At 67.5% G+C, this 225,733-nt stretch carries 216 protein-coding genes, 1 tRNA gene and 9 pseudogenes (2 of these 226 only partly in view); 145 read left to right on the top strand and 81 right to left on the bottom strand.

Going from position 1 to position 225,733, the window contains the following annotated elements:
- The 21 genes from nuoG to der form a co-directional block, all read left to right on the top strand.
- Positions 1-1,690: the 3' portion of an NADH-quinone oxidoreductase subunit NuoG gene (gene nuoG / locus ABIE41_RS17920; RefSeq protein WP_192641643.1), read on the top strand. Its footprint begins 374 nt before the window's first position; 1,690 of the gene's 2,064 nt are visible here — the last part of the coding sequence; the start codon falls outside the window, past its left edge; the stop codon is at positions 1,688-1,690.
- A 6-nt stretch (positions 1,691-1,696) separates the two neighbouring features.
- Positions 1,697-2,716, top strand: a complete 1,020-nt coding sequence (gene nuoH / locus ABIE41_RS17915; RefSeq protein WP_192641642.1) for an NADH-quinone oxidoreductase subunit NuoH — start codon at positions 1,697-1,699, stop codon at positions 2,714-2,716.
- Positions 2,716-2,925 (top strand): hypothetical protein, encoded by a 210-nt coding sequence (locus ABIE41_RS17910; protein ID WP_192641641.1) that lies wholly within the window; start codon positions 2,716-2,718, stop codon positions 2,923-2,925. The genes nuoH and ABIE41_RS17910 overlap by 1 nt, the downstream gene beginning before the upstream one ends.
- Before the next feature lie 2 nt (positions 2,926-2,927).
- A complete protein-coding gene (locus ABIE41_RS17905; protein WP_192641640.1) occupies positions 2,928-3,158 on the top strand; it encodes a hypothetical protein in 231 nt (76 codons plus the stop codon).
- A gap of 18 nt (positions 3,159-3,176) precedes the next feature.
- On the top strand, positions 3,177-3,665 hold the full coding sequence (gene nuoI, locus ABIE41_RS17900; RefSeq protein WP_069054985.1) for an NADH-quinone oxidoreductase subunit NuoI: 489 nt from the start codon (positions 3,177-3,179) through the stop codon (positions 3,663-3,665).
- Positions 3,666-3,796: 131 nt separating this feature from the next.
- Positions 3,797-4,420, top strand: a complete 624-nt coding sequence (locus ABIE41_RS17895; RefSeq protein ID WP_192641639.1) for an NADH-quinone oxidoreductase subunit J — start codon at positions 3,797-3,799, stop codon at positions 4,418-4,420.
- Positions 4,417-4,725, top strand: a complete 309-nt coding sequence (gene nuoK, locus ABIE41_RS17890) for an NADH-quinone oxidoreductase subunit NuoK (RefSeq protein WP_192642851.1) — start codon at positions 4,417-4,419, stop codon at positions 4,723-4,725. The genes ABIE41_RS17895 and nuoK overlap by 4 nt, the downstream gene beginning before the upstream one ends.
- A gap of 26 nt (positions 4,726-4,751) precedes the next feature.
- Positions 4,752-6,791: an NADH-quinone oxidoreductase subunit L gene (gene nuoL / locus ABIE41_RS17885; RefSeq protein WP_192641638.1), complete on the top strand. Its 2,040-nt coding sequence runs from the start codon at positions 4,752-4,754 to the stop codon at positions 6,789-6,791.
- A gap of 4 nt (positions 6,792-6,795) precedes the next feature.
- Positions 6,796-8,307, top strand: coding sequence for an NADH-quinone oxidoreductase subunit M (locus ABIE41_RS17880; RefSeq protein WP_192642850.1), 1,512 nt, complete (start codon positions 6,796-6,798; stop codon positions 8,305-8,307).
- Positions 8,308-8,318: 11 nt separating this feature from the next.
- Complete coding sequence (gene nuoN, locus ABIE41_RS17875) at positions 8,319-9,746, top strand: NADH-quinone oxidoreductase subunit NuoN (protein ID WP_192641637.1); 1,428 nt, start codon at positions 8,319-8,321, stop codon at positions 9,744-9,746.
- A 93-nt stretch (positions 9,747-9,839) separates the two neighbouring features.
- Positions 9,840-10,616: a biotin--[acetyl-CoA-carboxylase] ligase gene (locus ABIE41_RS17870; RefSeq protein ID WP_192641636.1), complete on the top strand. Its 777-nt coding sequence runs from the start codon at positions 9,840-9,842 to the stop codon at positions 10,614-10,616.
- A gap of 121 nt (positions 10,617-10,737) precedes the next feature.
- Positions 10,738-12,408: a ribonuclease J gene (locus ABIE41_RS17865; RefSeq protein WP_192641635.1), complete on the top strand. Its 1,671-nt coding sequence runs from the start codon at positions 10,738-10,740 to the stop codon at positions 12,406-12,408.
- Between the two features lie 28 nt (positions 12,409-12,436).
- Positions 12,437-12,841, top strand: coding sequence for a methylmalonyl-CoA epimerase (gene mce / locus ABIE41_RS17860; protein WP_192641634.1), 405 nt, complete (start codon positions 12,437-12,439; stop codon positions 12,839-12,841).
- 4 nt (positions 12,842-12,845) lie between these two features.
- The gene (locus tag ABIE41_RS17855; protein WP_192641633.1) at positions 12,846-13,256 is read left to right on the top strand and encodes a RidA family protein; all 411 of its coding nucleotides are present in this window, start codon (positions 12,846-12,848) and stop codon (positions 13,254-13,256) included.
- On the top strand, positions 13,253-13,483 hold the full coding sequence (locus ABIE41_RS17850; protein WP_192641632.1) for a DUF1467 family protein: 231 nt from the start codon (positions 13,253-13,255) through the stop codon (positions 13,481-13,483). The genes ABIE41_RS17855 and ABIE41_RS17850 overlap by 4 nt, the downstream gene beginning before the upstream one ends.
- A 401-nt stretch (positions 13,484-13,884) precedes the next feature.
- Complete coding sequence (locus ABIE41_RS17845) at positions 13,885-14,439, top strand: peptidylprolyl isomerase (RefSeq protein WP_192641631.1); 555 nt, start codon at positions 13,885-13,887, stop codon at positions 14,437-14,439.
- A 4-nt stretch (positions 14,440-14,443) separates the two neighbouring features.
- Positions 14,444-15,112: a hypothetical protein gene (locus tag ABIE41_RS17840; RefSeq protein ID WP_192641630.1), complete on the top strand. Its 669-nt coding sequence runs from the start codon at positions 14,444-14,446 to the stop codon at positions 15,110-15,112.
- A complete protein-coding gene (locus tag ABIE41_RS17835; protein ID WP_192641629.1) occupies positions 15,112-15,582 on the top strand; it encodes a peptidylprolyl isomerase in 471 nt (156 codons plus the stop codon). The genes ABIE41_RS17840 and ABIE41_RS17835 overlap by 1 nt, the downstream gene beginning before the upstream one ends.
- A gap of 7 nt (positions 15,583-15,589) precedes the next feature.
- Entirely contained in the window at positions 15,590-16,687 is a 1,098-nt protein-coding gene (gene queA / locus ABIE41_RS17830; RefSeq protein WP_192641628.1) for a tRNA preQ1(34) S-adenosylmethionine ribosyltransferase-isomerase QueA, read from the top strand.
- Between the two features lie 178 nt (positions 16,688-16,865).
- Positions 16,866-17,528 (top strand): tetratricopeptide repeat protein, encoded by a 663-nt coding sequence (locus ABIE41_RS17825; RefSeq protein ID WP_192641627.1) that lies wholly within the window; start codon positions 16,866-16,868, stop codon positions 17,526-17,528.
- 145 nt (positions 17,529-17,673) lie between these two features.
- Positions 17,674-19,095 (top strand): ribosome biogenesis GTPase Der, encoded by a 1,422-nt coding sequence (gene der, locus ABIE41_RS17820; protein WP_192641626.1) that lies wholly within the window; start codon positions 17,674-17,676, stop codon positions 19,093-19,095.
- Between the two features lie 131 nt (positions 19,096-19,226).
- Here the strand turns inward: der and ABIE41_RS17815 are convergent, their stop codons facing one another.
- From ABIE41_RS17815 to rpsF, 10 genes are all read right to left on the bottom strand, one after another.
- Complete coding sequence (locus ABIE41_RS17815; RefSeq protein WP_192641625.1) at positions 19,227-19,967, bottom strand: SDR family NAD(P)-dependent oxidoreductase; 741 nt, start codon at positions 19,965-19,967, stop codon at positions 19,227-19,229.
- Between the two features lie 163 nt (positions 19,968-20,130).
- Complete coding sequence (gene purF, locus ABIE41_RS17810; RefSeq protein WP_192641624.1) at positions 20,131-21,618, bottom strand: amidophosphoribosyltransferase; 1,488 nt, start codon at positions 21,616-21,618, stop codon at positions 20,131-20,133.
- A gap of 43 nt (positions 21,619-21,661) precedes the next feature.
- Positions 21,662-22,345: a CvpA family protein gene (locus ABIE41_RS17805; RefSeq protein WP_192641623.1), complete on the bottom strand. Its 684-nt coding sequence runs from the start codon at positions 22,343-22,345 to the stop codon at positions 21,662-21,664.
- A gap of 106 nt (positions 22,346-22,451) precedes the next feature.
- Positions 22,452-23,849: a DNA repair protein RadA gene (gene radA / locus ABIE41_RS17800; RefSeq protein WP_192641622.1), complete on the bottom strand. Its 1,398-nt coding sequence runs from the start codon at positions 23,847-23,849 to the stop codon at positions 22,452-22,454.
- A 26-nt stretch (positions 23,850-23,875) separates the two neighbouring features.
- Positions 23,876-25,006, bottom strand: a complete 1,131-nt coding sequence (gene alr / locus ABIE41_RS17795) for an alanine racemase (RefSeq protein WP_192641621.1) — start codon at positions 25,004-25,006, stop codon at positions 23,876-23,878.
- Positions 25,003-26,490 (bottom strand): replicative DNA helicase, encoded by a 1,488-nt coding sequence (locus tag ABIE41_RS17790; RefSeq protein WP_192641620.1) that lies wholly within the window; start codon positions 26,488-26,490, stop codon positions 25,003-25,005. The genes alr and ABIE41_RS17790 overlap by 4 nt, the downstream gene beginning before the upstream one ends.
- Before the next feature lie 168 nt (positions 26,491-26,658).
- Positions 26,659-27,222 (bottom strand): 50S ribosomal protein L9, encoded by a 564-nt coding sequence (rplI, locus tag ABIE41_RS17785; RefSeq protein WP_192641619.1) that lies wholly within the window; start codon positions 27,220-27,222, stop codon positions 26,659-26,661.
- 37 nt (positions 27,223-27,259) lie between these two features.
- The gene (locus tag ABIE41_RS17780; protein WP_192641618.1) at positions 27,260-28,219 is read right to left on the bottom strand and encodes a DUF2232 domain-containing protein; all 960 of its coding nucleotides are present in this window, start codon (positions 28,217-28,219) and stop codon (positions 27,260-27,262) included.
- 182 nt (positions 28,220-28,401) lie between these two features.
- The gene (gene rpsR / locus ABIE41_RS17775; protein ID WP_038367644.1) at positions 28,402-28,647 is read right to left on the bottom strand and encodes a 30S ribosomal protein S18; all 246 of its coding nucleotides are present in this window, start codon (positions 28,645-28,647) and stop codon (positions 28,402-28,404) included.
- A 3-nt stretch (positions 28,648-28,650) separates the two neighbouring features.
- Positions 28,651-29,109, bottom strand: coding sequence for a 30S ribosomal protein S6 (gene rpsF / locus ABIE41_RS17770; protein WP_067990871.1), 459 nt, complete (start codon positions 29,107-29,109; stop codon positions 28,651-28,653).
- A 347-nt stretch (positions 29,110-29,456) separates the two neighbouring features.
- Here rpsF and fabD point away from each other — a divergent pair, with 347 nt between their 5' ends.
- The 7 genes from fabD to gmk all read left to right on the top strand — a co-directional run bounded on the left by fabD (position 29,457) and on the right by gmk (position 36,213).
- Positions 29,457-30,392: an ACP S-malonyltransferase gene (fabD, locus tag ABIE41_RS17765; protein WP_192641617.1), complete on the top strand. Its 936-nt coding sequence runs from the start codon at positions 29,457-29,459 to the stop codon at positions 30,390-30,392.
- Positions 30,393-30,433: 41 nt separating this feature from the next.
- Positions 30,434-31,171 carry a 3-oxoacyl-[acyl-carrier-protein] reductase gene (gene fabG / locus ABIE41_RS17760; RefSeq protein ID WP_066724874.1) on the top strand — a complete coding sequence of 246 codons (738 nt, stop codon included), beginning with the start codon at positions 30,434-30,436 and terminating at the stop codon, positions 31,169-31,171.
- Positions 31,172-31,427: 256 nt separating this feature from the next.
- Positions 31,428-31,661 (top strand): acyl carrier protein, encoded by a 234-nt coding sequence (locus tag ABIE41_RS17755; RefSeq protein WP_056713189.1) that lies wholly within the window; start codon positions 31,428-31,430, stop codon positions 31,659-31,661.
- Positions 31,662-31,714: 53 nt separating this feature from the next.
- Positions 31,715-32,986 carry a beta-ketoacyl-ACP synthase II gene (gene fabF, locus ABIE41_RS17750; RefSeq protein ID WP_192641616.1) on the top strand — a complete coding sequence of 424 codons (1,272 nt, stop codon included), beginning with the start codon at positions 31,715-31,717 and terminating at the stop codon, positions 32,984-32,986.
- A 194-nt stretch (positions 32,987-33,180) separates the two neighbouring features.
- Entirely contained in the window at positions 33,181-34,557 is a 1,377-nt protein-coding gene (mltG, locus tag ABIE41_RS17745; RefSeq protein ID WP_192641615.1) for an endolytic transglycosylase MltG, read from the top strand.
- A gap of 123 nt (positions 34,558-34,680) precedes the next feature.
- Positions 34,681-35,562, top strand: a complete 882-nt coding sequence (locus ABIE41_RS17740) for a YicC/YloC family endoribonuclease (protein ID WP_354192681.1) — start codon at positions 34,681-34,683, stop codon at positions 35,560-35,562.
- Positions 35,563-35,568: 6 nt separating this feature from the next.
- Entirely contained in the window at positions 35,569-36,213 is a 645-nt protein-coding gene (gene gmk, locus ABIE41_RS17735) for a guanylate kinase (protein ID WP_192641614.1), read from the top strand.
- Between the two features lie 25 nt (positions 36,214-36,238).
- Here gmk and rsmA read toward each other — a convergent pair whose 3' ends face one another.
- The 4 genes from rsmA to lptF all read right to left on the bottom strand — a co-directional run bounded on the left by rsmA (position 36,239) and on the right by lptF (position 42,139).
- Positions 36,239-37,087, bottom strand: a complete 849-nt coding sequence (gene rsmA / locus ABIE41_RS17730; protein WP_192641613.1) for a 16S rRNA (adenine(1518)-N(6)/adenine(1519)-N(6))-dimethyltransferase RsmA — start codon at positions 37,085-37,087, stop codon at positions 36,239-36,241.
- Between the two features lie 183 nt (positions 37,088-37,270).
- Positions 37,271-39,805, bottom strand: coding sequence for an LPS-assembly protein LptD (locus ABIE41_RS17725; RefSeq protein WP_192641612.1), 2,535 nt, complete (start codon positions 39,803-39,805; stop codon positions 37,271-37,273).
- Positions 39,806-39,863: 58 nt separating this feature from the next.
- Complete coding sequence (gene lptG, locus ABIE41_RS17720) at positions 39,864-40,952, bottom strand: LPS export ABC transporter permease LptG (protein WP_192641611.1); 1,089 nt, start codon at positions 40,950-40,952, stop codon at positions 39,864-39,866.
- Positions 40,952-42,139 carry an LPS export ABC transporter permease LptF gene (lptF, locus tag ABIE41_RS17715; RefSeq protein ID WP_192642848.1) on the bottom strand — a complete coding sequence of 396 codons (1,188 nt, stop codon included), beginning with the start codon at positions 42,137-42,139 and terminating at the stop codon, positions 40,952-40,954. The genes lptG and lptF overlap by 1 nt, the downstream gene beginning before the upstream one ends.
- Positions 42,140-42,303: 164 nt before the next feature.
- On the opposite strand from lptF, the gene ABIE41_RS17710 reads away from it, so the two are divergent.
- From ABIE41_RS17710 to ABIE41_RS17695, 4 genes are all read left to right on the top strand, one after another.
- Positions 42,304-43,797, top strand: a complete 1,494-nt coding sequence (locus ABIE41_RS17710; protein WP_192641610.1) for a leucyl aminopeptidase — start codon at positions 42,304-42,306, stop codon at positions 43,795-43,797.
- Positions 43,798-43,847: 50 nt separating this feature from the next.
- Positions 43,848-44,300, top strand: a complete 453-nt coding sequence (locus tag ABIE41_RS17705; protein ID WP_192641609.1) for a DNA polymerase III subunit chi — start codon at positions 43,848-43,850, stop codon at positions 44,298-44,300.
- Positions 44,297-44,719 (top strand): hypothetical protein, encoded by a 423-nt coding sequence (locus tag ABIE41_RS17700; RefSeq protein WP_354192674.1) that lies wholly within the window; start codon positions 44,297-44,299, stop codon positions 44,717-44,719. The genes ABIE41_RS17705 and ABIE41_RS17700 overlap by 4 nt, the downstream gene beginning before the upstream one ends.
- Before the next feature lie 76 nt (positions 44,720-44,795).
- Positions 44,796-44,975, top strand: coding sequence for a hypothetical protein (locus ABIE41_RS17695; protein ID WP_066724901.1), 180 nt, complete (start codon positions 44,796-44,798; stop codon positions 44,973-44,975).
- A 95-nt stretch (positions 44,976-45,070) separates the two neighbouring features.
- On the opposite strand, the gene ABIE41_RS24280 is transcribed toward ABIE41_RS17695, so the two are convergent.
- A complete protein-coding gene (locus ABIE41_RS24280) occupies positions 45,071-45,331 on the bottom strand; it encodes a DUF6968 family protein (protein ID WP_465247093.1) in 261 nt (86 codons plus the stop codon).
- A gap of 496 nt (positions 45,332-45,827) precedes the next feature.
- Positions 45,828-46,259 carry a winged helix-turn-helix transcriptional regulator gene (locus tag ABIE41_RS17690; RefSeq protein WP_192641607.1) on the bottom strand — a complete coding sequence of 144 codons (432 nt, stop codon included), beginning with the start codon at positions 46,257-46,259 and terminating at the stop codon, positions 45,828-45,830.
- 89 nt (positions 46,260-46,348) lie between these two features.
- Here ABIE41_RS17690 and ABIE41_RS17685 point away from each other — a divergent pair, with 89 nt between their 5' ends.
- Together ABIE41_RS17685 and ABIE41_RS17680 are read left to right on the top strand one after the other, a co-directional pair.
- The gene (locus tag ABIE41_RS17685; RefSeq protein WP_192642846.1) at positions 46,349-47,164 is read left to right on the top strand and encodes an oxidoreductase; all 816 of its coding nucleotides are present in this window, start codon (positions 46,349-46,351) and stop codon (positions 47,162-47,164) included.
- 80 nt (positions 47,165-47,244) lie between these two features.
- Positions 47,245-48,246, top strand: coding sequence for an NADP-dependent oxidoreductase (locus tag ABIE41_RS17680; protein ID WP_192641606.1), 1,002 nt, complete (start codon positions 47,245-47,247; stop codon positions 48,244-48,246).
- A gap of 54 nt (positions 48,247-48,300) precedes the next feature.
- Here ABIE41_RS17680 and ABIE41_RS17675 read toward each other — a convergent pair whose 3' ends face one another.
- The gene (locus tag ABIE41_RS17675) at positions 48,301-50,175 is read right to left on the bottom strand and encodes an ABC-F family ATP-binding cassette domain-containing protein (protein WP_192641605.1); all 1,875 of its coding nucleotides are present in this window, start codon (positions 50,173-50,175) and stop codon (positions 48,301-48,303) included.
- Positions 50,176-50,327: 152 nt separating this feature from the next.
- On the opposite strand from ABIE41_RS17675, the gene ABIE41_RS17670 reads away from it, so the two are divergent.
- From ABIE41_RS17670 to ABIE41_RS17620, 11 genes and pseudogenes are all read left to right on the top strand, one after another.
- Positions 50,328-50,450, top strand: coding sequence for a hypothetical protein (locus ABIE41_RS17670; protein ID WP_354192670.1), 123 nt, complete (start codon positions 50,328-50,330; stop codon positions 50,448-50,450).
- 116 nt (positions 50,451-50,566) lie between these two features.
- Entirely contained in the window at positions 50,567-52,651 is a 2,085-nt protein-coding gene (locus tag ABIE41_RS17665; protein ID WP_192641604.1) for a methyl-accepting chemotaxis protein, read from the top strand.
- 62 nt (positions 52,652-52,713) lie between these two features.
- Positions 52,714-53,227 (top strand): annotated as a pseudogene (coaD, locus tag ABIE41_RS17660) (pantetheine-phosphate adenylyltransferase).
- A 121-nt stretch (positions 53,228-53,348) separates the two neighbouring features.
- On the top strand, positions 53,349-54,680 hold the full coding sequence (gene proS / locus ABIE41_RS17655; protein ID WP_192641603.1) for a proline--tRNA ligase: 1,332 nt from the start codon (positions 53,349-53,351) through the stop codon (positions 54,678-54,680).
- Positions 54,677-55,975, top strand: a complete 1,299-nt coding sequence (locus ABIE41_RS17650; RefSeq protein WP_192641602.1) for a lipoprotein-releasing ABC transporter permease subunit — start codon at positions 54,677-54,679, stop codon at positions 55,973-55,975. The genes proS and ABIE41_RS17650 overlap by 4 nt, the downstream gene beginning before the upstream one ends.
- Positions 55,976-55,981: 6 nt before the next feature.
- Positions 55,982-56,680, top strand: a complete 699-nt coding sequence (locus ABIE41_RS17645) for an ABC transporter ATP-binding protein (RefSeq protein ID WP_192641601.1) — start codon at positions 55,982-55,984, stop codon at positions 56,678-56,680.
- Between the two features lie 62 nt (positions 56,681-56,742).
- Complete coding sequence (locus tag ABIE41_RS17640) at positions 56,743-57,195, top strand: hypothetical protein (RefSeq protein WP_192641600.1); 453 nt, start codon at positions 56,743-56,745, stop codon at positions 57,193-57,195.
- A 417-nt stretch (positions 57,196-57,612) separates the two neighbouring features.
- Positions 57,613-61,092, top strand: a complete 3,480-nt coding sequence (gene dnaE, locus ABIE41_RS17635) for a DNA polymerase III subunit alpha (RefSeq protein ID WP_354192666.1) — start codon at positions 57,613-57,615, stop codon at positions 61,090-61,092.
- 9 nt (positions 61,093-61,101) lie between these two features.
- Positions 61,102-61,794, top strand: a complete 693-nt coding sequence (locus ABIE41_RS17630; RefSeq protein ID WP_192641598.1) for a helix-turn-helix transcriptional regulator — start codon at positions 61,102-61,104, stop codon at positions 61,792-61,794.
- Between the two features lie 67 nt (positions 61,795-61,861).
- Entirely contained in the window at positions 61,862-62,233 is a 372-nt protein-coding gene (locus tag ABIE41_RS17625; protein WP_192641597.1) for a VOC family protein, read from the top strand.
- A gap of 132 nt (positions 62,234-62,365) precedes the next feature.
- Positions 62,366-63,088, top strand: a complete 723-nt coding sequence (locus tag ABIE41_RS17620) for an FkbM family methyltransferase (RefSeq protein WP_192641596.1) — start codon at positions 62,366-62,368, stop codon at positions 63,086-63,088.
- A 34-nt stretch (positions 63,089-63,122) separates the two neighbouring features.
- Here the strand turns inward: ABIE41_RS17620 and ABIE41_RS17615 are convergent, their stop codons facing one another.
- Positions 63,123-64,289, bottom strand: a complete 1,167-nt coding sequence (locus ABIE41_RS17615) for a GGDEF domain-containing protein (RefSeq protein WP_192641595.1) — start codon at positions 64,287-64,289, stop codon at positions 63,123-63,125.
- A gap of 259 nt (positions 64,290-64,548) precedes the next feature.
- On the opposite strand from ABIE41_RS17615, the gene ABIE41_RS17610 reads away from it, so the two are divergent.
- The 17 genes and pseudogenes from ABIE41_RS17610 (at position 64,549) to ABIE41_RS17530 (ending at position 79,731) form a co-directional block, all read left to right on the top strand.
- Positions 64,549-65,559, top strand: a complete 1,011-nt coding sequence (locus ABIE41_RS17610; protein WP_192641594.1) for a 30S ribosomal protein S2 — start codon at positions 64,549-64,551, stop codon at positions 65,557-65,559.
- Positions 65,560-65,745: 186 nt separating this feature from the next.
- A complete protein-coding gene (gene tsf, locus ABIE41_RS17605; protein WP_192641593.1) occupies positions 65,746-66,669 on the top strand; it encodes a translation elongation factor Ts in 924 nt (307 codons plus the stop codon).
- Positions 66,670-66,835: 166 nt separating this feature from the next.
- Entirely contained in the window at positions 66,836-67,543 is a 708-nt protein-coding gene (pyrH, locus tag ABIE41_RS17600; RefSeq protein ID WP_192641592.1) for a UMP kinase, read from the top strand.
- A gap of 159 nt (positions 67,544-67,702) precedes the next feature.
- Positions 67,703-68,266, top strand: coding sequence for a ribosome recycling factor (gene frr / locus ABIE41_RS17595; RefSeq protein WP_192641591.1), 564 nt, complete (start codon positions 67,703-67,705; stop codon positions 68,264-68,266).
- 59 nt (positions 68,267-68,325) lie between these two features.
- The gene (locus tag ABIE41_RS17590; protein WP_192641590.1) at positions 68,326-69,084 is read left to right on the top strand and encodes an isoprenyl transferase; all 759 of its coding nucleotides are present in this window, start codon (positions 68,326-68,328) and stop codon (positions 69,082-69,084) included.
- The gene (locus tag ABIE41_RS17585; RefSeq protein WP_192641589.1) at positions 69,081-69,908 is read left to right on the top strand and encodes a phosphatidate cytidylyltransferase; all 828 of its coding nucleotides are present in this window, start codon (positions 69,081-69,083) and stop codon (positions 69,906-69,908) included. The genes ABIE41_RS17590 and ABIE41_RS17585 overlap by 4 nt, the downstream gene beginning before the upstream one ends.
- A 13-nt stretch (positions 69,909-69,921) precedes the next feature.
- Positions 69,922-71,100: a 1-deoxy-D-xylulose-5-phosphate reductoisomerase gene (gene dxr, locus ABIE41_RS17580; protein WP_192641588.1), complete on the top strand. Its 1,179-nt coding sequence runs from the start codon at positions 69,922-69,924 to the stop codon at positions 71,098-71,100.
- Between the two features lie 22 nt (positions 71,101-71,122).
- Positions 71,123-72,274: an RIP metalloprotease RseP gene (gene rseP / locus ABIE41_RS17575; protein WP_192641587.1), complete on the top strand. Its 1,152-nt coding sequence runs from the start codon at positions 71,123-71,125 to the stop codon at positions 72,272-72,274.
- A 369-nt stretch (positions 72,275-72,643) separates the two neighbouring features.
- A complete protein-coding gene (gene bamA / locus ABIE41_RS17570; RefSeq protein ID WP_192641586.1) occupies positions 72,644-75,166 on the top strand; it encodes an outer membrane protein assembly factor BamA in 2,523 nt (840 codons plus the stop codon).
- 40 nt (positions 75,167-75,206) lie between these two features.
- The gene (lpxD, locus tag ABIE41_RS17565) at positions 75,207-76,262 is read left to right on the top strand and encodes a UDP-3-O-(3-hydroxymyristoyl)glucosamine N-acyltransferase (RefSeq protein WP_192641585.1); all 1,056 of its coding nucleotides are present in this window, start codon (positions 75,207-75,209) and stop codon (positions 76,260-76,262) included.
- 99 nt (positions 76,263-76,361) lie between these two features.
- The gene (gene fabZ, locus ABIE41_RS17560) at positions 76,362-76,820 is read left to right on the top strand and encodes a 3-hydroxyacyl-ACP dehydratase FabZ (protein ID WP_192641584.1); all 459 of its coding nucleotides are present in this window, start codon (positions 76,362-76,364) and stop codon (positions 76,818-76,820) included.
- A gap of 46 nt (positions 76,821-76,866) precedes the next feature.
- The gene (gene lpxA, locus ABIE41_RS17555) at positions 76,867-77,676 is read left to right on the top strand and encodes an acyl-ACP--UDP-N-acetylglucosamine O-acyltransferase (RefSeq protein WP_192641583.1); all 810 of its coding nucleotides are present in this window, start codon (positions 76,867-76,869) and stop codon (positions 77,674-77,676) included.
- Positions 77,673-77,858: a hypothetical protein gene (locus ABIE41_RS17550; RefSeq protein ID WP_354192655.1), complete on the top strand. Its 186-nt coding sequence runs from the start codon at positions 77,673-77,675 to the stop codon at positions 77,856-77,858. The genes lpxA and ABIE41_RS17550 overlap by 4 nt, the downstream gene beginning before the upstream one ends.
- A pseudogene (locus ABIE41_RS17545) lies at positions 77,854-78,090 on the top strand (DUF1009 domain-containing protein); the annotation flags it as partial. The gene ABIE41_RS17550 and the pseudogene ABIE41_RS17545, both read left to right, overlap by 5 nt.
- 12 nt (positions 78,091-78,102) lie before the next feature.
- Entirely contained in the window at positions 78,103-78,537 is a 435-nt protein-coding gene (gene lpxI, locus ABIE41_RS17540) for an LpxI family protein (RefSeq protein ID WP_354192653.1), read from the top strand.
- A pseudogene (locus ABIE41_RS17535) lies at positions 78,534-79,199 on the top strand (lipid-A-disaccharide synthase); the annotation flags it as partial. The gene lpxI and the pseudogene ABIE41_RS17535, both read left to right, overlap by 4 nt.
- A 169-nt stretch (positions 79,200-79,368) precedes the next feature.
- Positions 79,369-79,731 carry a glycosyltransferase family protein gene (locus ABIE41_RS17530; RefSeq protein ID WP_354192651.1) on the top strand — a complete coding sequence of 121 codons (363 nt, stop codon included), beginning with the start codon at positions 79,369-79,371 and terminating at the stop codon, positions 79,729-79,731.
- Positions 79,732-79,734: 3 nt separating this feature from the next.
- Here the strand turns inward: ABIE41_RS17530 and ABIE41_RS17525 are convergent, their stop codons facing one another.
- The 3 genes from ABIE41_RS17525 to gltX form a co-directional block, all read right to left on the bottom strand.
- Complete coding sequence (locus ABIE41_RS17525; RefSeq protein WP_192641580.1) at positions 79,735-80,724, bottom strand: tripartite tricarboxylate transporter substrate binding protein; 990 nt, start codon at positions 80,722-80,724, stop codon at positions 79,735-79,737.
- Positions 80,725-80,870: 146 nt separating this feature from the next.
- A complete protein-coding gene (gene gltA / locus ABIE41_RS17520; protein ID WP_192641579.1) occupies positions 80,871-82,160 on the bottom strand; it encodes a citrate synthase in 1,290 nt (429 codons plus the stop codon).
- A 276-nt stretch (positions 82,161-82,436) separates the two neighbouring features.
- On the bottom strand, positions 82,437-83,855 hold the full coding sequence (gltX, locus tag ABIE41_RS17515; RefSeq protein ID WP_192641578.1) for a glutamate--tRNA ligase: 1,419 nt from the start codon (positions 83,853-83,855) through the stop codon (positions 82,437-82,439).
- Positions 83,856-84,049: 194 nt separating this feature from the next.
- On the opposite strand from gltX, the gene ABIE41_RS17510 reads away from it, so the two are divergent.
- Together ABIE41_RS17510 and ABIE41_RS17505 are read left to right on the top strand one after the other, a co-directional pair.
- Positions 84,050-84,988, top strand: coding sequence for a DUF4131 domain-containing protein (locus tag ABIE41_RS17510; RefSeq protein WP_192641577.1), 939 nt, complete (start codon positions 84,050-84,052; stop codon positions 84,986-84,988).
- A gap of 184 nt (positions 84,989-85,172) precedes the next feature.
- A complete protein-coding gene (locus ABIE41_RS17505) occupies positions 85,173-85,304 on the top strand; it encodes a hypothetical protein (RefSeq protein ID WP_354192648.1) in 132 nt (43 codons plus the stop codon).
- 49 nt (positions 85,305-85,353) lie between these two features.
- Here ABIE41_RS17505 and ABIE41_RS17500 read toward each other — a convergent pair whose 3' ends face one another.
- From ABIE41_RS17500 to ABIE41_RS17490, 3 genes are read right to left on the bottom strand one after another with little or no spacing between them, the layout of a single operon-like run.
- Positions 85,354-85,557, bottom strand: a complete 204-nt coding sequence (locus ABIE41_RS17500) for a hypothetical protein (RefSeq protein WP_192641576.1) — start codon at positions 85,555-85,557, stop codon at positions 85,354-85,356.
- Between the two features lie 4 nt (positions 85,558-85,561).
- Positions 85,562-86,551: a DUF4435 domain-containing protein gene (locus tag ABIE41_RS17495; RefSeq protein WP_192641575.1), complete on the bottom strand. Its 990-nt coding sequence runs from the start codon at positions 86,549-86,551 to the stop codon at positions 85,562-85,564.
- Positions 86,551-87,654, bottom strand: coding sequence for an AAA family ATPase (locus ABIE41_RS17490; RefSeq protein WP_192641574.1), 1,104 nt, complete (start codon positions 87,652-87,654; stop codon positions 86,551-86,553). The genes ABIE41_RS17495 and ABIE41_RS17490 overlap by 1 nt, the downstream gene beginning before the upstream one ends.
- Positions 87,655-88,180: 526 nt before the next feature.
- Between ABIE41_RS17490 and ABIE41_RS17485 the strand changes: the two genes are divergently transcribed.
- Both ABIE41_RS17485 and ABIE41_RS17480 read left to right on the top strand, forming a co-directional pair.
- The gene (locus tag ABIE41_RS17485; protein WP_192641573.1) at positions 88,181-88,816 is read left to right on the top strand and encodes a recombinase family protein; all 636 of its coding nucleotides are present in this window, start codon (positions 88,181-88,183) and stop codon (positions 88,814-88,816) included.
- Positions 88,817-88,820: 4 nt separating this feature from the next.
- Complete coding sequence (locus ABIE41_RS17480; protein ID WP_192641572.1) at positions 88,821-88,967, top strand: hypothetical protein; 147 nt, start codon at positions 88,821-88,823, stop codon at positions 88,965-88,967.
- Between the two features lie 297 nt (positions 88,968-89,264).
- On the opposite strand, the gene ABIE41_RS17475 is transcribed toward ABIE41_RS17480, so the two are convergent.
- Both ABIE41_RS17475 and ABIE41_RS17470 read right to left on the bottom strand, forming a co-directional pair.
- Complete coding sequence (locus ABIE41_RS17475; RefSeq protein ID WP_192641571.1) at positions 89,265-89,783, bottom strand: rolling circle replication-associated protein; 519 nt, start codon at positions 89,781-89,783, stop codon at positions 89,265-89,267.
- 62 nt (positions 89,784-89,845) lie between these two features.
- A complete protein-coding gene (locus ABIE41_RS17470) occupies positions 89,846-90,193 on the bottom strand; it encodes a hypothetical protein (RefSeq protein WP_192641570.1) in 348 nt (115 codons plus the stop codon).
- 144 nt (positions 90,194-90,337) lie between these two features.
- Here ABIE41_RS17470 and ABIE41_RS17465 point away from each other — a divergent pair, with 144 nt between their 5' ends.
- From ABIE41_RS17465 to ABIE41_RS17455, 3 genes are read left to right on the top strand one after another with little or no spacing between them, the layout of a single operon-like run.
- Entirely contained in the window at positions 90,338-90,574 is a 237-nt protein-coding gene (locus ABIE41_RS17465; RefSeq protein ID WP_192641569.1) for a hypothetical protein, read from the top strand.
- Entirely contained in the window at positions 90,571-90,897 is a 327-nt protein-coding gene (locus ABIE41_RS17460) for a hypothetical protein (protein WP_192641568.1), read from the top strand. The genes ABIE41_RS17465 and ABIE41_RS17460 overlap by 4 nt, the downstream gene beginning before the upstream one ends.
- Positions 90,898-90,901: 4 nt before the next feature.
- Positions 90,902-91,315 carry a hypothetical protein gene (locus tag ABIE41_RS17455; RefSeq protein WP_192641567.1) on the top strand — a complete coding sequence of 138 codons (414 nt, stop codon included), beginning with the start codon at positions 90,902-90,904 and terminating at the stop codon, positions 91,313-91,315.
- Between the two features lie 156 nt (positions 91,316-91,471).
- Here ABIE41_RS17455 and ABIE41_RS17450 read toward each other — a convergent pair whose 3' ends face one another.
- Positions 91,472-93,082, bottom strand: a complete 1,611-nt coding sequence (locus ABIE41_RS17450; RefSeq protein ID WP_192641566.1) for a recombinase family protein — start codon at positions 93,080-93,082, stop codon at positions 91,472-91,474.
- A gap of 91 nt (positions 93,083-93,173) precedes the next feature.
- Here ABIE41_RS17450 and ABIE41_RS17445 point away from each other — a divergent pair, with 91 nt between their 5' ends.
- Positions 93,174-94,505: a ComEC/Rec2 family competence protein gene (locus ABIE41_RS17445; RefSeq protein WP_192641565.1), complete on the top strand. Its 1,332-nt coding sequence runs from the start codon at positions 93,174-93,176 to the stop codon at positions 94,503-94,505.
- 12 nt (positions 94,506-94,517) lie between these two features.
- On the opposite strand, the gene lexA is transcribed toward ABIE41_RS17445, so the two are convergent.
- The 8 genes from lexA to ABIE41_RS17405 all read right to left on the bottom strand — a co-directional run bounded on the left by lexA (position 94,518) and on the right by ABIE41_RS17405 (position 101,579).
- Positions 94,518-95,258: a transcriptional repressor LexA gene (gene lexA, locus ABIE41_RS17440; protein WP_192641564.1), complete on the bottom strand. Its 741-nt coding sequence runs from the start codon at positions 95,256-95,258 to the stop codon at positions 94,518-94,520.
- Between the two features lie 110 nt (positions 95,259-95,368).
- The gene (locus tag ABIE41_RS17435; protein ID WP_192641563.1) at positions 95,369-96,580 is read right to left on the bottom strand and encodes a molybdopterin molybdotransferase MoeA; all 1,212 of its coding nucleotides are present in this window, start codon (positions 96,578-96,580) and stop codon (positions 95,369-95,371) included.
- Entirely contained in the window at positions 96,580-97,077 is a 498-nt protein-coding gene (gene moaC, locus ABIE41_RS17430; protein WP_192641562.1) for a cyclic pyranopterin monophosphate synthase MoaC, read from the bottom strand. The genes ABIE41_RS17435 and moaC overlap by 1 nt, the downstream gene beginning before the upstream one ends.
- The gene (trpC, locus tag ABIE41_RS17425; RefSeq protein ID WP_192641561.1) at positions 97,074-97,886 is read right to left on the bottom strand and encodes an indole-3-glycerol phosphate synthase TrpC; all 813 of its coding nucleotides are present in this window, start codon (positions 97,884-97,886) and stop codon (positions 97,074-97,076) included. The genes moaC and trpC overlap by 4 nt, the downstream gene beginning before the upstream one ends.
- Positions 97,887-97,893: 7 nt before the next feature.
- Positions 97,894-98,907: an anthranilate phosphoribosyltransferase gene (gene trpD / locus ABIE41_RS17420; protein WP_192641560.1), complete on the bottom strand. Its 1,014-nt coding sequence runs from the start codon at positions 98,905-98,907 to the stop codon at positions 97,894-97,896.
- A gap of 54 nt (positions 98,908-98,961) precedes the next feature.
- Positions 98,962-99,591, bottom strand: coding sequence for an anthranilate synthase component II (locus ABIE41_RS17415; RefSeq protein WP_354192637.1), 630 nt, complete (start codon positions 99,589-99,591; stop codon positions 98,962-98,964).
- 56 nt (positions 99,592-99,647) lie between these two features.
- Complete coding sequence (locus ABIE41_RS17410) at positions 99,648-101,159, bottom strand: helicase HerA domain-containing protein (RefSeq protein WP_192641559.1); 1,512 nt, start codon at positions 101,157-101,159, stop codon at positions 99,648-99,650.
- Between the two features lie 135 nt (positions 101,160-101,294).
- Positions 101,295-101,579 (bottom strand): YARHG domain-containing protein, encoded by a 285-nt coding sequence (locus ABIE41_RS17405; RefSeq protein WP_192641558.1) that lies wholly within the window; start codon positions 101,577-101,579, stop codon positions 101,295-101,297.
- Between the two features lie 186 nt (positions 101,580-101,765).
- Between ABIE41_RS17405 and ABIE41_RS17400 the strand changes: the two genes are divergently transcribed.
- From ABIE41_RS17400 to ABIE41_RS17385, 4 genes and pseudogenes are all read left to right on the top strand, one after another.
- Positions 101,766-102,425 carry an aspartate/glutamate racemase family protein gene (locus ABIE41_RS17400; RefSeq protein ID WP_192641557.1) on the top strand — a complete coding sequence of 220 codons (660 nt, stop codon included), beginning with the start codon at positions 101,766-101,768 and terminating at the stop codon, positions 102,423-102,425.
- Positions 102,426-102,584: 159 nt separating this feature from the next.
- A pseudogene (locus tag ABIE41_RS17395) lies at positions 102,585-104,334 on the top strand (ABC transporter ATP-binding protein).
- A gap of 61 nt (positions 104,335-104,395) precedes the next feature.
- Entirely contained in the window at positions 104,396-104,596 is a 201-nt protein-coding gene (locus ABIE41_RS17390; protein WP_192641555.1) for a hypothetical protein, read from the top strand.
- A complete protein-coding gene (locus ABIE41_RS17385) occupies positions 104,596-105,012 on the top strand; it encodes a hypothetical protein (RefSeq protein ID WP_192641554.1) in 417 nt (138 codons plus the stop codon). The genes ABIE41_RS17390 and ABIE41_RS17385 overlap by 1 nt, the downstream gene beginning before the upstream one ends.
- A 12-nt stretch (positions 105,013-105,024) precedes the next feature.
- Here the strand turns inward: ABIE41_RS17385 and ABIE41_RS17380 are convergent, their stop codons facing one another.
- A complete protein-coding gene (locus ABIE41_RS17380; protein WP_192642843.1) occupies positions 105,025-106,296 on the bottom strand; it encodes an amidohydrolase family protein in 1,272 nt (423 codons plus the stop codon).
- Positions 106,297-106,409: 113 nt separating this feature from the next.
- Complete coding sequence (locus ABIE41_RS17375; protein WP_192641553.1) at positions 106,410-107,147, bottom strand: GntR family transcriptional regulator; 738 nt, start codon at positions 107,145-107,147, stop codon at positions 106,410-106,412.
- 336 nt (positions 107,148-107,483) lie between these two features.
- On the opposite strand from ABIE41_RS17375, the pseudogene ABIE41_RS17370 reads away from it, so the two are divergent.
- From ABIE41_RS17370 to ABIE41_RS17310, 13 genes and pseudogenes are all read left to right on the top strand, one after another.
- Positions 107,484-108,525 (top strand): annotated as a pseudogene (locus ABIE41_RS17370) (ABC transporter substrate-binding protein).
- 98 nt (positions 108,526-108,623) lie between these two features.
- A complete protein-coding gene (locus ABIE41_RS17365) occupies positions 108,624-108,878 on the top strand; it encodes a type II toxin-antitoxin system ParD family antitoxin (RefSeq protein ID WP_354192633.1) in 255 nt (84 codons plus the stop codon).
- A complete protein-coding gene (locus ABIE41_RS17360) occupies positions 108,879-109,172 on the top strand; it encodes a type II toxin-antitoxin system RelE/ParE family toxin (protein ID WP_192641551.1) in 294 nt (97 codons plus the stop codon).
- A gap of 104 nt (positions 109,173-109,276) precedes the next feature.
- The gene (locus tag ABIE41_RS17355; protein WP_192641550.1) at positions 109,277-110,152 is read left to right on the top strand and encodes an ImuA family protein; all 876 of its coding nucleotides are present in this window, start codon (positions 109,277-109,279) and stop codon (positions 110,150-110,152) included.
- Positions 110,058-111,602, top strand: coding sequence for a Y-family DNA polymerase (locus tag ABIE41_RS17350; RefSeq protein WP_192641549.1), 1,545 nt, complete (start codon positions 110,058-110,060; stop codon positions 111,600-111,602). The genes ABIE41_RS17355 and ABIE41_RS17350 overlap by 95 nt, the downstream gene beginning before the upstream one ends.
- Complete coding sequence (locus ABIE41_RS17345; protein ID WP_192641548.1) at positions 111,599-115,165, top strand: error-prone DNA polymerase; 3,567 nt, start codon at positions 111,599-111,601, stop codon at positions 115,163-115,165. Before ABIE41_RS17350 ends, ABIE41_RS17345 begins: the two co-directional genes overlap by 4 nt.
- A 200-nt stretch (positions 115,166-115,365) precedes the next feature.
- Positions 115,366-117,018, top strand: coding sequence for an ABC transporter substrate-binding protein (locus ABIE41_RS17340; protein ID WP_354192629.1), 1,653 nt, complete (start codon positions 115,366-115,368; stop codon positions 117,016-117,018).
- A gap of 198 nt (positions 117,019-117,216) precedes the next feature.
- Positions 117,217-118,815, top strand: coding sequence for an ABC transporter substrate-binding protein (locus tag ABIE41_RS17335; RefSeq protein ID WP_192641547.1), 1,599 nt, complete (start codon positions 117,217-117,219; stop codon positions 118,813-118,815).
- A gap of 133 nt (positions 118,816-118,948) precedes the next feature.
- The gene (locus tag ABIE41_RS17330) at positions 118,949-119,902 is read left to right on the top strand and encodes an ABC transporter permease (RefSeq protein ID WP_192641546.1); all 954 of its coding nucleotides are present in this window, start codon (positions 118,949-118,951) and stop codon (positions 119,900-119,902) included.
- A 1-nt stretch (position 119,903) separates the two neighbouring features.
- The gene (locus ABIE41_RS17325; RefSeq protein WP_192641545.1) at positions 119,904-120,797 is read left to right on the top strand and encodes an ABC transporter permease; all 894 of its coding nucleotides are present in this window, start codon (positions 119,904-119,906) and stop codon (positions 120,795-120,797) included.
- 2 nt (positions 120,798-120,799) lie between these two features.
- Complete coding sequence (locus ABIE41_RS17320; protein ID WP_192641544.1) at positions 120,800-121,852, top strand: ABC transporter ATP-binding protein; 1,053 nt, start codon at positions 120,800-120,802, stop codon at positions 121,850-121,852.
- Entirely contained in the window at positions 121,849-122,832 is a 984-nt protein-coding gene (locus ABIE41_RS17315) for an ABC transporter ATP-binding protein (RefSeq protein WP_192641543.1), read from the top strand. The genes ABIE41_RS17320 and ABIE41_RS17315 overlap by 4 nt, the downstream gene beginning before the upstream one ends.
- A 106-nt stretch (positions 122,833-122,938) precedes the next feature.
- Entirely contained in the window at positions 122,939-123,724 is a 786-nt protein-coding gene (locus ABIE41_RS17310) for an SDR family oxidoreductase (RefSeq protein WP_192641542.1), read from the top strand.
- 70 nt (positions 123,725-123,794) lie between these two features.
- On the opposite strand, the gene ABIE41_RS17305 is transcribed toward ABIE41_RS17310, so the two are convergent.
- From ABIE41_RS17305 to ABIE41_RS17275, 7 genes are all read right to left on the bottom strand, one after another.
- The gene (locus ABIE41_RS17305) at positions 123,795-124,430 is read right to left on the bottom strand and encodes an EF-hand domain-containing protein (RefSeq protein WP_192641541.1); all 636 of its coding nucleotides are present in this window, start codon (positions 124,428-124,430) and stop codon (positions 123,795-123,797) included.
- A 167-nt stretch (positions 124,431-124,597) separates the two neighbouring features.
- Positions 124,598-125,002 (bottom strand): RidA family protein, encoded by a 405-nt coding sequence (locus ABIE41_RS17300; RefSeq protein ID WP_069055071.1) that lies wholly within the window; start codon positions 125,000-125,002, stop codon positions 124,598-124,600.
- A gap of 48 nt (positions 125,003-125,050) precedes the next feature.
- On the bottom strand, positions 125,051-126,682 hold the full coding sequence (locus tag ABIE41_RS17295; protein WP_192641540.1) for a benzoate-CoA ligase family protein: 1,632 nt from the start codon (positions 126,680-126,682) through the stop codon (positions 125,051-125,053).
- Positions 126,683-126,701: 19 nt separating this feature from the next.
- Positions 126,702-127,904 carry an acyl-CoA dehydrogenase family protein gene (locus ABIE41_RS17290; RefSeq protein WP_192641539.1) on the bottom strand — a complete coding sequence of 401 codons (1,203 nt, stop codon included), beginning with the start codon at positions 127,902-127,904 and terminating at the stop codon, positions 126,702-126,704.
- Position 127,905: 1 nt separating this feature from the next.
- Positions 127,906-128,742: an enoyl-CoA hydratase family protein gene (locus tag ABIE41_RS17285; protein ID WP_192641538.1), complete on the bottom strand. Its 837-nt coding sequence runs from the start codon at positions 128,740-128,742 to the stop codon at positions 127,906-127,908.
- Positions 128,739-129,296 carry a MarR family winged helix-turn-helix transcriptional regulator gene (locus ABIE41_RS17280; protein ID WP_354192622.1) on the bottom strand — a complete coding sequence of 186 codons (558 nt, stop codon included), beginning with the start codon at positions 129,294-129,296 and terminating at the stop codon, positions 128,739-128,741. Before ABIE41_RS17280 ends, ABIE41_RS17285 begins: the two co-directional genes overlap by 4 nt.
- A gap of 3 nt (positions 129,297-129,299) precedes the next feature.
- Positions 129,300-130,055 (bottom strand): SDR family NAD(P)-dependent oxidoreductase, encoded by a 756-nt coding sequence (locus ABIE41_RS17275; protein ID WP_192641537.1) that lies wholly within the window; start codon positions 130,053-130,055, stop codon positions 129,300-129,302.
- A gap of 232 nt (positions 130,056-130,287) precedes the next feature.
- Between ABIE41_RS17275 and ABIE41_RS17270 the strand changes: the two genes are divergently transcribed.
- From ABIE41_RS17270 to ABIE41_RS17245, 6 genes and pseudogenes are all read left to right on the top strand, one after another.
- Positions 130,288-132,612: a bifunctional salicylyl-CoA 5-hydroxylase/oxidoreductase gene (locus ABIE41_RS17270; RefSeq protein WP_192641536.1), complete on the top strand. Its 2,325-nt coding sequence runs from the start codon at positions 130,288-130,290 to the stop codon at positions 132,610-132,612.
- Between the two features lie 100 nt (positions 132,613-132,712).
- Positions 132,713-133,051 carry a hypothetical protein gene (locus ABIE41_RS17265; RefSeq protein WP_192641535.1) on the top strand — a complete coding sequence of 113 codons (339 nt, stop codon included), beginning with the start codon at positions 132,713-132,715 and terminating at the stop codon, positions 133,049-133,051.
- 138 nt (positions 133,052-133,189) lie between these two features.
- Positions 133,190-134,138: pseudogene (locus ABIE41_RS17260) on the top strand (ring-cleaving dioxygenase).
- A gap of 202 nt (positions 134,139-134,340) precedes the next feature.
- A complete protein-coding gene (locus ABIE41_RS17255; protein ID WP_354192619.1) occupies positions 134,341-135,516 on the top strand; it encodes a DUF2778 domain-containing protein in 1,176 nt (391 codons plus the stop codon).
- An 89-nt stretch (positions 135,517-135,605) separates the two neighbouring features.
- Positions 135,606-136,013 carry a DUF6152 family protein gene (locus tag ABIE41_RS17250; protein WP_192641533.1) on the top strand — a complete coding sequence of 136 codons (408 nt, stop codon included), beginning with the start codon at positions 135,606-135,608 and terminating at the stop codon, positions 136,011-136,013.
- Positions 136,014-136,019: 6 nt separating this feature from the next.
- The gene (locus tag ABIE41_RS17245; protein ID WP_192641532.1) at positions 136,020-136,487 is read left to right on the top strand and encodes a DUF6644 family protein; all 468 of its coding nucleotides are present in this window, start codon (positions 136,020-136,022) and stop codon (positions 136,485-136,487) included.
- Between the two features lie 23 nt (positions 136,488-136,510).
- Here the strand turns inward: ABIE41_RS17245 and topA are convergent, their stop codons facing one another.
- On the bottom strand, positions 136,511-139,186 hold the full coding sequence (topA, locus tag ABIE41_RS17240; protein ID WP_192641531.1) for a type I DNA topoisomerase: 2,676 nt from the start codon (positions 139,184-139,186) through the stop codon (positions 136,511-136,513).
- Between the two features lie 246 nt (positions 139,187-139,432).
- Complete coding sequence (locus tag ABIE41_RS17235; RefSeq protein ID WP_192641530.1) at positions 139,433-140,560, bottom strand: serine hydrolase domain-containing protein; 1,128 nt, start codon at positions 140,558-140,560, stop codon at positions 139,433-139,435.
- A 157-nt stretch (positions 140,561-140,717) separates the two neighbouring features.
- On the opposite strand from ABIE41_RS17235, the gene ABIE41_RS17230 reads away from it, so the two are divergent.
- Genes ABIE41_RS17230 through dprA form a run of 4 tightly spaced genes read left to right on the top strand, consistent with a single transcriptional unit; the run spans position 140,718 to position 144,862 of the window.
- Positions 140,718-141,662 carry an aspartate carbamoyltransferase catalytic subunit gene (locus ABIE41_RS17230; protein WP_192641529.1) on the top strand — a complete coding sequence of 315 codons (945 nt, stop codon included), beginning with the start codon at positions 140,718-140,720 and terminating at the stop codon, positions 141,660-141,662.
- A gap of 16 nt (positions 141,663-141,678) precedes the next feature.
- Positions 141,679-142,980, top strand: coding sequence for a dihydroorotase (gene pyrC, locus ABIE41_RS17225; protein ID WP_192641528.1), 1,302 nt, complete (start codon positions 141,679-141,681; stop codon positions 142,978-142,980).
- Between the two features lie 33 nt (positions 142,981-143,013).
- A complete protein-coding gene (gene plsY / locus ABIE41_RS17220; protein WP_354192615.1) occupies positions 143,014-143,637 on the top strand; it encodes a glycerol-3-phosphate 1-O-acyltransferase PlsY in 624 nt (207 codons plus the stop codon).
- A 16-nt stretch (positions 143,638-143,653) separates the two neighbouring features.
- The gene (gene dprA / locus ABIE41_RS17215; protein WP_192642837.1) at positions 143,654-144,862 is read left to right on the top strand and encodes a DNA-processing protein DprA; all 1,209 of its coding nucleotides are present in this window, start codon (positions 143,654-143,656) and stop codon (positions 144,860-144,862) included.
- A gap of 60 nt (positions 144,863-144,922) precedes the next feature.
- Here the strand turns inward: dprA and ABIE41_RS17210 are convergent, their stop codons facing one another.
- Together ABIE41_RS17210 and ABIE41_RS17205 are read right to left on the bottom strand one after the other, a co-directional pair.
- Positions 144,923-145,219 carry a hypothetical protein gene (locus ABIE41_RS17210; RefSeq protein WP_192641527.1) on the bottom strand — a complete coding sequence of 99 codons (297 nt, stop codon included), beginning with the start codon at positions 145,217-145,219 and terminating at the stop codon, positions 144,923-144,925.
- Between the two features lie 118 nt (positions 145,220-145,337).
- Positions 145,338-146,252 carry an AEC family transporter gene (locus tag ABIE41_RS17205; RefSeq protein WP_192641526.1) on the bottom strand — a complete coding sequence of 305 codons (915 nt, stop codon included), beginning with the start codon at positions 146,250-146,252 and terminating at the stop codon, positions 145,338-145,340.
- 287 nt (positions 146,253-146,539) lie between these two features.
- On the opposite strand from ABIE41_RS17205, the gene ABIE41_RS17200 reads away from it, so the two are divergent.
- Entirely contained in the window at positions 146,540-146,920 is a 381-nt protein-coding gene (locus ABIE41_RS17200; RefSeq protein ID WP_192641525.1) for a hypothetical protein, read from the top strand.
- Positions 146,921-146,994: 74 nt separating this feature from the next.
- On the opposite strand, the gene ruvX is transcribed toward ABIE41_RS17200, so the two are convergent.
- The 3 genes from ruvX to ABIE41_RS17185 form a co-directional block, all read right to left on the bottom strand.
- A complete protein-coding gene (gene ruvX, locus ABIE41_RS17195) occupies positions 146,995-147,501 on the bottom strand; it encodes a Holliday junction resolvase RuvX (RefSeq protein WP_192641524.1) in 507 nt (168 codons plus the stop codon).
- Positions 147,502-147,575: 74 nt separating this feature from the next.
- Entirely contained in the window at positions 147,576-148,553 is a 978-nt protein-coding gene (locus ABIE41_RS17190; protein ID WP_192641523.1) for a tripartite tricarboxylate transporter substrate-binding protein, read from the bottom strand.
- A 74-nt stretch (positions 148,554-148,627) separates the two neighbouring features.
- On the bottom strand, positions 148,628-149,392 hold the full coding sequence (locus ABIE41_RS17185) for a GntR family transcriptional regulator (RefSeq protein WP_192641522.1): 765 nt from the start codon (positions 149,390-149,392) through the stop codon (positions 148,628-148,630).
- Between the two features lie 83 nt (positions 149,393-149,475).
- On the opposite strand from ABIE41_RS17185, the gene ABIE41_RS17180 reads away from it, so the two are divergent.
- The 5 genes from ABIE41_RS17180 to ABIE41_RS17160 all read left to right on the top strand — a co-directional run bounded on the left by ABIE41_RS17180 (position 149,476) and on the right by ABIE41_RS17160 (position 154,195).
- The gene (locus ABIE41_RS17180; RefSeq protein ID WP_069055092.1) at positions 149,476-149,763 is read left to right on the top strand and encodes a UxaA family hydrolase; all 288 of its coding nucleotides are present in this window, start codon (positions 149,476-149,478) and stop codon (positions 149,761-149,763) included.
- Positions 149,764-149,839: 76 nt separating this feature from the next.
- Positions 149,840-151,120: a UxaA family hydrolase gene (locus ABIE41_RS17175; RefSeq protein WP_192641521.1), complete on the top strand. Its 1,281-nt coding sequence runs from the start codon at positions 149,840-149,842 to the stop codon at positions 151,118-151,120.
- A gap of 80 nt (positions 151,121-151,200) precedes the next feature.
- Entirely contained in the window at positions 151,201-152,265 is a 1,065-nt protein-coding gene (locus tag ABIE41_RS17170; protein WP_210320824.1) for a YeiH family protein, read from the top strand.
- Positions 152,266-152,288: 23 nt separating this feature from the next.
- Complete coding sequence (locus ABIE41_RS17165) at positions 152,289-153,218, top strand: hydroxyacid dehydrogenase (RefSeq protein WP_192641520.1); 930 nt, start codon at positions 152,289-152,291, stop codon at positions 153,216-153,218.
- Positions 153,215-154,195, top strand: coding sequence for an Ldh family oxidoreductase (locus tag ABIE41_RS17160; protein WP_192641519.1), 981 nt, complete (start codon positions 153,215-153,217; stop codon positions 154,193-154,195). The genes ABIE41_RS17165 and ABIE41_RS17160 overlap by 4 nt, the downstream gene beginning before the upstream one ends.
- Positions 154,196-154,311: 116 nt before the next feature.
- Here ABIE41_RS17160 and ade read toward each other — a convergent pair whose 3' ends face one another.
- Positions 154,312-156,012: an adenine deaminase gene (gene ade, locus ABIE41_RS17155; protein WP_192641518.1), complete on the bottom strand. Its 1,701-nt coding sequence runs from the start codon at positions 156,010-156,012 to the stop codon at positions 154,312-154,314.
- A gap of 243 nt (positions 156,013-156,255) precedes the next feature.
- Between ade and ABIE41_RS17150 the strand changes: the two genes are divergently transcribed.
- The 6 genes from ABIE41_RS17150 (at position 156,256) to ABIE41_RS17125 (ending at position 161,202) form a co-directional block, all read left to right on the top strand.
- Positions 156,256-156,540, top strand: coding sequence for a GIY-YIG nuclease family protein (locus ABIE41_RS17150; RefSeq protein ID WP_192641517.1), 285 nt, complete (start codon positions 156,256-156,258; stop codon positions 156,538-156,540).
- Positions 156,541-156,561: 21 nt separating this feature from the next.
- The gene (locus ABIE41_RS17145) at positions 156,562-157,260 is read left to right on the top strand and encodes a metal-dependent hydrolase (protein ID WP_192641516.1); all 699 of its coding nucleotides are present in this window, start codon (positions 156,562-156,564) and stop codon (positions 157,258-157,260) included.
- 178 nt (positions 157,261-157,438) lie between these two features.
- The gene (gatC, locus tag ABIE41_RS17140) at positions 157,439-157,726 is read left to right on the top strand and encodes an Asp-tRNA(Asn)/Glu-tRNA(Gln) amidotransferase subunit GatC (RefSeq protein WP_192641515.1); all 288 of its coding nucleotides are present in this window, start codon (positions 157,439-157,441) and stop codon (positions 157,724-157,726) included.
- 127 nt (positions 157,727-157,853) lie between these two features.
- A complete protein-coding gene (gatA, locus tag ABIE41_RS17135; RefSeq protein WP_192641514.1) occupies positions 157,854-159,335 on the top strand; it encodes an Asp-tRNA(Asn)/Glu-tRNA(Gln) amidotransferase subunit GatA in 1,482 nt (493 codons plus the stop codon).
- A gap of 153 nt (positions 159,336-159,488) precedes the next feature.
- On the top strand, positions 159,489-159,977 hold the full coding sequence (locus ABIE41_RS17130; RefSeq protein WP_354192606.1) for a hypothetical protein: 489 nt from the start codon (positions 159,489-159,491) through the stop codon (positions 159,975-159,977).
- Positions 159,970-161,202 carry an HlyD family secretion protein gene (locus ABIE41_RS17125; RefSeq protein ID WP_192641512.1) on the top strand — a complete coding sequence of 411 codons (1,233 nt, stop codon included), beginning with the start codon at positions 159,970-159,972 and terminating at the stop codon, positions 161,200-161,202. Before ABIE41_RS17130 ends, ABIE41_RS17125 begins: the two co-directional genes overlap by 8 nt.
- 88 nt (positions 161,203-161,290) lie before the next feature.
- Here ABIE41_RS17125 and ABIE41_RS17120 read toward each other — a convergent pair.
- Both ABIE41_RS17120 and ABIE41_RS17115 read right to left on the bottom strand, forming a co-directional pair.
- Positions 161,291-164,483, bottom strand: a pseudogene (locus tag ABIE41_RS17120) (efflux RND transporter permease subunit).
- Positions 164,484-164,551: 68 nt separating this feature from the next.
- Complete coding sequence (locus ABIE41_RS17115; protein ID WP_354192604.1) at positions 164,552-165,724, bottom strand: efflux RND transporter periplasmic adaptor subunit; 1,173 nt, start codon at positions 165,722-165,724, stop codon at positions 164,552-164,554.
- 228 nt (positions 165,725-165,952) lie between these two features.
- On the opposite strand from ABIE41_RS17115, the gene gatB reads away from it, so the two are divergent.
- From gatB to ABIE41_RS17090, 5 genes are all read left to right on the top strand, one after another.
- Positions 165,953-167,434, top strand: coding sequence for an Asp-tRNA(Asn)/Glu-tRNA(Gln) amidotransferase subunit GatB (gatB, locus tag ABIE41_RS17110; protein WP_192641510.1), 1,482 nt, complete (start codon positions 165,953-165,955; stop codon positions 167,432-167,434).
- A 155-nt stretch (positions 167,435-167,589) separates the two neighbouring features.
- Entirely contained in the window at positions 167,590-168,096 is a 507-nt protein-coding gene (locus ABIE41_RS17105; RefSeq protein WP_192641509.1) for a GNAT family N-acetyltransferase, read from the top strand.
- Between the two features lie 109 nt (positions 168,097-168,205).
- Positions 168,206-169,360 (top strand): zinc-binding dehydrogenase, encoded by a 1,155-nt coding sequence (locus ABIE41_RS17100; RefSeq protein ID WP_192641508.1) that lies wholly within the window; start codon positions 168,206-168,208, stop codon positions 169,358-169,360.
- A gap of 37 nt (positions 169,361-169,397) precedes the next feature.
- Positions 169,398-169,889 (top strand): GNAT family N-acetyltransferase, encoded by a 492-nt coding sequence (locus ABIE41_RS17095; RefSeq protein ID WP_192641507.1) that lies wholly within the window; start codon positions 169,398-169,400, stop codon positions 169,887-169,889.
- Positions 169,890-170,019: 130 nt separating this feature from the next.
- Positions 170,020-170,727, top strand: a complete 708-nt coding sequence (locus ABIE41_RS17090; RefSeq protein ID WP_192641506.1) for a glutathione S-transferase N-terminal domain-containing protein — start codon at positions 170,020-170,022, stop codon at positions 170,725-170,727.
- A 396-nt stretch (positions 170,728-171,123) separates the two neighbouring features.
- On the opposite strand, the gene ABIE41_RS17085 is transcribed toward ABIE41_RS17090, so the two are convergent.
- Complete coding sequence (locus tag ABIE41_RS17085; protein ID WP_192641505.1) at positions 171,124-171,522, bottom strand: DUF2147 domain-containing protein; 399 nt, start codon at positions 171,520-171,522, stop codon at positions 171,124-171,126.
- A gap of 355 nt (positions 171,523-171,877) precedes the next feature.
- Between ABIE41_RS17085 and ABIE41_RS17080 the strand changes: the two genes are divergently transcribed.
- Together ABIE41_RS17080 and ndk are read left to right on the top strand one after the other, a co-directional pair.
- Positions 171,878-172,147, top strand: a complete 270-nt coding sequence (locus ABIE41_RS17080; protein ID WP_069055110.1) for an SEL1-like repeat protein — start codon at positions 171,878-171,880, stop codon at positions 172,145-172,147.
- Positions 172,148-172,259: 112 nt separating this feature from the next.
- Complete coding sequence (gene ndk / locus ABIE41_RS17075) at positions 172,260-172,682, top strand: nucleoside-diphosphate kinase (RefSeq protein WP_192641504.1); 423 nt, start codon at positions 172,260-172,262, stop codon at positions 172,680-172,682.
- A 100-nt stretch (positions 172,683-172,782) separates the two neighbouring features.
- Here ndk and ABIE41_RS17070 read toward each other — a convergent pair whose 3' ends face one another.
- Complete coding sequence (locus tag ABIE41_RS17070; protein ID WP_192641503.1) at positions 172,783-173,607, bottom strand: MipA/OmpV family protein; 825 nt, start codon at positions 173,605-173,607, stop codon at positions 172,783-172,785.
- Between the two features lie 184 nt (positions 173,608-173,791).
- On the opposite strand from ABIE41_RS17070, the gene ABIE41_RS17065 reads away from it, so the two are divergent.
- Together ABIE41_RS17065 and ABIE41_RS17060 are read left to right on the top strand one after the other, a co-directional pair.
- On the top strand, positions 173,792-175,912 hold the full coding sequence (locus ABIE41_RS17065; RefSeq protein ID WP_192641502.1) for a molybdopterin-containing oxidoreductase family protein: 2,121 nt from the start codon (positions 173,792-173,794) through the stop codon (positions 175,910-175,912).
- Between the two features lie 86 nt (positions 175,913-175,998).
- Positions 175,999-176,361 carry a hypothetical protein gene (locus tag ABIE41_RS17060; protein WP_192641501.1) on the top strand — a complete coding sequence of 121 codons (363 nt, stop codon included), beginning with the start codon at positions 175,999-176,001 and terminating at the stop codon, positions 176,359-176,361.
- Here ABIE41_RS17060 and ABIE41_RS17055 read toward each other — a convergent pair.
- Positions 176,345-177,067: a glutathione S-transferase family protein gene (locus tag ABIE41_RS17055; protein ID WP_192641500.1), complete on the bottom strand. Its 723-nt coding sequence runs from the start codon at positions 177,065-177,067 to the stop codon at positions 176,345-176,347. The genes ABIE41_RS17060 and ABIE41_RS17055 overlap by 17 nt on opposite strands.
- A 116-nt stretch (positions 177,068-177,183) precedes the next feature.
- Here ABIE41_RS17055 and ABIE41_RS17050 point away from each other — a divergent pair, with 116 nt between their 5' ends.
- Entirely contained in the window at positions 177,184-177,972 is a 789-nt protein-coding gene (locus ABIE41_RS17050; protein ID WP_192641499.1) for a helix-turn-helix transcriptional regulator, read from the top strand.
- On the opposite strand, the pseudogene purN reads toward ABIE41_RS17050, so the two are convergent.
- The 4 genes and pseudogenes from purN to ABIE41_RS17030 form a co-directional block, all read right to left on the bottom strand.
- Positions 177,900-178,524, bottom strand: a pseudogene (gene purN, locus ABIE41_RS17045) (phosphoribosylglycinamide formyltransferase). The gene ABIE41_RS17050 and the pseudogene purN sit on opposite strands and share 73 nt — an antisense overlap.
- Positions 178,521-179,594, bottom strand: a complete 1,074-nt coding sequence (gene purM / locus ABIE41_RS17040) for a phosphoribosylformylglycinamidine cyclo-ligase (RefSeq protein ID WP_192641497.1) — start codon at positions 179,592-179,594, stop codon at positions 178,521-178,523. The pseudogene purN and the gene purM overlap by 4 nt, the downstream one beginning before the upstream one ends.
- A gap of 115 nt (positions 179,595-179,709) precedes the next feature.
- A complete protein-coding gene (locus tag ABIE41_RS17035; RefSeq protein ID WP_192641496.1) occupies positions 179,710-181,017 on the bottom strand; it encodes a peptidoglycan DD-metalloendopeptidase family protein in 1,308 nt (435 codons plus the stop codon).
- 82 nt (positions 181,018-181,099) lie between these two features.
- On the bottom strand, positions 181,100-181,564 hold the full coding sequence (locus ABIE41_RS17030; RefSeq protein WP_192641495.1) for a peroxiredoxin: 465 nt from the start codon (positions 181,562-181,564) through the stop codon (positions 181,100-181,102).
- A gap of 207 nt (positions 181,565-181,771) precedes the next feature.
- On the opposite strand from ABIE41_RS17030, the gene ABIE41_RS17025 reads away from it, so the two are divergent.
- Positions 181,772-185,245, top strand: coding sequence for a hypothetical protein (locus ABIE41_RS17025; RefSeq protein WP_192641494.1), 3,474 nt, complete (start codon positions 181,772-181,774; stop codon positions 185,243-185,245).
- 6 nt (positions 185,246-185,251) lie between these two features.
- On the opposite strand, the gene ABIE41_RS17020 is transcribed toward ABIE41_RS17025, so the two are convergent.
- The 4 genes from ABIE41_RS17020 to ABIE41_RS17005 all read right to left on the bottom strand — a co-directional run bounded on the left by ABIE41_RS17020 (position 185,252) and on the right by ABIE41_RS17005 (position 188,111).
- Positions 185,252-185,695 carry a DUF2272 domain-containing protein gene (locus ABIE41_RS17020; protein ID WP_354193489.1) on the bottom strand — a complete coding sequence of 148 codons (444 nt, stop codon included), beginning with the start codon at positions 185,693-185,695 and terminating at the stop codon, positions 185,252-185,254.
- 36 nt (positions 185,696-185,731) lie between these two features.
- The gene (locus ABIE41_RS17015; protein ID WP_354192593.1) at positions 185,732-185,929 is read right to left on the bottom strand and encodes a hypothetical protein; all 198 of its coding nucleotides are present in this window, start codon (positions 185,927-185,929) and stop codon (positions 185,732-185,734) included.
- 101 nt (positions 185,930-186,030) lie between these two features.
- Positions 186,031-187,281 carry a tyrosine--tRNA ligase gene (gene tyrS, locus ABIE41_RS17010; RefSeq protein WP_192642833.1) on the bottom strand — a complete coding sequence of 417 codons (1,251 nt, stop codon included), beginning with the start codon at positions 187,279-187,281 and terminating at the stop codon, positions 186,031-186,033.
- Positions 187,282-187,439: 158 nt separating this feature from the next.
- Entirely contained in the window at positions 187,440-188,111 is a 672-nt protein-coding gene (locus ABIE41_RS17005; RefSeq protein WP_192641492.1) for an alpha/beta hydrolase, read from the bottom strand.
- 292 nt (positions 188,112-188,403) lie between these two features.
- Here ABIE41_RS17005 and ABIE41_RS17000 point away from each other — a divergent pair, with 292 nt between their 5' ends.
- The 8 genes and pseudogenes from ABIE41_RS17000 to ABIE41_RS16965 all read left to right on the top strand — a co-directional run bounded on the left by ABIE41_RS17000 (position 188,404) and on the right by ABIE41_RS16965 (position 195,598).
- Entirely contained in the window at positions 188,404-189,609 is a 1,206-nt protein-coding gene (locus ABIE41_RS17000) for a cysteine desulfurase family protein (protein ID WP_192641491.1), read from the top strand.
- 60 nt (positions 189,610-189,669) lie between these two features.
- Positions 189,670-191,140 (top strand): annotated as a pseudogene (gene sufB, locus ABIE41_RS16995) (Fe-S cluster assembly protein SufB).
- Between the two features lie 129 nt (positions 191,141-191,269).
- Positions 191,270-192,022, top strand: a complete 753-nt coding sequence (gene sufC / locus ABIE41_RS16990) for a Fe-S cluster assembly ATPase SufC (protein ID WP_192641489.1) — start codon at positions 191,270-191,272, stop codon at positions 192,020-192,022.
- A complete protein-coding gene (locus tag ABIE41_RS16985) occupies positions 192,022-193,371 on the top strand; it encodes a SufB/SufD family protein (RefSeq protein ID WP_192641488.1) in 1,350 nt (449 codons plus the stop codon). The genes sufC and ABIE41_RS16985 overlap by 1 nt, the downstream gene beginning before the upstream one ends.
- Positions 193,371-193,580, top strand: coding sequence for a tautomerase family protein (locus ABIE41_RS16980; RefSeq protein ID WP_192641487.1), 210 nt, complete (start codon positions 193,371-193,373; stop codon positions 193,578-193,580). The genes ABIE41_RS16985 and ABIE41_RS16980 overlap by 1 nt, the downstream gene beginning before the upstream one ends.
- A 4-nt stretch (positions 193,581-193,584) precedes the next feature.
- Positions 193,585-194,823 carry an aminotransferase class V-fold PLP-dependent enzyme gene (locus tag ABIE41_RS16975; protein ID WP_192641486.1) on the top strand — a complete coding sequence of 413 codons (1,239 nt, stop codon included), beginning with the start codon at positions 193,585-193,587 and terminating at the stop codon, positions 194,821-194,823.
- Between the two features lie 59 nt (positions 194,824-194,882).
- The gene (locus ABIE41_RS16970; protein ID WP_354193487.1) at positions 194,883-195,221 is read left to right on the top strand and encodes an SUF system Fe-S cluster assembly protein; all 339 of its coding nucleotides are present in this window, start codon (positions 194,883-194,885) and stop codon (positions 195,219-195,221) included.
- A gap of 38 nt (positions 195,222-195,259) precedes the next feature.
- Complete coding sequence (locus tag ABIE41_RS16965) at positions 195,260-195,598, top strand: hypothetical protein (RefSeq protein ID WP_192641484.1); 339 nt, start codon at positions 195,260-195,262, stop codon at positions 195,596-195,598.
- A gap of 24 nt (positions 195,599-195,622) precedes the next feature.
- On the opposite strand, the gene ABIE41_RS16960 is transcribed toward ABIE41_RS16965, so the two are convergent.
- Positions 195,623-195,967 carry a hypothetical protein gene (locus ABIE41_RS16960; protein ID WP_192641483.1) on the bottom strand — a complete coding sequence of 115 codons (345 nt, stop codon included), beginning with the start codon at positions 195,965-195,967 and terminating at the stop codon, positions 195,623-195,625.
- 170 nt (positions 195,968-196,137) lie between these two features.
- On the opposite strand from ABIE41_RS16960, the gene ABIE41_RS16955 reads away from it, so the two are divergent.
- Positions 196,138-197,025 (top strand): PhzF family phenazine biosynthesis protein, encoded by an 888-nt coding sequence (locus tag ABIE41_RS16955; protein ID WP_192641482.1) that lies wholly within the window; start codon positions 196,138-196,140, stop codon positions 197,023-197,025.
- Between the two features lie 151 nt (positions 197,026-197,176).
- Here ABIE41_RS16955 and ABIE41_RS16950 read toward each other — a convergent pair whose 3' ends face one another.
- Together ABIE41_RS16950 and ABIE41_RS16945 are read right to left on the bottom strand one after the other, a co-directional pair.
- A complete protein-coding gene (locus ABIE41_RS16950; protein ID WP_192641481.1) occupies positions 197,177-197,572 on the bottom strand; it encodes an MmcQ/YjbR family DNA-binding protein in 396 nt (131 codons plus the stop codon).
- 17 nt (positions 197,573-197,589) lie between these two features.
- The gene (locus ABIE41_RS16945; RefSeq protein ID WP_192641480.1) at positions 197,590-198,666 is read right to left on the bottom strand and encodes a malate/lactate/ureidoglycolate dehydrogenase; all 1,077 of its coding nucleotides are present in this window, start codon (positions 198,664-198,666) and stop codon (positions 197,590-197,592) included.
- A gap of 189 nt (positions 198,667-198,855) precedes the next feature.
- Between ABIE41_RS16945 and ABIE41_RS16940 the strand changes: the two genes are divergently transcribed.
- Positions 198,856-199,242 carry a HesB/IscA family protein gene (locus ABIE41_RS16940; protein ID WP_192641479.1) on the top strand — a complete coding sequence of 129 codons (387 nt, stop codon included), beginning with the start codon at positions 198,856-198,858 and terminating at the stop codon, positions 199,240-199,242.
- Between the two features lie 18 nt (positions 199,243-199,260).
- Here the strand turns inward: ABIE41_RS16940 and ABIE41_RS16935 are convergent, their stop codons facing one another.
- Both ABIE41_RS16935 and ABIE41_RS16930 read right to left on the bottom strand, forming a co-directional pair.
- Positions 199,261-200,319, bottom strand: coding sequence for a GGDEF domain-containing protein (locus ABIE41_RS16935; protein WP_192641478.1), 1,059 nt, complete (start codon positions 200,317-200,319; stop codon positions 199,261-199,263).
- A 183-nt stretch (positions 200,320-200,502) separates the two neighbouring features.
- Complete coding sequence (locus ABIE41_RS16930) at positions 200,503-202,089, bottom strand: DEAD/DEAH box helicase (protein WP_192641477.1); 1,587 nt, start codon at positions 202,087-202,089, stop codon at positions 200,503-200,505.
- Positions 202,090-202,250: 161 nt separating this feature from the next.
- Between ABIE41_RS16930 and ABIE41_RS16925 the strand changes: the two genes are divergently transcribed.
- On the top strand, positions 202,251-202,946 hold the full coding sequence (locus ABIE41_RS16925; protein ID WP_192641476.1) for an alpha/beta fold hydrolase: 696 nt from the start codon (positions 202,251-202,253) through the stop codon (positions 202,944-202,946).
- Positions 202,947-202,949: 3 nt separating this feature from the next.
- Here the strand turns inward: ABIE41_RS16925 and ABIE41_RS16920 are convergent, their stop codons facing one another.
- The 3 genes from ABIE41_RS16920 to parE form a co-directional block, all read right to left on the bottom strand.
- Positions 202,950-203,207: a hypothetical protein gene (locus ABIE41_RS16920; protein WP_192641475.1), complete on the bottom strand. Its 258-nt coding sequence runs from the start codon at positions 203,205-203,207 to the stop codon at positions 202,950-202,952.
- 114 nt (positions 203,208-203,321) lie between these two features.
- On the bottom strand, positions 203,322-204,242 hold the full coding sequence (locus ABIE41_RS16915; RefSeq protein ID WP_192641474.1) for a LysR family transcriptional regulator: 921 nt from the start codon (positions 204,240-204,242) through the stop codon (positions 203,322-203,324).
- A gap of 207 nt (positions 204,243-204,449) precedes the next feature.
- Positions 204,450-206,558 (bottom strand): DNA topoisomerase IV subunit B, encoded by a 2,109-nt coding sequence (gene parE, locus ABIE41_RS16910; protein ID WP_465247092.1) that lies wholly within the window; start codon positions 206,556-206,558, stop codon positions 204,450-204,452.
- A gap of 284 nt (positions 206,559-206,842) precedes the next feature.
- On the opposite strand from parE, the gene ABIE41_RS16905 reads away from it, so the two are divergent.
- Positions 206,843-206,989 carry a hypothetical protein gene (locus tag ABIE41_RS16905; RefSeq protein WP_192641473.1) on the top strand — a complete coding sequence of 49 codons (147 nt, stop codon included), beginning with the start codon at positions 206,843-206,845 and terminating at the stop codon, positions 206,987-206,989.
- Here the strand turns inward: ABIE41_RS16905 and ABIE41_RS16900 are convergent, their stop codons facing one another.
- The 3 genes from ABIE41_RS16900 to ABIE41_RS16890 all read right to left on the bottom strand — a co-directional run bounded on the left by ABIE41_RS16900 (position 206,990) and on the right by ABIE41_RS16890 (position 210,148).
- Complete coding sequence (locus tag ABIE41_RS16900; protein ID WP_192641472.1) at positions 206,990-208,087, bottom strand: glycosyltransferase family 4 protein; 1,098 nt, start codon at positions 208,085-208,087, stop codon at positions 206,990-206,992.
- A 219-nt stretch (positions 208,088-208,306) separates the two neighbouring features.
- Positions 208,307-209,716, bottom strand: coding sequence for a type I glutamate--ammonia ligase (gene glnA, locus ABIE41_RS16895; protein WP_192641471.1), 1,410 nt, complete (start codon positions 209,714-209,716; stop codon positions 208,307-208,309).
- Positions 209,717-209,809: 93 nt separating this feature from the next.
- A complete protein-coding gene (locus tag ABIE41_RS16890) occupies positions 209,810-210,148 on the bottom strand; it encodes a P-II family nitrogen regulator (protein WP_066724541.1) in 339 nt (112 codons plus the stop codon).
- 303 nt (positions 210,149-210,451) lie between these two features.
- Here ABIE41_RS16890 and ABIE41_RS16885 point away from each other — a divergent pair, with 303 nt between their 5' ends.
- Positions 210,452-211,957 (top strand): NAD(P)H-hydrate dehydratase, encoded by a 1,506-nt coding sequence (locus ABIE41_RS16885; protein ID WP_192641470.1) that lies wholly within the window; start codon positions 210,452-210,454, stop codon positions 211,955-211,957.
- A gap of 59 nt (positions 211,958-212,016) precedes the next feature.
- Here ABIE41_RS16885 and ABIE41_RS16880 read toward each other — a convergent pair whose 3' ends face one another.
- The gene (locus tag ABIE41_RS16880; RefSeq protein ID WP_192641469.1) at positions 212,017-212,598 is read right to left on the bottom strand and encodes a PRC-barrel domain-containing protein; all 582 of its coding nucleotides are present in this window, start codon (positions 212,596-212,598) and stop codon (positions 212,017-212,019) included.
- 214 nt (positions 212,599-212,812) lie between these two features.
- Here ABIE41_RS16880 and ABIE41_RS16875 point away from each other — a divergent pair, with 214 nt between their 5' ends.
- The gene (locus ABIE41_RS16875; protein ID WP_192641468.1) at positions 212,813-213,028 is read left to right on the top strand and encodes a hypothetical protein; all 216 of its coding nucleotides are present in this window, start codon (positions 212,813-212,815) and stop codon (positions 213,026-213,028) included.
- Between the two features lie 13 nt (positions 213,029-213,041).
- Here the strand turns inward: ABIE41_RS16875 and ABIE41_RS16870 are convergent, their stop codons facing one another.
- A complete protein-coding gene (locus ABIE41_RS16870) occupies positions 213,042-213,266 on the bottom strand; it encodes a hypothetical protein (protein ID WP_192641467.1) in 225 nt (74 codons plus the stop codon).
- A gap of 161 nt (positions 213,267-213,427) precedes the next feature.
- On the opposite strand from ABIE41_RS16870, the gene ABIE41_RS16865 reads away from it, so the two are divergent.
- On the top strand, positions 213,428-213,721 hold the full coding sequence (locus ABIE41_RS16865) for a hypothetical protein (protein WP_192641466.1): 294 nt from the start codon (positions 213,428-213,430) through the stop codon (positions 213,719-213,721).
- Between the two features lie 62 nt (positions 213,722-213,783).
- On the opposite strand, the gene ABIE41_RS16860 is transcribed toward ABIE41_RS16865, so the two are convergent.
- Positions 213,784-213,858 (bottom strand) — tRNA-Lys (locus ABIE41_RS16860).
- A gap of 140 nt (positions 213,859-213,998) precedes the next feature.
- Here ABIE41_RS16860 and ABIE41_RS16855 point away from each other — a divergent pair.
- The 10 genes from ABIE41_RS16855 to ABIE41_RS16810 all read left to right on the top strand — a co-directional run bounded on the left by ABIE41_RS16855 (position 213,999) and on the right by ABIE41_RS16810 (position 224,214).
- Positions 213,999-215,087: a hypothetical protein gene (locus ABIE41_RS16855; protein WP_192641465.1), complete on the top strand. Its 1,089-nt coding sequence runs from the start codon at positions 213,999-214,001 to the stop codon at positions 215,085-215,087.
- Between the two features lie 524 nt (positions 215,088-215,611).
- Positions 215,612-216,712, top strand: a complete 1,101-nt coding sequence (pdhA, locus tag ABIE41_RS16850; protein WP_192641463.1) for a pyruvate dehydrogenase (acetyl-transferring) E1 component subunit alpha — start codon at positions 215,612-215,614, stop codon at positions 216,710-216,712.
- A gap of 57 nt (positions 216,713-216,769) precedes the next feature.
- Positions 216,770-218,203, top strand: coding sequence for a pyruvate dehydrogenase complex E1 component subunit beta (locus tag ABIE41_RS16845; protein ID WP_192641462.1), 1,434 nt, complete (start codon positions 216,770-216,772; stop codon positions 218,201-218,203).
- 15 nt (positions 218,204-218,218) lie between these two features.
- The gene (locus tag ABIE41_RS16840) at positions 218,219-219,562 is read left to right on the top strand and encodes a pyruvate dehydrogenase complex dihydrolipoamide acetyltransferase (RefSeq protein ID WP_192641461.1); all 1,344 of its coding nucleotides are present in this window, start codon (positions 218,219-218,221) and stop codon (positions 219,560-219,562) included.
- A 15-nt stretch (positions 219,563-219,577) separates the two neighbouring features.
- Entirely contained in the window at positions 219,578-221,017 is a 1,440-nt protein-coding gene (lpdA, locus tag ABIE41_RS16835) for a dihydrolipoyl dehydrogenase (protein ID WP_192641460.1), read from the top strand.
- A 46-nt stretch (positions 221,018-221,063) separates the two neighbouring features.
- Complete coding sequence (locus ABIE41_RS16830; protein WP_192641459.1) at positions 221,064-221,834, top strand: alpha/beta hydrolase family protein; 771 nt, start codon at positions 221,064-221,066, stop codon at positions 221,832-221,834.
- Positions 221,835-221,875: 41 nt separating this feature from the next.
- Positions 221,876-222,214, top strand: a complete 339-nt coding sequence (locus ABIE41_RS16825) for a GlsB/YeaQ/YmgE family stress response membrane protein (protein WP_354192579.1) — start codon at positions 221,876-221,878, stop codon at positions 222,212-222,214.
- 79 nt (positions 222,215-222,293) lie between these two features.
- Complete coding sequence (locus tag ABIE41_RS16820) at positions 222,294-222,572, top strand: GlsB/YeaQ/YmgE family stress response membrane protein (RefSeq protein WP_192641458.1); 279 nt, start codon at positions 222,294-222,296, stop codon at positions 222,570-222,572.
- Positions 222,573-222,693: 121 nt separating this feature from the next.
- A complete protein-coding gene (gene lipA, locus ABIE41_RS16815; RefSeq protein WP_192641457.1) occupies positions 222,694-223,719 on the top strand; it encodes a lipoyl synthase in 1,026 nt (341 codons plus the stop codon).
- Positions 223,720-223,734: 15 nt separating this feature from the next.
- Entirely contained in the window at positions 223,735-224,214 is a 480-nt protein-coding gene (locus tag ABIE41_RS16810) for a type II toxin-antitoxin system RatA family toxin (RefSeq protein ID WP_192641456.1), read from the top strand.
- A gap of 18 nt (positions 224,215-224,232) precedes the next feature.
- On the opposite strand, the gene ABIE41_RS16805 is transcribed toward ABIE41_RS16810, so the two are convergent.
- The gene (locus ABIE41_RS16805) at positions 224,233-224,724 is read right to left on the bottom strand and encodes a CinA family protein (RefSeq protein WP_192641455.1); all 492 of its coding nucleotides are present in this window, start codon (positions 224,722-224,724) and stop codon (positions 224,233-224,235) included.
- A 4-nt stretch (positions 224,725-224,728) separates the two neighbouring features.
- A protein-coding gene (locus ABIE41_RS16800) for a bifunctional 2-C-methyl-D-erythritol 4-phosphate cytidylyltransferase/2-C-methyl-D-erythritol 2,4-cyclodiphosphate synthase (protein ID WP_354192575.1) crosses the window boundary here: on the bottom strand, positions 224,729-225,733 show its 3' portion. Its footprint extends 207 nt past the window's final position; the window shows 1,005 of its 1,212 coding nt (coding positions 208-1,212); the start codon falls outside the window, past its right edge; it ends in the stop codon at positions 224,729-224,731.

The raw sequence follows: 225,733 nt of genomic DNA, 5'->3' as shown, positions 1-225,733 counted from the left end.
TGGCGTCGACACCTCGCGCTATGCCGAGAACAAGCGCGCGGTCGAGGACAAGTATATCGGCCCGCTGGTGAAGACCTCGATGACGCGCTGCATCCAGTGCACGCGCTGCGTCCGCTTCACCACGGAAGTCGCGGGCGGCTCCGATCTCGGCGCCATCGGCCGCGGCGAGGACATGGAGATCACCACCTATCTCGAGCAGGCGATGACCTCGGAGCTCCAGGGCAATGTCGTCGATCTCTGCCCGGTCGGCGCGTTGACCTCGAAGCCCTACCAGAACAAGGCCCGGCCCTGGGAGCTGTCCAAGACGCAGTCCATCGACGTGATGGACGCCGTCGGCTCGGCCATCCGCGTCGATTCCCGCGGCAAGGAGGTCATGCGCATCCTGCCCCGCCTCAACGAGGCGGTGAACGAGGAGTGGATCTCCGACAAGACCCGCCACATCGTCGACGGCCTGCGCACGCAGCGTCTCGACCGGCCCTATATCCGCCAGAACGGTGCGCTGCGCCCGGCCTCCTGGAACGAGGCCTTCGCGCTGATTGCCGGCAAGGTGAAGGCGGCCAAGCCGGAGAAGATCGGCGCCATCGCCGGCGATCTCGCGGCGGTCGAGGAGATGTTCGCGCTCCAGAGCCTGATCGCCTCGCTCGGATCGGCCAATCTCGATTGCCGGCAGGACGGCACCAAGCTGCATCCGAAATTCGGCCGCGCCAGCTACATCCTCAACGCCGGCATCGCCGGGATCGAGGAGGCGGATGCGCTGATGATCATCGGCGCCAATCCCCGCAAGGAAGCGCCGATCCTGAACGCGCGCATCCGCAAGCGCTGGCTGCGCGGCGATTTCACCCTCGGCCTGGTCGGTGAGAAGGTCGACCTGACCTATGACTACGCTCATCTGGGCGCAGGACCGGACACGCTCGCCGGTTTCGTCGATCATGCCCCGGCCAACCGGCAAAAGCCGATGCTGCTGATCGGGCAGGGCGCTTTGGCCCGTCCCGATGGCGAGGCGATCCTGGCTATGGCCGCCAAGGCCGCCCATGCGCTCGGCGCCGTCGGCGAAGGCTGGAACGGTTTCGGCGTGCTGCACACCGCCGCCGCCCGCGTCGGCGGGCTCGATCTCGGCTTCGTGCCGGGTGAGGGCGGCCTCGATGTCGCCGGCATGGTCGCGCCCGGCGCGCTCGACGTGCTGTTCCTGCTCGGCGCCGACGAGATCGAGGTGCCTGCCGGCGCCTTTGTCGTCTATCAGGGCACCCATGGCGACCGCGGCGCCCATCGCGCCGACGTCATCCTGCCGGGTGCCGCCTATACCGAGAAGTCGGCGACCTATGTGAACACCGAAGGCCGCGTGCAGATGACCGAGCGCGCCACCTTCGCGCCGGGTGACGCCCGCGAGGACTGGGCCGTGCTGCGCGCCCTCTCGGCCGCGCTCGGCAAGACGCTGCCCTTCGACTCGCTGGCCGGCCTGCGCAAGGCGCTCTATGCGGCCCATCCGCATTTCGCCGCGCTCGATAGGCTCGATCCGGCGGACGCCTCCGGGCTCGGCACGCTCGCCGACCTCGGCGGCAAGGCCGAGAAGGCCGGCTTCGTCTCGACGGTCGCCGATTTCTACCAAACCAACCCGATCGCGCGCGCTTCCGCCGTGATGGCCGAATGTTCGGCGCTGGCCTCCGGCCGGCTGCAGCAGGCGGCGGAGTAACCGGCCATGAACTGGGACCTCGTTCTCGATCTCGCGATCATGCTGGGCAAGAGCTTCCTGCTCATCGCCTGCCTGCTCGTCTTCATCGCCTATATCCTGCTGGCCGACCGCAAGATCTGGGCGGCGGTGCAGTTGCGGCGCGGCCCCAACGTGGTCGGTCCCTTCGGCCTGTTCCAGAGCTTCGCGGACCTGCTGAAATTCGCCTTCAAGGAGCCGATCATTCCGTCGGGCTCCAACAAGGGCGTCTTCCTGCTGGCGCCACTGGTCACCTGCCTGCTGGCGCTCTCGGCCTGGGCGGTCATCCCGGTTTCCGAAGGCTGGGCGATCGCCAACATCAATGTCGGCATCCTCTATGTTCTGGCGATCTCGTCCCTGGGCATCTACGGCATCATCATGGCCGGCTGGGCCTCCAACTCGAAGTACCCCTTCATGGGCGCGTTGCGCTCGGCCGCGCAGATGGTGTCCTACGAGGTCTCGATCGGCTTCGTGATCATCACCGTCCTGCTCTGCGTGGGATCGCTGAACCTCTCGGCCATCGTCGAGGCGCAGAACACCAAGGTCGGCCTGTTCGGCTGGTACTGGCTGCCGCTCTTCCCGATGTTCGTGATCTTCTTCATCTCGGCGCTGGCCGAGACGAACCGGCCGCCCTTCGACCTGCCCGAAGCGGAATCGGAGCTCGTCGCCGGCTACATGGTCGAATACTCCTCGACCCCGTATTTGCTGTTCATGCTCGGCGAATACGTGGCGATCATGACCATGTGCGCCATGATGGTGATCCTGTTCCTCGGGGGCTGGCTGCCGCCGTTCCCGGTCGCGCCCTTCACCTGGGTGCCGGGCGTCGTCTGGTTCATGCTCAAGGTCTGCGGCGTCTTCTTCATGTTCGCGATGGTGAAGGCCTTCGTGCCGCGCTACCGCTACGACCAGCTGATGCGGCTGGGCTGGAAGGTCTTCCTGCCGCTGTCGCTGGTCTCCGTGGTGGTGGTCGCCTTCGTGCTGCAGCTGACGGGCTGGGGCCCGGTACGCTGATGGTCACGTCCGTCCTCGGTGGCTTTGCGGGGATGGTTGCGGGTGGCGGGTTGTTCTACGCGGGGTGCTACCTCGCCTGGCGCAACCAATGGTTCGGTGCGGTCGACGCGATGTTCGACTTCGCCTGGAACGGGTGGATCTTCGCGGTCTTTCTCGGGGGCCTCCTCGGAAGCCGCGCCGTGCAGTGGCTGGGGCTGGTGCAGGGGTGAGCGTGGCGGGCGCGATCGGGGCCGTCCTCGGCCTCGCATTGGGGCTGCTGGAATACAGGATCGTGTCGGGCGTCGTCATCGCGGCGCTACGCCGGACCGATCATTCGACGACGCAGGCGGAGCGCGACGACTATGAGCGCCGCATCCGCTGGCTGAAGGTGGCGCTGGCCGTTCTGATGGGCGGCGTCACGCCGGTGCTGGGATATGTGATCGGCCGGACGCTGTTCGGCTGACTGGGAAGGACGAAGGCTATGTCGCTCGCACAAGCCGCAAAGGGCCTGCTGCTGAAGGAGTTCGTCGGCGCGTTCGCGCTGTCGATGCGCTATTTCTTCAAGCCGAAGGCGACCATCAACTACCCCTTCGAGAAAAATCCGCAGAGCCCGCGCTTCCGCGGCGAGCATGCACTGCGCCGTTATCCCAATGGCGAGGAACGCTGCATCGCCTGCAAGCTCTGCGAGGCGATCTGCCCCGCGCAGGCGATCACCATCGAGGCCGGCCCGCGCCGCAATGACGGCACGCGCCGCACCACGCGCTACGACATCGACATGACGAAGTGCATCTATTGCGGCTTCTGCCAGGAGGCCTGCCCGGTCGATGCGATCGTCGAGGGGCCGAATTTCGAGTTCGCCACCGAGACCCGTGAGGAGCTGTTCTACGACAAGGACAGGCTGCTCGAGAACGGCGCCCGCTGGGAGCGCGAGATCGCGCGCAACATCGCGATGGACGCTCCCTATCGCTGAGGGTCCGGCAGGCTCCCGGCGCGGTTGTCGCAGCCGGTGGGCCTGACTATAGACGCTCCAAACGACGCCCGGCGAGAGTCGGGCGGCACGGAACACGAGAGCCGCCTGCAGAGGCGGAAAGGCTGACCGAGATGAATGCCGCAGCGGCCTTCTTCTATCTCTTCGCGGGTGTCACCGTCGCCTCGGCGTTCATGGTGGTCGCCTCGCGCAACCCCGTGCACTCGGTGCTCTATCTGATCCTTGCCTTCGTCAACGCGGCCGGGCTGTTCCTGCTGCTGGGGGCCGAGTTCCTGGCGATGCTGCTGATCGTCGTCTATGTCGGCGCGGTCGCGGTGCTCTTCCTCTTCGTCGTGATGATGCTCGACGTCGATTTCGCCGAATTCCGCCAGGGCTTCCTGAATTACCTGCCGATCGGCGCGCTGCTCGGCATCGTCTTCGCGGTCGAACTGCTGCTGGTCGTCGGCGCCTGGGTCATCGACCCGCAGATCGTGCGCGCGCCTGTCGCCGCCATCCCCGCCGGCATCACCAACACCGAGGCGCTCGGCCGGGTGCTCTACACGAAGTACGTTTATTACTTCCAGGCCGCCGGCCTCGTGCTGCTCGTCGCGATGATCGGCGCCATCGTGCTGACCCTGCGCGAGCGTACCGGCATCAAGCGCCAGGATATCGTGCAGCAGAACGCCCGCACCAAGGCGACCGCCATGGACGTCAAGAAGGTGCAGCCGGGCGCGGCCCTGCCGGAGGAGACCGTCTGATGATCGGCCTTGGCCACTATCTCGCCGTCGGCGCGATCCTGTTCACGCTGGGCGTGCTCGGCATCTTCCTGAACCGGAAGAACGTCATCGTCATCCTGATGTCGGTCGAGCTGATCCTGCTCGCGGTCAACCTGAACTTCGTCGCCTTTTCCAGCTTCCTGAACGACATCGTCGGGCAGGTCTTCGCGCTGCTGGTTCTGACCGTGGCGGCGGCGGAGGCCGCCATCGGCCTCGCTATCCTCGTCGTCTACTTCCGCAACCGCGGCACGATCGCGGTGGAAGACATCAACATGATGAAAGGCTGAGGCGCGCACGCGCCCGGAACCGCCCCATGTATCACGCGATCGTCTTCCTCCCCCTGATCGGCTTCCTGATCGCCGGCCTCTTCGGCCGTCTGATCGGCGCGCGCGGATCGGAGATCGTCACCACCTCGCTGCTGGTCGTCTCGGCCGTCCTGTCCTGGATCGCCTTCTTCAATGTCGGCTTCGGCTCGGGCACGACCCGCGTGCAGGTCGCCACCTGGATGTCCTCGGGTGGCTTGCAGGTCGACTGGGCGTTCCGCGTCGACACGCTGACCGTGGTGATGCTGGTCGTTGTCAACACCGTCTCCTCGCTCGTGCACCTGTACTCGATCGGGTACATGCACGAGGATCCGCACCGGCCGCGCTTCTTCGCCTATCTGTCGCTCTTCACCTTCGCCATGCTGATGCTGGTGACGGCCGACAACCTGCTGCAGATGTTCTTCGGCTGGGAGGGCGTCGGTCTCGCCTCCTATCTGCTGATCGGCTTCTGGTACCAGAAGCCCTCCGCCTGCGCCGCGGCCATGAAGGCCTTCATCGTCAACCGCGTCGGCGATTTCGGCTTCCTGCTCGGCATCTTCCTGGTCTTCGTCCTGACCGGCTCGGTCGCCTTCGACACCATCTTCCCGCAGATCGCCGGCCTGACCGAGAAGACCTTCCGCTTCCTCGGCTATGACTGGAACGCGCTGACGCTGACCGCGCTGCTGCTGTTCATGGGCGCCATGGGCAAGTCGGCCCAGTTCCTGCTGCACACCTGGCTGCCCGACGCGATGGAGGGCCCGACCCCGGTCTCGGCCCTCATCCACGCCGCGACCATGGTCACCGCCGGCGTCTTCATGGTTGCGCGTCTGTCGCCGATTTTCGAATACGCCCCGGTGGCGCTCACCGTCGTCATCGTCATCGGCGCGACGACCGCGTTCTTCGCCGCCACCGTCGGCCTCGTCCAGAACGACATCAAGCGCGTCATCGCCTACTCGACCTGCTCGCAGCTCGGCTACATGTTCGTCGCGCTCGGCGTCGGCGCCTATTCGGCCGGTGTCTTCCATCTCTTCACCCACGCCTTCTTCAAGGCGCTGCTGTTTCTCGGCGCCGGCTCGGTCATCCATGCGATGCATCACGAGCAGGACATGCGGAACATGGGTGGCCTCAGGAAGCACATCCCGCTGACGGCGGCGGCCATGACCATCGGCACGCTGGCGCTCACCGGCTTCCCGCTCTTCGCCGGCTACTTCTCCAAGGACGCGATCATCGAGAGCGCCTATGCCGCGGTCGCGCATAAGGGCTTCGCCGCTTCTTACGCCTTCGTGCTGCTGGTGGTGGCTGCCTGCTTCACCTCGTTCTACTCCTGGCGGCTCTACTTCATGACCTTCGAGGGCAAGCCGCGCTGGGGCGCGGGCGCTCACGCGTCGCATGGTCACGACGACCACGCTCACGCCGCTCATGGCCATGACGACCATGCCCATGCTGCCCATGCGCATGACGACCATCACGGCCATGGCCACGACCACAAGCCGCATGAGAGCCCGTTGGTGATGCTGATCCCGCTCGCCGTGCTGTCGCTCGGCGCGGTCGCCGCCGGCTTCGCCTTCAAGGAGGCGTTCATCGGCCACAACTACGAGCATTTCTGGAAGGCTTCGCTCTTCACGGGCAAGGACAACCACATCCTGCACGAGATGCACGAGGTTCCCGGCTGGGTGATCGCCTCGCCCTTCATCGCGATGGTGCTGGGCTTCCTGGTCTCGCTCTACATGTACGTCCTGCGCCCGGACGTGCCGGGCAAGCTCGCCGCCGCCAACCCGGTCCTCTACCGCTTCCTGCTCAACAAGTGGTATTTCGACGAGATCTACGACTTCCTGTTCGTGAAGCCGTCGATGTGGATCGGCAAGTTCCTCTGGAAGAAGGGGGACGGTTTCGTCATCGACGGCATGGGCCCGGACGGCATTTCCGCCCGCGTCGTCGACGTGACCAACCGGGTCGTGCGGCTGCAGACCGGCTATCTCTACCACTATGCCTTCGCCATGCTGATGGGCGTCGCGGGCCTGGTGACCTGGTATCTCGTGGCGCGCGGGTGAGATGATGTTCGGCTTCGGTATCCTCACCGGTCTTCTCGTCCTGCCGCTCGTCGGCGCGGCCTTCATCCTGGCGCAGCGCGGCGACGAGGCTTCGGTCGAGTCCAATGCGCGCTACGCGGCGCTCGCCGCCACGGTTGCGACCTTCGTTCTGGCCTGCGTCGCCTGGGCGAAGTTCGACCCCGCCAATCCCGGCTTCCAGATGGTCGAGACCCATGCCTGGGTCTCCGAGGCCATCCAGTTCAAGCTCGGCGTCGACGGCTTCTCCTTCCCCTTCGTGGTGCTGACGGCCTTCCTGATGCCGTTCTGCATCCTGGCGTCCTGGCATGCGATCACGAAGCGCGTGCGCGAATACATGGTCGCGTTCCTGATCCTCGAGACGCTCATGATCGGCGTCTTCGTGGCGCTCGACCTCGTGCTGTTCTACCTCTTCTTCGAGGGCGGCCTGATCCCGATGTTCCTGATCATTGGCATCTGGGGCGGCAAGCGGCGCGTCTATGCCTCATACAAGTTCTTCCTCTACACCCTGCTGGGCTCGGTGCTGCTGCTGCTCGCGCTGATGGCGATGTACTGGCACGCCGGCACCACCGACATCCCGACGCTGCTGGCGCACAAGTTCCCCGCGAACATGCAGACCTGGCTGTGGCTGGCCTTCTTCGCCTCCTTCGCGGTGAAGATGCCGATGTGGCCGGTCCACACCTGGCTGCCCGACGCCCACGTCGAGGCGCCGACCGCAGGCTCGGTCGTGCTCGCCGCGATCATGCTGAAGATGGGCGGCTACGGCTTCATCCGCTTCTCGATCCCGATGTTCCCGGAGGCCTCGGCCTATTTCGCCTCCTTCGTCTTCGCGCTGTCCGTCATCGCCATCGTCTACACCTCGCTGGTGGCGCTGATGCAGGAGGACATCAAGAAGCTCGTCGCCTACTCCTCGGTGGCGCATATGGGCTTCGTCACGATGGGCCTGTTCACCCTGACGCCGCAGGGCATCCAGGGCGCGATGTTCCAGATGGTCAGCCACGGGCTGGTCTCGGGCGCGCTCTTCCTTTGTGTCGGTGTGATCTATGACCGGATGCACACCCGCGAGATTGCGGCCTATGGCGGGCTGGTGAACCGGATGCCGGTCTACGCCGTCATCTTCATGGTCTTCACCATGGCCAATGTCGGCCTGCCGGGCACGGCCGGCTTCGTCGGCGAATTCCTGACGCTGATGGGCGCCTTCCGCGCCAACCCCTGGGTTGCCTTCATCGCCTGCTCGGGCGTCATCCTCTCGGCCGCCTATGCGCTCTGGCTCTATCGCCGCGTCGTCTTCGGCGAACTGGTCAAGCCCGAGCTCAAGGACATCGCCGATCTCGACCGCCGCGAGATAGCGATCCTGGTCCCGCTCGTTCTGCTGACGGTCTGGTACGGCATCCGCCCGGGCACGATCCTGGATGCCTTCGCCGCCCCGACCGAAGCCCTCATCAAGAATTATCAGGCCGCTCTCACCGCCGCGAAAACGGCGATGCTGGCCGTTCAGTAAGGTCTTTCAGGATGGCTCTGCCCGCTCTCGGCCCGGCACTCCCGGAAATCGTCCTCGCCATCGGCGCCATCGCGATGGTGCTGGTCGGCGCGATCCGCGGCGAGAAGGCGACGCGCCTGCTCGAGGGCGTGGCGCTGGCGCTGTTTGCGCTGACGCTCGTTCTGGTCCTGTCCGGCACGGGCCGCGCTCTGACCTTCAATGACGGCTTCATCGCCGACGGCTTCGCGCGCTTCTTCAAGGTGCTGACGCTGCTGGGCGCGGCGGCCGCCATCCTGCTCTCGGCCGACAGCCTGCGCCGTGATGGCTCGATGCGGTTCGAGTTCCCGATCCTGATCGTGCTCGCCACGATCGGCATGATGATGATGATCTCGGCGAATGATCTCATCGGCCTTTATGTCGGCCTCGAATTGCAGTCGCTGGCGCTCTATGTCGTCGCCGCCTTCGACCGCGACAATGCCCGGTCGACGGAAGCGGGCCTGAAATACTTCGTCCTCGGCGCGCTCTCGTCGGGCATGCTACTCTACGGCGCTTCGCTGGTTTACGGCTTCACCGGCACCGTGACCTATCCCGGCATCGCGGCGGCCGTGCAGCACGGCCATCCCGGTCTCGGGCTGATCTTCGGCATCGTCTTCATCGCGGCGGGCGTCGCCTTCAAGATCTCGGCTGTGCCCTTCCACATGTGGACGCCGGACGTCTATGAGGGCGCCCCGACCCCGGTCGCAGCCTTCTTCGCCTCCGCGCCCAAGATGGCCGCGATGGCGATGGTCGTTCGCATCTTCGTCGGTGCGTTCCCCGGCGCGCTGCATGAGTGGCAGCAGATCGTGATCTTCATCGCCATCGCCTCGATGGCGCTCGGCGCCTTCGCCGCGATCGGCCAGACCAACATCAAGCGCCTGCTCGCCTATTCCTCGATCGCCAACATGGGCTACGCGCTGGTCGGCCTTGCCGCCGGCACCGCCAGCGGCGTTCAGGGCGTGCTGGTCTATATGGCGATCTACCTCGCCACGACGCTCGGCGCCTTCGCCTGCGTGCTGCTGATGCGCCGCGACGGCAAGCCGGTCGAGGAGATCGGAGAGCTCGCCGGCCTGTCGCGAACCAATCCCTGGATGGCCTTCGCGCTGTCGATGATGATGTTCTCGCTCGCCGGCATCCCGCCGCTGGCCGGCTTCTGGGCGAAGTTCTACGTCTTCCTCGCCGCGATCGACGCCAAGCTCTACGTCCTGGCCGTGGTCGGCGTCGTCACCAGCGTCGTCGGCGCGTATTACTATCTGCGCCTCGTCAAGGTGATCTATTTCGACGACGCCAAGCCAGCCTTCGAGAAGGGCGATATCGGCGTGCGCGCCGTTCTGCTGGTCTCCGCGATCTTCGTGCTCGCGCTCTCGCTGCTGCCGGCCCCGCTGCTGAACTCGGCCGGTGCGGCGGCGAAGTCGCTGTTTTGAGGCACGACGTCATGCTCGGGCTTGACCCGCGCATCTCCTGCCGGCGACTTCCGGGCATTCGCTTAGCTGCGTCCGAGAAGACCCGGTGCGACCATGCTCCCTGAAGCCGCCCGCGCCGCCGGCTACCGGCTGATCATCCGCGACGAGGTCGGCTCGACCATGGAGGAGGCGCGGCGCGCGCTCCATCAGGGCGACCCCGGCCTTCTCTGGATCGTCGCGCGCAGCCAGAATGCCGGGCGCGGACGCCATGGCCGGCAGTGGACCTCCCCGCCGGGCAATCTTTACGCGAGCCTTCTCCTGGTGAACCCCTGCGAGCCGGCGCTGGCGCCGCAACTCGGCTTCGTCGCGGGACTGGCGCTGCATGATGCCGCCGCACGCGTTACGGGGCTCGCGGCGCCGCGACTCGCGCTCAAATGGCCGAACGATCTGCTCGTCGACGGGGCCAAATGTTCGGGCCTGCTGCTCGAGGGCGAGAGCGGGGCAGGGCGCTTCGCCGTCATCGCGGGCCTCGGCATCAACATCGCCTCCTGTGCGCAAGGGACGCCCTATCCGGCGAGCTTCCTGCGCGCCCATGCCCCGGACGTTACCATCGAGGCGACGCTGGCGGCGCTGGCCGAGGCCTTCGCCGAGCGCTTCGCCATCTGGCGCCAGGCCGGCGGCTTCGGCCCTATCCGGCAGGCCTGGCTGGTGCGGGCCGCGTTCCTCGGCGAGACCATCACCATCCGTCCGCCCGCGGGCGCCGTCACCGGTATCTTCGCCGGCCTCGACCCCGGCGGCCGGCTGCTGCTCGAGACGTCGGCTGCGACACAGGCCTTCGATGCCGGCGATCTGTTCTTCGGCGCCGCCGCGCCCGAGGAGACAACGCGCTGACGACGTGGGCGTGCCCCAGGACGGCAGGCGACATGCCGCCGCTATGGAGCCCTGCGGCGCCGCGTGTTAGGGCTCCCGCATCCTTCCGGCGCCGCCGGCTGTCGACCAGTCAGGATTCTTCGTGACCCGCTCCAAAGACCAGCTCGTCTTCGTTCCCCTCGGTGGCCTCGGCGAGATCGGCATGAACGCCGCGCTCTACGGCTATGGGCCGGAGGGCAGGCGGAAATGGATCCTGGTCGATTGCGGCCTGTCCTTTGCGGGGCCCGAGGTGCCCGGCGTCGACATCGTCCTGCCGGACCTGCGCTACATCGTCGAGGAACGAGCCAATCTCCTCGGCATCATCATCACCCACGCTCATGAAGACCATATCGGCGCGCTCGCCGCGCTATGGCCCTCGCTGCGCGCGCCGGTCTACTGCACGAAGTTCGCCGCAGGCCTGCTCGCCACGCGACGCCTCTCGGAGCCGGGTGCGCCGAAGGTGCCGATGCACACCGTCGCGCAGGGCGGCCGCATCACGCTTGGCCCCTTCGACATCGAGTTCGTGCCGGTCGCGCATTCGATCCCCGAATCGAACGCGCTGGCGATCCGCACCCCCGTTGGCCTCGTCGTCCACACCGGGGACTGGAAGATCGACGTGACGCCGCAGGTCGGCCTGCCGACCGACGAGAAGCGCCTGCGCGAGCTCGGCGAAGAGGGCGTGCTGGCGCTGGTCTGCGACTCGACCAACGTCATGCGCGACGGCACTTCGCCAAGCGAGGCGGATGTCGCCGCCAAGCTCAAGGAACTCGTCCACTCCGCGCCGGGCCGCGTCGCCGTCACCACCTTCGCCTCGAACGTGGCGCGGCTGCGGGCGGTCGCCGAGGCGGCGATGGCCGACCAGCGCGAGGTCGTCGTCGTCGGACGCGCCATGGACCGCGTCATCGATGTGGCCCGCGAATGCGGCTATCTCGACGGCATTCCCGCGTTCCGCTCGGCCGATAACTATGGCTACCTGCCACGCGACAAGGTGGTCGCGCTGTTGACCGGCAGCCAGGGCGAGCCGCGCGCCGCGCTCTCCCGCATCGCCTCCGACGACCATCCCGAGATCGCGCTCTCGCCCGGCGACCGGGTGATCTTCTCCTCCCGCACCATTCCCGGAAACGAGAAGGCGGTCGGTGCCATCCAGAACGCGCTCGCCCGCGACAACATCGAGATCATCACGGACCGCACCCATCTGGTCCATGTTTCCGGCCATCCGCGCCGCGAGGAGATGGCGCGGCTCTATGGTTGGCTGAAGCCGAAGATCGTGATCCCCGCCCATGGCGAGGACCTCCACCTCTCGGAGCACGCGACCTTCGCGCGCGGGCTCGGCGTCAAGATCGTGGTGCGTGCCGGCAATGGCGACGTCGTCGCGATCACCCAGGACGGCGCCAGCAAGGTCGACGAAGTCACCCATGGCCGGCTTTACCAGGACGGCAACCTGCTGGTGAACGCGCTGGAGAAGACCATTCCCGAGCGCCGGCGCCTGTCCTTCGTCGGGATGATCTCGGTCGCCGTCGCGATTGACGAAAAGGGTGGCCTCGCAGGCGATCCGGAGATCGCAGTGCTTGGCCTGCCGCCCTATACGCGCGACGGAACCGGCTTCGACGAATATGTCGCCGATGCGGTGTCGGAGCTGATCGACGGCATCCCCAAGGCGCGCCGCCGCGACCCCGAGGCCCTGCGCAACGCGCTGGAACGTGGCCTGCGCAGCGCCGTCAACGAGGAATGGGGCAAGAAGCCGCTGGTGCATGCGCTGGTGATCGAGGTTTAGGATCGGCGGTAGCCAGCAGGGGAGCAACATGATCGGACGCCTCAACCACGTCGCCATCGCCGTGAAGGATCTCGCTGCCGCGACCGCGCTCTATCGCGACACGCTCGGCGCGCGCGTCTCGCAGCCGCTGCCGCAGCCGGAACATGGCGTCACCGTCGTCTTCGTCGAGCTGCCGAACACCAAGGTCGAGCTGCTCGAGCCGATGGGCGCCGACTCGCCGATCGCGAAGTTCCTCGAGCGCAACGCCGACGGTGGCATCCACCACATCTGCTACGAGGTCGACGACATCCTCGCCGCGCGCGACCGGCTGAAGGCGGCGGGCGCGCGGGTGCTGGGCACCGGCGAGCCGCGCATCGGCGCCCATGGCAAGCCTGTCCTGTTCCTGCATCCCAAGGACTTCACCGGCACGCTGGTCGAGCTCGAGCAGGCCTGAGGCGATGGAAGCATCCGATATGGCGTTCTTCGGCCAGCCGGAGCCGGGCTCGCCACGCCCGTTCAGTGCGGCGACGCGCGCCGGCGGGCTCATCTTCGTCTCCGGCCATTCGGCGCCGCATGATCCCGCCCGTGGCATCCACCGTGGCGAGACGCCGGCCGACGAGGTCCGCAACGCGCTGGCCCATATCGCCGGCATCCTCGCCGAGGCCGGCAGCTCCCTCGCACGCGTCGTGCAGATGACCATGCTGATCACCGATCCGGCGGACTATGCCGCCTGCAACGCCGAATATGTGAAGCACTTTCCCGGCGGACTGCCGGCGCGCCACACCGCCCGCTTCGGCGTCCCGACGCAGGCGCGTGTCGCCTTCGCCTGCATCGCGCTGGCGGATCAAGAAACACAGGACCGGCCATGACCTTCGCCAGCGCCTTCGCCGTCTATTTCGTGATCTGGTGGACCGTGCTGTTCGCCGTGCTGCCTTTCGGCGTGCGCAGCCAGGTCGAGAGCGGCGAGGTGGTCCAGGGCACAGAGCCCGGCGCGCCGGCACTGCCCGGCCTGATGCGAAAGGCCATCATCACCACGCTGATCGCGGCGGTGGTCTTCGTCTTCGTTTGGTATGGCTGGGCCGCGCTCGACATCTGAGCCCCGGCACGGTTTGCCGCTACCGCCTCTCGCCCGACAGCAGACAAAGAAAAAGGCAAGGCCGGTGCCTTGCCTTCTCTAGTCTGTTTTTACCGCAGTAACGGCGCACATCTGTTTGCGTGCGACTCGTATACTTGGCGGGCGTTTGTCCTCCCGAGACCTGGTCCGCGGCGCTTCGATCAACAAAGCGTGTCCAGCAAGGGTTTGATAACCCATCGCCATACGCTTGTCATCACTTTAGGCAGGTGCAGCCTCAACTTTTTGCAAAATTATTCTGCGCTGCACTTGTGCGGTGCAACATCGTGCTGGGGCCGGCCCAGGTGCCTTGTTCCGGCCAAAGGATGCCGTTACGACGCCCGCGATGACAGACGCGCCGAAGCCCGGCGGCCCAGGAGACGATCATGCTGCGCAACTCGCTCGCCACCCTCGCCCTTCTCGCCTCCCTCGGCCTCGCTTCCGCCCCGGTCCGGGCCCAGGCGCCGGACCCGGCCAACACGCTGATCCTCGAGACCAAGGACGGCCCGGTGACGATCCGCCTGCGGCCCGATCTCGCGCCCAAGCATGTCGAGCAGATCAAGACGCTGGCCAAGCGCGGCTTCTATGACGGCGTCGTCTTCCACCGCGTCATCGAGGGCTTCATGGCCCAGACGGGTGACCCGACGGGTACCGGCACCGGCGGCTCCGACCTGCCCAACATCAAGGCCGAGTTCACCCCGACCCCCTACAAGATCGGCTCGGTCGGCATGGCCCGTTCGCAGTCGCCCGACTCGGCCAATTCGCAGTTCTTCATCTGCTATGAGGGCTGCGCCTCGCTGACCGGCCAGTACACGCTCTTCGGCGAGGTCGTGTCGGGCATGGAGGCCGTCCGCAAGATCAAGAAGGGCGCCGCCGGCAGCGGCATGGTCAGCGGTCCCGACAAGATCATCCGCATGCGGCTGCAGTCGGACGCCAAGTAAGGCGATGCCGGGCCCGGCGCCGCGCGCCGTCGGCTGCGGGCTCGCCCTCGCTCTGCTCGCCCTTGCGGCGGGCGGAGCCGTTGCCCAGGGCACGACCGATCTCGGCCTGCCGCCAGCGTCGGGATCCCAGAACCCCGTCCTGCCGCCGCCCTCGGGCTCCCAGAACCCGGTGCTGCCGCCTCCCTCGGGGCAGCGCTATGCGCCCGGCATCGGCGGCCGCTTCGGCGGCGATGCCGACCTGCCCGGCGCCGCGGCTCGTCCCGTCGTGCCTCTGCCGCCGCCGCAACGCGGCGGTGAACTCGGCGTCATCGGAACGGTCGAGGCGTCCCAGCAGCCGGGCGCTGGCGCCGATCTGGAGCGTCTGGCGGAGATCGCACCCGCACTGCGCCGCTGCTGGACTCCGCCAAACCTCGATGGTCCCGCGAACGGGGTGATGGCGACGGTGCGCTTCAGCCTGCGCCGCGACGGCTCGCTCTTCGGGGAGCCGCGCGTGACCTGGCAGACGCAGCAGACGCAAGCCGATCTTCGCCGCCGCTTCACTGACTCCGTTGTCGCAGCCGTTCGCAGCTGCACACCTATGAGGTTGTCGCCGCAGCTCGGAGCCGCTATCGCGGGGCGACCCTTGTCCATCCGCTTCCACGGCCGCGCGCCGTCTACAGAAAGGCCGATCTGATGTCGCTCGATCCCGAGAACACCCTCGTCATGGAAACCACCAAGGGCAAGGTGGTGATCAAGCTGCGCCCCGACCTCGCGCCCAAGCATGTCGAGCGCATCAAGCTCCTCGCGCGCGAGGGCTTCTATGACGGCATCGTCTTCCACCGCGTCATCGACGGCTTCATGGCCCAAGTCGGCTGCCCGCACGGCACCGGCACCGGCGGCTCGAAGCACCCCGACCTGGCGCAGGAGTTCAACGCCGAGCCGCATGTCCGCGGCATCTGCTCGATGGCCCGCTCCCAGAACCCGAACTCGGCCAACAGCCAGTTCTTCATCGTGTTCGAGGACGCCCGCTTCCTCGACAAGCAGTACACGGTCTGGGGCCAAGTCGTGGAAGGCATGGAGAATGTCGACAACATCAAGCGCGGCGAGCCCGTGCGCGATCCCGACTCCATCGTCTCGATGAGGGTGATGGCCGACGCGGCCTGACACCGCCGTGGATGTCGGGCTCTTCGACTTCGACCTGCCCGAAGACCGGATCGCGCTGAGGCCCGCCAGCCCGCGCGATGCGGCGCGGCTGCTCGTCGTCAGGCCCGATGCCCCGCAGCCCTTCGAGGATCGCGGCATCCGCGATCTCGTCGATCTGCTGCAACCGGGTGACGCGCTCGTCCTCAACGACACGCGCGTCATTCCGTCCCGGCTCTATGGCCGGCGCCGGCGGGGGGAAGCCTCCGCCCGCATCGAGATCATGCTGCACAAGCGCGAGGCGGCCGATCGCTGGCGCGCCTTTGCGCGGCCGGCCAAGAAGCTCGCGCTCGGCGAGACCGTCACCTTCGGCGACGAGGCCGAGAACAGCGCCTGCGAACTCGGCCGCCTCCAGGCCGAGATCGTCGCCAAGGCCGAGGGCGGGGAGGTCGAGCTTCGCTTCGCGCTCGCCGGCCCGCATCTCGACGAGGCCATCGCCCGCCTCGGCGAACTGCCGCTGCCGCCCTATATCGCCGGCAAGCGCGCGACCGATGCCGCCGATGCGCAGGACTACCAGACCATGCACGCTAGCAAGGATGGCGCCGTCGCTGCGCCGACGGCCGGTCTGCATTTCACGCCCGAACTCGTGGCTGCGCTTGAGGCGAGGGGTGTTACCCGCCACCTCGTCACCCTGCATGTCGGGGCCGGCACATTCCTTCCGGTGAAGGCCGAGGATACGCAGGACCATCGCATGCACGCCGAATGGGGGACGATCGCGCCAGAGACGGCGGCTTCCCTCAACGCCGTGCGGGCGAGGGGTGGGCGCATCATTGCGGTCGGCACCACCTCGCTACGCCTGCTCGAAAGCGCCACGGGGGAAGACGGCGTCATTCAGCCGTTTTCGGGAGACACCGCGATCTTCATCACGCCGGGCTATCGTTTCCGCGCGGTCGATTTGCTGTTGACCAATTTCCACCTGCCGCGCTCGACGCTGTTCATGCTCGTCTCCGCCTTCTGCGGCCTGGACGTGATGAAGCGAGCCTATGCCCATGCCATCGCGGAGAACTACCGCTTCTACTCCTATGGCGACGGCAGCCTGCTGCACCGAGCTTCTGAGCCCTCATCCTGAGGAGCGCCGCAGGCGCGTCTCGAAGGATGCTCCAGCGATCTCGAGAGCCTCCTCGACCATCCTTCGAGACGCCGCTGACGCGGCTCCTCAGGGTGAGGGCCAGGAAAATCCTGTTCCGGCTCGCCATTGCCGGGCGGAAATGCTACCGGGCAGCACCACACAGGATATCTGACGGACCATGGCCGATATTTTCCGCGAGATCGACGAGGAAGTGCGCCGCGACAAGGCGGCGGAGCTCTGGAAGAAGTATGGCTGGCTGCTCACCGGGCTGGCCGTGCTCGCGGTCGCAGCCGTGGCCGGCTGGCAGTTCTGGCTCTACCGCGAGCAGCAGGCCTCGCAGGTTGTCGGCGCCCGGCTCGAAGCGGCTCTGAAGGCCTCGCGCGACGGCAATGGTTCGGAAGCCGAGACCATCCTCGGCGAACTCGCGGCGAGCGCGCCGGCGGGCTACCGCCAGATTGCCCGCTTCCGCCTCGCGGCCGAGACGGCCAAGCGTGACGCCGCCGCCGGTGCTACCGCCTTCGACCAGATCGCGGCCGACGGTTCGCTCGGCCAACTCTACCGCGATCTCGCCCGCCTGCGGGCCGGCATGCTGCGCGTTGATCTGGTGCCTTATCCGGAACTTCGGACGGCGCTGGAGCCGCTGGCGACGCCACAGGGCGCCTGGCGCCATTCGGCCCGCGAGTTCCTCGGCATCGCCGCGCTCAAGGCCAATCTCTTCGAAGATGCCGGCCGCTGGTTCGATGCTATCGTGACCGACCCGCAATCGCCTGCCGTGCTGCGCCAGCGCACGGAACTCTATCTCGCCCTGGTGCGCGGCGGGCCGGTTCAGACGAAGAACTGACGATTAGATCACTAGACGCTGTCATCCCGGGCGACCGTAGGGAGACCCGGGATCCGTTCCGGAACCTCTCCGGCAAAAGCTCTGGAATGGATCCCGGATCTCCGCTTTGCTGCGTCCGGGATGACTCTGGAATGTGTAAAACTACATGACCGCCACCGTTGCCATCATCGGCCGTCCCAATGTCGGCAAGTCGACGCTGTTCAACCGGCTCGTCGGCAAGAAGCTTGCTCTGGTCGACGATCGGCCCGGCGTCACGCGCGACCGGCGCGAGGGCGATGCCGCGCTCGGCCATCTGCGCTTCACCATCATCGACACTGCGGGGCTCGAGGAGGCCGATCCCGGTTCGCTCGCCGGTCGCATGCGCGCGCAGACCGAGGTGGCGATCGCCCAGGCGGACGTCATCCTGTTCATGATCGACGCCAGGCTCGGCCTGACGCCGATGGACCAGCCCTTCGCCGATCTCGTCCGCAAGTCCGGCAAGCCCGTCATCCTGCTGGCCAACAAGGCGGAAGGGCGGAAGGGCCTCGACGGCATCTTCGAATCCTACGCGCTCGGCCTCGGCGATCCCGTGCCGTTCTCGGCGGAGCATGGCGAGGGCACCTCCGATCTGCTCGAGGCGCTGGCGCCATACGTCGATGTCGAGCCCGAAGAGGAAGAGCCCTTCGACGAGAGCTACGGCGACAAGAAATGGGTCGAGGCTCCGGCCGCCTTCGTCGATGAGGAGGCGGAATACAACGACCCCAACAAGCCGCTTCGCGTGACGATCATCGGCCGGCCCAACGCTGGCAAGTCGACGCTGGTGAACCGGATGATCGGCGAGGAGCGCCTGCTCGTCGGCCCCGAGGCAGGTATCACCCGCGACACGATCTCGGTCGATTACGAATGGCGCGGCCGGCCTGTGAAGCTGTTCGACACGGCCGGCATGCGCAAGCGCGCCCGCATCGAGGAAAAGCTCGAGAAGATGTCGGTGCAGGACTCGCTGCGCGCGATCCGTTTCGCCGAGGTCGTCGTCGTGCTGCTCGACGCCACCATTCCCTTCGAGAAGCAGGATCTGACGCTCGTCGACCTGACCGAGCGCGAAGGCCGCTGCGTCGTCATCGGCCTCAACAAATGGGATCTCGTCGCCGACAAGAACGGCCTCCTGGCCGAGCTCAAGGAGAAGGCGAGCCATCTCCTGGCGCAGGTGCGCGGCGTGCCGATCATCCCGCTCTCGGGCCTCGCAGGAGAAGGCATCGACCGGCTGATGCAGGCCGTCTTCACCGCCTATGAGGTCTGGAACCGCCGCATCTCGACGGCGAAGATCAACCGCTGGCTCGAAGGCGTGCTTTCCGCCCATCCGCCGCCAGCCGTGGCCGGCCGCCGCATCAAGATCCGCTACATGACGCAGGCCAAGGCGCGCCCGCCGACCTTCGCGCTGTTCGGCAACCAGCTCGACCATCTGCCGGTGTCCTACACCCGCTATCTGGTCAACAACCTGCGCGAGGCGTTCGACCTGCCGGGTACGCCGATCCGCCTGCACACCCGAGGCGGCGAAAACCCCTACGACAAGAACAAACGCGCGGGGTGACAACCCAGCGCGTCATTCTCGGGCGGAGCCCTCGGGTCCGATCTTCGATCGGCCCAAGGATAAACTCCGCGCAGACTCGAGAATCTCCGGCAAGAGATGCTCGGGCCGAGCCCGAGCATGACGCGTGAACCTCAGCCCGGCATCTGCGGGCTGAGCACCTTGCCCTGCGGGAAGTCGAAGATCTTGCCGCTCTGCGCCCAGTCCGGCGAGGCGATGGCGACCAGATGCGGCGCCAGCTCCTCCGGCGTCTTCAGCGTCAGTGGGTCCTCACCCGGCATCGCCTCGGCGCGCATGCGCGTGCGCAGCGGCCCCGGATTGACCAGCATGACCTTGATCGGCGTCGTCGCCGTCTCGGCCGCATAGGTCCGCCCCATCGCCTCGACGGCCGCCTTGGAGATGGAATAGGGGCCCCAATAGGCAAGGCATTTGTGGGCCGCGCCCGAGGACATCAGGATTACGCGCCCTGCATCGGACGCCTGGAGCGCGGGCTCGACCGATTTCAGCAGCCGCCAATTGGCCGTGACATTGGTGTCGAACACCTTGGCCCATTCCTTCGGGGAGGCATGGGTCAGCGGCGAGAGCGGGCCGAGGATGCCGGCATTGGCCATGAGGATGTCGAGCTTGCCCCAGCGCTGGAGCAGGGCCGGGCCGAGCTTCTCGACCGCAGGCGCATCGCCGAGATCGAGCGGGACCAGCGTGGCGCTGCCGCCCTCGGCCCGGATCTCGTCGTCCAATTCCTCCAGCGCGCCGCTGGTGCGCGCCAGCGCGACGACATGGGCTCCGGCTCTGGCGAAGGCGAGCGCAGCGGCCCGGCCGATCCCGCGCGAGGCGCCGGTGACGAGCGCGACGCGCCCTGAGAGAGGTTGGGTCATTCCTGGTCCCCCATGCCCACATCCGCAGCCCTCATCCTGAGGAGCGCCGAAGGCGCGTCTCGAAGGATGCTCAAATGGGCTCCGGAGAAATCTGGATCATCTTTCGAGACGCCGCGTTCCGCGGCTCCTCAGGATGAGGGCTGCGGAGAGGCCGGCCTCTCGATCAGCCGGCCTCGGCCAGCAGAGAGATCTGCTGCTTGGCGCTCTCGCCGATCACGTCGGTCAGCGAGGTCGGATAATCGCCGGTGAAGCAGTGATCGGTGAACTGCGGCCGGACCGGGTCGCGCCGCTCATGGCCCATGGCGCGGTAGAGCCCGTCGACCGAGATGAAGGCCAGCGAATCGGCGCCGACGAACTCGCGCATCTCCTCGAGGGAATGCGTCGCTGCCAGCAGCTTCTCGCGGTCGGGCGTGTCGATGCCGTAATAGTCGGGATGGGTGATCGGCGGCGAGGAGATGCGGAAATGCACCTCGCGCGCCCCGGCTTCGCGCATCATCTTCACGATCTTGAACGAGGTCGTGCCGCGCACGATCGAGTCGTCGACGAGCACGATGCTCTTGCCCTCGACGACCGAGCGGTTGGCCGAATGCTTCAGCTTCACGCCGAGCTCGCGCACCTTCTGCGTCGGCTCGATGAAGGTCCGGCCGACATAGTGGTTGCGGATGATGCCGAGCTCGAACGGGATGCCGCTCGCCTGCGCGAAGCCCAGCGCCGCCGGTACGCCGGAATCCGGCACGGGCACGATGACGTCGGCATTCGCCGGGGCCTCGAACGCGAGCTGCGCGCCCATCGCCTTGCGGCGCTCGTAGATGCTGCGGCCCTTCACGATCGAGTCGGGGCGGGCGAAATAGATGTACTCGAAGATGCAGGGGCGTTCCTGCACGGCCGGGAAGGGCTTGTGGCTCTCGATGCCGCTCTCCGAGATGACGACGACTTCGCCATTCTCGATCTCGCGGATGAAGCGCGCGCCGATGATGTCGAGCGCACAGGTCTCCGAGGTCAGGATCGGGGCGCCGTCGAGCTCGCCCAGCACCAGCGGGCGGATGCCGAGCGGGTCGCGCGCGCCGATCAGCTTCTTGTTGGTAATGCCGACGAAGGCATAGGCGCCCTCGATCTGGCGGATCGCCTCGACGAAGCGCTCGATGAAGCGCGGCTTGCGGCTGCGCGCCACGAGATGCAGCAGCACCTCGGTGTCGGAGGTCGACTGGTAGATCGCGCCGTCGCGCACGAGGTTGCGTCGCAGCGTCAGCCCGTTGGTCAGGTTGCCGTTATGGGCGACCGCGAAGCCGCCGCCATGCAGCTCCGCGAAGAGCGGCTGGACGTTGCGCAGGATGGTCTCGCCGGTCGTCGAATAGCGGACATGGCCGACGGCCTGCTGGCCCTTGAGCTTGTCGATCACCGCCGCTTCCGAGAACGCGTCGCCGACGAGGCCGAGACGGCGCTCGGAATGGAAGCGTCCGCCGTCGAAGGTGACGATGCCCGCCGCCTCCTGGCCGCGATGCTGGAGCGCGTGCAGGCCGAGCGCGGTCAGCGCCGCCGCATCGGCATGGCCGAAGATGCCGAAGACGCCGCATTCCTCGCGCAGCCGGTCGGCATAGGGGTCGAAGGCGGCCTCGCTCGCGGAGGCCTTCGTCGAGGATTCTGCGACCATCACTGGGCTCCTGGCGGCTGGACGAGGGGCTTCTACGCGCGAATTACGGACGAGTTGGGGCGGGCGAGGCGCCCCGCGTGCCGTCTATGGCGCGCTGCAGGGCCTGGCGGTCGGTCGCGTTCGGCACCTCGGTGCGCCGCTGCGGCTCCGTGCCGGGGGTAGCCGGCTGGCGCGGCTCCTCGGCCGGCGCCTCCGTCGGCTCCGGTCCCGATTTCGGCTTGAGCAGCGTCTTCAGGAAATCGGCGTTGACGTCCTGCGGCAGCATCGTGATCAGCGAGCGGCCCGTCTCCTCGAGCATGGGCTTGGCCTTGGCATCGCGTGCCCAGGGCGGCATCTTCTCGGCGCCGACGAGCGCCGCGAAGAACAGATAGCCGATCACGGCCAGCAGCAGCCCGCGGCCTGCGCCGAAGACGAAGCCCAGCGTGCGGTCGAGCGCGCCGATGCGCGAATCGAGCACGAAATCCGAAATTCGCGCCGTCACCAGCGAGACGACGATCAGCGTCACCAGGAACAGCGAGGCGATCGCCGCGATCAGCGCGATCGTGTCGTTGGGAATGTACTGCTTCATGATCGGCAGCAGCTGCGGATGGAAGATCCACGCAACGGCAGCCGCCGCGGCCCAGGACGCGATGGCGAGCACCTCGCGCGTCAGGCCGCGCACCGCCGCCAGCAAAGCCGAGATCAGAACCACGCCGATGACGACGAGATCGAGAATGGTCACAGGCATGGATGAGCCGCTTCGTTATGGTCTCGGAATGGCCTGCAACAGATGGGCTGGCCGCATCGCGTTTGCTATACGCGCTCGCGCCGTCTGCGTCACTATTGCGACGTGTTCATTTCACATCCCGGCGAGGTGCGCGCGCGGCGATATCGGCAACGAGTTCCGTGACATGGCCGAAGCGCCGCAGCGAGAGACCACCGCCATCGCCCGCATCGGCGCCGCCCGACGGCATCAGCGCCGCCTCGAAACCGAGCTTGGACGCCTCGCGCAACCGCGCTGCGGCGACCGAAACCGGCCGGATCGCCCCTGACAGGGCGATCTCGCCGAAATAGACCGATTCGGACGGCAGGATCGCGCCGGTCAGCGAGGAGACGAGCGCCGCCGCGACCGCGAGATCGGCGGCCGGCTCGTTGACCCGCAGGCCACCCGCGACGTTGAGATAGACGTCATGCTGCCCCAGCCGCAGCCCGCCATGCGTCTCGAGCACGGCCAGCACCATCGACAGGCGGCTGTTCTCCCAGCCGACCACGGCGCGCCGCGGCGTGCCGAGCGAAGTCGGCGCCACCAAAGCCTGAATCTCGACGAGCACCGGTCGTGTGCCCTCGATGCCCGCGAAGACCGCAGCGCCAGGCGCCGCCTGGTCGCGTCCGGCCAGAAAGAGCGCGGACGGGTTCGAGACCTCCGACAGACCCTTGCCGGTCATCTCGAAGACGCCGATCTCGTCGGTGGCGCCGAAGCGGTTCTTCTGGCCGCGCAGGATGCGGAAGGCATGGGCGCCTTCGCCCTCGAAGGAGAGCACGGCGTCGACCATGTGCTCGACCACGCGCGGCCCGGCGATCTGCCCGTCCTTGGTGACGTGCCCGACCAGGATCATGCAGGTGCCGCTGGTCTTGGCGTAGCGGATCAGCGCCTGCGCCGAACCGCGCACCTGCGTGACCGTGCCCGGCGCGCTCTCGACCTCGCCGGACCACATCGTCTGGATCGAATCGATTACCACCAGCGCCGGACGCGATCCCTGGCTGAGCGTCGCGACGATATCCTCGACATTGGTCTCGGCGGCGAGCTCGACCGGCGCTTCCGACAATCCCATCCGCTCGGCGCGTAGTCGGACCTGTCCGGTCGATTCCTCGCCCGAGACATAGACGACGCGACGGCCCGCTGAGGCGAGGGCGGCGCAGGCCTGCATCAGCAGCGTCGACTTGCCGATGCCGGGGTCGCCGCCGATCAGCAGCACGGAGCCCGGCACGAAGCCGCCACCCGTAACCCGGTCGAGTTCGCCGATGCCGGAGACGATGCGTGGCGCGTCCTGCGTTTCGCCCTTGAGCCCTTCCAGCGCGAAGACGCGGCCCCGCGCCCGGCCGCCCGACGCCCCGCGTGCACCGGGGACGGGCGCGGCCTGCGCCTCCTCCGACAGCGACGACCAGGTGCCGCAGGCATCGCACTTGCCCTGCCAGCGGTGGTAGACCGCGCCGCAGGCCTGGCAGGTATAGGTGGGGCCGCGCTTGGCCATCAGGCTTTTCCGCCTGTCATCATCGACTAGATCCCGACATGGCGCCGCGTATGGCGCCGGCCAAGGCTGGTCAGGATCTCGTAGCCGATGGTCTTCGCGCCCGCGCCGACCGTTTCCAGATCGAGCGCGCCGCCGATCAGCGTGACCCATTCGCCGCGGCGCGAAGCGTTGTCCGGGGCGTCGGTGACGTCGAGGATGATCAGGTCCATCGAGACGGAGCCGACAAAGGGGCAGGGGACGCCGCCGACCAGCGCCGTGCCGCCCGGGACCGTATCGGTACCGCTGGCGTTGCGCGGATAGCCGTCGGCATAGCCGAGGCAGATCGTGGCGAGACGGCTGCGGCGTTTCGCCGTCCAGCGGCCATTGTAGCCGACCTGCGTTTCGGCCTCGACGACGCGGAGCTGGATGATCCGCGACTGCAGCGACACGACGGGCTGCATCGGGTTGGCCCGATCCGGCGTCGGGTTGCCGCCATAGAGCGCATAGCCCGGCCGCGTCAGCCGATAGGCCGGGCAGCCCTTCAGGAAATGCCCCGACGAGTTCATCAGCGACGCCGGCAGTTCGGGGAATGCGGCTGTGATCTCGGCGAAGGCCGCGATCTGCCGCGCATTGGCTGGGTCGGCTTCGTCTTCGGACGCCGCAAAATGGCTCATCAGCAGCCCGATCCCCGCAGCGCGGACCGTGTCCGCCCCCTCCCGGGCGAGCGCCAGGGCCTCGCCTGGCGCAAAGCCCAGCCGGTTCATCGCGGTGTCGACATGCAGCGCTGCCGGCCGGACCGCGGGATTCGCCTGCCGGAACGCGGCCCATTCCTGCAGCTCCTCGGCCGAACCTAGGACCGGCGACAGGGCGTGTTGGGCATAGGCGCCGCCCTGGCCGGGCAGGAGGCCGTTGAGGACGTAGATCGTCGCCTCGGAGGCGACGGCGCGCGCGCGGATCGCCTCCGAGAGATGGGCGACGAAGAAGCTGCGGCAGCCCGCGCGCGACAGCGCGGTGACGGCGGGCTCGATGCCGATGCCATAGGCGTCCGCCTTGACCACGGCGCCGGCCTCCGTGCCGGCGCGCGCGCCGAGCATGCGCCAATTGGCGACGAGCGCCCCGAGATCGAGGGTCAGCAGGGTGCCGCGGATTTCGGCGTCGGGCGTATCGAATGCGCTCATTCGCGGTCGGGCAGCCTCAGTTCGTCGGCGCGGTCGGAGAAGCGCGTCACCTCGGCGTCGAACTGCAGCGCGATCGCCCCGGTCGGGCCGTGGCGCTGCTTGCCGATGATGAGCTCGGCGACGCCATGGGCGGCCTCCATCTCGATCTGCCACTTATTGTGTTCTTCGGTGCCGGGGCGCGGCTCCTTGCCCTTGAGGTAGTACTCGTCGCGATAGACGAACATCACCACGTCGGCGTCCTGCTCGATCGAGCCGGATTCGCGCAGGTCCGAGAGCTGCGGGCGCTTGTCGTCGCGGCTTTCGACCTGGCGCGAGAGCTGCGAGAGCGCCACGATCGGCACCGCCAGCTCCTTGGCGAGCGCTTTCAGGCTGGTGGTGATCTCCGTCAGCTCCTGCACGCGGTTCTGGCCGTTCTTGTTCGAGCCCGAGAGCAGCTGGAGATAGTCGATGAACAGGGCGTCGAGGCCCTTCTGGCGTTTGAGCCTGCGGGCGCGGGCGACGAGCTGGGCGATCGAGATGCCGCCGGTCTGGTCGATATAGAGCGGCAGTTTTTCGATCTGCGCGGCGACATCGGTCAGCCTCGCGAACTCGGCCTCGGTGATGCGGCCCTGCCTGATCTTGTAAGACGAGATGCCCGACTGCTCGGCCACGATACGCGTCGCGAGCTGGTCGGCCGACATTTCGAGCGAGAAGAAGGCGACGATAGCGCCATCGACCGTCTTGATCGTACCGTCGGTTTGGCGTTCGCCGCGCCAAGCCTTTGCCATGTTGAAAGCGATATTGGTCGCGAGCGAGGTCTTGCCCATGGCGGGGCGGCCGGCGAGCACGATCAGGTCGGAAGACTGCAGGCCCCCCATGCGCTGGTCGAGGTCGCGCAGGCCCGTCGAAATACCCGAGAGGCCGCCGGCCCGCTGATAGGCGTTCGCAGCCATGTCGATGGCGGTGTAGAGCGCGGCGTCGAACTTCTGGAAGCCGCCCTCATAGCGGCCTTTCTCGGCGAGCTCGTAGAGCTTGCGCTCGGCCTCCTCGATCTGCTCGCGCGGCGGCATGTCGACCGGGGCGTCATAGGCGACGTTGACCAGATCCTCGCCGACGCCGATCAGCTGCCGTCGGATCGCCAGCTCATAGATCGTGCGGCCATAATCGCCGGCATTGATGACGGTCGTCGCCTCCGCGGCGAGGCGCGCCAGATATTGCGAGGCCGTGATGCCGCCGAGATCAAGCTCGCCGACGAAGGTCTTGAGCGTGATCGGCGTCGCGATCTTGCCGGCCCGGATCAGGCTCGCCGTCAGCTCGAAGACGCGCTGGTGGATCGGCTCGAAGAAATGGTCCGGCAGCAGGAAATCCGAGACGCGGTAGAACGCGTCGTTGTTGACCAGGATCGCCCCGAGCAGCGCCTGCTCCGCCTCGATATTGTGCGGCTGGACGCGGTATTCGGCCTCGCGGGTTTCGAGGCGGGTAACGAGGGCGGTTGCTGTGGCCATGAGGGCGCGAATGTCTCGGGTCTGCGGCTGTCCGACTCTGCGCTTACTCTACCACTCTGACGGATCATGCCAGCAGCGATTGGACGATCCACGCCTTTGCACAGGCATGTACGAAAAAGGGCGCCGCGTTGCCGCGGCGCCCTTGACTCGATCAAGCGAGCGCTGAGCTCAGCGGTCGTCCTCGCCGGCTTCCGCCAGCGCCGCACCGACCTCGAGGCCGAGGTCGTCGAGGTCGAACTCCTCGCGAGCCGTGACGTTCTCGCCGCGGACCTGGCGCTCGGCTTCCTCGGCCGAACGGGCGACGTTCACGGTGACCGTGACCGAAACCTCCGGATGCAGCACGACCGGGACGGTGTGCAGGCCGAGCGTCTTGATCGGCGCGTTCAGCGTGATCTGGCTGCGCGAGACATGGAAGCCCTCGGACGTCAGCGCATCGGCGATGTCGCGGGTCGAAACCGAGCCGTAGAGCACGCCCGACTCGCCCGACTGGCGCAGCATGACGACGCTCAGACCGTTCAGGGTCTCGGCGACCGACTCGGCCTCGGACTTCAGCTCGAGGTTGCGGGTCTCGAGCTCGATCTTCTGGCTCTCGAAGCGCTTCTTGTTGTCCTCGGTGGCGCGCAGGGCCTTGCCGCGGGCGAGCAGGTAGTTGCGGCCGAAGCCATCGCGGACGCGCACGACGTCGCCCATCTGGCCGAGCTTGGCGACGCGTTCGAGCAGGATCACTTCCATGGTTCTATCTCCTTTGAGAGCGGTTCGAGAATGAAGGTCAGGCCTGGGGTGGCGGGGGAGGCATCGCGGCCCGCTTGCGCAGTCCGAGAAGGGTGTCGAGCATGCCGGCGAGCGCCAGAAGCGGCGTCAGCACGGCCTGCATCACGATCAGCGCGACATAGACGCTGATCAGCATGGGCGTCCGCCAGGCCTGACCGCGCGAGAGGTCGTGCAGCAGGCACAGCCCGGTGAACATGAAGGCGGCGAGCAGCGCGCCGACCAGCGAGGCGCCGGCGAGGCCGACGAAGCCATCGAGCAGGGCCGTCACCAGCCCCGCTGCCAGCAGCGGCAGCGCCGTGCGCGGCAGCGTTGTGGCGGGAATGAAGGGCCAGGGGCGCGGCAGGCGGCCGGAGAACTGAACCGCCTTGCCCGCCAGCCAGAGATTGGCGGTGATGGTGGTCACGACCGAGGCGGCGATGCCGAGCGGCACGGCGCGCACCAGCAGCGGCGTGATGTTGGCGGAGAGCTCGGCGACCGTCGTGCCCTGCGGCAGGGTGAGCATCCGGCTACGCACCATCTCGGCCAGCAGATTGTCGACGATGCGGCCGATCACGGCGCGATAGGTCTCGAAATCCGTGGTCATCACCAGCGCGCTGGCGACGCTGGCCAGCGTCGCCGTGCCGGCGATCCAGATCATCAGATGGCCGAGCGGATACCATTCGACCGCGCCGCTCTCGTCGGAGCGCGCCAGCAGCGCGAGATAGGCAATCCACCAAGCCGGCAGCGCGATGATGCAGGCGAAGGCGAAGCCGGCCGGCAGGCTCAGCCCCAGCGAGACGGCGAGCGCGCCAGCGGCGCAGGCGAACAGCCCGGCGCGATGGTTCCAGCCCAGGGCGGCGATGAAGATCGGAAGGGGCGCGGCCGAATACAGCAGGACGGCCAGCGGCGATCCGGTGATCACCACTGAAAAGAGCAGGGCCGCTACGAGGCCCGCGCCGATGCCGACGGCCGGAATCATTCTCTGTCCTGCTGTCCCGCTGCTCCCGGGCCGCTGGGGCCGGGCAGGGTGAGAGGCATCTGCCTCAACGAACCCGGTGGGGTTTCACCACAGGGCGACTGGTTTCCTGGTCAAAACCGGCGGCGATCGCTCGCCGCCGGCAGGTCTTGGAGCCGCGTCCCGGAGCGGGACGCCGGATCGTCTCAGCGGATCACGTAGGGCAGCAGGCCGAGGAAGCGGGCGCGCTTGATCGCCTGGGCGAGTTCGCGCTGCTTCTTGGCCGAGACGGCCGTGATGCGCGACGGCACGATCTTGCCGCGCTCGGAGATGTAGCGCGAGAGCAGGCGCACATCCTTGTAGTCGATCTTCGGAGCGCCTTCGCCCGAGAAGGGGCAGGACTTGCGGCGACGGAAGAAGGGGCGGCGGGCGCCGGCGGATGCAGTCGACATGGCTCAGGCCTCCGCGCCGGTCGTTTCAGGAGCAGCTTCGTCGTCGCGACGCGGACGGTCACGACGCGGGCCGCGGTCGAAGCGGTCGCCGCCGCCGGGACGGTCGAAGCGGTCGCCACGATCACCACGGTCGTCGCGGTCGCGCTTCTGAAGCATGGCCGACTGGCCTTCCTCGAGCTCTTCGACGCGCACCGTCAGGAAGCGCAGAACGTCTTCGTTGATGCGCATCTGGCGCTCCATCTCGGCGACCGCCGCGGCGGGAGCGTCGATGTTGAGCAGCGAGTAATGCGCCTTGCGGTTCTTCTTGATGCGATAGCCCAGCGACTTCACGCCCCAGTACTCGACCTTGGGGACCGAGCCGCCATTCGCCTCGATGATGCCCTTGAACGTCTCGACAAGGGCCTCGACCTGCTGCGCGCTGACGTCTTGTCGCGCGAGCAGGACATGCTCGTACAATGCCATGGTTGGCCTTCCTCTGTTCACCCTGCTTCGTCCGGCGCGGAGCCCTCCGAGCCCTGGATAAGGCCCGACAGGATTTCATCGAAGGCGGAGACACGGGATGACGGCGCCCGAAGGAACCTGCAGCGCGGCGGCCGTTGATGCGACCAAAGCGTTGCCATCCGTTCAGCCTCCGGCCGAACCAGCAGGAGGCGGTCGTTACAGGTTGAGGGCCCTTCGATGCAACAGAAATCGGCTTTTCGCCGCCAGTTGAGCGGCCGATGACACGGCTTCGGCCTTGACTTGCGCTCCAAGGCAGTGTGACAGCGCCGTGAACTGGCTCAAAACGTTTTAAATTCGAGGCCTTCCGCATGACGACTGCGTTCATCTTCCCCGGCCAGGGCTCCCAGGCCGTCGGCATGGGCAAGACCCTGGCCGATGCTTTCCCCGTCGCCCGCGCCGTGTTCGACGAGGTCGATGCCGCTCTCTCCCAGAAGCTCTCGACGCTGATGTGGGAGGGGCCCTCGGAAGAGCTCACCCTGACGGCCAACGCGCAGCCGGCGCTGATGGCGGTCAGCCTCGCGGTGGTCCGGGTTCTGGAGGCCGAGGCCGGTCTCGATCTCAAGCGCGATGCCGCCTTCGTCGCGGGGCATTCCCTCGGCGAATATTCGGCGCTCGCCGCCGCCGGCACCTTCAGCATCGCCGATGCCGCGCGCCTGCTGCGAATCCGCGGCGACGCGATGCAGAAGGCCGTGCCAGCCGGGCAGGGGGCGATGGCCGCGCTGCTGGGGGCCGATCTCGACCTGGCGCGTGCCATCGCGGTCGATGCGGCCCAGGGCGAGGTCTGCGAGGCCGCCAACGACAATGGCGGCGGGCAGGTGGTGCTTTCGGGCGCGAAGGCTGCAATCGATCGTGCCATCCTGCTCGCCGGTGAACGCGGTGTCCGCCGCGCCATGCTCCTGCCGGTTTCGGCGCCCTTCCATTGCTCCCTGATGCAGCCGGCGGCAGAGGCGATGCGCGCGGCGCTGGCGGAGGTCGCGATGCAGGCTCCGGTCGTGCCCGTCATGGCCAATGTCGGCGCCGCCCCGCTGTCCGACGTGGCCTCGATCCGCGACTCGCTGGTGGCGCAGGTCACCGGCACGGTGCGCTGGCGCGAATGCGTCGAGGCGATGTCGGCAGCGGGCGTCGACCGCTTGGTCGAGCTCGGCAGCGGCAAGGTGCTGGCCGGGTTGGTGAAGCGCATTGCGCCCACCGCCACGCCGCTCTCGGTGGGAACCGCCGACGACGTGGCTGCATACAAGCCCTGAATGGGCAACAGAGAACGGCAGAACGCCGAAAGGGAGAAACGATGCTGGATCTGACGGGCAAGAAGGCGCTGGTCACGGGCGCCACCGGGGGGCTGGGCGGCGCCATCGCGCGCGTTCTCCACGCGCAAGGCGCCAGCGTCGCGCTTTCGGGTACGCGGGCCGAGGCGCTGGAAGCGCTCGCCGCCGAACTCGGTGAGCGCGCGGTCGTCGCGCCCTGCAATCTCGCCGACAAGGATTCGGTCGAAGCGCTCGTGCCCGCGGCCGAGGAGAAGCTCGGTGGGCTCGATATCCTCGTCAACAATGCCGGCGTGACCAAGGACAACCTCTTCCTGCGCCTCAAGGACGAGGACTGGGACAGCGTCATCGCGATCAATCTGACGGCGGCCTTCCGCCTCTCGCGCGCGGCGGTGAAGTCGATGATGCGCCGGCGCTATGGCCGCATCATTTCGATCGGCTCCGTCGTCGGCACCACGGGCAATCCGGGCCAGGGCAACTACGCCGCCTCCAAGGCGGGGTTGATCGGCATGTCCAAGGCGCTCGCCGCCGAGGTCGCCAGCCGCAACATCACCGTCAACGTCGTCGCCCCGGGCTTCATCGAGTCACCGATGACCCAGGCTTTGAACGACAAGCAGCGCGAGGGCATCCTCTCCGACGTGCCGATGGGGCGCCTGGGAACGGGTGCCGACGTGGCGGCGGCGGTGGCCTATCTCGCCAGCGCCGAAGCCGGCTACGTGACAGGGCAGACCCTTCACGTGAACGGTGGAATGACAATGATCTGAAAGACTTGTCGCGCATCCTGGAAGATTTCCATACGCGTTCCGGTGCACTCGCCAGCCAAGATCGGCTGTGTTAACTAGCGCCGTCGGGCCGCTGCGCACGATCCGGGGGACTTGACGGGAACCCGGTTGTTGCGTTTGTGCAGGCTTCGAGTTCCGGCCCGGCCGCACCGATTTCCGGTGCGTCGGGATTCAGGAGTGACGGTCCCTCTCTGCGGCGCGATCGGTGCTGCGTGTTCAATCTTTAAGGATAAGTCCCATGAGCGATGTCGCCGAGCGCGTGAAGAAGATCGTGGTCGAGCATCTCGGCGTCGAGCCTGAGAAGGTCGTGGACGGCGCGAACTTCATCGAAGACCTCGGGGCCGACAGCCTCGACACGGTCGAGCTCGTGATGGCCTTCGAGGAAGAGTTCGGCGTCGAGATCCCCGACGATGCGGCCGAGACGATCGTCACCGTCGGCGACGCCGTGAAGTTCCTGTCGAAGTCGGCCTGATCGACCCCAAGTCGATCGCTGCAGAAAGAGCCATGGTTTCACGTAGTCTTCCGATGCGACGCGTGGTCGTGACCGGTCTTGGCATGGTGACGCCGCTTGGCTGCGGCGTCGAGGCGAGCTGGTCTCGCCTTCTCACCGGCGCCAGTGGCGCCGGCCCCATCACCAGCTTCGACTGCAGCGATCTGCCGGCGCGGATCGCCTGCAACATCATTCGCGGCGACGGCTCGAACGGCACCTTCAATCCCGACGAGTGGATGGAGCCGAAGGAGCAGCGCAAGGTCGACGACTTCATCGTATTCGCCATGGCCGCCGCCAAGCAGGCGCTCGCCGACGCGAACTGGAAACCCGAGAGCTACGAAGACCAGATCGCGACCGGTGTCGCGATCGGCTCCGGCATCGGCGGCCTCGGAGGCATCTACGAGGCGTCGATCCTGCTTAAGGAGCGCGGCCCGCGCCGGCTTTCGCCCTTCTTCATTCCGGGCCGGCTGAGCAACCTCGCCGCCGGCTATGTCTCGATCGAACACGGGCTCAAGGGCCCCAACCACGCAGTCGTGACGGCCTGCTCCACGGGCGCCCATTCGATCGGCGACGCCTCGCGCATGATCGCGCTAGGAGACGCCAAGGTCATGGTCGCGGGCGGCGCCGAATCGGCGATCAACCGGCTCGGCATCGCCGGCTTCTGCGCCTGCCGCGCGCTCTCCACCGGCTTCAACGACACGCCTGAAAAAGCTTCGCGGCCCTATGACCGCGACCGCGACGGCTTCGTCATGGGCGAAGGCGCCGGCATCGTCGTGCTCGAAGAGCTGGAGCATGCGCTCGAGCGCGGCGCCCGCATCTACGCCGAGGTTGTCGGCTACGGCATGTCGGGTGACGCCTATCACATCACCTCTCCGGCCGAGGACGGCGACGGCGCCTATCGCTGCATGCGCGCCGCGCTCGACCGCGCCGGCATCGCAGCATCCGATCTCGATTACATCAACGCCCATGGCACCTCGACGCCGCTGGGTGACGAGATCGAGCTGCGCGCGGCCGAGCGCCTGCTCGCCAACGCGCCGAAGAAGCCGGCCATGTCCTCGACGAAGTCGTCGACGGGCCACCTCCTTGGGGCCGCCGGGTCGGTGGAGGCGATCTTCTCCATCCTCGCCATCCGCGACCAGATCGTCCCGCCGACGATCAATCTCGACAACCCCTCGGTGGAGACCGATCTCGACCTGGTGCCGCATGTCGCCCAGTCGCGGGAGATCGAGGTGGTGCTGTCGAACTCCTTCGGCTTCGGCGGCACGAACGCCTCGCTGGTGATGCGGCGCTACGCCGGGGACGCCTGATCGGGGCGGAAGCGCGCTTTCGCCATAATCTGCGCTAGAGTGCGCGCTCCCGGTGGAAGCGCGAATTCGCTTTCGCAGGCGCCGTGAATCCGGTTCAATCGCGACCGACCGATTGGCCGTTGCCCTCGGTTCGCCGCGACTCCGGCCAGCCGGGCGCGGGCCATGATGAAGTCCCAAGTGCGAGTTCTGAGACCGTGAACGATTCGCCCCGCGTCGCCCCGAAGAGCCCCAGCGAGGCGTTGAAGCCGGTCGCTCCTCCGGCCCCGCCGCCAAAAGCGCGTCGCCGGCGGCGCAGCAGCCCCTTCGTTGCGATGCTAAGTGGGCTCTTCACGGCTCTGCTCGTGCTGGGCGGGCTCGTCGGGGCGGGTATTGCCGTGGTCTCCAGCCAAAGCCGTTCGCCCGGTCCCTTCGCCAGTGACCGGGTCCTCATCATCCCGAAGGACAGCGGTCTGGCCGAGATCGCGGATTTGCTGCAGCGCGAGGGCATGATCGAGCACCCCTGGGTGTTCCGCGTCTCGGCGCTGATCAGCGGCAACTGGACCAAGCTCAAGGCGGGTGAGTACCTGTTCAAGGCCCGCGCCAGCCAGGCCGACATTCTCGATATCATCGCCGACGGCAAGGTCGTCGAGCATTCGATCACCGTTCCCGAGGGGCTGACGAGCGAACAGATCGTCGCCCGCCTGCGCGAGAACGACCTGCTCAGCGGCGACATCATCCAGGTGCCGCGCGAGGGCTCGATCCTGCCCGATACCTACCGGATTCCGCGCGGCTTCAGCCGGCAGGCCATCATCGACCGCATGGCGCGCGATCAGGCCGCGCTGCTGAACCGGATCTGGGATCGCAAGCCCGCCGATTTGCCGATCAAGACCAAGCAGGAACTGGTGACCCTGGCCTCGATTGTCGAGAAGGAAACCGGCCGCGCCGACGAGCGCCCGCGCGTCGCCGGCGTCTTCATCAACCGGCTGAACCGCCGGATGAAGCTGCAGTCCGACCCGACGATCGTCTACGGCATCGTCGGAGGGCAGGGCACGCTCGGCCGTTCGATCCTGCGCAGTGAGATCACCCAGCCCACCCCCTACAACACTTATGTCATCGACGGTCTGCCGCCCGGGCCGATCGCCAATCCGGGCCGCGCCGCCATGGAGGCGGTGGTCAATCACTCCCGCACCAAGGACCTCTACTTCGTCGCCGACGGCAGCGGTGGGCACGCCTTCGCCGAGACGCTCGAGCAGCACAACCGTAATGTCGGACGCTGGCGCCAGATCGAGGCGGTCAGGCGCGAGCCGGGCAAGCCGCCGGCCGAGGCCTCCGTCGACAAGGTCGAGCCGCCGCCGGCGCCCGACACGCGCTCCGAGGCGCCCGCCACGCAGCCCAGCGAGGGCGAGGCGATCGAGACCTGGCCCGTCCCGGGCAACCGTCGCGCGGCGGCAGGCCAGCTGCCACAGGGTGCCGCGCTGGCCGGTGGGCGGGTGCGGGCTTTCGATGCCTCGGAGGGCACCTCGCGCGACCCCCTCCTGAACAAGACCTTCGACCTGAATTCGCCCAAGCAGATCCCCGCGCTGCGCCCCTGATGGCGCACGTTCGCGGCGGCTGATCCGTCCCCAGTTTCCTGGAAGCGGCGCGACGGGGCGCTTGCCCCCCGCCCGACCCGCCACTACGGTCCGGCCGCGTCAAAGGGGCGGAGGCGAACCAGCGTGGCGATCGAGAGCATGACGGGCTTCGCCCGGGTGGCGGGGACGGTGGGCATCCACGCCTGGGCCTGGGAAATCCGCAGCGTCAACGGACGCGGCCTCGACATTCGCGTCCGCGTTCCGCCCGGTCTCGAGATGCTGGCCGAGGCGGCGCGCAAGCGTCTGACCGGCGCCTTTGCGCGCGGCACGCTGCACGTCAATCTGCAGGTCACCAGCGATGCCGGCCCGCCGCGCCCGCGCATCAACGAGGCGGCCCTGGCGGCGCTGCTCCAGTCGGTCGAGCGTCTGCCAGCGTCGTCCACCGTGACGCCGCCTTCCTATGACGGGCTGCTCGGCATCCGTGGCGTCGTCGAATTCGCTGAGGAGGGCGGGGATACGCTCACCGCGGTCGAAAAGCCTGTGGTGGCGGGGCTAGAAGAGGTTGTGGCCGGTCTCAAGGAGGCCCGGGCGAGCGAGGGGCGGGCGCTGGAGGCGGTCCTGCGCGGCCATCTCGACAGCATTGCGCGGCTGACGACGGATGCCGAAACCCATCCGGCGCGCGGCGTCGACGCCATCCGCGAGCGCATCGCCGCCCAAGTGGTGCTGCTGCTGGAGGCGAGCCAAGCGCTCGATCCGCAGCGCCTGCACCAGGAGGCGGCCCTGCTCGCCGTGAAGGCTGATATCCGCGAGGAGATCGACCGCCTACATGCCCATGTCGCGGCGCTGCGTCTGCTGCTCGACCAGGGCGGCCCGATCGGCCGCAAGCTCGATTTCCTGTCGCAGGAGTTCGGCCGCGAGGCCTCGACGCTCTGCGCCAAGGCGGGCGATGCCGGCCTCTCGCGCATCGGCCTCGAACTGCGCACGGTCGTCGACCAGATGCGTGAGCAGGTGCAGAATGTGGAGTGAGTGCTGATGGCCGACGTCGCGCGCCCGGCCCGTCGCGGGCTGATGCTGATCCTGTCCTCGCCATCGGGCGCGGGCAAGTCGACCCTCACGCGTAACCTCAAGACCGAGAACAACCTCGATCTCTCGGTTTCTGTGACGACTCGGGCCAAGCGCCCGTCCGAGATCGACGGCGTCCATTACCGCTTCATTGACCGGCCGAGCTTCGACCAGATGAAGCAGCACAACGACCTGCTCGAATGGGCCGAGGTGCACGGCAACGGCTATGGCACGCCGCGCAAGGAGGTGGAGACATCGTTGGCGGCCGGCCGCGACGTGCTCTTCGACATCGACTGGCAGGGCACGCAGCAGATCGTGGCGAAGGCGCGGGCCGATGTCGTCACCATCTTCATCCTGCCGCCCTCCATGGCCGAGCTGCGCTCACGCCTGGTACGGCGCGCCGAGGATGCGCCGGACGTCATCGCCAAGCGTCTCGGCAATGCCCGCGACGAGATCGCGCGCTGGAACAAGTACGACTACGTGATCATCAACGACGATCTTCAGGCGGCCTATGAATCGGTCAAGGCGATCCTGACCGCCGAGCGTCTGAAGCGCGAGCGCGCCACCGGCCTCTCAGAGTTCGTCAACGGCCTGCTCTCCGAGAAGCTGCCCTGAGCCGAAGCTGCCCTGAGCTCCGGCGTCAGAGCCGCGTCGCCAGGGTCTGCGCCAGCCGCACGAAGCCGCTGACCGGAACCTCTTCCGCGCGGGCCGTCGGCACGAGCCCGGCTTCTTCGATCCAGTCTCCGGGCTCCGGCCGCACGGCCTTCAGGCTCTGGCGGAGCATCTTGCGGCGCTGCCCGAAGGCGGCGAGCGTGATGCGCTCGAGCAGGCGGCGGTCGCAGGGCTCCGGCTCCGCGCGCGGCAGCAGCTGGACGATGGCCGAAGTGATCTTGGGTGGCGGCACGAAGGCGCTGCGCGGCACGTCGAACAGGATCTTCGTCTCGCAGCGCCAGTTGCAGAGCACGGCGAGGCGGCCATAGTCGGCGCGCTGCTCGGGCGTCGCCACGATCCGCTCGGCGACCTCGCGCTGGAACATCAGCGTCAGCGACGTCCACCAGGGCGGCCATGCCTCTCCGCTGAGCCAGCCGACGAGCAGCGGCGTCCCGATATTGTAGGGCAGGTTGGCGACGATCCGAGCCGGCGCGCCGCCGAGCCGCTCCGACAGATCGACGGCGAGCGCATCGCCATCCACCACGTCGAGCTTTCCGGGGTAATGCGCGCCGATTTCCTCCAGCGCCGGCAGGCAGCGCCGATCGCGCTCGATGGCGATGACGCGGCCGGCCCCGGCGGCCAGCAGCGCCCGCGTCAGCCCGCCTGGCCCAGGCCCGATCTCGACGACGGTTTCGCCCTCGAGCGGGCCGGCGGAGCGCGCGATCCGCGAGGTCAGGTTGAGATCATAGAGGAAGTTCTGGCCGAGCGACTTCTGCGCCATCAGCCCATGGCGTTCCACCACCTCGCGCAATGGCGGCAGGGTGTCGATCTGGCTCATGTCGCCGGCCGCAGTCGGACCTCGATGCGACTTAGCGTCACAGCAGCGTGATTCACCGTCCGAGGCAGCCGCGCCCCCACGTCGATGCGCCATGACTGACGCAGCGCGAGCGCAGCAGCTGGCTCATGCGTTGCGGCGCGCATCGAACGTTCCTTCCGGCGTAGTGCGGCTGTCGCGCACCGCTCAGCGGCTCGAGGTCACGCCGTCGCCGACAGTGGAGCCGTCGAGATTCTGCGAATAACTGAGTTCGCCCAGCGTCCGCAGCTCGAGGCGGAACATCACCGTGCGCGTGTCCTTCGTCGCGCCGCTCTGCCGGTCCGCATAGCTCTGCGAATAGCTGACGTCGAACACGGTGCACTCGTCGGTGTAGTTGATGCCGAACGAGGTGGAGGCGGTCTGGAGAAGACGCGAATCGACGTAGCGCGGCTGCGCAATCGCCGAAGGCGAGGCCATCCAGGAGGTGTACTGGGCGATGCGCACCTCGCGGTCGTATTTATACTTGTCGAGGTCGAACAGCACGCCGGCGCGCAGGCGCCAGTTCGGCGTCACCAGCAGCGATCCGTTGAGCGACAGGCCCTCGCGGCGGCGGAAGATGCCAAGATCGGGCTGCGGCTCGTAGCGGCCATAGCCGACCGAGGTCGTCACTACGCTGGTCGCATAAGTGGCGGCTGCGTCGATCCGCTGCGTCTCGTACGTCGTCTGGTTGAGGCGCGTCGCGCCGGTAAAGAACAGGCCGCGCATCGGCGAGAACTGAGCCCTCGCGACGATGTCGGAGGTGTTGGTCTCCAGCCCGGAATTCAGCCCCGTATTGACGAGGTCGCCGGTGGCGAAGGAGTTGCGCCCCGCCAGATGATAGGACTGGCCGAGCAGCAGGTTGGCGAACGCATCCTTGCCGAAGCGCCCGGTGTAGAGCGCGCCGACATTGGCGCTGGTGCCGCCCTCGACACGGTCATAGCCGGAGAACTTGCCGCTCCACTCGAACAGGTTGTTCGCGTCGAAGACGAGGCTTTGCGAATCCTCGTTGGCAACGCGCAGGCTGCTGGTCTCGTTCGGCCGCGCAACGATCTGCGCCACCGGCTCGACGATATGCGTGCCCCACGAGGTCTTGGCCACGAAGGGATAGCGGTACATCAGGCCGATCGCCGGCATGGCGCGGCCGAAGACCTCGTCCGACGTGTCGACGATGGTGCGGACATTCGCGTTCGCATAGCTCGTCGTGTTCGGATTGACCGAGAAGATGTCGGCCCGAACCGAGGCATAGGGTGTCCATACTTGGCCGATCGAATCGATGATATTGCGGCGCCAGGACAATTCGGCTGTCGCGCGGGCCACATTGCCCGCCAACCCGCGCACGAGGCAGGTGTTCTTCTGGTAGACGGCACAACCGTCGTAGAGCGAGTAGCCGAGACCGGTCGTCGTCGTGCCGTTGATCAGATAATTCGCCTGTCGCGGCAACTGCGAGAAGGCCGCCGCCTCGCGCGTCAGATAGGTGACGTTCGCGTTGAGCGTGATCTCGCCGCCTAGGAAGCTCGGCTTGTGGACGCGCTTGTTATAATCGATCACCGGCAGCACGACTGGCTGCTGCTTCTGCCAGTCGGTCGAGGTCAACGGCTGGAAATAGTAGCCGCGCATGTCGAACCAGCCGGTCGCCGTCTGGCCGTTCAGATAAGCGGTCGAGATCGATTCCTGCAGATAGGTCGTCGCGCTGACGGCTTCGTTCAGGATGCGGTAGTTCTTGTAGAACCAGCGATCGCTCGACATCGCCGCGTTCCAGCCGAAGGTCCAGCGCGGGTTGATGAAGAACTTGCCGTTTGTCTCGACCGAGCCGCGGAAGGTGCTGTCGCCGGCGCCCAGCGGAGCGGCGAGGAAGGCCTCCTTCTCCTGCTGGAAGATACCCGATGCGCGGATCGTGTAGGAGCCGTTCATGACACGGTGGCGCCACTCCACCTGGCCCAGCAGACCCTGCCGGCTGAGATAGGTTGGCGTGACAGTGAGGTCGTAGTTGGGGGCGAGGTTGAGGAAATAGGGCAGGCCGACTCCGTAGCCCAGCGGCCCCGTGTTGAGGAACTTCGGTGACAGGAAGCCGGACTTCCGCTTCACCGTCGAATCCGGGCCCGACATATAGGGGATATAGGCGAGCGGAACGCCGGCGAATTCGAGCCGCGCCTCCTCGTAATAGATAGTTTGCTCGGCCTTCTTGTGGATGATCCGCGCCGAGCGGACCTGCCAAAGCGGCGGCCGTTCGGGGTTCTCCTTGCAGGGCTCGCAGGCCGTGTAGATGCCCTTCTCGAAGATGAAGGTCTCACCATCGGTGCGCTCGGCACGGGGCGCGGTGAACCGCGTCCGGTCGGGGTTCACCACCCGCAGCGAATCGATGAAGCCGTCACGGAAATCATCCGTGAGGTTGAAGCGTTCGCCGGTGATGACGGTGCCGTTCGCCTCGGTGATGCGGGCGTTGCCGACAGCGACGACGCGCTTGGCGGCCTGGTCATAGGTCACCTTGTCGGCCTCGATCGTGCGGCCCTGATAGAGAATCTGGACGTCGCCGACAGCCGAGACGGTCTTCTTGTCGTTGTCGTAGACGAGTTCGCGCGCGTCGACGACCATGCGGTCCTGCGGCTTGGCGGCCGCCGGTGCTTGGGCAAAGGCCGTCCCCGCCATGGCGAAGACTGAGGCAAGGCTCGAAACCAGGGCGGTCGCCGCGGCAAATCGAGCCATGCGTTTCACGCCGGGAACCATACGCTCAATCCTAAATTAACCATAGGCACAGTACGATTCACCCGTCTTCCTGATGGAGGAGGGCCAGAGCGCCCAGCATCGCTCCGATCGCTGCAGGCAGCCAAGCGGCGACCACAGGATTGACGATACCGGACGAGCCGAGCTCCTCCGACAGCTGCGTCGCAACATACAGCACGAAGCCAGCTGCGACGCCAGCTATCACCAGTTTGGTGACACCACCAAACCTGAAAAATCTTAAGGAAACGGATGCTGCCACCAGCACCATCGCGATGAGCAGGAGCGGCCGCGCGAGCAGCGACTGATAGCGCAGTTCATAGCGGGTCGTGTCGAGCCCCGCACGTTGGGTGCGCTCGATCACGCTGGGCATCGCCCAGAACCCGACGGCCTCGGGCGGCGTAAAGCTCTGCCTCATCTGCTCGGGCTCCAGCGTTGTGGCGACCAGATAGGTCTTGTAGCTCTGTGGCTCTTCCATGGCGGAAACGACGCGCGCATCGGTCAACTCCCAGTAGCCCGGATGCAGCACGGCCTGACGCGCATCGACGCGATCGCTGAAGCCCCCGCCCGGCGAGAAGCTGAAGATCGCGACCTGGGCCAGGCCGCTGCCGTCCGGCAGCGAGCCGGCAGCGCGGATGATGGCCTGCCCGTCGACGCTGCGCTGCCGCAGCCAGATTTCCGGTGCATTGCTCGTCTGCGCGCCGCGGACGAAGAGGCGCGTCTCCAGCGCTGTCGCCTTGCGCTTCAATTCGGCGGCGACGGGATTGTAGACCAGGATCGAGACCAGCCCGACGAGCCCGGCGACCACGGCCGCCGGCTGCAGGAACTGCCAGGCGGAGACGCCGACGGAACGGGCGACTACCAGCTCCAGCTTCCGGCTCAGTGTGAGCAGTGCGAACATGCCGCCGAACAGCACGGCAAAGGGAAAGATCTGTTCGGCCACGCTCGGCACGCGGAACAGCGCGAGCTGGACGATGAGCGGGGTCGTCGCGGCCGGAGAATCGCCGGCACGGCGCATCAGCTCGACGAAATCGAGGGTGCCGATCAGGAAGAAGAACGTCCCGAACACGCCCATAATGGAGCGCGTGAACTGCTTCGTGAGATAGCGGCCGAAGGTCGTGACGAGCAGCATCAGGCGCGCCTGAACCGGGCTGTCAGCCCCGCCAGCGGCAGCATCAGCGGCGCCGTGGCGCGCGCCAGCAGCGGCCTCACCGTCTGGCCGTGGAGAATGACCGCCGACGCCAGGGCAATCGCTGCGATCGGCAGGATGTAGAGCATGGCCGCGGCGAGGGGAGACCGCACGCTGGCGGTCCAGGCCATATAGGCGCCGATGCGCGTCGCCGCGACGATCAGGATCGCGGACTGGATCGCGAAGGCCCGGCCCTGACGGGTTGTCCGCGCCTCGCCGATGCAGGCGAAGGCGATCAGCATGAAGGCCAGCGGGTAGAGCGGCGCCGAGAGGCGGTTGTGCAGTTCGGCCCGGAAACGGCCGGACTGGATCTTGTAGTAGGGCTCGTTCGGATCCTGGTTCAGCAACTGCCACGTCGTGCGCTCGCGCGGCTTGTAGATCGCCTTGTCGCCGTCGCCCTCGCCGGCGCCGCCGGTCGGGTCGCCCGACAGGGCGGACAGGTTGAGCGCATAGCGCTCGAACGAGATGATCGAGCTCGTATCGGTGTTCTTCGTCTCGCGCTGGATCGTGCCCTTCTCCAACATCAGGAAGCTATTGCCGTCGACGTCCACAGTGCGTCCGCGCTCTGCGATGTAGATCGAGGGCTGGTTCGGGTCGCGCCGGTCCTGCATGAAGATGCCGACCAGAGCGTCGCCCGAGCGCTCGCGGTAATGGAAGGTCACGCCCGAATCGAGTGCGACGAACTGGCCTTCCTTGACGACATTGGCGACGAAGTCGGCGCGGATCAGCGTGATCAGGTCGCGCAGCATGCGGAAGCCCGCGGGCATTACCGAGAGCGTCATCCAGCCCACCAGCAGCGAGGTCGCGATGGTCAGCACGATGAAGGGGCGGGTGAGGCGGTGCGGCGCGACGCCGGCCGCGTTCATCACGATGAGCTCGGAATCGCTGTTCAGGCGGTTCAGCGTGTAGAGCGTCGCCATGAACAGGGCGACGGGGGCGATGCCGGCGATCAGGGCCGGCAGCGACAGGAGCGTGACGGTGAAGAAGATCAGGACCGTCTGGCCCTTGCCGGTGATCAGATCCACCTCGCGCAGGGCCTGGGTGACCCAGATCACGCTGGTCAGACCGATCAGCAGCACGATGGCCGCGATCGTCGCCATCTTCAGGATGTAGCGGTCGAGACGCTGCAGCAGCACGCTTGTCTTTCCGGTGGGGCGGCGCAGGACGAAACCCACGCCGGTGTTCGCGCCGAACAACCCTATGGTATAGGCGCAATCAAGGCGCAAACAGGAATCGTTTGCGGCAGCCGCGTTTCGCCCGTCCCACGCCCCATCGCAAGATCGTGAGTCCTGTCATGTCGCAGCGCCTGAAGCTCGAGAGCAAAGCCCTCACCGAAATCGCCGGGCAGGATGTCGTCATCCTGCTATCGGACACGCTCGCTGTGCCTTCGGCGGCGGAGGCTTTCGTCGGAGCCGACGCGCGGGCGCTGCTGGCTCGCGCGGCCTCAGCCGAACGGTTCGGGGGCAAGGCTTATACGGCGCTGACCCTGCTTGCGCCCCAGGGCTCCGGGTTCGAGCGCCTGATCGCCGTGGGGCTCGGGCCCGAGGCCGATCGCGGCACACTCGATTTCGTGAAGCTGGGCGGCGCCATCGCTGGCCGGATCGGGCATGGCCGCATCACGGATGTGGTGCTCGCCCTGCCTGAGGGCGAGATCGACCCCCGGCAGGCGGCCGACATCGCGCTCGGCCTGCGCCTGCGATCCTATACCTTCGACCGCTACAAGACCAAGACGCGCAAGCCCGAGGAGGCCGAGCCGCGCATCGTCACGCTGCGTCTGCCTGATCCCGCAGCGGCGAAGAAGGCGATGAAGGTGGCCGAGGCGCTGGCGGGCGGTGTCGAAATCGCGCGCGACCTCGTCAACGAGCCGCCCAACGTACTCTATCCCGAGGAATTCGCCGACCGCGCCGCCAAGCTCGCCAAGCTCGGCGTCGAGATCGAGATCCTCGATGAAAAGCAGCTCAAGAAGATCGGCATGCGCGCGCTGCTCGGCGTCGGCCAGGGCTCGCGGCGCGAGAGCCGCGTCGCGATCATGCGCTGGAACGGCGCCAAGTCCGGCGTCCAGCCCGTCGCCTTCGTCGGCAAGGGCGTCACCTTCGACACCGGCGGCATTTCGCTGAAGCCCGGCGCCGGCATGGAGGACATGAAGGGCGACATGGCGGGCGCGGCCTGCGTCGTCGGTCTGATGCACGCGCTGGCCGCCCGCAAGGCCAAGGTCAACGCCATCGGCATCATCGGTCTCGTCGAGAACATGCCCGACGGCAACGCCCAGCGCCCCGGCGACATCGTCACCTCGCTCTCGGGCCAGACCATCGAGATCATCAACACCGACGCCGAAGGCCGCCTCGTCCTGGCCGACGTGCTCTGGTACACGCAGGAGCGCTTCAAGCCGCGCTTCATGATCAATCTGGCGACGCTGACCGGCGCGATCCTCGTCGCGCTGGCGCAGGAGCATGCCGGCCTCTTCACCAACAGCGACGAGTTGGCGGACCGGCTCTCGGCCGCCGGCACGGCGACGGGCGAGACGGTCTGGCGCATGCCGCTCGGCAAGGCCTACGACAAGATGATCGATTCCAAATTTGCCGACATGAAGAACGCCGCTGGCCGCCATGGCGGTTCGATCACCGCCGCGCAGTTCCTGCAGCGCCACGTCAACGACACGCCCTGGGCGCATCTCGACATCGCCGGCACCGGCATGGGCGCCAAGGACAGCGAGATCAACCGCTCCTGGGGTCCGGGCTGGGGCGTGCGCCTGCTCGACCGGCTGGTGGCTGAGCATTACGAGGCCTGAATCGATTTGGCAGCGTCGCCGCTCAACCCGCTGGTCCGCAAAGGCTCTTGATGGCCGAGATCCTGTTCTTCCATCTCCAGTCGCGACCGCTCGAGCAGGTGCTGCCGACGGTGCTGGAGCGCGCTCTGGCGCGGGGGCAGAAGGTCGTCGTCCAGCTCTCCAGCCAGGAGCGGCTGGGTGTCGTCGACGATCATCTCTGGACTTATGCCGACGACAGCTTCTTGCCCCATGTCACGGCGATGGAAACCGATGCCGCCACAAATCCGGTCGTGCTGACGACGCTCGACCACAATCCCAACGCAGCCCAGGTGCGCATCTGCGCCGAGGGTGTCCGCATTCCCGACGCAATGGGCGACTACGAGCGCGTCGTTCTGGTATTCGACGGTGACGACCCCGACGCGCTGATCGCGGCGCGCGAGGATTGGAAGAAGGCCAGGTCTTCGGGCCATGCCGCCAGCTACTGGCAGCAGGACGAGACCGGCCGCTGGGAGAAGAAAGCGTGAGACTGTCTGTACTGCTGCTCTGTGCCGCCACGCTGGGCGGCTGCTCCGTCGATATGGGCGGCTTCGCCTTCACCTCGGAGACACGCGAGAGCCGGTCCGGGCCGGTGACGACCGCCACGACCAGCAGCATCGCGGCCCGCGCCTCGACGCAGGAGGCCATGCTGACGTCCGAGGGCGAATGCAGCGGTAGCGTCTCGCTCGACCCTTCGACGCGGCCGCTGCCGCCGGCGATCGCCGAAGGCATTACCGAATGTGAACTGGTCAAGATCAAGGGCACGAGGCCGACCGACGTGCTGATCGGCGACAGCGGCAAGGGACAGCGCGAGGTTCAGGTGCTCTATTCCGAGCCCGGCGGCCGCGAGATCTACATGTTCACCGACAACCGCCTGAGCCGGATCGTCAAGCCCGGGCAGGGCTGAGCCGGCAGGTCGGCACCAGGTAAGCCGCCTGAGCCCGCATCCCATACGCCTTCATCCGGCACAGCAGGAGCCCATCGTGGCCGAGCGTTTCGAACGTCACCGCCAGCCCTGGACGGGCGAGGAACTCGACAAGCTGAAGACGCTCGCCAAAAAGGGCATGGCGCTGAAGGCGATCTCGAAAGCGCTGACCCGCAGCGAGGAATCGATCAAAGATCGCGCCAAGCTCGACGGGATCGGGATCGCGAAGCTGCGCTAGGGCGAGCGCGCGGGCGCTCGAGCTTCAGGACGAGCGCCGAATGCGACGCGTAAGGGAACAAGCCGCCGGTGGCAGCCGCAACGCCGCGGGTCCGATCAACTCCGCAAACCAGCATTCGCTGCGTCGCCTCCGATCAGGAGGTGGCTGATGGTCGCTGGCACGGGAAAGCCATAGCCATCGCCGGGGACCAGCCACCTCAGTCGGCCTGATCGGCGGTAGTCGCTCGTGTAGATGTCGGTGCCGATCGCCTGCAAAGCCAGCAGCAGAGCCTGCGTTGCGTCGAGTCCGTAACCTGACCCCGTATAAGGTCCGTCCGGCCAGTCTATCCGATAAAGGCAGGACCCAATCGCGATCACCTTGTACGGGGAGATCTATGGAGATCTCGATCTCGATCTCGCGTTGGGCGGCAGCGTAACGAATTATCCTCTCCAGGATTTTCATTTGGCCACTCAATAGTTAAACGGCGGAATCTGCTGGCGAGCCAGACAAGACGCGTAGCGTTGGTAAGCCTGATCATAGCACGATCGGAGCCCCACCATTCGGCACAACGTATCCGCCGACGGTTAGAGGCCAAGCTTGCGCCCCGCATGGCCTGAATCCCCAGACGTCACACGAAATCGGCTTGCACGACGCGGGGATAAGTCGGCGACTGACTATGCGCTCTCCACCTCCGCGCTGAGCTCCAGCCACTCCTCCTCCGCCGCCTCCAGCGTCTTCGCCAACACGGCGCGCCGCTGGCCGCGGAATCCGCCTCATCATCGACGACCGGCTGAGCCGGATTGTCAATGCGATCGGGTGTAAACCGGCCCCAATCGTCAGCCGGAGCGGTGGCCTGTGCGCGCCGCGTTCGGTTCAGCCGGGCGGGACGATCCGGATCTGCCGCGTTCCGATGGGGGCACCTGTCGCACTGTCGATCACGACCGGATCGATCTCAGACCCTTTCTCGGCGTCGAAAAAGCGGGTCACTCCCTTGGTGCTGCGGTGCTTGCGGCCCCATGCGCCGATCGCAAATAGGACCGGCAGCAGGTCTAGGCCTGCCCTCGTCAGCACGTAATCATCGCGTGGCGGACGCTCCGAATAACGGCGTTTTTCCAGCAGGCCATCCTCCGTCAAGGCGGCCAGCCGGCGTGTCAGGATCGTGGGCGCGATGCCCAGGCTTTTTCGGAACTCGTCAAAGCGGGTGAGCCCCGCATGGGCATCCCTCATGATCAGCAGGCTCCAGGCGTCGCCCACCAGGGAGAGGCTGCGGGCGATCAAGCATGGCTGGTCGTCAAGATTCTGCATGTTGATATCTTTTTGATAGTTACTTAATATCGATTCGATAGTAACAGCGTGACCGTGGATTTTCCATGGCCGAATGCGAGCAGAAACCAATGAAAACGACACAGCGCGGCGTTACCCTGGTTACGGGCGCTTCCTCCGGCATCGGGCTGGCCACGGCGCGAGCGCTCCGACGGGAAGGCTTCAGGGTGTTCGGGACCAGTCGGAAGCGGACAGGCGACAATTCAGACGGCATCACCATGCTGGTCTGCGACGTCACCGACGATGCCTCCGTCCAGCAGGCCGTCCACGAGGTTCAAAGCCGCGAAGGACGGATCGATCTTCTGGTCAACAACGCCGGCATCGGCTTACTCGGCGGGGCCGAGGAGTCGTCGCAGGAGCAGGTGAAAGCGCTCTTTGACGTGAATGTCTTTGGCGTCATGCGGATGACGAATGCCGTGCTGCCCATGATGAGGCGTCAGCAAATCGGGCGGATCATCAACCTAAGCTCGGTGCTTGGGCTGATACCCGCTCCCTACAATGCGCTCTATGCAGCAACGAAACACGCCGTCGAGGGCTACTCGGAATCTCTCGACCATGAAGTCCGGACGCAGGGCATCCGTGTCGTTCTCATCGAGCCCGGTGTCACCCGCACTGCCTTCGAGGAGAACATCACCCGGCCGGATCATCCGCTTCCGCTCTACGACCGCATTCGCGCCGACGCGGAGAAATTCATGCGCGAGATCGTCGACAAGGGCGATGCGCCGGAGGTGGTCGCCGAGGCGGTTGTCAGAGCCGCCAACACCCCAGCGCCCAGGAGGCGCTACACCGCAGGAAAAGCGGCGGCGCAGGTTCGTTTTGTCCGCCGCTTCCTGCCCGAGTCGTTCGTCGACAAGAGCCTGCGAAAATTCAACCGGCTCCCTGCCTGAGCCCTCATCGAGCCAATACAGCCCGCTCCCACCGCGGACGTCGTCCGCGGCCATCTCAACCTCTGACCCAAGAAGACGTCATGAAGGCCTTTATCGTCGATCGCTATCGGAAAAAGGGCGCGCTCCGGTTCGGCGAGGTGCCGCAGCCGACCTTGCGGGACAATGATATCCTGGTCGAAGTCCACGCCACCGGGCTCAATCTCCTCGATTCCAAAATCCGGGACGGCGAGTTCAAGCTCATCCTGCCGTACCGCCCGCCCTTCGTGCTGGGACATGACGTGGCGGGCAGGGTGGTCCGCGTCGGATCGAACGTCCGGCGCTTCAAGCCGGGTGACGAGATCTATGCCCGGCCGCGCGACGGCCAGGTCGGGACATTCGCGGAGTTCATCGCGGTCAACGAAGGCGACGTCGCATTGAAGCCGAGAAACCTCACCATGGAGGAAGCTGCGTCCCTTCCCTTGGTCGGGCTGACGGCCTGGCAGGTTCTGGTCGAGCGAGCCGGTCTGCGGGCAGGGCAGAAGGTGCTCATTCACGCCGGTTCTGGCGGCGTCGGGACCTTCGCCATCCAGCTTGCCAAGCATCTGGGCGCGACGGTTGCGACGACCACGAGCACGGCGAATGTCGCACTGGTCGAGGGGCTCGGAGCCGATGTCGTCATCGACTACAAGACGCAGGATTTCGAGAAACGTCTGTCGGGCTACGACGTCGTCCTCAGCAGCCTGGGCGGTGACACGCTTCAAAAATCCCTGAATGTGCTGAAGCCCGGCGGCAAGCTGATCTCAATCTCCGGCCCGCCCGACCCGCATTTTGCCAGGGAGCAGGGGCTGAACTGGCTGCTGCGGCAGGTCATGCGCGCTCTGAGCTTGGGCGTCCGGAGAAAGGCGCGGTCCGCACGGATCGACTACTCGTTTGTCTTCATGCGCGCCGACGGCGAACAATTGCGCCAGATCACGTCGCTGGTCGAAGCCGGGATCATTCGCCCCGTCATCGATCGCGTTTTTCAGTTCGAAGAGACCAACGATGCCCTGGCCTATGTCGAAACCGGACGAGCCAGGGGCAAGGTCGTCGTCAAGCTGAGGTGAGGGCGGTATCGCTAGGGCACCGGAACGGAAAATCCGACATCTCGTGGCGCGTGCTCACGCGCTCTCCAGCTCCGCGCTCAGCTCCAGCCACTCTTCCTCTGCCGCTTCGAGCGCCGCCGCGAGGTCCGCCCGCTGGCGCGACAGGGTCAGCGCCTTCTCGGGATCGCGGGCGAAGGCTGCACCATTGCCGAGCACGCCGTCGACCTTCTCGATCAGCCCGGTGAGCTTGGCGATCTTGGCCTCCGCCAGGTTCAGCTTCTGGCGCAGCGGTCCCTGCGCCATCCGCTTCGACGCCGCCTCCTTGCGCTCCTCGGTCTTCGGCTTGGTGCCTGACGCCTCGGCCGCCTTCTCGCGCCGCGCCGCCTTGGCGCCACCGAGCACGAGGCTGCGGTAATCCTCCATGTCGCCGTCGAAGTTCTTCACCGTGCCGTCGCCGACGATCCAGAGCCGGTCGGCGCAGGATTCGATCAGGAATCGGTCATGGCTGACCAGGATCACGGCGCCGGGATAGTCGTTGATCGCGTTGACCAGCGCGGTGCGGCTGTCGATGTCGAGATGATTGGTCGGCTCGTCGAGGATGAGCAGATGCGGCCCCGCGAAGGCCGCCAGTCCCAGCATCAGCCGCGCCTTCTCGCCACCCGAGAGATTCTTCACCGGCGTGTCGGCCTTGGAGGCGGGGAAGCCGATCTGCGCCGCCTTGGAGCGGACCTTCGCCTCCGGCGCGTCCGGCATCAGGTCGCGCAGATGCCCGACCGGCGTGTCCTCCATGCGCAATTCGTCGAGCTGGTGCTGGGCGAAATAGGCCGTCTCCAGCTTGGACGACTTGCGCATCGTGCCCGAAAGCGGCGCAAGCCGCCCGCCGATCAGCTTGCAGAAGGTCGACTTGCCGTTGCCGTTCGAGCCGAGCAGGGCGATCCTGTCGTCCGGCAACAGCGTCAGGTTCAGCTTGGAAAGCACCTTGCGCTCGCCATAGCCGGCGCTGGCGTCGTCGAGCACGATCATCGGCGGCGCCAGCGGCCGCTCGGGGCCGGGCAGGCTGAAGGGCTGGACATCGCGGTCGACGATGGTCGCGATCGTCTCCATCTTCTCCAGCCGCTTGACGCGGGACTGCGCCTGGCGCGCCTTGGTCGCCTTGGCCTTGAAGCGGTCGACGAAGGACTGCAGGTGCTTACGCTCCGCGTCCTGCTTCTCCTTCGCCTTGGCGAGCTGCATCTGCTTTTCGGCGCGCTGCTTGGCGAAGGACGAGTACCCGCCGCGGTAGATCGTCAGCTTGCCCTGGTCGAGATGCAGGATGTGGTCGACGCAGGTGTCGAGCAACTCGCGGTCATGGCTGACGACCAGCACGGTGTGCGGATAGCGCTCGAGATAGTCGTAGAGCCAGAGCGTGCCCTCGAGATCGAGATAGTTGGTCGGCTCGTCGAGCAGCAGCAGGTCGGGCTCCGAGAACAGCACGGCGGCGAGCGCCACCCGCATCCGCCAGCCGCCGGAGAAGTCGGAGCAGGGGCGCTGCTGCGCCGCCTCGTCGAAGCCGAGCCCGTAGAGCACGGTGGCTGCCCGCGCCGGGGCCGAGTGCGCGTCGATATCGGCCAGGCGCGTGCCGATCTCGGCGATGCGGTGGGGGTCGGTCGCGGTCTCGGATTCGGCCAGCAGGGCGGCCCGCTCCGTGTCGGCGGCGAGAACGACCTCGATCAGCGATTCCGGCCCGCCCGGCGCCTCCTGCGCGACGCCGCCGATGCGCCGTCCCTTGGGCAGGCTGATGCTGCCGCCCTCGGGCGAGAGATCGCCCGTGATCATCCGGAACAGGGTGGTCTTGCCGGTGCCATTGCGCCCGACGAGGCCGACCCGCGAGCCGTCCGGCAGCGAGGCGCTGGCATGGTCGAGCAGCAGTCGCTCGCCGAGACGATAGGTGATGTCGTTGATCGTGAGCATGACCGGCTTGTGGCGCGAAGGTCAGGCGAAGGCAATCACGAAAACGTGGCGGCTGCGGTGGCCACGGTTCCGCCATCTTCCCGCCACGGGGAGGCCGGGTGGTGGGGTCACTGAAGGTAAGACCAAGTCTCTCGATTCGAGGGTGAAGTTTCATGCATTTCGACCTGAGTGCTTCCGGCCGTCGCCGTCGCTCCGTTGCTGCGTCGATGCTGGTGATGATCTCTGCCGCCGCCGGCAGCGCGATGGCGCTTCTCGCCATCGTTCCCCATTCGTGAGCAGCGCTTTTCAGCCATCCTTAACCTGAATCGGTTGTTATCGTCCGGCATCCATTCCGTTGCGGAATCCGAGGTCGGGCAACTTGGCGAGTCTCAGAGTCAGACTACCTGCAGCCATGCTGCTGCTGGCATGCCTGGCCGTGCTTGCGGTCGGGCTTTCGGGCTATAGGGCCGTCTCGATCTGGGCCGACGAGGCGATCAGCGAGCGTCTCAGTGTTTTGGCCGAGGGGCGCGCCAAGGCGCTGGAGCGGCGCTGGAACCGTCTGCTTTCCGAATTGTCGGTGCAGGCGCACAGCGCCCATCAGGTTTCCTATCTCGATGAGATTCGCGGCTGGATGGAGCTTCCGGAGCACCGGGCGGCGATCACCGACTATTTCCAGCAGGGCGGGGCTCTGGATGCCGACGAGCGGATACGCCGCGCCGGCCTCGGCCAGAGCCATGGCTATCTCCGGCGCCATCTCGAATTCCACGGCGCCTATGTGGCCGCGCTGCAGCAGTTCGAATACGCCGATATCTTCCTCGTCGCCCCCAATGGCCGCGTCGTCTACAGCGTCACCAAGGCAGCCGAGTTCGGCCGCCTGCTGAGCGAGGAGGATCTCGCCCGGTCGGGGCTCGCCCGCGCCGTCGCTGCCGCGGCGCAGGCTGGGGACCGTGCCGTTTCGATCGACTTCGCGCCCTATGACATCGCCGGTGGGTCGCCGCGGGCCTTCGTCGCCCAGCGCTTCCTGAATCCGGCCTCGGGCCAGGCCGTCGGCACCGTGGTTCTGTCGGTGGGGCCCAGCTTCATCGAGGCGGCGCTGACGACGGTCGCTGGTACCTCGCTCGACATCGAGACCTATGTCGTCGGGGCGGACGGTTTCCTTCGGTCCAACCCGATGGCGCGGCTCTCGGGCCGCAGCCCCCGCGAAACGCTCGACCGGGCCCGGCTGACAGGCAATGGCCTGCTCAAAATGACCAGCCGCGACGGAGAGCCGCTGGTGGTGATCGGCCGGGAGGTGAAGGTCGGGGACGGATCCTGGCTGCTCTGGCTCACTAAGCCCCATCGCAAGGCCTTCGCCGTGATGGACAAGCTTGACCGGGCGATCCTGGTCAGCGGTCTGATGGTCATCGGTCCTTTGCTGCTGCTTGCCCTGCTGATGGGGCTGTCGGTCACCCGACCCATCGCGGGCCTGGCCGAGGCGCTGGCGGGAATCGCCGCCGGGCGAACGGATCTCGCCATTCCCGGCTCGCGCCGGCGCGACGAGATCGGCGCCATCGCGGCCTCGGTGGCGAAGATTCGGGAAAACCTGCTGCGCGACGAGCGCGAGCGGCTACGTGAGCGCGAAGAGCGGGAGCACGAAGCCTCCGCCCAGCGCTCGACGCTGCTCGCCGACCTCGCCAGCGACCTCGAGCGATCGGTCCTCGGTGTCACCGCCGCCGTCTCCGCGGCGGCCGAACAGCTCAGCGTGACGGCTCAGGAACTGTCGGGCGGGGCAAACCGGACCCAGGACAACGCGGTCACGGTCCATGGCGCCGCCTCGCGCGCCGTCGCCAGCATCCGCTCGATCGAGGGCGCCGCTCAGGAACTGCGCCAGGCGATCGACCGGCTCGACTCCGACGTTCAGTCCTCTGACCGCTCGGCCCGGACCGCCAAGGACCATGCCGACGCCATGGGCAGTGTCGTCGAGGGGCTCGCAGTGGGCGCAGCCCGTGTCTCCGACGTTATCGGCCTGATCTCCGACATTGCTGACCAGACCAATCTGCTCGCCCTCAATGCGACGATCGAGGCCGCCCGCGCCGGCGAGGCGGGCCGGGGCTTCGCGGTCGTCGCCTCCGAGGTGAAGGGGCTGTCCGGGCAGACGGCCCGCGCGATCGATGACATCTCCCGCCAGATCGCCACCATGAACGACGCTACCACGGCGACCGTCGAAGCCATCGGCGGCATCCGGGACATGATCGGCCGGCTGAGCGAAGTGGTGAGGCGCACGGCGGAGACGATGCGCCACCAGCACGGCGTGACTCATGCCATCGTCGAGGATGTCGGCCTCGCGACCAGCGAGTTCTCCCGCATCGGCGAGGCCACGAGCCTGGTCTCGGCAGCCTCGCAGCAGACCTCCGAGGCCGCCGCGGCGGTGTCTCGCGCTTCCGTCGAACTGACCGACCTCGCCCACCAGCTGAAGTCGCGCGTCGCGGGCTTCATCGTCCAGGTCAGGGCCGCCTGAGGCGCTCCCCCGGACGGCAGGGGGCGCTTGTCGCCGCGCGAGGCAGCGACTAACCCTTGAGCATGACCAGCTACGCACCCCGCACCGCCTTCTACACCGGCTCCTTCGACCCGGTGACCAACGGCCATGCCGATGTCATTGCAGGCGCCGCCCGGCTCTGCGACCGGGCTCGTCCTTGCCATCGGCGTGCATCCGGGCAAGACGCCGCTGCTGTCGGCCGAGCAGCGCGCCGCGCTGCTGCTGGAGATCGCGACGCCTCTGCTCGCAGCCTCCGGCGCGACCCTCGACGTCGTCACCTTCGACGACCTCGCGGTCGAGGCAGCACGCCGTGCCGGGGCCACGATCATCGTCCGTGGCCTGCGTGACGGCACCGATCTCGACTACGAGATGCAGATGGCGGGCATGAACGCGGTCATGGCGCCTGAGATCCAGACGGTCTTTCTGCCGGCCTCCGGGTCCGTGCGCCACATCACGGCCACGCTGGTGCGCCAGATCGCAGCGATGGGCGGCGATGTCTCGCCCTTCGTTCCGCCGGCGGTGCTGCCGGTGCTGGCGGAGCGCTTCGCGCGAGGCTGAGGGGCGATGCGGCCAGCCCGGCCGGGCGATTTTGGTTTGCATTTTGTGCAAAGCGATGGTGTCTGGACGAAGTGACTCGGCGGGCCTGCGCGCCCGCCATCCCCCCGATCGAGTGTCCCCGATGCGTCTCTCCCGCTACTTCCTGCCGATCCTGCGCGACACGCCCAAGGAGGCCGAGATCGTCTCGCACCGGCTGATGCTGCGCGCCGGCATGATCCGCCAGCAATCGGCCGGCATCTATTCCTGGTTGCCGCTCGGGCTGCGGGTCCTGAACAAGATCAGCGCCGTGGTGCGCGAGGAGCAGAACCGCTCGGGTGCCGTCGAGATCCTGATGCCGACCATCCAGTCGGCCGATCTCTGGCGCGAGAGCGGGCGCTACGACGCCTATGGCAAGGAGATGCTGCGCATCAAGGACCGGCACGAGCGCGACATGCTCTACGGCCCGACCAATGAGGAGATGGTGACCGAGATCGTGCGGGCTTACGTCAAGTCCTACAAGGACTTGCCGCTGAATCTCTATCACATCCAGTGGAAGTTCCGCGACGAGGTCCGCCCCCGCTTCGGCGTGATGCGCGGCCGCGAGTTCCTGATGAAGGACGCCTATTCCTTCGATCTCGACAAGGAGGCGGCCCGCCACGCCTATAACCGCATGTTCACCGCCTATCTGCGCACGTTTGCGCGGCTCGGCCTGAAGGCGATTCCGATGCGCGCCGACACCGGCCCGATCGGCGGCGATCTCAGTCACGAGTTCATCGTGCTCGCCTCCACCGGCGAGAGCGAGGTCTTCTGCCACAAGGACTATCTCGACTTCGCGACGCCGGCCGCCGACACCGATTTCGACAGCGTCGAAGGGCTCAAGGGCATCGTCGACAAGTGGACGAGCCTTTATGCGGCGACCGAGGAGATGCACGACAAGGCGGCCTTCGACGCGCTGCCGGCGGACAAGCAGGTCTCGGCGCGCGGCATCGAAGTCGGCCACATCTTCTATTTCGGCACGAAGTACTCCGAGCCGATGGGCGCGAGCGTCACCGGGCCCGACGGCCAGCAGGTGCTGCTGCATGGCGGCTCCTACGGCATCGGCCCGAGCCGCCTCGTCGCCGCGCTGATCGAGGCCGGGCATGACGAGGCGGGTATCGTCTGGCCCGAGGAGATCGCCCCCTTCGACGTGGCGGTCCTCAACCTCAAGGCGGGCGACGCCGAGACGGATGGCGCTAGCGAGCGCCTCTACCAGCACCTCCTCTCCAAGGGCTACGACGCGCTCTACGACGACACCGATGCGCGCCCCGGCGGGAAATTCGCCACGGCCGATCTGATCGGCGTGCCCTGGCAGATCATCGTCGGTCCGAAGGGGCTGGCCGAGGGCAAGGTCGAGATCAAGCGCCGCGCCGGCGGCGAGCGCGAGCTGGTCTCGCTCGAGGCCGCGCTCGACCGGTTCAAGGGCAAGGCGGCGTGAGCGTCGCCACGGACAGCGATCGTCACGACGAGGCACCGAGCGGGACGCGGCCCTTCGCCGGCTTCGAATGGCTGCTGGCGGGGCGCTATCTGCGCACGCGGCGGCGCGAGGGTTTCGTCTCCGTCATCGCCGGCTTCTCGTTCCTGGGCATCCTGCTCGGCGTCGCCACGCTGATCATCGTGATGTCGGTGATGAACGGCTTCCGCAAGGAGCTGCTGGAGAAGATCGTCGGCGTGAACGGCCACATCTTCGCGACGCCGATCGACCGCCCGCTCGACGATTACGACATCGTCTCGCAGCGCCTGCGCTCCATTCCCGGAATCCGTCTGGCGATTCCGCTGGTCGAGGGGCAGGCGCTGGCCTCGTCCCAGACCGGCAATGGCGGCGTGCTGGTCCGCGGCATCCGCGAGGCCGACATCAAGGCTATCCCCTTCATCGGCGGCAATGTCCGGCGCGGTACGCTGGACGGATTCGACACGGCAGGCGGCGTCGCCATCGGCAAGCGCCTGGCGGATTCGCTCGGGCTCCAGCCCGGCGATTCCATCAACATCATCTCGCCCAAGGGCGCCTCGACCCCGTTCGGAACGGCGCCGCGGATCAAGGCCTATCCGATCCAGGCGGTGTTCGAGATCGGCATGACCGAGTTCGACGCGTCCTTCGTCTTCATGCCGCTGGGCGAGGCGCAAGCCTATTTCAACCGCGACGGCGACGTGAACGTCATCGAGATCTTCGTCGACAACCCCGACCGGACGCAGGTGGTCCGCGATGCGATCGAGGCCGATGCGCCGCGTCCGCTCGTGCTGTCCGACTGGCGCCAGCGCAACCGCAGCTTCTTCAACGCGCTCGAGGTCGAGCGGAACGTGATGTTCATCATCCTGACGCTGATCGTGCTCGTCGCGGCGCTGAACATCGTCTCGGGCCTGATCATGCTGGTGAAGGACAAGACGGCAGACATCGCCATCATGCGCACCATGGGGGCCACCCGCGGCACCGTGATGCGCGTCTTCCTGATCACGGGGGCGGCGATCGGCGTCTTCGGCACGCTGGCGGGGCTCGCCCTCGGCGTCGTCTTCGCCAAGAACATCAAGGCGATCATGGCGGCGCTCAACTGGATCACGGGGGCCAATCTCTGGGACCCGACGGTGCGCTTCCTGAGCGACATTCCCTCCGTCATCGACTGGGGCGAGGTCACCAGCGTCGTCGTCATGGCGCTCGTGCTGTCGCTTCTGGCAACACTCTATCCGGCCTGGAAAGCGGCGCGGCTCGACCCCGTCCAGGCGCTGAGGATGGGCTGAAGACGCATGTCCGACACCACGCCCCGTGAAACCCCGGCGCTCTTCCTCTCCCAGGTCGAGCGATACTACCCCCAGGCCGACGCGCCGCTGGATATCCTGCGCAAGGCGGATTTCGCGCTCTGGCCTGGCGAGCTGGTCGCGCTTGTCGCGCCCAGCGGCACCGGCAAGTCGACTTTGCTGCACGTCGCCGGCCTGCTTGAGCGGCCCGATGGCGGCGAGGTCTTCATCGGCGGGCTGCCGACCACGAAGCTCGACGACAAGGGCCGCACGCGCCTGCGGCGGACCGAGATCGGCTTCGTCTATCAGGCGCATCACCTCCTGCCGGAATTCTCGGCGTTGGAGAACGTCGTCCTGCCGCAGCGGATCAGGGGCCTCGACAAGGCTCTGGCCGAGGAGCGGGCCGCCGAACTCCTGACCTTCATGGGGCTCGGCGAGCGGCTCGACCATCTGCCCGGCGAACTCTCAGGCGGCGAGCAGCAGCGGGTCGCGATCGGCCGCGCGGTCGCCAATACGCCGCGCCTGCTGCTGGCCGACGAACCCACCGGCAATCTCGACCCGCACACCTCGCTCCACGTCTTCCAGACGCTGGTCGCGCTGGCGCGTGCCTCGGGCCTCGCAGCGCTGATCGCGACGCATAATCTCGATCTCGCCCGCCGGATGGACCGGCAGGTGACGATCCGCGACGGGCATGTCGTGCCGCTCTGAGCGGACGGGTTCAGGCGATAGGCCGCGACGTCGCGAGAGGGCCAGGCAGGAGCAGGACGGAAATGGAACCGACGCGTCGCCATCTGCTCAGCCTGATCGGTACGGCCGCCTCAGTGCCGGTCGCCTTGCTGGGCCTGCCGGCGAGGCCGGAGGCGGCGCCCCTGCTGCCGCCTTTGCCGCCCTTGTCCGAGGTGGCGATCGCCAACATGCACAGGGCTATCGCCCGCTATGTCGCCTATGCTGACGATGCGAGCCTGCCGATCCATGTGCGGGCGGTTTTCCAGCATATGGTCGGGCTGAGGGAATGCGCGCTGGCCTTCCCGCATCCCGATGCCGTCGGCCGCTTGCAAAGGCTGGCGGAGCGCTATCCGATCCTCAGCCCCAATATCGACGGCGTCATCGCGGCGCGGTTCGAGGCGCGCAACGACTGGGATTGGAGCTACACGAAGGTCCGCCCGGATACGGCCCTCCGGGGAGGGCCCTGGCCCTGGCCTTCACCAGTGGGCGCGGCTTAGCGGCACGCCTGCCCGGGGGCACAAGCGGTGCCGTTGCAACGGCGCGTCGGGCCGGCGCTCACCGACAGGCCATTGCCGTCATTAGTAGCTGATTAACCGTTTTGGTTGTGCGGGCCCTGCAATTCACCTATCGACATTGACGAGAACAAAACAGGAACTAATCTGGACATAGCAGAAACGCAGGAGATTGCTATGACCGTAGCGCGCAGGTTGGCCGCTGGCATCGCGGAGATCGCATCGCTGGGGCTGTTCCTTGGAATGGTATGGGTCTGGGCCGCGCTGCTCTCCGCGCCCAACATCTGAATGTCCACAGAGGCGACGATCCGCGGCATGGACGCCGGAGGCTCGGCCGCTCCATAACCACCGCTGTTGGCAGCGCGCGAGTCGCCGCCGATCGGGCATGGCAGCGCAGGGCGGATGATGGCACGCGAACCGGACGACAGCCGCATTCTCTCCGAGGTCGGCTACGTCCATCTCCACGTCCATTCGAGCTATTCGCTGCTGGAAGGCGCCCTGATGGTCGGCACGCTCGCCAAGATGGCGGCGGCGGACGGCCAGCCGGCGCTGGCGCTGACCGACACCAACAACCTCTTCGGTGCGCTCGAATTCGCCGAGAAGATGACCGGCGTCGGCGTGCAGCCGATCGCGGGCGTCCAGCTCTCCCTCGATTGCGGCGACGAGACCGAAGCCGGCCGGGGCAGGGCGCTCCCGCAGGTCCCACCGCACATCGTCCTGCTGGCGATGAACGAGGCCGGCTACGGCAATCTGATGAAGCTCGTCACGCAGGCCGCGCTGGCCAGCGGCGGCAGCGGCCAGCCTGTCTCCAATCTCGATGCGCTCGCGGCCCATCACGACGGCCTGCTCGCGCTGACCGGCGGGCGGGGCGGGCCGCTCGACGTCGCGCTGCGCAACAACCAGCTGCCCCAGGCCCGTACGCGGCTGGCGACGCTGTCGGCCATCTTCGGCGACCGGCTCTATGTCGAAATCCAGCGTCACGGCAGCGACGGCGATGCGGCAGTCGAGGCCCATCTGCTGAAACTCGCCTATGAGGCGGATCTGCCGATCGTCGCCACCAACGAGCCCTTCTTCGCCAAGCCCGCCGATTACGACGCCCATGATGCGCTGCTGGCTGTGGCGGCGGGGCGCCTGGTTTCGGATGGCGAGCGCCGCCGCGTCACGCCCGAGCATTACTTCACCAGCCGCGCCGAGATGAAGCGGCGCTTCGCCGATCTGCCCGAGGCGCTATCGGCCACGGTCGAGATCGCGATGCGCTGCACCTGGCGCGTCGGCCTGCGCAAGCCGATCCTGCCGCGCTTCGGCGAGGAGGGCCGCGACGAGGCCGAGGAGTTGCAGCTCCAGGCCAAGGCCGGCCTCGCGGCCCGCATCGCCAAGCACGGGCCGGCCGAGGGCTACAGCGTCGAGGATTACGAGAAGCGGCTCGATTTCGAGCTGTCGATCATCACCCGGATGAAGTTCCCCGGCTACTTCCTGATCGTCTCGGACTTCATCAAATGGGCCAAGGACCACGACATCCCGGTCGGTCCGGGCCGTGGTTCGGGCGCAGGCTCGCTCGTCGCCTATGCGCTGACCATCACCGACGTCGATCCTTTGCGCTTCGGCCTGCTGTTCGAGCGTTTCCTCAACCCCGACCGCGTCTCGATGCCGGACTTCGACATCGACTTCTGCCAGAACCGCCGCGAAGAGGTCATCGACTACGTCAAGCATCGCTATGGCGAGGAGCGCGTCGCGCAGATCATCACCTTCGGCACGCTGCTCGCCCGCGGCGTGCTGCGCGACGTCGGTCGCGTGCTGGAGATGCCCTATGGCCAGGTCGATCGTCTGACCAAGCTCGTCCCGCAGAACCCGGCCAAGCCGATCTCGCTGAAGGACGCCATCGAAGGCGAGCCGAAGCTCCAGCAGGCGGCCGAGGAGGAGCCGATCGTCGCCCGCCTGCTCGAGATCGGCCAGAAGCTCGAGGGGCTGCACCGCCACGCCTCGACCCACGCCGCCGGCGTCGTCATTGGCGACCGCCCGCTCGAGCAGCTCGTGGCGCTCTCGGTCGATCCGCGCACCGGCATGCGCGTCACCCAGTTCAACATGAAATGGGTCGAGCAGGCCGGTCTGGTGAAGTTCGACTTCCTCGGCCTGAAGACGCTGACGACGCTGACCACAGCGGTGAAGCTCATCGCCCAGCGCAACATCACCATCGACCTCGCGAGCCTGCCCTTCAACGATCCGCCGACCTACGCGATGCTGGCCCGCGGCGAGACGGTCGGCGTGTTCCAGGTGGAATCTGCCGGCATGCGCAAGGCGTTGGTCGAGATGAAGGCCGACCGCATCGAGGATCTGATCGCGCTGGTCGCGCTCTACCGGCCGGGTCCGATGGACAACATCCCGACCTATTGCCGCCGCAAGCTGGGTCTGGAGGAGCCGAGCTATCTCCATCCGGGCATGGAGCCCTATCTCTCCGAGACGCATGGCATCATCGTCTATCAGGAGCAGGTGATGCAGGTCGCCCAGGCGCTCTCGGGCTACTCGCTCGGCGAAGCCGACCTGCTGCGCCGCGCCATGGGCAAGAAGATCAAGGCGGAGATGGACGCTCAGCGCGACCGCTTCGTGAAGGGTGCGATCGCCAACGGCATCAAGCCGGAGACGGCCTCCGAGATTTTCGATCTGCTGGCGAAGTTCGCCGACTACGGCTTCAACAAGAGCCATGCGGCGGCCTATGCCGTCGTCGCCTTCCAGACCGCCTATCTCAAGGCCAATTACCCGGTCGAGTTCCTGGCGGCGTCGATGACGCTCGACATGGGCAACACCGACAAGCTCTCGGAATTCCGCCGCGATGCCGAGCGGCTTGGCATCAAGGTGCTGCCGCCGGCGATCAACCGCTCCGGTGTCGAGTTCGACGTGCATGAGGGCGCGATCCACTACGCGCTCGGCGCCATCAAGGGCGTCGGTCGCGTCGCGGTGGAATCGGTCGTGGTCGCGCGGGCGGCCGGTGGACCCTTCCGCGACCTCGCCGACTTCGCCCGCCGCATCGACACCAAGCTCGTCAACCGCCGCACCATCGAGGCCCTGATCGCGGCCGGCGCGCTCGACGCGCTCGAGCCCGAGCGGGCCCGCGCCATGGCGGCCATCGATGGCATGCTGGCGCTGTCGAACCGCACCCGCGAGGCCGCGCTCGGCGGCCAGTCCGAACTCTTCGGCGGCGGCTCGGTCCAGGAGGCCTTCCGCATCCCGCCGGTCGAGCCCTGGGCTCCGGCCGAGCGTCTGAAGCGCGAGCACGACGCGGTCGGCTTCTTCCTGTCGGGCCATCCGCTCGACGATTACGAGCATGTGCTGAAGCGGCTGCGGGTGCAGCGTTTCGCCGATTTCGCCCAGACCGTGCGCGCCAACGGCACGGGCGTCGCCAAGGTCGCTGTTTCGGTGATCGACCGCTCCGAACGGCGCACCAAATCCGGTTCCAAGATGGGCATCGTCAACCTCTCTGACCCGAGCGGCCAGTTCGAGGCGATCCTGTTCTCGGAGGCGCTGCAGCGCTATCGCGACCTGCTGGAGCCGGGCAGGGCGCTGGTGCTGCGCCTGTCTGCCGTGCTCGACGGTGAGGATGTCCGCCCGCGCATCGAGGATGTCGAGGTGCTCGACGATCTCGCTGCGCGCCAGAAGCAGGACCTGCTGGTCTATCTGCGCGACGACAAGGCACTGGCCTCGATCGCCGAACGCGTCCGCCCGCGCAGCGACGGCATCAAGGCCGACGGCAAGATCGCCCTGGTGATGATCCTCAACGACGGCGCCCAGGAGGTCGAGATCGAGCTGCCCGGCCGCTATCCGGTGAACCAGCAGATCGCCAACGCTGTCAGGGCGGCACCCGGCGTGGTCAGCGTTGAACTGAGGTAGCAAGCCCCCGTGTCGCGCTCCCAGCGCCTGCTCGACCTGGTTCAGGTGCTGCGCCGGCACCGCAGGCCGGTCAGTGGGCGCCGGCTCGCCGAGGAGACCGGCGTCAGCATTCGCACGCTCTACCGGGACATCGCGACGCTGCAGGGGCAGGGAGCCCCGATCGAGGGTGAGCCCGGCCTGGGCTATGTGCTCAAGCCGGGCTTCATGCTGCCGCCCCTGATGTTCACGGAAGACGAGATCGAGGCGCTCGTCCTGGGTTCGCGCTGGGTCGCCGAACGCAGCGATGACCGCCTGGGTGCAGCCGCAGCCGATGCCATCGCCAAAATCGTGGCGGTGCTTCCCGCCGATCTCCGCGAGAAGGCCGATGCATCGGCGCTGTTGGTCGGGCCGGGCCGATCGATCGTCGAGGCGCAGATCGATCTTGGGCTCGTGCGCCAGGCCATCCGCTCCGAACGCAAGCTCACCATCGCCTATCGCGATGCTGGCGGCATGCTGTCGGAGCGCGTGATCTGGCCCTTTGCGCTGGGCTTTTTTGATCAGGTGCGTGTCGTGGTCGCCTGGTGCGAGCTGCGGCAGGGCTTCCGTCATTTTCGCGCCGACCGGATCGCAGGCCTGACGACAATGGACCTCCGCTATCCGCGTCGCAGGACGGCTCTTCTGAAGGCGTGGCGCGAGAGCGAGGGGATTGCGCCTCCGGCTTAAGTCCCACTGCCGGAAATTGGCAGCATCTGCATCTAGCGTCGGGTGCATCCAACAACAGGAGAGCCCGATGCTGAACGCTGATTTCATACTGCTCTATGTCGACAGCCCTTCAGCCAGCGCCCGCTTTTACGCAGATCTGATCGGCAGCGCGCCGCTGGAGGAATCGCCGACCTTCGCCATGGCCGCGCTTCCGTCGGGCATCATGCTTGGATTGTGGTCGCGTCATACGGTCGAACCCGCCGCAACGGCCGGGGCAGGCGGCGCCGAGATCGCGATGACGGTTGCGGACGCCGCCGCGGTTGATGCCCTTCACCTCGACTGGCAGGCGCGCGGTCTGGCGATCCTGCAGGCGCCGACCGATCTCGATTTCGGGCGGACCTTCGTGGCCCTCGACCCCGACGGGCACCGGCTGCGGGTTTTCGCTCCCGGGCAGGGTTGACGGGACAGGGCGACGAAGAGCGCCGAAACGCGCGCGCCGGGCTTGTGCGGACCAGCCGGCAATGCATTCTGGCGGTCCGACGTCACGATGGCCAGAACGGCCGCATGCAGGCGTCGATGCCGGGGGGCAATCGTGAAGCACTACGTCGCGCAGATTCCGATGAGCCTCTTCGTGCCCGAGGCAATGCACTGGGCCATCAAGGACGTGCTCGAGGGCGAATATGAGACCGGCTATGACGGCGTCGGCCTCGACATTCTCGACATCGGCGCCAATGTCGGATCCTTCGCCCTTTGGGCAACGGCGCGCTGGCCGGGCAGCCAGGTAACCTCCTACGAGCCGCATCCCGGGACCTTCGAACTGCTCCAGCGCAACACGCACCGGCGCCGCGACATCGTCGCGGTCAACGCCGCCATCTTTCCCGGCGGCGCCACGACGGCGAGCTTCGTCAGCCGCTTCGCGGGCGACGGCGAATCCGGGCTTGCCTCCTATGCGGGCGACACCTTCGTCGACGGCGCCATGGTCGAGCGCTACGAGGTGGCGGTGGTCGATCCCGCCGGGCTGCCCTCGGCCGATATCGTCAAGATCGACATCGAGGGCGGGGAGGGGGATGTTCTCGACGGCCTCGACCTGTCGAAGACCTCGCTCGTCCTGCTCGAATACCAGAACCGCAAGAACCGCCTCCAGCTCGAAGCCCGGCTGCGCGCCGATTTCGAGCTGATCGACATGGTCGAGCACATCTGGGATCCGCTGCTCGAACAGCGCTGCTACCGCCCCGATCTGGCGGGCGACGTCTATGGGCGGATGTTCGCGGCCCGCAGGGGCATGACTCGGCTGACGCGCGCCGCCAGCCGCTGAGGCGGACGGTCGACCGCGGCGCCGCCGCGACGCCTCAGCCCACCTGTTCGTCCTGCCGCGACTGCACGCGGTCGCGGCCCAGACGCTTCGAGCGGTAGAGCGCGCCATCGGCATCCTGCAGCAGCTGGTCGAGCGGCTGGGAGGTGGCATCGCCCTCGGTGACGCCGATGCTCAGCGTCGGCGCGCTCGGCAGGTCCGGCCGCGCGGCGAGCGCGCCGGCGAAGGCCTGCCGCAGCCGCTCGGCCACGCGCACGCCCTCCTGCAGGCCAAGCCCCGGAAGCATCACCACGAACTCGTCGCCGCCATGGCGCGCGATCACGTCGCCGTCGCGCAGCTGGCTGCGGGCAACATCGGCGAAGAGCCGCAGGATCTCGTCGCCTGCCGCATGGCCATGCGTATCGTTCAGCCTCTTGAAGTGGTCGATGTCGATCAGCAGCAGCGCAGCCCGTCGCGGCAGGTCGCCGTCGCGGGCGAGGGCGGCCACTGCGCGTTCGAGCCCGCTGCGATTCTTGGCGCCCGTCAGCGGGTCGTGCTGGGCCAGCGCTGCGAGCTGGCTGGCACTGCGCTCCGCCGCCAGCAGCAACAGGGCATTGCCGCGGGCGAGGACGAGCGCTGCGGCGCCCACAGCGGTCCAGTGCATCGGCACCGGCTGAGCCGGAAACAGTTCCTCGCCGAAATGCCCGTTCCATGCCAGGACGGCGCGGATGACGAAGAGGATGCTCGTGGGCAGGAACAGCGCGACCAGAATCCAGGCCGAGCGCAGCCCGCCCCGCGTCGCAAGCCGAAAGCCCTCCCGCGTCACCGCGGCGTCGCAGCAGGCCCAGAGCAGCGCGACCAGCGCCGCGCGCCGCGGAAAGCCGCCCGGCTCGATCCACCACATCAGCAGGCTCATCGGGGCAATGACCGCGACCAGATAGTGAGACGGCTTCGTCCGCAATCCGGCAAAGCTGCGGACGCTGACGAGGACGAGGAGATAGCCCGCCCAGGCGAGCGTGTTGGCGAGGCCCATCGAGATCGCGTCCGGCAGCGATCCGCGCAGGACGGCGAGAACGATGCCGGTGCCGATCAGCAGGCTGCTCAGCCCCCACCAGAGCGGCCAGCGGCCGAAACGCCCGGTCGCGAAGGCGCTCAGCTGCAGCAGGCCGAGGATGATCGAGGTGGCGGCGGCCACCGCGTAGATGGTTCGCAGGTCGAGAGGCACAGGCAGGGTCCGGTCAGGCTCCGACTTCTCTAGCGTAAGGACGGCGAACGGTCTTCCATCTTTCGCGTTCGCGCGGCTCTTGCGGGGCGCGATCGCTTTTGCGGGTGCGGGCGCCTTGCATTCGGGGCGCTTCCCCTGTATGGCGCAGCCCATCCCACATGGGGAGCACCGCTTCACTCCCGAAGCGTTCCGGTGACCTTGCAGCTCATGCTCGGTTCATTCGCACCCCAGAGGCTCAACCGGAAGGACGATACAGACCATGGCTCTGCCCGATTTCTCTATGCGCCAGCTCCTCGAAGCCGGTGCGCATTTCGGCCACCAGTCTCACCGCTGGAACCCGAAGATGTCGCCCTACATCTTCGGCACGCGCAACAACATCCACATTCTCGACCTGTCGCAGTCGGTGCCGATGCTCTCGCGCGCCCTGCAGGCGGTGTCGGACACCGTCGCCCGCGGCGGCCGTGTGCTCTTCGTCGGCACCAAGCGCCAGGCGCAGGACGCCATCGCCGATGCGGCCAAGCGTTCGGCCCAGTACTACGTCAACTCCCGCTGGCTCGGCGGCATGCTGACCAACTGGAAGACCATCTCGGCCTCGATCCAGCGCTTGCGCAAGGTCGATGAGCTGCTCAGCGGCGGCGGTACCGGCCTCACCAAGAAGGAGCGCCTGATGCTCGCCCGCGAGCGCGACAAGCTCGAGAAGGCGCTCGGCGGCATCAAGGACATGGGCGGCACGCCCGACATGATCTTCGTGATCGATACCAACAAGGAAGCGCTCGCGATCAAGGAGGCCCAGCGCCTCGGCATCCCGGTCGCCGCCATCATCGACTCGAACTCGGATCCGGACGGCATCACCTTCCCGGTCCCGGCCAATGACGACGCCGGCCGCGCCATCCAGCTCTATTGCGACCTCGTCGCGCGCTCGGCGATCGACGGCATCTCCCGCGCCTCGGGCGATCAGGGCGTGGATATCGGTGCCTCCGAGGCTCCCGTGATCATCGAGGAAGCGCTGGCCGAGCCGGCCGCCGCCGATGCGGGCGTTCCCTTCGAGCTCCTGACCGCGCCGCGCGGCGCGCCGGACGACCTGACCAAGCTCTCGGGCGCCGGTCCGGACGCCGTGCAGAAGCTCAACGACGGTGGCGTCTTCCACTTCTGGCAGCTCGCCGCCGCTTCGCCGGCCGATGTCAGCAAGCTCGACCACGACCTGAAGCTCGGTGGCAAGATCGACCGCGAGGGCTGGGTCGCCCAGGCGCGCGAGCTCGCCGACGCCTGAGACCGGATGGCCGGAGGCGGCGCGTCATCGGCGCGTCGCAATCCGGCTGCTGAAGAGACCAAGACGAATGCCGACCAGCGCCGACGACCGGAAACGGGGCGTCGGCGTTGCCCCATAACGGGCTGGCCGGGCTGACTCAGCGGCTGCCGCCGTCCGGTGCCGCACGACAGACAAGGAAGAACGACAATGGCCGCGATCACCGCCGCACTGGTGAAGGAACTCCGCGACAAGACCGGCGCGGGAATGATGGACTGCAAGACCGCGCTCTCGGCTGTCGATGGCGACATCGAGGCAGCGATCGACTGGCTGCGCACCAAGGGCCTCGCCAAGGCCGCCAAGAAGGCCGACCGCGTCGCCGCCGAAGGTCTGGTCGCGGTGGCGGTGTCGGGTCACAACGGCGTCGTCATCGAGCTCAACTCCGAGACCGACTTCGTGGCCCGCAACCTCGAATTCCAGGGCCTCGCCCATGGCATCGCCAATGTCGCGCTGGAGCGGGGCGGTGAGGCCGAGGCGGTGCTGGCCCATCACTATCCGGGTGGCGGCACGGTCAAGGATGCCATCGCCAACGCGATCGCCACCATCGGCGAGAACATGAACCTGCGCCGCGTCGCGCAGCTCAAGGTCTCGGCCGGCGTGATCGGAACCTATGTCCACGGCGCGGTCGCCGACGGCCTCGGCAAGATCGGTGTCATGGTCGCACTCGAGTCGACCGGCAAGGCCGACGAGCTCGCCGCTCTGGGCCGCCAGCTCGCCATGCATGTCGCGGCGACCAACCCCGTCGCGCTCGACCTGGCCTCGGTCGCTCCGGAAGTGCTCGAGCGCGAGAAGGCGATCCTCGCCGAGAAGAACGCCGGCAAGCCGGCTCATGTGCTCGAGAAGATCACCGAGAGCGGGCTCAAGAGCTACGCCAAGGAATACTGCCTGCTCGAGCAGGCCTACATCCATGATGGGTCGAAGTCGGTCGGCCAGGTTCTCAAGGAGATCGAGGGCAAGGTCGGCGCGCCGGTGAAGCTGACGGGCTTCGCCCGCTACGCGCTGGGCGAGGGCATCGAGAAGGAAGAGCAGGACTTCGCCGCCGAGGTGGCCGCCGCCGGTGGCACCACGGGCTGACCGTCTCCGCTCTGACGACGCATGAAAAGGCCGCGCATCGCGCGGCCTTTTCTGTAGGAAGGGGTGCGGCGCGCGAATCGCGGGCCACTCCGCGCATCGGCGCGGACCGGCACCTCGCCCCCGGCGCGATGGAACAGCCGGCAACGACAAGAACGGAGACGATCCGATGCGGCCACAGCGCGTTCTCGTAAAGCTCTCCGGAGAAGCATTGGCCGGGCAGGCCGGTTCGGGCCTCGACGGAGCCACGCTCACGGCGCTCGCCGCCGACATCGCCCATGCCTCGCGCGAGGGCGTCGAGATCGCCATCGTCGTCGGCGGCGGCAACTTCTTCCGTGGCGTCCAGGGCCTCACCAAGGGCCTCGACCGCACCAGCGCGGACTCGATCGGCATGCTCGGCACGGTGATGAATGCGCTCGCCCTCGAACACGCGATCGAGAGCGCCGGCGCCCCGGCGCGGGCCATGTCGGCGGTGCCGATGCCCTCGCTCTGCGAGAGCTATGCCCGCAAGCGCGCGCTCGACCACCTCACCAACGGCAAGGTCGTGGTGCTGGGCGGCGGCACCGGTAACCCCTATTTCACGACCGATACCGGCGCCGCTTTGCGCGCGGCCGAGCTCGGCTGCAGCCATCTCCTCAAGGCGACGCAGGTCGACGGCGTCTATTCGGCCGATCCGAAGAAGGACCCGGCGGCGACCCGCTACGACACGCTGACCCATGCCGAGGCGATCAGCCGTGACCTCAAGGTCATGGACACGGCCGCCTTTGCCCTGGCGCGCGATGCCGGCCTCACCATCGTCGTGTTCTCGATCGCGGAGTCGGGCATGCTCGCCGCGGTGCTGCGCGGCGAGGGCCGCGCGACCTATGTCACGCCGTAACCGCTTCGTGTCACGATGTTCTTGACCCTGGACGGCCTCGCCGCCATGGTCGCGCCGGGTTTCAGAAATGCCCGGCAACGCATAATCGATCTCGCATCGCCGCCGGCGGCAGGGCCGCCCTTCTCCCCGGCGATGCACCAGTTCAAGGTCTAGATGACGATGGCCCAGACGACATTCGATCTCGCCGACGTGAAGCGCCGCATGCAGGGCGCGCTCCAGTCCTTCAAGGGCGATCTCGCCTCGCTCCGTTCGGGCCGCGCCTCGGCCAACATGCTCGATCCGATCCAGGTCGAGGCCTATGGCGCGCGCCAGCCGCTGTCCCAGCTCGCCACCGTCAGCGTTCCGGAAGCCCGCCTGCTCAGCGTGCAGGTCTGGGACCGCAGCATGGTCGGCCCCGTCGAGAAGGCGATCCGCGAATCCGATCTCGGCCTCAACCCGCAGACGGAAGGGCAGGTCCTGCGCATCCGCATCCCCGAGCTGAACGAGCAGCGCCGCAAGGAGATGGTCAAGGTCGCGCATAAATATGCCGAGGAATCCAAGATCGCGGTTCGCCATGTCCGTCGCGACGCCATCGACATCATCAAGAAGGTCGAGAAGGAGGGCGCCTTCACCAAGGACGACGTGACGCGCCAGTCCGACCAGGTGCAGAAGGCGACCGATCAGCACATCGCGGAGATCGACCAGGCGCTGGCGACCAAGGAGAAGGAAATCCTCAGCGTCTGACGCTGTCGGCGCTCAGGCGCCATTCCACCCGGCGCAAGGCCGAACGAGGCTTATCCAGAATGTCAGCAGGCCAGCGCCCGGGTCGCTCCGCCCCTCCCGCCCATGTCGCCATCATCATGGACGGCAATGGCCGCTGGGCGCAGATGCGCGGGCTGCTGCGGCAGGAGGGCCACCGGCGCGGGCTCGAGGCGCTGCGTGCCGCGGTGCGCAACGCCGGCGATCTCGGCGTCCGCATCCTGACGCTCTACAGTTTCTCCACCGAGAACTGGCGCCGCCCCGCCACCGAAGTCTCCTTCCTGCTCGGCCTGCTGCGCCGTTTCGTCGAGAAGGACCTCGGCGAACTCCACGCCGCCGGCGTGCGCGTCAGGATCATCGGCGGTCGCGACGACCTCAAGCCCGATCTGCGCCGGCTCGTCGAGCACGCCGAGGCAGTCACCCGCGACAACAGCCGCATGACGCTGGTCGTCGCCTTCAATTATGGCGCGCGCGACGAGCTGGTGCGCGCGGCGCGCCGGCTGGCGGCGGAGGCAGCGGCGGGGCGCCTCGACCCGGCGACCATCGACGAAGCCAGCCTCTCGGCGCGGCTCGACACGGCTGGTCTGCCTGACCCCGAACTGGTGATCCGCACCTCCGGCGAGACGCGCATCTCGAACTTCCTGCTCTGGCAGGCGGCCTATGCCGAATTCGTCTTCACTCCGGTCCTCTGGCCCGATTTCGACCGGGCCGCCTTCGAGGAGGCCCTGGCGGAATATGGCCGTCGCGAGCGCCGCTTCGGTGGGCTGGGTGAGCCGGTCGACCGCTCGGTGGGCGCGGCATGACAGGCCCCGCCGCCGGTCAGCCTCGATCCGGCCAGGGCGAATTGCGGCTCAGGATCATCTCCGCGCTGGTGCTGGCGGCCGTGGTGCTGCTGGTTACCGCCTGGGGCGGCTGGCCCTTCCGGATCGTCTGGACCCTCGTTGCCGGTCTCGTTGCTTATGAGTGGCTTTCGATCGCCGCCACCCGCGACCATGCGATCGCTGCCGCAGTCGGCGTCGTGTTCGCCGGCCTGCTGCTCGGCTTCGCGCCCGTGAGCCAGCCGGCGCTGGCGGGCGTCGCATCGCTCGCTGCTCTCGCCGGCGCCGTCCTGACACCGCGGATGCGCGGGCGGCTGCCGCTGGAGCTCTGCGGCGTCGCTTATGCGCTGGCCTTCGCCCTGGTCGCTCCCGCCTTGCGGGCTCAGCCGGAGATCGGCCTCTCGCTTCTGATCTGGAGCTTCGCCGTCGTCTGGTTGACCGACATCGCCGCTTATTTCACCGGCCGGCGCCTCGGCGGGCCGAAGCTCATGCCGAGCGTCAGCCCGGGCAAGACCTGGTCCGGCGCCATCGGCGGCGCGATCGCGGGGACACTCTGCGGCTATGCCGTCTGGGCGCTGACGCCCGCAGCCCAGCAGATCGTCGGGCCCGCAGCGGTCATCGCCGGATCGCTGGCGGCCTCGATCTTCAGCCAAATGGGCGACCTCTTCGAATCCGCCCTGAAGCGCCGCTTCGGCGCCAAGGATTCGAGCCGGCTCATTCCCGGCCATGGCGGTTTCCTCGACCGCCTCGACGGTTACTGGGCCGTGCTGGTCTTCGCCGGCCTCGTCCTCTTCCTCGCCCATCTCTGACGCGGATCAGCGCATGCTTCGCACCGTCACGCTTCTCGGAGCGACCGGGTCCATCGGGCGGTCGACCCGCGCCGTCGTCGCAGAAAATCCGGAGCGGCTGCGGATCGGGGCTGTCGTCGCCGGGCGCGATGTCGAGGCCCTGGCCCGCGTCGCAGTCGAGACGGGAGCCTCTTTCGCCGCCCTGGCCGATGCGGAGGCGGGCCCGGCCCTGGCCGAGGCGCTGGCCGGGACCGGCATCGCTTCGGCCGCGGGTCTTTCGGCGGTGCTGGAGGCGGTCGCGCGCGACAGCGACATCGTCGTCAGCGCAATCTCCGGTGCGGCGGGGCTGCAAGCCACCTTTGCGGCGTTGACGCCTGGCCGTGTCGTCGCACTGGCCAACAAGGAGAGCCTGGTCTGTGCGGGGGCGGCCGTGATGGCGCGGGCCGCTGCGGTCGGTGCGCGCATCCTCCCGCTCGATTCGGAGCACAACGCCCTCCATCAGGTGCTGGGGGCCGAGCCGATCTCCGCGATCCGCAGCATGACGCTGACGGCTTCCGGCGGCCCGTTCCGGACCTGGAGCGCCGAGCGGATCGCGGCGGCCCGGCCGGAGGAGGCTCTGGCCCACCCCAACTATGCGATGGGCGCCAAGATCTCGATCGACTCGGCCAGCATGATGAACAAGGGGCTCGAACTGATCGAGGCCTGCTTCCTCTTTGGCCTGAGACCCGACCAGCTCGAGGTGCTGGTCCACCCGCAGCAACTCGTCCACGGCCTCGTCACCTTCCGCGACGGTTCGGTCAGCGCCGGCATGGCTTTGCCGGATATGCGCGTCGCCGCCGCCCATTGCCTGGGGATCGACGGCCGGCTCGATGCACCGCCCGCGCGTTTTCTCGATCTCGCGATCTCGGCGCCACTGACCTTCGAGCGGCCCGATCTCGTCCGCTTCCCTGCGCTGGGACATGCCATGGCCGCGCTCGCCGCCGGGGGCGCGATGCCGGCCGTGCTGAACGCAGCCAACGAGGTCGCCGTCGCCGCCTATCTGGAGGGCCGCATCGCCTTTCCTGGCATCGCCGCTCTGGTCGAGGCGGTCTGCGCCACCTCGGAGGCCGCGCGGCCGGCGCCGGCTGATGTGGCGGAGGCGCTCGCCATTGACCATGAGGCGAGAAACCGCGCGCGGGCGCTCTTGTCGCGACCGCCCTTCGCTGTCACCTAGGGGCGGGCAGCAGGAGCTTGAGATGGAATTCGTCACGACCCTCTGGAACGGCAGCGGCTCCCTGCTGAGCTATATCGTCCCATTCCTGTTCGTTCTGACGCTCGTCGTCTTCGTCCACGAACTCGGCCATTTCCTCGTCGCCCGCTGGTGCGGGGTCGACGTCAAGGTCTTCTCGATCGGCTTCGGGCGGGAGCTGTTCGGCTTCAACGATCGGCGCGGCACGCGCTGGCGCTTCGCGCTGATCCCGCTCGGCGGCTATGTGAAGTTCTCCGGCGATGCCGATGCGGCCTCCGCGGGCACTGATTCCGCCGAGTTGCGCACGATGACGCCGGAAGAGCGTGCGCGCTCCTTCCCCGCCCAGTCGATCGGCGAGCGGGCGGCGATCGTCGCCGCCGGCCCTGTTGCCAATTTTCTCCTCGCGATCCTGATCTTCGGCGCCACCGTCTATGCCTTCGGCAAGCCGGTCCTGGCCCCGCGCGTCGACCAGGTCGTCGCCGGCAGCGCCGCCGAGCGCGCCGGGCTGCGCTCGGGCGATCTCGTGGTCTCGATCGACGGGCGCTCGGTCACCAGCTTCGCCGAGATGCAGCGCCTGATCTCGGCCCGACCCAACGAGACGCTGTCCATCGTGATCGACCGCGCCGGCGGCCTCGTCACGCTGCCCGTCACACCGGCGCTGGTCGAACAGAACACGCCGCTCGGCAAGCAGCGCCTCGGCGTCGTCGGCATCCAAGCCTCGCGCCAGCAGAGCGACTGGAAGACCCAGCATTATGGCCTGCTCGAATCGGCGCAGGTCGGTGTGAGCGAGACCTGGTACGTGGTCGAGCGCACCTATGATTATCTCGCGAAGCTCGTGAGCGGGCGGGAATCGGTCGACCAGCTCTCCGGTCCGATTCGGATCGCGCAGGTCTCGGGTGTCGTGGCCCACAACTCCGGCCTGATGGGGCTGATCAACCTCGCCGCCATCCTTTCGGTCTCGATCGGGCTGATGAACCTCTTCCCCGTGCCGATGCTCGATGGTGGCCATCTCGTTTTCTACGCGATCGAGGCCGTGCGCGGCCGGCCCTTGAGTGACCGCGCCCAGGAAATCGGCTTTCGTCTGGGCCTCGGCCTCGTGCTGATGCTGATGCTCTTTGTGACCTGGAACGACCTGCTGCACGTGCGCTCGCTGCTCTAGCGGGCGCTGGCGGCGGGGACGAGCCGGTGGAAGGCGTGCCCGGCGGGGTGTCTCTTTCTCGGCGCTTAACGATTTGAGCGGCTTTCGAGCCGTCGCGCGGCGCAGGTGCGGAATCTCGGCGCTGTCCCCAGCTCATACGGGGCGCCGGCCAAACCCGGTTTCGAGGGCGGTTTGCGGCGAAATCGCGGCGATGCGCGTGACCTCCAAGCAACGAGCGCTTCGAAAATATTTTGTTAACGACAATGCCGGTTTGCACCCTGCGGGAAACTTTGTAGAAGCGAATGGACTGCAATGTCTCCATGCGCCCCCCTGTCGGGTGGGTGCCCCCGGATACGGGGTGGTGACCTGAGAAATGGAATAGGCGACCCGATGACGTCGACCCAAAAGAGCCGGTCCATCAGAACGCGGCTCTCTCGATCAGTCGGACTTTCGGCCTTCATGGTGGCCGTGAGCGGTGGCGTGGTGTTCGCGCAGGCCGTGATTGTCCAGGGCAACAGGCGCGTCGACGCGGAGACGATCCGCTCCTATGCGTCGGGGCAGAGCGCGCCGGAGTCGATCCGCGAGAGCCTTCTGGCCACGGGCCTGTTCAGCAACGTCCAGGTGAGCCGCCGCGGCTCCCAGACCGTCATCTCCGTGCGGGAGAGCGACTCGATCAACCGCGTCGCCTTCGAGGGCAATCGCCGTCTGAAGAGCGAAGTCCTGCTGCAGCAGGTCCAGTCGAAGGCCGGCGGCCCGATGAGCCAGCAGCTCATCGACGCCGACGTCGCCCGCCTGAAGGAAGTCTATCGTCGCGCCGGCTACGGCCTGTCCTCGGTGAGCGGGCGCATCGCGCCGCTGCCGAACGGCCGTTCGGACGTCGTCTTCACGATCAACGAGAGCGGCAAGACCGGCGTCAAGTCGATCAATTTCGACGGCAACCAGATCTATTCGGACGGCCGCCTGCGCGGCCTGATGACCACGACCGAGTCGAACTTCCTGAGCTGGATCAAGACCTCGGACGTCTATGATCCCGAGCGGATCGCCTCGGACCTCGAGCTGGTGCGTCGCTTCTATCTGAAGAACGGCTATGCCGACTTCCAGATCGTCAGCAACACCGCGCGCTTCGACGAGACGTCCGGCGGCTGGGTCATCGACATCGCCGTCTCCGAAGGTCCGCAGTACAAGGTCGGCAACGTCGCCGTCGATTCGAGCCTGCGTGAGCTCGATTCCGCTGCGCTGCAGAGCTATGTCGTCACTTCGGTCGGCGACACCTACAACGCCGAGGCCGTCGAGCGGACGCTCGTAAACCTGACCACCGAGGTTTCCCGTCGCGGTCATCCCTTCGCGCAGGTTCGTCCCCGCGGCGACCGCGATTCGGCCGGCCGCCTGATCGGCATCACCTATGTCGTCGACGAGGGCCCGCGGGTTTATGTCGAGCGCATCAATGTGCGCGGCAACACCCGTACGCGTGACTATGTCGTCCGCCGCGAGCTCGATCTCGGCGAGGGCGACGCCTACAACAAGGTGATGGTCGACCGCGCCGAGCGTCGCCTGAACAATCTCGGCTTCTTCAACAAGGTGCGCATCACCAACGAGCCGGGCTCCGCGCCCGATCGTGTGGTCGTGAACATCGAAGTGGAGGACAAGGCCACCGGTTCGTTCTCGATCTCGGGCGGCTATTCGACCTCGGACGGCATCATCGGCGAAGTCGCTCTGTCGGAGTCCAACTTCCTCGGCCGCGGCCAGTTCGTCCGCATCGCGGGCACACTCGGCCAGCGCACCCAGGGCGTCGACTTCTCCTTCACCGAGCCCTATTTCCTCGGCCGTCGTATCGCTGCCGGCTTCGACCTGTTCTCGAAGTTCAGCGACAACTACAACACCGGCCGCTTCGAGAGCCGCGTCACCGGCGGTACCGTCCGCCTGACCTTCCCGATCACGGAAGAGTTCTCGATCACGCCGCGCTACTCGATCTACCAGACCGAGATCGAGATCCCGAACACCACGACCCGGCCGTACAACGATTGTACGCTTCCGATCGCGGGCGTCACGCCCGGCACGGCTCGAGCGATCGCAGTCAGCCAGACGATCAACTGCCTGACCAACGGCGAAGCGACGGTTGCGGTCAAGGAAGCTCAGGGCACCACGTTGACCTCGCTGGTCGGTCTTGGCTTTAACTACAACTCGCTCGACAGCAACCAGACCCCGCGAAATGGCTTCATTGCGGAGGTCAAGCCCGAGTTCGCCGGTGTGGGCGGCGACTCGAAGTTCCTGCGCGTCTCGGCCGATGCGCGTTACTACAAGGAAATCTTCGACGACGTGGTCGGCTTTGCCCGTGTCCAGGGTGGTCACGTCCAGGCGACGAGCGGCAATCTCCGCATGATCGATCACTACTTCCTCGGACCGACCCTGGTGCGCGGCTTCGCGCCCTCCGGCATAGGTCCGCGCGACGTGCTGAACGATCCGACCGCGAACGCGCTCGGCGGAACCAGCTATTTCGGTGGTTCGCTCGAAGTGCAGTTCCCGATTTGGGGTCTGCCGCGCGATCTCGGCCTGCGCGGCGCGGTCTTCGCCGACGCCGGTACGCTGTTCAACTATGATGGCGGCAACGCGGTTGCGTCTGCGGCCTGCCCGGCAGGGTCTTCGGCGCGGCAGTTCAACGTTGCTCTGTCTCAGGGCCAGTCGGCCCAGACGAACATCGCCTGCGTGCGTGACAAGAACGTCATCCGCTCCTCGGTCGGCGTCAGCTTGCTCTGGCAGTCGCCGCTCGGCCCGATCCGCTTCGACTACGCCTACGCGCTGTCGAAGGATGACGGCCAGTTCGGCACGGCGATCATCAACGGCCAGGCCGTCACCGCGAAGTACGGCGGCGACCGCACTCAGGCCTTCCGCTTCTCGGGCGGCACCCGCTTCTGACGAAGCGGGGTGCCTCCGCACCCCGCTCCGGACACACCCGATGTCAGAACCCCAATTCTTCCCGGCCGCGACCTCGCTCGACTTCGGCGAGGTCGCTTCCATTTCGGGGCTCACGCTTCCCGAAGGCGTCGACGCGTCACGCCGCGTGACGGGCGCCGCGGCGCTCGAGCACGCCGGCCCGTCCGACGTCGCCTATATGGACAACCCGAAATACACCGACGCGCTGGCGGCCACCTCGGCCGGGCTCTGCCTGGTCTCGCCGCGCTTTGCGGAGCGGGTTCCCGCCGGAACCACGGCGCTGGTCTCGCCGGCGCCCTATCACGCCTTTGCGCGCGTGCTCGCGCGCTTCTTTCCCGCCGCGCTGAAGCCCAGTTCGGTCTTCGGCTCCCAGGGCGTCGCGCCTGGCGCCTTCGTTCATGCCACGGCGGTTCTCGAAGCAGGCGTCACCGTCGATCCCGGCGCCGTCGTTGGCCCTGGCGCCGAGATCGGGGCGGACACCGTCGTCGCTTCGCATGCCGTCATCGGCCCGCATGTCCGCATCGGCCGCAACTGCTCGATCGGCGCCGGAGCCACGTTGCAGGCGACGCTGGTCGGCAACCGCGTCATCATCCATCCCGGCGTCCGCATCGGCCAGGACGGTTTCGGCTTCGCCATGAGCCCCAAGGGCCACATGAAGGTGCCACAGATCGGCCGCGTCATCATCCAGGACGACGTCGAGATCGGTGCCAACACCTGCATCGACCGGGGCGCCAGCCGCGACACGGTGATCGGCGAGGGCACCAAGATCGATAATCTCGTCCAGATCGGCCACAACGTCGTCGTCGGTCGCCATTGCGTCATCGTCTCTCAGGTTGGCATCGCCGGATCGTCGACGCTGGAGGATTTCGTGGTGCTCGGCGGCCAGGTCGGGCTTGCGGGGCATCTGACGATCGGGATGGGCGCCCAGATCGCGGCCCAAAGCGGCGTCGCGGGCGATGTTCCCCGTGGTGCGAAGTATGGCGGCTATCCGGCCCAGCCGGCGCTGAACTGGGCGCGTGAGAGCGCGCTGCTCAAATCCCTGCTCGCCAATCGCAGCAAGGGCAGATCCCAGGGCTGAGGCGGCGTTTCGGCGCGGCCCGGCTGTTGGCCTCGCCGCGTCTGGCGGCTAGAAGCAACCGGTGAGGCGGAGCGGGCTCCGCGCGGGAGACACGAGACGATGACCGAGGCGACGACGACGCTGGGTGTGGCCGACATCCAGAGGATCATGGCCTGCATTCCGCATCGATACCCGTTCCTGCTGGTCGACCGCGTCGTGGAGATCAATGGCGACGAGTCCGGTGTCGGCATTAAGAACGTGACGATCAACGAGCCGCAGTTCACCGGGCATTTCCCTGATCGGCCGGTATTCCCCGGCGTACTGATGATCGAGGCGATGGCGCAGACCGCCGGCGTCCTCGTGGTCAATGCCCGCGGCAGCGACGATGCGGCCGTCCGCAGCGTTCTCTTTACGACCATCGACAACGCCAAGTTCCGCAAGCCCGTCGGGCCCGGGGACACGCTGCGCTTCCACCTCACCAAGGTCGCCCGCAAGCGCAACATCTACTTCTACCGCGGCGAGGCGCGCGTCGAAGGCACGCTGGTTGCCGAGGCCGATCTCTCGGCGATGGTCGTCTGATGAAGGTCCGCGAGAGCAGGACGGCCGCGGCCGTGAGTGTCAGGTCATGAGCGCAACGATTCATCCCATGTCGGTCGTCGACCCCGCCGCGAAGATCGCGGCCGGCGTTACTGTCGGCCCGTTCTGCACGGTTGGCGCCGACGTCGTTCTCGAGGAGGGCGTCGAGCTAATCAGCCATGTCGCGATTTCCGGCCGCACGACCGTGGGAGCGCGGACCAAGATCTATCCCTTTGCCTCGATCGGCCATCCGCCGCAGGATGTGAAGTACAAGGGTGAGCCCTCGACGCTAACCATCGGCATCGACTGCCTGATTCGCGAAGGCGTGACGATGAACCCCGGCACCGAGGGGGGCGGCATGAAGACGACGGTCGGCGACCGTTGCTTCTTCCTAGCCAATTCGCATGTCGCCCACGACACGTCGATCGGCGACAACGTCATCTTCTCCAACAACGTCATGTGCGCCGGCCATGTGAAGGTCGGCAACTTCGTCATCGTCGGCGGTGGGACCGGCCTGCACCAGTTCATCCGCGTCGGCGATCACGCCTTCATCGGCGGTGGCGCGGGCGTGATGCACGACGTCATCCCCTTCGGCCTCGTGCGCGACAACCCGGCCCATCTCGCCGGGCTCAACCTCGTCGGGTTGCGCCGCCGTGGCTTCACCCGGGAGCAGATCCACGAGCTGCGCCGTGCCTACCGTCTGCTCTTCGCCGACGAGGGCACGCTTTCTGAGCGCGTCGAGGATGTCGCCAGCGAGTTCGCGGCGCATCCGCTGATCCACGAGATCCTCGACTTCATCCGCAACGGCGGCGAGCGCGCCATCTGCGTGCCGCACGACGTCAACGCGCCCGATCGGTGAGCGCCGGTCCGGCCGTCACGCCGGCGACGCGCGGCCCGCTCGCGATCATCGCCGGCGCCGGGGATTTCCCGCCGCGTCTCGCTGCGCTGGCGGCGCAGCAGGGTCGTTCCGTCTTCGTGGCCGCCTTGGACGGCGCCGCCGAGTCCCGCTGCTTTCGGCGCAGCCGAACTCCAGGTCTATAGGCTGGGCCAGCTCGGCCGCCTCCTCGAAGAGCTGCGCCGTCGGCAGGTCAGCGACCTCGTCCTGATCGGGAGCCTGCCCCGGCCGAGCTTCTCGTCGCTGCGGCCCGAGGCCTCGACGCTGAAATACCTGCCGCATTTCGCCCGTGCCTTCCGTGGCGGCGACGACCATCTGCTGCGCGGCGTCGTCGGCTTCTTCGAAGGCCAAGGCTTCGCCGTGCACGGGCCGGCCGAGATTGCCCCGGCTATGACGGCACCCGCGGGCGCGCTCGGCCGCCGAACGACATCCCCGGAGCAGAAGGCGCTGATCGCGCGCGGCTTCGAATTGCTGGCCGCGCTCTCGCCCTTCGATGTCGGGCAGGCGGCGATCCTCGCCGACCATCGCGTCATCGCCATCGAAGGCGCGGAGGGCACCGACGCCATGATCCGCCGGGTCGCCGAGATGGTGGCCTCTGGGCGCCTGCGCATCGCCAAGGGCGACGGCGTCCTGGTGAAGGCACCCAAGGACGGGCAGGATCTGCGCGTGGATATGCCGGCGATCGGCCCTCAGACGCTGCGCAACGTCACGCAGGCCGGCCTGTCAGGCATCGGCCTGCGCGCCGGTCGCGTCCTCGTCGGCGATGCGGAGGGGCTCGGACGGCTGGCCGACCAGGCGGGGCTCTTCGTCGAGGGCGTGCCATGACGAGCCCGTTCCGGCTCGCCATCGTCGCCGGCGAGGCCTCGGGCGATGCGCTGGCGCTGCGTTTCCTCGAGACCCTGCGCCAGAGGCTGGCGCCGCGCGAGGTCATCGTCACGGGTGTCGGCGGCGAAGCGCTGATCGCCGCCGGGCTGACTCCGCTGTTTCCGCAGGCCGACATCGCCGTGATGGGCTTTGGCCCCGTCGTTGCGCGCCTGCCATTGCTGCTGCGCCGGATGGAAGATGCCGCGCGCGGCATCGCGCGTTTTGCGCCGGATCTCCTGCTGACCATCGACGCGCCCGATTTCGGCCTGCGCGTGGCCAAGAAGGTTCGTGCCCGCGCGCCCGACATCGCGATCGCCCATTGGGTCTGCCCCAGCGTCTGGGCCTGGCGTTCGGGCCGGGCGCGGCGCATGCGGCCCCATATCGACCGGATCCTCGCGCTGCTTCCCTTCGAGCCGGCGGCGCTGGAGCGGCTTCACGGTCCTCCGACGATCTATGTCGGCCACCCCTTGATCGAGCGGCTGTCCGATCTGCGGCCGGATGCTGCCGAGGCCGCGCGGCGGGCTGATCTCGCGTCTCCCGTCGTGCTGGTTCTGCCCGGTAGCCGGCGCTCGGAAATCCGCCACCTCATGCCGGTTTTCGGGCAGGCGATCGCCCGCATCGCGGAGAAGTGGCCCGGCGCTCGCTTCGTTCTGCCTGCCGTGCCGCATCTCAAGGACGAGATCGCGCAGGCGGTGGCGGGCTGGGCCCGACAGCCGGAGATCGTGCTGGGCGAGGTCGAGAAAACTCGCCGCGTTCCGCAATGCGCGCGCGGCGCTGGCGGCGTCGGGAACCGTGACGCTCGAACTGGCGCTTGCGCAGGTCCCGACGGTGGCCGCCTATCGCGGGGCAGGCTGGGAGGCAGCCATCGCGCGGCGATTGATCAAGCTGCCGAGCGTGATTCTGCCCAATCTGATCCTCGGCCGCAGTGTTGTGCCGGAGTTCATTCAGGACGACGCGACGGCGCAGACCCTGGCCGATCAGCTTGAGGCAGCGCTCGCCGAGGGGCCCGGGCGGGAGCGGCAACTCGCGGGCTTCGCCGAGGTCGAGACGATCATGCGCTCGGCCGGCGCGAGCCCTGCCGCCAACGCGGTCGAGGCCGCGCTGGCGCTGGTCATGAGCCGGGCCGGCGGGCCGGGCGGCCCGCGCGGCGCCTGAGGCTCACTCGAGCGCGGCGCCCGAGGCCTTGGCGATCGGGAACCACTTCGCCACCTCGATCTTGACGTGCTCGCCCAGAGCCTCCGGCGTCGAGCCGACGATCTCGGCGCTGACGTCGTTGAGCCGCTGCTTGACGTTGGCGTCCTTGAGCGCGTCGTTGGCGGCCTTGTTGAGCTTCGCGACGATGTCGGCCGGCAGCTTCGCCGGTCCGAACAGCGCGTTCCAGGTGTAGGTCTCGTAGCCCGCGAGCCCACCCTCGGCGATCGTCGGCAGATCCGGGAAGGACGCGACGCGGTCCTTGGTCGTCACGCCGATCGCGCGCAGCTGGCCGCTGCGGATGAACTGTGCGGAGGAGGGCAGGTTGTCGAACATGATCGGCACCGCGCCCGCGACGACGTCGTTCAAGGCCGGACCGGCGCCGCGATAGGGCACGTGGTTCATCTGGACGCCGCCGATCGACTTGAACAGCTCGCCCGAGAGATGCAGCGGCGTGCCGACGCCGGACGACGCATACGAGTACTTGCCGGGCTCGGCCTTCAGCACCGCGATGACCTCCTGGACCGTCTTGGCCGGGAAGCTCGGATGCACGACCATGACGTTCGGCACCACCGCCAGCAGCGAGATCGGGGTGAAATCCTTCACCGGGTCGAAGGTGACGGTCTTCAGGATCGCCGGGTTCAGCGCATGGGTCGAGATCGTGCCCATCAGGATCGAGTAGCCGTCCGGTGTCGCGCGGGCGACCGCGGTGGAGCCGACATTGCCGCCGGCACCGGCCCGGTTCTCGATCACGACCGACTGGCCGAGCAGCTCGCCCATCTTCTGGCCGACAAGACGCGCGACGATGTCGGTCGAGCCGCCGGCGGCGAAGGGAACGATCAGGTTGATCGGGCGGGTGGGGAAGGCAGCCTGGGCCTGCGCCTGGCCGCCGGCCAGGGTCAGGGCCGAAGCACCGGCGATGAAGCCGCGCCGGGAGAGATCATGCGAGTGGGACAAAAGCTGTTCCTCCGGAAGGTTGTTTCGAGTGTAGCGGGTCGGCGCGGTGCGTCATCGCCGGTCGCGATATCAATCATCTGAAACAATAAAGGGCGCGACGGCAAGCCGTCGCGCCCTTTCGGGGATCGTTGTCGACGAGCTACGGCTCAGCGCCGGCCGATCGGCGTGTATTCGCGCAGCGGCGAGCCCGTATAGAGCTGGCGCGGGCGACCGATACGCTGGGACGGATCCTCGATCATCTCCTTCCACTGCGCGATCCAGCCGACGGTGCGCGCCAGCGCAAACAGCGCCGTGAACATCGAGGTCGGGAAGCCCATCGCCTTGAGGGTGATGCCCGAATAGAAGTCGATGTTCGGATAGAGCTTCTTCTCGATGAAGTAGCTGTCCGAGAGCGCGATCCGCTCGAGCTCGATGGCGACGTCGAGCAGCGGATCGTCCTTGATGCCGAGCTCGTTGAGCACCTCATGCGTGGTCTTCTGCATGATCTTGGCGCGCGGGTCGTAGTTCTTGTAGACCCGGTGGCCGAAGCCCATCAGGCGGAAGGGATCGTTCTTGTCCTTCGCCTTGGCGATGAATTTCGGGATGTTCTCGACCGAGCCGATTTCCTCGAGCATCTTCAGCGCCGCTTCGTTGGCGCCGCCATGGGCGGGGCCCCAGAGGCAGGCCGTGCCGGCCGCGATGCAGGCGAAGGGGTTGGCGCCCGAGGAGCCCGCGAGACGGACGGTCGAGGTCGAGGCGTTCTGCTCGTGGTCGGCATGCAGGATGAAGATCCGGTCGAGCGCGCGCGCCATCACCGGATTGACCTTGTACTCCTCGGCCGGGACCGCAAAGCACATGCGCAGGAAGTTCGAGGCATAGTCGAGCGAGTTCAGCGGATACACGAAGGGCTGGCCGACCGTGTACTTGTAGGCCATCGCCGCGAGCGTCGGCATCTTCGCGATCATCCGCATCGAGGCGACCATGCGCTGATGCGGGTCCGAGATGTCGGTCGAGTCGTGGTAGAAGGCCGACATCGCGCCGATCGAGCCGACCATGACCGCCATCGGATGCGCGTCGCGGCGGAAGCCCTGGAAGAAGCGGGCCATCTGCTCGTGCACCATGGTGTGGCGCGTCACGCGATAGTCGAAATCGGCCTTCTGCGCGGCGGTCGGCAGTTCGCCTTCCAGCAGCAGGTAGCAGGTCTCGAGGAAGTCGCCATGCTCGGCGAGCTGCTCGATCGGGTAACCCCGATAGAGCAGCACGCCCTCGTCGCCGTCGATATAGGTGATCTGCGACTCGCAAGCGGCCGTCGAGGTGAAGCCGGGGTCGTAGGTGAACATGCCCGTCTGGGCGTAGAGCTTGCCGATGTCGATGACGGACGGGCCGATCGAACCCGTCTTGATCGCCATATCGACGGTCTTGCCGTCGACCTGAAGCTGGCTGGTGGTTCCGCTCATCGATACCGATCCTTTCAGGCTCGCTGCTTTTCAGGCGTCGTCGCGCTCGGTCCGTTCACGGTTGTCCATGAGGCCTGTCCTTCGTCAGATCGAACCGACATGACGCTGTCGTGTCGGCGCGGGCGCAGGCAGGTGGGCAGGGCGGTTCATCCGACTGATTTTCAAGCAATATTTATGCCCGCTCCGGCACGCGCCGCAGTGGCCATGTCCGGCGTCACTAGACCATTTGCAGACCCGGTTCAACCGAGCCGAAAGACGGTCGGGACCGCGTTTTGCTCAGCTCTGGTCAGCGAGACGCGCAAGGGTTTCCTCGCGGCCCAGCACCGCCATCACGTCGAACAGTCCGGGCGACATGGCGCGACCCGTCAGCGCGGCGCGCAGCGGCTGCGCCGCCTGCCCGAGCTTGAGCCCATTCGCCTCCGCATAGCCGCGCACGGCGGCCTCCAGCGCCTCGACCGACCAGTCGTTGATCGCCGCCAGCGTCTGCGCGAGGCCCGGCAGGCGCTGCCGGCCGGCCTCGTCGAGCAGCGCCGCCGCCTTGGCGTCGAGCTGCAGCGGGCGCGCCGCATACAGGTAATAGGCGCTGTCGAGCAGCTCGACGAGCGTCTTGGCGCGCTCCTTCAGCCCCGGCATCGCGGCCAGGAAGCGCTGCTCTAGTTCCGGCGAGAGCGTGGGGCCCAACCCGCGCGGCGGCCCGATCTCGGGCAGGATCACCTTCAGAGCGTCGAGCAGGTCGCGGTCGGAGGACTGGCGCATATAGAGCCCGTTCAGGCTCTCGAGCTTGGCGAAGTCGAAGCGCGCCGCCGAGCGGCCGATCGAGCCGAGGTCGAACAGCTCGATCATCTCCTGCGTCGAGAAGATCTCCTGGTCGCCATGGCTCCAGCCCAGCCGCAGCAGATAGTTGCGCAGCGCGACCGGCAGATAGCCCATCTCCCGATAGGCATCGACGCCGAGGGCCCCGTGGCGCTTCGACAGCTTGGCGCCATCCGGCCCGTGGATCAGCGGGATATGCGACATGCTCGGGACCTTCCAGCCCAGCGACTGGTAGATCTGCGTCTGGCGCGCGGCATTGGTCAGGTGGTCGTCGCCGCGGATGACATGGGTCACCCCCATGTCATGGTCGTCCACGACCACGGCGAGCATATAGGTCGGGTTGCCGTCCGAGCGCAGCAGCACGAGGTCGTCGAGGTTCTCGTTCTGCCAGACGACGCGGCCCTGAACCTCGTCCTCCACCACCGTCTCGCCCGTCTGCGGCGCGCGCAGGCGGATCACCGGCTTGACGCCCTCTGGCGCGGTGGCGGGATCGCGGTCGCGCCAGCGCCCGTCATAGCGCATCGGCTTGCCGGCAGCCTTGGCCTGCTCGCGCATCTCGTCCAGTTCGGCCGGCGTCGCATAGCAGCGATAGGCATGGCCGCTGGCGAGCATCTGGTGCGCCACCTCGCGATGCCGCTCGGCGCGGGCGAACTGATAGACGGTCTCGCCATCCCAATCGAGGCCCAGCCATTTCAGCCCGTCGAGGATCGCCGTGATCGCTGAGTCCGTCGAACGCTCGCGGTCGGTGTCCTCGATACGCAGCAGCATCTTGCCGCCAGTGCGGCGGGCATAGAGCCAGTTGAACAACGCCGTACGCCCGCCGCCGATATGCAGGAAGCCGGTGGGCGAGGGCGCAAAGCGCGTGACGACGGCATCGCTCATGGACAACAAAGGCTCCGGCAGGCCCCTCGCGACAGGGACCCGATGAGGGGCGGGAGGACGAAGCGGCGCCCGCTGTCGCAGCACGCGCCGAAGCCAGAAATGACATCCGGCGCGGCCCCTGTAACATGGGGGGACCGCCGCCGTTAAGGGCCAGATGCAAGCCCTGTCGCGCCGGCGCAGGATGGGGGCAGGCCATGACGCCGGCGCCGTCAGGGCAGGGGGAGCGGGTGCCGCGGCGCGGGGCGCTTGCGGCTGTCCTGCCATGGCGCCGTCCGACCGGTCGTTTCGGCGGTGTCCGCCTCGGCCTGGCGATCGCCGACCTGCGCAACGCCGTGTCGGCCACCTTGTCGCGCGAGGCCGAGCGGCGCCGGCTCTTCCTCTGGCTGCCGGTGGCGATGGGCATCGGCATCCTGCTCTATTTCGCAGCCGATGCCGAACCGGCGCTCTGGGCGCCGCTGACGGGCGTCACGCTCGCCGCCGCGGCCGCGATGCTGCTGCGCAGCCGCCCGCGCCTGGCCTGGCTCTGTCTCGGGCTGGCGGCTGCCTTCGCCGGTTTTGCCGCGGCGGCCTGGCGCACCGCGACGATCGCTGCGCCCCTGCTGGAGCGGCCGCGCGTCGGCCAGGTCTCAGGCTTCGTGGAATCGGTCGAGGCGCGCGATGCCGGCGCCCGGCTCGTCATCCGCGTGACCGGCATCGCCGGGCTCGAACGGCCGCTCTGGCCGAAGCGTGTGCGCGTCAACATCCGGTCCGGGACCGTGGCGCCCGGGGACCATGTCGCGGCCGTGGCGCGCCTGCTGCCGCCGCCAGGCCCGGCCCGGCCAGGCGGCTATGATTTCGGGCGCGACGCCTTTTTCCGCGGCATCGGCGCCGTGGGCAGCATCGCGGGCAAGATTGCGCTCAGCCCGCCGCCGCATCCGCCCGACTGGGACCTGCGGTTGGCGGCGGCGATCGACGGCGCCCGCAACGCCCTGACCCAGCGGATCGCCTCGGTCGCCGGCGGGCAGGCGGGGGCGATGGCGGCCGCCCTCGTCACCGGCAAGCGCGGGCTGATCACCGAAACCACCAATGCGGATCTGCGCGCCGCGGGCATCTACCACATCGTCATGTGCGATAGCATATGCCGGCAACCGTAAAATCCTATCTAACATTATGATAAGATGGCGGTTTCACCGGTATCTACCCTCGCGAGATTTTTGGGGCAAGCGGGAAACAAGGCCTCATTATAGGCACCGAAAAAGATATCGACTTTGGGATTTCAGATTCGCTATCGATGTTCAGCGTCATATTGCGATGCTTCATTCCTCAAAGAGATATTTTATGCGTTTGATCGAAGTCCCCAAGTCCGATATCGGAAAGATCGGCAAGCTGTTCGTTGTTGAGCGTGAACTTGAAAACTCATATCTCGTCTATATCGACGAGGAAGACGAGCCTGTTCAAATTGAAGACTGATGGAAGACGCCCGCAAGGGCGTCTTTTTCCATTTCGACCTCTCTTCCTCTCACGCATGATCTGCGATCCTTGCACTAGCTGAACTTTGCAGTCCGGTCGGACCTTCAAGCCGGCTCTGAAAGGCTGCGTTCGCGATCTTGATGTTGACTGCCGCCGCCGCGAACTCGCGATACTCGTGTCTGGCCGAATTCTCCCAGTGCGTGTTGAGCGAATAGCCGGTCTTGCCTGCGAGGTCGAACAGCGGCCAGACCAACGGTTTAAATCCCATTGATGGCGGCGGATGGGTCCATAGCGTGACCAGAGCCTGCAAGTGCAGCGCCCCTCGCATCCAAGAAGTGAATTAGCGACTTTGGTTTAGGAATGCGGCCGCTCAGCGCCTCAAAAATCATGTTGACTGCGAGTGATTGCGGAATTTTTATCTTCTTGGATTGATCCACGATAGCTTTGGAGGCGACCTTTAATTGGATGTGCAACTCGGATGCAAAAAAACACAAGTAAAATTTTCCACGAATCCAAAATTTACAATCATCAGATAGGACATTTTTTCTAAATGATCGGTATGTTCCTCGTTGAACTATCAGCTTATCGCAACCCGATTGTTTCATAAAATAATCGAGAAAGTGATCATCCTTGATTATGATGCCTGCCTTGTCTCGGCTAAACATCTTTGACACATCGACATTGTTAAAATTGACCTTTCCGCCTTGACTTCGCGCGCAGATAGACCAGAGCATAACGGGCTTCATGGCTCTTACAAACCGCTCGCTGCTTCGATCAAAGGCCTCTTTGATCGAAGCAAACTCTGGGCGCGTTTTCGAGATACCGGCGATGTCAGAGATGACGATCTCGGCGGCTTCGGCGGAGATGAAGTCGGATTCGATCGAGTAGAAGTCAGAGATATATGTATGCTCGTCAATTTCTAATTGCCTTCCGAGGTAATCGTCGTGATCCCTGTCTACAAAAAACAGGCAACGCGCCGAGCCGTCTGAGATTTCAAGCACATCCTTGCGGATCGACTCCACCTTGCGCTTGCCACCACAATCAAAACAGTGAACGGTCGACTTAAGGCGATCTCTGATTGGCGGCATGAAATAAAGCCGATCATCCTCACCTTCGAAGAAGGCAAAAATTGAATCGCTTTCTGAGAAGAATTGTATCCTGAAATCATGAACTAACGAGGTTTCTGATTTAGCGGCGGCACTTAGAAGCTCCTTGAAATCATCTTCCAAATCTATCTCGGGCATCATTAAAAGCGCTCCGTGAGCTTACGGAGGTCAACAGTGGTAGATTTTAAGTCGTTTTCATAAACGAATGGGCTATGAGTAACGGCCAATAGAAATTCGCACGACGAGCTTTTTATAATGTCGAGCAAGAATCGCTTCTGCCATGGGACAGATAGAGACAATTCTGGCTCATCGATAATGACAACTCGCTTTCCAGATTCTTCGAGATACAAATGTGAAAACAGCGATATAATTTGTTTTTCACCAGAGGACAGAACGCTCAAATCCAATTCAATCCCACGATCATCGAGAATCGTAATGGCTGATGTAACTTCATTATAGTTGAAAGTTTTTGCTGGGTTCAGGTAGGCGTTACATACAGCTATAAATCTAGCAACCCGGCTCTCACGCGTGACGATCTCTCCAGTAACAGCTACCAGTCGGGAAAAATAATGAGCTAGGTATCTATCCTCGGTTTTAGTTTGAGTTTTAGTTTGCGCCTGAATGGACTTTATCCGTGCTCGCAGTAGTGTCTTGTCCTCGACAGGCAAGGTCGCTTCACTGACGCGATCTAAAATCGCATTAATATCGTCATCATCGAGATTGGCTATTTCTTTCGCGTTATATTTGTCTGCTTTTCCGCGAATTACATCTCTTAAATAACTTCCGGAAAGATCGTTATATTGAGCAAGAGAGTAATCTCTCAATTCTTGCGTGACTTTCTTGATATCACGCTTGACATCTTCCATCCCAAAATTCACGAGTTCGACATAAAAATTTCCAGAGCGCCCGACCTCGATTAGGGCATCGGAACCGCTATATCGTTTAAATCGCTCTTCAAGGCCGGGGAATACCTCGCGCATATCGCGTTCGATGCGTCGATAGGTAGGTAGATAGAGCACGCGTGCGGGCAAAATCTCCGCGAGCCGCTTTTCGAGCTTTGCGCTTGGGGCCGCAACGAGATCATCTTCGGAGGTGATTTTGCGGAGCAAAAAGCGCTGAAATGGCGCAACTTCCTCAATCGGCATATCCATGGCGGCAGCATATTTTCGCCGTTCGGAAGATGGAATTGCTGATGCTTTGACGAAACTATCAAATAGGTTGCTAGAGATAAGTCTGCGCACCATCGATCCGGTCCGGCCCGTTGTGCTTTCCATCAATTGATTGAGTGCGTCAAATCCAGATACTTCTTCTCTCGTAAATGAAAATTCTTCGTCTCCGACAGATATGTAAATTCGAGAGAATTTATATTCAGACAGTCTCTTCCACTGCCGCGACATTGTATAATAAAATATGTTTGCAACGGAGCTTTTTACCTAACCCATTCGGGCCGACAAGAACAAGAGAGCCCTGATCGAGAGGCAAACTTACTCGGCGGTCGCCAAACAAGCCTTCTATCACAAATTTATGTAGCTGCATTTGGCGCTCTCGGTGAATATTAATATCTTGTTCTGAATGACTGCTAACAAGCTTTCGCGACCGCAATCAGCGCTGCCGAAGCTATTTTGAACAGGAGCGACAGGCAAGGAGGGTGGTTCAGATAACTATGCGGTTCGCGAAGTGGCGTTTTACTGGTTCGATAAATTGGATTGACAAGTCAAATCGAACCGCTAATTATGGAACTAGTCAAATCGAACTAAATGAGCGACCGCGATGTTCGTCCGCGCATATTTGAGGGCCTCGACCCAATCTCAGGATGCGCAGCGGGCGCGAAGTGATCTTTTGCGTTTCGCTGAGGAGCGCGGGCAGCAGATCGCGGCCTTCTATGTGGAGAACGAGAGCGGTGCAAAGTTGGATCGCCCCGAGCTTATGCGCTTGCTGGAAGACGCCGGGGCGAGCGGCAATTCGATCATTCTGCTGGAGCAGATCGACCGCCTAACTCGCCTTCGGGCATCAGATTGGGAAAAGCTGAAGGAGCTTATCCGCGAGAAGGGCGTCCGCATCGTCGCGCTCGACCTGCCGACCTCGTGGCTGATGTTCGAGGCCAAGCCGGACGAATTCACCGCGCGGCTGTTCGAAGCGGTCAATGCCATGCTGCTTGACACTCTCGCGGCTGTTTCCCGAAAGGACTATGAGGATCGTCGCCGCCGCGTGGCTCAAGGTTTGGCATTAGCCGTCCAGCGCGGTTATGTGCCGAAAGGTCGCCCCGCTGACACAAAGCGCAATGCCGACATCGCGGCGCTGCTGGCGGCCGGTCATAGCTGGACCATGGTCCAGAGGACGACTGGCGCGTCACGATCGACTCTGGCACGCATCAGGAAGGACATGGCGGCGAAGGCAGCGGAGTAAGCAGGTGATCTCGATTCGTTTTTCGGCATCTGCTGGCGCGATCGACTGGCTCGATCAGCGCGGCATCTCGTTTCGCCGGCTGGATGGCGATCGCTGTGTCGCCGATATGAGTGAGAGCGATGCTGCGTGCTTCGCCCTCGGGTTTTTGTGATCGGGTGGCGTCCGTGACGCCTTCGTTTCTGGAGTAAGAATTTTAAGGAGAGTGAGGGGAGGCCTGCTTCGCAGACCTCGTTCGTTGACTTCGCGCTCTCTGGCGCTCCCGCTCTCGTCAACTCACAGGTTCTTCGAGTATTGAGTTTTGAATTTTGACATGATTCGACACCAAGGTGAAGCAATCTTTAAATCGCATCTCCTGATGGAAGAGCTTAAACAATACACTTCGGTGAATGACCATACGGCCGATTTTACGACTCTAGCGCTGTTCGCCTACTTGCGGTGTATCTATATTTTAAGGCGCGGTTGCTGCCGCGACCAATACTCTTATCTCTCGGGTCGGCGTTGACCGCTTCTTTGCTTCTCCAATCGGCCCCGCTTCGGCGGGGTCGATCTTTTTTAGTTTCCCAGCCGGCGCGGGCGCTTCGTGGAGCATTTGCGCGCGATCTCCGCCACTCTTGCGGCTACCAAGTTGGCAGTAGTGGAACATGGCGCGACGGGCGTCCTCGGTCGCGAGTTCAGCGTAGTAAAATTGATCATAGGTCCACTTGTTATTTTTCGCCGCCGTTTCGAGCCGCTGTTTAAATTCATCGAGCGGCATTTGTTCGGGACACATCATAATGATGTGTAGATGATACCGCTTGTCATCGCCGTAATGTAGGTAGCAGGCGAACGGAAAGGCCCCTCTGCGCGCGATCGATTTACGGATACGGTTCATCATCTTGCGGGCCGCATTTTCTGCTTTGTCCGCTGTCAGCCATTCCTTTCCGCGATCGAAATGAACGCACTGTTTGAGGGTCACGGTCACGCTCATGTTGAGACGCGGGTCGTTGAGCCAATTTGTTTCGGCCAGCGCCAGAATTCTCGGGAGGGCGGTCAAAGCGAATTGGCCCAAGAGATCGCACGCGAGGCCGGGCCGGAACCCGGCTCGCCGGGATCGCTCGATGAAAAATCTTCGATCGCGAAGTAGGTGGCAGGGCGAAAGATTTCGGGCGAGCCGCCATCGCTGGGCACCCAGATGGCAACGCGCACCCACGCCTCCCAGTCCTCTTCGCCGCGAACGAGAACCAGAAGGTCTTCGACATCATCAGTCAGATAGCGCCGCTTGGAGTGCGCCCGCGACGGAAAGAACCCCTGTCCGTGGCTGTTGAAGCTGCGCAGAGCAATCAGGTTATCGATTTCGGAAGAGAGAATGTGTAGAATAATTGGATCAAGGTAATTCATTCGAGCCTTCATAAATAAACTTTGACATACTATTTATTATACTGACAGGATACCATCACAGCAGTGACTCCGCATTATTTTAAACGCACATACGACACTTTAAAATCTGGAGGTTTCGTTCGGACGCAAAAGGAATTCACCGCAATGCTGGGGGTCGGCGATCAGTGGCTGACCGGCCTCGCCAGAAAAGATCGCTATCATCGGGGTGTTCGCCCAAAGCACGCGCTGCGGCTGAAGGCCCGACTCGACTGGTTCGAGCGGACAGCGCCGCGACCGCTGAAGCCGATTTTCGCAGAGCTTCAGGACCGTCTTCGCCTTGCCGAGGCTTACATGACCGGCGATTTCAGTGCGATGTATGAGACTTCGCGGGCCGATCGATGAGCGCGTTGTCCAGATTGCCGCCTGATGTTCGGCGAGCCGTTGCCGGCTGGCGCTGGGGGCGCGAAGAGGAGCAGCGCAAGCACATCCGCGGCGCGCATCTCCACACCCGCGCGCAGATGATCGGTGAAATCCAACGCTTGCTCGACACAGCCGACCGGATAGCTCTCGATGTCCAGCACTGCCGATACGATCGCGACGCTCACCCCATCCGGCGCACGATCAACGCGATGCAGGAAGGCGACAAGCTGACGATGTTGCGCGCCGCTGCTTGCGATATCCGCAGGCTCTTGGACGATCTGGGGCTGATGCAGGCCGGGCGGTGATGTCGTGACGAGCGCGATATATGCGTGGCTGGTCGCCGATCTGAAGATCAAACAGGACGACGAACGCCGCCTACTCATTCGTCAGAAGGAAGCGCGCGATCTGTTACGCCGAGAAATCACCGCCGTGGCCAAACTCCTCGTGGACATCAGGTCTGGCCGCTTGGACGAAAGCGCTGCCCGCATGCGTCGCGAGGATGTTGTTGTCCGGCTGACGGCGCTGGAGCAGCGGTTGGCTCGGCTGAAAGAAACGATGCTCGGAGAGGCTGGAAAGCCACGAAAGCCCACGGAGCCGGTCGGCCCCCGGAAGCCGCTGACGCCAGCGCAAGCCACCAAGGTTGCGCAGCGTGACGAGAAGCGTCGCGACCGTGTTGATGACCTCGTAGCGGCCAAGCGCGAGCAGGTTGTGAAGAGGGATTAGCAGATCGCCGATGTGAGGCGAAGCTCGGCAGATAGGAGGGCCGTGGGCGGCCTTGCAGGCTCTTGTATCGGATGGACCTGCGCTCGTCATAAGACGCCGCTGGGGGCCTCCTAAACGAGCGTCGACCATTAAAGCCGACGCTCGGATTTCGGCGCGTTAGGCCGCCAACTTGTAGGCGATCAGCCGCGCGTGGCCGGCTTTCGGTTCGCCCTCCACCGCAACATTTGGCGGAGCGAAGACGAACCTCTGTCCATCCCTGAGCGTCACATTGCAGATATTGTCGTTCGTGAAGCTCATCGTCTCGATCAGGGCTTTGAACGCGTGGTTGAGGGCAGCGCGAGCCCGGAAACGATCCTCGTTGGCGAGAGTTGCCGTCGTCGCCCGAAAATCGACGAAGGCCCGCATCGCATCAGCGAGGCTGTCCCCCAAGGGGGCGACCTGCTCGCTTTCAAGTTTCTGACGCTCTGACTGCAACTCGGCGAGCTTTGCAGTGCGCATTCCGATCAGCCGGATTTTGGTTCCCGTCGTGTCACCGTCGAGTTCCGCTTCAATATCGTCGATCCCTTTCCGAACAGCCTCCTCCTGAAGCTTCAGGTTCGCAATCCGCTCTTCGAGATCGTCCGGAGCATTCTCCTGCGTCAGCCTGATGCCCTGAAAGAGCGTGATCGCGATGTCCTCAAGCTCCCGGTAGCGGAAGCGCGTCGGGTTGCACTTCCCCTTAGTCTCGATATCCGTCGAGCAACGGAACGCAACGAAAGAGCGCACGCCGCGATCCTTGTAGCGCATGGGCTGGCCGCAATTTTCGCAGCAGGGAAGGCCGCTGAAGAGGTTGTTGAAAACCGTCCCGCGCCTGCCGCCCTTGTTTTTCGGCGTCACGGAACTCTCACTAGCTTGTTGGCGAGCGCGAACCCAAACAGCTTCGGTGATGATCGGATCATAGTAATTCTTGATGACCTCGCCGGCAGGCTTACGGCGGCGAGGATCGCCCTCATCGACAAGGGTCGTCATGGGCGTCAGGTGGCCGATCACGGCCGGATTGTCCGTGACCTTCTGCACGGTGCCGCCATGCCACATCTTGGCCTTACCGAAGGGCTTCACGCCCTTAGCGTTCAGATGAGCAGCGATCGAGCCGCGCCCCATTCCGCCCTTGCCGACGAACATGTCGAAGATGTCTTTAACGACTGCCGCGCGCTCCGGATTGATCTTGAAGACGATCTCCTTATCGACGCGGGTGGCGTCGATCCACGCGGGAACACGGCAAGTCATCTTCCGGCTGCCAGCCGCCTGCCGCTTGAAGTTCCAGTTCGCCTCACCACGGAAGGACTTTTTGGCGCTCTCGTCGTTGGCCATCTGCATCATGCCGACGAGCATGTAAATTTTGCCCGGATTGGCCTGAAGCTCGGCGGCGCTGTAAATCTCGCTGTTGCTAGTGGTGTGAATGGACACGCCAGCCGCGATGATGTTCGAGAACTGCGTGAAGGCCGTGAAGGTATTCTCGCGGGACAAACGGTCAACGGCTTCGATGATCAAATGCTCGCCCTTCTTGATCCGGCCGGCTTGGATCAATTCGAGCAGACGGCGCAGTTCACCACCCTTGCGGTTCTTGCCAGAATAAGCACTCAGGCCGTCGTCGCGAAATTCAGTGTCGAGATCGAATCCCATTTTTGCGCAGTATGCTTGCGTGTTTGCGATTTGGCGTGCAATGCCCACGCCCTGCCGTTGATGCTTACTTGAAATTCGAGTGTATGAGTATGCTTTATTGGTCAATGGATTGGCTCCGGTTTATGGCCTTTGCCTACCGTATCGGAATCGCTGCCGGCAATATCTATCTAACATCGTCTCGATCTCGGGCTTGCACATGGTGTTGGCCGCCGGGACCATCTTCTGGCTGGTGCGGGCGCTGCTCGCCCTCTCGCAGACGCTGGCGCTGCGTCTGCCTGTCAAGAAGATCGCCGCGCTCGCGGCCATGGCGGGCTCGGTCGCCTATTGTGTGTTCTCGGGTGCCGAGGTTGCGACGGTGCGCTCGCTGATCATGACGCTGGTGATGCTGGGCGCGATCCTCGTCGATCGCCCGGCGCTGAGCATGCGCAATCTCGCGCTCGCCGCGATGATCGTTCTGCTGCGCGAGCCCGAGGCGCTGCTGGGGCCGAGCTTCCAGATGTCCTTTGGCGCGGTCGCGGCGCTGATCGCCTTTGCCGAGCGCTGGGAGGAGCGCGGCCGGTTGCAGCCGCCACCCGCACTGCCCTGGCCGCTGCGCCCGCTCTGGATCGCCGCCAGCGGCATCATCGTGACGACCCTGCTGGCCACGGCGGCGACGGCGCCCTTCGGCGCCTATCATTTCCAGACCTTCAACCCCTTCGGCCTGCTGGGCAACGCGCTGGCGCTGCCCTTCGTCTCGCTCTTCGTCATGCCGGCCGCCGTTTTTGGCGTGCTCGCCTATCCCTTCGGGCTGGACGCGCCGGCCTGGTGGCTGATGGGCATGGCCTCGGAGGTGGTGCTGAAGCTGGCGCACTGGGTCGCGACCATCGACCACTCGACCCTCGTGCTGGCGGCCTTCGGCCCGGCCGCGCTCGGCTGCTTTGCCGCCGCGCTGCTCTGGGCGACGCTGTGGACGACGAAGCTGCGCCTGTTGGCCATCCTGCCGCTGGTCACAGGCGTCGCCGTTGCGGCCAAACCCGACAAGCCGGCGATCCTGATCGAGCGCGACGGCTCGGGCATCGCGGTGCGCGGCAGGGACGGCCTGCTGGTCATTGCAGGCAAGCCGAGCCGCTTCGTCATGCAGCAATGGCTGACGGCGGATGGCGACGGCCGCCAGCCCGACGATCCCTCATTGCGCAAGGGCGCGGCCTGCGATGCCCGCGGCTGCGTCATGACGACGAAGGAGGGGCACAGTATCGCCTATGCGCAGGACCGGCTCGCCATCATCGAGGATTGTCGCCGCGCCGATGTGGTGGTGACACCGATCCCCTGGACCGCGACCTGCCGCGCGCGGCTGATCGACAGGATGGCGCTGCTACGCGACGGGGCGACCGCACTCGTCAAGACCAGGTCTGGCTGGCAAAACCTCGCGGCACAGGATACCGGCGAACGGCCCTGGAGCCGCCGTCGTCCCCAGCCCGCGCCAACACCCGCGAGCACAGCTCCGCCGCCGCCGGGCGAGGACGCGCCCGATGCCGAGCGCCTCCCTTAAGGCGGCTGCCGGTCAGTAGCGCCGCATCAGATTGACCAGCCGGCCCTGGATCTTGACCCGGTCGGGGCCGAGCACGCGCGTCTCATAGGCGGGATTGGCCGCTTCCAGCGCGATCGAGGAGCCGCGCTTGCGCAGCCGCTTCAGCGTCGCCTCCTCGTCGTCGATCAGCGCGACGATGATATCGCCGGTGTTGGCGGTGTCCTGGCGGCGGATCACCACTGTGTCGCCGTCGAGAATGCCGGCCTCGACCATCGAGTCTCCACGGACCTCCAGCGCGAAATGCTCGCCCGAGCCCAGCATGTCGGCGGGCAGCGCGACGCTGTGGCTGCGGCTCTGGATCGCCGAGATCGGCGTGCCCGCGGCGATGCGGCCCATGACAGGGATCGCGATCGTGTTGCGGGCATCCTCCGATGCCGTCTCGACCGGCCGTACCCGGCCGGGCAGCCCGTCCTTGGCCGGCGGCGTCTCCTTGCCGAGCCCGCCCTGGACGATCGAGGGGTTGAAGCGGCGCGCACCGGGCTGCAGCCCGCCGCCGGCACCGTCGGGCAGCTTGATCACTTCGAGCGCCCGCGCCCGGTTCGGAAGACGGCGGATGAAGCCGCGCTCCTCGAGCGCCATGATCAGGCGGTGAATGCCGGATTTCGACTTGAGGTCGAGCGCATCCTTCATCTCGTCGAAGGAGGGGGGAACGCCGCTTTCGCGCAGTCGCTCCTGTATGAAACGAAGCAGTTCGAACTGTTTGCGTGTCAGCATGATCCCCGCCGGCGCTCTGAAATCTGCCGATCACCGCAGATTCGAAACAAATCACGAACACCATACCCGTTCGCGTTGTGTTCCGCAAGCCGACGTGCCCGTGTCGCCCCTCAGCGCAGGCGGATGAAGCGGCAGGGATCGCCCTTAGCGGCGGCCGGCGCGAAGACCGTGCGGATCGCCAGCGCCTGCGCCTGGGCGAGCAACCCGAGCATCGAGGAATCCTGCCGCTCGAAGGGCGTGGCCTCCCAGCCCGAGTCGGTCAGCACCAGGCTGGAGCGCAGATAATCCTCGCGCTCGTCATTGGCGGGCATGTCGCGCCCCAGCAGCCCGGGCTCGCTGCGGTCGCGCTCGGGCGAGGGCATGCCGAGCAGGGCCTCGACCACCGGGACGACAAAGAGATGTCCGCAGACGATCGAGGACACCGGGTTGCCCGGCAGGCCGATCGCGACCATCGGGCCGAGCCGGCCTGTCATCATCGGCTTGCCCGGCCGCATCGCGATCTTCCAGAAGCCGAGATCCATCCCGGCGCGCTTCAGCGCCTCCTGGACGAGGTCATGCGCTCCGACCGAGGCGCCGCCCAAAGTCACCAGCACATCGGCACCGGCTTGCCGCGCCCGGCCGATTCGTTCGGCGAGGTCGGCATGGTCGTCGCGTGCGATGCCGAGATCGAGCGCGGTTCCGCCAGCCTGCTCGACCAAAGCGGCGAGCGCAAAGGAGTTGGAGGCGACGATCTGGTCCGGCCCCACGGTCTCGCCCGGCAGCACCAACTCGTCGCCGGTGGCGAGGATCGCGACCAGCGGCTTGCGGCGCACCGGCAGCGCCGGGTGGCCCGCAGCGGCGGAGAGCCCGAGTGCGGCGCTGTCGAGGCGGGTCCCGGTGGCGAGCAGGCTGTCGTTCAGGCTGAAGTCGAGCCCGGCCTTGCGGATGAACTTGCCCTTCGGCGCGCCCTCGCGGACGGTGATCGCGGCCGAGCCGACACCGTCGGCGTTCTCCTGGATCAGGATGGTGTCGGCGCCCTCGGGGATCGGCGCGCCGGTGAAGATGCGCACCGCCTCGCCGGCGGCCACGCTGCCGCCGAAGGAGCGCCCGGCCGCGGATTCGCCGAGAACGCGCAGTTCGGTCCCGGGCGTGAGATCGTCCGCCCGCACCGCATAGCCGTCCATGGCCGAATTGGCGAAGGGTGGCTGCGTCCGCAGCGCCGCGATGTCGGACCCGAGCACCCGCCAGGCGCACTGCGCCAGCGGCAGCGTCTCGATGGGCGTTGGACCAGGCACGCTGTCAAGCAGCGCGCGCAGCGCGACGGGGACCGGCGTCAGGGCCATCAGCCCTGTCCCCTGGCGGTGACGTCAGCCTCGAACACGCCCGACTTGCCGCCGGATTTGTGGATCAGCCGGATACCCTCGATCCGCATGCCGCGGTCGGCCGCCTTGACCATGTCGTAAACGGTCAGGCAGGCGACGCTGACGGCGGTGAGCGCCTCCATCTCGACGCCGGTCTGGCCCTTGACCTTGACCTCGGCGCGCACCCGGATGCCGGGCAGCGCGTCGTCGATCGCGAGATCGACCGCGATCTTGGTGATCAGCAGCGGGTGGCAGAGCGGGATCAGCTCATGGCTGCGCTTGGCGGCCATGATGCCGGCGAGCCGCGCCGTGCCGAGCACGTCGCCCTTCTTGGCGTCGCCGGCGCGCACGATCGCCAGCGTCTGCGGCTGCATCACAACGCAGCCTTCCGCGATGGCCGTGCGCGAGGTCTCGGCCTTGTCGCCGACATCGACCATATGCGCCTGGCCCTGGGCGTCGAGATGGCTGAGCCCGCTCACGCGGCGCTCTCCTGGGCCCGGCCGGTTAGCAGCTCGCGGGTCGCACCCGTCACATCGGCCTGCCGCATCAGGCTTTCGCCGACGAGGAAGGTCCGGACGCCGGCGCCGTTCAGCCGGCCGATATCGGCGTGGCTGAAGATGCCGCTCTCGCTGATGACGATCCGGTCGGCCGGCACGCGCGGCGCGAGACGTTCGGTCACAGCGAGATCGACGGTGAAATCGCGCAGGTCGCGGTTGTTGATGCCGAGCAGGCGGCTCTTCAGCGCGAGCGCCCGGTCGAGCTCGACGTCATCATGGACCTCGACCAGCACATCCATGCCGAGGTCGAAGGCGGTGGTCTCCAGCGCGCGCGCCGTGGCGTCGTCGACGCCGGCCATGATGATCAGGATGCAGTCTGCGCCCCAGGCCCGCGCCTCGTAGACCTGATAGGGATCGTAGAGGAAATCCTTGCGCAGCACGGGCAGCCCCGACGCCGCGCGCGCCTGCAGCAGGAATTCCGGACGGCCCTGGAAGGAGGGGCCGTCGGTCAGAACGGAGAGGCAGGCGGCCCCGCCAGCGGCATAGGCGCGCGCCAGCACGGGCGGGTCGAAGTCGGCGCGGATCAGCCCCTTGGAGGGCGAGGCCTTCTTGATCTCGGCGATCAGCGCCGGGTGGCCGGCGGCGTGCTGGGAGGCCAGCGCCTCGGCGAAGCCGTGCGTCGGGCCGGCATCGCGCGCCAGCCGCTCGATCTGGTCCTGCGGGATCGCCAGTTTGGCGGCCGCAATCTCCTGGCGCTTATAGGCTTCGATCTTCGCGAGAATGTCGCTCATCGGGCCCTCACGCGTTCGAACTGGAGACGAGGGCGGCGAGCGTCGCCTTCGCCTTGCCGCTGTCGAGCGCTGCATTCGCCTGCGCGAAGCCGTCGCGCAGATCGCCCGCCCGGCCGGCGACCAGCAGCGCGGCCGCGGCGTTGAAGGCGGCGATGTCGCGGAAGGCGGTCTTCTGCCCGTCGAGCACCGCTCGCAGCGCCTCGGCGTTCTGCGCCGGCTCGCCGCCGCGCAGATCCTCCGGCCTCGCGCGGGCCAGCCCGACATCCTCGGGCGAGATCTGGAAGCTCTCGATTTTGCCGTTGTCCAAAGAGACCACGCGGGTCGGCCCCGTCGTGGTGATCTCGTCGAGCCCGTCGGAGCCGTGGACAGCCCAGACCCGCGTCGAGCCGAGGCTCGCCAGCACCTTCACCATCGGCTCGAGCCAGGTCTCCGAGAAGGCGCCGATGAGCTGCTTCTTGACGCCGGCCGGGTTGGAGAGTGGGCCGAGCAGGTTGAAGATCGTGCGCGTGCCGAGTTCGACGCGCACCGGCGCGACATGGCGCATCGAGGCGTGATGCGTCGGCGCGAACATGAAGCCGACGCCGGCCTGCGCGATGCAGCGCGCCGTCGCCGCCGGCTCGAGGCCGACCTTGACGCCGAGCGCCATCAGCACGTCGGCCGTGCCCGTCTTCGAGGAGGCGGCGCGGTTGCCATGCTTGGCGACCGGCACGCCGCAGGCCGCCGTGATGATCGAGGCCAGCGTCGAGACATTGTAGGAGCCCGAGGAATCCCCGCCCGTGCCGACGATGTCGATGGCATCGGCGGGCGCGTCGACCGTCAGCATCTTGCCGCGCATCGCGCCCACCGCGCCGGTGATCTCCTCGGTGGTCTCGCCGCGCACGCGCAACGCCATCAGGAAGGCGGCCGCCTGCGCATTGGTGACGCCGCCGGAGAGGATGGTGTCGAAGGCGTCGCGCGCCTCGTCCCGCGATAGCGAGGCGCCGGTCGCGACCTTGGCGATGAAGGGCTTGAAATCGTCCATGGGAACTCTGCGGAAAAACGGGCGATCGGGAAGGCGGCTGGTACGGGCCGGCGCTCAGTCGGCCTCGGCCAAAGCGGGCGTCGCATGCTCGCGCTGCCATCGCTCCGCGAGGTCGAGGAAATTGCGCAGGATCGTGGCGCCGTGCTCAGAGGCGATGCTTTCGGGGTGGAACTGCACGCCATGGACCGGCAGGCTGCGATGCGACAGCGCCATGATCAGCCCATCCTCCGTCTCGGCTTCGATCGTCAGATCGGCCGGGCAGGTCTCGCGGGCGACGACCAGCGAATGATAGCGCGTTGCCTGCAGGGGCCCGTTGATGCCGCGGAACAGGCCCCGCGCCCGGTGCTGCACGGCCGAGATCTTGCCATGCATCGGCAGCGGCGCGCGCACCACATCGCCACCGAAGACCTGCCCGATCGCCTGCAGCCCGAGGCAGACGCCGAAGATCGGCTTGCGCTGCGCCCCCTCGCGGACGAGATCGAGGCAGATGCCGGCCTCGTTGGGCGTGCAGGGGCCGGGCGAGAGCACGATCGCATCATGATCGCCACTGAGCGCCTCATCGACGGTGAGCGCATCGTTGCGGCGCACCTCGACCTCGGTTCCCAGCCCGCCGATCAGGTGGACCAGGTTCCAGGTGAAGCTGTCGTAATTGTCGATCAGCAGGATGCGCATCGGCCCAGCCATGGATTTTGGGCTCCGGTCATGCACGCACCGGGGCGGGCTGGTCAAGGTTGCGCGCCTCAGACGCGCGCGCCCCGCGGCATTCCGGCGGTGCGGGCCGAGCCCTGGCCGGGCGCCGTCTCGATGCCGAGTGTCGGCAGGGCGAGCGTGCGCTGCCCGCGGAAATCGACATGGCAGACGATAAGCCCGCGCTCCTCGATATAGGCGATCAGCCGGCGCGCGCGGCCGGGCGAATGGGTGCCATAGACCTGCGCCAGCTCGGCATCGCTGGGGCAGGGCGCGCCCTCCATCGCGGCGCGCGCGATGAACAGGAAGAGCCCGTGCAGATCGTCCGGCAGGGAGAGGGAGGCCTCCACCGCAGCCTGCCAGGTCGTCGAGCCGGTGATCTCCTCGCCGGCTCCCGCCTTGGCGACGGCGAGCCGCCGGCGGAACTCGTCGAGGCTGAGCTGGGTGCGGCCGAGCCGCCGCATCCGGCAGCGGACGGTGAAATCCTGGTAGAGGACGGCGACCTGGCGCGAGCGCGCCTCGGGATCGGCCATCAGCTCGCGCAGGATCTCGGCCATGATCGCCTCGCGCTCGGCCGGGTCCATCTCGACCTCCGGTTCGGGCTCGGCGGTGGGCATCGGCCGGTGGTTCTCGATCTGACGGAGCGTGTCGTGGACGGCCGGGCGCGGTCGCGGGGCCGGGCGCGGCAGGCGGCTCACCGGCGCAGGCTCGTCGGCACCGGCGGTGAAGATCAGCTTGCCGGCCTCCTCGGGCGCCTGCTCGGGCAGCGGCATCAGCCCCGGCGCGCCGCCGCGATCGACCGAGGTCACGGAGCCGATCCGCAGCGGCAGCGGCCGCTTCGACAGGGCAGGGCCGAGCGCGACGAACTGGCCGCGCTCGAGATCGCGGAACATCTCGGCCTGGCGGCGGTCCATGCCGAGCAGATCGGCCGCACGCGCCATGTCGATGTCGAGGAAGGTGCGCCCCATCAGGAAGTTGGAGGCTTCCGCCGCGACGTTCTTGGCGAGCTTGGCCAGCCGCTGCGTCGCGATGACGCCGGCGAGCCCGCGCTTGCGGCCGCGGCACATCAGATTGGTCATGGCGCCGAGCGACAGCCGTCGCGCCTCGTCGGAGGCCTCGCCCGCCATGACGGGGGCAAAGAGCTGCGCCTCGTCGACCACGATCAGCATCGGGAACCAGAGCGAGCGGTCGACATCGAAGAGCCCGCCGAGGAAGGCGGCCGTGGCGCGCAGCTGCTCGTCGGCTTCCAGATTTTCCAGATTGAGCACGACAGAGACGCGGTGCTGGCGCACCCGCAGCGCGACGCGCTGCAACTCGGCCTCGCCACATTCGGCATCGACGACGACATGGCCGAACTGCTCGGCGAGCGAGACGAAGTCGCCCTCCGGGTCGATCACCGCCTGCTGCACCAAAGGCGCGCTCTGTTCGAGCAGGCGCCGCAGCAGATGCGATTTGCCGGAGCCGGAATTGCCCTGAACGAGGAGCCGCGTCGCCAGCAGCTCGGCAAGGTCCAGCAAGGCGGGTTGGCCGCCCTGTGTCAGCCCCATGTCGATCGCCGTGGTCACGCCGTCAAAATGCTCCGGTTGCCGCAGGTCGCCCGCCCGGTCGGGTCGGCAGGCTCGCGACCGGCGCTTCTAGCACGGGGAATCGCCGCCGCGTCCCGCCCGGGCCCGGCGTCCACAGCAAAGCGGGGCGGCGTTTCAGCGCGGGCAGCGCCGCGCCCGTTCCTCGCGCTGGATGTCGGCGATGGTGCGGCGCTGCGCGGCCGAGAGCGGCACCTCATCGGCATTGTCATACTGGCAGCCGGCATTGCCGAAAGCCTCGATGCCGCGGCGCGTGCGGAAGCAGAAGCCCTGCGCCTTGTAGATTTCGTTGCGGGCGAACCAGAGGTCGTCGCAGCTCTCGGCGCGGGCGGGAGCCGGCCCTGCGATGATCGCCAGCAGCAGGCCGGAACCGGCGAGAAGGGTGGCGAGGACGGGCCGCATCGCGAGACTCCTTGGTCGGCAGGGGGCGGCAATCTGCGTGAGGGCAGGGCCCTGGGCAAGCGCCGGCCTGCGGCTTGCATCGCGTCGGCGGCACGGGAGCCATCTCCCGCCATGGCTGGACGCCGCCGCAGGAGCGGCCGATCATCGCGGCCCGCACCGCTTACCCTCGCTCACGGATACACCCGCATGACCCGCCGCGCCCGCATCCTCGTGATCAACCCCAACTCGAACGAGGCCGTGACGGAAGGATTGCGGCAGGCGGTGCTGCCGCTGAGCTATGCCGAGGGTCCCGAGATCCTCTGCGAGACGCTGACCGAAGGCCCCTTCGGCGTCGAGACGCAGGAGCATGCCGAGAGCGTGACGATCCCGCTGCGCCGCAAGGTCGAGGCCGCCAACGGCGTCGATGCCTTCGTCATCGCCTGCTATTCCGACCCGGGCCTGCATGTCGCCCGCGAGGGCACGACGAGCCCGGTCTTCGGCATCGCCGAGAGCGGCGTCCTGACCGCGCTCGCCCGCGCCGACCGCTTCGGCGTGATCGCGATCAAGTCGCGCTCGATCCCGCGCCATATCCGCTATCTCCGCCAGATGGGGCTGATGGACCGCCTCGCCGGCGAGCGCCCGCTGGAGATGTCGGTCGCCGAGACCGCCTCGGGCGACCGCACGCTTGAGCGCATGATCGCGATCGGTCGCGAGCTGAAGGAGATCGACGGCGCCGGCGCCATCGTCATGGGCTGCGCCGGGATGGCCCGCCACCGCCGCCCGCTCGAAGAGGAGCTCGGCATCCCCGTGATCGACCCGACCCAGGCCGCCGTGACGATGGCGATCGGCGCGCTGGCGGTGAGGTAAAGCCCGCTCTGCCGCCCACCACGTCATCCCGGGCTTGCCCCGGGATCCATCGTCAAGCTCCGGAGCCCTATGATGGATCCCGGATCTGCGCCGCTGACGCGGCTTGTCCGGGATGACGCGGTGGTTCCGGGCCGTCCATGCCTGCTCTAGAAAGTCGCCATGCTGAAAGAGTTCTTCGCCTATTACCGGCCGCACCGGGCGCTGTTCCTGGTCGATTTCGGCTGCGCCGTGCTGTCGGGGCTGCTCGAACTCGGCTTTCCCATGGCGGTGAAGGCCTTCGTCGATCTGCTGCTGCCGCGCGGCGACTGGCCGCTGATCATGCTGGCGGGCCTGGCGCTGCTGGTCGTCTACGCCGTCAATTCCGGGCTGATGGCGATCGTGACCTATTGGGGCCACAGGCTTGGCATCAACATCGAGACGGAGATGCGGCGGCGCGCCTTCGACCATCTCCAGAAGCTGTCCTTCCGCTTCTATGACGAGCAGAAGACCGGCCATCTCGTCGCCCGCGTGACCAAGGATCTCGAGGAGATCGGCGAGGTCGCCCATCACGGGCCTGAAGACCTCTTCATCGCGATCATGACCTTCATCGGCGCCTTCCTGCTGATGCTCTATGTGCATCCGCAACTCGCGCTCATTACCGCGCTGATCGTCCCGCTCGCCGGCTTCATCGTGGCGCGCTACGGCGCGCTCATGGCGCAGAACTGGCGTCTGCAGTTCGGCCGTGTCGGCGCTTTCAATGCGCGGCTGGAGGAGAACATCGGCGGCATGCGCGTCGTCCAGGCCTTCGCCAACGAGGCCCATGAGCGCGCGCTCTTCGCCGGCGACAACCAGCGCTATCGCACCACCAAGCTCGAAGCCTACCGCATCATGGCCGCCAGCCAGGCCGTGAACTATCTGGGCATGCGCATGGTCCAGCTCGCGGTGATGCTGGCCGGCACCTATTACGTCGTGCAGGGCAGCCTCAGCGTCGGCGGTTTCGTCGGATTTTTGCTGCTTGTCGGCGTGTTCTATCGTCCGCTCGACAAGATCGCGGGCGTGATCGAGACCTATCCGAAGGGTATCGCCGGCTTCCAGCGCTATCAGGAACTGCTCGCGACCGAGCCCGATATCGCCGATGCCGCTGATGCGATCGATGCTCCGCCGCTGAAGGGTGACATCCGCTTCGAGGGCGTCGGCTTCGGCTACGCCAGCGAGCGCCCGGTCCTCTCGGGAATCGCGCTGTCGGTCGCGGCCGGCGAGACGGTCGCCTTCGTCGGCCCCTCCGGCGCCGGCAAGACCACGCTGCTCTCGCTGCTGCCGCGCTTCTACGAGGTCGATGCCGGGCGCATCACCGTCGATGGGCACGACATTCGCGCCCTGACGCTCGCCTCGCTGCGCCGCCAGATCGGGATCGTCGGTCCAGCAGGATGTCTTCCTCTTCGCCGGCACCATCCGCGAGAACATCGCCTATGGCCGCCTCGATGCGAGCGAAGAAGAGATCACGGAGGCCGCCCGCCGCGCGCGGCTCGAGACGATGATCGCGGACCTGCCGGCCGGGCTCGACACGGTGATCGGCGAGCGCGGCGTCAAGCTCTCAGGCGGCCAGAAGCAGCGCCTCGCCATCGCCCGCATCTTCCTGAAAAATCCGCCGATCCTGATCCTCGACGAGGCAACCTCGGCGCTCGACACAGAGACGGAAGCCGCGATCCAGCAATCCCTGACCGAACTCTCCGAGGGACGCACGACGCTGGTCATCGCCCATCGCCTCGCCACGATCCGCCATGCCGACCGCATCGTCGTGGTGACGCAGGCCGGCATCGCCGAGCAGGGCCGCCATGACGAGCTGCTGCGGGCCGACGGTCCCTACCGGGCGCTGCACGAGGCACAGGTCGCGCCGCTGCGGCAGGCGATGGGAACGGCGGCCGAGTGAGCGATCGGACTCGATCCGCGGAACAGGGCCGTCCCCGACCCGTTCCACAGGAAAGGGGATCATGATGACGATCAGCAGCCGTGCCGAATACGAGGCCGCCATCCGCCGCATCCAGGAGCTGGGGCAGTTGCCGGAAGGCACGCCTGGAGCCGAGACGGAGCTGACGACGCTCGTCGAGCTGACGACCGCCTGGGAAGAGGAGAACGCGGCGCAGGCCAATCCCGACCCTGCGCCACCTGCTCGTGACAGCGGAACCCTCTGATGACGTTTTGGCTCCCGTCGCACCGGACACGACTTGGCCTGCCCGTGATCGGGCTGATGACGATGCTGATCGGCCCCACACTCGGTCTGGCGCAGGGCGTCGGAACGCCCGGTACCGGGCCGCTCGTGCCGGGTGGTCCGCGTCAGGGGCTGGGGCCGCCCTCGCTGTCGGATTCGGTGCCGGATCTGCGCCTGCGTGCGCCGGGTGGCGGGATCCCGGGCGCCGGGCCGCCGATCGATTATGGAAGGCCCCCGTCTTCGGGCGCGAGTGGCTATGGTCTCGGGAGCCGCCCGCGCGCCCAGGCCGTCGGTCGGTTCTGCGAGACGCCGCGCACGACCTGCCGGCTGGGGCGCACGGCTCTGCTCGGCCAGCCCTGTTCCTGCCGTGGTCGCGGACGGGGCGTGGTCGCCCGCTAGCCGAGCGTCGCCTCAGCCCGCGACGGCGCGCAACGCGGCACGCGGCTGGCTCGGCGCGTGCAGCTGCGCCGCCGGCCGCGAAAAACTCTGCCGGCCGTTCTTGAAGCCCATGATCGGCTCGGCCAGCCCCGCCAGCGCCTCGGCTTGCGTCGGAGCGTCGAGCACGACGAGATCGGCCGGGTTGCCGATGGCGATGCCGTAATCCCTCAGGTTCATCAGCCGCGCCGGCAGCGCCGTCACGAGGTCGATGCAGGCATCGAACCCTTCCGGGCCAACCTGCGCGACATTGGCGTAGAAATTCGCCATCCGCAGCAGCGAGGCATCGCCGAAGGGCGTGAAAGGGTTCAGGACATTGTTCGTCGCCACCGAGCAGGTGACCCCTTGCGCCAGCAGCCGGTGCGCCGGCGTCAGGCCGCGCGGCACGTCATGGGTCGCCTCCCGGCCGAGCAGATAGACGTCGGTTGCGGGGAGCACCGTCACTGCGACACCCGCGTCCGCCAGCCGCTCGGCGGCTCGCGCGAAGGCCTCGGGCGGCAGCGAGGACAGCTTGGTGACATGGCCGATCGCGACGCGCCCGCCATAGCCATAGGCCGTCGTCTGGCGGCAGACCTCGTCGAGATGCATCCAGCTCCCATCGAGATCGAAATCCAGATGGAAGTCGAGATCGACGTCGAAGCGCGTCGCCAGCGCAAACAGCCGGGCGATCTGCGCGTGCGGGTCGGTATCGGTATAGGGACAGCCGCCGAGCGCGTCCGCCCCGTCCTGCAGGGCCCGGATCAGCAGCTCCTCGGTGCCCGGATCGTTGGTCAGCCCCTCCTGCGGAAAGACGCACAGCGACAGGTCGATCGCCCAGGCATAATCGCGCTTCAGTGCCTTCAGCGCCTCGAAGCTGCGCAGGCCCACGCGCGGATCGACCTCGACATGGCTGCGCATGCGCGTCGTGCCCTTGGCGATCGCGCGCTCCAGAACCTGGGCGCCGCGCTCATAAACATCAGGCGTGGTGAAATCGCGCTTCATCGCCGAGACGGCGGCGATCGCCGCCTTGAGCCCACCCTGCAGATGGCCGCAGCGCCCGAGCAGGCAGGCCTTGTCGAGATGGACATGGCTGTCGACGAAGCCCGGCAGCACGGCGCGCCCGCCCAGCACCACCTCGGGGGCATCCGCCACGATGACCGGCGCGATGGCGGCAAAGCGCCCCCGCCGGACACCGATATCGACGGGCCTTGCCTCACCGGGAAGGGTCGCCTGCCGGAAGATGAGGTCGATGGCGCTGTCGTCGGGCATCGGCACGGAGCTGTTCGGCAGAAGGAAAGTCGGCGGCTAAACTGTATGCACTTTACATGCCGGCTGCCGCCTGTGAAGGCCGCGCACTCGTCGAAGGGCGGGGTGGAAGGGCGTCAGCCGGCGGCCTTGATGCGCGCTGCCCGCGGCGGCTCGGCATAGGGCGCCAGGATATCCATGATGTCGCGCCCGCGCGGCCGCGTCTGGGCGACCAGGGCGCGGCTCGCCACCGAATCGAGATGGTGGTGCATCAGCGACATCACGGCGTCCGCATCGCCCTTGGCGAGCGCGTCGATCAGCAGACGGTGCTCGTTAATGGCGCATTCGGAGGAATGCGGGCGGCTGAACAGCGACAGCGTCAGGCAGCAGCGATAGGCGATCTCGCTGACATAGCGGATCAGGATCGGGCTCTCCGTCATGCTGGCGAGCAGGATGTGGAACTCGGTCGCGAGCCGGATCGAGATCGCGTCGGGGCCGTTGCGCGCCTCGTCCTCGGCATCGACATGGGCATGGAGCTCGGCGATCTGCGCCTTGGTCAGCCGCCCCGCCAGTTGCCGCACGACCAGCCGCTCGAGTTCGATGCGGATGTCGAAGGCGTCGCGCGCCTCCTGCCAGCTCGGCGTCGCCACCACGGCGATGCGGTTGCGGCGCAGCTCGACCAGCCCCTCGGCGGCGAGCTGGCCCAGCGCATGGCGCGCGATCGTGCGGCTGACGCCGAAGCGCTCGCCGAGCGCGTCCTCTGGCAGCTTGGCCCCGGGCTCCAGCGCCTGCTCGATGATGGCGCGGCGCAGCGCGCGGCAGATCGTTCCGACCCGGTCGGTCGCAGGGCGGCTGCGGTTGTCCTCGCGCGTCATCACCGAAATCCGAATGCGGGAGCCTTAGTCTTAGCCCCGAGGCCGGTGTGGCCGCAATCTGCGCCTGCAATCGCGGGTTGGCGCCATGGCGAAGGAGGCAAGGGCGAGGGCGGCGCGGGACGAGGTGGGCATGGCATCGCTATTGCATGCACTTTTCACAGGAGAGGCATGCAGTCGCAGGAGTCGGCTCTGCCGGCTGTGGCGTCCGCAGCCGCCCGACGCTCTGCCGGTGCGGGCGACCGAGCCGTCGCAGGTCGCCGTCGGGATCGGCGGGGGAGCCAATGCAGGACCGGTGCCGGAATGCTTGAATCATCGTCTCAGGAAAAGGGGAACAAGATGCTGAAAAGACTCTGCCTCGGTGCCGCTGCCGGCCTGGCCATGGCCGGGTTGGCCTTCACCGGCGCCGTCCAGGCGCAGGAGACCACGATCAAGTTCACCCTGGGCTGGAAGACGCAGGGCTCGGACGCCGCCTTCTTCGTCGCTCGCGACAAGGGCTACTACAAGGCCGAGGGGCTCAACGTCGTCATCGACCAGGGCGAGGGCTCGGGCGCGACTGTCACCCGCATCATGGGCGGCGCCTATGACGCCGGCTTCGGCGACGTCAACGCCATCATCCAGAACGCCGCGACCAAGCCGGGCGAGAACCCGGTCATGGTCTACATGATCTGGAACCGCCCCGCCCTTCGCGATCTCCAGCAAGAAGGCGACCGGCATCACCAAACCGAAGGATCTCGAAGGCAGGACGCTGGGCGGGGCCCCCGGCACGCCGACGACCCGCCTGCTCGAGGTCTTCGCCCGCAAGAACGGGCTCGACATGGGCAAGATCAAGCTCACCAGCATGGCGCCCAACCTGCAGGAGCCGCTGCTGATCAAGGGCGACATCGACGGCGCGCTGGTGTTCAACATCACCAGCTATTTCAACCTGCTGCTCAACCGTCAGGACCCGGAGAAGGACTTCAACTGGCTCACCTTCGGTGATTTCGGGCTCGATCTCTATTCCAACGGGCTGATGGTCTCGCAGAAGCTGATCAAGGAGAATCCCAAGGCCGTCGCCGGCCTCGTGCGCGCCACCAACAAGGCGATGCTCGAGATAGCTAAGGACCAGGCCGTCGGCATGAAGGCGGTGATGGCCTATGACGCCCTCGTCAACGAGGCGATCGAGAAGAAGCGCCTGCAATACTCCTTCAGCGAGCTGATCGTCTCGCCGGAGATGAAGGAGATCGGCGTCGGCGACACCAAGGACGCCCGCATGGCCAGCGCCATCGGCATCATCGCCGAGGGCTATCAGCTGCCCCGCACGCCCAAGCCCGAGGAGATCTTCTCCCGCGCCTTCCTGCCGCCCAAGGCCGAGCGCGAGCTGGTCTACACGGCGAATTGATCGCACGGACAGGACACCGGGTTGCCCTGCCGATCCGGTGTCCTCTTTGAGGATGGCAGTTGTTGCCATTTGATGCCATTGTCGTCCGTGGAGGACGGATGATGGCATCGATGAATATTTCTCTGCCTGACCCGATGCGGGACTGGGTCCAGCGCCGCATCGACGACGGTCACTATGCCAGCGCGAGCGATTACGTGCGCGACCTCATCCGCCATGACCAGGAGCAGGCGCGCCAGCTTTCGGTCGAGGATATTCGTCGGTCCATTGCCGAAAGCCGGGAGAGCGCAGCGACCAACTCTGCCGATGCGGTGTTCGATCGGCTCGAAGCCCGGTTGAAGGCGATGGTCGAGTAGGTGGCCCGGACCTGCCGCTTCGCGCTGCCCGCGGAGAAGGATCTCGAAGAGATCGCGCTGTTCATCGCCTCGGACAGTCCCCGGCGCGCCCTGTCCTTCGTCGCGGAATTGCGGGCCCATTGCACTAGGATCGCCGATCAGCCGGAAGCCTATCCGCTGCGCGAAGAATATGGCGCGGGCGTCCGGATCACGGTCCACGGCCGCTATCTGATTTTCCATGCGATCCGCGACGACGCTCTCGTCATCGAGCGCATCCTGCATGGCGCGCGACACCTGGACTGGGTGCGACTTTAGGCACGGGGTACAGCCGGCTGCCTGGCTTCCCTTTGAGTCAACTTCGACTCGCCTTTCCACCAGGGCTCGTTCTATAAAAGAACAAATATAGAACATGAGCCCTCATGCAGCCCCGCCCGGACCCCGCTTCCCTGACCGATCTGCGCCGCCATCTCGCCGAGATGGCGCTGCGCGGCGCGCCTGCGGCGGTGGGGCAGGTGAGTTTCGGCGCGCCCGCCCTTGATGCGGCGCTGGGTGGCGGCATCGCCCGGGCGGCCTTGCACGAGGTCTATGCGCCCGCCACGGCCGATCTCGCGGCGGCGACTGGATTCGCCGTCGGCCTCGCCATCCGGGCCGCCGCCGGGCGCCCGATCCTCTGGGTGCGGCAGGATGTCGTCGATGCCGAGACCGGCCGGCTGCACCCGCCGGGGCTGACCGAACTCGGGCTCGATCCTTCCCGCGTCCTGCTGGTGCGGGCGCGCGATGCCGAGGGCGTGCTGCGCGCCGGCGCCGAGGCCGCCCGCTGCCCGGCGCTGGGGGCGGTGCTGATCGAACCCTGGGGCGAGCCGCGGCGCCTCGACCTGACCGCGAGCCGGCGCCTGGCCCTGGCGGCGGAAGGCTCGGGCGCGACGACACTTCTGCTGCGCGCCGCCGTGGCGCCGCAGCCGAGCGCGGCTTCGACCCGCTGGCAGGTCGCGTCCCTGCCGTCGCGGGCGCTGGAGGCGAATGCGCCGGGAGCCCCCGCCTTCAGCCTCAGATTGCTGCGGCATCGCGGGGGGCTGGGTGAGTACGAGTGGCGTGTGGAGTGGAGCCGTGACCGACAATCTTTCCAGGAGAGTGATGTTCGAAACCGTCAGGCCGCTGCCGGCCGCGACGAGATCACCCTGCAGCCCAGAGCCAGCCCCGATGCCACGCCGCTATCTCGCCCTGTGGTTCCCTTTCCTGCCGACCGACCGGCTGCGGCGGGAGGGCCGGGTCCCGACATCCGGCGCACCGGCTGACGCCCCGCTGGTCGTCTACGCCCATCGCGGCAATGCGCTTCGCCTCGTCGCGGGGGACGACCGGGCTCTGGCGCTGGGGCTGGCGCGGGACCTGACCCTGGCCGACGCGCGGGCCCGCATTCCCGGTCTGATCGCGATCGAGGCCGAGCCCGAGGCCGACGAGGCCCTGCTGATGCGGCTCGCCGCCTTCTGCGACCGCTTCACCCCGCTGGTCGCGCTCGATCGCCCCCTGGGCCTGCTGCTCGACATCACCGGCTGCGCCCATCTCTTCGGTGGGGAGGGCGCATTGCTGGCGACGATCGGCCGCTGGATGCAGCGCGGCGGCCTCGCGCTCCGCTCGGCCGTCGCGGGCACGCCCGAGGCGGCCCATGCGCTGACCCGCTTCGGCCGGGGCGGGATCGTGCCGCCCGGGCAGGACGAGGCCTGGCTGCGGCCGCTGCCGGTCGCGGCGCTGGAGCTTCCTGCCGAGACCGCGCTCGCCTTGACCCGCGCGGGCCTGAGGACGCTGGCCGATCTCGCGGAGCGCCCCTCCAAGGCGCTGTCAGCCCGCTTCGGCGAGGATCTGGTGACGCGGCTGCGGCGCACGCTCGGCCATGAGGATGCCCGGCTCACGCCGCTGCGCCCGCCGCCGGCCTGCCTGGTCGAGCGCCATTTCGCCGAGCCGATGCTCGATCTCGACGGGCTGCAGGAGGTCGTCGCCCGGCTGATCGCGGAGGCCGCGCGGGTGCTGGAGCAGCGCGGCGAGGGCGGGCGCGTCTTCGAGATCGGCTTCCATCGCAGCGACGGGGCGGTGCGGCGGCTGGTGATCGAGACCGGGCGCCCCACGCGGGAAGGCAAGGCCATCCTGCGGCTCTGGCGCGAGCGCGTCGAGAGCCTGGCCGACCCGCTCGATCCCGGCTTCGGCTTCGATGCGGTGCGCCTTGCCGTGCCGGTCTGCGAGCCGCTGAGCGAAACCCAGCCGAGCCTCGACCGCCGCGCCGTCGAGGACGAGGCCGTGGCCGATCTCGTCGATCGGCTGGTCGTGCGCTTCGGCCGCGACCGGGTGCTGCGCTTCGTGGCACAGGACACCCACCATCCCGTGCGCGCGGCGAAGGCGCGCTCGGCCGCACTGCCGCCGGCCGGCATCGCCTGGCTGGCGCCCATTCCCCACGAGCCGCCGACACGACCGCTCCAGCTCTTCGAGCCGCCCCAGCCGGTGGAGGCGATCGCCGAGGTGCCAGACGGCCCGCCGATCCGCTTCCGCTGGCGCCGCCTTATCCATGACGTCGCCCGTGCCGAGGGTCCCGAACGCATCGCGCCGGAATGGTGGCGCGACGGCTCGTCCGAGCCGATGCGCGACTATTACCGCGTCGAGGACTCGGCAGGCCGCCGCTTCTGGCTCTTCCGCATCGGCTTCCACGAGCCGGAGCAGGCGCCGCCGCGCTGGTTCCTGCATGGGCTGTTTGCATGAATCAGGTCCTCAGCCCCTTCGCCGAACTCGTTGCCGCGACGAATTTTTCCTTCCTGCGCGGCGCCTCGCCGGGGCCCAATCTGGTGCTCACGGCGTTGCTGCTCGGCCATGCGGGTCTGGGCCTCGCCGACCGCAACACCGTGGCGGGCGTGGTGCGGGCCTGGAGCGCGCTGCGGCAGCTGCGCGAGGATGGGCTGCCCCCGGCCGAGAAGCTGAAAGAGGGCGACAGCCCCGGCGAACACGTCTGGGTCGAAAACCCGGCCTTCGCCGATCTGCCCTTCACTACGGATCAGCTGCGGGCGATGGCGCAGGATTTCCGGCTCGTCCTCGGCAGCCGGCTCGTCTTCGCCGACTGCACGCCCGACATCGTCGTCTACCCCGCCAACCGCAGCGGCTGGGGCAGGCTCTGCCGCCTGCTCAGCGAGGGCAACCGGCGCGCCGGCAAGGGCGAGTGCATCCTGAACCTTGACGACCTCCTCACCAATACCCGCGATCTCCTGCTGATCCTGATGCCCCCGCGCGATCTCGCCGGCCTGCCTGCGCTGCTCGCCCGGCTGGACGAGGCCGCGCCCGGCTCGCTCTGGCTCGGCGCCAGCATGCACCGGCGTGGCGACGACCGCCGCCGGCTGGCGCGGCTGAAGGCGATCGCCGCCGCGACCCGGACTCCGCTGCTGGCGACCAACGACGTGCTCTACGACGCTCCCGAGCAGCGCGACCTGCAGGACGTGCTGAGCTGCATCCGCGAGGGCGTTTCGATCGAGCGGGCGGGGCGCCTGCTCGAAGCCAATGCCGAGCGCCATCTCAAGACGCCCCAGGAGATGATCCGGCTCTTCCGCGATGCCCCCGAGGCCATCGCCGAGACGCGCCATCTCCTCGCCCGCATCGACTTCGATCTCGGCCAGCTCGAATATGAATATCCTGACGAGCCCGTCCCGCCCGGCTGGAGCGACCAGGCCTGGCTCACGGAGCTGGTGCGCCGCTGCTGCGACATCCGCTATCCCGATGGCGTGCCGGCGAAGGTCGAGGCCCTGCTGCGCAAGGAGCTCGATCTGATCGCGGGGCTGAACTACGCCCGTTATTTCCTCACCATCCACCAGATCGTCGAATTCGCCGTCAGCCGCGGCATCCTCTGCCAAGGCCGCGGCTCGGCCGCCAATTCCGCCGTGTGCTATGTGCTGGGCATCACCGCCGTCGACCCGGCCGAGAGCGACGTGCTGTTCGAGCGTTTCATCTCGACGCAGCGCCGCGAGCCTCCCGATATCGACGTCGATTTCGAGCATGAGCGGCGCGAGGAAGTGATCCAGTGGATCTATGAGCGCTATGGCCGGCACCGTGCCGGCATCGTCGCGACCGTGATCCGCTACCGCCCGCGCAGCGCCATCCGCGACGTCGGCAAGGCGCTGGGGCTGACCGAGGACGTCACCGCGCGCATCGCCGGCACGCAGTGGGGCAGCTGGGGCACGGAGATCGGCGATGACCGCGTCCGCCAGGCGGGGCTCGACCCCGCCAACCCCACGATCCGCCGCGCCGTCGACTTCGCCATCCGCCTGCTCGGCTTCCCGCGCCATCTCTCGCAGCATGTCGGCGGCTTCGTGCTGGCGCGCGGGCGCCTCGATGAGATGGTGCCGGTCGGCAACGCCGCGATGGCGGACCGCACCTTCATCGAATGGGACAAGGACGACATCGACGAACTGCGCCTGATGAAGGTCGATGTGCTGGCATTGGGCATGCTGACCTGCATCCGCAAAGCCTTCGACCTGCTGCGCGACCATGAAGGCCTCGAGATGGGGCTGGCCGACGTGCCCAAGGACGACGGGCCGACCTACGATATGCTCTGCCGGGGCCAGTCGCTCGGCGTCTTTCAGGTCGAGAGCCGGGCGCAGATGAACATGCTGCCGCGCCTGAAGCCGCGTATCCTCTACGACCTCGTCATCCAGGTCGCGATCGTCCGGCCGGGCCCAATCCAGGGCGACATGGTCCACCCCTATCTGCGGCGGCGGGCGGGGCTGGAGCCGGTGCATTACCCCGCGCCGGCGCCCGAGCACGGGCCGGCTGACGAGCTCTTCCAGGTGCTGAACAAGACCAAGGGCGTGCCGCTCTTCCAGGAGCAGGCGATGAAGCTCGCCATGGTCGCCGCGAAATTCTCAGACAGCGAGGCCAATGGCCTGCGCAAGGCGATGGCGACCTTCCGCAGCGACGGCAGCATCGGCAACTACCAGGACATGATGGTCGAGCGCATGGTGGCGCGCGGCTATGAGCGCGACTTCGCCCAGCGCTGCTTCGACCAGATCAAGGGCTTCGGCAGCTATGGCTTCCCCGAAAGCCACGCCGCCTCCTTCGCCAAGCTGGTCTACATCTCCTCCTGGCTGAAATGCCACCATCCGGCAGCCTTCGCCTGCGCGCTTTTGAACGCCCAGCCCATGGGCTTCTACGCACCCGCGCAGATCGTGCGCGAGGCCCAGGAGATCGGCGGCGTCGAGCCGAGGCCGATCGATGTGAATTTCAGCTTCTGGGACAATGGGTTGGAGCGTATCGATCACGTTGCAAAAGAGAACCCCGTCATCCCGGACGCAGCGAAGCGGAGATCCGGGATCCATTCCGGAGCGCAGGCCGGAATCCACAGCCCTCATCCTGAGGAGCCGCGCAGCGGCGTCTCGAAGGATGATCCGGCGCGCTCTGAAACCATCCTTCGAGACGCGCCTGCGGCGCTCCTCAGGATGAGGGCTGAGGGGGCGGACAAGAAGAGCTTCGCCCTGCGCCTCGGCTTCCGGCAGATCGACGGCTTCCGCGAGGAATGGGGCCTGCGCATCGCGGCGCGGCGGGGCGATGGCTTTTCCGATGTCGAGGAGCTGATGCGCCGGGCCGATCTGCCGGGCCGCGCGATGCGGCTGCTCGCCGATGCCGACGCCTTCCGTTCGCTCGGGCTCGACCGCCGCGAGGCACTCTGGGCCGTGCGCCGCCTGCCGGACGACGAGGCCCTGCCGCTCTTCGCCGCCGCCCAGGCCCGCGAGCTCGGCGAGGAGCCGGCCCTGCCGCTTCCGATCATGCCGCTCCCGCAGCAGATCGTCGCCGACTACCAGACGGTGCGGCTCTCGCTGAAGGGGCACCCGATGGGAATGCTGCGGCCGCTCTTCCGGCGCGACCGCGTGCTGAGCTGTGCCGAACTCGAGGGCCGGCCCGACGGCAGCTGGGCGGCGACCGCCGGCGTCGTGCTGGTGCGCCAGCGCCCCGGCAACGGCAAGGCGATCTTCATCACGCTGGAGGACGAGACCGGCATCGCCAACATCCTGCTCTGGGCGCGCCTGTTCGAGCGCTTCCGGCGCGAGGTGATGAGCGGTCGCCTGCTGCAGATCGAGGGCCGGGTGCAGAAGAGCCCCGAAGGCGTGGTCCATCTGATGGCCCAGCGCGTCGTCGACCGCACCGCCGATCTGTCGAGCCTGTCGGAGAGCCACAGCGCCACGATCACGCTGACGCGCGCCGACGAGTTCAAGCACCCCCAGGCGCCGCGGGGGCGCCATCCGCGCGACGTCCGCATCCTGCCGAAATCACGCGATTTCCACTGACTGCCGCAACGGTAGCCAATCCGCCTATTTCATGGGCAGAATATTGGCCCGCGTATGCGGGACTGCTGCTTCTGTTCAATCCTGACGCAGCGACAAGGGGTGCCGGCGGGGTTCGATCCGCTGCGGCCCTCTGGCATGCCCGTTGCTAACCTCGTGCCGCCGCTCGCAGGAGCGAGCGGCCAACCACAGGGGAGAAAAACGTGTCCGTATCCAGCTTCACCCGCTCGGCCCTTCTCGGCCTCGGCCTTTCGACGGCGCTCGTCACCGGAGCGCTCGCCCAGGAGAAGGTCCTGCGCATCGGCATGACGGCAGCGGACATTCCGCGGACCCACGGCCAGCCCGACCAGGGCTTCGAGGGCAACCGCTTCACCGGTATCCCGATGTATGACGCGCTGACCCATTGGGATCTCTCCTCCGCCGACAAGGCGAGCGTCGTCATCCCCGGTCTCGCCACCGAATGGGCGGTCGACGCCGCCGACAAGACGAAATGGACCTTCAAGCTGCGTCCGGGCGTCAAGTTCCAGGACGGGTCCGACTTCAACGCCGCCGCCGTCGTCTGGAACGTCGACAAGGTCCTCAACAAGGAAGCGGCGCATTTCGCCCCGGACCAGATCGGCGTCACCGTCTCGCGCATGCCGACGTTGAAGAGCGCCCGCGCCATCGACCCGCTCACCGTCGAGCTGACCACGAGCGAGCCCGACGCCTTCCTGCCGATCAACCTGACCAACCTGTTCATGGCGTCCCCGGCCCATTGGGCCGCCAAGCTCGCCGCCGTCCCGGCTTCGGTCGCCGATCCGGCCGAGCGCGCCAAGCAGGCCTGGGCGGCCTTCTCGGCCGATCCGTCCGGCACCGGCCCGTTCAAGGGCGTGAAGCTCTCGCCGCGCGAGCGCTTCGAGATGGTCGCCAACAAGGCCTATTGGGACCCCAAGCGCGTGCCGAAGATCGACCGTGTCGTTCTGCTGCCGCTGCCGGAGGCCAATGCCCGCACCGCAGCCCTGCTCTCGGGCCAGGTCGACTGGATCGAGTCGCCTTCGCCAGACGCCGTGCCGCAGATCAAGCAGCGCGGCTTCACCGTCTACACCAACGCCCAGCCGCATGTCTGGCCCTGGCAGCTCTCCTTCGTCGAGGGCTCGCCCTGGGTCGACAAGCGCGTGCGCCACGCTGCCAATCTCTGCGTCAACCGCGAGGAACTGAAGACGCTGCTCGGCGGGCTGATGGAGATCCCCAAGGGCACCGTTCCCCCGGGCCATCCCTGGTGGGGCAACCCCAGCTTCGACATCAAGTACGATCTCGCCGCCGCCAAGAAGCTGATGACGGAAGCCGGCTATTCGGCCGCCAAGCCAGCGAAGGTGAAGGTGCTGACCTCGGCCTCGGGCTCGGGCCAGATGCAGCCGCTGCCGATGAACGAGTTCATGCAGCAGGCGCTGAAGGACTACTTCTTCGACGTCGCTCTCGAGGTCGGCGAGTGGAACGCCGTCTTCACCAACTGGCGCGAGGGCGCCAAGCACGCCAATGCGCGGGGCGCCAACGCCACGAACGTGACGTTCGCGGCGATGGACCCATTCTTCGCCATGGTGCGCTTCACCTCGACCAAGACCTTCCCGCCGGTCTCCAACAACTGGGGCTATTTCGGCAATGACGAGTTCGACAAGCTCATCGCCGACGCCCGCACCAGCTTCGACGGGACGGCGCGCGATGCGGCGCTCGCAAAGCTCCATGCCCGCATCGTCGAGGAAGCGCCCTTCGTCTGGGTGGCCCATGACGTCGGCCCGCGCGCAATGAGTGCGAAGGTCAAGGGCGTCGTCCAGCCGAAGAGCTGGTTCATCGACCTCGCTCCGATGTCGATGGACTGATCGCGTCCGCCCTGCGGCAACCTGCCTCTGTCGTCATGGTCGGGCTCGTCCCGACCATCCACGGCTTCGTCGTCGGTGACGACGGGTCAGACTTGGATGCTCGCCACCAGGGCGAGCATGACGTTGGGGAGGGTGCCGCGTGCGGCTGGCACAGCCCTTGCGAAGCCAGCCTGGAACCCATCCAAACCGGAGCCACCCATGATCCGCACCGCCCTAGCCCTGACCCTCGCCGCCGGCGTCTCGTTCTTCGCGGCCCCGGCGCATGCCCAGGGCACGCTGCGGATCGGCATGACCGCCTCCGACATCCCGCTGACCACCGGCCAGACCGACCAGGGCGGCGAAGGCATGCGCTTCATGGGCTATACGGTCTATGACGGCCTCATCAACTGGGACCTCAACAAGGCCGACAAGGCCTCCGACCTGACGCCGGGCCTGGCCTCGAGCTGGTCGGTCGATGCGACCGACAAGACCAAGTGGACCTTCGTCCTGCGCGAGGGCGTCAAGTTCCACGACGGCTCGGAATTCACCGCCGATGCCGTGGTCTGGAACCTCGACAAGCTCCTGAAGAACGACGCGCCGCAGTTCGATCAGCGCCAGGCGGCGCAGGGCCGCTCGCGCATTCCCGCCGTCGCCGCCTACAAGGTGATCGACAAGTACAAGGTCGAGATCACCACCAAGGCGCCCGACGCCACGCTGCCCTACCAGATCGCCTGGGTGATGATGTCCTCGCCGGCGCAGTGGGAGAAGCTCGGCAAGAGCTGGGAGGCCTTCGCCAAGACCCCGTCCGGCACCGGTCCCTGGCAGCTCACCGCCTTCCAGCCGCGCGAGCGCGCCGAGCTCTCGCCCTTTCCGGGCTACTGGGACAAGGCGCGCGTGCCCAAGCTCGACAAGATGGTCCTGCTGCCGCTGCCGGAAGCCAATGCGCGCGCCGCCGCGCTGCGGGCCGGGCAGGTGGACTGGATCGAGGCGCCGTCGCCGGACCTGATCCCCTCGCTCAAAACCGCCGGCTTCCAGATCATCACCAACGCCTATCCGCACAACTGGACCTGGCACCTCTCGCGCGCCGAGGGCTCGCCCTGGAACGATATCCGCGTCCGCAAGGCCGCCAACCTCGCCGTCGACCGGCAGGGGCTGAAGGAGCTGCTCGGTGGCCTGATGATCCCGGCCGAGGGCTTCTATCCGCCCGGCCACCAGTGGTTCGGCAACCCCAAGTTCAAGCTCAAGCTCGACCAGGCCGAGGCCAAGAAGCTCCTCGCCGAGGCCGGCTTCTCGCCGGCCAAGCCGGTCCAGACCAAGATCCTGATCGCGCCGTCGGGCTCGGGCCAGATGCAGCCGCTGCCGATGAACGAGTTCGTCCAGCAGAACCTGGCCGAGGTCGGCATCAAGATCGACTTCGAGGTCGTCGAGTGGAACACGCTGATCAACATCTGGCGCGCCGGCGCCAACCATGAATCCTCGCGCAAGGCGACGGGGATGAACTACACCTACTTCATCCAGGACCCCTTCACGGGCCTGATCCGTCACCTGCAGTGCAATCTGCAGCCGCCGGCCGGCACGAACTGGGGCATGTATTGCGATCCGGAGATGGACAAGCTCTTCGACCAGGTCCGCAACACCTTCGACGCGACCGCTCAGACGGCGGTGCTGCAGAAGATCCACGAGAAATATGTCGACGAGGCCCTGTTCCTGATGGTGACGCACGACGTCAACCCGCGCGCGCTGAGCCCCAAGGTGAAGGGCTTCGTCCAGGCGCAGAACTGGTTCCAGGACTTCTCGCCGATCACCATGTCGAAGTGAGGGGTATGATGGCTTTGCTCGCGATGAGCGTCATTCTCGGGCGAAGCGAAGCGCAGACCCGAGAATCTTCGAACGAGAAGGCGCGGGTTTCTGAGATGGTCGGGTCAAGCCCGACCATGACGGCAGGACGCCCATGCTGAAATACCTCGCCAAGCGCATTCTCTACGTGCTGCCGGTCGCCTTTGGCGTCAGCCTGTTCTGCTTCCTGCTGGTGCATATCGCGCCGGGCGACCCGCTGACCTCGGTGCTGCCGCCCGACGCCTCCCAGGCGATGCAGGACGAGCTGCGCAAGATCTACGGCTTCGACCGGCCCTTGCCGGTGCAGTTCGGCCTTTGGCTGATGAAGGCGCTGCAGGGCGATCTCGGCACCTCGATCGCGACGGGGCGTCCCGTCGCGGCCGAGGTTTGGCGCGCGGTCGGCAACACGCTGCTGATCGCGGGGCTCGCGACGGTCATCGGCTTCGTCTTCGGCTGCCTCTTCGGCTTCGTCGCCGGCTATTTCCGCGGCTCCTTCCTCGACAAGTTCGCCTCCATGCTGGCGGTGCTCGGCGTTTCCGTGCCGCATTACTGGCTGGGCATGGTGATGGTGATCGTGTTCTCGGTGCAGCTCGGCTGGTTGCCGCCGGGCGGGGCGGGGCCTGGCGGCTCGGCGGCGTGGAAATGGGATTGGGAGCATGTCAGCTACATGATCCTGCCCGCCATCACGATGTCGGTGATCCCGATGGGCATCATCGCGCGCACCGTGCGCGCGCTGGTCGCCGACATCCTCAACCAGGAATTCGTGCCGGCGCTACGGGCCAAGGGCCTGCTCGATTTTGGCGTCTTCCGCCATGTCGTGAAGAATGCCGCGCCCACCGCGCTGGCCGTGATGGGCCTGCAGCTCGGCTATCTTCTGGGGGGATCGATCCTGATCGAGACAGTGTTCTCCTGGCCCGGCACCGGCTTCCTGCTCGGCAACGCCATCTTCCAGCGCGACCTGCCGCTGCTCCAGGGCACCATCCTCGTGCTGGCCATGTTCTTCGTCGGGCTGAACGTCCTCGTCGATATCCTGCAGGGTCTGCTCGACCCGCGCGTCCGGAGGCGCTGAGATGTCCGCCATCGCTCAAGGCAAGGCGGCCGTCATCGTGCCGCCCCTGGCGAAGTCGCCCGGCTACTGGTCGGGCGTCTGGCGCCGCTTCAAAAAGGACAAGGTCGCGGTCTGCGCCGGCCTCGTCGTGCTCGCGATCATCCTGATGGCGATCTTCGCCGATTACCTCGCCCCGGCCGACCCGACCCGCTCGTCGATGCTGCGGCGCCTGCGGCCCATCGGCACGCAGGGCTATCCGCTCGGCGCCGACGAACTTGGCCGCGACATGCTCTCGCGGCTCATTTTCGGCGCCCGGCTCTCGCTCTTCATGGGCGTTGTTCCGGTCTTCATCGCCTTCATCATCGGCTCGGTGATCGGCGTCGCCGCCGGCTTCTTCGGGGGCAAGTTCAACACCATCGTGATGCGCACGGTCGATGTGTTCTATGCCTTCCCCTCCGTGCTGCTGGCGATCGCGCTCTCGGGCGCGCTGGGGGCCGGCATCACCAATTCGCTGCTGTCGCTGACCATCGTCTTCATCCCGCCGATCGCGCGCATCGCCGAGAGCGTGACCACGCAGGTCCGCTCGATGGACTATGTCGAGGCGGCGCGCGCCAGCGGCGCCAACGCGATCACAATCATCCGCGTCCATGTGCTCGGCAACGTGCTCGGTCCGATCTTCGTCTATGCGACGAGCCTGATCTCGGTCTCGATGATCCTGGCGTCGGGCCTGTCCTTCCTCGGGCTCGGCACCAAGCCGCCAACGCCGGAATGGGGGCTGATGCTGAACACGCTGCGCACGGCGATCTATGTGCAGCCCTGGGTGGCGGCGCTGCCGGGCGCGGCGATCTTCATCACCTCGATCTCGTTCAACCTGCTTTCCGACGGTCTGCGCTCGGCGATGGACGTGAAGGGCTGACCATGGCGCATGACAAGGTCGACGCGACCCATCACCAGACCCACCCCGACCGCGGTGGCGCCGGCACGCCGCTGCTGCAGGCGAAGACGCTGACCAAGCATTTCCCGCTCGGCGGCGGGGCCGTCGTGCGCGCCGTCGACGGCGTCGATTTCGCCGTGATGAAGGGCGAGACGCTCGGCGTCGTCGGCGAATCCGGCTGCGGCAAGTCGACGACGGCGCGCGTCGTCATGCAGCTCATCCCGCAGGACAAGGGCGAGATGCTGTTCGACGGCGAGATCGTGGGCGGCCAAGCCCTGACGCTGAAGGAATACCGCCGCCAGGCGCAGATGGTCTTCCAGGACTCTTACGCTTCGCTCAACCCACGCCTGACCATCGAGGATTCGATCGCCTTCGGGCCGACGGTGCACGGCGTCTCCAAGGCGAATGCGATCCTCAAGGCGCGCGACCTGCTCCAGCGCGTCGGGCTCGATCCCGCCCGCTTCGCCGCGCGCTACCCGCACGAGCTCTCCGGCGGCCAGCGCCAGCGCGTCAACATCGCGCGTGCGCTCGCGCTCGGCCCGCGGCTGGTGATCCTCGACGAGGCGGTGTCGGCGCTCGACAAATCGGTCGAGGCGCAGGTGCTCAACCTGCTCGCCGATCTGCGCGAGGAGTTCGGCCTGACCTACATCTTCATCAGCCATGACCTCAACGTCGTCCGCTTCATCAGCGACCGCGTCATGGTGATGTATCTTGGCGAGGTCGTGGAGATCGGCCCGGTCGAGGAGCTCTATGGCGATCCGCGCCACCCCTATACCCGCGCGCTGCTCTCGGCGATGCCGTCCATGGACCCCGACAACCGGACCATGGAAGCCCCGCTCGCGGGCGATCCGCCCAACCCGATCAACCCGCCCGAGGGCTGCCGCTTCCACCCGCGCTGCCCCCATGCACAGACCGTCTGCGCCAAGGTGAAGCCTGTTCTGGCGACGGTGGGCGAGGGCGCCCGCCAGGTCGCCTGTCACATGCAGGTGCCCGGCTCCGGCCACAGCCACGCCCCAGGCCTGGAGGTCGCGGCATGAGCACGCCTCTCGTCGAGATCGAGAACCTGACGGTGCGCTTCCGCGGCGCCCAGACTGTCCACGCCGTCAACGGCGTCTCGCTGACCCTGGAGCCGGGCAAGGTTCTTGGCATCCTCGGCGAATCCGGCTCCGGCAAGAGCGTCACGCTGAAGACGCTGCTGCGCCTGCTGCCCGAGAGCCGCACCGATATCGGCGGCGGCGTCCGCGTCGACGGGCGAGACGTGCTGGCGCTGAACCCGCAGGATCTGGCGGATTATCGGGGCGCCGTGACCTCGATGATCTTCCAGGATCCCGCGCTCGCGCTCGACCCGGTCTACACCGTCGGTCAGCAGATCGCCGAGGCGATCATCCGGCATGAGAAGATCTCTGCGAAGGCGGCGATGGCGCGCGCGCTCGAACTGTTGGAGCTGGTCCGCATCCCGTCGCCGGAACGCCGGCTCAAGGCCTATCCGCATGAGATGTCGGGCGGCATGCGCCAGCGCGCCATGATCGCGCTCGCGCTCGCGGCCCGTCCGAAGCTCCTGCTCGCTGACGAGCCGACGACGGCGCTCGACGCCACCGTGCAGATCCAGATCCTGCTGCTCCTGCGCCAGCTCCAGCGCGACCTCGGCATGGGCATGCTCTTCGTCACCCACGACATCGGCGTGGCGGTCGAGGTCTCGGACCGGCTGGCGGTGATGTATGCCGGGCAGATCGTCGAGACCGGCACAGTGCGCGAGCTGCTGCGCGATCCGCAGCACCCCTACACCAGGGGGCTCCTCGCCGCGAACCTGCATGGCGCGAAGAAGGGCGAGCGGTTGGAAGCGATTCCGGGCGCCCCGCCGGCGCTGACCGAGCCGCCCTCGGCCTGCTCCTTCGCGCCGCGCTGCAAGCATGCGCAGGACCGCTGCCGCGCGGCGCTGCCGCCGGTCGTCCAGCTCGGCGAGGGCCGGGTGGTGCGCTGCATCCTGGCGGAACAGGCCATGACCGCGGCGGCGTGAGCACGCCGCCCATTCCGCGCCGGCCATTTCCTCGCAAGCCCCGACCCGCTATCAGCAGGCGATGACGCGCCGCGACCCTGCCGCGCCAAACTGACGGAGCCTGCCCATGGATCTCGGCCTTCACGACAAGCGCGCTCTGGTGCTGGGCGCGAGCCGGGGGCTGGGCGCCGCCATCGCCCGCACGCTCGCCAGCGAGGGCGCCTCTGTCATCGCCGCCGCCCGCAACGTCGCGGCGACCGATGCCTGGGTCAGCCAGTGCCCCGAGGAGGTGCGCAGCCGCATCTTCGCCGCCAGCCTCGACCTGTCGGATCTCGCCTCGGTCGAATCGCTGATGACCGTGCTGCGCGATGCCGGTGGCATCGACATCTTGATCGGCAATTCCGGTGGTCCGCCCCCGGCCGAGGCGCGCGAGGCCGGCCGCGACGACTGGCTCAAGCATTTCGAGGCGATGGCCGCCAATCTCTTCCATGTCGCGCAGGGCATGCTGCCGGGCATGGTCGAGCGCGGCTTCGGCCGCATCATCACCATCGCCTCCTCGGGCGTCGAGCAGCCGATTCCCCGGCTCGCGCTGTCGAACGGCATCCGCTCGGCGGTCGTCGGCTGGTCGAAGACGCTGGCGGCGGAGGTCGCCTCGCAGGGCGTGACGGTCAATGTCGTGCTGCCCGGCCGTATCCACACCGAGCGCGTCGACCAGCTTGACCAGGCCGCCGCCGATCGCACCGGCACCACGCCCGAGCAGGCCGCCAAGGCCTCGCGCGCGACCATTCCCGCCGGCCGCTACGGCACGCCGCAGGAATTCGCCGATGTCGTGACCTTCCTCGCCAGCGAGCGGGCGAGCTATGTCACCGGCGCCAAGATCCGCATCGACGGCGGCGCGACGCGCAGCATCTGAGGCTGCTGGTTCTCACAGCAGAAGGCGCCGGCCTGCCTTCTGGCGACCGGCGTCGTCTTCGCGAGCTGGCTCAGGCCGCCTGCGAATAGGTGGAGCCGGAGGCGTTTGCCGCGCCGAGCTGGTAGGTGCTGCCATAGGCCTGCGAGGCGCTGCTCGGCGGCGGGCCGGGCGGCGGACCCGACGGCCGGCCGCGCTGTTCGAGCGCCGCCTGGAAGGAGCTCTGCTCGTCCTTCGAGATCGAGCCGTCCGAACTCGAATCGATCGCGTCGAACAACTTGCTCAGCAGGTCGCTCGACGAACTCGTGCCGGAGGAAAAGGCCGAGAGGAACTCGTCCTTGGCGACGCTGCCGTCGGAGTTGGCGTCGAGCTGGGCGAAGATGTCGCTCTCCTCCTCGCTCTCGTCGCTGCTGCTCTCACTCTGCCCGCCGGCCTGTAGCCCGAACAGGAAGGACTGGAGCTGCTGCTGGGCCTGCTCGGCCTTGGTCTTGAAGGCGTCCTGCTCCTCCTTGGTGACCGACCCGTCGCTGTCGCTGTCGATCGCCTTGAAAAGCTCTTCGCTCTTGCTGCTGTCGGCGCCCTTCGGGGCCCCGGCCTTGAATTCATCGATGCTCAACCCGCCGCTGCTGTCGGTATCGACCGACTCGAAGCTCGGAGGCTTGGGCGGAGGCGGGCGAAACCCGCCGCTGACGCCACTGATGCTGGACATGACTGGACTCCATCGCGTCACCGCCGGATGGCGGCGCCTGCGATTGTCCGGCGCGAGCCCATTGCGGAAGCCTAAGGGGAAGGGGCCCTCCGCAAGGCGATTGGTAAGCCGGTGTTTCGACAGGCCCTTGTGGCAACAGAGCGAAACACAATCGCGCCGCGAGGCGTTCAGGCGATAACGGCGGTGGCCTCGATCTCGACCAGCGCCTCGGGCTCGACGAGCGAGACCACCTGCACCACCGCCATCGCCGGGAAGTGGCGGCCGAGCACGCCGCGATAGACCGGCCCGAGCTCTTTCAGGCTGGCGCGATAGGCCTCGATGTCGGTGACGTACCAGGTCATCCGCACGATGTCCTCGATCCGCCCGCCACCGGCTTCGACCACGGCCTTGATGTTGAGGAAGGTGCGTTCGAGCTGCGGCAGGAATCCCCTGGCGAAGACGCCGTTCTCGTCCCAGCCGACAAGCCCGCCGGTTACCAGCACGCGGCCTTCCGCGACCATGCCGTTGGCATAGCCGCGCGGCAGCGGCCAGCCTTCCGGCAGGATGGCGCGGGACAGGGTTTCACTCGACATGGGCGTCGCCTCGGTTCGGGGCCGTTCCGGCTCGTCTGAAAGGGTGGTTCAGGCTTCGTCCTGCGCCATCTGTCGCAGCGCGAAGCGCTGCAGCTTGCCGCTCGCGGTCTTCGGCAGGGCCGTGACAAAGTCGATGGCGCGGGGATATTTGTAGGGCGCGATAGCGGCCTTCACATGGTCCTGCAAGGTCTTGAGCATCGCCGCGTCGCCGACCACGCCCTCGCGCAGCACGACATAGGCCTTCACGATGTGGCCGCGCTCGGGGCAGGGCGCGCCGACCACACCACACTCCATCACGTCGGGATGGGCGAGCAGGCAGGCCTCCACCTCCGGGCCGGCGATGTTGTAGCCGGACGAGACGATCATGTCGTCGGAACGCGCCTGGTACCAGAAATAGCCGTCCGCATCGCGGATATAGGTGTCGCCGGTGACATTCCAGCCGTCCTGGACGTAAGCCTTCTGGCGCGCATCGGCGAGATAGCGGCAGCCGATCGGCCCGCGCACGGCGAGCCGGCCCGGCGTGCCGTCAGGCACGTCGCGACCCTCGGGATCGATGATCTTCGCCTCATAGCCCGGCACCGGAAGTCCGGTCGAACCCGGGCGGATGGCCTCCAGCGGCGCCGCGATGAAGATGTGCAGCATCTCGGTGGCGCCGATGCCGTCCATCAGTTTGAGGCCCGTCTTGGCCAGCCAGGCGTCGAAGACGGGCTTGGGCAGGGTCTCGCCGGCCGAGACGCAGATGCGCAGAGATGAGATGTCGCGCCCGTCGAGCTTGTCGAGCACGGCGCGATAGGCCGTCGGCGCGGTGAAGATCACGCTCGCCTTGTGCCGCTCGATGGCGTCGAGCAGGTCGGCGGGCGCCGTCCTGTCGGGCAGCACGGCCGCCGCGCCGATCCAAAAGGGGAACAGCACGATGCCGCCGAGCCCGAAGGTGAAGGCGAGCGGCGCCGAGCCGATGAAGCGGTCCTCGGGCGAGGCCTTCAGCACCTTCGCGGCATAGGTGTCGCAGATCACCAGCAGATCGCGCTGGAAATGCATCGTGCCCTTGGGCTCGCCGGTGGTGCCCGAGGTGAAGCCGATCAGGCAGACATCGTCGCTGGCGGTGTCCACCGCCTCGAAGCGGTCATAGCCCGGCTGCGCCATCAGCGTCTCGAGCTCGCAGCCCTCCGCGCCGAAGGCGACGATGCGCGCGAGCTCCGGCACCTGGCGCTGGGCGCCCTCCAGCTCGGCCATCAGGCGGTGGTCGCACAGCGCCAGCGCGATCTTGGCCTTGCGCAGCGGATAGACCAGCTCACCCGCCCGCAGCATCGGCATGGTCGCGACGACGACTCCGCCCGCCTTGATCACGGCGAGATAGGCCGCGACCATCATCGGCGTGTTGGCCGCACGCAGCAGCACGCGATGGCCCGCCACCAGCCCGAGATCGCGCGTCAGCACATGGGCGATGCGGTCGATCCGCTCGGCGAGGTCGCGATAGCTCCAGGTGAAGTGGTCGCCGATGATCGCCGGCCGGTCGCCGCGCCCCTGCGCGACATGCTCGTCGACCAGAACGCTGACCGCGTTCAGCCGCTCCGGATAGCTCAGCCCGGCCCCGGCGAGGTCGATCGCCGGCCATTGCTCCGGCGGTGGCAGGTTGTCGCGCGGAAAACTGTCGATATGGCCGGAGCGCAGGAATGTCATGGCCGTCACCCTCGTCGTATCAGCTCTTGGCCTTGAGGAGGTCGCGCGCGATCACGACCTTCTGGACTTCCGAGGCGCCCTCGTAGATCCGCAGCGCCCGGATCTCCCGGTACAGTTCCTCCACCTTGACGCCCTTGGTGACGCCCAAGCCCCCATGAATCTGGACGGCCCGGTCGATCACCCTCTGGGCGTTCTCTGTCGCGACGAGTTTGGCGAGCGCGGCCTCGCGGGTGACGCGCGCCGCCCCGCGATCCTTGGTCCAGGCGGCGCGGTAGACCAGCAGAGCGGCGGCGTCGACCTCGGCCGCGCTGTCGGCGATGGCGGCCTGGCTGAGCTGCAGATCGCCCAGCGTGCCACCGAAGAGCTTGCGCGCGTTCGCATGGGAGATCGTCTCGTGCAGCGCCCGCCGCGCGAGGCCCAGCGCCGCGGCGCCGACCGTCGAGCGGAAGATGTCGAGCGTCGCCATCGCGACCTTGAACCCGTCGCCGGGTCCACCGATCCGGTTCTCGACCGGCACGCGACAGGCCTCGAACCGCAGCGTCGCCAGCGGGTGCGGTGCGATCACCTCGATGCGCTCGGTGACGCTGAAGCCCGGTGTGTCCGCATCGACCAAAAAGGCCGACAGCCCGCGCGCGCCCGGCGCCTCGCCGGTGCGGGCAAAGATGACGTAGTGGTCGGCGATGCCGCCATTGGAGATCCAGCTCTTCTCGCCGTCGATCCGGACATGGCCGTTGCCGTCGGGCGTGGCGGTGGTCGCCATCGCTGCGACATCGGAGCCGGCCTCCTTCTCGGACAGGGCGAAAGCGGCGATCCGCGCCCCCTCGCAGACGCCGGGCAGGATACGCTGCTTCAGTGCCTCCGAGCCTGCGACCGTGATCGCCCCGGTGCCGAGCCCCTGCATCGCGAAGGAAAAATCCGCCAGCCCGTCGCGCGCTGCCAGGATCTCACGGGCGAGGCAGAGCGTGCGCACGTCGAGCGTCGGGTTCAGCCCGCCATAGGCCTCCGGCACCACCGCTCGGAGAAAGCCGCCCTCGCCGAGAGCCGTGACACGCGCCCGGCAGGCGGCGTCGACATCGTCATGCGGCAGGCCGGGCAGGGTGGCGTCGGCCCAGGCCGAAAGCTCGGCGGCAAAGCGACGGTGCCGGTCCTCGAAGAACGGCCAGTCGAGCGTGTCGCCAAGGATGCCCTGGAGATGAGTACCGTCGAGGTTCGTCGCAGCCATCTCAGTTGCCCTCGAAGACCGGCTTCTGCTTGTTGGCGAAGGCGTGGTAGGCGCGGGCGAAATCCTCGGTCTGCATGCACAGCGCCTGCGCCACGGCTTCGGCCTCGATCGCGCTCTCGACCGACATCGCCCATTCCATCTCGAGCATGCGCTTGGTCATGGCGTTGGCGAAGGTCGGCCCATCCCCGAGTTCGGCCGCCAGCGCCTGCGCCTCGGCGAGTACCGCCTCCTTCGCGACCAGCCGGTTCAGGAAGCCCCAGCGCTCGGCCTCCTCGCCGCGCAGGGTCCGGCCGGTGTAGAGCAGCTCCGCCGCGCGGCCCTGGCCGATGATCCGGGGCAGCATCGCGCAGGCGCCCATGTCGCAGCCGGCGAGCCCAACGCGGTTGAACAGGAAGGCGATCTTGCTCTCCGCGGTGCCGAGCCGCAGATCCGACGCCATGGCGATGATCGCGCCGGCCCCGGCGCAGACGCCGTCGATCGCGGCGATGATCGGCTGCGGGCAGGCGCGGATCGCCTTGACCAGATCGCCCGTCATCCGGGTGAACTTCAGCAGCTCCTTGGTCTCCATTGCGACGAGCGGGCCGATGATCTCGAAGACGTCGCCGCCGGAGGAGAAATTGCCGCCCGCGCCCGTCACCACGATCGCCTTGACGTCCTCTTCCTTCTGCGCGGCGAGGAAGAAATCGGTGAGTTCGCGGTAGCTTGCGAAGGTCAGCGGATTCTTTTTCTCAGGCCGGTTCAGCGTCACCGTCGCGACCTTGCCGGCGACGGAGAGCGCGAAATGCTGCGGCTGGAAGCCCGCGAGCGGCAGGGTCGTGGCATTGGCCGGCATGGTCACGAGGCATCTCCCTTGCCGGAATCGTCCGGCTTGCTGGCGTCCTGCGCCCGGGCCGCGATCGCGCGGTGCAGCGAGCCCTTGGTCTGTCCGAGCAGGCGAAAGAGCTGCGCCAGCTCCGGCTGGTCGAGCCCCGCGAAGAGTTCGGCGATCCAGCCCTCATGGCGCTCCGCCATCGCCTTGAAGGCCTTGCGGCCCTGTGCCGTCAGCGTCAGCACCTGCACGCGCCGGTCCTGCGTGGCGGCGCGCTTGTCGACGAGCCCGTCGGCCAGGAGCCCGGCAACGACGGCCGTGACGTTGCCGTTCGAGACCATCAGCCGCTGCGACACCTCGCCGACCGTCATGCCGGTGCTCGACTTGTCGAGCTGCGCCATCAGATCGAAGCGCGGCAGTGTCGTCTTGAACTCCTCGCGCAGCCGGTTGCGGATCTCTGTCTCGATCAGCGTCGAGCAGGTCAGCATCCGCAGCCAGAGTCGCAACTCGTCCTTGTGGTCGCCGGGCCGCTCGCTCGCCTTGGTCTCGCGGTCGAGCATCAGGCCCTGCAGGATGCTCTCCATCGCCTAGAACTCCCCGCCATTGATCGTCAGGGACTGGCCGGTCACCGAGCCGCTGGCCGGTCCGCAGAGATAGAGCACCGCCTGCGCGATCTCGTCGGGCGCAATCAGCCGCCCCTGCGGATTGTCCTTGACCATTCCCGCCAGCGCCTGCTCGCGGCTGACACCGGTTTTGGTGACGATGGCGTCGAGCCCGCTCGCCACCATATCCGTATCGGCATAGCCGGGGCTGACCGCGTTGACAGTCACGCCGCTGCGCGCCGTCTCCAGCGCCAGCGACTTCACCAGCCCGATCACCGCGTGTTTGGCCGCGACATAGGCCGAAACGTAAGCATAGCCGCGATGCCCGGCGGTCGAGCCGATCGCGATGAGCCGCCCATGCCCGCGCTCGACCATGCCGGGCAGGGTGCCGTGGAACAGGTTCACGGTACCGATCAGGTTGATCTCGGTCATCCGGCGGAAGCGCTCGGCCGGGCTGCGCAGGAAGGAGCCGGTCTCGACGGCACCCGCATTGGCGACGGCGATGTCGATCGGCTGGTCGGCGGCCAGCTTCGCCAGCGCCTGCGCCATAGCGGCCGCGTCGGTGACGTCGCAGGCGGCATGGACATCGGCGTCGCCCGCTGCACAGGCCGCGGCCAGCGCCGCCGCGTCGCGACCGATGATGGAGACGCGCGCGCCCTCGCGGCGCAAGCGCGAGGCAATGGCGCGGCCGATCCCGCGCCCTCCACCCGTCACCACTGCGTGCCGCCCTGAAAGGAGCATCCGATCCGCCTCCCGATGCGACAATCTATTTTAGGTCTAAAGCATTTTGCAAGCGGGTGTGAAAAGCCGCTCCCCATGCGTTCTGGCTTCACGGAATGCGCGCTTCAGCCACGATATGACGTTGACCGCCGGCTGCGTCACTTGATCTCGCTCAAGGCGACGGAAGCGGTCTTGAGCAAAAATTATTTCAGACCTAAAATAATTTTCGAACGGTTGGGGAGAGGGGCTTCGGATGCGTATCGCGGTGGTCGGCGGCGGGCCTGCGGGGCTCTATTTCGCGCTCCTGATGAAGCGGGACTGGCCGGATCTCGAGATCACGGTCTTCGAGCGTAACCAGCCGGACGACACCTTCGGCTTCGGCGTCGTCTTCTCCGACCAGACGCTCGACATCTTCAAGGCCGCCGACGAGGCAAGCTATGCCGCGATCCGCGACAATTTCGCATACTGGGACGACATCGAGGTCCATTTCAAGGACAGCGTCCACCGCGTCTCCGGCAACGGCTTCTGCGGCTGCTCGCGCCGCTCGCTTCTGCTGCTGGTGCAGGCGCGGGCCCGCCAGCTCGGCGTGGAGCTGCGCTTCGGCGAGGAGGCGGCCGACATCGAGACGCTGAAGGCGAATTACGATCTCGTCGTCGCCTCGGACGGCATCAACAGCCGCATCCGCGAGGGCTGGCGCGACCGCTTCCAGCCGGAGGTCGATCTGCGGCCGAACCACTTCACCTGGATGGGCTCGACGCGCCCCTTCGACGCCTTCACCTTCTTCTTCAAGGAGACGCCGCACGGCGTCTTTATCGCCCATTGCTACCAGTACGAGGCCGGCCGCTCGACCTGGGTGCTGGAAACGGACCCCGAGACCTTCCAGAAAGCCGGCCTTGGCGCGATGGACGAGGCTGAGTCGGCCGCTTTCCTCGAAGGCGTCTTCGCCGAGGAGCTGCAGGGCCACAAGCTGATCACCAACCGCTCGCTCTGGCGCAACTTCCCGATGATCCGCTGCCGCAACTGGGTGGTCGAGAACGTCGTGCTGATCGGCGATGCCAAGGCCACGGCGCATTTCTCGATCGGCTCGGGCACCAAGCTGGCGATGGAGGATGCGATCGGCCTGCACAAGGCTTTCCACAAGGCCGGCCTCAAGGTCGATGACGCGCTCGCCCTGTACGAGCGCAGCCGCCGCGAGGAGGTCGAGAAGACGCAACACGCCGCGGATGTCTCGCTGGTCTGGTTCGAGCAGCTCGGCCGCTTCTGGGATTTCGATCCGCTGCGCTTCGCCTTCGGCTTGATGACCCGCTCCAAGGCGATCACCTATGACAATCTCGCGCTGCGCGCGCCCGCTATGGTCGCCGCCGTCGACGAGATGGTCGCGGGCCAACTCGGCCCGCTCGCCCGCCGCCGCAAGGATGGGAGCGCCGTGCCGCCGGCCTTCCAGCCGCTGAAGCTGCGCGACGTCACGCTGGAGAACCGCCTGGTGCTCGCGCCGATGTGCCAGTATTCGGCGGAAGACGGCGTGCCGGGCGACTGGCATCTGATGCATTACGGCTCGCGCGCCATCGGTGGGCCCGGCCTGATCTTCACCGAGATGACCTGCGTCTCGGCGGACGCCCGAATCACGCCCGGCTGCGCCGGTCTCTACACCGATGCTCAGGAGGCGGCCTGGACCCGCATCGTCGGCTTCGTCCACGCCAACTCCGCCGCCAAGCTCTGCCTCCAACTCGGCCATGCCGGGCGAAAAGGGGCGACCAAGCTGATGTGGGAGGGCATGGACCGTCCGCTCGCGGAGGGCGCCTGGCCGATCATCTCAGCCTCCGCCTTGCCCTATTATCCCGAGAGCCAAGTGCCCCGCGAGATGACGCGGGCCGATATGGACCGGGTCAAGGCAGAGTTCGTGGCCGCGGCCGAACGCGGCGCGCGTGCCGGCTTCGACATGCTCGAGCTCCACTGCGCCCATGGCTACCTGCTGGCGAGCTTCCTCTCGCCGCTGACCAACCGCCGCGGCGATGAATACGGCGGCTCGATCGAGAACCGGCTGCGCTATCCGCTGGAGGTGTTCCGCGCGCTGCGCGAGATCTGGCCGCGCGAAAAGCCGATGTCGGTGCGCATCTCCGCGACCGACTGGGCGCAGGGCGGCCTCTCGGCTGAGGATGCGGTTGCCATCGCGGAGGCTTTTGGCGCCGAGGGCTGCGATCTCGTCGACGTCTCGACCGGCCAGACCGTGCGCGAGTCGCGCCCCGTCTATGGCCGTATGTTCCAGACGCCGTTCTCGGACCAGATCCGCAACGAGGCCCGCGTCGCCACCATGTGCGTCGGCAACATCACGACGGCCGATCAGGCCAACACGATCGTCGCCTCGGGCCGGGCCGATCTCGTCGCGCTCGGGCGCCCGCATCTGTCTGACCCGTCGTTCGTGCTGCGCTCGGCCGCCTGGTACGGCGTCGATCTGATGCAGCCGGTTCAGTATGGGCCGGGCAAGGACCAGCTCCTGCGCAACACGCCACGCGAGCGCCAGGACCTCGAAGCGCTCAAGCTCAAGGCGAAGCCGACCCGCCATGCGCTGAGCCCGTGACGCCGCGCGGCGGCATCCGCCGCCGCCGGAACATCCGGCCTGCCGCAGGGTTGCCTGATCCGATGCCCGCAAGCCGCGCGGGAAAGGAAAGGGTTATCCGATGCTTCGCTCGCTTCCGGGCCTCGCGCTCGCCGCCGTTCTCTCGGTCCTGACGACCGCTGCCCTCGCGCAGCCGCAGGGCCAGACCACGACAAAGCCCGAGGCGCCGGCAGAGGCGAAGGCCAGCGGCGGTCTCGGCCCGGTGATCACGAACCCCACGGAAATCGACAAGGGCCAGAACATGATCCTGCCGAACGCGGGTGTTTCGCACCCGTCTGCGGCGCCGACGATGGTCTATGACTGCAAGAACAGGCCGCAGGACTGCACGACCCCGACCAATCCCGGCGACAAGGTCGATCTCCCCGACACCTCCGCCGCTCCCCCGGCCCCGAAGCCCTGACACGACCGGTGACGGCAGCGACGGTCATTGCGTCCGGGCAATGAAGACATTGCCCGGAGCACGGTTCCGTTGCGCGTCATGCACGCTATCTCTGTCGCAACGGCCGGGCGTCCTGCCCGGCACACCAGAGAGGGCGCCATGAAGCTCACCGGAATTCACCACGTCACCGCCATCTCGGCCGACGCGCCGGGCAACCGCCGCTTCTATGTCGAGACGCTGGGCATGCGCCTGGTCAAGAAGACGGTGAACCAGGACGACACCTCGGCCTACCACCCTGTTCTATGCCGATGGCGCAGGCTCGCCCGGCACCGACCTGACCTTCTTCGACTGGCCGGCCCCGCCCGCCCGCCGTGGCACCCATTCGATCGTCCGCACCTCGTTGCGGGTCGCCGACGAGACCTCGCTCAACTGGTGGCGCGAGCGCCTGACGGCCGCCGGCGTCGCGGTCTCGCCCGTCCGCACCATCAACGGCCGCTCGGCTGTCGATTTCGAGGACCCCGAAGGACAGCGCCTGACGCTGCTCGCCGATGGCGGTGCGATTCCCTTCGTCGTCTGGGAGAAGAGCCCGGTCCCGGCCGAGCATCAGATCCGCGGCCTCGGCCCTGTCACGATCTCCGTGCCGAAGCTGGAGCGCACCGAAGTCGTGCTGACGCAGCTTCTGGGGCTGGAGCGAATCGGCAGCTATCGCGATGCGGCCCATGCCACCGGCGAGATCCATGTCTTCAAGATCGGGGAGGGCGGCCCGGCGGCCGAGCTCCATGTCGCGGTCGAGCCGGACCTGCCGCAGGCGCGGGAAGGGGCGGGCGGTGTCCACCATCTCGCACTGCGCACGCCGACCTTCGCCGATTACGACGCCTGGGCGGAGCGCCTGCGCGCGGCCGGCTATCCCAACAGCGGGCCGGTCGATCGCTTCTATTTCCGCTCGCTCTACCTGCGCGAGCCGAACGGGATCCTGATCGAGATCGCGACCGACGAGCCCGGTTTCGCGACCGACGAGCCGGCCGAGACGATGGGCGAGGCGCTCTCCCTGCCGCCCTTCCTGGAAGGCAAGCGCGCGCAGATCGAGGCTGGGCTGAAGCCGCTCTGAAGCACGGCTTCGGTCACATCTTCACACCGTCACGGGGCGGGCCGGGCAGCCGGCCCGCCCCGCTGGTTTTTGTCGCAATCACCGGATGCCTTTCACCCCGCCTTAACCAAGACCGCCTCTACTCGATCCAGGCCGCTCTGCCGGTCCGTGCCGTCCTGTCGTGGCGGCGCTTGTGTGTTGCGTCGGGTCGAGAGCGTGCGGAATGTCGGGTCAGGGCTACAGGCTGCGCAGAGCGCCGCGAACCCGCTACCGGGTCGGTCACAACATCTTCCTGCAGATGGCCGCCATCGTCGTCGCCTGCGGCGTCGGCTATGTCGCGCTCGATCCCGGTCATGAGGCGCAGCGCCCCGCCCCGGCGACGCCCCAGCGCGACGTCATGGTGACCGGCTCTCTCGCCGCATCGTCGACGGCCTATCGCGACCTACTGAAGCCGGGCTTCGCTCTTGGAACCACGCCCTCGGCCTTCGGCGCCCAGGCTCCGCTGCAGGCTGGCCTCCAGCGCAGTGAGACGCCGGTCCAGACCGCCCGTCTGCCGGTTGCTGCCGAGCCCGCCGTCGTCGCCGCCCTGCCGCCCACTGCTGTGGCTGCCCCACCGGCTCCGGCAATTCAGCCGGCTCCTGCGGCGGTCGCATCCGTCGCGGCTCCCGCTGTCGAGTCGCAGGCTGTCTCCCGCATCCTGAAGGACGCGCCGCTGCCGGCGCCGCGCCCGGCCGAGCTGAAAGGCCCGCAGACAGCCGAGCCGCCCGCCATCGCGCTGCGCCAGCCGACCCGCCGCGCTGCCCGTGTGGCGACCGCGACCCCGGCGCCCGCCGCCGAGGACAACCGCTCCTTCTTCGAAAAGCTCTTCGGCGCGGCGCCGCAGGCCAAGGGGCCGGCCATGGCCTATGCCGCGCCGGAAGACGACGCGGTCGATCGCTCGCGCGGCCGTCGCCTCAGCCCCTCCTTCGGCCCCGCACCCGGCGCCGCACAGGGCACGGCGATCTACGACATCAGCGCCAAGACCGTGTACATGCCCAATGGCGAGAAGCTGGAGGCCCATTCCGGCCTCGGCGACAAGATGGACGATCCTCGATACGTTCATGTCCGGATGCACGGCGCAACACCGCCGCACACCTACACACTGACCGAGCGCGAGGCGCTGTTCCACGGGCATCGCGCCCTGCGGCTCCATCCCGTCGGCGGCAGCAGCGCGATCTATGGCCGCGCCGGCCTGCTGACCCATCCCTATCTGCTCGGGCCGAACGGCGATTCCAACGGCTGCGTCTCCTTCAAGGACTACGACCGCTTCCTGCAGGCCTATCTGCGCGGTGAGGTCAGGCGCCTCGTCGTCGTCGCCAGCATGCGCGACGCGCCGACCTCGCTGATCGCCTCGCGTTGACGCGGAGGTGAGCGGCGCGTGATCGGCGCTTGCGGAACGATGGGGGCAGCCGAGGGGTTTGGCCCCATCGATCCACAGGGAGACCGCCGATGACCCGTTCCGCGACCGTACCCCTCGCCTCGCGCCGCCATCTGCTGGCGGGCGCCGCCTTCCTCGCCTCGATGGCCGCCCTGCCTGGTCTGGCCCATCATGGCTGGGCCTGGGCCGAGGGCGAGCAGATGGAGCTGAAGGGCAAGATCCGGACGATCTCGATGGCGCCGCCCCATCCGATGCTGATGGTGACCGCCGAGGACGGCACGGAGTGGCAGGTCGATCTCGGCAACCCCAACCAGACCGCGCGCTCCGGCTTCACCGGCGAGACGGCCAGGCCCGGGGACGCCATCACCGCGCTTGGCAACCGCCATCTCGACAAGAGCAAGGCGCATATGAAGGCGGTGCGCATCGTCATCGCCGGCAATAACTACGACATGTATCCGGAGCGCATCCGTACCAACTGAGGCCGCATGGAAGTCCTTGCCGCTCTCGGACACTGGCCCGGCGCCGTGCTGCTCAAGCAGAGCGGCACGGCCTATCTCCTCGTCAACGCCAGCCACATTCTCGGCATCGCCCTGCTGATCGGCGCGATCCTGCCGCTCGATTTGCGGCTGCTCGGGTTCTTCCGCAGCGTGCCGGTCAACGTGCTCCCGCCGGTGCTGTCGCGCATCGCAGCCTGCGGGCTGGGTCTCGCCCTGTTGACGGGGGCCTGGCTGTTTACCGTGCGGCCGGTCGAATACGCCGGCAACGCCGCCTTCCTCTGGAAACTCGGCCTGCTCGCATTGGCGTTCGCCAACATCGCCCTGCAGCATCGCAGCGCGGCCTATGGCCGCGCGCTCGCAGGTGACATCACCGCGGCGGTGCGCTGGCGCGCAGCCGCCTCGGTCACGCTCTGGCCCGGCGTGCTGCTGGCGGGGCGCTGGATCGGCTTTCTCTGACCGGCCCCGCCGCCCCGGAAGCCTCAGCCCTTGGCGGCGGCCTTCGCTTTGGTCGCCGCGGCCTTCGGCTTCGCGGCGGCGGTCTTCGCCCCCGCTTTCGCAGCCGGCTTGGCCGCCGGCTTCTTCGCTGGCGCCTTGGCGGCCTTGGCCTTGCCAGGTCCCTTGACGCCGCTCGACTCGGCCTTGGCGTTGACGAGTTCCACCGCCTGTTCGAGCGTGATCGCCTCCTGCGTCAGCGCCTTCGGCAGCGTCGCATTGACCTTGCCCCAGTTGACGTAAGGCCCGTATTTGCCGGCCCGCACCACGAGCTTGCCACCGCCAGGATGCTCGCCGAGCTCGCGCCCGGGAACGGCCGCGCCGCGCCCGAAACGAGCACCGGGCCCGCCCGTTTCCTTGGCGACGATGAGGTCGATCGCGCGGTTGCCGCCGATCTGAAGGATGTCGTCGTCCTTGTCGATATTGGCGTAGGTCTTGCCGTGCTGGACGTAAGGCCCGTAGCGGCCGATGCCGGCCAGGATCGGCTCGCCGCTCTCGGGATGCCTCGCGACCTCCTTGGGCAGCGCAAGCAAAGCGAGCGCCGTCGCAAGGTCGACGCTGCCCGGGCTCATGCCCTTGGGCAGGCTGGAGCGCTTGGGCTTCTCGCCTTCGCCGAGCTGGATATACGGGCCGAAGCGCCCGTCGCGGATCGTGACCTCGGTCTCCGTCACCGGGTCCTTGCCGAGAATGCGCACGCCCGGCGCGCCGGTGCCGCCCTCGGCGGTCGCCTCGCCGTCGGCGGCGGAGACGGTCAGCGGCCGGGTGTAGCGGCACTCTGGGTAGTTCGAGCAGCCGACGAAGGCGCCGAATTTGCCGAGCTTCAGCGACAATGTGCCGGTGCCGCAGACCTGGCAGGAGCGCGGATCGCCGCCATCCTCCCGCTGCGGGAAGACATGGGGGCCGAGCACGCCGTTCAGCGCCTCCAGCACCTCGGTGACGCGCAGATCCTTGGTGTCGCCGATCGACTTGGTGAATTCCTCCCAGAATTCGCGCAGCAGCACCTTCCAGTCGATCTCGGCATTCGAGACGCGGTCGAGCTTCTCTTCGAGCAGGGCGGTGAAGTCGAAGGCGACATAGCGGTTGAAGAAGCTCTCCAGGAACGCCGTCACCAGCATGCCCTTGTCCTCGGGGACGAGGCGCTTCTTCTCGATGCGGACATATTCGCGGTCGCGCAGCGTAGACAGCGTCGCGGCATAGGTCGACGGACGGCCGATGCCGAGCTCTTCCATGCGCTTGACCAGGCTGGCCTCCGAATAGCGCGGCGGCGGCTCGGTGAAGTGCTGGTCGGCCGCAATGGCGCGCTTCTCGAGGCTGTCGCCGGTCTTCATCACCGGAAGCTTCTTGGAGTCCTCGTCCTCCTCGTCGTCGCGGCTCTCCTGGTAGAGCGTCAGGAAGCCGTCGAAGAGCGTGACCTGGCCAGTGGCACGCAGCTCGAGGTCGCGCCCGGCGACCATGGCCGCGATGTCGACCGTGGTGCGCTCGAGCGAGGCCGATTCCATCTGGCTGGCGATGGTGCGCTTCCAGATCAGCTCGTAGAGCTTGGCCTGCTCGGGCTCGAGATGGCGCGCGACCATGGCCGGCAGACGGCCGAGATCGGTCGGGCGGATGGCCTCGTGGGCCTCCTGCGCGTTCTTGGCCTTGACCGTATACTTGCGCGGCACGTCCGGCACATAGGCGTCGCCGAACTCCTTGCCGATGACGCGGCGCGCCGCGGTGATGGCCGACCCGTCCATGTCGACGCCGTCGGTTCGCATATAGGTGATGAGACCGACCGTCTCGCCGCCGATGTCGACACCCTCATAGAGCCGCTGCGCCAGCTGCATCGTCCGCGCCGGAGCCAGCCCGAGCTTGCGGGAGGCCTCCTGCTGCAGGGTCGAGGTCTGGAAGGGAGGGTAGGGGTGGCGCTTGACGGGCTTGGCCTCGACATTGGCGACATTGAAGGCGGCGCTCTCCAGCGACTCCTTGAAAGCCCGGGCTTCGTCGCCGGTGCCGATGTCGAGCCGGGTGATCTTCTTGCCGTCGGCGCCCACGAGGCGGGCATCGAAGACGCCGCCCGCAGCCGTCGCCAGCGTTGCGACCAGCGACCAGTATTCACGCGCCCGGAAGGCTTCGATCTCGCGCTCGCGGTCGCAGACGATGCGCAGAGCCACCGACTGCACGCGCCCCGCGGAGCGTGCGCCGGGCAGCTTGCGCCAGAGCACCGGCGAGAGGGTGAAGCCGACGAGATAGTCCAGTGCGCGGCGTGCGAGATAGGCGTCGACCAGCGCTTGGTCGACCTGGCGCGGATTGGCGAGCGCGGTCTGCACCGCGTCCTTGGTCACGGCGTTGAAGGTCACGCGCTCGACGGGAATGCCCTTCAGCGCCTTCTTGGCGTTGAGCGCCTCCAGCACATGCCACGAGATCGCCTCTCCCTCGCGGTCGGGGTCGGTTGCGAGGATCAGCTTGTCGGCGCCCTTGAGCGCCTTGACGATCTCGGAAACCTGCTTGGCGCCGCGCCCCTCGATCTCCCACTTCATCGCGAAGTCATGCTCGGGATCGACCGAGCCGTCCTTCGCGGGAAGATCGCGGATATGCCCGAAGGAGGCGATCACCTCATAGTCGGAGCCGAGATACTTGTTGATCGTCTTGGCCTTGGCCGGCGACTCGACGACGAGGAGCTTCATGATGGCGTGTCTCGGTAACGGCCTCAGCAGAGCGCGAAATCGGCCTGAAAGGCGACCTCGCGACCGGCAACGGACTAGGGCGTTCGGAATTGCGCGCGAAAGTGGTTCAGGCGGGAGGCCGTGTCAAACGCCGAATGCGGATTGCGACGTTCGGCGGCGTTTTGGGCACAAGGCCCCGGACCTCGCTGTCAGATGGGCTTGCATCGGCAGCGATCAAGGTCGCGGGTCGGGCCTGATCGAGCCCCTTCAGGCCATCGCGCCATAGAGGTGGCCCAGGAAGGCGTCGAACGACGCTCCGTCGATCCAGCGCAGCACCGCGACGAGATCGTTCTCGGGGTCGACAAGGATGATGTTGGTGCCTGCGCCCAGCGCCCAGTAGGCGCTGGCAGGGAGAGCCGGCCGGGCCGTGGGGCCGCGGTTCAGCCACCACAGGAAGCCGTAATTCGCCAGGGTCGGGGAGGGCGCGACCATCTGCGCAATCCAGTCGGCCGAGAGCAGGCTGCGGCCGCCCCATTCGCCGCCCCGTGCCATCAGCAGGCCAAAGCGGGCATGGTCGCGCGCGCCGATGAACAGGCCGCCGCCCCAATGGCCGCCGCCCGGCACGGACTGCATGCGCTGCCCGTCGATCTCGACGAAGGAATTCTCGTAGCCCTGCCACTCCCACTCGGATGAAGCGCCGATCGGGTCCATGATGCGCTCGCGCAGCACCTCGGGCAGCGGCTTGCGGAAGCGTTGCAGCAGGCACCAGCCGAGCAGGTTCACCCGCACGTCGTTGTATTCGTAGAAGCTGCCGGGCGCATGCAGCTGCCGCTTCTGGCCCTTGCGGCTGTTGTCGGCGCTGGGGCCGACCTGGCGGTTGTGGTCGACCTGGTCGGACTTGTCGAAGATCTCGCCCTGCCACTCGCTCGACTGCTGCAGCAGGTGCCGCCAGGTGATCTTGGCGTTGTGGGTGCTTGCGAAGAACGGGCCGGGCAGGCTGTGGCCCACCGGCTCGTCGAGATCGGCGATCAGCCCGTCCTGTACGGCGAGCCCCGCCAGCACGGACAGATAGCTCTTGGCGATCGAGAAGGTCATGTCGGTGCGGGTGGTGTCGCCCCATTCGGCGACGATGCGCCTGCCCTTCAGCACGAGGCCGGCCGGCCCGCCGCGCTCGCGCACGGGGCCGACGATCTCGGTCCATGGCCCGCTTTCGTTCCATTCGCGATTCCCGACATAACTTCCATCGGGGTAGAACAGGCTCTTCGGCCAGGGGCTCTCATGGGCCTGCGCGAAGGCGACTGCGGCTGCCAGTTTGGCTTCGTCGAACCCGGCCTCGGCCGGCGCGATCGTGCTCCAGGTCGAGCCATGGGCGGCGGGAACGGCGGAGGGGGACATCGGGCGGGCTCCTCGGCGCGGGCAGGGGGCGGCAGCGCCGCCAGACCCGAAGGCGTAGCGTCCTTCGTCTCGCGCCACCAGCGGGCAGACCGCATGCGGGAGAGCGCCATCGCGCGCTTGCGCCCCGCCCGACTCGCGCCTAAACACCCCTCTTCAAATGACATCGCCAGCCCCGCTCTATCCGCACCGGCATCTCCTCGGGATCGAGGGGTTGTCCCATTTGGACATCGAGGCGCTGCTCGACCGGGCCGACGCCTATGTCGCGCTCTCCCGCCAGGTCGAGAAGAAGACGGCGACCCTGCGCGGCCGCACCCAGATCAACCTGTTCTTCGAGCCCTCGACCCGGACGCAGGCCTCCTTCGAGCTGGCCGGCAAGCGGCTGGGCGCCGACGTCATGAACATGTCGGTCGCGTCCTCCTCGGTGAAGAAGGGCGAGACGCTGATCGACACCGCCGCGACCCTGAACGCGATGCGGCCCGACATCATCGTCGTGCGCCATCATGCGGCGGGCGCGGTCCATCTGCTGGCCCGCAAGGTCGGCTGCTCGGTGGTGAATGCCGGCGACGGCGCCCATGAGCACCCGACCCAGGCCCTGCTCGACGCCCTGACCATCCGCCGCAACAAGGGGCGGATCATGGGGCTGACGGTGGCGATCTGCGGCGACATCCTGCACTCGCGCGTCGCCCGCTCGAACATCATCCTGCTCAATGCGCTCGGCGCCAAGGTGCGCCTGATCGCCCCCTCGACGCTTCTGCCCGCCGGCATCGAGCGCATGGGCGTCGAGGTCTTCACCGACATGAACAAGGGCCTGGAAGGCGCTGACATCGTGATGATGCTGCGCCTCCAGCTCGAGCGCATGCATGGCGCCTTCGTGCCGTCCTCGAAGGAGTATTTCCGTTACTTCGGCCTCGACCGGGAGAAGCTGCAGCGGGCACAGCCCGACGCGCTCGTCATGCATCCGGGCCCGATGAACCGTGGCGTCGAGATTTCCTCCGAGGTCGCCGACGGCGCCCAGTCGCTGATCCGCGAGCAGGTCGAGATGGGTGTCGCGGTGCGGATGGCCGTGCTCGACGCGCTGGCGCAGCATCTGCCCAACATCTGAGCGAGTGGAAACGGGCATGGCCGAACTTCAGGACGTCGCGATCCTCGATGCGCGCCTCGTCGACCCCGCCACAGGCCGCGACGGGCGTGGCTCGCTGCTGCTGCGCGATGGTGTCATCGCGTCGGTCGAGTGGGGGCCAGCCCCCGCGACCGCCGAAGGCACCCGCCGCATCGACGCGCGCGGGTTGGTCGTCGCGCCGGGCCTCGTCGATCTGCGCGCCTTCCTCGGTGAGCCGGGCGCCGAGTTCCGCGAGACGCTGGGGACGGGTTCTCAGGCTGCAGCGGCCGGCGGCGTCACCACCGTGGTCTGCCGGCCCGACACCGACCCGCCGATCGACGACCCCGCCATCATCGACTTCATCAAGCGCCGCGCCCGCGACAAGGCGATCGTCAACGTCCTGCCCTGCGCCGCTCTGACCAAGGGCCTGCACGGCAAGGAGATCACTGAGATCGGCCTGCTGCTGGAGGCCGGCGCGGTCGCTTTCGGCGATGGCGCCAAGGCCCTGCGCAATCCGCAGATCATGCGCCGCGCCCTGATCTATGCTCGCGATTTCGACGCGCTGATCATGAACCATGTCGAGGATCCCGATCTGCGCGGCGCCGGCGTGATGGCCGAGGGCGAGTTCGCCAGCCGCAAGGGCCTTCCGGGCATCCCGCGCGAGGCCGAGACGGTGATGCTGGAGCGCGATCTGCGCCTCGCCCGGGCGACCGGCGGGCGCTACCACGCCGCGATGATCTCCTGCTCGGATTCGGTCGAACTCATCCGCCGGGCGAAGGCCGAAGGCCTGCGCGTCACCTGCGGCGCCTCGATCAACAACCTGACGCTGAACGAGAACGACGTCGGCGACTACCGCACCTTCTGCAAGGTTTCGCCGCCCCTGCGCGACGAACAGGAGCGGCTGGCCCTGGTCGCCGCGCTGGCCGAGGGCGTCATCGACGTCGTCGTATCCGATCATGATCCGCAGGATGTCGAGACCAAGCGCCAACCCTTCGCCGAGGCCGCGGACGGCGCGCTCGGCATCGAGACGCTGCTTTCGGCCTCGCTGCGCCTGGTGCAGGCGGGCCAGATCGCCTTGCCGGACCTGCTGGCGGCGCTGTCGACCAAGCCGGCCGACCTGCTGGGCCTGCGCTGCGGCCGGCTCGCGCCCGGTGCACCCGCCGACCTGATGCTGCTCGACGTCGATGCGCCCTATGTCGTCGACAAGCGCAAGCTCAAGTCGCGCGCCAAGAACTCGCCCTTCGACGAGGCGCGGCTGGAAGGCATCGTCCAGGCGACCCTGGTCGGCGGCCGCGTGGTCTATGAGGCGCCGGCGGGGTAGGCTAGAGTTCCGACCGGTGACGAAAGAGGCGGCATGAGCGACGTGATGAACTGGAGCCTGTCCGGCTCGGCTGGCGCCGCTGCGCTGGTGCTCGGCTATCTGCTCGGCTCGATTCCCTTCGGCATCATCCTGACCGGCCTGAGCGGCGGGCCCGATCTGCGCAGCATCGGTTCGGGCAATATCGGCGCGACCAACGTCCTGCGCACCGGCAACAAGAAGCTGGCGGCGCTTACCCTGCTCGGTGACATGCTCAAGGGCACGGCGGCCGTGCTGCTCGCCGCCGCCCTGCTCGGCGGGCGCGAGGCAGGGCTGGTGGCGGGGCTTGGCGCCTTTCTAGGCCACCTCTTCCCGGTGTGGCTGCGCTTCAAGGGCGGCAAGGGCGTCGCCACCTTCCTCGGCATCCTGATCGCGCTGAAGGGCTCGATCGCCCTGATCTTCGCCGCGCTCTGGCTCAGCATCGCCTATCTCACGCGCTATTCCTCGCTGTCGGCCCTGATTGCGAGCCTGCTGACGCCGCTGCTGTTGTTGTTCTGGGTGCGCGACGCCAAGGCGGCGGCACTGATGGCCGTGCTCACCCTGTTGCTCTGGTTCATGCACCGGGCGAACATTGCTCGCCTCCTCGCCGGGAGCGAGGGCAAGATCGGGCAGAAGGGCTGAGGCCCCCATGGCTGGCATCGTCCTCAGCGATCGCCAGCGTCTCGACTGGCTGCGGCTGATCCGCAGCGAAAGCGTCGGCCCGCGCACCTTCCGCTCGCTGATGAACCGCTTCGGCGGGGCCGCGGCCGCCATCGAGGCGCTGCCCGATCTCGCGCGCCAGGCCGGCCGTACGCTTCGAATCTGCACGCTCGCGGAGGCCGAGCGCGAGATGGAGGGGCTGCGCCGGCGTGGAGCCCGCCTCCTCGCCCTGGGCGAGGCCGCCTATCCGCCCGCGCTGCAGGCGATCGACACCGCCCCACCGCTGATCGCCGTTCTTGGGCGGGCCGAGGTGCTGCTGCGCCCTTGCGTCGCCATCGTCGGCTCGCGCAATGCCTCCGCCGCCGGGCTGAAATTCACCGCGCGTCTCGCGCGTGACCTGGGCGAAGCGGGCTTCGTCGTCGTCTCCGGCCTCGCACGCGGGATCGACACGGCCGCTCACGAAGCCAGCTTCGGTACGGGCACGGTCGCGGTACTCGCCGGCGGGCTGGACGAGGTCTATCCGCCGCAGAACATCCCGCTGCTGCAGCGCCTCCTGGCGGACGGCGCCGCGATCAGCGAGATGCCGCTCGGCCTCGCGCCCCGGGGGCGCGACTTTCCGCGGCGCAACCGCCTCGTCTCGGGGCTGTCGCTGGGCACGGTCGTGGTCGAGGCCGTCCGCAAATCCGGCTCGCTGATCACCGCCCGCTTCGCCAACGAGCAGGGGCGGATCGTCTTCGCCGTCCCCGGCTCGCCGCTCGATCCTCGCGCCGAGGGCGGCAATCACCTGATCCGCGAGGGCGCGACGCTCTGCGCCGAGGCCGCCCATGTCGTCGAGGCACTGGCGCCCCTCATCGGGACGGACGGCGCGCTTCTCCAGCCTCCGCCCGCGATGCATGAGGGCGCGGGTGAGACGCAGACGCAGCCCCTTTGGGACGAACTCGATCTGCCTGGCATCGAGCCGGCACCGCTGGCGCTCTGGCCGGAGCCCGCGGCGGTGACGCCGGATCCCGCGAGCACGACCGAGCACAGCGAGGGCATTCGCCCGCGCCTCCTCGCCCTGCTGGGGGCGGCCCCGGTGTCGCTGGACGATCTGGTGCGGGCGAGCGGCTGTTCGGCCCGCGATGTCAGCCGCACCGTGCTCGATCTCGAACTGGACGGTGCGATCCGCCGCCACCCCGGAGGGGCGCTGTCGCGCGTCGAGGACTGACGGCCATCGGCCGCGGAATACAACCTCAGGTAGAGATGCGTTCGGAGGCCGCGCCGCGGCTCAGCCTGTCCGCTCCGGCCCGCAACAGCCCAGGCGGCGGGCCTGGATGGCCGCTTCCAGCCGCGCCATCTCGAGGAAATAGGCGAGGCTCTCGAGATGGGCCGTCTGGGCCATATGCCGCATTTCGGCGACGAGAACCTCGATATAGTCGGCCACTTCCGATTGCGCGGCGCGTGGGGGCGGGCTTTTCAGCACCGCTGCGGGCAGGTTTTGCTGCTTGGTCCCGGTCTCGCCCTCGTCCTGTTCCGACGCCGCACCCAACTCCGGCAAGCCCCCGGACTGTCCCTTGCTCCTCATCCCCGACGCATCCCCGCTCGAGCCGGGCTGAACCCGGCGATTGGCGCCGCGCCCCCACCGGTGCGACGTGATGCAATCATAGCGAGTATTGTAGGACAATCTCAAGCACTTGGCGCGGTCAGCCGAGGAAAAGAACCGCCAGCGGCAGCGTCGCCAGCGCGAGCAGCGTCTGCAACGTCGTGATCTCGGCCATCAGCGGCGCATCGCCGCCGAGATCACGGGCGAGGAAATAGGCCGCCGTCGCGGTCGGGACCGCCGCCGCGACCACCGTCATCGTCAGGGCAGGGCCGCTCAGCCCGAGATGGCGGGCGATGGTCCAGGCCAGCAGCGGCATCACCACGAGCTTGGTGGTCACCGCTACGAGATGGGCGGTGCGGGGCCGCGCGAGGCTGCGCAGATCGAGCCCGGCACCGACCGCCAGCAGCCCGACGCCAAGCGCGGCCCGGCCCATCACGTCGAGATAGCTCACGATCGCGGCCGGCAGCATCCACTGGCACTGGTTGAGCACGAGGCCGACCACGGACGACCAGATGAAGGGGTTGAAGGCGATTGAGCGGACCGTCGCCATCGCGCCCATCGGCCGGCCATGGGCGAAGCGCGACAGAACGAGCACGCACATCACGTTGAGCAGCGGGATCATCGCGGCGACCGCGATCGCCATCAGCGTGGTGCCGTCGCGGCCCTGCAGGCCGGCGGCCAGCGCGAGCGCGACGAAGGTGTTCCAGCGCACGGAGCCCTGGAAGATCGAGGTGAAGGCCGGCCCATCGACCCCGGCGCGCGCCAGGAGCGGGCGGGCCAGCAGCAGTGCTCCGGCCACGATCAGGATGGCCAGGACGAGGCTCAGCCCCATCGCCAGCACGGGCAGGCGACTGAGATCGGCGACGGCGAGGGTGTGGATCACGACCGATGGGAACAGGACCTGATAGGTCAGCCGCTCGACGCCAAGCCAATGGCTCGGTGCGACGATTCCGCGGGCCTTCAGGAACCAGCCGGTGGCGATGACGAGAAAGACGGCGATCAGGCTGGTCAGCATGGTTTCAGTGGGCGGAGGAGGGGCAGGGTCGCCGGCGGCGAGGCGGTCGGGATGGATGCCCAAGGGGAACCGGCGCGCCCGTCAGCCGTTGTGAGAGCAGACGGCCATGGCATCCGGAGCGGAGGACCCGCTTCCCATTTCATGGCCGCCGGCGTGGAGCAATGGCGCAGCCCCGAGGTGGCGTTGCGTCTGCCGCAATCCGGCCGCGATCGGTTCACGCCGCATTCAACCGCCGGGGACGAGAGTTCCCGCAAGTCGGGGGCGTCCCCGCAGACAGGAGATTCATCATGATGTCGCTGAGGAAGACCGCCATCGTCGCGCTCGCCTCGCTGAGCGTCGTATCCGCCGGCCTCGTCGCGCCGGCCATGGCCGCTGGAGCGCCCGCGAGCGTCGATCCGGCACGGCTGGACAAGGCTCAGGCCGAATACAGCCAGTATCGCTACCGCGGCTATCGCGGCGGCTGGCACCGCGGCAACCGCGGCGCAGGCATCGCCGCCGGTGTCGGACTCGGACTTCTCGGCGCGGCGGTGATCGCCTCGCAGAGCAGGGCCTATGCCGAGCCCTATTATGACGACGGCTACTACGCGCCGGGGCCCGTCTACGCTCCCGCGCCGGTCTACCGCGGCTATTATGGCCGTCCGGCCTACGACTTCCGCGACCATCGCTGAGCGTCGACGGAGATCGATTCGCAAGCCCGCGCGGTCAAACGCGCGGGCTTTTTCGTGCCCGGTGAGGGGGCCCGTCAGGGCTGGTCGGGATCGGCCTCGTCTGCGGCCGCGTTCTCGATCCGGGTGAGCCGGTCGAGCGCCCCCTGGAGGATGTAGGCCGCCGCCATCTTGTCGACCACGGCTGCCCGCTTGGCGCGCGAGGCGTCTGCATCGAGCAGCGTGCGCGTGACCGCCAGCGTCGACATCCGCTCGTCCCAGAACAGGATCGGCAGCGACGTCAGCGGAACCAGATGGCGCACGAAGGCTCGCGTCGACTGCACGCGCGGGCCCTCGGTCCCGTCCATGTTGAGCGGCAGGCCGACGACCAGCCCGGCGACGCCGTATTTCGCCGCGATCTGCAACAGCACGGCGGCGTCCTGCGTGAACTTGATCCGCTTGATCGTTTCCAGCGGCGTCGCGATCCGGCGCTCCACGTCGGAGAGCGCCAGCCCGATCGTCTTGGTACCTAGGTCGAGCCCGAGCAGCCTTGCATGGTCGGGCAGGGCGGCGAAGGCTTCGAGCGTCACGACATTGCTGGACATCGCCGGCCCCTAGCATGTGCCGCCGCGCGAGGCGAGCGGCACAGCCTGCGGAAGGGGGCACGGGCGCGATCGCCTCAGCCCTGCGGCTTGACGCCGGCCGCCGCGAGAGACGTCGCCCATTTGTCGACTTCGGCCGCGAAGAGCCTGGCATGCGCGTCGCGGCTCATCTCGCTCTCGGGGAAGGTGCTGGTGCCGAAGGCCTTGAACTTCTCGACCACGGCCGGCTCCTTCAGCGCCGTCCGCAGCGCCGCGTTGAGCTTGTCCAGAACCGGGGCGGGAGTCCCCTTCGGCGCGTAGAGACCGTGCCAGATCGTCATGTCGAGCTTGGCGCCCGCTTCCGCCATGGTCGGGACATCGGGGAGAACGTCGAGCCGCTGCGTCGAGGTCACGGCATAGGCGCGGATGCTCTTGCCGGTGATCTGCGGGATCGCAGAGGTCGACTGGTCGCAGAGGATGTCGATCTGGCCGCCCACCAGGTCGTTCATCGCCGGTCCCGTACCGCGATAGGCGACCTGATTGAACTTGGCCCCGAGCTGCTGGGACATCAGCACGGCGCAAAGATGCGAGTTCGAGCCGACGCCGGCATGCGCCACCGTCAGCTTCTCGGCATTCTCCTTGATGTAGGGGAAGAAGGACTTCGCGTCCGTCGGTGGCAAAGCGAGCTTGCTGGCGATCACCATCGGACCGGTGTTGACCAGCCCGATCGGCGCAAAGGCGGTCTTCGTGTCGTAGCCGAGATTGGCGTAGAGCGCCGGCGCCGCGGCGAGCGCGAGATGGTGGATCAGGATGGTGTGCCCGTCCGGCTCGGCCGCGGCCGCGCGCTTGGCGCCCGCCGTGCCGCCCGCTCCCGCGACGTTCTCGACCACGACCGGCTGGCCGAGCGTCTTGCTCATCTGCTCGCCCAGCAGCCGCGCGATCACGTCGCTCGGACCACCGGCCGCGAAGGACACGATCACCGTGATCGGCTTGGTCGGAAAGCTCTGCGCCAGCGCCGGCGCAGCCAGCCCCAGTGACAGCAACGCGGCCAGGGCCGCCCTTTTGGTCATGCTCATGCGTATCCTCCATGGGTCGTGTTGAACGGCCGCTCTTTGGCGGCTTTTGGGAAAGTTCAGGGACCGCGAACGCGTCAGCGCAGATCGGACTGGTAGTGAGCCTCCTCGGTCAGACACAGGCTGAGACGTCGCTCGACGGGGACGCCCTCCAGCGACAGCGCGATGCGGTCGATCGAGAGCGCGGGCGTGCCGGCTGCGGCTCCGAGGCGGCGCGCCTCGTCGGGCGAGAGCGCGACCGCCTTCAGCCGCTCGCGGGCATGGGCCACCGTCACGCCGTAGCGCGTGGCGAACAGGCTGTAGAGATTGTTCGGAATGGGCCCGTCGGCGAGGCCTGGGAAGCGGCGCTCAGGCAGGCTGACGGTCTCGAGGACCTGCGGCTTGCCGCCGAGCGAGCGGATGCGCCGGATGCGCAGCACCGTCTCTCCCGCCTCGAGCGCCAGCGCGGCGCGCTCCGCATCGTCGGCCTCGGCACTCTCGGTCGCCAGAACCGTGCTGTCGGGGAACTGCGCCACGCCATCGTCCGGCACCAGCTTGAAGAACTGGAACAGGATGCGCTGCTCGTCATGCTCGGCAACGAAGGTGCCGCGCCCCTGGCGGCGCACCAGCAGGTTCTCGGCGGCAAGTTCGTCGAGCGCCTTTCGGACAGTGCCCTGGCTCACGCCGAGTTCGGCCGCAAGCTGCCCCTCGCTCGGCAACGCCGTTCCCGGCGCCCACACGCCATCGACGAGTCGGCGCACGAAATGGTCCTTCACCTGCCGGTAGAGCGGCCGGAAGCCGAGAATTTCGGCGCTGCCGGCCGGTTCGGGGGGATGCGCGATTTCGCGCTTGTGCTCGGTCATATGTCTTATATAAGACTTGTCATGCAGCCGGTCGAGTCCTGAATTGGAGCGGGCCGGGAGACGATCGCAGCGAGGAAACCCCGATGAGCAAGCCCCACCTCCTGGTCCATGAGAAGAAGGACACCGTCGGCGTCGTCGTCGTCGAAGGCCTGAAGGCCGGCACCGACATGCTGTGCGTGATCACGCACGACAATTCCGACTTCCGCCTGACCGCGAAGATGGACATCCCGATCGGTCACAAGGTCGCGCTCAAGGACATCAAGAAGGGCGAGACGATCTGGAAATACGGCCAGGACATCGGCCAGGCCCGCGCCGACGTGAAGCAGGGCGAGCATCTCCACGTCCACAACGCCAAGACCAAGCGCTGGTGAGCGCCTCGCCCGTCTGACCGTGCCGCCAAGGGCTCCCATCAGGGTCGAGCCCGCTTAGCCAAAAGAGGAAACGTCCATGTCGATCGTCGCCAACTTCGATCTCGTCAAAGGCAAGCTCGCCCGCATCAAGGGTCGCAAGATCGAGGCTCCCGAGTTCAAGACCCCCGTCGTCCGCCGCCCGACCGGCCGCAACCTCGACTCGTTCTTCGGCTGGCGCCGCGAGAACGGCCGCGTCGGCGTGCGTAATCACGTGCTGCTGCTGCCGCTCGACGATCTCTCCAACGCCGCCTGCGAGGCCGTCGCCAACAACGTCAAGGGCACGCTGGCGATCCCGCACGCCTATGGCCGCCTGCAGTTCGGTGAGGATCTGGAGCTCCATTTCCGCACCCTGATCGGCACGGGCTCCAACCCGAACGTCGCCGCCGTGGTCGTCATCGGCATCGAGGACGGCTGGACCAAGCGCGTCGTCGATGGCATCGCCGCCACCGGCAAGCCCGTCGTCGGCTTCGGCATCGAGGGCCATGGCGACATCTCGACGATCGCCCGTGCCTCCTATGTCGCCAAGGAATTCGTCCAGTGGGCGACCGAGCTGCAGCGCGTGAAGTGCGGCATTGAGGAGCTTTGGGTCTCGACCAAATGCGGTGAATCCGACACCACGACGGGCCTCTCCTCCTGCCCGACCGTCGGCAACATGTACGACAAGTGGATTCCGCGCGGCGTCTACGGCGTCTTCGGCGAGACCTCCGAGATCACCGGCGCCGAGCATCTCTGCAAGGCCCGCGCGGCGACGCCCGAGGTGGGCGAACGCTGGTACAAGATGTGGAAGGCCTATCAGGACGACGTGATCGAGGCCCACAAGACCGACGATCTCTCCGATTCGCAGCCGACCAAGGGCAACATCGCCGGCGGCCTGACCACGATCGAGGAGAAGGCGCTCGGCAACCTCGAGAAGATCGGCCGGGAGTGCAAATACATCGACATCCTCGAGCCGGCGCAGGCGCCGACCAAGGGGCCGGGCCTCTACTACATGGACACCTCCTCGGCCGCGGCCGAATGCGTGACCCTGATGGCGGCGGGCGGCTATGTCGTGCACACCTTCCCGACCGGCCAGGGCAACGTCATCGGCAACCCGATCGTCCCGGTCATCAAGATCACCGGCAACCCCAAGACGATGCGCACCATGCCGGAGCATATCGACGTCGACGTCTCCGGCATCCTGCGCCGCGACATGACGATCCCGCAGGCCGGCGACGCCCTGATCGAGAACATCGTGCGCACCGCCAATGGCCGCCTGACTGCAGCGGAAGCATTGGGGCACCGCGAATTCTCGATGACCAAGCTCTACCGCTCGGCCTGAGCGACTGCTAACAGCCGGGGCGGCCACGCTCCGCCCCGGCACTCCCATCGCCCCGGCCGAACACTCGGGAGCCTTCGATCTTGTCCATCGCGACGACGACCCGCGTCAGTGCCTGGCGTCCGCTCCTCGACGGCATCGCGCTGTCCGCCGCGGTCGCGGTTGCCGCCTACATTGCCGAGCCGCTGGTGAAGTCGGCGGCTGGTGGGCGTTTCGGCATCCCCGCCGTGGTGATCGCGCTGGTCATCGGCATGGTCCTGCACCCGCTGGCCAACGCGCCGCGCTTCCAGGCCGGCATGACTTTCTGCGTCAAGAAGATGCTGCGCTGGGCGATCGCGCTTCTGGGCCTGCGCGTCGCGCTGGGCGACATTATCGCGCTCGGAGCGACCACGGCGCTGCTCGTCATCGTGGCGATGGCCGCCACCATCCTGTCCGGCTTCCTGCTGGCGCGCTGGCTCGGCCGCGAGACCGGCATGGGCGCGCTGGGCGGCGTCGCCACCGCCGTCTGCGGCGCCTCGGCCGCCCTCGCCACCGCCACCGTGGTGCCGGACTACAAGAGCAAGGCCGCGGACGTCGCCTTCACCGTCATCGCGATGAACGCGCTCTCGACGGTCGCGATGCTGGCCTATCCGCTGCTCTGCGTCTGGCTCGGCTTCACGCCGGCCCAGACCGGTATCCTGCTCGGCGCCACCATCCATGACGTCGCGCAGGTCGTCGGTGCCGGCCAGTCCGTCTCGGTCGAGGCGTCGAACGCGGCGATCATCGTCAAGCTGTTCCGCGTCTTCCTGCTGCTGCCCGCCGTGCTGATCGTCGGCTGGTGGCTTGTCCATGACGATGCCAAGCGCGCCGGGGGCGTCGCCGACAGGGCGAAGGTTCCCGTGCCGGTCTTCGCCATCATGTTCCTGGTGCTCTGCCTGGTGAACAGCGTGCTCCTGCTCCAGCCGGGCCTGGCGCCGCTCTATTCACCGCTGCGTAGCCTGCTTCTGGCGATCTCGGGCTGGGGCCTGCTGATCGCCATCGCCGCGCTCGGGCTCGGCACCTCGCTCGGCGCGATGGCTCGGCTCGGCTGGCGCCATCTGGCGCTCGTCACCGGCACGAGCCTCGTCATCCTCGTCATCGTCACAGCCGGCCTGATCGCGCTCGGCTGACGCCATCACCGGAAGGGCCTGCCATGACTGACATCGTCATCACGGAATTCATGGACGAGGCGGCGGTCGCGGCGCTGAGCGCCCGCTACAAGGTCCATCACGACCCCGAGCTCTTCGGCAAGCCCGACGAACTGGCGAAGCTCGTCGCCGACGTCCCGGCCCTGATCGTCCGCAACCAGACCAATGTCAGGGGCCCGGTGCTCGAGGCGGCGAAGAAGCTGAAGGTCGTCGGGCGGCTGGGCGTCGGCCTCGACAACATCGACATGGACGCCTGCGAGGCGCGCGGCATCAAGGTCTTCCCGGCCACGGGGGCCAACAGCCTCTCCGTCGTCGAATACGTCATCGGCAGCGCCATGATGCTGCTTCGAGGCGCCTATTTCGCCAATGCCGCGATGGTCGCGGGCGAGTTCCCCAAGACGAAGTTGATCGGCCGTGAGATCGCCGGCAAGCGGCTCGGCCTCGTCGGCTTCGGCGCCATCGCCCGCGACACCGCCGCCCATGGCCGCCTGCTCGGGATGACGGTCGCGGCCTACGACCCCTATGTCGCAGCCGATCATCCGGCCTGGGCCTCGGCCGAGCGGCTCGAACTCGATGCGCTGCTGGCGAATTCCGACGTCGTCAGCATCCATCTGCCGCTGACGCCCGAGACCAAGGGGTTGATCGGCAAGGATGCGCTCGCCCGGATGAAGCCTGACGCGATCCTGATCAACGCGGCGCGCGGCGGCATCATGGACGAGGCCGCGCTGGTGGGCGCGCTAAAGGCCGGCAAGCTCGGCGGCGCAGCCATCGACGTCTTCGCCGAGGAGCCGCTGCGCGGCGCCGGCAAGCTCTTCGCCGATGTGCCCAATCTGATCCTGACGCCCCACATTGCCGGCAACACGGTCGAGTCGAACGGCCGCGTCTCCGGGTTCGTGGCCGAGCGGGTCATGGCGGCGCTGGAGGACAGGGTATGACGCGGTTTTCTCTGGAGAATGCCGAGACCCGCCTGACAGACATCTTCGCTGCGGCCGGCGCCTCGCCGGCGAACGCAGCCTCCGTCGCCTGGGCGCTGGTGATGGCCGAGGCGGACGGGCTCAAGGGCCACGGCCTGTCGCGCGTGCCGACCTATCTCGCCATGCTGAAAGCCGGCAAGATCGACGGGCAGGTCGTGCCCAAGGCGAGCCGGCCGAAGCCCGGCGTGCTGGCGATCGATGCAGGCCACGGCTTCGCCTACCCGGCGATCGACCTCGCCATCGCCGAAATCCCCGACCTCGCCCGCGAGCAGGGCATCATCGCCGCGCCGATCCGCCGCTCGAACCATTGCGGCGCCGCCGGCCTGCATGTCGAGCGCCTCGCCGAGCAGGGCCTCGTCGCCATGCTCTTCGCCAACACGCCGGGCGCGATCGCGCCCTGGGGCGGCTCCAAGCCGGTCTTCGGCACCAACCCGATCGCCTTTGCCGCGCCGCTGGCCGGGCGAGAGCCCGTCGTCATCGACATGGCGCTATCCAAGGTCGCCCGCGGCCCGATCGTTGCCGCCAAGCAGAAGGGGCAAGCCATCCCCGAGGGCTGGGCGCTCGACGTCCACGGCAAGCCGACGACGGATGCGGCTGCGGCGCTCGCCGGCACCATGGTCCCGCTCGGCGACGCCAAGGGCGCGACCCTGGCCATGATGGTCGAGATCCTGGCCGCGGCCCTCGTCGGCGCGCATTTCGGCTTTCAGGCCTCCTCCTTCCTCGATACCGAGGGCGGCCCGCCCGACACCGGACAGCTCATCCTCGCGATCGACCCGCACGCCATGGGCGGCAACTGGTTCGACGAGCGCATGCGCGCGCTGGTCCACGCCATCGAGGCTCAGGAGGGCACGCGTCTGCCCGGCGTCCGGCGCCTGACTCTGCGTGCCAAGGCGCGGGCTGAAGGGATTGAAATGCCGGAGGAACTGCTCGCGAAGTGAGCTTCGCGTCATGCTCGGGCTTGAACCGAGCATCTCAAGGCAGGTGCAGGCCAAAGCCTCATCCTGCCGGAGATTCTCGGGTCTGCGCTGCGCTTCGCCCGAGAATGACGTGCCGGCTACACGAAGTCGAACGCATCGACATCGACCAGCCCCTTGTCGGTGATCTTGAGATGCGGGATCACCGGCAGCGTCAGGAAAGCGACCTGCAGGAAGGGCTCTGCCAGCACCACGCCGAGCGCCTTGGCGGCCGCGCGCAGATCCTCGAGCCCGTGCCGCACGGTCTCGAAGGGCTGGTCGCTCATCAGCCCTGCCACCGGCAGCGCCAGTTCCGCCGTCACAACCCCGCGATCGGCCACCGCGAAGCCACCGCCGATGGCGATCAGCCGGTTGGCAGCGGTGGCCATCGAGGCCTCGTCGACGCCGACGACGCAGAGATTATGGCTGTCATGGCCGACGGAGGAGGCGATCGCGCCGCTCTTCATGCCGAAGCCATGGACGAAGCCCGTGACGATGCCGCCGCTCTTGCCATGGCGCTCGATCACCGTGACCTTGACCGCGTCCTGATCGAAATCGGGCAGGGCCTCTCCGTCGCGGACCGGGAGCCGCATCGCCAGCCGCTCGGTGATGATGCGGCCGGGCACCACCCCGATCACCGGCGTTTCGCCCTCCCGGGCCACTGCCCTGAAGTCGCTCTCCGTGAGCGTCCGGCGCTTCACGCTGCCGAGCCCGACCGGGGCCACCGGCACGCGGTCGGCAAAGAGCCCATCCTCGACCAGCCGTCCACCAGCGAAGACCCGCTTCACCGAGCAGGCCGCGAGGTCCTCGACTAGCACGATGTCGGCGCGCTTGCCCGGGCCGATGAAGCCGCGGTCGAACAGGCCGTACAGCCGCGCCGCCGAGAGCGAGGCTATGCGATAGGTCGCCAGCACATCCGCGCCGCGGGCGATGGCGGTGCGGATCATGAAGTCGAGATGGCCTTCCTCGGCGATGTCGAGCGGGTTGCGGTCATCCGTGCAGAAGGCGAGGAAGGGCGAGGCGTCGCGCGAGATCAGCGGGATCAGCTGCAGCAGGTCTTTCGAGACCGAGCCCTCGCGGATCAGGATGGCCATGCCCTTGGCGAGCTTCTCGCGCGCCTCGTCGGCCGTGGTCGTTTCATGGTCGGTGCGGATGCCCGCGGAGAGATAGGCGTTGAGGTCCATCCCGCGGACCAGCGGCGCATGGCCGTCGATAGGACGGTCCGAGAAGGCCACGAGCTTGGCCAGGCAGCCGGGATCGCGATGGATCACGCCCGGGAAGTTCATGAACTCCGCCAGACCGATCACCTTGGGATGGTCCATCAAGGGCGTCAGGTCGCCGGCCTCCAGCCGCGCACCCGCCGTCTCCAGATGCGTCGCCGGCACGCAGCTCGACAAATTGACGCGAAGATCCATCCGCATCGCCTGCGCGCATTCCAGAAAATAGGTGATGCCGTCGACGCCGAGCACATTGGCGATCTCGTGGGGATCGCAGATCGCGGTGGTGACGCCATGGGGCAGCACGCAGCGCTCGAATTCGAGCGGCGTGACCAGCGAGGATTCGACATGCAGATGCGTGTCGATGAAGCCGGGCACCGCGATCAGGCCGGTGGCGTCATGCTCGACCTTGCCCTCGTAGCGGCCATGGGTGCCGACGATCGTATCGCCGCAGAGCGCGATGTCGGATTCCACCAACGCGCCCGTCACCAGGTCGAGCAGCCGCGCCCCGCGGATCACGAGGTCGGCGGGCCCGTCGCCGCGTCCCTGGGCGATCCGGCGGGCGAGGGTGGCGGCATCGGTCATGGGGCGGACTTTCCGGTTGTATCGGTTCGCATGGGACCGGCCTCAAGGCCCGCCACTACACATTTATCCAGCCTGACGTGGTCGTCCCGGGCAAGCGGCGCAAGCCGCGTCGACCCGGGACCCATTCCGGAACGAAGCTCTTTGGGCTCCGTTCGGCCCGTTCGTCCGTCTCCTACGACTGTTCCGGAATGGGTCCCGGGTCTACGCTGCGCTTCGCCCGGGACGACGGCGTGGGGTGCTGGCATGTGGGTGTATCTACTCGCGAGCAAGAAGGGCGGCACCCTCTATGTCGGCGTGACGCGTTCACTGTCTCGCCGCGTCGCTGACCATCGAGAGGGGCGAGGTTCCGAGTTCGCCGCTCGCCATGGCGCCTTGCGCCTCGTCTATGCGGAGCATCACGCCACCCCCGAAGAAGCCATCGCCCAAGAGAAACGCATCAAGCACTGGCGCCGAGCCTGGAAAATCGCGCTCATCGAGCGTTCGAATCCCGGCTGGAACGACCTATATGTAACCACACATCTCGCCTGATCGCCTCGCAGGAGCCTTCGCATGAAACTGACCTGGTACGGCCATTCCGCCTTCCGCGCCGAGATCGACGGCGCGGTCATCCTGATCGACCCGTTCTTTACGGGGAACCCGGTGTTCGAGGGTGATATCGCGGCGATCTCGCAGGGCGTGACCCATATCGTCGTCACCCATGGCCATGGCGATCATGTCGGCGACACGCTGGCCATCGCGCAGACCACCGGCGCCACCGTCATCACCAATTACGACCTCGCCATGCATCTGGCGTCAAAGGGCCTGAAGGCGTTCCAGCCGGTGAACACCGGCGGCACGATCGATCTCGGCGCCTTCAGCGTGACCTGGGTCCGAGCCGATCACTCGGCCGGCATGGGCGAGGCCGGGGTCTCCGTGCCGCTCGGCAACGCCAATGGCGCGATCATCAAGGCCAAGGCGGAAAAGACGCTCTGGCATATGGGCGACACCGACATCTTCTCCGACATGGCGCTGATCAGCGAGATCCACGGTGTCGAGGCCTGCATCTGCCCGGTCGGCGACCGCTTCACCATGGGCGGCAAGGTCGCGGCGCTGGCGATGACGCGCTTCGTCAAGCCGCAGGTCGCGATTCCCTGCCATTACGGCACCTTCCCGCTGATCGACGCGAATGCCGACGCTTTCGTCGCGGGCCTTGAGGGCAGCGGGATCGAGACGCTGGTGCCCCGGAAGGGCGAGGCGTTCACGATCTGACGCCAGCGTCATTCTCGGGCGAAGCGGAGCGCAGACCCGAGAATCTCTGGAACATGAGATGGTCGGGTCAAGCCCGACCATGACGGCGCGGGACTTGCCCCTTACTTACGCGCCGCCATCTGCTATAGCGCGGCGAACCCTGATCTGGCGCGTTGCGCCCACCATCCTGGAGTCCGCCATGTCGGTCGATCTCGCCACCGTCAAACGCGTCGCGCATCTGGCGCGCATCGCCGTTCCGGAGGCCGATCTGCCCAAGCTGCAAGGCGAGCTCAACGCCATCCTCGGCTTCGTCGAGCAGCTCAACGAGGTCGATGTCGAGGGCGTCGAGCCGCTGACCTCGGTCACGCCAATGGCGATGAAGCAGCGGCAGGACGTGGTGACCGACGGCGAGATCGCGGCGAAGGTCGTCGCCAACGCCCCGGCTTCCGACGACGACTACTTCATGGTGCCCAAGGTCATCGAGTGACACCCGTCATTGCGAGCGTCAGCGAAGCAATCCAGAGGACGTCGAGCGCTGCCGCTTCTGGATGGTTTCGTCGCTGTGCTCTTCGCCATGACGGTTCGACTGCCTTCACTGAATCCGGATATTGCCCGTGACCGATCTCACCCGCCTCACCCTGACCGAAGCCCGCGACGGGCTGAAGGCCAAGAGCTTCTCCGCCACTGAGCTGACGCAGGCCCATATCGCGGCCGTCGAGAAGGCGCGGGCGCTCAACGCCTATGTGCTGGAGACGCCCGAGCACGCGCTGAAGCAGGCGGCCGCCTCCGACGCCAAGCTGGCCAAGGGCGAGGCCGGCCCGCTGGAGGGCCTGCCGCTTGGCATCAAGGACCTCTTCGCAACGGAAGGCGTGCGCACCACCGCCTGCTCGAAGATCCTCGGCAATTTCGTGCCGCCCTATGAATCGACCGTCTCGGGCCAGCTCTGGCGCGACGGCGCGGTCATGCTCGGCAAGCTCAACAATGACGAATTCGCCATGGGCTCGTCCAACGAGACTTCGGCCTTCGGCAACGTCGTCAATCCCTGGCGCCGGACCAGCTCCGAAACCCCGCTCGTGCCCGGCGGCTCCTCGGGTGGCTCGGCCGCGGCGGTCGCGGCCGATCTCTGCCTCGCCGCCACCGCGACCGACACCGGCGGCTCGATCCGCCAGCCTGCCGCCTTCACCGGCACGGTCGGCATCAAGCCGACCTATGGCCGCTGCTCGCGCTGGGGCATCGTCGCCTTCGCCTCCTCACTCGACCAGGCCGGGCCGATCGGCAAGAGCGTGCGCGACTGCGCCGTGATGCTGCGCTCGATGGCCGGCCACGATCCCAAGGACACCACCAGCGTCGACGCTGCTGTGCCGGATTACGAGAAGGCGGTCGGCCGCTCGGTCAAGGGAATGAAGATCGGCATCCCCCGGGAGTACCGGCTCGACGGGCTCAACGCCGAGATCGACGCGCTCTGGCAGAAGGGTATCGACTGGCTCAAGAGCGCCGGCGCCGAGATCGTCGAGATCTCGCTGCCCCACACCAAGTATGCGCTCCCGGCCTATTACATCGTCGCTCCGGCCGAGGCCTCCTCCAACCTCGCCCGTTATGACGGCGTCCGCTACGGCCTGCGCGAGCAGGGCAAGGACATCGTCGAGATGTACGAGAAAACCCGCGCCGCCGGCTTCGGCACCGAGGTCAAGCGCCGCATCATGATCGGCACCTATGTCCTCTCGGCCGGCTACTACGACGCCTATTACGTCCGCGCCCAGAAGGTCCGCACCCTGATCAAGCGCGACTTCGACGAGGCCTATGCGGCGGGGATCGATGCGGTCCTGACGCCTGCCACGCCATCTGCGGCGTTCGGCATCGGCGAGAAGGGCTCGGCTGACCCGGTCGAGATGTATCTCAACGACGTCTTCACGGTGACGGTGAACATGGCTGGCCTGCCCGGCATCGCGGTCCCGGCGGGGCTCGACGGGCAGGGCCTGCCGCTCGGGCTGCAGCTCATCGGCCGCCCCTTCGACGAGGAAACGCTGTTTGCGCTGGGCGAGGTCATCGAGCAGGCGGCGGGCCGCTTCCCGGTGTCCGGGCGCTGGTGGGGCTGAACCCGTCCAGACCGGCCATTTGACAGCTTCCTCCGATCGGAGTCAGATCGGCTGACGTTGGGGGAACGTGTCGAGCCGGGGGCCATGGCAGGAATGCCGAGGCCTCATGCGCCATGACGGATGGGCTCCAGCGCCTCAGCCTGGAGACCCGACTTGGCCGCAACGCTCCACCCCGCCGCCCCCCACCATCTGCCGTCCTTCATCACCGCGCCCAACGAGACCGACGCGATGATGGTTCTGGCGGCCGTCATCATCGTCGGCTCGGTTCTGGGCTTCGGCCTGCTCTTCCTGCGCCTGCACACGCTGCCGGAGCGGATGGCGCACAAGGCGCACAAGCTTCAGTTCGAGATCGTCGCGGTGCTCGGGCTGCTGGCTCTCTTCACCCATATCCACCTGTTCTGGGTGGCGGGGCTGCTGCTGGCCCTGATTGAGATCCCCGATGTCTGGAACCCGCTGCGCCGCATGGCCGGGGCGCTCGACAAGATCGCGGGCATCCCGCCGGAACGGGACGATGACGAACCCGCACCAGCCGCGACGGGCCAGGGCGATCCGCCACCCGCGGCAACCCCATCACCCGCTACGACGAGCCAGCCTGCCGCCGCCGCGCGCACCACCCAGCCGGAGGCGCCGGCCCATGGTTGAGATCCTGATCTGCTCGCTGCTGACGATCCTGCCGGACTATCTCTACCGCCGTTACGGCCAAGGCAAACGCTTCGGCCACGAGATCACGCTCTATTCGGTCTGGTTCGAGCTGCGCTGGGGCATCATCGGCTGCCTGATGCTCACCGTCTCGCTGATTACGGTGATCTTCTACAACCACCCCTCGACCACCAATGCGACTTTGTTCTTCCGTACCGTGCCGATCGTGCCCGAGAGCAGCGGTCGCGTCGCCGAGATCTATGTCCGCCAGGGCGGCAAGGTCGGCCAGGGCGAGCCGATCTTCCGGCTCGACGACGCCAAGCAGAAGAGTGCGGTCGAAACGGCGCGCCGCAAGGTCGGCGAGGTCGAGGCGGCGCTGGCCGTCGCCAAGGTCGACATCCTCGCCAACGAGGCCAAGATCCAGGAGGCGCGCAGCTCGCTCCAGCTCGCCCTCGATGAACTGCGCACGAAGCAGGACCTCAAGCGCCGCAATGACGACATCGTCGCCGCCCGCGAGATCGAGCGGCTCGAGAATGTCGTCCAGGGGCGGGAGGCGACAGTCGCGGCCGCGACCGCCTCGCGTGAGGCGGCCCAGGCCCGCATTGCGGCGCTGCTGCCGGCCGAGAAGGCCAGCGCCGAGGCCGCGCTCGCCCAGGCCGAGGTCGATCTGGCCAAGACGGTGGTACGCGCTGGTGTCGCCGGCCATATCGAACAGTTCGCCCTGCAGATCGGCGACCTCGTCAATCCCTTCATGCGCCCGGCCGGCGTGCTGATCCCGGCGACTGCCGGCCGCAAGGCGTTGCAGGCAGGCTTCAGCCAACTCGAGGCGCAGGTGCTCAAGGTTGGCATGGCCGCCGAGGTCGCCTGCATCTCGAAGCCCTGGACGATCATCCCGATGGTCGTGACCGACGTGCAGGAGTTCATCGCGGCCGGCCAGTTCCGCGCCGGCGACCAGCTGATGGACGCCCAGCAGGTGCAGCGGCCGGGCACGGTGCTGGTCTTCCTAGAGCCGCTCTACGAGGGCGGTCTGGACGGCGTCTTCCCTGGTTCGAGCTGCGTCGCCAACGCCTATTCCAGCAATCACGAGCTGATCGCCTCGGGCAAGGTCGGCACGGCCAAGAGCCTGGCTCTGCACGTCGTCGACGCCACCGGCGTGGTCCACGCCGTGATGCTGCGCATCCAGGCGCTGCTGCTGCCGGTCAAGATGCTGGTGCTCACCGGGCATTGATCCCTGGCTTCGGAAGAACGTTCCGAACGAACGAAAAAGGGCCGCGCGAGCGGCCCTTTTGCTATCGGGTGAGAGGGGCAGCTGGCCTTCAGCCCTGCGCCGGGGCGTGGTGCGTGGGCTCGGCCGGCGCTTTTGTCTTGCGCAGATCCGCCAGCCAGCGGACGACGACATAGAAGACCGGGGTGAAGATCAGCCCGAAGATCGTCACGCCGAGCATGCCCGAGAACACCGCCACGCCCATCGCCTGGCGCATCTCCGCGCCTGCGCCGGTCGAGATCGTCAGCGGCAGCACGCCCAGGATGAAGGCGAGCGAGGTCATCAGGATCGGCCGCAACCGGGTCCGCGCCGCGGCGATCGCCGCATCTCGCCGGTGCATGCCTTCTTCCTCCGCCTGCTTGGCGAATTCGACGATCAGGATCGCGTTCTTCGCGGCGAGGCCAACCAGCACGACGAGGCCGATATCGACGAGGATGTTGCGGTCGAGCCCGGCATAATTGACCCCGAACATCGCCGCGAGAATGCACATCGGCACAATCAGGATGACCGCGAGCGGCAGCATCCAGCTCTCATAGAGCGCCGCCAGCAGCAGGAAGACGAACACGACCGCCAGCCCGAAGGCGATGATGGCGGTATTGCCCGCGAGCTTTTCCTGCAGCGCGATCTCGGTCCACTCAAAGCCGAAGCCCGAGGGCAGGCGCTCCGCCGCGATCTTCTCGATCGCCGCGATGCCCTGTCCGGTCGAGAAGCCGCGCGCCATCGAGAGCTGCACCTCGGCGGCCGGATAGAGGTTGTAGCGCGGCACGCGATAGGCGCCGGTCGTATCCGAGAAGGAGGCGACGGAGCCGATCGGCACCATCTCGCCATCGGCGTTGCGGGTCTTCAGGTTGGCAACGTCGCGCAGGTCGAGCCGGAACGGGTTGTCGGCCTGGGCGGTCACCCGGTAGGTGCGGCCCAGCAGGTTGAAGTCGTTGATATAGGCCGAGCCCATGAACACCGAGAGCGTCTCGAAGACGCGGGTGACCGGCACGCCGAGCATCTCCGCCTTGGTGCGGTCGATATCGGCGAAGACCTGCGGCGTCTTGGTCGAGAACAGCGTGAAGGGCTGCTGGATGCCGGGAACCTGTCCCGCCGAGCCGGCGACGACCCAGGTCGCGCCCTCGAGCGCGGGCAGGCCGCGGCCAGAGCGGTCCTGGACATAGCCCTTGAGACCGCCGCCGGTGCCGATGCCCGGCACGGCCGGGGGCGGGATCACCAGTGCGAAGGCCTCGTTGATGGCAAACATCTGCTGGCGCAGATCGGCCAGGATGCCGTCCGAGGTCAGCTTCTGCTTCTGGCGCTCGTCGAAGGAGGAGAGCGTCACGAAGATGACGCCGGTGTTGGGCGCGATCGTGAAGGTCGCGCCGTCGAGCCCGGCGAAGGCGACCGCATGGGCGACACCCGGCCGCGACAGCACGACATCGGTCGCCTTGCGGATCACGGCGTCGGTGCGCGGCAGCGACGAGCCCGGCGGCAGCTGGAAGGCGACGATGAAATAGCCGCGGTCGAGCTGGGGCACGAGGCCGGTCGGCGTCACCGAGAGCCGGTTGACCGTCAGCGCGATCAGTCCCGCATAGGCGATCAGCAGGATCACCGAGAAGCGGATCAGTCGCGAGGTCAGCGAGCCGTAATTGCGCGAGAGCCAGTCGAAGCCCTTGTTGAAATAGTGGAAGAAGCCGCGCACGGGCGCGCCGAGCGTGTAGAGGAAGCCGTGCTGCTTTCCCTCGGCATGGCCATGCGGCTTCAGCAGCAGCGCCGCCATTGCCGGCGACAGCGTCAGCGAGACGAAGCAGGAGATCGCCGTCGAGGCCGCGATCGTCACCGCGAACTGCTGGTAGAAGGTGCCCTGCAAACCGCTGATGAAGGCGGTCGGGATGAAGACCGCGCAGAGCACGAGCGCGATAGCGAGCAGCGCGCCGCCGACCTCGTCCATCGTCTTGTGCGCGGCCTCCTTGGCCGTCATGCCCTCGGCGAGATAGCGCTCGACATTCTCGACGACGACGATCGCGTCGTCGACGACGATGCCGATGGCGAGCACCAGCGCGAGCAGCGAGATCGTGTTGAAGGAGATGCCGACCGCGCTCATCACCAGGAAGGTGCCGACGAGCGAAACCGGGATCGCGATGATCGGGATGATCGCCGCCCGCCAGGTCTGCAGGAACAGGATCACCACCACGACGACGAGTGCGACCGCCTCCACCAGCGTATGGATGACCGCGCTGACGGATTCCCCGATGAACTCGGTCGGGTTGTAGATGATGCGGTGCTCGACGCCGGAGGGGAACTGCTTGGCCATGTCGTTCATGGTCTTGATCAGCGTCTCGGCGGTCGCGAGCGCGTTCGAGCCCGGACGCTGGAAGATGCCGATGGCCACCGCGTTCTTGTTATCGAGATAGGCGTTGGTGGTGTAATCCTGCGAGCCGAGCTCGACGCGCGCGATGTCGCGGATGCGGATCGTGCCGCCATTGGGGTCCGCGCGGACGACGATGTTCTCGAATTCGGCGATGTCGGTCAGGCGGCCGAGCGTGTTGACCGAGAGCTGGAAGGCGCCGCCCTGCGTCGCCGGCGGCTGGTTGATCGCGCCCGGCCGCGACCTGGACGTTGGCCGCGCGCAGCGCCGTCACCACGTCGCCCGCGGTCAGGTTGCGCGAGGAGACCTTGGCCGGGTCGAGCCAGATCCGCATCGAGAAGTCGCGCGCGCCGAAGACCTGGACGTTGCCGACGCCGTCGATGCGGGTCAGCACGTCCTTCACATAGAGCGTCGCGTAGTTGGAGACGTATTGCGCGTCGCGCGACCCGTCCGGCGAGATCATGTTGATGACCATCATCAGATCGGGCGAGGCCTTGCGCGTCTGGATGCCGAGCGCGCGCACATCCGCCGGCAGCCTGGCCTCGGCGGCGGCGACGCGGTTCTGCACCAGCACCTGCGCCTGGTCGATGTCGACACCGGCCTTGAACACGACGTTGATCGTCACGCGTCCGTCGCCGGTCGACTGCGACTGGATGTAGAGCATGTCGTCGACGCCGTTGACCTCCTGCTCGATCGGCGTCGCCACGGTGGCGGCGACGACCTCGGCCGAGGCGCCGGGATAGGTCGCGGTGATCGAGACCGTCGGCGGCGCGATCTCGGGATACTCCGCGATCGGCAGGCCGCGCTGGGCGATGGCACCGGCGATCGTCAGCAGCACCGAGAGCACGGTGGCGAAGATCGGCCGGTCGATAAAGAAATGGGCGAAGCGGAACATGAAGGGTGTCCTGGCCTGGCGTCAGGGCAGGCGGCCGGCGGCCGCCCGGGGCTGGTTCGAGGCGCGGTTCAGTTGCTGCCGTTGGGCTTGATCTCGCCCGGCTGCGGCGTGACGGCGGCGCCGGGGCGCACCATCGGGTTGGCGAAGCCGCCGACGACGACCTTGTCCTCCGGCGTCAGGCCGGTGCGGATGACGCGCAGTCCCCGCGTGATCTGGCCCAGCGTGACCGGCTTGGGCACGATCTTGTTCTCGGGCCCGACGGTCAGGACGATCTTGTTGGCCTGGTCGGAAACGATGACGCTGTCGGGGACCAGCAGGGCGTCGGCCTCGCCGGCGAAGACGCGCAGCCGCCCGAAGGTACCGGGCGTCAGGAACTGGTCGGGATTGGGGAACACGACGCGGCCGCGGATCGTGCCCGAGCGCGCATTCAGCGTGTTGTCGACGAAGTCGATCCGCCCGCGGCGCTTCCACTCCTGCTCGTCCGACAGGCGGACTTCGGCGACGATGCCGGCCTCGCGCGAGGCGGTCGTCCGCAGGTCGCTGGCGCGGCGCTGCCAGCGCAGATAGTCCGCCTCCGAGGCGTCGAAGGTGAAGTAGATCGGATCGACCGCGACGATCGTCGTCAGCAGGGTCGCGCCGGACTGGCCGCCCGCGATCAGGTTGCCGGCATCGACGCGGCGGTTCGAGATGCGTCCCGAGAGCGGCGCGCGGACCTCGGTCCATTGCAGATTGAGCTCGGCCGTCTTGAGATTGGCTTCCGCTCCCTGCTGGGAGCCGATAGCGCTGTTGAGATTGGCGCGGCGCTGATCGACGTCGCGGGCCGTGATGGTGCGGTTCTGCGTCAGGCCTTCGGCGCGCTCGACCTCGTTCTGGGCGAGCTCGACCTGCGCCTTGGCGCGGGCGATCTCGGCGCGGGCGGCGTCGACCGAGAGCCGGTAGGGGCGGGGGTCGATGGTGAAGAGCAGGTCGCCCTTCTTCACCAGGTCGCCGTCCTTGAAATGGATCGAGTCGAGGAAGCCCGAGACGCGGGCGCGGACCTCGACCTGCTCGCTGGCCTCGAAGCGGCCGGTGAACTCGTCCCAGTTGGTGACGCGCTGCGCCAGCGGCGTCGAGACCTGAACGGGCGGCGCCGGCGGCGGCCCGCCCTGGGCGCGCGCCTCGCCGAGGCTGAGCACGGCGAGGAGCGCAAGGCCCCCGGCCGAAAGGATCGATGACATCGGCGCCGGGCGGCGATGGGACATGGGATGGCTCCGGATGGGTATGGCCGGCACGATGGGCGTGTTTCCGGCCTTTTCCGCTAGAAGGGGAGCGGACTGACGATTGTCAAGATCCGTCACCCCTCACAGGGCAAGATTGCGGCAGACTAGGCCACAATCCCGCCATCCGGTGTCGGGAGCGCAACAGAAGCTTGCCGCCCGCGCGCCGAAATCGTAACCGTCAGGCACCTCTTTGAAGCCGGAAGACAGACGATGAACGCGCATGCCCGCCCCGCGGACCCCAAGAAGCTGATCAAGGGCGCGACGGGAGACTGGGAGATTGTGATCGGCATGGAGATTCATGCACAGGTCACCTCCAACGCCAAGCTGTTTTCAGGCTCCTCGACCGCCTTCGGCGCCGAGCCGAACGCCCATGTCAGCCTCGTCGATGCCGCGATGCCGGGCATGCTGCCGGTGATCAACGCCGAATGCGTCCGCCAGGCGGTCCGCACCGGGCTCGGCCTGAACGCGCAGGTCAACAATCGCTCGGTCTTCGACCGGAAGAACTATTTCTATCCGGATCTGCCGCAGGGCTACCAGATCAGCCAGTACAAGAGCCCGATCATCGGTGAGGGCGAGATCGTCGTCGATCTCTCGCCGACCGAGCAGATCACGGTGGGCATCGAGCGGCTGCATCTCGAACAGGACGCCGGCAAGTCGATCCACGACCAGCACCCGACGATGAGCTTTGTCGATCTCAACCGCTCGGGCGTCGCGCTGATGGAGATCGTCTCCAAGCCCGATCTGCGCTCGGCCGACGAAGCGCGCGCCTATGTCACGAAGCTGCGCACCATCCTGCGCTATCTCGGCACCTGCGATGGCGACATGGAGAAGGGCAACCTGCGCGCCGACGTCAACGTCTCCGTACGCAAGCCAGGCGGCCCGCTCGGCACGCGCTGCGAGATCAAGAACGTCAACTCGATCCGCTTCATCGGCCAGGCCGTCGAGGTCGAGGCACGCCGCCAGATCGGCATCCTCGAGGATGGTGGCTCGATCGACCAGGAGACCCGCCTCTACGATCCCGCCAAATCCGAGACGCGCTCGATGCGCTCCAAGGAAGAGGCGCATGACTACCGCTATTTCCCCGATCCGGACCTGCTGCCGCTGGAATTCGACGACGCCTTCGTCGCCGAGCTGAAGGCGCATCTGCCGGAACTGCCGGACGTCAAGAAGGCTCGCTTCATCGCGGAGTATGGGCTCTCGCCCTATGACGCCTCGGTGCTGGTCGCCGAGCGCGAGCAGGCGGATTATTTCGAGGCGGTCGCCACCGGCCGCGATGGCAAGGCCGCGGCCAACTGGGTCATCAACGAGCTGTTCGGGCGCCTCAACAAGGAGGGCCAGGACGTCACGACCTCGCCGGTCTCGGCCGCCCAGCTCGGCGGGCTCGTCGACCTGATCGGCGAGGGCGTCATTTCCGGGCGCATCGCCAAGGATTTGTTCGAGATCCTCTGGAGCGAGGGCGGCGACCCGCGCGCGATCGTCGAGGCCCGCGGCATGAAGCAGGTCACCGACACCGGCGCGATCGAGAAGGCGGTGGACGAGCTGATCGCCGCCAATCCCGACAAGGTCGAGCAGGTCAAGGCCAAGCCTACCATGCTGGGCTGGTTCGTCGGCCAGGCGATGAAGGCCTCGGGCGGCAAGGCCAACCCGCAGGCGCTGAACGAGATCCTGAAGGCGAAGCTGGGGATCGAGTGAGCGATGGGCGGCGCTGGCAACACGCCGTCATCCCGGACGCAGCGAAGCGGGGATCCGGGATCCATGCCTGAACCTGTTTCCGAAGCGCTCCGGAATGGATCCCGGGTCAAGCCCGGGATGACGGCCGCGTGTGGCCCGCGGACGGGACTCGGGGCATGACCCCTGCCGATCTCGTCATCCGCGACGCCGAGGCCGCCGATCTCCCGGCGGTGCGGGCGCTGTTGGTCGAGACCTGGCACGCCACCTATGACGGCATCTATGGCTGGCAGCGCGTCGCCGAGATCACCAATGCCTGGCATTCCCTGGAGAATCTGGGCGCGCAGCTCGGCCGCGAGAACGGCGTCTTCCTGGTCGCGCTGGTCGGGAGCGAGATCGTCGCCACCGCCAGCGCCCGCACCGAGCGCGACCGCGCCGCGCTGCTGACGCGCCTTTATGTCCTGCCGGCCTGGCAGGGCGTCGGCATCGGCCGCACCCTGCTGCAGGTCACGCTGGCCTGCTTCCCGGAGGCGCCGGTGGCCCGCCTCGAGGTCGAGAGCCAGAACGAGTTGGCGATCACCTTCTACGAACGCATGGGCTTTTTCCTGCAACGCCAGGCCCGCTTCGACGGCCGCGACGACACCCCCAACACCCTGCTGATGGCCAAGCGCCTCTTCGCGGCATAGACGCTGTCCGCAACCGGCCTGTGCGTCCGCGCCGGTTGCCGCGCCGTGCCCGCCATGCCTCACTCTCCCCCAAGCCGCGCCAAAGCGGCACGTTCAGGGAGAGACGACCATGCAGCGCCAGCCCATCCGAGTCGCGACCTATGACGGCCCCGGCGGCAAGCCGACCATCCGGGAGGTGGCCTGGCCGGCGGTCCCGGCCAAGGCCGCTCTGATCAAGATCGGCGCCTGCGGCGTCTGCGGCACCGACCAGCACATCCTGAAAGGCCACTGGCCCAAGAAGCTGCCCTGGCCCTTCACGCTCGGCCACGAGATCGGCGGCGTCATCGTCGAGAAGGGCGCGGATTTCACCGAGGACTTCATGGGCAAGCCGCTCGATGTCGGCTCGAAGGTGATGATCCCGCCGCTGATGCCGTGCGGGCACTGCCACTACTGCGTCCACTATCCCGAGAGCGCCAACAAGTGCCTGACCCCGGTCTATTACGGGCGCTATCTCGGCTTCGACAAGGCGCCGCATCTCTGGGGCGGCTGGGCCGAATATGTCTATGTCGACCTCGAGATGCTGCCCGGCACCAAGGTCTACAAGCTGCCCGACGACATGTCGCTGCGGCTGGGCGCGCTGTCCGAGCCGATGACCTCCTGCATCCGCGCCTTCAACCGGGCCAAGCGCGCCGGCGGCTTCAACTGGGGCGACACGGTGGTGATCCAGGGCTCGGGGCCGATCGGCATCCTGGCGATCGCCGCCGCGCAGGAGATGGGCGCCGGCCGCGTAATCTGCGTCGGCGCGCCGGAGGAGCCGCGCCTGGCGCTCGCCCGCAAGTTCGGCGCGGAGGCGACGGTCAATCTGGAGGAGTACACCACGGCGGAAGCGCGCATCGCCCGGGTCCGCGAGATCGTCGGCGGGTTCGGCGCCGATCTCGTGATGGACTGCTCCGGCCATCCCACGGCCGGGCCCGAGGGCATCGAGTTCCTGCGCGACGGCGGCACCTATGTCGAGATGGGCCAGTTCACCGATGCGGGGTCGATCCAGACCAACTGGCACCGCATCTGCACCAAGGATCTGAACGTGCTCGGCTCCTGGGCCTTCACCGGCAATGATCTGCCGCTCGGCGTCGACATGCTCTACCGCGCCCGCGACAAGTACCCCTTCCTCGAGATGCAGACGATCTACCCCTTCACCGAGGCCGGCGTGACTCAGGCCGTCGCCGATGCGATGGCGATGAAGACGGTGAAGTCCACGATCGTTCCGTTCCCGGAGCTGGTCTGATAGAGCGGCAATCCGCAGCCACGGGAGCCGACATCGCATGACCGCCTCGACGCAGACCGCGACCGCCGTCACCATCCGTCGTGCCCGACGCGAGGACGTGGAGCGCATCGCCGAGCTGATCATGCTCGGCGCCGCGACCCAGACGATGACGGCGGACGCGATCCGGCAGGAGGCGCGTCACCCCGCCTATGCCGAGGCCTTTGCCGCGGTCGAGGCCTCCGCCCACAACGCGCTTTTCGTCGCCGAGGAAGCGGGCGGCCTCGTCGTCGGGACCTTCCAGGTCACGCTGATCCCCGGGCTGGTGGCGCGGGGCCGGATGCGGGCCAAGTTCGAGAGCGTCCATGTCGCGCCCGAGCGGCGCGGCCACGGCATCGGCCGGGTGATGATCGCCCATGCGCTCGCCTTCGCCCGCGAGCACGGCGCCGGCATGGCCGAGCTCAGCTCCAATAAGTCGCGCCTCGACGCCCACCGCTTCTATGTGAGCCTCGGGTTCTCCCAGAGCCATGAAGGCTTCAAGATCGATCTCTGATCGGCGCAGCGGCCGGCGGGATCACGAAGGGGCGATGCAACCCGCGCAGGGCGGCCCGGCTCTTTCTCCCGCGCGAGAAGCGGCCTAAACATCGCGCTTCCTCCTCTGCATCAGGGACCGGGACCGCGCCATGTCAGCCAGCCAGAGCAAGCCGATCGACCTCCATTACTGGCCGACCCCGAACGGCTGGAAGATCACCATCATGCTCGAGGAGTGCGGGCTGCCCTATCACATCGTGCCGGTGAACATCGGCAAGGGCGACCAGTTCAAGCCGGACTTCCTCGCCATATCGCCCAACAACCGGATGCCGGCGATCGTCGATCCCGAGGGGCCAGACGGAAAGCCGATCTCGGTCTTCGAATCGGGCGCGATCCTGCAGTATCTCGGCCGCAAGACCGGGCAGTTCTATCCCGCCGACGAGCGCGGCCGCGTCGCCGTCGACGAGTGGCTGTTCTGGCAGATGGGCGGCTTCGGGCCGATGCTCGGCCAGACCCACCACTTCCGGCTCTATGCGCCCGAGAAGGTGCCCTATGCCATCGACCGCTACACCAACGAGACCAACCGCCTCTACGGCGTGCTGAACAAGCGCCTGGACGGCCGCGATTACATCTGCGGCGACTATTCCATCGCCGACATGGCCTGCATCGGCTGGGCTCGCGGCTGGGAAAAACAGGGCCAGGACATCAAGCAGTTTCCCCATGTCGCGCGCTGGATCGAGACGATGATGGCACGTCCGGCCGTGGCGCGCGGACTCAAGGTCGGCGAGGCGCTGCGCAACCCGGCTGGCATCTCGACGCCGGAGGAAAAGGCGATTCTCTTCGGCCAGAAGGCCCGCTGAGCGTCAGCGGCGCGCCGGAAGCCCCGACCGGCCTGAGCCGCAGGGTTTCGCATCATTGCCCCCGAGAGGGGATGCGCGGAGCCGGGTGGCGCGCGTCCTTGCCGCGTGCCGATGTCGAGTGTCGATGTCGAGGTGTCGATGCAGCGCCGATCTCGCGCCGCCCGGCTCCGCGCACGGGGACTTGGAGCGTCGCGGCCGCTCGTCCCTGACGAGGGGACTTACTGCCGTTCGACCTCCGGGAGCCCCCGCCCGCAACGGCGACGCCTCCCGAAACCCGCCACCACACCCGGCCGCACGATGCCTCGCGACAGCCCCCTTGGTTGGGTGCAGTGCGCGAAGCATAGGCACAGGCCGGAGCGGCGGGGATAAGTCCGCCCAAACGGCATCGGGGTTCGCTCAGTTCGCCCGGTTCCAGACCACCGAGCGGCAGATCAGCCCGCCCAGCACGCAGCCGGAGGTGGTGAGCTTGTCGCCCGCCAGCGTCATCGTGCCCGAATAGGTCTTGCCGTCCTCGGGGTTGAAGGCGCTGCCGGTCCATTTGCCGTCGCCCGACGGCTTCATGTCGTAGAAGATGCGCTGGCCGACCTTGGCCGGGCCGTTCGTATCCTTGAGCCAGGCCAGCGTGCCGCACATCGCCTCGCCACATTTGGCGAAGCGCACACGAGAGGCGCCGCTGTCGCGCAGCCAGGTGCCGCTGACATCCTGGGCCTGGGCCGTTCCACCCTGGGCGAGCGTGAGCGCGAGAAGGCCGAGCCCGGCCAGCCCCGCACGCGAAAGACGCGATCCGATGGTCATGAAAACCTCCCTGTCAGACCACGCTATGCTGCATGGTTCAGATATGAACCTTAAGCCGGATCAGGGCGGCTTCCAAGGGCCTGCCACGGTCGTCGTAGCCCGCCTTCCGCAGCGGAGGGTGAATCCTCCGTTGACGGGCGTTTTCGCATTTGCCGGAAAGCCTATTGAAAAGACTGCGTTTTTCGGAATGGAAAGCTGAATCGAGCGTTGATTTAACCGCTCGCTCATTCCTCGTTGAGCTTCGATTCATCGCGAATTTTAGCGAGCCCTTTAAGCGCCGCCGCCAGTCTCCTCCTCACGAGCGCGGGGCCTTTGGACGGGTGGCCGGCGCCAACGAAAGACAAGGGTGGTTGTCATGGCACGCATGGAAATGAGCGCGATCCCGGCCTCGCTGGTGGTCCCGAGCGAGGCTTCGGCCGAGGCCTATTACGAGCTGGGTCTGATGTATGCCTCCGGCCGCGGCATCCCGGTCGATCTCGTCACCGCGCAGAAATGGTTCAACGTCGCCCAGGCCCGCGGTTGCGGCCGCGCCGCCGCCCACCGCCAGGAACTGGCGCTGGAAATGACGCGCGATCAGGTCTCCCAGGCCCTGCGCGAAGCCAGGACCTTCCTGACCCGCCATTGAGCCTGATCCGGTGGGACGGCCGACGAGCCTTGTGGGGCGGGGAGGGCGCGGTTATAAGCGCGCCGCGTTCCCAGAGTGATCTGGCCCCAAATTCGTCCCCGAGGATTCATCGATGGCTGTTCAGCGTACCTTCTCCATTCTCAAGCCCGACGCGACCCGTCGCAATCTCACCGGCGCGGTCAATGCGGTCATCGAGAAGGCCGGCCTGCGCATCGTCGCGCAGAAGCGCATCCACATGACCAAGGCCCAGGCCGAGACCTTCTACGCGGTCCATTCGGCGCGGCCCTTCTTCGGCGAACTCGTCGAGTTCATGACCTCCGGCCCCGTGGTCGTGCAGGTCCTCGAGGGCGAGGACGCCATCGCCAAGTATCGTGAGGTGATGGGCGCCACCAACCCGGCCAACGCCGCCGAGGGCACCATCCGCAAGCTCTTCGCCGAATCGGTCGGTGAGAACACCGCCCATGGCTCGGATGCGCCGGAAGCCGCCGCGATCGAGATCGCGCAGTTCTTCTCCGGCAACGAGATCGTCGGCTGATCCGACGGCCATCTCGGCTTTCAAAGAAAAAGGGGGCGGGTCGTGATCGACCCGCCCCCTTTTTCATGTGGCCCCGGCACGCAGCCGGGGCCCGCTATCCTCAGAAGCCCAGATCGAAGGCGTAGCTCGCCGAGACGCCGACCGTGATCGAATCCCGCGAACCGAAGGTCCGCACCACCGGCGACTTCGCCGCATCGCCGACCAGATGCTTGTATTCGACATAGGCGGTGGTCTGGAACCGCTCGGTCCAGTTGTACGTCGCCTGCGCGATCGCCCCATAGGACAGGACGCCGCTGTTGAAGCGCTGCAGCAGCCCGCCGGTGCCGGCGGCGCCGGGGATCGAGCCGAAATAGGTGCGGACATAATCGGCGCTCGCGACGGTCATGCGCGGGCCGATGCCGAGCTTCCAGGTGTCGTTGATGCGGGCGAAGGCATCGAGCTTCACCTCTGCCACCAGCCCGTCATGGGCGACGATGCCGCGGCGCAGATCGACGCGGGCGCGCAGCCAGGAGGCCGGATAGAACTCGGCGAAGGCGCCGGCCTCGGCGCCGAACTTGACGTCCGGCACGCCGATCAGCGCACGGTTGACGCTCGACTTCCGCTCCCAGAGCAGATTGCCCGAGAAGCCGACGCGCCAGGCGGTGCCGGAGAAGAAGCCGATCGAGATCGCGTCGTCCTCGGCCGACCACCAGGTGCTCTTTAGCCCGCGGCTCAGCGAGATGATCGGCTTCGGCCGGAAGATGTAGTCGTTGGAGCCGAGATAGTCGGGCTGGCGATGCAGGCCGGCGCCGAGCGTCAGCGTCCAGTTCTGGGCCGATTGCGGGGAGGTGAGGGTGGTGTAGTCGGGGGACTGTGCCGCCGCCCGCTCGGGCGAGGACAGCAGGAAGCAGGCGACGAGGCCCGCCAGGAACGCAACGCTACGCATGGCACTCAACTCCGGCGCGACGGCGCCACTCATGACCAGAGACCCGCAGAATGAAGCATTAGGATTAACCCCGGGTTGATGAAGCGCCGCGTGCGGCGGGATGTGCCGAGGATGCACCGCCCGTGCAGGGGAGGCCACCGCAGAGGCCGGTTTCCTTTTTTTCGCCATGCGTTACCAAGGCGCTATGACCGAATTGCCACGCATCGCGCACCACCCCTCGACCTGTCCGCATGACTGTCCCTCGGCCTGCTCGCTCGAGGTGGAGGTCATCGACGGGCGCAGCATCGGCCGCGTCCGCGGCAGCAAGCGCCAGAGCTACACAGACGGCGTGATCTGCGCGAAGGTCGCCCGCTATGCCGAGCGGATCCACCATCCCGACCGGCTGCTGCATCCGATGCGCCGCACCGGCCCCAAGGGCTCCCGGCAGTTCGAGCGCATCTCCTGGGACCAGGCGCTGGACGAGATCGCGCAGCGCTTCCTCGCCATCGAGGCGCAGCACGGGGCCGAGGCAGTCTGGCCGTATTACTATGCCGGCACGATGGGCCTGGTGATGCGCGACGGCATCAATCGCCTGCGCCATGCCAAGCGCTATTCCGGCCAGTATTCGACGATCTGCACGACCACGGCCTGGACCGGCTTCATCGCCGGCACGGGGCGCCTCGCCGGGCCCGACCCCCGCGAGATGGCGCAGTCCGACTGCGTCGTGATCTGGGGCACGAATGCCGTGCACACCCAGGTCAACGTGATGCACCACGCCATCAAGGCCCGCAAAACCCGTGGCGCCAAGATCGTCGCCATCGACATCTACCATAATGCGACGCTGGCTCAGGCCGATCTCGCTCTGGTGCTGCGGCCGGGCACCGACGCGGCGCTTGCCTGCGCCGTGATGCACATCCTCTTCCGCGACGGCCATGCCGACCGCGCCTATCTCGCCGCCCATACCGACGCCCCCGAGGAACTCGAGGCGCATCTGCAGAGCCGAACCCCCGAATGGGCGGCTGCGATCACCGGGCTCGAGGTGACGCAGATCGAGGAATTCGCGGCGCTCGTCGGCACGCGCAAGAAGAGCTTCTTCCGCCTCGGCTACGGCTTCGCCCGCCAGCGCAACGGCGCGGTCTCGATGCATGCCGCGCTGTCTGTGCCGACCGTTACAGGAGCTTGGCAATATGAGGGCGGCGGCGCCTTCCACAGCAACAGCGGCATTTACAACTGGCGCAAGAGCCTGATCGAGGGGCTCGATGTCCGCGACCGCAGCGTGCGCGAACTCGACCAGTCGCAGATCGGCCGCATCCTGACCGGCGATGCCGAGGCGCTGCGACAGGGCGGGCCGGTCAAGGCGCTCCTCATCCAGAACACCAATCCGGTTTCGGTCGCGCCCGAGCAGGAACTGGTGAAGCGGGGCTTCGCCCGCGAGGACCTCTTCACCGTCGTCCATGAGCAGTTCATGACCGAGACGGCGCAGATGGCCGACATCGTGCTGCCGGCGACACAGTTCCTCGAGCATGACGACATCTACCAGGGCGGCGGCCACCAGCACATCATGTGGGGCGGCAAGCTGGTCGAGCCGGCCGGCGAATGCCGCTCGAACCACGACCTCATCTGCGCGCTGGCCAAGCGCCTCGGCGCGCAGCATCGCGGCTTCGAGATGACCCCGCGCGAGATCGTCGACTGGACGATGCGCGAGAGCGGTCGCGGCACGCTCGACGAGCTGATTGCGAACGAATTCCTCGATGTGCAGCCGGAGTTTCGCACGGCGCATTATCTCGACGGCTTCGGCTATCGCGACCGCAAGTTCCGCTTCAAGCCCGACTGGCCGAAGGTCCCCAACGCCAATGCCGGCCCGGTCGGCCCCTGGCGGGAGATGCCGGCGCTGCCCGACCAGTGGGACGTGCTCGACAATGTCGACGCCGACCACCCGTTTCGCCTGGCGACGAGCCCGGCCCGCAGCTTCCTGAACTCGACCTTCACGGAGACCCCGAGCTCGGTGAAGAAGGAGGTCGGCCCGACGCTGATGCTGCACCCCGACGATGCCGCCCGCTTCGGCATCGCGGTCGGCGACGAGGTCATCGTCGGCAACAGCCGCGGCAGCGTCCATCTCGCCGCCGTTCTGTTCGAGGGCGTGGTGCGCGGCGTCGTGATCGCCGAATCGATCTGGCCCAACGCCGCCCACAAGCACGGGCGCGGCATCAACACGATCACCGGCGCGGATGGGCCTGCACCGTTCGGTGGCGCCGCCTTCCACGACAACAAGGTCTGGATCAAAAAAGACAATCTGGATCAAAAGGGCGTGACCACGCTCCCTTGATTTTTCGGCGGTGCTATGGACCATCCCTCGCGCAGGCAGGCCGTTTCCGGAACTGATGCGCCTGCTCTCGAAGGACGAACGAAATCATGATGATGCGGCGGATGGGTGCGGTCTTGCTGGCCGGTGGAATCTCTGTGCTGGCGACGTTCGGCGCGCAGGCCGCGAGCGGGACGAGCGCCCTGCCGCCGCCGGACCCGACGGCCAAGAACCTGACGCCCTACATGATCCAGCTGCGCGCCTTCGACGCCTGCCTGGTGACGCAATCGCGCCTGCTGAGCACGACGCGCGAGGCGGTCCATACGCCCTGCAGCTGCTACGCCAAGGGCACCGTCGGCGCGATGACCAAGGACGAGCTGCAGGCCTTCCGCGACACCGGCTATTTCAACGATTCGGCGCGCGAGAAGGGCCTGGGCTTCATCGACCAGTGCAAGCTCAAGCGGCCGATCTGATCGGCTGCGCCTCCGCGAAGAAACGCGCCCGCATCCGGCCGGCATAGGCCGTGAGCGTCGGCCGCTGCTCGAGCAGCCCCCGGAACGGCGAATCGAACAGCGGCGCCAGCGCCGCGATCAGGAAGGCGCCGGGCGCGGCATCGCCGCCGACCGGCGCGTCTCCTCCGAAAAAGGGGCGCTCGCCCAGGATCGCCACCATTGCGTCGAGCGCCCGGGCCGAGAGCTGAAGCCGCTCGGCCGGGCTGTGGCGGCCGATGCCGTGGCCGTCGATATTCCGCCGGACCTTGCGGCGCACCAGCGCACAGACCAGCGGCCGCAGCGGCGCCGGCATCGGCTTGAAGAATTGCGCCGGGCCGCGGGCGAAATTGCCGTCGTCGAGCCAGCGTTCGGCGACCATGATCCAGTAGATCTGGTCCTCCAGCATTTTCTCCAGCGCCCACAGGACGCCACGCCGCTCCGCATCGAGCCCGGCGTCGAAATCGACGCCGTGACGCGCCTCGAGATGGAAGCGGATGAAGCTCGAATCGCAGACCGTGACGCCGTCCTCGACGATCAGCGGCAGTTTGCCCTTCGGCGCCCGACGCAGATCGCCGACCCGCACCTCATGGGGCAGGCCCGAAAGCTTCAGCAGGATTTCGGCCTTGATGCAGAACGGGCTCGGATCGGGCAGGCCGAAAGCCGGCCCGAAATGGTGCAGCGTAATCATGCTCTCTCCCCAATGGCGCGGGACGACGAAATGACGCTACTGACATACTCCTGACAGGATTTGTCAGCACCATCGCGCATTCTCCGATCGTCCAAGGCCAGGCGGGAACGACCGATATGCAGCGCGCCGAACGATTGCTCGACATGATCCAGAGCCTGCGCCGCCGCCGCCGCCCGGTGACGGCCGAGACACTGGCCACCGAACTCGACGTCTCCGTGCGCACGGTCTACCGCGACATCGCCGCGCTGGTGCGCCAGGGCGTGCCGGTGCGCGGCGAGGCCGGCATCGGCTATGTCCTCGACGCCGGCTTCGACCTGCCGCCGCTGATGCTTTCCCCGGACGAGATCGAGGCCGTGCTGGTCGGGATGCGCTGGCTCGGCGAGCGGGCCGACCCGGTGCTGGCGCGCGCGGCCGAGGATGTCGTCAGCAAGGTGGCCGCCGTGCTGCCTCCGCATCTGCGCCCGATCCTGCTCGACGGAGCGCTCTTTGCGCCCCTCTACGGTCGCGATGCGCCGGCCGACCAGGTCGACACTGCCGCCGTCCGCGCTGCCATCCGGCAGGGCCGCAAGCTCGAGGTCCGCTACCGCGACGAAAGCGGCCAGGATACGCAGCGCATGATCTGGCCGATCGGCATGACCTTTTACGATCGCGTCCGCATCGTCATCGCCTGGTGCGAGCTGCGCCAGGATTTCCGGCATTTCCGCACCGATCGCATCACCGACCTCGTCGCGCGCGAGGAGCGCTATCCCGCCCGCCGGGCCGATCTGTTCCGGCGCTGGCAGAAGGAGGAAGAGGCGCGCTGCCGGGAGGAGGCAGATCGGCGGGAGCAGGCTCAGCGCCTGACGACAACGCCGTCGACGAGTGCCGCGCGGCCCGAGGCGACCTCGGCGAGCGCCATCGGGTAAAGCCGGTGCTCCTCCAGGAGGACGCGCGAAGCCAGCATGTCCTCGTCGTCGCCCGGCAGGACGGGCACCTTCGCCTGCGCGATCACCGGGCCGGCATCGAGCTCGGGCACGACGAAATGCACGCTGCAACCATGCTCGCTGACGCCGGCTTCGAGGGCCTGGCGATGGGTATGCGTACCCTTGAACAGCGGCAGGAGCGAAGGATGGATATTGATCATCCGCCCCTCCCAGCGCCGCACGAACCAGGCCGTCATGATCCGCATGAAGCCGGCGAGCACGACGAGGTCGATCTGGTGGACGCGCAGAACCTCGTCCATCGCCCGCTCGAACGCCTCGCGATCCTTGTTGAAGGCGGCGGTGGTCGACGGTGGCGGTGGCGATGCCGAAGCCGCTCACCCGCTCCAGCCCCGGTGCGCCAGGCACATTGGACAGCACCAGCGCGATCTCGGCAGGGTAGCCCGGGTCACGAGCGGCCTCCGCCAGCGAGACCATGTTGGAGCCACGCCCCGAGATCAGGATCCCGACGCGCGGGCGGCTTGCCTGGCTGATCACAGCGACAGCTTGCCGCGGTAAGTGACCTGCTCCTTGCCCGCCGCGACGGGCACGACCTCGCCCAGCCGCACCGGAGCCTCGCCCGCCGCCGCCAGCGCAGCCATCACCTCGTCGGCCTTGGCCGCCTCGGCCGCGACGATCATGCCGATGCCGCAGTTGAAGGTGCGCAGCATCTCGCGCTCGGCGACGCCGCCGACCTTCGCCAGCCAGCCGAAGACGGGCGGAACCGGGATCGCCGCGAGATCAAGCGAGACGCCGAGGTCGTCCGGCAGCACGCGCGGAATGTTGTCGGGAAAGCCGCCGCCGGTGATGTGGGCCAGCGCCTTGATGCCGCTGGTCGCCTTGATCGCCAGGAGCAGCGGCTTGACGTAGATCCGCGTCGGGATCAGCAGGGCCTCGGCCAGGCTGCTGCCGCGAGCGAAGGGGGCGGGCGCGTCCCAGCCGAGTCCGGAGAGGGCGACGATGCGCCGGACCAGAGAATAGCCGTTGGAATGAACGCCGGAGGAGGGAAGGCCGAAGACGACGTCGCCGGGCTGGAGATCGGCCCGCGGCAGCAGCGCCCCGCGCTCGGCGGCACCGACCGCGAAGCCGGCGAGGTCGTAGTCCTTCTCGGCATATAGGCCGGGCATCTCCGCCGTCTCGCCGCCGATCAGCGCGCAACCGGCCTGGCGGCAGCCCTCGGCGATGCCGCGCACGATCTCGATGCCGACCTTCGGGTCGAGCTTGCCGGTGGCGTAGTAGTCGAGGAAGAGCAGCGGCTCGGCGCCCTGGACGATCAGGTCGTTGACGCACATCGCGACGAGATCGATCCCGATCGTCGAATGCAGCCCGCTTTCGATCGCGATCTTGACCTTGGTGCCGACGCCGTCATTGGCCGCGACCAGGATGGGATCGGTGAAGCCGGCCGCCTTGAGGTCGAACAGCCCGCCAAAGCCACCGATCTCGGCATCCGCGCCCGGCCGGCGCGTGGCGCGCACGAGGGGCTTGATGGCGTCGACCATGGCGTTGCCGGCGTCGATGTCGACACCGGCCTGCGCATAGGTCAGTCCGTTCGCGCCGGGCTTGCTCATGGGGGTATCGCCTCGCTTCCGTTCGCGGGGAGCGATAGGCAAGCGGGCGACGCCTTGCAAGGCGTCGAGCCGCGAATGCGGCGGGAAAGCCGCTGAAAACCGCGGGCCGTTCTGCTCAGCGCAGCTCGGCGAGCTTGCCGCCGGCTCGCAGGAAGCGCGTCGGATCGACCGGCTCGTCGTCGATGCGGGTCTCGTAATGCAGATGCGGCCCGGTCGAGCGGCCAGTACTGCCGACGCGGCCGATCACCGTACCGGTCGTCACATTCTGCCCCACCGAGGCGAGGATGGCCGACATATGGGCGTAGCGGGTGGTGATGCCGTTGACGTGCTCGATCTCGACCATGTTGCCATAGCCGCCGGAATACTCGGCGGCGATGACCTTGCCGGGCGCGGTCGCGCGGATCGGCGAGCCCGATTCGGCGCGGAAATCGACACCCGTGTGCATTGCCGGGCCGCGCGTGAACGGGTCGACCCGGTAGCCGAAATTGGAGCTGAAATCGACGTCGCCGCTCATCGGCTTGGCGAGCGGAAGCTGCTCGGCGAGCCCCCGCAGCCGCATCACCGAGGCGATGCGCGGCTGCAGCGCGCTCAGCGTCGCTTCGAAGGGGCCGGCCGCGGGATCGATCTTGAACGGGACGAAGGGGCCGCCGACGCCCTTGGCGACGCCGCTCTGGGCGGCCATCCGCTCCATGTCGAGACCCGTCTCGGCCAGCGCGCCGCGCAGGCGCTTTTGCGATTCCGTCAGCGTCGCATCCATGTCGCGCAGCGCGGCGAGCTGCGCACCCGCCGTCTGCGAGAGGGCCCGGTCGAGCCGGTCGAGCGCCGTCTCGACGCGCTTGGCCGGCGGCTCGGGCTCGGCCTGCCCAGAGCGCCAGGGCGAGGTCTGCGTCTCTCCCGCGCCCCGAAGTGCCGGCGAATCGGGAGCAGGCGTCGGCTTGCCGGGCATGATCGGGGCAAAGCTGGTGACGCCGGATGCGCGGATCGGCTCCTCCGGCTTGATCAGGCGGGGCCGCAGCGGCGCCTTGTTCGCGCCGACGATGCCGCCTGACTGCAGGGTGTCGGCGAGCGCCGTGACAAGCGACTGGCGCGATTCCAGTTCCGCCTGCCGCGTCGCGAGCTCGTCGACACGGGCCTCGACGCCGTCCTGATCGAGCAGAGCGCGGCTGGCGAGCCGGTCGACATCGGCGCGAAGGGCCGCGATCCGGTCCTCATAGGCGTATTGGCGCGAGGTTTCGCGGGCGATCAGCCGGGCGGCGAGATCGTCCTTGCTGAGGATGTACCAGGCGCTGGCGCCGCACCCCGCCGTTGTCAGCCCCAGCCAGGCGAGCCCGATCAGCGCTGTGGAGCGCCGGATCGTGTAGCTCTTCTGCGAGACGAGCCCCGAGACGGGGAGGGTGGGGCCAGTCGAGGCGGATGCTGTCATGAACTCGGGACCGGAAAGGGACGCTGCCGATCCTTGGATTAGACCCCGTTAAGGTTAATCTTTCGCAAAACTCCGCCGGATTTCACAGCGCCTGCGCGGCGGCGAGAACCTCCTCGGCATGGCCGGGCACCTTCACCTTGCGCCAGATCCGGGCGATCTTGCCGTCCGCGCCGATCAGGAACGTCGTGCGCTCGACGCCCATGTAGGTCCGCCCATACATGCTCTTCTCGACCCAGATGCCATAGGCCTGCAGGGCCTGCTGGGTCTCGTCGGCGGCGAGGGCGAAATCGAGCCCGTGCTTGGCCTTGAACTTGTCGTGGCTCTTCACCGGATCGGGCGAGATTCCGAGGATTTCGCTGCCGGCCGCGGCGAACTCCGCCCGCAACCGGTTGAAGGCGATGGCCTCCTGCGTGCAGCCTGGCGTGTCGTCCTTGGGGTAGGCGTAGAGCACGAGCTTGCGGCCCTTGAAATCGCCCAGCGACACCGTGCCGCCCCCGTCCCGCGCCAGCGTGAAGGCCGGAGCCTCGTCACCATCCTGAACAGCCATTGATCCGCCTTCCTTTCGTCGCCTTCGCCCTGCATGGCGCAACGCGGGTTCGCGCGGCATGCTACGATAAGCCGGGACGGCCTGAAACGGCTCGCCTTGCCGAATCGCCTGGCCCGGCTGCATCGACGAGGCCGTCATAGCCGCGTCGGTCGCTCTACGCCGCCGAAGCCGCGACGGATCATCCGCCCGAGAGGATCGAAAGACGCCTTGCTGGACCAGGACGCGAACAAGCCGGACGCCCTCGCGCCCGTGACCGCGGCGCCGCATGCGCCCGATTGCGACGTGGCCGAGGTCAAGCGGCGGGCGAAGGCCGGTCTGGTGACCATCGCCGTGGCGGTCGTCGTCGCGGTGCTGACACTCGCGGGGGCGGCTGCGACGCTGCTCGTGACCGGTCTCGTGCCGCTCTCGGGGCTGGAGGGGCGTATCGCCCAGGCGATCGAGGACCGCCTCGGTGCCGACTGGAAGGTGGAGGCCGCCGCCGCCGAACTCGGCCGCATCGACGGGCATTCGCAATTGCGCGTGCGCCAAGTTTCCTTCCGCCACATCAGCGGCGCAACCATCCGTGCCCCCGAAGCCGTGCTCGGCTACGAGCCGCTGGCACTGCTGCGCGGCGACATCCGGCTGACCTCGGTCGATCTGCGCGGCGTCAATGTGCGCCTCGGCGTCGACAAGAACGGCGCGCTGATCGTCAATGCCGATTCCGCCCCCGCCGAGCCGGCTCCGGCCGCGACCTTGCCCGACGCGGCGCAGTGGAACGCCTTCACCGGCATCATGGCCGCGGTTTCGACCCTGGCTCAGGGCGAGGGCCTGCTGGGCGCCCTGGAGACGGCCGGCATCAATGGCGCACGCCTCTCGCTGGTCGATCCCGAGGGCCGCCAGCGCGCGGGCTTCGAGGACGTCGAGATCCGCCTGTCCCGGGCCGGCGAGCGCGTGACGCGGCTCACTGTCCGGGGCCGCACCGGCCAGCGCTGGAAGGAACTCGCCATCGACCTGTCGAGCCAGCCCGACGGCACCCAGCGCGCCGACATCGACATCGTCCGCTTCGAGCCGGCCGAGGTCGTGGCACTGGCGCTCGGCACGGGCGGCATGACGGTCGAGGGCTTGCCGCTGCGCGGCAAGGCCAGCCTGAGCCAGGCGCCCGACGGGCGCCGCTCGGTCACGGCGCGCATCGACGTCCTGCCGGGCGTCATTCGAATTCCCGACGGCCCCATGCAGGCGATCACCGTGGATGCGGCGCATCTGGAGATCGCCAGCACCGGCGATCTCTCGACCATCGAGATCGGCTCGGTCGAACTCGATGCCGGCCCGACGCGGATGAAGGGGAAGGGCACGCTGCGCGCCGAGGACGGTGCTTGGCGCGTCAGCCTCGCCGGCGGCGGACAGCTCGCCGGCACGGATGCCGACCCGCCGGTCGCCATCGACAGCGCGCGTGCGGAACTGCGCATCGACCCGCGCCGCAATGAATTGCTGATCGACTCGATGACCGTTCAGGGGCCCGCCATCAAGGCCGAGGGCAAGGGGCTGGTCCAGCAGGTCGGGACCTCGCCGCTGCAGCGCTTTTCGATCCTCGCGACCGACTCCGACCCGCGCGCGGCCCTGGCGCTCTGGCCGCGCTGGACCTCGCCCGACGTCCACCGCACCCTGTCTCGGCAGTTCGTCAGCGGCCGGCTGGCCTCCCTGCGGGTCGAGATGGACCTGCCGGCCGAGGATCACGCACGGCTGATGCGCGGCGCGGGCATCCCGGACGATGCGCTGACCGTGCTCGTGGACGCCTCGCAGGTGCGCTTCGAGCCGGGCCCCGGCCTGCCGCCGCTGATCGACGCCCGGGTGACCGGCAAGGCGACCGGACGCACCGTCAAGCTCGCCATTGCCGCCGCGACCGCCGATCTTGGCAATGGCCGGCAGCTGCAGCTCAGCGAGGGCGGCTTCGAGATTCCCGAAACCTGGATGGAACGCGCCCCGGCGCGCGTGAACTTCCGCAGCGCCGGCTCGATGGAGGCGCTCGCCGCGCTCTTCGCCTTTCCCGCGCTGAAGGATTTCGCCCCCGGCGACATCGACCCCGCCAGCCTGCGCGGCAGCAGCGATCTCAGAAGCACGATTTCGCTGGCGCTGGTCGACGATCCGCGGCCGGGCGAGGTCATCGTCACCAGCAGCGGGACGCTGTCCGGCGTCGCCTCCGACACGCTGCTCGCCCCGGAAAAGCTCGAAGGCGGGCAACTCGCCGTGACCTTCGACAGGGCGGGCCTCACCGTGAAGGGCGATGCGCGCATCAGTGGCGACCGGGCCCAGATCGAGATCCGGCAAGATCCCAAGGGCAAGGGCGAGGCGGCGCTCCTCATGACGCTCGACAACGCCGCGCGCCAGAAACGTGGCCTGGGCCCCGAGGCCGGCATCAACGGTCCGGTTCAGGTCAAGGTCACGAAGGCGCTCGGCAAGGGCGCAGCATCGGCACCGCGCGTCGAGAACGATCTGACCAAGGCCTCGCTCGAGGGCGTGGTCCCCGGGCTGAGCAAGGCGGCCGGCCGTGCCGCCAAGCTGAGCTTCACCTATGTCGCCGATCCCGACGGGCCGGACCTCGACGACTTCGTGCTCGACTCCAACCCGGTGCTGATCCGCGGCAAGGTTGAGCTCAACCGCCAGAATGGCTTCGACGCGGCAACGCTGTCGCAATTCAGGCTCTCGCCGGGCGACAACCTCAAGGTCGAGGCCCGCCGCGAGGGCGCCCTGACGAAGCTCGTCATCCGCGGGGCCGTCGCCGATGTGCGTCCCTTCATCCGCGATCTTCAGACGGCCTCGGGGCCGGGCGCCTCGCGCGGGGACAAGGGCAAGAGCGGCGACCTCGATCTCGATCTCGACGTGCCGATCCTGACCGGCTTCAACAACGAGGCGATCACCAACGCCACGCTGAAGCTGCAGAAGCGCTCCGGCGACCTGCGCACCGTCGCCTTCCAGGGGCGGATCGGCCGGGCCGAGGTCACCGCGCGGCAGGTCTCGCGTGTCGGCGAGACGGCGGGCGGCCTGCTGGTGCAGTCCGAGAATGGCGGTGCGCTGCTGCGCTTCGTCGACCTCTATCGCCGGGCCTATGGTGGCGACCTCGTGCTGAATGTCGGCCCCGGAGAGACGCGCCAGAGCGGCGAATTGCTGTTCCGCAACTTCGTGGTACGCGACGAGCCCGCCCTGCGCCGGGTCCTCGGCGGCCAGTCCGCTCAGGCGCTGGCGGGCGACCGGGCCGACAACTCCGCGCCGCCGCTGCCGATCAATGTCAGCGAGGTCGGTTTCACCAAGCTGCGAGCCGAGTTCACCCGCTCGGCCAGCCGCCTCGACGTCTCCGACATGGTGATCTGGGGCCAGCAGGTTGGCTTCACGCTGCAGGGCAACGTCGATTACGGCCGCGACCGCGTCGATATCGGCGGCACCTTCGTGCCGGGCTACGCTTTCAACAACGCCTTCGCGCAGGTGCCGGTGGTGGGTGCACTGCTGGGCGGCGGCAGCCAGTATGGCGGGCTCTTCGCCGTCAATTTCCGCATCGCCGGGACGGCCAGCGCGCCGACCATGACGATCAACCCGCTCTCCGCCATCGCGCCGGGAATCCTGCGCCGCTTCGTCGATCCGCTCGGCGGCACGCCGAACCAGCGGCCGATCCAGCCGAACCAGCCGGACCAGCCGCCGCCGACGCGATAGCCGAGGTCACAATCCGTGGCGCTTCAGCACCACGAACCATTTGTGGGTCTTGTCCTTCATCAATCCCGCCGATGTGAGCGGCAGGGTCTTCCTGGTCACCGAATCCAGCACATTGGCACCGATGACGTCGATCTCGTTCGGGCGCTTCGCGACGACGATGTCGGTATGGGACGGATAGGAGCCCGTCTTGTCGAAGTAACTCTGCGCTTCGTCGAAGGAGACCGAGGCGTAGGTGTAGCCCACCATATCGCCGACATCGGGCGCAGCCTGGGCTTCGTTGAGCCGGTAGGCGTGATAGAGGGCCGGCAGATTCTGCTTGCGAGCCTTCACGAACCTGCGAATCCAGGTCGAGTGGCTCTGTGAGAAGGGAAAGTCCGGGCTTTTGAAGCCCGCCCTGGCGAAAATCGCGGAGATGCCGACCGCCGACCAGAAATAGTGGTCGTTCTGGATGTCGGCGATGGACGGCGAGCCGCCGCCGACGGAGTTTTAGTGCTTGATCACATACTGGGCGAAGGCGGCTTCATCGTCGCGATGCCCGATGTGCCGCGCGCCGGTCACCACATTCCAGGTCGATTTGCCCCAATGCTGCCACTCGGCTTCGGCCGCAGCGACGAGATTTTCCACCGAGCTTGCCATAATGCCCCCCTGATTGCGTGGAGCCACGGCGCAGGCGTGCACCTTCACTGTGGATGCTATCTAAGATTGCATATACCCGCATAAGTTGCAACGCCGCTTGGGCCGGGGCCGGGGCCGGGGCCGGCCGGATGGGCGGCGTTCGCTCGTCGCTATTCCGCGCGAAGCAGGATGTGCTTCTTCTTGCCGAAGGAGAGCTTGATCGCGCCGTCCGCCAGATCCGACATGCCGAGCATGGCGCGCTCGTCGGTGACGACTGCATCATTGACGCGCAGGCCACCGGCCTTGACCTGCCGACGGGCCTCGCCGGTCGAGGGCACGAGCCCGGCCTTCACGAAGGCGCTCAGCACGCCCAGGCCCGGCGTCAGCTCGGCCCGCGCGATCGCGACGGTCGGCAGGTCGGCCGCCGTCTCGCCCTGCTCGAAGGTCTTGCGAGCGGTCTCGGCCGCAGCCTCCGCCGCTTCGCGGCCATGGACGATGGCGGTGATCTCGGTCGCCAGGATCTTCTTGGCCTCGTTGATCTCCGAGCCGCCGAGCGCGGCGAGCTTCGCGATCTCGTCGAGCGGCAGGCGCGTGAACACCTTCAGGAAGCGGCCGACATCAGCATCCTCGGTGTTGCGGAAATATTGCCAGAAATCATAGGGGCTAAAGACATCGGCGTTCAGCCAGACGGCGCCATTGGCGGTCTTGCCCATCTTGGCGCCCGAGGCGGTGGTCAAGAGCGGCGTGGTCACGCAGTAGAGCTGCGGCCCGCCCATCCGGTGCGAGAGATCGACACCGTTGATGATGTTGCCCCACTGGTCGGAGCCGCCCATCTGCAGCCGGCAGCCATGGCGCCGGTTGAGCTCGACGAAGTCGTAGCCCTGCATGATCATGTAGTTGAATTCGAGGAAGGACAGCGACTGCTCGCGGTCGAGCCGCAGCTTCACAGAGTCGAAGGAGAGCATCCGGTTGACCGAGAAATGCCGGCCGACCTCGCGCAGGAACTCGACATAGTTCAGCTTCAGCAGCCAGTCGGCATTGTTGGCCATCAGAGCGTCGGTCGGGCCGTCGCCATAGCGCAGGATGCGGCCGAAGACCCGCTTGATGCTCTCGATATTGGTCGCGATCTCCTCGACCGTCAGGAGCTTGCGCTGGTCGTCGCGGAAGGAGGGGTCGCCCACCATCGAGGTGCCGCCGCCCATCAGCGTGATCGGCCGGTGCCCGGTTTCCTGGAACCAGTACAGCATCGTCAGCGAGATCAGGTTGCCGATATGGATCGAGGTCGCGGTGGCGTCATAGCCGACATAGGCCGTCTGCACGCCCTGCCGGCAAAGCGCGTCGAGGCCCTCCGGATCGGAGATCTGATGGACGAGGCCGCGCTCGTCGAGCACGCGCAGGAAATCGGACTTGTAGGTGGTCATCGTCATGCTCGGATCGTTCTGGGGCTGTCGACCGTGCCGTCATTCCGGCCGTAGCGAAGCGCAGTGCCGGAATCCATCATAGAGCGTCGCCCTCCGATGGATCCCGGATCAGCGCCGCTTCGCGGCTTGTCCGGGATGACGCCGTTGCGGCAAGCGGATCAGACGCTTTCCTGCTCGCTCTTGATGATCTCGGGGCCGACCATGCGGTCGAGATAGGCGCCGACCTGGCTCATCAGCACGTCGACCTTGCCGTCGAAGAAGTGGTTGGCGCCTTCCACGACCGTATGCTCGATCTGGATGCCCTTCTGCGTCTTCACCTTCTCGATCACCGCCATCACCTCCTTGACCGGCGCGACGCGGTCTTCCGAGCCGTGGACGAACAGGCCCGAGGAGGGGCAGGGCGCCAGGAAGGAGAAGTCGTAGCGGTTGGCCATCGCCGCGATCGACATGAAGCCCTCGATCTCGGGCCGGCGCATCAGAAGCTGCATGCCGATCCAGGCGCCGAAGGAGACGCCGGTAATCCAGCAGCTCTTCGCCTCCGGATTCAGCGCCTGCATCCAGTCGAGCGCGGCGGCGGCGTCCGAAAGCTCGCCCGCGCCATGGTCGAAATGGCCCTGGCTGCGGCCAACACCGCGGAAGTTGAAGCGCAGTGCCGAGAAGCCGCGGTTCACGAAGGTGTAAAACAGGTTGTAGACGATCTGGTTGTTCATCGTCCCGCCGAACTGCGGGTGCGGATGCAGGATAATGGCGAGTGGCGCCCCCCGCTTCTTGGCGGGCTGGTAGCGTCCCTCGATCCGTCCGGCCGGGCCGTTGAAAATCACCTCTGGCATCGTCTCGTCGCCTTTGTGTTGGGTCCGGGCCTTCAAGGCGGGCCTTGCAGCGGCAGAAAGCCGCCGGATGGCCCGGTCGCCCTTGACGGCCCCGCCGCTCGCGCCCTACATCAGGCGCTTAGAATGGTTCTAACGGCCGTGAACAAGTCGGGAACATTGGCGCGATCCTCTCCTTCGAGGCAGCGCCGCTCCCGGCGAGGGCCGGTTCGGACGGGCGGCTATAGCACGGCGCGGGGGTGCGAATTCAAGCCTTTCGTGCCGGCGCCCCGGTAAAGCAGGAGCATCCGAGACCTTGTCCGTCGCGACACGCGCCTATCTCGACCACAATGCCACGACCCCGGTCAGGCCCGAGGTCGTCCAGGCGATGCTGCGCGCGCTCGAGCTCACCGGCAATCCGTCCTCCGTTCATGCCGAGGGCAGGGCGGCCCGCAGCGCGCTCGACCGCGCCCGCGAGCAGGTCGCTGCGCTGGTCGGGGCCAAGGCCGCCAATGTCGTGTTCACCAGCGGCGGCACCGAGGCGAACGCGACCGTCCTGTCGCCCGCGCTGATGGACTGCGACGGCGGGCGCGACTGCGTGCGGACCCCGGCCTCTCTGCTTCTCTCCAGCGCCACCGAACATCCTTGCGTCCGCGACGGCCACCGCTTTCCGGCCCAACAGGCCGAGGCATTGCCGGTCGATGCCGACGGCCTCGTCGACACTGCGGCGCTGACGGCACGTCTGGAGCGTTTTGCCGTTCAGCATCCGGGCGCGCGGGCTCTGGTCTCCGTCCACCTCGCCAACAACGAGACCGGCGTGATCCAGCCGCTCGCGGCCATCGCGTCGATCTCAAAGCGCTTCGGCGCGCTCGTGCACAGCGATGCCGTCCAGGCCGCCGGCAAGATCGCCGTCGACATCGAGGCGCTCGGTGTCGACGTTCTCACCCTCTCGGCCCACAAGCTCGGCGGGCCCAAGGGCGTTGGCGCCATCGTCTTCCGCACCGGCGCACTCGAACTCGCCGACAAGCTGCTGCGCGGCGGTGGCCAGGAGCGTGGCTGGCGGGCCGGCACCGAGAACGTGCCCGGCATCGTCGGTTTCGGCGTCGCCGCTGGCCTCGCCGCGCAGGCGCTCGCCAACGAAGGCCTCCGCCTCGCCGCCTTGCGCGACACGCTGGAGGCGGGACTGCTGGCGCTCTCGCCTCAGACCAAGCTCTTCGGCCTTGGCGCGCCGCGCCTGCCCAACACGTCCGCTTTCGCGACACCAGGGCTGAGCGCCGAGACGACGCTGATCAAGCTCGACCTTGCGGGTGTCGCCCTGTCGTCCGGCTCGGCCTGTTCCTCCGGCAAGGTGCGGCGCTCGCATGTGCTGACCGCCATGGGCGTCGACCCCGCCATGAGCGCAGGGGCCTTGCGGGCGTCGCTTGGATGGACCACCTGCGAGGCCGACATCGACCTCTTTCTCGCGGCCTATGCGAAAGCGCTGGCCGCGATCCCCGATCGGAGCGCCCGGGCTGCCGCCTGACGCGTTCCCCACGACGAAGACCAAACCGGCGGGCCTTGAACCCGCGACAGGAGAGCAGACATGGCAGCGGTCCAGGAGACCATCGATCAGGTCAAGTCGATCGACGTGACCGAATACAAATACGGCTTCGTCACCGAACTCGAGGTCGAGAAGCCGGCCAAGGGCCTGACCGAGGACACGGTCCGCTACATTTCAGCGCGCAAGAACGAGCCGGAATGGATGCTCGAATGGCGGCTCGACGCCTTCCGCCGCTGGAAGACCATGACCGAGCCGGCCTGGTCGCGCGTGAACTATCCGCCGATCAACTACCAGGACATCTACTACTATGCCGCCCCCAAGGGCCCGGCGCCGCAGTCGCTCGACGAGGTCGATCCCGCGATCCTGGAGACCTACAAGAAGCTCGGCATCCCGCTCAGCGAGCAGGAGATCCTGGCCGGTGTCGCGCCGGAGAACCGCGTCGCGGTCGACGCCGTGTTCGACTCGGTCTCGGTGGTCACGACCTTCAAGAAGGAGTTGGCCCAGGCCGGTGTGATCTTCTGCTCGATCTCGGATGCGATCCACGAGCATCCCGAGCTGGTGAAGAAGTACCTCGCCACCGTCGTGCCGGTGACCGACAACTATTTCGCGACGCTGAACTGCGCCGTCTTCACCGACGGCTCCTTCGTCTACATCCCCAAGGGCGTGCGCTGCCCGATGGAGCTGTCGACCTATTTCCGCATCAACGAGCAGAACACCGGCCAGTTCGAGCGCACGCTGATCATCGCCGACGAGGGCTCCTATGTCAGCTATCTGGAAGGCTGCACGGCGCCCAAGCGCGACGAGAACCAGCTCCATGCTGCGGTCGTTGAGCTGATCGCGCTCGACGATGCCGAGATCAAGTACTCGACCGTCCAGAACTGGTATCCGGGCGATTCCGAGGGCAAGGGCGGCATCTACAACTTCGTCACCAAGCGCGGCGATTGCCGCGGCAAGAACTCCAAGATCTCCTGGACGCAGGTCGAGACCGGCTCGGCGATCACCTGGAAGTACCCGTCCTGCATCCTGCGCGGCGACGGCTCGCGCGGCGAGTTCTACTCGATCGCGGTGTCGAACGGTGCCCAGCAGGTCGATTCCGGCACCAAGATGATCCATCTTGGCAAGAACACGACCTCGAAGATCATCGCCAAGGGCATCGCGGCCGGCAAGTCGGACTCGACCTATCGCGGCATGGTCTCGGCCCCACCGCAAGGCGACGGGTGCGCGGAATTTCACGAACTGCGACTCGCTCCTGATCGGCGACCAGTGCGGCGCTCACACCATCCCCTATATCGAGGCCAAGACCGCGACCGCCGTCTTCGAGCACGAGGCCACCACCTCGAAGATCGGCGAGGACCAGATGTTCTACTGCCAGCAGCGCGGCCTCTCCGAGGAGGAGGCGGTGGCGCTGATCGTCAACGGCTTCGTCAAGGAGGTGCTGCAGCAGCTCCCGATGGAGTTCGCCGTCGAGGCGCAGAAGCTGATCACGATCTCGCTGGAAGGCTCGGTCGGCTGATTTGAACCAGCCCTCATCCTGAGGAGCCGCCAGAGGCGGCGTCTCGACGGATGATGGGTTCGCACTGGAAGCATCCTTCGAGGCGCGCTGCGCGCTCCTCAGGATGAGGGCTCACGAAAGAACGAAACCATGCTCGAAATTCGCAACCTCGTCGTCAAGATCGCCGACGAAGACAAGCAGATCCTCAACGGCCTCAACCTCACCGTGAACGACGGCGAGGTCGCTGCCATCATGGGGCCGAATGGCTCCGGCAAGTCGACGCTGAGCTATGTCATCGCCGGCAAGGAGGACTATGAGGTCCTCGACGGCGAGATCCTGCTCAATGGCGAGAACGTGCTGGAGATGGAGGCCGATGCCCGCGCCGCTGCCGGCATCTTCCTCGCTTTCCAGTACCCGCTGGAGATCCCCGGCGTCGCCACCATGACCTTCCTGAAGGCGGCGATGAACGCCCAGCGCCGTGCCCGCGGCGAGGCCGAGCTGCTGACGCCCGACTTCATCAAGGCCGTCAACGGCGCCGCCGACAAGCTCGGCATCGCCAAGGACATGCTGCGCCGGCCGCTGAATGTCGGCTTCTCCGGCGGCGAGAAGAAGCGCATGGAAATCCTGCAGATGGCGCTGCTCTCGCCCTCCATGTGCATCCTCGACGAGACCGATTCCGGCCTCGACATCGACGCGCTGCGCATCGTCGCCGACGGCGTCAACGCGCTGCGCGACAAGAGCCGCGGCTTCCTGGTCATCACCCACTATCAGCGCCTGCTCGATCACATCATCCCCGACACCGTCCACGTCATGTCGAAGGGCCGCATCGTGAAGACGGGCGGCAAGGACCTCGCGCTCGAGCTCGAGAAGTCGGGCTATGCCGCCTATGCGGAGGCGGCCTGATGTCCGTCGTTACCCCGCTGAAGACGGCGGCCGAGCAGGCGCTGAGCGCCCAGTTCGCCGCCGCCAAGGCCGAGCTGCCCGGCGCCCTGCCGGTCCGCAAGCTGCGCGAGGACGCGTTTGCCGGCTTCGAGGTGCGGGGCCTACCGCATCGCCGGCTCGAGACCTGGCGCTACACCGACCTGCGCGGCCTGCTGCGTGAGGCGAGCCCCCTGGCCGAGAGCGCGACGATCAGCGCGGCGGTTCGCGCCCGCGTCGCTTCGCTCCCCGCCGGCGGCGTCCGTCTAGTCCTGGTCGACGGTGTCTTCGTTCCCGAGCTGTCGACGCTGGAGGGCCTCCCCGAAGGCCTCTCGATCCACAGCCTGGCGGATGCGCTGGTCTCCGGTCGCGATGACCTCGCCCGCGTTCTCTCCGGGCCGGGCGTGGCCAGCACCGATGCCGGGCTGATGCTCAACACGGCGCTGATGCACGACGGCGTCTTCATCGAGATCGCCGCCGGCACGGAACTGGCGGAGCCGCTGACCATTCTGTCCCTCGCCTCGGGCGAGGAGGAGCGCGCGATCTTCCATCGCTCGGTCGTGCTGGCGGGGTCCGGTGCGAAGGCGACGATCGTCGAGATCGGCGAGAGCGTCGGCAGCGCCGCCTCCCAGATCAACGGCGCCATCGTCTTCGAGACCGGCGACGAGAGCGACATCCAGCATGTCCGCATGATCACGCGCCACCGGCCGGAGACCGTGCAGGTCCAGAGCCTGCTCGCGACCGTCGGCGGCCAGGCGAAGTTCGAATCCTTCGCTTTGGTCTGCAACGCCGGCACGCTGCGCCAGCAGCATTTCGTCCGCTATGCCGGCGAGCACACCGAGATCGGCCTGCGCGGTGTCAACCTGCTCGGCGGCAGCGAGCATTCCGACGTGACGCTGGTCATGGACCATGAGGTCCCCCACGGCACCAGCCGCGAGATGTTCAAGTCGATCATCGGCGGCGAGGGCACCGGCGTCTTCCAGGGCAAGGTAATCGTGCGCCAGCACGCCCAGAAGACCGACGGCAACATGAAGAGCAACGCGCTGCTGCTGAACGACGGCGCGACCATGTTCAACAAGCCTGAGCTCGAGATCTTCGCCGACGACGTCGTCTGCGGCCACGGCGCCACCGTCGCCCAAATCGACGGCGAACAGCTCTTCTACCTGATGGCGCGCGGCCTGCCGCGGCCGCAGGCCGAGGCGCTGGTGCTGCAGGCCTTCGCCGGCGAGGCGGTCGAATTCGTGCAGGACGAGGCGCTGCGCGAGATGGTCATGACCGAGATCGAGGCCTGGCTCGGCGCGCGCGAAGCCTCCTCCGTGGTGAGTGCGGTCTGATGCCCTACGTCAATCTGCAGATCACCAAGGGCGCGACGCGGGCCCAGAAGGCCGAGATCGTCAAGGCTTTCACGGACACGCTCGTGCGCGTGCTGGGAAAGAACCCGCAGAACACCCATATCGTGATCCAGGAGATCGAGCGCGAGGATTGGGGCCATGGCGGCGAACTGGTCGCCGACAAGACCCCGGCCTCGCCGGGAAAGGCTTGAGTACATGAACGCGCCGGTGAAGCCCTACGACATCGAAGCGATCCGCCGGGATTTCCCGATCCTGTCGCGCGAGGTCTACGGCAAACCGCTCGTCTATCTCGACAACGCAGCCTCCGCCCAGAAGCCGGAGGTCGTCATCGAGGCGATGTCGCGGCTGATGCGCGAGGACTACGCCAACGTCCATCGCGGGCTGCACTATCTCGCCAACGCCTCGACGGAAGCCTATGAGGCGGCTCGCGAAAGCGCGCGCCGCTTCCTCAACGCCGCCCATCTCGAGGAGATCGTGTTCACGCGCTCCTCGACCGGCGCGCTCAACACCATCGCCTCCTCGCTCGGCCGCCATATGCAGCTCGGCGAGGGCGACGAGATCATTCTCTCGATCCTGGAGCACCACTCCAACATCGTGCCATGGCACTACTGGCGCGAGCGCCACGGCGCCGTGATCAAATGGGCGCCGGTCGACGAGGACGGCAACTTCCTGGTCGAGGAATTCGAGAAGCTGATCTCGGCCCGGACCAAGGTGGTCTCGCTGACGCATATGTCGAACGCGATCGGCACGATCCTGCCGATTCCGGAGATCGCCGCGATCTGCCGCTCGCATGGCCTCCCGCTGGTGGTCGACGGCAGCCAGAGCGCGGTGCATCTACCGGTCGACGTTCAGGCGCTGGGCTGCGACTTCTACTGCTTCACCGGCCACAAGACCTATGGGCCGACCGGCTCCGGTATTCTCTGGGGCAAGCGCGAATGGCTGGAGAAGCTGCCGCCCTATGAAGGCGGCGGCGAGATGATCGTGACCGTGACCGAAGACACGGTGACCTACAACGACCCGCCGCACCGCTTCGAGGCCGGCACTCCGGCGATCATCGAGGCGGTCGGACTGGGCGCCGCGCTCGACTACATGATGGCGCTCGGCCGCGAGAACATCGCAGCGCACGAGGCCAGGCTCGGCGCCTACGCCATGCAGCGTCTCGGCGAGATGAACTCGATCCGAATCTTCGGCAAGGCGAAGAACAAGGGTGCCATCGTCGCCTTCGAGATGAAGGGCGCCCATGCCCATGATGTCGCCACCGTCATCGACCGGGCGGGGGTGGCGGTGCGCGCCGGCACCCATTGCACCATGCCGCTGATGGCCCGATATGGGGTGACGTCGACCTGCCGGGCTTCCTTCGGCCTCTACAACACGATGGACGAGGTCGACAGGCTCGTCGAAGCCCTGCAAAAGGCCGAAAGCCTGTTTGCCTGAGTAGGATTGCGATCATGACCGACACCGTCGCAGACGACATCAAGCCGAACGCCCCCACCATGGGCGCCGGCACGGCTCTGCCGCCGGAAGAGATCGACCGTCTGACCGACGACATCATCGCCGCGCTGAAGACGGTCTACGATCCGGAAATCCCCTCCGACATCTACGAGCTCGGGCTGATCTATCGCGTCGACATCTCCGACGAGCGCCATGTCGCCATCGACATGACGCTGACCGCGCCGGGCTGCCCCGTCGCCGGCGAGATGCCCGGCTGGGTCGAGAATGCGGTCTCGACGGTCAACGGCGTGTCCGGCGTCACCGTCAGCATGACCTTCGACCCGCCCTGGGACCAATCGCGCATGTCCGACGAGGCCAGGGTCGCCCTCGATATGTGGTGAGGCTGGACGGCCCTCCTGAGGGCCGCCATAGTCTCGCGATGCGCTACACGAAATGGGACTATGTCGCATTTCCGTTGCTCGCGGCCCTCGCGATAACCGTCTTCTATGGCGCTCTACGCCTGGTTGGTTTCTTCGGGCTCGGGATCGTCGGCCTCGTCATCGGCTTCATTGCAGTTCGGATGGATCTGGAACGCGACGCCGCGAGCCACGAACCGCGCGTGCTGGAAGAGCAGTTCAAGGCGAGGGACCGCATGTCCCGCGCCGAGCGGGCCGATCTCCATGCCAGTCAGCAAGCCAGGCTGAAGCCTCTGTTCGTCGCGCAGGTTCTGGCTGCCGGGCTCGTCATCCTCGGCTTCGGGTTTCACTTCCTGCTTTGACGCCGCGACGTCGGCTTTGGCGAACTATTCCTGTTTGGTCGTAGACCCGTCCCGGTCGCGGCCATGGCCGTTGCCGCTGGTGGCGTCGCCATCGCCCGACAGGACGACCGGGTTGGCGCTGGTGAGCCCGTCCTTGTTGGGCGTCGTAGTCCCCTCGCCATACTGCCCCGCCGCATCCTGCCGGATGCGATCTGCGACCTCGCCTGAATCGGCATCATAGGGTGCGCTTGGGCCGGTCGGGTGGCGCGAATCCGGGCTTGGCCCCGGACGACGCTGGTCCTGCTCGCCGGGTTGGCCGGGGCGCCGCGGCGTATCCGGACCGGGAAAATGCGGGGTCTTGCCGTCCTCGGTCTTGGCGTGATCGCTCATGGCGTCGGTCCTCGTTCCACTGTCGGAAGAGCAACCGGCGGGCGAGGGGCCTGTTCCGCGGCGCGATCAGCGGTGGTGATCGATCGCATCTGCGAGCTTCATTATCGCGTAGGAGCAATCGGTGGCATCAAGCGCGCCAGGGCCGCGTCTCTCGCGGCGGGGAGACCATCATGCGCCGCTATGCCTATGAGACCGTCGACGTCTTCACGGAAACCCGCTTCGGCGGCAACCAGCTCGCGGTCTTCACCGATGCGCGCGGACTGTCGGATGCCGAGATGCAGTCGCTCGCGGCCGAGATGAACTACAGCGAGACGACCTTCGTGCTGCCCCCATCCGACCCGGCCAATACGGCACGCGTGCGCATCTTCACCCGCACCCATGAGATGCCCTTCGCCGGCCATCCCAACGTCGGCACGGCCTTCGTGCTCGCCCGCCATGGCCGCGACACCGGCGGCGTGCTGCGCTTCGAGGAGATCGCAGGACTCGTCGAGGTCAAGGTCGCCAGCGACGATGCCGGCGAGATCGCCGGTGCCACGATCGCCGCGCCGCAGCCCCTCTCGACGGGCGTCGAATTGCCGGCCGAGGCGATCGCGGCCTGCGCGGGGCTGAAGCCGGAGGAGGTGATCGTCGGCCGGCACAAGCCGATCCGCGCCTCGGTCGGCGTCTTTTTCGTGCTGGCGGAGGTGACGTCCGAGGCGCTGGCGCGCGCCACGCCCGACCTCACTGCGTTTCGGGCCCTGCGCGACGCCACGCCCGGCCTCGAGGGGCGGCTCTCGCTCTTCCTCTATGTCCGGGACGGCCAGTCGATCCGCGCCCGCATGTTCGCGCCGATCAGCGGCACCTGGGAGGACCCGGCGACGGGCAGCGCCAGCGCGACGCTGGCGGCCCTGCTGCTCTCGCTCGACGGCGGCGACAGCGCGACCTTCACGCTGACCCAAGGCGTCGAGATGGGCCGCCCCAGCCTGCTGCAGCTCACGGCGCGTCGCGACGCCGACGGCATCCGCGCCACCGTCGGCGGCTCCTGCGTGCCGGTGTTCCGCGGCGAGGCGTTGATGTGACCAGCGACTGATATCGAAACAGAGCGGCGTCGTCCCGGGCGCAGCGCAGCGGAGACCCGGGATCCGTTCCGGAACCTCACCGATCGATGCTCCGGCATGGGTCCCGGATCGGCGCCGCTGCGCGGCTTGCCGGGACGACCCGCGCCGGGGCTTACGCTCGGCGGGAGCGGGTTGCCCCGTCGAGCCCGAGCCCCAGCCCCAGCTCCGCCCGCGCCCGCTTCGTCAGCCCCGCCGCGACCAGACGGTGGCTCTCGCGCAGATAATCCTCCAGCGCCTCGTCGGGCATCGTCTCGTCGGTCAGGCGCTGGATCCAGCTCATGCCGCGCGAGGCGAGATAGGGGGCGGGGCGTAGGCCGGGCTGCTCCTTGAGAATGTCGAAGCTCGCCCAGGAGCATTTGAAGGTCACCGAGAGCGCGACGCCGTCATCGGTGCGGGCGATCGCGAAGACCTTGCCGCCGACCTTCCAGACATGGGCGCCGCCCCATTGCACGACGCTGCTGGTGGCCGGCAGGCCGGCGCAGAAGGCGTTGTAGCCGTCAAGCGTCATGGCGCGGGTCCGGCGCGTCAGTAGCGCTCGGCGTCGATGCCATGGGCGGCGGCGGCGGCCCTGATCTGCGACCAGGTCTCGTCGTCGAGCGGGATGCCGTCGCGCGCACGGGCGATCCGGGTCTCGCGCTCCTTCTCGCCGGGCGTCAGGACGGGCTGGCTCTCGTCCTGCGGCTTGGCCGCCCGGACGAAGGCGAGATAGCTCTCGATCCGCTCGCGCCGGAGCGCCTCGCTCGGCTCCAGCCGCGCGGGATCGATCAGGATGCCGAAGAGCGAATTGATGATCCAGCTCTTGGCCGGCTTCTGGTCGATCCGGGCCGCGCCCATGAGCCCGGCCGAGAGCAGCTCCGCAATCAGCGAGAGGCCCGCGCCCTTGTGGTCGCCGAAGGGCAGGAGCGCGCCGAGCGTCTCGCCCTCCGCGAGCCCATGGGTGAAGACATGGCGCGGCTCGAGGGTTGGGCGGCCCTCGCCGTCGATGATGAAGCCCGGCGGCACCGCCTCGCGCTTGTTGAAGGCGACGCGGGCCTTGCCATGCGCCATGCGGCTGGTGGCGAAATCGAGGACGATCGGGTCGCCGCCCGGCACCGGAATGCCGATCGCGTGAGGGTTGGTGCCGAAGCGTGCGTCCTTGGCGCCATGCGGCGCGACGATCGGCGGACGGCCCGCGACATTGACCCAGAACAGCGAGATCAGCCCCTGCGCGGCGGCGGCCTCGGCGTAATGGCCGATGCGGCCGATATGATGGGCATCGAGCAGGTTCAGGATCGCGACCCCGCCGGCTTTCGCCATGCCGGCCGCCTGTTCCACGGCGTTGCGGGCGGTCGGCTGTCCGAGGGCCACCGCGCCGTCGATGATGAGGAAGGGCGCTGCGTCGAGCCGCGTTGTCGGCTGCGCCTGCGGCGACAGGTTGCCATCGGCCAGCGACTGGAAATAGAGCGGCAGCATGCCGATGCCGTGGCTGTCATGGCCGCTGAGATTGGCGAGCACGAGATGCTCGGCGGTTTCGGCCGCGGCCTCCGCGCTCCAGCCGGCGGAGGTGACCATGTCCTGGACGAGGGCGCGCAGCGATTGCGGGCTGTGGGTGCGGTAAGCCATGGGAATCTGTCGCCGGGTCGGATGCCGAGGGAGGAGGCGTCACAGTGCATGGTGGGGCGGGCCTTGCAACATCGCGGCTGCGCCGGCGCCCTGCATCCGGACACCTCGACCTTTCCTTCGGCAATCCTTATGTAAGTCGGTGCAATCTTGCTTCATCGGGCCTTGAACCCGATTGGGGAGGGACGACGGATGTTTTCGATACCCGGCCTGAAGGTCGTTTCGCTGACGGATGCCGCCGCGGCGCGGATCCGCGAGATCATGGCGCAGTCTGCCGGCGATCAGCCCGCGCTCGGCCTGCGGGTCGGCGTCAAGAAGGGCGGCTGCGCCGGGATGGAGTACACCTTCGAGGTCGCGCGCGAGGCCGCCAAGGGCGACGAGGTCGTCACAGACAAGGGTGCGACGGTCATCGTCGACGGCAAGGCCGTGCTGTTCCTGCTGGGCACCGAGCTCGATTTCCGGACCGACCGATTCTCGTCGACCTTCGTCTTCAACAATCCCAACCAGGTTTCGGCTTGTGGCTGCGGCGAATCGGTCGAGATCCGGCCCCAGACGGCCGCTGCCGCCCCGGCGCACTGAGCGCCGCCGCGCCCCGCCTCAGGCGACGCGGGTGGAGGATTCGATCGCGTCCTCGGTGACGGTACGGTTGCGTCCGCTGCGCTTGGCCGCCATCAGCGCCTGGTCGGCGCGTTCGGTCAGCGAGGCCGCCGTGTCGCCGCGCGCATAGCTGGCGACACCGAGCGAAATCGTGATGCGCCCGAGATTTTCGTTCGTGGAGCGCTTGACCAGCTCGCGCGTCAACAGCGCCTGCCGCACCGTCTCCGCCCCGAACTTGCCGGCGATGAGGTCCGCATCGGGCAGGATGACGGCGAACTCCTCGCCGCCGAAGCGTGTGATGATAGCCTTGTCCTTGAACTTGTCCTTCATGGTGCGGGCGACGAGCCGCAGCACCTGATCGCCCGTGAGATGGCCATGGGCGTCGTTGAACTGCTTGAAGAAATCGATATCGGCCATCACCAGCGCGAAGGGCTCGCGCCGCAGCGTCGCCTGATCGATCGACTTCTGCAGCATCTCCTCGAAATGGCGGCGGTTGGCGAGGCCGGTCAGCGGGTCGGTCAGGGCCTCGGCGCGGGTCGATTCCAGCGCCTCGCGCAGATTGCGGATCTCGTTGGAGCTTTCGCGCAGCTGCGCCTCGAGCTTGGTCTTGCGCGTGACCTCCTCGCGCGTCGACATCACCAGCGCCTCGACCCATTCGCGCAGCTTCTGGCGGTCGGCCGGTGGCGGCACGTCCTCGGACATGGCGCAAAGGCGACCGTGATAGCGCTCGCTGGAATCCAGCGCCTTGTCGACCAGCGACATCAGCCCGTCGATTTCGCCCAGCACCTGCAGGCTGGTGCGCTCGGCATGGCGCGCGAGGCGCTCCGTGCTGATGAAGCGGTCATAGAGATGGTCGATGTCAGCCGTGCCGACCTTGCCCTCGCTACCGGTGATGATGGCGTGCATCGCCATGCTGATCGCCGGAATCTCGCCGCTGAGATGCGCGTACCAGACCTCGAAGGCACGCGGATAGGTCGGCGAACAGTGCTCGCGCATGGCCGCGACGACTCGCTCTGCGAGGTCGTCCTGCGGAGGAGAGAGCTGGGCCTGGTCGCTCATGCCATCGACGGTCCGGACGCGAGACCGAAGCGCGGCGGGAGCCGCGACAGCCTCGATTGCAAAATCGAAGCGGGACATCCTGTCCGTCTGACCGGTGGCATGCGCCCGTCCGTGCTGCGGCCGCAGCCGCATCACCACGTGACCTTAGGCGAGGCTGGTTAAAATGCCGTTGATCGCTCGAGATCAGCCGACGCGGACGGGGCGCAGCAAAAAGGCCGGCACATGGTCGCCCAGCCCCTTCACCTTGGGGCCGTCATCCTCGTCCCGCCGGCGCGACTCCGGCCGCGGCGCGCGCGGCTCGGCGTTGCGCGGAGCGCGATCCTCGCGCGGGGCACGCTCTTCGCGGGGCGCACGCTCCTCACGCGGGGCGCGCTCTTCACGGGCCACTGGCGCAGCGACGGCGGCCTCGCCGCGGATCTTGGTGCGGGTGGGGCCATCGGCGCCGCGGCGGCGCGCCGGGGCGGCCTCGTCCTCGCTGGCGGAGCGTTCGACGCGGATCGGGCGCGGCGTCGCCTCGGGCTCGGCCCGCGGGCCGCGCTCCGGACGGCCACGACCGCGATCGCCGCCACGTCCACGGCGTTCCTCGCCACGTCCGCCCCGCGAGGGACGCTCCTCGCGCGGCGCGGCCGGCGGCAGGTTGTCGAGCCCGCGCCCTTCTTCCCAGGAGATGCCCTGGCCCATCAGCTTCTCGATCGCGGCGACGAGCTTCTCGTCATGCCGTGTCACGATGGTGAAGGATGCGCCCTCGCGCCCGGCGCGGCCGGTGCGGCCGATGCGGTGGACATAGTCCTCGGCATGGGTCGGGACGTCGTAGTTGAAGACGTGGCTGACGGCGGGAATATCGAGGCCGCGCGCGGCGACGTCGCTGGCGACGAGGATCGGGTTCTCGCCGGTGCGGAAGGATTCCAGCGCCGCCATGCGGGCATACTGGTCCATGTCGCCATGCAGTGAGACAGCCGGAAAGCCGTGCTTCTGCAGCGACTTGTGAAGCGTTGCGACATCGCGCTTGCGGTTGCAGAACACGATCGCGTTCTGCAGGTCCTTGGCTTCGTTGATGAGCTTGCGCAGCGTCTCGCGCTTCTCGAAATCCTGGCCATTGGAGGCGATCAGCCGCTGCGTGATCGTGGTCGCCGCTGTCGCCGGGCGCGAAACCTCGACGCGGACCGGATTGTGCAGAAACTGCTCGCTGATGCGCGTAATCTCGGGCGGCATCGTCGCGGTGAAGAACAGCGTCTGCCGGGTGAAGGGCACCAGCTTGCAGACGCGCTCGATGTCCGGGATGAAGCCCATGTCGAGCATGCGGTCGGCCTCGTCGATGACGAGCAGCTCGACGCCGGTGAGCAGCAGCTTGCCGCGCTCGACATGATCGAGCAAGCGGCCGGGCGTCGCGATCAGCACGTCGACGCCGCGCGTGATCTTTGCGTCCTGGTCGCCGAAGGAGACGCCGCCGATCAGCAGGGCGACGGAGAGCTTCTGGTTGACGCCGTAGCGGGTGAAGTTCTCCTCGACCTGGGCGGCGAGCTCACGGGTCGGCTCGAGGATCAGCGTGCGCGGCATCCGGGCCCGGGCGCGGCCGTTTTCCAGGATGGTGAGCATCGGCAGCGTGAAGGCGGCGGTCTTGCCCGTGCCCGTCTGGGCGATGCCAAGAACGTCGCGGCGGGCCAGCACATGCGGGATCGCCTGGGCCTGGATCGGGGTGGGCGTGTTGTAGCCTGCGGTCGTGACGGCTGTCAGAACCTTTTCGCTCAGGCCGAGTTCGGCAAAAGACATCGATGGTTGCGCTTCTTCAAGGGTCGGTGACACGTGGCGGGATGACCTGATCAACCGCGACGGTGGCGCGACGTCTGTGCCTGCGCGCCTTCGGACTGCTGTGCAATGCAGAAAAAGCAGGGCAAAGTCAATCAACTAGCGCCTTGAGGAGCTCCAATACCATGACTGAACCGCTTGTCCTGATCCCGGGACTGAATTGCGATGCGCGTCTCTACGCTCCGCAATGGCCCGCTCTTGCGCCGGGACGCTCGGTCATGGTCGCCCGTCACGATCGCGACGAGAGCCTCGCAGCGGTGGTCCAGCGGCTGCTCGCGACAGCACCGGAGCGCTTCGCGCTCTGCGGCCTGTCGATGGGCGGCTATGTCGCCTTCGAGGTGATGCGACAGGCACCGCAGCGCGTGACGCGGCTCGCATTGCTCGACACGACCGCCAAGCCGCCGACGCCTGAAACCAACGCCCCGCGCGAGCAGATGATCGCGCTCGCTCAGAAGGGGGCTTTCGACAACGTCACGACGCTGCTCTGGCAGAAGCTGGTGGCGCCGGCGCGCCTGGCCGACGAGGAGCTGCGCCTGCTCGTGCGCGCAATGGCGGATGCGATCGGAGCGGACGGCTTCGTGCGTCAGCAGCGCGCCATCATGGCCCGCCCGGATTCGCGGCCTGGCCTCTCGGCGATTGCCGTGCCGACACTGGTGCTGGTCGGCGAGGAGGACGCGATCACGCCGCCGGCGGAAGCCCTTGAGATCGCCGAGGGGATCGGCGCGGCCGCGAGGCTGGTGGCGATTCCGGGCTGCGGCCATCTCTCGACGCTGGAGAGCCCGGAGGCCGTCACCGCAGAGCTGCTGGCCTGGCTGGGCTGAGCCTCAGCGCGGGACCACGCAGGGGTCGAGGCGGGTCTCGGCGGCAGCCTTGCGCAGCGAGCCGGTGACCATTGGGTCGCCCTTGTTGCCGGAGGCTGCGGCTGCGACCTGTGCCAGCCGCTCGCGGTCGAAATGGGCGGTCTGGCTGGAGACAAAATTGGCCGCCAGAACCGACAGGAACGCGATCGCCGCGCCGGCCTTGGCGATGTTCGCGACGAGGGTGCCGCGCTCGTTCTTCAAGAAAAGGTCGATGAGCCGCATCGGGCCCTCCCGCATCAGGGGGCATCCCCACGCCCCGATGACACGACTCTGCGCCGGGAGCCGTAAAGGGAGGGTTAGCGAAACCTTCCCGCGATCGGTCGAATGCAACCGATCTCACTTGGTCGGCGGGACCTGGCCCTCCAGCCCGGCGCGATGGTCGCGGAACAGCTTGCGCAGCGCGGCCAGTACCGCGACGACGGCGGGCCGCTGCCGCGAGACCTCATGCGTGACCAGGAAGATTTCGTCCGCCGTCAAATCGGGCGGTGGCGCCAGCCTGCGCAGCAGGGGATCTGCGTCGCCCATGAAGCAGGGCACCATCGACACGGCGCCGGCCGAGCGGACGCTCTCGTAGCGGGCCGCGGAATCGCCGACACGCGCGGCGATCGGCCGCCCGGCCGCATAGGCGATGATGTGCTCGTCGATCCGCGAGGAGGTTTCGCGGCTGACCGAGATGATCGGTGCCGCCTCGGGATCGACGTCCCGGCGGACATAGAGCGCCTGGACGAGGCGCCCGACCTTCTGGCCGTAATGGCCCGGCTCCTCCGGGATGCGGCTCATCCGCACCGCGATGTCGGCGTCGCCGCGCGCGAGGTCGAGACGCTGGCGCGTGCTGATGATGACGATCTCGACGCCGCCGGCCCCGGCCGAGATCGTGCCGGCATGCTTGGTCAGGAACAGGCTGATCGAGGTGGTGGCCGTCACACGCACCGGCGCCGAGGCCTCGGGACGTGCCGCTCGTGCCCGGCTGGCGAAACGGGCGACGGCGGTCGCGACGCCCTCCGCCTCGCGCGCCAGCGCCGCACCGGCCTCGGTCGGGATCAGGCGGTTGGCGCCGCGGCGGAAGAGCAGCAGGCCGAGGCGGCGCTCGAAGGCCTTGAGCCGACGCGCAGTCGTCGCCTCGCTCAACCCGAGCCGGACCGCCGCCAGGGCCAGCGACCCGCTCTCGGCGATGGCGTGGAAGATGCCGATATCGTCCCAGCCGGGCGCCGCCAGATCGCCGTCGCGTCGAGATGCAGCGGAAGCAGCAGGCCCCATCGGATCAGCGGCCCGTGGCGGAAAGGATGGTCGGCGAGGCCGTCGGGATCATGGCGGGAGCAGGTTCGATGCGGCGAGGCGAGGGGCGGTTCATGTGACATGCCCCGATCATGACGGGCGGCACTGCGCCCGGCAGCCCGGCAGCTTTGCCGGCCAACCCGGCATCGATGCGGGGCTGGCCCTGTCGCGCTGCCATCGTCGGCGGGCTCACAGGTCGATCAGTTCGCCGGCAAAGGCGGCGCGCTCCTGGATGAAGAGGAAGCGGGCCTCCGGCTTGTTGCCCATCAGCCGCTCGACCGTATCCGAGGTTTCCTCGCGCGCCTCGTGATCGACCATGACCTTGAGCAGGATGCGCTTGGCCGGGTCCATCGTGGTTTCCTTGAGCTCGGCCGGCATCATCTCGCCGAGGCCCTTGAAGCGGCCGATCTCGGGTTTCTTGCCCTTAAAGACGGTCGCGATGAGCTCGTCCTTGTGGGCGTCGTCGCGGGCATAGACGGATTTGCCGCCATGGCGCAGGCGGTAGAGCGGCGGGATCGAAAGGTAGAGATGCCCCTTCTCGATCAGCCGCGGCATCTGGCGCCAGAAAAAGGTGACCAGCAGCGAGGCGATATGCGCGCCGTCGACATCGGCGTCGGTCATGACGATGACCTTCTCGTAGCGCAGGTCGTCTTCGCGGAACTGGCTGCCGATGCCGCAGCCCAGCGCCAGGATGAGATCGGCGAGCTGCTGATTTGCATTCAGCTTCTCGCGCGTCGCATTGGCGACATTGAGGATCTTGCCGCGCAGCGGCAGGATCGCCTGCGTCGCGCGGTTGCGCGCCTGCTTGGCCGAGCCGCCGGCCGAGTCGCCCTCGACGATGAAGATCTCCGAGCCCGCCGCGCCAGCATTCGAGCAGTCGGCGAGCTTGCCGGGCAGCCTGAGCTTGCGCGTCGCGGTCTTGCGCGAGACCTCCTTCTCGAGCCGGCGACGCAGCCGCTCCTCGGCCCGGTCGACCGACCAGTCGAGCAGCTTCAGCGCCTGCTGCGGCGCCTGGGCCAGCCAGTGGTCGAAAGCGTCGCGGACGGCGTTCTCGACGATGCGCGCTGCCTCCAGCGTCGCCAGCTTGTCCTTGGTCTGGCCCTGGAATTCCGGCTCGCGGATGAAGACCGAAAGCATCGCCGCGCAGGTCGCCATCACGTCGTCGGAGGTGACCTGCGCCATGCGCTTGGACTGGCCGATGCGCTCGGCATGGTCACGCAGGCCGCGAAGCAGCGCGATGCGCAGCCCCTGCTCATGCGTGCCGCCCTCGGGCGTCGGGATGGTGTTGCAATAGGAGGAGGAGAAGCCGTCCTCGCCGGTGGCGAGCCAGGCGATCGCCCATTCCAGCGAGCCATGGCTTCCGTCCCGCGTAATTTTGCCGGCGAAGATCGGCTCGGCGACGAGATCCTTGCCCTCGATCTCGCGGCCCAGATAATCGCGCAGGCCTCCGGGAAAGCGGAACACCGCCTCCGGCGCGACATCGCCCTCCGGCTTCAGCAGCGACGGCGCGCAGCGCCAGCGGATCTCGACGCCGCCGAAGAGATAGGCTTTCGACCGGGCCATGCGGAACAGCCGCGCCGGCACGAACTGCGCGCCCTCGCCGAAGATCTGCGCGTCGGCATGGAAGCGCACCCGCGTGCCGCGGCGGTTGGCGACCGGGCCGACCGTCTCCAGCGGGCCCTGCGGCACGCCGCGCGAGAACACCTGGCGATAGAGCATCTTGCCGCGCGCGACCTCGACCTCGAGCCGGTCCGAGAGCGCGTTGACGACGGAGACGCCGACGCCGTGCAGGCCGCCGGAGGTCTCATAGGCCTTGGAGTCGAATTTTCCGCCGGCATGGAGCGTGGTCATGATGACCTCGAGCGCCGACTTGCCGGGAAATTTCGGGTGCGGATCGACCGGGATGCCGCGGCCATTGTCGGTCACCGCGATCGAGCCATCCTCCAGCAGCTCGACATCGATGAAGCTCGCATGGCCCGCCACGGCCTCGTCCATCGCGTTGTCGATGACCTCGGCGAAGAGATGATGCAGCGCGCGCTCGTCCGTGCCGCCGATATACATGCCCGGCCGGCGGCGTACAGGCTCCAGCCCCTCCAGCACCTCGATGGCTGAGGCGTCGTAGCCGGTCTCCGACAGGGTGCCGTTGCGCGGAGGCGCGGCTGCAGCCGGCTGTTGGCGCACGGACGCGACCGTTGCGGCCTGCGCCGCGGCAGCGCGCGCAGGCTTGGGTGCCGCAGGCGGGGCCATGGGGGCCGGGCCGTCGGGCTGGCCGCCGAAAAGATCGCCGTTATCCGCCATGTCCGGTCTGAAGTCCCCGATTCGCGACGGCCGATCATAGCCCAGACGGCGCCCCGCCGTGCGCCGAAGCCCTTCTACAGTGCCCGCAACCCCGTGCAAACCAGCCTGTCCCGGTGGTGTCGTCTCAGCGTCACGAAAGGGCGGGAGGACGCGTCGCGGAACCGTTTCGTTCAACGCGCATTAAGCGATGGGAGCAGAGACTGGGCACGCGATCGACCCGCCGCTTCGGCAGGCCGCATTGCCAAGACGAGGGGGAACGGACCATGGCTCACGGACATCGGCAGATGATCGGCATCAGCGGGCTCGAGCGGGCGGCGCGGATGGCGGGCGAGGCGTTCGGGCATGAAGACACGGTGTCGCCGTTGCGCCCGGCCTTCGGTCCCTCGCGCTGGCTGGCCACCGTCACCGGCTGGCTGCGCTCCGGCCGCTGATCAGCGGCGGGTCGCGAGCCCCGCGATCACGTCGAGCAGCGCCGCGGCGCTGCGATCCCAGGAAAAGCGGACGCCGTTGTCATGGCCGCGCCCGGCAAGTTCCTGCCGAAGCCCGGGCTCGTCGAGAATGCGCCGCATCGCCGCGATGAGCGGTGCCTCGTCGCGCGGATCGAAATAGAGCGCCGCGTCCCCGCAGGCTTCCCGCACCGGCGGGATATCGGCCGCCAGCACGGGGCAACCCTGCGACATCGCCTCCAGTGGCGGAATGCCGAACCCCTCATAGAGGCTGGGGAACAGGAAGGCGGTTGCCCGCCGCTCCAGCGCCGCGATCTCGGCATCCTCCAGCCGCCCGGCGAAGACGAGGTTCTCGCCCGTCCCGTAGCCGCCGCCCTTGAAGACGTGGGAATGGACGCCGCCCACGATGACGAGCTTCTGCCCTCTGGCGCCCAGCGCCTCGAAGGCTCGGATCGCGAAGGCGACGTTCTTGTTCGGCTTCAGCGTTCCCACCAGTAGGAAGTAATCACCCCCCGCCAGGCCCAGCCTCTGCAGGATCGCCTCGTCGGGCGCCAGCGCAGCAAAATGGTCGGTCGCGTTGTGGATGACGGCGATGCCGTCGGGATCGACGCCGAAGACCGCTCCGATCTCGCGCCTGGAGAAGTCCGACACGGTCGCCACCGTCGCGGAGCGGGTGAGGATTGTGCCGAGCAGGCGGTGGAACAGCCGGTAGGCGCGGCTGAAGGACTCCGGATGCCGCACGATGGTGACGTCGTGGATCACGGTGAGCTGACGGCGGTGGAGCAGGGGGCCGCTGCCCCCGAAGCCGAGCAGGATCGCGTTCCGGCTGTGCCAGGCCAGTGCCGTCTGCTCCCAGAGATGGCCGCTGCCGCCGCCGAGACGTTCGCGTTCAATCGCCGCCAGCGCAAAATCCTCTGCGGCGTTCTCGGGCACCACGAGGCGCCATGCGGCATTCGCCAGCGCAGGCGGCACCGCACCGCGGAGGATCCGCCGGTCGAGCGCCTGCGTCAGCTCGCGGGCGAAGCGCTGCACGCCGGTGAGCGGCTGCGCCAGGAAGCGCCCGTTGATGTGGATCGTCGTCAAGCGCCGGCTCTCCGCGGCGCGGCCTGCCCGCGCATCGGCGGCGACCATGCCGTAGCTGCGTAAAGACGGCGTTGCAGGGCGCGCGCCAGCCGGTTCGGTCCGACGCCCGCCGGAGACAAAAAAACAGCCGGGGTGTCGCCACCCCGGCTGCAAAGGTGGACCGCGCGAACCGCGGTCGGGAGGAAGCTCGCGGCCAGCCTCGAGGGCCGACCGAAATCCTCAGTAGGAGTAGTACATCGCGAACTCGACCGGGTGCGGCGTCATCTCGAAGCGCGCCACGTCCTGCATCTTCAGCTCGATGTAGCTCTCGATGAAGTCGTCGTTGAAGACGCCGCCGGCCTTGAGATAGGCGTTGTCCTTCTTGAGCGACTCCAGCGCCTCGCGCAGCGAACCGCAGACCGTCGGGATCTTCTTCAGCTCGCGCGGCGGCAGGTCGTAGAGATCCTTGTCCATGGCCGGGCCCGGATCGATCTTGTTCACGATGCCGTCGATGCCGGCCATCAGCATGGCCGCGAAGGCGAGATAGGGGTTCGCCATCGGATCGGGGAAGCGGACCTCGACGCGCTTGGCCTTCGGCGAGGTCGTCCACGGAATACGGCAGGAAGCCGAGCGGTTGCGGGCCGAATAGGCCAGCAGCACCGGAGCCTCATAGCCCGGGACCAGACGCTTGTAGGAGTTGGTCGACGGGTTGGTGAAGGCGTTCAGCGACTTGGCGTGCTTGATGATGCCGCCGATGTACCAGAGGCACTCCTGCGACAGGTCGGCGTACTTGTTGCCGGCCATGATCGGCTTGCCGCCCTTCCAGATCGACTGGTGGACGTGCATGCCCGAGCCGTTGTCGCCATAGATCGGCTTCGGCATGAAGGTCGCGGTCTTGCCGTAGCTCTGCGCGACGTTGTGGATGGCGTACTTATAGACCTGCATGGTGTCGGCCATGTGGGTCAGCGTGTCGAACTTCAGGCCGAGCTCGTGCTGGGCGGAAGCGACCTCGTGGTGGTGCTTCTCGACCTTGGCGCCCATGGCCGCCATGGCCGCCAGCATCTCGCCGCGCATGTCCTGCGCCGAGTCCTGCGGCGGGACGGGGAAATAGCCGCCCTTGGTGGCGATGCGGTGGCCGAGGTTGCCGCCCTCATATTCGGTCATGCCGTTGATCGGCAGCTCGACGTTGTCGAGCTTGAAGCCCGTGTTGTACGGGTCGGCAGCGATCTTGACGTCGTCGAAGACGAAGAACTCGGCCTCGGGGCCGACATAGATCGTGTCGCCGATACCGGTCGACTTCAGATAGGCCTCGGCCTTCTTGGCCATGCCGCGCGGGTCGCGGCCGTAGGGCTCGCCGGTCGCCGGCTCGAGCACGTCGCAGGTGATGACCATCGTGGCCGCCGAGAAGAACGGATCCATGCAGGCGGTGGTCGGATCCGGCATCAGCAGCATGTCGGACTCGTTGATCGCCTTCCAGCCGGCGATCGAGGAGCCGTCGAACATCGTGCCTTCGGCGAAGATGTCCTCGTCGATCATGGTGACGTCGAACGTCACATGCTGCCACTTGCCGCGCGGGTCGGTGAAGCGGAAGTCGACATATTTGACGTCGTTGTCCTTGATCGCCTTCAGGACATCCTTGGCGTTCTTCATCTCAGCAATCCTCTTATGGTCGTTTCTCAACTCATACGATCCGCGGGGTCCTATGACCGCCGGGCCGACGAACTTGCGGGTCGGGATGAGCCCTCAGATCGCGTCCGCGCCGGTTTCTCCGGTACGGATGCGGATCGCCCCCTCCACCGTCGATACAAAAATCTTGCCATCGCCGATCCGGCCGGTCTGGGCGGCCTTCATGATGGCTTCGATGGCACCGTCGACCATCTCGTCGGCCAGCACGATCTCGATCTTCACCTTGGGCAGGAAGTCGACGACGTATTCGGCGCCGCGATAGAGTTCGGTGTGGCCTTTCTGCCGTCCGAAGCCCTTGGCCTCGAGAACGGTGATGCCCTGCAGGCCGACCTCCTGAAGCGCCTCCTTCACCTCGTCCAGCTTGAACGGCTTGATGATCGCTTCGATCTTCTTCATGCGCCGACCGGCCTCCTTGCGCCGAAAGTGATCCCGGATGGGCCCGGAACCCGCCGTCCCCGCCCGATCGCCGCCTCCAGGCGCCCGGTCGAAGCCCGGGCCGGACCGCCGACGACGGCGGAGAACATCACGTCTCTGCTCATAGCATCGGCGCCCCGCTCTCGCTACGCAACAGCGATGAGCCGGCTGCGCGATGATGGGGCAGAAAACAGATCATAAAATAGGCAATTGCTTAATCGGTGTTCATTCACTGATCCGCGGGCCGGGCCTTGCGGGCGCAGGACGCCTCCGGGATGATGCGCCATGGCCGTCACCCAAGAGACCGATCTCGCCCTGCTCGATGTCGCCGGCATGGCGGCCGCTGACCGGGCCGCCATCGCCGCGGGCACGCCAGGCCTCGTCCTGATGGAGCGCGCCGGCCGGGCCGTGGCCGACGCGGTCGACCGGCGCACTCCGCCTGGCGCGCGCATCCTGGTTCTCTGCGGCCCCGGAAACAATGGCGGCGACGGCTTCGTCGCCGCGCGGCTGCTCGCCCGTCGCGGCCGCCCCGTAACCCTGGCGCTGGCGGGAGGTCGGGAGGCGCTCTCGGGCGACGCCGCCGAGATGGCCGCCGCCTGGACGGGCCCGGTCGAGCCGCTCGCGGGGCTGACGCCCGCGGATTACGGGCTAATCGTCGATGCCCTGTTCGGGGCGGGGCTGAACCGGCCGCTGGACGGCGCGGTGGCCGAACTCGTCGAGGCGGTGAATGCGGCGGGCCGCCCGGTCGTCGCAGTCGACGTCCCGAGCGGCTTGTTCGGCGACACAGGGAGCAGCGAAGGACCGGTGGTCCGGGCCACCGAGACCGTCACGTTCTTTCGTCTCAAGCCCGGCCATCTTTTGGTGCCGGGACGCTCTCTCTGCGGGATCGTGACGCTCGCCGATATCGGCATCGGCAGCGAACTCGTGTTTACGCCTGAGCGGCCACCCGTCCTCTTCCGCAACGCCCCCGCGCTGTGGCGGGCAAAGTGGCCCGTCCTCGCAGTGGATACGCATAAGTACCGCCGCGGCTCGGTCCTGGTGGTGGCGGGTGGTCTCGAAGGGGTCGGGGCACCCCGGCTCGGGGCGCGGGCGGCTCTCCGGATCGGGGCGGGGCTGGCGACCATCGCCTGCCGGCCGGAGGCGCTGGCCGCCCATGCCGCACGAGGCCCGGACGCGCTGATGCAGCGGGCGGTGGCGGACCGGGCGGCGCTGGAGCGGCTGCTCGCCGAGCCGAGGCTCTCTGCGGTGCTGATCGGGCCGGCGCTCGGGCTGGACGCCGAAGCCCGGGACGTCGTCGCCGCCGTGCTGGAACGACCGGTGCCGGCCGTGCTCGATGCCGACGCGCTGACGATCGTCGCCGGCGGATCGTCTCGTTTCGCCCGGCAGGTCGCCCGGCGCGGCGCCGCCTGCGTGCTGACACCCCATGAGGGCGAGTTCGCCCGCGTCTTCGGGGAGGGGGGCGGCGGCTCGAAGCTCGACCGGGCGCGCCGCGCTGCCGCGAAATCCGGGGCGGTGATCGTGCTGAAGGGGCCGGACACGGTGATCGCCTGTCCGCAGGGACGCGCTGCCATCAACACGACGGGCTTTCCGGCGCTGGCGACGGCGGGATCCGGCGACGTGCTCGGCGGGCTCGTGGCGGGATTGCTGGCCCAGGGCATGCCGGGCTTCGAGGCGGCCTGTGCCGCTGTCTGGCTGCACGGACGGGCCGGAGAGACGCTGGGGCAAGGCCTGATCGCCGATGATCTGCCGGATGCCGTCCCGTCGCTGCTTCACGAAGTGCTGGACGGCTGACACACATGAAAAAAAGGCCCGCCCTCGCGGGCGGGCCTCGTCAGACCGGTGGAGTCGGATCAGCTGCCGGAATAGTTCACCGCCGGGGCGTCGCTGAGCTGCGCCTTGGTCATGGTGATCTTGCCGTGGTCCGGATACATCATCGGCGCGCGGTTGGTCGCAGCCGTGCCGGTCGCCGTGCCGGCCGGAGCAGTGGCCGCCGTGCCCCCAGCGGTGCCGGTGCCGGTGCCGGCCGTGCCGCTGCTCATGCCGCTCGCCGGGGCGGCGGACGCCATCGGGGTCTCGCTCCAGTTCACCTGCGAGAACGGGATCGCGACATCCTTCGAGCCGATGCCGAGGAAGCCGCCGACACCGACGGTGACCATTTCGATCTTGCCCGTCTTGTCGAAGAGCACTTCAGTCACGTCGCCGACCTTGGCGTTGTCAGGACCGTAGATGTCGACGCCGATCAGCTGCGTTGCACGCCACTTGCCCTGCCAGGACGTGTTGGCCGGAGCCACGGCAGTGGTGGACGACGGCGCCATGGTCGCCGAGGGGGCGGCCGGGGCCGCGCTGGGAGCGGGGGCTGTCGTCTGGGCGATGGCGGTGGCGCCCATCAGGGCGAGGGCCAGCGAAGCCGTGGTGATGGAACGTGTGAACATGGTGTCCTCCTCGATATCGTTGAAGTCCGGTCCGCCCTGGGCGGCTTGCCAAATCAACCTCCGAGTACGGCGAAGGTTCACGGCGGCGGCGATCTTTTTGGCCGATTCGGGGGCGAGGGCGGCGCTCGCGGCCTGGAACCCGGGGGTCGGAGGGGCGTTGCCGCCGCATCAGCCCGATCCCCCGATGCGCCGCGAGCGGCAGGAGAATCCGACCATGGCCGACGACGCGGTGACCATTCTCCTGGGAGCGGAAGAGCGCGAGGCGCTCGACGCTTACCGTCGCGATCTCGGCCCCTCCGCCTCGCGCGCAGACGCGCTGGCGGCGATCCTGCGGGAATGGATGAGCCGGCCCGGCGACACTGCCGGGGGCGAGGCCCCGACCGACCAGGGCCTGCGTCCGAGCGAACTCAACTCAAGCAACGATATTTGAGCAGCCCGGCCGCCTAGCGTCCGTCGCTCCAGTCCGAGGCATCGTCATGGCGCCGGTCCCAGGCGGCCACGGCCGCGACGAGGGCTATGCGCTCGCGCTCCTCGGTCTCGCCCCTGGTCGCGCTGTCGAGTGCCGCGATCCGCCGCGTCGCCTGTTCGTAATCCTCGACTGTCTCGATCCGGATGCGCGGCTGCTGAGGCTCGCCGGGATGGGTGGGATGGCTGACATCGACACGCATGAACAAGCTCCGCTCTCGCTGCATTCTCCGGTCTACCCGCCCGCCGCCGCCTTGTTCCAAGGTGCCGGGATCTGCGCTTAAGCCTTCCTCAAAGGATTTGGCGGCCTCATGCGCCCTCGAGGACGGCCGGGCGCCGTCGCCAGCGCCAGAAGGGCACCCACATGACGCGATCGCTGACGGGCTGCATCGGGATCGCGCTGGGTCTCACCCTGATAAGCGTTGCGCCGGCCGGCGCCTTCTGGCAGCGCGGCCAGGTCATCATGTGCGCCGACGCGACCTCGGCGGCCGAACGTCAGCGGCACCGCTGCGACGAGTTGATGGGCTATGTCGATCCGGGCTGGCCGGCTCTCGGGCTGGGGAGCTACCGCGAATATCACGAGCGCGGGAAGCTGTACCGCGGGCCCCATCCGGGCCTTGCACCCGGTTCGCGCACGCCGACGAAGCGACTTGGCTGAGGTTCTCGAGGCGTCAGGGGCGGGGCGCCGTCACGCGCTCTCGGCCATCCATGGCCGGCGCGTGGTGAGCGGGGAGGGGATCGAACCCTCGACCACATGATTAAAAGTCACGTGCTCTACCACTGAGCTACCCGCCCTCACCGGCGCTGACATACGGACGCCCCGCCCGCGGGTCAACATTGTTCCGGTGACGGAATCCGTGCCAGAAGCGCGGCATTGCGGCGCGCCGGCGGGACCGAAGGATGGTCGCCGCGAGGTTGATCGGGACGGGAGCGGCATGGGGGAAGCGCGGGAATCGCGGATCGAGGCCGTCTGGGCGCGCTGGACCGCATGGTTCCTCGGCGCGGCGCTGGCGACGCTTCTGGCGCTGTGGGGATTCGCCGCGGCGCTCGATCCGTTCGGTCTGCGCGTCTCCACCGGCCAGACCCCGCGCCCGCTGATGGATATCAACCAGCGCTTCATGTACCCGCAGCTCGTCCGCTCGGGCGGGTTCGACTCGGCCGTCTTCGGCACCTCGACGATGCGCCTGCTCGACCCCGCCATCCTGTCGCGCGGCATCGACGGGCATTTCGCCAATCTGGCCATGAACGCCGCCACGCCCTGGGAGCAGTTGCAGATGGCCACGCTCTTCGCGGGGCAGGTCGCCGCGCCGAAGACGATACTGTGGGGCATCGACGGTACCTGGTGCGACGCCGATGCGACGAATGAGGCCAAGCGCCTGACGCCGCGTCCTTTTCCGCCCTGGCTCTATGACGGCATTCGCTGGCGCGACTGGTCACAGCTGATGAACCTGACGACGCTGGAGATCGCAGCCCGGCTGCTGGCGCACCGGCTCGGCCTGATGCCGGAGCGCATTCGCGGCGACGGCTACGAGGTCTTCACCCCGCCCGAGGCGCTCTATGACGCGGCGCGGGCACGCTGGCATCTCTATGGCGGCGCCGATCCGTGGCCCGATCCGGGTCCGGTGGTCCCCGCCGAATCCGTCCCGGCCGAGATTCGCGCCCAGTGGCGTTTTCCGGCGCTGGACTGGCTCGACGGGGCGCTCGCCCGCTTCCCCGCCGGAACGCGCCTGCTGCTCGTGCTGCCGCCGGCCCATCATGCGTCGCAGCCGCGCCAGGGCTCCGCCGCGGCCCAGCGCGAGTCCGCCTGCAAGGCGGCCGTGGCGGCGCTGGCGACCCGCCGCGGCGCGACGGTCGTCGACTACGCCCTGCCGTCGCCGATCACGCTGCGCGACGACAATTACTGGGACCCGCTGCATTTCCGCCTGCCGATCGCGCGGCGGCTTGAGGCGGAGATCGCCTCGGTGGCGAAGGGCGGCCCGCTGCAGCCGGACGGCGCCGCGCGCGTTATCGCACCGTCGCGTTAACCGGTCGGAAACCAAGCCGGCCTAACCCTGTCGGCATGGTCATCCGCCGCGGCGTCAGGTCCTTCCTCATCACCCTCGCGCTCTACCTCGTGTCGGGCGCGGCGGTCAGCTATTTCATGTTCCATGCCCAGCACGGCTCGCGCGGTCTCGACGCCCGCGACACGCTACAGGGTTCGCTGCGCGAGATGGAGACGGAGCTCGCCGGCCTGACCGCCGAGCGCAAGCTCTGGGAGCACCGGGCTGTCGCTGGTCCGCGACGAAGCGGTGGACCGCGACGTGCTCGAGGAACGCGCCCGCGAGAGCCTCGGCCGCATCCACAAGAACGACGTCATCATGATGGGCCGCTGAGCGGTCGCGGATCGCCGGCAAATAGTCCCGGACGTATCGATTAACTGGATTTCGGTTACGTTGTGAATAGTCAGTCTTTTCAGTGGCTTGGCTGATGCTGCAATGCGAGATAGCTGCCTCGCCAAGGGTTTTGCGATCCTCTACAACCAAGGTCGCATGATCCTGGAGGACCGCCGATGGCCGTTGCCGCGCGCAAGACGAAAGCTCCCGCCCCAGCCAAAACCGCCGGCAAGCCGGCAAAGGCGCGATCCGCCAAGGCCGGCGGCGACAAGGCGGCGGCCCCCGCGCCCAGCAACATGGCGGTCTTCAGCAAGGACGAGGACCTCCACGCCTATCGCGAGATGCTGCTGATCCGCCGCTTCGAGGAGAAGGCCGGCCAGATGTACGGCATGGGCCTGATCGGCGGCTTCTGCCACCTCTATATCGGGCAGGAAGCGGTCGTCGTCGGCATGCAGATGGCTTCCAAGGATGGCGATCAGGTCATCACCGGCTATCGCGACCACGGCCATATGCTCGCCTGTGGCATGGAATCGCGCGGCGTGATGGCGGAACTCACCGGGCGGCGCGGCGGCTATTCGCGCGGCAAGGGCGGCTCCATGCACATGTTCTCCCGCGAGAAGAACTTCTACGGCGGCCACGGCATCGTCGGCGCCCAGGTTTCTCTCGGCACCGGGCTGGGCTTCGCCAACTGGTACCGCGAGGACGGCCGGGTCTCACTCGCCTATTTCGGCGACGGCGCGGCCAATCAGGGCCAGGTCTATGAGAGCTTCAACATGGCCCAGCTCTGGAAGCTGCCGGTCGTGTTCATCATCGAGAACAACCGCTACGCCATGGGCACGGCGGTCAGCCGCGCCTCGGCCCAGACCGACTTCTCCCGCCGCGGCGTCTCCTTCGGCATTCCCGGCGAGCAGGTCGACGGCATGGATGTGCGCGCCGTGCGCGACGCCGCGACCCGCGCCATCGAGCATGCCCGCAGCGGAAAGGGCCCCTACATCCTCGAGATGCAGACCTACCGCTATCGTGGGCACTCCATGTCGGACCCGGCCAAGTACCGGTCCAAGGACGAGGTCCAGCGCATGCGCGAGGAGCACGATCCGATCGAGCAGGTGAGGGGCCGTCTGACCCGCGACTTCAAGGTCGGCGAGGACGAGCTCAAGGCGATCGACGCCAAGGTCCGCGAGATCGTCAACGACGCGGCCGAGTTCGCGACGCATGACCCCGAGCCCGATCCGTCGGAGCTGTTCACGGACATCCTGCTGGAGCCGGCAAAGGCCTGAGGGCCCGCGCCGCACCGCCTTTCCCTTTCGCCTCGTCCAATCATTCCGGGTGCGTTCATGCCGATCGACATTCTCATGCCTGCCCTTTCGCCCACCATGGAGCAGGGCAAGCTCGCCAAGTGGCTGAAGGCCGAGGGCGACAGCGTCAAGGCGGGTGACATCATCGCCGAGATCGAGACCGACAAGGCGACCATGGAGGTCGAGGCGGTCGACGAGGGCATCCTCGCGAAGATCCTCGTCGCCGACGGCACCGAGAACGTCGCGGTCAACACCCCGATCGGCATCATCGCCGCCGAGGGAGAAGATGCGAAGGCGGCCGCCAGCGGCGGCGCCGGCCAGTCCGACAAGCCGGCCGCGAGCTCGCCCCAGGCGGCGCAGTCGGCTCCGCCGGCGGCCGTAGGCGAGGCGCCGCAGGTCGCTGCCGCGCCCAAGGCTGAATCGGCCGTCGCCAACCCGCCGGCGACGCCCAAGAGCTACGACGCCTCGTCGGAATTCCCGGCCGGTGCCGAGATCGTCAGCATGACGGTCCGCGAGGCGCTGCGCGATGCCATGGCCGAGGAGATGCGCCGCGACGGCGACGTCTTCGTCATGGGCGAGGAGGTCGCCGAGTACCAGGGCGCCTACAAGGTCACGCAGGGGCTGCTGCAGGAGTTCGGCGCCAAGCGCGTCATCGACACGCCGATCACCGAGCATGGCTTCGCCGGCATCGGCGTCGGCGCCGCGTTGACGGGCCTGCGCCCCATCGTCGAGTTCATGACCTTCAACTTCGCCATGCAGGCGATCGACCAGATCATCAACTCCGCCGCCAAGACGCTCTACATGTCCGGCGGCCAGATGGGCTGCCCGATCGTCTTCCGCGGCCCCAACGGCGCGGCTGCCCGCGTCGGCGCCCAGCACAGCCATGACTATGCCGCCTGGTACTCCAACGTGCCCGGTCTCAAGGTGGTGATGCCCTACAGCGCGTCTGATGCGAAGGGCCTGCTCAAGAGCGCCATCCGCGATCCCAACCCGATCATCTTCCTCGAGAACGAGATCCTCTACGGCCGCTCCTTCGACGTGCCGAAGGGTGACGACTTCCTGATTCCGATCGGCAAGGCCAAGGTCGCCCGCCCGGGGACCGACGTCACCATCGTCTCCTTCGGCATCGGCATGACCTATGCGCTCGGCGCCGCCGAGGCCTTGGCCAAGGAGGGCATCGAGGCCGAGGTCATCGACCTCCGCACGATCCGTCCGATGGACATCGAGACCGTCGTCGCCTCGATCCAGAAGACCAACCGCTGCGTCGCGGTCGAGGAGGGCTTCCCGCAGTCCGGCGTCACCGCCGAGATCGGCATGAAGATCATGGAAGCCGCGTTCGACTATCTCGACGCGCCCGTCGCCCGCGTCACCGGCAAGGACGTGCCGATGCCCTACGCCGCGAACCTCGAGAAGCTCGCGCTTCCGAACATCGGCGAGGTCGTCGCGGCGGCCAAGGCCGTCTGCTATCGCTGAGAAGGGGCGCAACCGATGCCGACCAACATCCTGATGCCCGCGCTCTCTCCCACGATGGAGAAGGGCAATCTCGCCAAGTGGCTGAAGAAGGAAGGCGACACGATCAAGTCCGGCGACATCATCGCCGAGATCGAGACCGACAAGGCCACGATGGAAGTCGAGGCCGTGGACGAGGGCATTCTGGCGAAGATCGTCGTGCCGGAGGGCACGGCCGATGTCGCGGTCAACGAGATCATCGGCGTGATCGCCGGCGAGGGCGAGGACGCCAAGGCGGCCGCCGCGCCGGCCAAGGCCGAGGCTCCCAAAGCTGCCGAAGCTCCCAAGGCCGACGCGCCCAAGGCTGCGCCTGTCGCCGCCGCTCCGGCGGCTGCTCCCGCGGCGGCCGCGGCCGCGTCCCCCGGCGAGCGCCCCTTTGCCTCGCCGTTGGCGCGCCGGCTCGCCAAAGAGGCCGGGCTCGACCTGTCGAAGGTCCAGGGCTCGGGCCCCCATGGCCGCATCGTCGAGAAGGATATCGAGGCCGCCAAGACCGGCGGCGGCGCCAAGGCCGCGCCGGCTGTCGCACCTGCGACGGCTGCACCGGCGGCCGCGTCGAAGCCGGCCAGTGCGCCGCTGGCGACCGGCCCCTCCGACGACCAGGTCAAGAAGCTGTTCGCAGCCGATTCCTATGAAGAAGTCCCGCATGACGGCATGCGCAAGACGATCGCGCGCCGCCTGCTCGAGGCCAAGCAGACCGTCCCGCATTTCTACGTCACGGTGGATTGCGAGCTCGACGCCCTGCTCAAGCTGCGCGGCGAACTGAACGCCGCCGCGCCCGAGAAGGACGGCAAGCCGGCCTACAAGCTCTCGGTCAACGACATGGTGATCAAGGCGCTGGCGCTGGCGCTGAAAGCCGTGCCGGACGCTAATGTGAGCTGGACCGAGAACACCATGCTCAAGCACAAGCACGCCGATGTCGGCGTCGCCGTCTCGATCCCCGGCGGGCTGATCACCCCGATCATCCGCGATGCCTGCCACAAGACCCTGTCGCAGATCTCCAACGAGATGAAGGACATGGCGGCCCGCGCCAAGGCCCGCAAGCTGAAGCCCGAGGAGTATCAGGGCGGCACCACGGCGGTCTCCAATCTCGGCATGTTCGGCGTCAAGGACTTCGCCGCGATCGTGAACCCGCCCCATGCGACCATCCTCGCGGTCGGCGCCGGCGAGCAGCGCGCCGTGGTCAAGGGCGGCCAGCTCGCGGTCGCGACCGTGATGTCGGTGACGCTCTCGACCGACCACCGCGCGGTCGACGGCGCGCTCGGCGCCGAGCTGCTGGCGGCCTTCAAGGGCTATATCGAGAAGCCGATGGCGATGCTGGTGTGAGGCCGGAGAACGATCATGGCTGACTACGACATCATCATCATCGGCTCCGGCCCCGGCGGCTATGTCGCGGCGATCCGGGCGGCCCAGCTCGGCTACAGGACGGCGATCGTCGAGCGCGAGCATCTCGCGGGCATCTGCTCGAACTGGGGCTGCATCCCGACCAAGGCGCTGCTGCGGTCGGCCGAGATCCTGCATTACGGCCAGCACGCCAAGGATTACGGGCTGGTGCTGGAAGGCACGTTCAAGGCCGATCTCGAAGCGGTTGTGAAGCGCTCGCGCGGCATCGCGGCGCGGATGAACAACGGCGTCCAGTTCCTGATGAAGAAGAACAAGGTCGACGTGATCTGGGGCGAGGCGGTGCTGACCAAGACCGGCACGATCCAGGTCGCGCCGACCAAGAAGCCGGCAATGCAGCCGCAGGTGCCGCCGCCGAAGAACGCCAAGGGCGAGGGCACCTACACTGCCGACCACATCATCGTCGCGACCGGCGCCCGCCCGCGCGCGCTGCCCGGCATCGAGCCGGACGGCAAGCTGATCTGGACCTATTTCGAGGCGATGGTGCCGGCCAAGCTGCCCAAGTCCCTGCTCGTGATGGGCTCGGGCGCCATCGGCATCGAGTTCGCCTCCTTCTACCGGACGATGGGCGTCGAGGTGACGGTCGTCGAGGTGATGCCGCAGGTCGTCCCCGTCGAGGACGCCGAGATCGGCGCCTTCGCCCGCAAGGCCTTCGAGAAGCAGGGCATCAAGATCCTGACTTCGGCCAAGGTTACCAAGGTCGAGAAGGGCGCTGATAGCGTCACCGCCCATATCGAGGACGAGAAGGGCGGCAAGCTCACCATCACAGCCGACCGGATGATCTCGGCCGTCGGCGTCGTCGGCAACATCGAGAACCTCGGCCTCGAGGCGCTCGGCGTGAAGACCGATCGCGGTTGCATCGTCATCGACGATCTCTGCCGCACCAACGTCAAGGGCCTCTATGCCATCGGCGACGTCGCCGGCCCGCCGATGCTCGCCCACAAGGCCGAGCATGAGGGCGTGATCTGCGTCGAGGCGATCAAGGGCCTGCATCCGCATCCGATGGACAAGCTGATGATCCCGGGCTGCACCTATTGCCACCCGCAGATCGCCAGCGTCGGCCTGACCGAGGCCAAGGCCAAGGCCGCCGGCCATGAGATCAAGGTCGGCCGCTTTCCCTTCGTCGCCAATGGCAAGGCGGTCGCGCTCGGCGAGGATTCAGGCCTGGCCAAGACGATCTTCGATGCCAAGACCGGCAAGCTGCTCGGCGCCCATCTCGTCGGGCCCGAGGTCACCGAGCTGATCCAGGGCTTCGTCGTGGCGATGAACCTCGAGACCACCGAGGAAGAGCTGATGCACACGGTCTTCCCGCATCCGACGATCTCGGAGGTGATGAAGGAGAGCGTGCTCGACGCCTATGGCAAGGCGCTGAACGCGTAAGGGGAAACAGGCGAGCCGCCCGCCGGGCGGAGGGGGGACCGTCACGATGAAGCGGCTTTCTCTTGGATGGGCGGTGCTGGCCCTGCTGGCGGCCTGGTCCCCGGCCCGGGCCTGCGAGGGGGCGGGCTGCGCCAACGGTCTGGTCTACGAGACCTTCGGGCCTGCGCCAGGCGCAGGCCGTCCGGTGCTCGCCTTCTTCATCCATGGCGACGTCTCGGCGGGTGGGCCGGCCGACTACATGGTCGCCCATGCCCGGCAGTTCGTCGCCTCGCGCAAGAACGTTGTCGCCATCGCCCTGCTGCGGCCGGGCTATTACGACCGCGGCGGGCGGCAGAGCGCAGGCTCCGACAATGGCCGGCGTGACACCTTCCATGCCGGCAACAACCGCGCAGTCGCGGGCGCGATCCGCGAGCTGAAGCAGCGTTACGGCGCGCGTGGGGCGGTGGCGCTCGGTCATTCCGGCGGGGCCGGCACGATCGGCGTGATCGCCGGCAGCGATCCCGGCCTGCTGAACGGCATCGTCCTGGCCGCCTGCCCCTGCGATGTCGCGGCGTGGAATGCGAGTCGCGGCCGGCGCGGCGGCTTCTCTTCGCAATCGCCGGTCGACTATCTCTCCGGCGTTGCGCCCGGAACCGCCATCGTCGCGGTGACCGGCCAGGGCGACGACAACACGCGCCCCGAGCTGGCGACGGACTATGTCGCGAAGGCGCAGGCGCGAGGCCTGCCGGCGCGCGTCCAGCTCGTCGGCGGCGGGCACAACTTCAACGGCTCCCTCTCGTCCGCTGCGGTCGCGGCGCTCGGTGGAATGGCCCGCTAGCCCCTCTGGATTTTGCGCCAGCCGATCCGCATATCCCGGCCATGACGCCCCGCACCCGCAAACCCAAAGCCCCCGACACCATCGTGCCCGACGAGCAGGTCGAGATCCTGCCGCCCGGCCGCGGTCTCGTGCTCGACTGGCGCGTGATCGCGCCGACGGTGGCGCTGGGCACGGTGACGGGCTTCGCAGCCAGCCTCGTCGTCGGCGGGGGCGGGCTCCTGCGCCACGCGGTCGTCGGCCTGCTCGGCATGCTGGTCGGGCAGGGGCTGGTGCGCCTGACGGGCTGGCGGGTCCAGACCGGCTCCGCGCGTCTCGACGAGATGGCGATGGCGGTCATCGGCGCGATTCTCGTGGTGCTGCTCGCCCGCTTCATCGCCTGAGGGAACCTTCCGCGGCCGGGCTTGTTGTGGCGGTGCATTCGCGCGAGCCTTGCGCGAACGGACTGGGGACAGCACGACAATGGAAAACTTCGCCGCCACCATGGCGCAGCCGGGCTATGGCTTCTTCGCCACGATCTTCATCGGCATGCTCGCCGGCTGGATCGCCGAGAAGATCACCTCCTCGGATCATGGCCTCTTCACCAACATGCTCGTCGGCGTCGCCGGCTCCTTCCTCGGCAGCCGCCTGGCGGACCTGCTCGACATCGCGGTCTTCGGCTTCTGGCGCACGCTTGCCGCCGCGATCGCCGGTGCCGTCGTCGTCATCGTGATCTGGAACGCGGCGCGCGGACGCCGCTGACCGACAGGCTAGGCCGCCCTGCGACAGGGCGGCCGGTGCGCCAAAGGTTGCCCTGCGCGGCAGGGACGATTAGCTAGGGGACGGGCGGCGGCCAGAGGCCGCCGCGATGGATCCTGTCCCGATGGCCCTCGTCCTCGACCTGCTCAACCGCGATCCGCGGCCCAATGTCGGCAATCCGAAGGCGGAGGCCGCCCAGGCCCCGGCGGAGCTGCGCCACCCGGAGAAGCAGAAGCGACCCGAGAACCCGATCCTGCGCAAGCCGGATTGGATCCGCGTCAAGGCGCCGGGCTCGCCGAAATGGGCCGAGACCCAGAAGATCGTGAAGGCCGAGAAGCTGGTCACGGTCTGCGAGGAGGCCGGCTGCCCCAATATCGGCGAGTGCTGGGAAAAGAAGCACGCCACCTTCATGATCATGGGCGACACCTGCACGCGGGCCTGCGCCTTCTGCAACGTCAAGACCGGCGTGCCGCAGCCGCTCGACCCGCTCGAGCCGGCCAAGGTCGCCCAGGCCGTCGCCAAGCTCGGGCTCGAGCATGTCGTGATCACCTCGGTCGATCGCGACGACCTCAAGGATGGCGGCGCCGAGCATTTCGCTCAGGTCATCCGCGCCATCCGCAAGGCTTCGCCCGGCACCACCATCGAGATCCTGACGCCCGACTTCCTGCGCAAGCCCGGCGCGCTCGAGGTCGTGGTCGCGGCCAAGCCCGACGTCTTCAACCACAATCTCGAGACCGTGCCGGGCAAGTATCTGACGGTGCGCCCCGGCGCGCGCTATTTCCACTCACTGCGTCTGTTGCAGCGGGTCAAGGAGCTCGATCCGACGATCTTCACCAAGTCCGGCATCATGGTCGGCCTCGGCGAGGAGCGGAACGAGATCTTGCAGCTGATGGACGATCTGCGCTCGGCCGATGTCGATTTCATCACCATCGGTCAGTACCTCGCGCCCTCCCGCAAGCACCATGCGGTGATCCGCTTCGTCACGCCCGAGGAGTTCAAGGGCTTCGAGGCGATCGCCTATGCGAAGGGCTTCCTGATGGTGTCCTCGACGCCGCTGACGCGCTCCTCGCACCATGCCGGCGAGGATTTCGCGCGGCTGCGCGCGGCCCGCGAGGCGAAGGTCGGCATCGGCCACAACAGCCGCGGCTGAGAAGGCACCGATCCGATGCCGATGTTCAACAGCGCCCGGCGGGTGCGCCACACCCCCGAGCAGATGTTCGCGCTCGTCGCCGATGTCGAGAAGTACCCCCAGTTCCTGCCGCTCTGTGAGGGGCTCACGGTCCGCCGCCGGACCCCGCAGGAAGGCGGCGGCGAGGTGCTGCTGGCCGACATGAGCGTCGGCTACAAGGCGATCCGCGAGACCTTCACCAGCCGCGTCACGCTCGACCCGGCCAATTTGCGGATCCTCGTCGAATATGTCGACGGCCCGTTCCGCTATCTGGAGAACCGCTGGACCTTCAAGCCGCATGAGAGCGGCTGCGAGATCGGCTTCTTCATCTCCTACGAATTCGCCAGCCGCATGCTCGGGCTGCTGATGGGCGCAATGTTCGACAAGGCCTTCCGCAAATTCGCCGAAGCCTTCGAGCGCCGGGCCGATCTCGTCTATGGCACCGGTGCCGCCAGAGGGGCGATCACGGCGTCCTGAGGCGGCCTGATCGCCGCGTCAGCCGGCTGCCGCTTCCTGCAGCATGGCGAGCGCGGTCAGCACGGAAAGCCGCCGGATCTCGTCGCGCGACAGCAGGCCGAACCGCATTTCGCGATGAACCGTACCGTCGGGCCCCGCGCAGGCGAAATGGACGAGGCCGACGGGCTTGGCCTCGCTGCCGCCACCAGGCCCGGCAACTCCCGTGATCGACACAGCCAGGCTGGAAGACAGGGCGCTGCGCCCGCCTTCCGCCATGGCCCGCGCGACGGGTTCGCTGACGGCGCCATGGGCGGCGAGCAGGCCTTCCGGCACGGCCGCCAGCGCCATCTTGGCTTCGTTCGAATAGGTGATGAGCCCACCCATGACCACGTCGGACGAACCGGCGATCGCGGTCAGCGCGCCGCCGACCAGCCCGCCGGTGCAGGACTCGACCGTCGCGACGGTGATCCCCTTCACCCGGCAGGCCTCCAGCACGGCCGTGGCGAGGCGCGTCGTTTCCGCGTCGAACATGAGCTCAGCCCTCCGTGTCGGGCAGGCGCAGCGTCGCAGTTGCGAGCGCGGCCAGCCCCTCCTTGCGCCCGGTGAAGCCCATGCGCTCCGAGGTCGTCGCCTTGATCGCAACCTTGCCGATCGAAACCCCGGCGGCCGCGGCAATGGCTTCGCGCATCGCCTCGCGATGCGGGCCGACCTTCGGCGCCTCGCAGACGATGGTCACGTCGAGGAAGTCGATCAACCCGCCGCGCGCCCGCACCCTCTCCGCCGCGAAGGCGAGGAAGCGGTGTGAGGCCGCGCCCCGCCATTGTGGATCGCTCGGCGGAAAATGCGTGCCGATGTCGCCCTCGGCCAGCGCGCCGAGCAGGGCGTCGGTCAGCGCGTGCAGCGCGACGTCGCCGTCGGAATGAGCCAGCACGCCGCGGTCATGGGCGATGCGGACACCACCGAGCCAGACATGGTCGCCCTCGGCGAAGGCATGGACGTCGTAGCCCGTGCCGACGCGCACGACGAGGGCAGGAGAGCCTCCGCCTTCCGCGCGGCTGAAATCTTCGGGATGGGTCAGCTTCATATTGGCGGGTTCCCCGGCGAAGGTCGCGACGGGATGCCCCGCCCATTCCATCAGCGCGGCATCGTCGGTGAAGCCGGCGCGACCTTGCGCCTCTGCGTCGCGATGCGCGCCCAGCAGCGCTGCGAAGGCGAAGGCCTGCGGGGTCTGCACGCTCACCAGCCGGTCGCGCGGCGGCGTCTCGGCGATGCGGCCGGTCTCGTCGAGGCGCTTGATCGTGTCCGTCACGGGCAGAACGGGGATAGCCGCCACCGTCTCGGCCGTGATCGCCGCCATGGCGCTGCCCAGCAGCGCCCCGGTCAGGAAGGGCCTGGCGGCGTCATGGACCAGCACCGTCCCGCTGAAGCCCTCGGCCTGCAGCGCCTCAAGCCCCAGCCTAACCGAGTCCTGACGGGTCGCGCTGCCCAGCGTCGGTGGGGCGAGCCGGCCGTCATCGAGCCCGGCGACCGCATCCGCATA

It is taken from the genome of Bosea sp. OAE506 (genome assembly GCF_040546595.1).
GTDB lineage: Bacteria > Pseudomonadota > Alphaproteobacteria > Rhizobiales > Beijerinckiaceae > Allobosea.
Note: the sequence above shows the minus strand (reverse complement) of the source record. Positions and strands in the feature narration are given on the sequence as shown.

Coding starts and splice junctions, on each gene's coding strand:
- nuoH (WP_192641642.1), top strand. CDS start 1,697: ATGAACTGGGACCTCGTTCTCGATCTCGCGATCATGCTGGGCAAGAGC.
- ABIE41_RS17910 (WP_192641641.1), top strand. CDS start 2,716: ATGGTCACGTCCGTCCTCGGTGGCTTTGCGGGGATGGTTGCGGGTGGC.
- nuoI (WP_069054985.1), top strand. CDS start 3,177: ATGTCGCTCGCACAAGCCGCAAAGGGCCTGCTGCTGAAGGAGTTCGTC.
- ABIE41_RS17895 (WP_192641639.1), top strand. CDS start 3,797: ATGAATGCCGCAGCGGCCTTCTTCTATCTCTTCGCGGGTGTCACCGTC.
- nuoL (WP_192641638.1), top strand. CDS start 4,752: ATGTATCACGCGATCGTCTTCCTCCCCCTGATCGGCTTCCTGATCGCC.
- ABIE41_RS17880 (WP_192642850.1), top strand. CDS start 6,796: ATGTTCGGCTTCGGTATCCTCACCGGTCTTCTCGTCCTGCCGCTCGTC.
- nuoN (WP_192641637.1), top strand. CDS start 8,319: ATGGCTCTGCCCGCTCTCGGCCCGGCACTCCCGGAAATCGTCCTCGCC.
- ABIE41_RS17870 (WP_192641636.1), top strand. CDS start 9,840: ATGCTCCCTGAAGCCGCCCGCGCCGCCGGCTACCGGCTGATCATCCGC.
- mce (WP_192641634.1), top strand. CDS start 12,437: ATGATCGGACGCCTCAACCACGTCGCCATCGCCGTGAAGGATCTCGCT.
- ABIE41_RS17855 (WP_192641633.1), top strand. CDS start 12,846: ATGGAAGCATCCGATATGGCGTTCTTCGGCCAGCCGGAGCCGGGCTCG.
- ABIE41_RS17850 (WP_192641632.1), top strand. CDS start 13,253: ATGACCTTCGCCAGCGCCTTCGCCGTCTATTTCGTGATCTGGTGGACC.
- ABIE41_RS17845 (WP_192641631.1), top strand. CDS start 13,885: ATGCTGCGCAACTCGCTCGCCACCCTCGCCCTTCTCGCCTCCCTCGGC.
- ABIE41_RS17840 (WP_192641630.1), top strand. CDS start 14,444: ATGCCGGGCCCGGCGCCGCGCGCCGTCGGCTGCGGGCTCGCCCTCGCT.
- ABIE41_RS17835 (WP_192641629.1), top strand. CDS start 15,112: ATGTCGCTCGATCCCGAGAACACCCTCGTCATGGAAACCACCAAGGGC.
- ABIE41_RS17825 (WP_192641627.1), top strand. CDS start 16,866: ATGGCCGATATTTTCCGCGAGATCGACGAGGAAGTGCGCCGCGACAAG.
- der (WP_192641626.1), top strand. CDS start 17,674: ATGACCGCCACCGTTGCCATCATCGGCCGTCCCAATGTCGGCAAGTCG.
- ABIE41_RS17815 (WP_192641625.1), bottom strand. CDS start 19,967: ATGACCCAACCTCTCTCAGGGCGCGTCGCGCTCGTCACCGGCGCCTCG.
- purF (WP_192641624.1), bottom strand. CDS start 21,618: ATGGTCGCAGAATCCTCGACGAAGGCCTCCGCGAGCGAGGCCGCCTTC.
- ABIE41_RS17805 (WP_192641623.1), bottom strand. CDS start 22,345: ATGCCTGTGACCATTCTCGATCTCGTCGTCATCGGCGTGGTTCTGATC.
- radA (WP_192641622.1), bottom strand. CDS start 23,849: ATGGCCAAGCGCGGCCCCACCTATACCTGCCAGGCCTGCGGCGCGGTC.
- alr (WP_192641621.1), bottom strand. CDS start 25,006: ATGAGCGCATTCGATACGCCCGACGCCGAAATCCGCGGCACCCTGCTG.
- ABIE41_RS17790 (WP_192641620.1), bottom strand. CDS start 26,490: ATGGCCACAGCAACCGCCCTCGTTACCCGCCTCGAAACCCGCGAGGCC.
- rplI (WP_192641619.1), bottom strand. CDS start 27,222: ATGGAAGTGATCCTGCTCGAACGCGTCGCCAAGCTCGGCCAGATGGGC.
- ABIE41_RS17780 (WP_192641618.1), bottom strand. CDS start 28,219: ATGATTCCGGCCGTCGGCATCGGCGCGGGCCTCGTAGCGGCCCTGCTC.
- rpsR (WP_038367644.1), bottom strand. CDS start 28,647: ATGTCGACTGCATCCGCCGGCGCCCGCCGCCCCTTCTTCCGTCGCCGC.
- rpsF (WP_067990871.1), bottom strand. CDS start 29,109: ATGGCATTGTACGAGCATGTCCTGCTCGCGCGACAAGACGTCAGCGCG.
- fabD (WP_192641617.1), top strand. CDS start 29,457: ATGACGACTGCGTTCATCTTCCCCGGCCAGGGCTCCCAGGCCGTCGGC.
- fabG (WP_066724874.1), top strand. CDS start 30,434: ATGCTGGATCTGACGGGCAAGAAGGCGCTGGTCACGGGCGCCACCGGG.
- ABIE41_RS17755 (WP_056713189.1), top strand. CDS start 31,428: ATGAGCGATGTCGCCGAGCGCGTGAAGAAGATCGTGGTCGAGCATCTC.
- fabF (WP_192641616.1), top strand. CDS start 31,715: ATGCGACGCGTGGTCGTGACCGGTCTTGGCATGGTGACGCCGCTTGGC.
- gmk (WP_192641614.1), top strand. CDS start 35,569: ATGGCCGACGTCGCGCGCCCGGCCCGTCGCGGGCTGATGCTGATCCTG.
- rsmA (WP_192641613.1), bottom strand. CDS start 37,087: ATGAGCCAGATCGACACCCTGCCGCCATTGCGCGAGGTGGTGGAACGC.
- ABIE41_RS17725 (WP_192641612.1), bottom strand. CDS start 39,805: ATGGCTCGATTTGCCGCGGCGACCGCCCTGGTTTCGAGCCTTGCCTCA.
- lptG (WP_192641611.1), bottom strand. CDS start 40,952: ATGCTGCTCGTCACGACCTTCGGCCGCTATCTCACGAAGCAGTTCACG.
- ABIE41_RS17710 (WP_192641610.1), top strand. CDS start 42,304: ATGTCGCAGCGCCTGAAGCTCGAGAGCAAAGCCCTCACCGAAATCGCC.
- ABIE41_RS17705 (WP_192641609.1), top strand. CDS start 43,848: ATGGCCGAGATCCTGTTCTTCCATCTCCAGTCGCGACCGCTCGAGCAG.
- ABIE41_RS17690 (WP_192641607.1), bottom strand. CDS start 46,259: ATGCAGAATCTTGACGACCAGCCATGCTTGATCGCCCGCAGCCTCTCC.
- ABIE41_RS17685 (WP_192642846.1), top strand. CDS start 46,349: ATGAAAACGACACAGCGCGGCGTTACCCTGGTTACGGGCGCTTCCTCC.
- ABIE41_RS17680 (WP_192641606.1), top strand. CDS start 47,245: ATGAAGGCCTTTATCGTCGATCGCTATCGGAAAAAGGGCGCGCTCCGG.
- ABIE41_RS17675 (WP_192641605.1), bottom strand. CDS start 50,175: ATGCTCACGATCAACGACATCACCTATCGTCTCGGCGAGCGACTGCTG.
- ABIE41_RS17670 (WP_354192670.1), top strand. CDS start 50,328: ATGCATTTCGACCTGAGTGCTTCCGGCCGTCGCCGTCGCTCCGTTGCT.
- ABIE41_RS17665 (WP_192641604.1), top strand. CDS start 50,567: ATGCTGCTGCTGGCATGCCTGGCCGTGCTTGCGGTCGGGCTTTCGGGC.
- proS (WP_192641603.1), top strand. CDS start 53,349: ATGCGTCTCTCCCGCTACTTCCTGCCGATCCTGCGCGACACGCCCAAG.
- ABIE41_RS17645 (WP_192641601.1), top strand. CDS start 55,982: ATGTCCGACACCACGCCCCGTGAAACCCCGGCGCTCTTCCTCTCCCAG.
- ABIE41_RS17640 (WP_192641600.1), top strand. CDS start 56,743: ATGGAACCGACGCGTCGCCATCTGCTCAGCCTGATCGGTACGGCCGCC.
- dnaE (WP_354192666.1), top strand. CDS start 57,613: ATGATGGCACGCGAACCGGACGACAGCCGCATTCTCTCCGAGGTCGGC.
- ABIE41_RS17625 (WP_192641597.1), top strand. CDS start 61,862: ATGCTGAACGCTGATTTCATACTGCTCTATGTCGACAGCCCTTCAGCC.
- ABIE41_RS17610 (WP_192641594.1), top strand. CDS start 64,549: ATGGCTCTGCCCGATTTCTCTATGCGCCAGCTCCTCGAAGCCGGTGCG.
- tsf (WP_192641593.1), top strand. CDS start 65,746: ATGGCCGCGATCACCGCCGCACTGGTGAAGGAACTCCGCGACAAGACC.
- pyrH (WP_192641592.1), top strand. CDS start 66,836: ATGCGGCCACAGCGCGTTCTCGTAAAGCTCTCCGGAGAAGCATTGGCC.
- frr (WP_192641591.1), top strand. CDS start 67,703: ATGGCCCAGACGACATTCGATCTCGCCGACGTGAAGCGCCGCATGCAG.
- ABIE41_RS17590 (WP_192641590.1), top strand. CDS start 68,326: ATGTCAGCAGGCCAGCGCCCGGGTCGCTCCGCCCCTCCCGCCCATGTC.
- ABIE41_RS17585 (WP_192641589.1), top strand. CDS start 69,081: ATGACAGGCCCCGCCGCCGGTCAGCCTCGATCCGGCCAGGGCGAATTG.
- dxr (WP_192641588.1), top strand. CDS start 69,922: ATGCTTCGCACCGTCACGCTTCTCGGAGCGACCGGGTCCATCGGGCGG.
- rseP (WP_192641587.1), top strand. CDS start 71,123: ATGGAATTCGTCACGACCCTCTGGAACGGCAGCGGCTCCCTGCTGAGC.
- bamA (WP_192641586.1), top strand. CDS start 72,644: ATGACGTCGACCCAAAAGAGCCGGTCCATCAGAACGCGGCTCTCTCGA.
- lpxD (WP_192641585.1), top strand. CDS start 75,207: ATGTCAGAACCCCAATTCTTCCCGGCCGCGACCTCGCTCGACTTCGGC.
- fabZ (WP_192641584.1), top strand. CDS start 76,362: ATGACCGAGGCGACGACGACGCTGGGTGTGGCCGACATCCAGAGGATC.
- lpxA (WP_192641583.1), top strand. CDS start 76,867: ATGAGCGCAACGATTCATCCCATGTCGGTCGTCGACCCCGCCGCGAAG.
- lpxI (WP_354192653.1), top strand. CDS start 78,103: ATGACGGCACCCGCGGGCGCGCTCGGCCGCCGAACGACATCCCCGGAG.
- gltA (WP_192641579.1), bottom strand. CDS start 82,160: ATGAGCGGAACCACCAGCCAGCTTCAGGTCGACGGCAAGACCGTCGAT.
- gltX (WP_192641578.1), bottom strand. CDS start 83,855: ATGAGCGATGCCGTCGTCACGCGCTTTGCGCCCTCGCCCACCGGCTTC.
- ABIE41_RS17510 (WP_192641577.1), top strand. CDS start 84,050: ATGACGCCGGCGCCGTCAGGGCAGGGGGAGCGGGTGCCGCGGCGCGGG.
- ABIE41_RS17505 (WP_354192648.1), top strand. CDS start 85,173: ATGCGTTTGATCGAAGTCCCCAAGTCCGATATCGGAAAGATCGGCAAG.
- ABIE41_RS17495 (WP_192641575.1), bottom strand. CDS start 86,551: ATGATGCCCGAGATAGATTTGGAAGATGATTTCAAGGAGCTTCTAAGT.
- ABIE41_RS17490 (WP_192641574.1), bottom strand. CDS start 87,654: ATGGTGCGCAGACTTATCTCTAGCAACCTATTTGATAGTTTCGTCAAA.
- ABIE41_RS17485 (WP_192641573.1), top strand. CDS start 88,181: ATGTTCGTCCGCGCATATTTGAGGGCCTCGACCCAATCTCAGGATGCG.
- ABIE41_RS17475 (WP_192641571.1), bottom strand. CDS start 89,783: ATGAGCGTGACCGTGACCCTCAAACAGTGCGTTCATTTCGATCGCGGA.
- ABIE41_RS17470 (WP_192641570.1), bottom strand. CDS start 90,193: ATGAATTACCTTGATCCAATTATTCTACACATTCTCTCTTCCGAAATC.
- ABIE41_RS17465 (WP_192641569.1), top strand. CDS start 90,338: ATGCTGGGGGTCGGCGATCAGTGGCTGACCGGCCTCGCCAGAAAAGAT.
- ABIE41_RS17460 (WP_192641568.1), top strand. CDS start 90,571: ATGAGCGCGTTGTCCAGATTGCCGCCTGATGTTCGGCGAGCCGTTGCC.
- ABIE41_RS17445 (WP_192641565.1), top strand. CDS start 93,174: ATGGTGTTGGCCGCCGGGACCATCTTCTGGCTGGTGCGGGCGCTGCTC.
- lexA (WP_192641564.1), bottom strand. CDS start 95,258: ATGCTGACACGCAAACAGTTCGAACTGCTTCGTTTCATACAGGAGCGA.
- ABIE41_RS17435 (WP_192641563.1), bottom strand. CDS start 96,580: ATGGCCCTGACGCCGGTCCCCGTCGCGCTGCGCGCGCTGCTTGACAGC.
- trpC (WP_192641561.1), bottom strand. CDS start 97,886: ATGAGCGACATTCTCGCGAAGATCGAAGCCTATAAGCGCCAGGAGATT.
- trpD (WP_192641560.1), bottom strand. CDS start 98,907: ATGGACGATTTCAAGCCCTTCATCGCCAAGGTCGCGACCGGCGCCTCG.
- ABIE41_RS17415 (WP_354192637.1), bottom strand. CDS start 99,591: ATGGCTGGGCCGATGCGCATCCTGCTGATCGACAATTACGACAGCTTC.
- ABIE41_RS17405 (WP_192641558.1), bottom strand. CDS start 101,579: ATGCGGCCCGTCCTCGCCACCCTTCTCGCCGGTTCCGGCCTGCTGCTG.
- ABIE41_RS17400 (WP_192641557.1), top strand. CDS start 101,766: ATGACCCGCCGCGCCCGCATCCTCGTGATCAACCCCAACTCGAACGAG.
- ABIE41_RS17390 (WP_192641555.1), top strand. CDS start 104,396: ATGATGACGATCAGCAGCCGTGCCGAATACGAGGCCGCCATCCGCCGC.
- ABIE41_RS17385 (WP_192641554.1), top strand. CDS start 104,596: ATGACGTTTTGGCTCCCGTCGCACCGGACACGACTTGGCCTGCCCGTG.
- ABIE41_RS17380 (WP_192642843.1), bottom strand. CDS start 106,296: ATGCCCGACGACAGCGCCATCGACCTCATCTTCCGGCAGGCGACCCTT.
- ABIE41_RS17375 (WP_192641553.1), bottom strand. CDS start 107,147: ATGACGCGCGAGGACAACCGCAGCCGCCCTGCGACCGACCGGGTCGGA.
- ABIE41_RS17365 (WP_354192633.1), top strand. CDS start 108,624: ATGATGGCATCGATGAATATTTCTCTGCCTGACCCGATGCGGGACTGG.
- ABIE41_RS17355 (WP_192641550.1), top strand. CDS start 109,277: ATGCAGCCCCGCCCGGACCCCGCTTCCCTGACCGATCTGCGCCGCCAT.
- ABIE41_RS17350 (WP_192641549.1), top strand. CDS start 110,058: ATGCCACGCCGCTATCTCGCCCTGTGGTTCCCTTTCCTGCCGACCGAC.
- ABIE41_RS17345 (WP_192641548.1), top strand. CDS start 111,599: ATGAATCAGGTCCTCAGCCCCTTCGCCGAACTCGTTGCCGCGACGAAT.
- ABIE41_RS17335 (WP_192641547.1), top strand. CDS start 117,217: ATGATCCGCACCGCCCTAGCCCTGACCCTCGCCGCCGGCGTCTCGTTC.
- ABIE41_RS17330 (WP_192641546.1), top strand. CDS start 118,949: ATGCTGAAATACCTCGCCAAGCGCATTCTCTACGTGCTGCCGGTCGCC.
- ABIE41_RS17325 (WP_192641545.1), top strand. CDS start 119,904: ATGTCCGCCATCGCTCAAGGCAAGGCGGCCGTCATCGTGCCGCCCCTG.
- ABIE41_RS17320 (WP_192641544.1), top strand. CDS start 120,800: ATGGCGCATGACAAGGTCGACGCGACCCATCACCAGACCCACCCCGAC.
- ABIE41_RS17315 (WP_192641543.1), top strand. CDS start 121,849: ATGAGCACGCCTCTCGTCGAGATCGAGAACCTGACGGTGCGCTTCCGC.
- ABIE41_RS17310 (WP_192641542.1), top strand. CDS start 122,939: ATGGATCTCGGCCTTCACGACAAGCGCGCTCTGGTGCTGGGCGCGAGC.
- ABIE41_RS17305 (WP_192641541.1), bottom strand. CDS start 124,430: ATGTCCAGCATCAGTGGCGTCAGCGGCGGGTTTCGCCCGCCTCCGCCC.
- ABIE41_RS17300 (WP_069055071.1), bottom strand. CDS start 125,002: ATGTCGAGTGAAACCCTGTCCCGCGCCATCCTGCCGGAAGGCTGGCCG.
- ABIE41_RS17295 (WP_192641540.1), bottom strand. CDS start 126,682: ATGACATTCCTGCGCTCCGGCCATATCGACAGTTTTCCGCGCGACAAC.
- ABIE41_RS17290 (WP_192641539.1), bottom strand. CDS start 127,904: ATGGCTGCGACGAACCTCGACGGTACTCATCTCCAGGGCATCCTTGGC.
- ABIE41_RS17280 (WP_354192622.1), bottom strand. CDS start 129,296: ATGGAGAGCATCCTGCAGGGCCTGATGCTCGACCGCGAGACCAAGGCG.
- ABIE41_RS17275 (WP_192641537.1), bottom strand. CDS start 130,055: ATGCTCCTTTCAGGGCGGCACGCAGTGGTGACGGGTGGAGGGCGCGGG.
- ABIE41_RS17270 (WP_192641536.1), top strand. CDS start 130,288: ATGCGTATCGCGGTGGTCGGCGGCGGGCCTGCGGGGCTCTATTTCGCG.
- ABIE41_RS17265 (WP_192641535.1), top strand. CDS start 132,713: ATGCTTCGCTCGCTTCCGGGCCTCGCGCTCGCCGCCGTTCTCTCGGTC.
- ABIE41_RS17255 (WP_354192619.1), top strand. CDS start 134,341: ATGTCGGGTCAGGGCTACAGGCTGCGCAGAGCGCCGCGAACCCGCTAC.
- ABIE41_RS17250 (WP_192641533.1), top strand. CDS start 135,606: ATGACCCGTTCCGCGACCGTACCCCTCGCCTCGCGCCGCCATCTGCTG.
- ABIE41_RS17245 (WP_192641532.1), top strand. CDS start 136,020: ATGGAAGTCCTTGCCGCTCTCGGACACTGGCCCGGCGCCGTGCTGCTC.
- topA (WP_192641531.1), bottom strand. CDS start 139,186: ATGAAGCTCCTCGTCGTCGAGTCGCCGGCCAAGGCCAAGACGATCAAC.
- ABIE41_RS17235 (WP_192641530.1), bottom strand. CDS start 140,560: ATGTCCCCCTCCGCCGTTCCCGCCGCCCATGGCTCGACCTGGAGCACG.
- ABIE41_RS17230 (WP_192641529.1), top strand. CDS start 140,718: ATGACATCGCCAGCCCCGCTCTATCCGCACCGGCATCTCCTCGGGATC.
- pyrC (WP_192641528.1), top strand. CDS start 141,679: ATGGCCGAACTTCAGGACGTCGCGATCCTCGATGCGCGCCTCGTCGAC.
- plsY (WP_354192615.1), top strand. CDS start 143,014: ATGAGCGACGTGATGAACTGGAGCCTGTCCGGCTCGGCTGGCGCCGCT.
- ABIE41_RS17210 (WP_192641527.1), bottom strand. CDS start 145,219: ATGAGGAGCAAGGGACAGTCCGGGGGCTTGCCGGAGTTGGGTGCGGCG.
- ABIE41_RS17205 (WP_192641526.1), bottom strand. CDS start 146,252: ATGCTGACCAGCCTGATCGCCGTCTTTCTCGTCATCGCCACCGGCTGG.
- ABIE41_RS17200 (WP_192641525.1), top strand. CDS start 146,540: ATGATGTCGCTGAGGAAGACCGCCATCGTCGCGCTCGCCTCGCTGAGC.
- ruvX (WP_192641524.1), bottom strand. CDS start 147,501: ATGTCCAGCAATGTCGTGACGCTCGAAGCCTTCGCCGCCCTGCCCGAC.
- ABIE41_RS17190 (WP_192641523.1), bottom strand. CDS start 148,553: ATGAGCATGACCAAAAGGGCGGCCCTGGCCGCGTTGCTGTCACTGGGG.
- ABIE41_RS17185 (WP_192641522.1), bottom strand. CDS start 149,392: ATGACCGAGCACAAGCGCGAAATCGCGCATCCCCCCGAACCGGCCGGC.
- ABIE41_RS17180 (WP_069055092.1), top strand. CDS start 149,476: ATGAGCAAGCCCCACCTCCTGGTCCATGAGAAGAAGGACACCGTCGGC.
- ABIE41_RS17175 (WP_192641521.1), top strand. CDS start 149,840: ATGTCGATCGTCGCCAACTTCGATCTCGTCAAAGGCAAGCTCGCCCGC.
- ABIE41_RS17165 (WP_192641520.1), top strand. CDS start 152,289: ATGACTGACATCGTCATCACGGAATTCATGGACGAGGCGGCGGTCGCG.
- ABIE41_RS17160 (WP_192641519.1), top strand. CDS start 153,215: ATGACGCGGTTTTCTCTGGAGAATGCCGAGACCCGCCTGACAGACATC.
- ade (WP_192641518.1), bottom strand. CDS start 156,012: ATGACCGATGCCGCCACCCTCGCCCGCCGGATCGCCCAGGGACGCGGC.
- ABIE41_RS17150 (WP_192641517.1), top strand. CDS start 156,256: ATGTGGGTGTATCTACTCGCGAGCAAGAAGGGCGGCACCCTCTATGTC.
- ABIE41_RS17145 (WP_192641516.1), top strand. CDS start 156,562: ATGAAACTGACCTGGTACGGCCATTCCGCCTTCCGCGCCGAGATCGAC.
- gatC (WP_192641515.1), top strand. CDS start 157,439: ATGTCGGTCGATCTCGCCACCGTCAAACGCGTCGCGCATCTGGCGCGC.
- ABIE41_RS17125 (WP_192641512.1), top strand. CDS start 159,970: ATGGTTGAGATCCTGATCTGCTCGCTGCTGACGATCCTGCCGGACTAT.
- ABIE41_RS17115 (WP_354192604.1), bottom strand. CDS start 165,724: ATGTCCCATCGCCGCCCGGCGCCGATGTCATCGATCCTTTCGGCCGGG.
- gatB (WP_192641510.1), top strand. CDS start 165,953: ATGAACGCGCATGCCCGCCCCGCGGACCCCAAGAAGCTGATCAAGGGC.
- ABIE41_RS17105 (WP_192641509.1), top strand. CDS start 167,590: ATGACCCCTGCCGATCTCGTCATCCGCGACGCCGAGGCCGCCGATCTC.
- ABIE41_RS17100 (WP_192641508.1), top strand. CDS start 168,206: ATGCAGCGCCAGCCCATCCGAGTCGCGACCTATGACGGCCCCGGCGGC.
- ABIE41_RS17095 (WP_192641507.1), top strand. CDS start 169,398: ATGACCGCCTCGACGCAGACCGCGACCGCCGTCACCATCCGTCGTGCC.
- ABIE41_RS17090 (WP_192641506.1), top strand. CDS start 170,020: ATGTCAGCCAGCCAGAGCAAGCCGATCGACCTCCATTACTGGCCGACC.
- ABIE41_RS17085 (WP_192641505.1), bottom strand. CDS start 171,522: ATGACCATCGGATCGCGTCTTTCGCGTGCGGGGCTGGCCGGGCTCGGC.
- ABIE41_RS17080 (WP_069055110.1), top strand. CDS start 171,878: ATGGCACGCATGGAAATGAGCGCGATCCCGGCCTCGCTGGTGGTCCCG.
- ndk (WP_192641504.1), top strand. CDS start 172,260: ATGGCTGTTCAGCGTACCTTCTCCATTCTCAAGCCCGACGCGACCCGT.
- ABIE41_RS17070 (WP_192641503.1), bottom strand. CDS start 173,607: ATGCGTAGCGTTGCGTTCCTGGCGGGCCTCGTCGCCTGCTTCCTGCTG.
- ABIE41_RS17065 (WP_192641502.1), top strand. CDS start 173,792: ATGACCGAATTGCCACGCATCGCGCACCACCCCTCGACCTGTCCGCAT.
- ABIE41_RS17060 (WP_192641501.1), top strand. CDS start 175,999: ATGATGATGCGGCGGATGGGTGCGGTCTTGCTGGCCGGTGGAATCTCT.
- ABIE41_RS17055 (WP_192641500.1), bottom strand. CDS start 177,067: ATGATTACGCTGCACCATTTCGGGCCGGCTTTCGGCCTGCCCGATCCG.
- ABIE41_RS17050 (WP_192641499.1), top strand. CDS start 177,184: ATGCAGCGCGCCGAACGATTGCTCGACATGATCCAGAGCCTGCGCCGC.
- purM (WP_192641497.1), bottom strand. CDS start 179,594: ATGAGCAAGCCCGGCGCGAACGGACTGACCTATGCGCAGGCCGGTGTC.
- ABIE41_RS17035 (WP_192641496.1), bottom strand. CDS start 181,017: ATGACAGCATCCGCCTCGACTGGCCCCACCCTCCCCGTCTCGGGGCTC.
- ABIE41_RS17030 (WP_192641495.1), bottom strand. CDS start 181,564: ATGGCTGTTCAGGATGGTGACGAGGCTCCGGCCTTCACGCTGGCGCGG.
- tyrS (WP_192642833.1), bottom strand. CDS start 187,281: ATGACCACCTACAAGTCCGATTTCCTGCGCGTGCTCGACGAGCGCGGC.
- ABIE41_RS17005 (WP_192641492.1), bottom strand. CDS start 188,111: ATGCCAGAGGTGATTTTCAACGGCCCGGCCGGACGGATCGAGGGACGC.
- sufC (WP_192641489.1), top strand. CDS start 191,270: ATGCTCGAAATTCGCAACCTCGTCGTCAAGATCGCCGACGAAGACAAG.
- ABIE41_RS16985 (WP_192641488.1), top strand. CDS start 192,022: ATGTCCGTCGTTACCCCGCTGAAGACGGCGGCCGAGCAGGCGCTGAGC.
- ABIE41_RS16980 (WP_192641487.1), top strand. CDS start 193,371: ATGCCCTACGTCAATCTGCAGATCACCAAGGGCGCGACGCGGGCCCAG.
- ABIE41_RS16975 (WP_192641486.1), top strand. CDS start 193,585: ATGAACGCGCCGGTGAAGCCCTACGACATCGAAGCGATCCGCCGGGAT.
- ABIE41_RS16970 (WP_354193487.1), top strand. CDS start 194,883: ATGGGCGCCGGCACGGCTCTGCCGCCGGAAGAGATCGACCGTCTGACC.
- ABIE41_RS16965 (WP_192641484.1), top strand. CDS start 195,260: ATGCGCTACACGAAATGGGACTATGTCGCATTTCCGTTGCTCGCGGCC.
- ABIE41_RS16960 (WP_192641483.1), bottom strand. CDS start 195,967: ATGAGCGATCACGCCAAGACCGAGGACGGCAAGACCCCGCATTTTCCC.
- ABIE41_RS16955 (WP_192641482.1), top strand. CDS start 196,138: ATGCGCCGCTATGCCTATGAGACCGTCGACGTCTTCACGGAAACCCGC.
- ABIE41_RS16950 (WP_192641481.1), bottom strand. CDS start 197,572: ATGACGCTTGACGGCTACAACGCCTTCTGCGCCGGCCTGCCGGCCACC.
- ABIE41_RS16945 (WP_192641480.1), bottom strand. CDS start 198,666: ATGGCTTACCGCACCCACAGCCCGCAATCGCTGCGCGCCCTCGTCCAG.
- ABIE41_RS16940 (WP_192641479.1), top strand. CDS start 198,856: ATGTTTTCGATACCCGGCCTGAAGGTCGTTTCGCTGACGGATGCCGCC.
- ABIE41_RS16935 (WP_192641478.1), bottom strand. CDS start 200,319: ATGAGCGACCAGGCCCAGCTCTCTCCTCCGCAGGACGACCTCGCAGAG.
- ABIE41_RS16930 (WP_192641477.1), bottom strand. CDS start 202,089: ATGTCTTTTGCCGAACTCGGCCTGAGCGAAAAGGTTCTGACAGCCGTC.
- ABIE41_RS16925 (WP_192641476.1), top strand. CDS start 202,251: ATGACTGAACCGCTTGTCCTGATCCCGGGACTGAATTGCGATGCGCGT.
- ABIE41_RS16920 (WP_192641475.1), bottom strand. CDS start 203,207: ATGCGGCTCATCGACCTTTTCTTGAAGAACGAGCGCGGCACCCTCGTC.
- ABIE41_RS16915 (WP_192641474.1), bottom strand. CDS start 204,242: ATGGGGCCTGCTGCTTCCGCTGCATCTCGACGCGACGGCGATCTGGCG.
- parE (WP_465247092.1), bottom strand. CDS start 206,558: ATGGCGGATAACGGCGATCTTTTCGGCGGCCAGCCCGACGGCCCGGCC.
- ABIE41_RS16905 (WP_192641473.1), top strand. CDS start 206,843: ATGATCGGCATCAGCGGGCTCGAGCGGGCGGCGCGGATGGCGGGCGAG.
- glnA (WP_192641471.1), bottom strand. CDS start 209,716: ATGAAGAACGCCAAGGATGTCCTGAAGGCGATCAAGGACAACGACGTC.
- ABIE41_RS16890 (WP_066724541.1), bottom strand. CDS start 210,148: ATGAAGAAGATCGAAGCGATCATCAAGCCGTTCAAGCTGGACGAGGTG.
- ABIE41_RS16885 (WP_192641470.1), top strand. CDS start 210,452: ATGGCCGTCACCCAAGAGACCGATCTCGCCCTGCTCGATGTCGCCGGC.
- ABIE41_RS16880 (WP_192641469.1), bottom strand. CDS start 212,598: ATGTTCACACGTTCCATCACCACGGCTTCGCTGGCCCTCGCCCTGATG.
- ABIE41_RS16875 (WP_192641468.1), top strand. CDS start 212,813: ATGGCCGACGACGCGGTGACCATTCTCCTGGGAGCGGAAGAGCGCGAG.
- ABIE41_RS16870 (WP_192641467.1), bottom strand. CDS start 213,266: ATGCGTGTCGATGTCAGCCATCCCACCCATCCCGGCGAGCCTCAGCAG.
- ABIE41_RS16865 (WP_192641466.1), top strand. CDS start 213,428: ATGACGCGATCGCTGACGGGCTGCATCGGGATCGCGCTGGGTCTCACC.
- ABIE41_RS16855 (WP_192641465.1), top strand. CDS start 213,999: ATGGGGGAAGCGCGGGAATCGCGGATCGAGGCCGTCTGGGCGCGCTGG.
- pdhA (WP_192641463.1), top strand. CDS start 215,612: ATGGCCGTTGCCGCGCGCAAGACGAAAGCTCCCGCCCCAGCCAAAACC.
- ABIE41_RS16845 (WP_192641462.1), top strand. CDS start 216,770: ATGCCGATCGACATTCTCATGCCTGCCCTTTCGCCCACCATGGAGCAG.
- ABIE41_RS16840 (WP_192641461.1), top strand. CDS start 218,219: ATGCCGACCAACATCCTGATGCCCGCGCTCTCTCCCACGATGGAGAAG.
- lpdA (WP_192641460.1), top strand. CDS start 219,578: ATGGCTGACTACGACATCATCATCATCGGCTCCGGCCCCGGCGGCTAT.
- ABIE41_RS16830 (WP_192641459.1), top strand. CDS start 221,064: ATGAAGCGGCTTTCTCTTGGATGGGCGGTGCTGGCCCTGCTGGCGGCC.
- ABIE41_RS16825 (WP_354192579.1), top strand. CDS start 221,876: ATGACGCCCCGCACCCGCAAACCCAAAGCCCCCGACACCATCGTGCCC.
- ABIE41_RS16820 (WP_192641458.1), top strand. CDS start 222,294: ATGGAAAACTTCGCCGCCACCATGGCGCAGCCGGGCTATGGCTTCTTC.
- lipA (WP_192641457.1), top strand. CDS start 222,694: ATGGCCCTCGTCCTCGACCTGCTCAACCGCGATCCGCGGCCCAATGTC.
- ABIE41_RS16810 (WP_192641456.1), top strand. CDS start 223,735: ATGCCGATGTTCAACAGCGCCCGGCGGGTGCGCCACACCCCCGAGCAG.
- ABIE41_RS16805 (WP_192641455.1), bottom strand. CDS start 224,724: ATGTTCGACGCGGAAACGACGCGCCTCGCCACGGCCGTGCTGGAGGCC.